The 183,287-nt window shown below is 65.1% G+C and carries 157 protein-coding genes, 2 pseudogenes and 1 riboswitch (1 of these 160 only partly in view); of the genes and pseudogenes, 68 read left to right on the top strand and 91 right to left on the bottom strand.

Annotated elements, in window-relative coordinates:
- Positions 1–207 precede the first annotated feature (207 nt).
- Complete coding sequence (locus tag ASE72_RS17020) at positions 208–1,317, top strand: ABC transporter ATP-binding protein (protein ID WP_056024077.1); 1,110 nt, start codon at positions 208–210, stop codon at positions 1,315–1,317.
- On the opposite strand, the gene ASE72_RS17015 is transcribed toward ASE72_RS17020, so the two are convergent.
- From ASE72_RS17015 to ASE72_RS17005, 3 genes are read right to left on the bottom strand one after another with little or no spacing between them, the layout of a single operon-like run.
- The gene (locus ASE72_RS17015; RefSeq protein WP_056024074.1) at positions 1,278–2,129 is read right to left on the bottom strand and encodes a carbohydrate ABC transporter permease; all 852 of its coding nucleotides are present in this window, start codon (positions 2,127–2,129) and stop codon (positions 1,278–1,280) included. The genes ASE72_RS17020 and ASE72_RS17015 overlap by 40 nt on opposite strands.
- Positions 2,120–3,001, bottom strand: coding sequence for a carbohydrate ABC transporter permease (locus ASE72_RS17010; protein ID WP_056024071.1), 882 nt, complete (start codon positions 2,999–3,001; stop codon positions 2,120–2,122). The genes ASE72_RS17015 and ASE72_RS17010 overlap by 10 nt, the downstream gene beginning before the upstream one ends.
- Positions 2,998–4,275 carry an extracellular solute-binding protein gene (locus ASE72_RS17005; RefSeq protein ID WP_162235494.1) on the bottom strand — a complete coding sequence of 426 codons (1,278 nt, stop codon included), beginning with the start codon at positions 4,273–4,275 and terminating at the stop codon, positions 2,998–3,000. The genes ASE72_RS17010 and ASE72_RS17005 overlap by 4 nt, the downstream gene beginning before the upstream one ends.
- Before the next feature lie 171 nt (positions 4,276–4,446).
- Between ASE72_RS17005 and ASE72_RS17000 the strand changes: the two genes are divergently transcribed.
- The 3 genes from ASE72_RS17000 (at position 4,447) to ASE72_RS16990 (ending at position 8,756) form a co-directional block, all read left to right on the top strand.
- Entirely contained in the window at positions 4,447–7,326 is a 2,880-nt protein-coding gene (locus tag ASE72_RS17000; protein ID WP_082446190.1) for a TonB-dependent receptor plug domain-containing protein, read from the top strand.
- Positions 7,327–7,398: 72 nt separating this feature from the next.
- Positions 7,399–7,833, top strand: a complete 435-nt coding sequence (locus ASE72_RS16995) for an acyltransferase (RefSeq protein WP_056024062.1) — start codon at positions 7,399–7,401, stop codon at positions 7,831–7,833.
- A 380-nt stretch (positions 7,834–8,213) separates the two neighbouring features.
- Positions 8,214–8,756: a VOC family protein gene (locus tag ASE72_RS16990; protein ID WP_056024059.1), complete on the top strand. Its 543-nt coding sequence runs from the start codon at positions 8,214–8,216 to the stop codon at positions 8,754–8,756.
- Between the two features lie 820 nt (positions 8,757–9,576).
- Here ASE72_RS16990 and ASE72_RS16985 read toward each other — a convergent pair.
- Positions 9,577–10,194 (bottom strand): tyrosine-type recombinase/integrase, encoded by a 618-nt coding sequence (locus ASE72_RS16985; RefSeq protein ID WP_235532414.1) that lies wholly within the window; start codon positions 10,192–10,194, stop codon positions 9,577–9,579.
- Between the two features lie 250 nt (positions 10,195–10,444).
- Here ASE72_RS16985 and ASE72_RS19775 point away from each other — a divergent pair, with 250 nt between their 5' ends.
- Positions 10,445–13,342: a VIT domain-containing protein gene (locus tag ASE72_RS19775; RefSeq protein WP_082446186.1), complete on the top strand. Its 2,898-nt coding sequence runs from the start codon at positions 10,445–10,447 to the stop codon at positions 13,340–13,342.
- Between the two features lie 230 nt (positions 13,343–13,572).
- On the opposite strand, the gene ASE72_RS16970 is transcribed toward ASE72_RS19775, so the two are convergent.
- The 6 genes from ASE72_RS16970 to ASE72_RS19770 all read right to left on the bottom strand — a co-directional run bounded on the left by ASE72_RS16970 (position 13,573) and on the right by ASE72_RS19770 (position 19,457).
- A complete protein-coding gene (locus ASE72_RS16970) occupies positions 13,573–14,124 on the bottom strand; it encodes a hypothetical protein (protein WP_056024046.1) in 552 nt (183 codons plus the stop codon).
- A 143-nt stretch (positions 14,125–14,267) separates the two neighbouring features.
- Positions 14,268–15,098: a retropepsin-like aspartic protease gene (locus ASE72_RS16965; RefSeq protein WP_162235492.1), complete on the bottom strand. Its 831-nt coding sequence runs from the start codon at positions 15,096–15,098 to the stop codon at positions 14,268–14,270.
- 128 nt (positions 15,099–15,226) lie between these two features.
- The gene (locus ASE72_RS16960; RefSeq protein WP_162235491.1) at positions 15,227–16,123 is read right to left on the bottom strand and encodes an aspartyl protease family protein; all 897 of its coding nucleotides are present in this window, start codon (positions 16,121–16,123) and stop codon (positions 15,227–15,229) included.
- Between the two features lie 47 nt (positions 16,124–16,170).
- Entirely contained in the window at positions 16,171–17,616 is a 1,446-nt protein-coding gene (locus tag ASE72_RS16955) for a S41 family peptidase (RefSeq protein WP_235532413.1), read from the bottom strand.
- The gene (locus ASE72_RS16950) at positions 17,613–18,449 is read right to left on the bottom strand and encodes a DUF5694 domain-containing protein (protein ID WP_156350576.1); all 837 of its coding nucleotides are present in this window, start codon (positions 18,447–18,449) and stop codon (positions 17,613–17,615) included. The genes ASE72_RS16955 and ASE72_RS16950 overlap by 4 nt, the downstream gene beginning before the upstream one ends.
- A gap of 309 nt (positions 18,450–18,758) precedes the next feature.
- The gene (locus ASE72_RS19770) at positions 18,759–19,457 is read right to left on the bottom strand and encodes a PAS domain-containing protein (protein ID WP_235532412.1); all 699 of its coding nucleotides are present in this window, start codon (positions 19,455–19,457) and stop codon (positions 18,759–18,761) included.
- Between the two features lie 223 nt (positions 19,458–19,680).
- Between ASE72_RS19770 and ASE72_RS16945 the strand changes: the two genes are divergently transcribed.
- Together ASE72_RS16945 and ASE72_RS20715 are read left to right on the top strand one after the other, a co-directional pair.
- The gene (locus ASE72_RS16945) at positions 19,681–20,805 is read left to right on the top strand and encodes a sensor histidine kinase (protein WP_162235490.1); all 1,125 of its coding nucleotides are present in this window, start codon (positions 19,681–19,683) and stop codon (positions 20,803–20,805) included.
- Entirely contained in the window at positions 20,798–21,328 is a 531-nt protein-coding gene (locus ASE72_RS20715; RefSeq protein ID WP_082446182.1) for a response regulator, read from the top strand. Before ASE72_RS16945 ends, ASE72_RS20715 begins: the two co-directional genes overlap by 8 nt.
- A 231-nt stretch (positions 21,329–21,559) precedes the next feature.
- Here ASE72_RS20715 and ASE72_RS16935 read toward each other — a convergent pair whose 3' ends face one another.
- Complete coding sequence (locus ASE72_RS16935) at positions 21,560–23,179, bottom strand: hypothetical protein (protein WP_056024031.1); 1,620 nt, start codon at positions 23,177–23,179, stop codon at positions 21,560–21,562.
- Between the two features lie 322 nt (positions 23,180–23,501).
- Between ASE72_RS16935 and ASE72_RS16930 the strand changes: the two genes are divergently transcribed.
- Both ASE72_RS16930 and ASE72_RS16925 read left to right on the top strand, forming a co-directional pair.
- Positions 23,502–25,010, top strand: a complete 1,509-nt coding sequence (locus ASE72_RS16930; RefSeq protein ID WP_056024028.1) for a tryptophan halogenase family protein — start codon at positions 23,502–23,504, stop codon at positions 25,008–25,010.
- Positions 25,007–25,678, top strand: coding sequence for a DUF6445 family protein (locus ASE72_RS16925; protein ID WP_056024025.1), 672 nt, complete (start codon positions 25,007–25,009; stop codon positions 25,676–25,678). Before ASE72_RS16930 ends, ASE72_RS16925 begins: the two co-directional genes overlap by 4 nt.
- Here ASE72_RS16925 and ASE72_RS16920 read toward each other — a convergent pair.
- The 7 genes from ASE72_RS16920 to ASE72_RS16895 all read right to left on the bottom strand — a co-directional run bounded on the left by ASE72_RS16920 (position 25,675) and on the right by ASE72_RS16895 (position 39,131).
- A complete protein-coding gene (locus tag ASE72_RS16920; RefSeq protein WP_056024022.1) occupies positions 25,675–27,696 on the bottom strand; it encodes a hypothetical protein in 2,022 nt (673 codons plus the stop codon). The genes ASE72_RS16925 and ASE72_RS16920 overlap by 4 nt on opposite strands.
- A gap of 78 nt (positions 27,697–27,774) precedes the next feature.
- On the bottom strand, positions 27,775–30,540 hold the full coding sequence (locus tag ASE72_RS16915) for a TonB-dependent siderophore receptor (RefSeq protein ID WP_235532428.1): 2,766 nt from the start codon (positions 30,538–30,540) through the stop codon (positions 27,775–27,777).
- A gap of 120 nt (positions 30,541–30,660) precedes the next feature.
- Positions 30,661–31,587, bottom strand: a complete 927-nt coding sequence (locus ASE72_RS19760) for a FecR family protein (RefSeq protein ID WP_082446180.1) — start codon at positions 31,585–31,587, stop codon at positions 30,661–30,663.
- Positions 31,571–32,275, bottom strand: a complete 705-nt coding sequence (locus ASE72_RS19755; protein WP_235518150.1) for an RNA polymerase sigma factor — start codon at positions 32,273–32,275, stop codon at positions 31,571–31,573. Before ASE72_RS19755 ends, ASE72_RS19760 begins: the two co-directional genes overlap by 17 nt.
- A gap of 461 nt (positions 32,276–32,736) precedes the next feature.
- Entirely contained in the window at positions 32,737–34,416 is a 1,680-nt protein-coding gene (locus tag ASE72_RS16905; protein WP_056024013.1) for a DUF885 family protein, read from the bottom strand.
- A 354-nt stretch (positions 34,417–34,770) separates the two neighbouring features.
- Positions 34,771–37,680, bottom strand: coding sequence for a TonB-dependent receptor domain-containing protein (locus ASE72_RS16900; RefSeq protein WP_082446178.1), 2,910 nt, complete (start codon positions 37,678–37,680; stop codon positions 34,771–34,773).
- A 347-nt stretch (positions 37,681–38,027) separates the two neighbouring features.
- Positions 38,028–39,131: an aldo/keto reductase gene (locus tag ASE72_RS16895; RefSeq protein ID WP_056024412.1), complete on the bottom strand. Its 1,104-nt coding sequence runs from the start codon at positions 39,129–39,131 to the stop codon at positions 38,028–38,030.
- A gap of 97 nt (positions 39,132–39,228) precedes the next feature.
- On the opposite strand from ASE72_RS16895, the gene ASE72_RS16890 reads away from it, so the two are divergent.
- Entirely contained in the window at positions 39,229–40,116 is an 888-nt protein-coding gene (locus ASE72_RS16890) for a LysR family transcriptional regulator (protein ID WP_056024010.1), read from the top strand.
- A gap of 172 nt (positions 40,117–40,288) precedes the next feature.
- Here the strand turns inward: ASE72_RS16890 and ASE72_RS21215 are convergent, their stop codons facing one another.
- The 3 genes from ASE72_RS21215 to ASE72_RS16880 form a co-directional block, all read right to left on the bottom strand.
- Positions 40,289–40,405 carry a helix-turn-helix domain-containing protein gene (locus tag ASE72_RS21215; protein WP_443024785.1) on the bottom strand — a complete coding sequence of 39 codons (117 nt, stop codon included), beginning with the start codon at positions 40,403–40,405 and terminating at the stop codon, positions 40,289–40,291.
- Positions 40,406–40,412: 7 nt separating this feature from the next.
- A partial coding sequence (locus tag ASE72_RS20920; protein WP_268795910.1) for a helix-turn-helix domain-containing protein occupies positions 40,413–40,687 on the bottom strand: 275 nt, incomplete at its 3' end.
- Positions 40,687–41,154 carry a DUF2975 domain-containing protein gene (locus tag ASE72_RS16880; protein ID WP_162235489.1) on the bottom strand — a complete coding sequence of 156 codons (468 nt, stop codon included), beginning with the start codon at positions 41,152–41,154 and terminating at the stop codon, positions 40,687–40,689. The genes ASE72_RS20920 and ASE72_RS16880, both read right to left, overlap by 1 nt.
- Positions 41,155–41,239: 85 nt before the next feature.
- On the opposite strand from ASE72_RS16880, the gene ASE72_RS16875 reads away from it, so the two are divergent.
- Positions 41,240–42,175: an ABC transporter ATP-binding protein gene (locus ASE72_RS16875; RefSeq protein WP_056024004.1), complete on the top strand. Its 936-nt coding sequence runs from the start codon at positions 41,240–41,242 to the stop codon at positions 42,173–42,175.
- Positions 42,172–42,897: an ABC transporter permease gene (locus ASE72_RS16870; RefSeq protein WP_056024001.1), complete on the top strand. Its 726-nt coding sequence runs from the start codon at positions 42,172–42,174 to the stop codon at positions 42,895–42,897. The genes ASE72_RS16875 and ASE72_RS16870 overlap by 4 nt, the downstream gene beginning before the upstream one ends.
- Positions 42,898–43,403: 506 nt before the next feature.
- On the opposite strand, the gene ASE72_RS16865 is transcribed toward ASE72_RS16870, so the two are convergent.
- On the bottom strand, positions 43,404–45,830 hold the full coding sequence (locus tag ASE72_RS16865; protein ID WP_056023999.1) for a DUF4238 domain-containing protein: 2,427 nt from the start codon (positions 45,828–45,830) through the stop codon (positions 43,404–43,406).
- A 157-nt stretch (positions 45,831–45,987) separates the two neighbouring features.
- Here ASE72_RS16865 and ASE72_RS16860 point away from each other — a divergent pair, with 157 nt between their 5' ends.
- Positions 45,988–47,322, top strand: a complete 1,335-nt coding sequence (locus ASE72_RS16860) for a DUF5677 domain-containing protein (protein ID WP_056023996.1) — start codon at positions 45,988–45,990, stop codon at positions 47,320–47,322.
- A gap of 988 nt (positions 47,323–48,310) precedes the next feature.
- Here the strand turns inward: ASE72_RS16860 and ASE72_RS16855 are convergent.
- Positions 48,311–49,813 (bottom strand): aldehyde dehydrogenase family protein, encoded by a 1,503-nt coding sequence (locus tag ASE72_RS16855; protein WP_056023993.1) that lies wholly within the window; start codon positions 49,811–49,813, stop codon positions 48,311–48,313.
- Between the two features lie 190 nt (positions 49,814–50,003).
- On the opposite strand from ASE72_RS16855, the gene ASE72_RS16850 reads away from it, so the two are divergent.
- From ASE72_RS16850 to ASE72_RS16830, 5 genes are all read left to right on the top strand, one after another.
- Positions 50,004–52,052, top strand: coding sequence for a hydantoinase/oxoprolinase family protein (locus tag ASE72_RS16850; RefSeq protein ID WP_056023990.1), 2,049 nt, complete (start codon positions 50,004–50,006; stop codon positions 52,050–52,052).
- Positions 52,053–52,062: 10 nt separating this feature from the next.
- Positions 52,063–53,940 (top strand): hydantoinase B/oxoprolinase family protein, encoded by a 1,878-nt coding sequence (locus ASE72_RS16845; protein WP_056023987.1) that lies wholly within the window; start codon positions 52,063–52,065, stop codon positions 53,938–53,940.
- 12 nt (positions 53,941–53,952) lie between these two features.
- The gene (locus ASE72_RS16840; protein ID WP_056023984.1) at positions 53,953–54,819 is read left to right on the top strand and encodes an isocitrate lyase/PEP mutase family protein; all 867 of its coding nucleotides are present in this window, start codon (positions 53,953–53,955) and stop codon (positions 54,817–54,819) included.
- Positions 54,816–55,928, top strand: coding sequence for a zinc-binding dehydrogenase (locus ASE72_RS16835; RefSeq protein WP_056024408.1), 1,113 nt, complete (start codon positions 54,816–54,818; stop codon positions 55,926–55,928). Before ASE72_RS16840 ends, ASE72_RS16835 begins: the two co-directional genes overlap by 4 nt.
- Positions 55,929–56,031: 103 nt before the next feature.
- On the top strand, positions 56,032–56,817 hold the full coding sequence (locus tag ASE72_RS16830) for an IclR family transcriptional regulator (RefSeq protein WP_056023982.1): 786 nt from the start codon (positions 56,032–56,034) through the stop codon (positions 56,815–56,817).
- 140 nt (positions 56,818–56,957) lie between these two features.
- Here the strand turns inward: ASE72_RS16830 and ASE72_RS16825 are convergent, their stop codons facing one another.
- From ASE72_RS16825 to ASE72_RS16810, 4 genes are read right to left on the bottom strand one after another with little or no spacing between them, the layout of a single operon-like run.
- Positions 56,958–58,472, bottom strand: coding sequence for an aldehyde dehydrogenase family protein (locus tag ASE72_RS16825; RefSeq protein ID WP_056023979.1), 1,515 nt, complete (start codon positions 58,470–58,472; stop codon positions 56,958–56,960).
- A complete protein-coding gene (locus tag ASE72_RS16820; RefSeq protein ID WP_056023976.1) occupies positions 58,469–59,620 on the bottom strand; it encodes an FAD-dependent monooxygenase in 1,152 nt (383 codons plus the stop codon). Before ASE72_RS16820 ends, ASE72_RS16825 begins: the two co-directional genes overlap by 4 nt.
- Positions 59,617–60,531, bottom strand: coding sequence for a hypothetical protein (locus tag ASE72_RS16815; RefSeq protein ID WP_056023973.1), 915 nt, complete (start codon positions 60,529–60,531; stop codon positions 59,617–59,619). The genes ASE72_RS16820 and ASE72_RS16815 overlap by 4 nt, the downstream gene beginning before the upstream one ends.
- Positions 60,532–60,548: 17 nt before the next feature.
- The gene (locus ASE72_RS16810) at positions 60,549–61,307 is read right to left on the bottom strand and encodes a maleate cis-trans isomerase family protein (protein WP_056023970.1); all 759 of its coding nucleotides are present in this window, start codon (positions 61,305–61,307) and stop codon (positions 60,549–60,551) included.
- Between the two features lie 242 nt (positions 61,308–61,549).
- Here ASE72_RS16810 and ASE72_RS16805 point away from each other — a divergent pair, with 242 nt between their 5' ends.
- Complete coding sequence (locus tag ASE72_RS16805) at positions 61,550–62,767, top strand: FAD-dependent oxidoreductase (protein WP_056023967.1); 1,218 nt, start codon at positions 61,550–61,552, stop codon at positions 62,765–62,767.
- A gap of 245 nt (positions 62,768–63,012) precedes the next feature.
- Here the strand turns inward: ASE72_RS16805 and ASE72_RS16800 are convergent, their stop codons facing one another.
- From ASE72_RS16800 to ASE72_RS16785, 4 genes are all read right to left on the bottom strand, one after another.
- Positions 63,013–63,378: a hypothetical protein gene (locus tag ASE72_RS16800; protein WP_056023964.1), complete on the bottom strand. Its 366-nt coding sequence runs from the start codon at positions 63,376–63,378 to the stop codon at positions 63,013–63,015.
- On the bottom strand, positions 63,375–64,604 hold the full coding sequence (locus ASE72_RS16795; protein WP_056023961.1) for a class I SAM-dependent methyltransferase: 1,230 nt from the start codon (positions 64,602–64,604) through the stop codon (positions 63,375–63,377). The genes ASE72_RS16800 and ASE72_RS16795 overlap by 4 nt, the downstream gene beginning before the upstream one ends.
- Positions 64,605–64,716: 112 nt before the next feature.
- Positions 64,717–65,010: a DUF1330 domain-containing protein gene (locus ASE72_RS16790; protein WP_056023958.1), complete on the bottom strand. Its 294-nt coding sequence runs from the start codon at positions 65,008–65,010 to the stop codon at positions 64,717–64,719.
- 90 nt (positions 65,011–65,100) lie between these two features.
- Positions 65,101–66,672: an FAD-binding oxidoreductase gene (locus ASE72_RS16785; protein ID WP_235532408.1), complete on the bottom strand. Its 1,572-nt coding sequence runs from the start codon at positions 66,670–66,672 to the stop codon at positions 65,101–65,103.
- A gap of 202 nt (positions 66,673–66,874) precedes the next feature.
- Between ASE72_RS16785 and ASE72_RS16780 the strand changes: the two genes are divergently transcribed.
- Positions 66,875–67,582: a hypothetical protein gene (locus ASE72_RS16780; RefSeq protein ID WP_056023955.1), complete on the top strand. Its 708-nt coding sequence runs from the start codon at positions 66,875–66,877 to the stop codon at positions 67,580–67,582.
- Positions 67,583–67,623: 41 nt separating this feature from the next.
- On the opposite strand, the gene ASE72_RS16775 is transcribed toward ASE72_RS16780, so the two are convergent.
- From ASE72_RS16775 to ASE72_RS16760, 4 genes are read right to left on the bottom strand one after another with little or no spacing between them, the layout of a single operon-like run.
- Positions 67,624–68,541: a polysaccharide deacetylase family protein gene (locus tag ASE72_RS16775; RefSeq protein WP_056023952.1), complete on the bottom strand. Its 918-nt coding sequence runs from the start codon at positions 68,539–68,541 to the stop codon at positions 67,624–67,626.
- Positions 68,538–69,446 (bottom strand): polysaccharide deacetylase family protein, encoded by a 909-nt coding sequence (locus ASE72_RS16770; protein ID WP_056023949.1) that lies wholly within the window; start codon positions 69,444–69,446, stop codon positions 68,538–68,540. Before ASE72_RS16770 ends, ASE72_RS16775 begins: the two co-directional genes overlap by 4 nt.
- Positions 69,446–70,129 carry an isochorismatase family protein gene (locus ASE72_RS16765; RefSeq protein WP_200916329.1) on the bottom strand — a complete coding sequence of 228 codons (684 nt, stop codon included), beginning with the start codon at positions 70,127–70,129 and terminating at the stop codon, positions 69,446–69,448. The genes ASE72_RS16770 and ASE72_RS16765 overlap by 1 nt, the downstream gene beginning before the upstream one ends.
- Positions 70,126–71,058 (bottom strand): hydroxymethylglutaryl-CoA lyase, encoded by a 933-nt coding sequence (locus ASE72_RS16760; RefSeq protein WP_056023946.1) that lies wholly within the window; start codon positions 71,056–71,058, stop codon positions 70,126–70,128. Before ASE72_RS16760 ends, ASE72_RS16765 begins: the two co-directional genes overlap by 4 nt.
- Positions 71,059–71,164: 106 nt before the next feature.
- Between ASE72_RS16760 and ASE72_RS16755 the strand changes: the two genes are divergently transcribed.
- The 3 genes from ASE72_RS16755 to leuD (ASE72_RS16745) are packed head-to-tail and all read left to right on the top strand — an operon-like array spanning position 71,165 to position 74,352.
- Entirely contained in the window at positions 71,165–72,349 is a 1,185-nt protein-coding gene (locus ASE72_RS16755) for a CaiB/BaiF CoA transferase family protein (RefSeq protein ID WP_200916327.1), read from the top strand.
- Between the two features lie 2 nt (positions 72,350–72,351).
- Complete coding sequence (locus ASE72_RS16750; RefSeq protein ID WP_056023940.1) at positions 72,352–73,725, top strand: 3-isopropylmalate dehydratase large subunit; 1,374 nt, start codon at positions 72,352–72,354, stop codon at positions 73,723–73,725.
- Positions 73,726–73,728: 3 nt separating this feature from the next.
- Positions 73,729–74,352: a 3-isopropylmalate dehydratase small subunit gene (leuD, locus tag ASE72_RS16745; RefSeq protein WP_056023937.1), complete on the top strand. Its 624-nt coding sequence runs from the start codon at positions 73,729–73,731 to the stop codon at positions 74,350–74,352.
- On the opposite strand, the gene ASE72_RS16740 is transcribed toward leuD (ASE72_RS16745), so the two are convergent.
- From ASE72_RS16740 to leuC, 3 genes are read right to left on the bottom strand one after another with little or no spacing between them, the layout of a single operon-like run.
- Positions 74,340–74,975, bottom strand: coding sequence for an isochorismatase family protein (locus ASE72_RS16740; protein ID WP_056023934.1), 636 nt, complete (start codon positions 74,973–74,975; stop codon positions 74,340–74,342). The genes leuD (ASE72_RS16745) and ASE72_RS16740 overlap by 13 nt on opposite strands.
- Entirely contained in the window at positions 74,972–75,595 is a 624-nt protein-coding gene (gene leuD / locus ASE72_RS16735; RefSeq protein WP_056023930.1) for a 3-isopropylmalate dehydratase small subunit, read from the bottom strand. Before leuD (ASE72_RS16735) ends, ASE72_RS16740 begins: the two co-directional genes overlap by 4 nt.
- Position 75,596: 1 nt before the next feature.
- Positions 75,597–77,000, bottom strand: a complete 1,404-nt coding sequence (gene leuC / locus ASE72_RS16730) for a 3-isopropylmalate dehydratase large subunit (RefSeq protein ID WP_056023927.1) — start codon at positions 76,998–77,000, stop codon at positions 75,597–75,599.
- Positions 77,001–77,230: 230 nt separating this feature from the next.
- Here leuC and ASE72_RS16725 point away from each other — a divergent pair, with 230 nt between their 5' ends.
- Positions 77,231–77,968, top strand: a complete 738-nt coding sequence (locus ASE72_RS16725) for a hypothetical protein (RefSeq protein WP_156350570.1) — start codon at positions 77,231–77,233, stop codon at positions 77,966–77,968.
- Positions 77,969–78,015: 47 nt separating this feature from the next.
- Here ASE72_RS16725 and ASE72_RS16720 read toward each other — a convergent pair whose 3' ends face one another.
- The 3 genes from ASE72_RS16720 to ASE72_RS16710 form a co-directional block, all read right to left on the bottom strand.
- On the bottom strand, positions 78,016–79,170 hold the full coding sequence (locus tag ASE72_RS16720; protein WP_056023921.1) for a class I SAM-dependent methyltransferase: 1,155 nt from the start codon (positions 79,168–79,170) through the stop codon (positions 78,016–78,018).
- The gene (locus tag ASE72_RS16715; protein WP_156350568.1) at positions 79,167–79,508 is read right to left on the bottom strand and encodes a hypothetical protein; all 342 of its coding nucleotides are present in this window, start codon (positions 79,506–79,508) and stop codon (positions 79,167–79,169) included. The genes ASE72_RS16720 and ASE72_RS16715 overlap by 4 nt, the downstream gene beginning before the upstream one ends.
- A gap of 124 nt (positions 79,509–79,632) precedes the next feature.
- Positions 79,633–80,553: a LysR family transcriptional regulator gene (locus ASE72_RS16710; protein WP_056023916.1), complete on the bottom strand. Its 921-nt coding sequence runs from the start codon at positions 80,551–80,553 to the stop codon at positions 79,633–79,635.
- 70 nt (positions 80,554–80,623) lie between these two features.
- On the opposite strand from ASE72_RS16710, the gene ASE72_RS16705 reads away from it, so the two are divergent.
- From ASE72_RS16705 to ASE72_RS16630, 15 genes and pseudogenes are all read left to right on the top strand, one after another.
- Positions 80,624–81,523: an alpha/beta fold hydrolase gene (locus tag ASE72_RS16705; RefSeq protein ID WP_056023913.1), complete on the top strand. Its 900-nt coding sequence runs from the start codon at positions 80,624–80,626 to the stop codon at positions 81,521–81,523.
- Between the two features lie 10 nt (positions 81,524–81,533).
- Positions 81,534–82,550 carry a phosphotransferase enzyme family protein gene (locus tag ASE72_RS16700; RefSeq protein WP_056023910.1) on the top strand — a complete coding sequence of 339 codons (1,017 nt, stop codon included), beginning with the start codon at positions 81,534–81,536 and terminating at the stop codon, positions 82,548–82,550.
- Positions 82,551–82,554: 4 nt separating this feature from the next.
- On the top strand, positions 82,555–83,925 hold the full coding sequence (locus ASE72_RS16695) for an MFS transporter (RefSeq protein ID WP_056023907.1): 1,371 nt from the start codon (positions 82,555–82,557) through the stop codon (positions 83,923–83,925).
- Complete coding sequence (locus tag ASE72_RS16690) at positions 83,922–85,232, top strand: M24 family metallopeptidase (protein WP_056023903.1); 1,311 nt, start codon at positions 83,922–83,924, stop codon at positions 85,230–85,232. Before ASE72_RS16695 ends, ASE72_RS16690 begins: the two co-directional genes overlap by 4 nt.
- Positions 85,233–85,271: 39 nt before the next feature.
- The gene (locus ASE72_RS16685) at positions 85,272–86,147 is read left to right on the top strand and encodes an LLM class flavin-dependent oxidoreductase (protein WP_235532407.1); all 876 of its coding nucleotides are present in this window, start codon (positions 85,272–85,274) and stop codon (positions 86,145–86,147) included.
- A gap of 1 nt (position 86,148) precedes the next feature.
- A complete protein-coding gene (locus tag ASE72_RS16680) occupies positions 86,149–87,417 on the top strand; it encodes an LLM class flavin-dependent oxidoreductase (protein ID WP_056023897.1) in 1,269 nt (422 codons plus the stop codon).
- The gene (locus tag ASE72_RS16675) at positions 87,414–88,262 is read left to right on the top strand and encodes an alpha/beta fold hydrolase (protein WP_056023894.1); all 849 of its coding nucleotides are present in this window, start codon (positions 87,414–87,416) and stop codon (positions 88,260–88,262) included. The genes ASE72_RS16680 and ASE72_RS16675 overlap by 4 nt, the downstream gene beginning before the upstream one ends.
- A gap of 20 nt (positions 88,263–88,282) precedes the next feature.
- Positions 88,283–89,686 carry an MFS transporter gene (locus ASE72_RS16670; protein WP_162235488.1) on the top strand — a complete coding sequence of 468 codons (1,404 nt, stop codon included), beginning with the start codon at positions 88,283–88,285 and terminating at the stop codon, positions 89,684–89,686.
- Between the two features lie 111 nt (positions 89,687–89,797).
- On the top strand, positions 89,798–90,787 hold the full coding sequence (locus ASE72_RS16665; protein WP_162235487.1) for an alpha/beta fold hydrolase: 990 nt from the start codon (positions 89,798–89,800) through the stop codon (positions 90,785–90,787).
- Positions 90,784–91,692: an alpha/beta fold hydrolase gene (locus ASE72_RS16660; protein WP_056023885.1), complete on the top strand. Its 909-nt coding sequence runs from the start codon at positions 90,784–90,786 to the stop codon at positions 91,690–91,692. Before ASE72_RS16665 ends, ASE72_RS16660 begins: the two co-directional genes overlap by 4 nt.
- Before the next feature lie 9 nt (positions 91,693–91,701).
- Entirely contained in the window at positions 91,702–92,676 is a 975-nt protein-coding gene (locus tag ASE72_RS16655; RefSeq protein ID WP_056023882.1) for an alpha/beta fold hydrolase, read from the top strand.
- A gap of 281 nt (positions 92,677–92,957) precedes the next feature.
- Positions 92,958–95,510 (top strand): TonB-dependent receptor, encoded by a 2,553-nt coding sequence (locus ASE72_RS16650; RefSeq protein ID WP_056023879.1) that lies wholly within the window; start codon positions 92,958–92,960, stop codon positions 95,508–95,510.
- Between the two features lie 67 nt (positions 95,511–95,577).
- Positions 95,578–96,819: pseudogene (locus tag ASE72_RS20915) on the top strand (MFS transporter).
- 284 nt (positions 96,820–97,103) lie between these two features.
- A complete protein-coding gene (locus tag ASE72_RS16635) occupies positions 97,104–97,475 on the top strand; it encodes a TonB-dependent receptor (RefSeq protein WP_056023868.1) in 372 nt (123 codons plus the stop codon).
- Between the two features lie 67 nt (positions 97,476–97,542).
- Complete coding sequence (locus ASE72_RS16630) at positions 97,543–99,081, top strand: M81 family metallopeptidase (RefSeq protein WP_082446169.1); 1,539 nt, start codon at positions 97,543–97,545, stop codon at positions 99,079–99,081.
- Between the two features lie 120 nt (positions 99,082–99,201).
- Here the strand turns inward: ASE72_RS16630 and ASE72_RS16625 are convergent, their stop codons facing one another.
- A complete protein-coding gene (locus ASE72_RS16625) occupies positions 99,202–100,824 on the bottom strand; it encodes an FAD-dependent oxidoreductase (RefSeq protein ID WP_056023865.1) in 1,623 nt (540 codons plus the stop codon).
- Positions 100,825–100,983: 159 nt separating this feature from the next.
- On the opposite strand from ASE72_RS16625, the gene ASE72_RS16620 reads away from it, so the two are divergent.
- Positions 100,984–102,567: a Na+/H+ antiporter gene (locus ASE72_RS16620; RefSeq protein WP_056023863.1), complete on the top strand. Its 1,584-nt coding sequence runs from the start codon at positions 100,984–100,986 to the stop codon at positions 102,565–102,567.
- A 51-nt stretch (positions 102,568–102,618) separates the two neighbouring features.
- Here the strand turns inward: ASE72_RS16620 and ASE72_RS16615 are convergent, their stop codons facing one another.
- The 3 genes from ASE72_RS16615 to ASE72_RS16605 form a co-directional block, all read right to left on the bottom strand.
- Positions 102,619–103,209 (bottom strand): NADPH-dependent FMN reductase, encoded by a 591-nt coding sequence (locus ASE72_RS16615; protein WP_056023860.1) that lies wholly within the window; start codon positions 103,207–103,209, stop codon positions 102,619–102,621.
- A gap of 71 nt (positions 103,210–103,280) precedes the next feature.
- Entirely contained in the window at positions 103,281–104,108 is an 828-nt protein-coding gene (locus ASE72_RS16610; RefSeq protein ID WP_056023857.1) for an alpha/beta fold hydrolase, read from the bottom strand.
- Positions 104,109–104,165: 57 nt separating this feature from the next.
- Positions 104,166–104,864, bottom strand: coding sequence for a pirin family protein (locus tag ASE72_RS16605; protein ID WP_056023854.1), 699 nt, complete (start codon positions 104,862–104,864; stop codon positions 104,166–104,168).
- A 99-nt stretch (positions 104,865–104,963) separates the two neighbouring features.
- Between ASE72_RS16605 and ASE72_RS16600 the strand changes: the two genes are divergently transcribed.
- Positions 104,964–105,878 (top strand): LysR family transcriptional regulator, encoded by a 915-nt coding sequence (locus ASE72_RS16600; protein ID WP_056023851.1) that lies wholly within the window; start codon positions 104,964–104,966, stop codon positions 105,876–105,878.
- 122 nt (positions 105,879–106,000) lie between these two features.
- Positions 106,001–106,321, top strand: a complete 321-nt coding sequence (locus ASE72_RS16595) for a hypothetical protein (protein WP_056023848.1) — start codon at positions 106,001–106,003, stop codon at positions 106,319–106,321.
- Between the two features lie 130 nt (positions 106,322–106,451).
- Here ASE72_RS16595 and ASE72_RS16590 read toward each other — a convergent pair whose 3' ends face one another.
- The 14 genes from ASE72_RS16590 to ASE72_RS16525 all read right to left on the bottom strand — a co-directional run bounded on the left by ASE72_RS16590 (position 106,452) and on the right by ASE72_RS16525 (position 121,568).
- The gene (locus tag ASE72_RS16590; protein ID WP_056023845.1) at positions 106,452–107,147 is read right to left on the bottom strand and encodes a PIG-L deacetylase family protein; all 696 of its coding nucleotides are present in this window, start codon (positions 107,145–107,147) and stop codon (positions 106,452–106,454) included.
- A gap of 7 nt (positions 107,148–107,154) precedes the next feature.
- The gene (locus ASE72_RS16585; protein ID WP_235532406.1) at positions 107,155–108,315 is read right to left on the bottom strand and encodes a glycosyltransferase family 4 protein; all 1,161 of its coding nucleotides are present in this window, start codon (positions 108,313–108,315) and stop codon (positions 107,155–107,157) included.
- Positions 108,316–108,362: 47 nt separating this feature from the next.
- A complete protein-coding gene (locus ASE72_RS16580) occupies positions 108,363–109,193 on the bottom strand; it encodes a sugar phosphate isomerase/epimerase family protein (RefSeq protein ID WP_056023838.1) in 831 nt (276 codons plus the stop codon).
- Positions 109,190–110,701 carry a YcaO-like family protein gene (locus ASE72_RS16575; RefSeq protein ID WP_056023835.1) on the bottom strand — a complete coding sequence of 504 codons (1,512 nt, stop codon included), beginning with the start codon at positions 110,699–110,701 and terminating at the stop codon, positions 109,190–109,192. Before ASE72_RS16575 ends, ASE72_RS16580 begins: the two co-directional genes overlap by 4 nt.
- On the bottom strand, positions 110,698–111,513 hold the full coding sequence (locus ASE72_RS16570; RefSeq protein ID WP_056023834.1) for a hypothetical protein: 816 nt from the start codon (positions 111,511–111,513) through the stop codon (positions 110,698–110,700). Before ASE72_RS16570 ends, ASE72_RS16575 begins: the two co-directional genes overlap by 4 nt.
- On the bottom strand, positions 111,504–112,499 hold the full coding sequence (locus ASE72_RS16565; RefSeq protein WP_156350562.1) for a Gfo/Idh/MocA family protein: 996 nt from the start codon (positions 112,497–112,499) through the stop codon (positions 111,504–111,506). The genes ASE72_RS16570 and ASE72_RS16565 overlap by 10 nt, the downstream gene beginning before the upstream one ends.
- Positions 112,500–112,501: 2 nt before the next feature.
- A complete protein-coding gene (locus tag ASE72_RS16560; protein WP_056023829.1) occupies positions 112,502–113,596 on the bottom strand; it encodes a class I SAM-dependent methyltransferase in 1,095 nt (364 codons plus the stop codon).
- A complete protein-coding gene (locus ASE72_RS16555) occupies positions 113,593–114,486 on the bottom strand; it encodes a hypothetical protein (RefSeq protein ID WP_056023826.1) in 894 nt (297 codons plus the stop codon). Before ASE72_RS16555 ends, ASE72_RS16560 begins: the two co-directional genes overlap by 4 nt.
- The gene (locus tag ASE72_RS16550; protein WP_056023823.1) at positions 114,483–115,661 is read right to left on the bottom strand and encodes an inositol-3-phosphate synthase; all 1,179 of its coding nucleotides are present in this window, start codon (positions 115,659–115,661) and stop codon (positions 114,483–114,485) included. The genes ASE72_RS16555 and ASE72_RS16550 overlap by 4 nt, the downstream gene beginning before the upstream one ends.
- Before the next feature lie 287 nt (positions 115,662–115,948).
- A complete protein-coding gene (locus tag ASE72_RS16545) occupies positions 115,949–116,551 on the bottom strand; it encodes a hypothetical protein (protein ID WP_056023820.1) in 603 nt (200 codons plus the stop codon).
- 60 nt (positions 116,552–116,611) lie between these two features.
- Positions 116,612–117,676, bottom strand: coding sequence for a Gfo/Idh/MocA family protein (locus tag ASE72_RS16540; protein ID WP_082446168.1), 1,065 nt, complete (start codon positions 117,674–117,676; stop codon positions 116,612–116,614).
- Between the two features lie 233 nt (positions 117,677–117,909).
- Positions 117,910–118,932 carry a potassium channel family protein gene (locus tag ASE72_RS16535; protein ID WP_056023815.1) on the bottom strand — a complete coding sequence of 341 codons (1,023 nt, stop codon included), beginning with the start codon at positions 118,930–118,932 and terminating at the stop codon, positions 117,910–117,912.
- Positions 118,933–119,152: 220 nt separating this feature from the next.
- Positions 119,153–120,214 (bottom strand): endonuclease/exonuclease/phosphatase family protein, encoded by a 1,062-nt coding sequence (locus tag ASE72_RS16530; RefSeq protein WP_056023812.1) that lies wholly within the window; start codon positions 120,212–120,214, stop codon positions 119,153–119,155.
- 52 nt (positions 120,215–120,266) lie between these two features.
- Positions 120,267–121,568 (bottom strand): SLC13 family permease, encoded by a 1,302-nt coding sequence (locus ASE72_RS16525; RefSeq protein ID WP_056023807.1) that lies wholly within the window; start codon positions 121,566–121,568, stop codon positions 120,267–120,269.
- A gap of 119 nt (positions 121,569–121,687) precedes the next feature.
- On the opposite strand from ASE72_RS16525, the gene ASE72_RS16520 reads away from it, so the two are divergent.
- Positions 121,688–122,572, top strand: a complete 885-nt coding sequence (locus ASE72_RS16520; protein ID WP_156350560.1) for a hypothetical protein — start codon at positions 121,688–121,690, stop codon at positions 122,570–122,572.
- 43 nt (positions 122,573–122,615) lie between these two features.
- Here the strand turns inward: ASE72_RS16520 and ASE72_RS16515 are convergent, their stop codons facing one another.
- Positions 122,616–123,710, bottom strand: a complete 1,095-nt coding sequence (locus ASE72_RS16515) for a serine hydrolase (protein WP_443024780.1) — start codon at positions 123,708–123,710, stop codon at positions 122,616–122,618.
- Between the two features lie 414 nt (positions 123,711–124,124).
- Between ASE72_RS16515 and ASE72_RS16510 the strand changes: the two genes are divergently transcribed.
- Both ASE72_RS16510 and ASE72_RS16505 read left to right on the top strand, forming a co-directional pair.
- Positions 124,125–125,834: a chloride channel protein gene (locus ASE72_RS16510; protein WP_235532405.1), complete on the top strand. Its 1,710-nt coding sequence runs from the start codon at positions 124,125–124,127 to the stop codon at positions 125,832–125,834.
- Positions 125,835–125,897: 63 nt separating this feature from the next.
- A complete protein-coding gene (locus tag ASE72_RS16505) occupies positions 125,898–126,443 on the top strand; it encodes a DsrE family protein (RefSeq protein WP_056023798.1) in 546 nt (181 codons plus the stop codon).
- A 129-nt stretch (positions 126,444–126,572) separates the two neighbouring features.
- On the opposite strand, the gene ASE72_RS16500 is transcribed toward ASE72_RS16505, so the two are convergent.
- Positions 126,573–126,791, bottom strand: a complete 219-nt coding sequence (locus tag ASE72_RS16500; RefSeq protein ID WP_443024779.1) for a DUF3253 domain-containing protein — start codon at positions 126,789–126,791, stop codon at positions 126,573–126,575.
- 339 nt (positions 126,792–127,130) lie between these two features.
- On the opposite strand from ASE72_RS16500, the gene ASE72_RS16495 reads away from it, so the two are divergent.
- Entirely contained in the window at positions 127,131–129,461 is a 2,331-nt protein-coding gene (locus ASE72_RS16495; RefSeq protein WP_268795916.1) for a phosphoketolase family protein, read from the top strand.
- The gene (locus ASE72_RS16490) at positions 129,449–130,546 is read left to right on the top strand and encodes an acetate/propionate family kinase (RefSeq protein ID WP_235532403.1); all 1,098 of its coding nucleotides are present in this window, start codon (positions 129,449–129,451) and stop codon (positions 130,544–130,546) included. The genes ASE72_RS16495 and ASE72_RS16490 overlap by 13 nt, the downstream gene beginning before the upstream one ends.
- 4 nt (positions 130,547–130,550) lie before the next feature.
- On the opposite strand, the gene ASE72_RS16485 is transcribed toward ASE72_RS16490, so the two are convergent.
- From ASE72_RS16485 to ASE72_RS20910, 3 genes are all read right to left on the bottom strand, one after another.
- Entirely contained in the window at positions 130,551–131,981 is a 1,431-nt protein-coding gene (locus ASE72_RS16485) for an alpha/beta hydrolase (RefSeq protein WP_235532424.1), read from the bottom strand.
- Positions 131,982–132,167: 186 nt separating this feature from the next.
- A complete protein-coding gene (locus ASE72_RS16480) occupies positions 132,168–133,343 on the bottom strand; it encodes an alpha-hydroxy acid oxidase (protein WP_056023786.1) in 1,176 nt (391 codons plus the stop codon).
- Between the two features lie 13 nt (positions 133,344–133,356).
- Positions 133,357–133,503, bottom strand: a complete 147-nt coding sequence (locus ASE72_RS20910) for a hypothetical protein (RefSeq protein ID WP_156350558.1) — start codon at positions 133,501–133,503, stop codon at positions 133,357–133,359.
- Between the two features lie 273 nt (positions 133,504–133,776).
- On the opposite strand from ASE72_RS20910, the gene ASE72_RS16470 reads away from it, so the two are divergent.
- From ASE72_RS16470 to ASE72_RS16460, 3 genes are all read left to right on the top strand, one after another.
- Positions 133,777–134,874 (top strand): AraC family transcriptional regulator, encoded by a 1,098-nt coding sequence (locus tag ASE72_RS16470; RefSeq protein ID WP_200916323.1) that lies wholly within the window; start codon positions 133,777–133,779, stop codon positions 134,872–134,874.
- An 81-nt stretch (positions 134,875–134,955) separates the two neighbouring features.
- Positions 134,956–136,422, top strand: coding sequence for a S41 family peptidase (locus ASE72_RS16465; RefSeq protein WP_056023780.1), 1,467 nt, complete (start codon positions 134,956–134,958; stop codon positions 136,420–136,422).
- Positions 136,423–136,775: 353 nt separating this feature from the next.
- Positions 136,776–139,022: a S9 family peptidase gene (locus ASE72_RS16460; protein ID WP_235532402.1), complete on the top strand. Its 2,247-nt coding sequence runs from the start codon at positions 136,776–136,778 to the stop codon at positions 139,020–139,022.
- Positions 139,023–139,041: 19 nt separating this feature from the next.
- Here the strand turns inward: ASE72_RS16460 and ASE72_RS16455 are convergent, their stop codons facing one another.
- From ASE72_RS16455 to ASE72_RS16445, 3 genes are all read right to left on the bottom strand, one after another.
- Positions 139,042–139,812, bottom strand: a complete 771-nt coding sequence (locus tag ASE72_RS16455; RefSeq protein ID WP_056023774.1) for an SDR family oxidoreductase — start codon at positions 139,810–139,812, stop codon at positions 139,042–139,044.
- Positions 139,813–140,022: 210 nt separating this feature from the next.
- On the bottom strand, positions 140,023–142,194 hold the full coding sequence (locus ASE72_RS16450) for a TonB-dependent receptor (protein ID WP_056023771.1): 2,172 nt from the start codon (positions 142,192–142,194) through the stop codon (positions 140,023–140,025).
- A 167-nt stretch (positions 142,195–142,361) separates the two neighbouring features.
- Positions 142,362–142,603: riboswitch (cobalamin riboswitch) on the bottom strand.
- Positions 142,604–142,748: 145 nt separating this feature from the next.
- The gene (locus ASE72_RS16445) at positions 142,749–143,294 is read right to left on the bottom strand and encodes a TetR/AcrR family transcriptional regulator (protein WP_056023768.1); all 546 of its coding nucleotides are present in this window, start codon (positions 143,292–143,294) and stop codon (positions 142,749–142,751) included.
- On the opposite strand from ASE72_RS16445, the pseudogene ASE72_RS16440 reads away from it, so the two are divergent.
- Positions 143,279–143,524, top strand: a pseudogene (locus ASE72_RS16440) (SDR family oxidoreductase); the annotation flags it as partial. The gene ASE72_RS16445 and the pseudogene ASE72_RS16440 sit on opposite strands and share 16 nt — an antisense overlap.
- A gap of 93 nt (positions 143,525–143,617) precedes the next feature.
- On the opposite strand, the gene ASE72_RS16435 reads toward ASE72_RS16440, so the two are convergent.
- Positions 143,618–144,244 (bottom strand): TetR/AcrR family transcriptional regulator, encoded by a 627-nt coding sequence (locus ASE72_RS16435; RefSeq protein WP_056023765.1) that lies wholly within the window; start codon positions 144,242–144,244, stop codon positions 143,618–143,620.
- A gap of 103 nt (positions 144,245–144,347) precedes the next feature.
- Here ASE72_RS16435 and ASE72_RS16430 point away from each other — a divergent pair, with 103 nt between their 5' ends.
- A complete protein-coding gene (locus ASE72_RS16430; RefSeq protein WP_235532401.1) occupies positions 144,348–145,547 on the top strand; it encodes an MFS transporter in 1,200 nt (399 codons plus the stop codon).
- Positions 145,548–145,587: 40 nt separating this feature from the next.
- Positions 145,588–146,601, top strand: coding sequence for a zinc-dependent alcohol dehydrogenase family protein (locus ASE72_RS16425; protein ID WP_056023759.1), 1,014 nt, complete (start codon positions 145,588–145,590; stop codon positions 146,599–146,601).
- 133 nt (positions 146,602–146,734) lie between these two features.
- Here ASE72_RS16425 and ASE72_RS16420 read toward each other — a convergent pair whose 3' ends face one another.
- On the bottom strand, positions 146,735–147,514 hold the full coding sequence (locus tag ASE72_RS16420) for a class I SAM-dependent methyltransferase (RefSeq protein WP_056023756.1): 780 nt from the start codon (positions 147,512–147,514) through the stop codon (positions 146,735–146,737).
- An 86-nt stretch (positions 147,515–147,600) separates the two neighbouring features.
- Here ASE72_RS16420 and ASE72_RS16415 point away from each other — a divergent pair, with 86 nt between their 5' ends.
- On the top strand, positions 147,601–148,032 hold the full coding sequence (locus tag ASE72_RS16415) for an Rrf2 family transcriptional regulator (protein ID WP_200916322.1): 432 nt from the start codon (positions 147,601–147,603) through the stop codon (positions 148,030–148,032).
- A 144-nt stretch (positions 148,033–148,176) separates the two neighbouring features.
- Here the strand turns inward: ASE72_RS16415 and ASE72_RS16410 are convergent, their stop codons facing one another.
- Positions 148,177–148,869, bottom strand: coding sequence for a GntR family transcriptional regulator (locus ASE72_RS16410; protein WP_056023752.1), 693 nt, complete (start codon positions 148,867–148,869; stop codon positions 148,177–148,179).
- 99 nt (positions 148,870–148,968) lie between these two features.
- Between ASE72_RS16410 and ASE72_RS16405 the strand changes: the two genes are divergently transcribed.
- The 5 genes from ASE72_RS16405 to ASE72_RS16385 are packed head-to-tail and all read left to right on the top strand — an operon-like array spanning position 148,969 to position 153,830.
- On the top strand, positions 148,969–149,571 hold the full coding sequence (locus ASE72_RS16405) for an amino acid synthesis family protein (protein WP_056023750.1): 603 nt from the start codon (positions 148,969–148,971) through the stop codon (positions 149,569–149,571).
- A complete protein-coding gene (locus tag ASE72_RS16400) occupies positions 149,571–150,395 on the top strand; it encodes an alpha/beta fold hydrolase (protein ID WP_056023747.1) in 825 nt (274 codons plus the stop codon). Before ASE72_RS16405 ends, ASE72_RS16400 begins: the two co-directional genes overlap by 1 nt.
- Before the next feature lie 2 nt (positions 150,396–150,397).
- Positions 150,398–151,876: an aldehyde dehydrogenase gene (locus tag ASE72_RS16395; protein ID WP_056023744.1), complete on the top strand. Its 1,479-nt coding sequence runs from the start codon at positions 150,398–150,400 to the stop codon at positions 151,874–151,876.
- An 11-nt stretch (positions 151,877–151,887) separates the two neighbouring features.
- Entirely contained in the window at positions 151,888–152,391 is a 504-nt protein-coding gene (locus ASE72_RS16390; protein ID WP_056023741.1) for a flavin reductase family protein, read from the top strand.
- The gene (locus ASE72_RS16385; RefSeq protein ID WP_056023738.1) at positions 152,388–153,830 is read left to right on the top strand and encodes an NAD-dependent succinate-semialdehyde dehydrogenase; all 1,443 of its coding nucleotides are present in this window, start codon (positions 152,388–152,390) and stop codon (positions 153,828–153,830) included. Before ASE72_RS16390 ends, ASE72_RS16385 begins: the two co-directional genes overlap by 4 nt.
- Before the next feature lie 83 nt (positions 153,831–153,913).
- On the opposite strand, the gene ASE72_RS16380 is transcribed toward ASE72_RS16385, so the two are convergent.
- The 3 genes from ASE72_RS16380 to ASE72_RS16370 are packed head-to-tail and all read right to left on the bottom strand — an operon-like array spanning position 153,914 to position 155,642.
- Complete coding sequence (locus ASE72_RS16380; protein WP_056023735.1) at positions 153,914–154,312, bottom strand: carboxymuconolactone decarboxylase family protein; 399 nt, start codon at positions 154,310–154,312, stop codon at positions 153,914–153,916.
- Entirely contained in the window at positions 154,309–154,605 is a 297-nt protein-coding gene (locus tag ASE72_RS16375) for a DUF1330 domain-containing protein (protein ID WP_056023732.1), read from the bottom strand. Before ASE72_RS16375 ends, ASE72_RS16380 begins: the two co-directional genes overlap by 4 nt.
- On the bottom strand, positions 154,605–155,642 hold the full coding sequence (locus ASE72_RS16370; RefSeq protein WP_056023731.1) for an LLM class flavin-dependent oxidoreductase: 1,038 nt from the start codon (positions 155,640–155,642) through the stop codon (positions 154,605–154,607). The genes ASE72_RS16375 and ASE72_RS16370 overlap by 1 nt, the downstream gene beginning before the upstream one ends.
- Positions 155,643–155,759: 117 nt before the next feature.
- Between ASE72_RS16370 and ASE72_RS16365 the strand changes: the two genes are divergently transcribed.
- The 3 genes from ASE72_RS16365 to ASE72_RS16355 all read left to right on the top strand — a co-directional run bounded on the left by ASE72_RS16365 (position 155,760) and on the right by ASE72_RS16355 (position 159,733).
- The gene (locus ASE72_RS16365) at positions 155,760–157,172 is read left to right on the top strand and encodes a purine-cytosine permease family protein (RefSeq protein ID WP_056023728.1); all 1,413 of its coding nucleotides are present in this window, start codon (positions 155,760–155,762) and stop codon (positions 157,170–157,172) included.
- 50 nt (positions 157,173–157,222) lie between these two features.
- Positions 157,223–158,365 (top strand): 3,4-dihydroxy-2-butanone-4-phosphate synthase, encoded by a 1,143-nt coding sequence (ribB, locus tag ASE72_RS16360; RefSeq protein ID WP_056023725.1) that lies wholly within the window; start codon positions 157,223–157,225, stop codon positions 158,363–158,365.
- Positions 158,366–158,428: 63 nt separating this feature from the next.
- Entirely contained in the window at positions 158,429–159,733 is a 1,305-nt protein-coding gene (locus ASE72_RS16355) for a hypothetical protein (protein WP_056023722.1), read from the top strand.
- Between the two features lie 51 nt (positions 159,734–159,784).
- Here the strand turns inward: ASE72_RS16355 and ASE72_RS16350 are convergent, their stop codons facing one another.
- The 10 genes from ASE72_RS16350 to ASE72_RS16310 form a co-directional block, all read right to left on the bottom strand.
- The gene (locus tag ASE72_RS16350; RefSeq protein ID WP_056023719.1) at positions 159,785–160,489 is read right to left on the bottom strand and encodes a gluconate 2-dehydrogenase subunit 3 family protein; all 705 of its coding nucleotides are present in this window, start codon (positions 160,487–160,489) and stop codon (positions 159,785–159,787) included.
- On the bottom strand, positions 160,486–162,192 hold the full coding sequence (locus tag ASE72_RS16345) for a GMC family oxidoreductase (RefSeq protein ID WP_056023716.1): 1,707 nt from the start codon (positions 162,190–162,192) through the stop codon (positions 160,486–160,488). The genes ASE72_RS16350 and ASE72_RS16345 overlap by 4 nt, the downstream gene beginning before the upstream one ends.
- A 2-nt stretch (positions 162,193–162,194) precedes the next feature.
- Complete coding sequence (locus ASE72_RS16340) at positions 162,195–162,938, bottom strand: 3-keto-disaccharide hydrolase (RefSeq protein WP_056023713.1); 744 nt, start codon at positions 162,936–162,938, stop codon at positions 162,195–162,197.
- Positions 162,939–163,139: 201 nt separating this feature from the next.
- A complete protein-coding gene (locus tag ASE72_RS16335; RefSeq protein WP_056023710.1) occupies positions 163,140–163,955 on the bottom strand; it encodes an NIPSNAP family protein in 816 nt (271 codons plus the stop codon).
- 109 nt (positions 163,956–164,064) lie between these two features.
- The gene (locus ASE72_RS16330) at positions 164,065–164,412 is read right to left on the bottom strand and encodes a hypothetical protein (protein WP_200916320.1); all 348 of its coding nucleotides are present in this window, start codon (positions 164,410–164,412) and stop codon (positions 164,065–164,067) included.
- Between the two features lie 37 nt (positions 164,413–164,449).
- The gene (locus tag ASE72_RS16325) at positions 164,450–164,731 is read right to left on the bottom strand and encodes an I78 family peptidase inhibitor (RefSeq protein ID WP_056023704.1); all 282 of its coding nucleotides are present in this window, start codon (positions 164,729–164,731) and stop codon (positions 164,450–164,452) included.
- Positions 164,732–164,848: 117 nt separating this feature from the next.
- Positions 164,849–165,238: a DUF6438 domain-containing protein gene (locus ASE72_RS16320; RefSeq protein ID WP_156350556.1), complete on the bottom strand. Its 390-nt coding sequence runs from the start codon at positions 165,236–165,238 to the stop codon at positions 164,849–164,851.
- 161 nt (positions 165,239–165,399) lie between these two features.
- Entirely contained in the window at positions 165,400–165,789 is a 390-nt protein-coding gene (locus tag ASE72_RS16315) for a barstar family protein (protein ID WP_056023698.1), read from the bottom strand.
- On the bottom strand, positions 165,789–165,920 hold the full coding sequence (locus ASE72_RS21070; protein ID WP_268795908.1) for a hypothetical protein: 132 nt from the start codon (positions 165,918–165,920) through the stop codon (positions 165,789–165,791). The genes ASE72_RS16315 and ASE72_RS21070 overlap by 1 nt, the downstream gene beginning before the upstream one ends.
- On the bottom strand, positions 165,917–166,747 hold the full coding sequence (locus ASE72_RS16310; protein WP_056024387.1) for an aldo/keto reductase: 831 nt from the start codon (positions 166,745–166,747) through the stop codon (positions 165,917–165,919). Before ASE72_RS16310 ends, ASE72_RS21070 begins: the two co-directional genes overlap by 4 nt.
- A 171-nt stretch (positions 166,748–166,918) precedes the next feature.
- On the opposite strand from ASE72_RS16310, the gene ASE72_RS16305 reads away from it, so the two are divergent.
- From ASE72_RS16305 to ASE72_RS16280, 6 genes are all read left to right on the top strand, one after another.
- On the top strand, positions 166,919–167,209 hold the full coding sequence (locus ASE72_RS16305) for a hypothetical protein (RefSeq protein ID WP_056024384.1): 291 nt from the start codon (positions 166,919–166,921) through the stop codon (positions 167,207–167,209).
- Between the two features lie 5 nt (positions 167,210–167,214).
- Positions 167,215–167,508, top strand: a complete 294-nt coding sequence (locus ASE72_RS16300; RefSeq protein ID WP_056023695.1) for a DUF1488 family protein — start codon at positions 167,215–167,217, stop codon at positions 167,506–167,508.
- Between the two features lie 91 nt (positions 167,509–167,599).
- Positions 167,600–168,058: a hypothetical protein gene (locus tag ASE72_RS16295; RefSeq protein WP_235532400.1), complete on the top strand. Its 459-nt coding sequence runs from the start codon at positions 167,600–167,602 to the stop codon at positions 168,056–168,058.
- Positions 168,059–168,130: 72 nt separating this feature from the next.
- Positions 168,131–168,505, top strand: coding sequence for a hypothetical protein (locus ASE72_RS16290; protein ID WP_156350554.1), 375 nt, complete (start codon positions 168,131–168,133; stop codon positions 168,503–168,505).
- A 316-nt stretch (positions 168,506–168,821) separates the two neighbouring features.
- Positions 168,822–170,927, top strand: a complete 2,106-nt coding sequence (locus ASE72_RS16285) for a glutaminase family protein (protein WP_156350552.1) — start codon at positions 168,822–168,824, stop codon at positions 170,925–170,927.
- A 177-nt stretch (positions 170,928–171,104) separates the two neighbouring features.
- Complete coding sequence (locus tag ASE72_RS16280; protein WP_082446164.1) at positions 171,105–173,579, top strand: TonB-dependent receptor plug domain-containing protein; 2,475 nt, start codon at positions 171,105–171,107, stop codon at positions 173,577–173,579.
- A gap of 85 nt (positions 173,580–173,664) precedes the next feature.
- On the opposite strand, the gene ASE72_RS16275 is transcribed toward ASE72_RS16280, so the two are convergent.
- The 8 genes from ASE72_RS16275 to ASE72_RS16240 all read right to left on the bottom strand — a co-directional run.
- The gene (locus tag ASE72_RS16275) at positions 173,665–174,786 is read right to left on the bottom strand and encodes a PepSY-associated TM helix domain-containing protein (protein ID WP_056023689.1); all 1,122 of its coding nucleotides are present in this window, start codon (positions 174,784–174,786) and stop codon (positions 173,665–173,667) included.
- Positions 174,787–174,788: 2 nt separating this feature from the next.
- The gene (locus tag ASE72_RS16270) at positions 174,789–177,002 is read right to left on the bottom strand and encodes a TonB-dependent receptor (RefSeq protein ID WP_235532399.1); all 2,214 of its coding nucleotides are present in this window, start codon (positions 177,000–177,002) and stop codon (positions 174,789–174,791) included.
- A gap of 86 nt (positions 177,003–177,088) precedes the next feature.
- Positions 177,089–177,496, bottom strand: a complete 408-nt coding sequence (locus ASE72_RS16265) for a DUF2946 family protein (protein ID WP_056024368.1) — start codon at positions 177,494–177,496, stop codon at positions 177,089–177,091.
- Between the two features lie 131 nt (positions 177,497–177,627).
- The gene (locus ASE72_RS16260; protein WP_056023686.1) at positions 177,628–178,431 is read right to left on the bottom strand and encodes an SDR family NAD(P)-dependent oxidoreductase; all 804 of its coding nucleotides are present in this window, start codon (positions 178,429–178,431) and stop codon (positions 177,628–177,630) included.
- A 10-nt stretch (positions 178,432–178,441) separates the two neighbouring features.
- A complete protein-coding gene (locus ASE72_RS16255) occupies positions 178,442–179,980 on the bottom strand; it encodes a GMC family oxidoreductase (protein WP_056023683.1) in 1,539 nt (512 codons plus the stop codon).
- On the bottom strand, positions 179,977–181,332 hold the full coding sequence (locus ASE72_RS16250) for an alpha/beta fold hydrolase (RefSeq protein WP_056023680.1): 1,356 nt from the start codon (positions 181,330–181,332) through the stop codon (positions 179,977–179,979). Before ASE72_RS16250 ends, ASE72_RS16255 begins: the two co-directional genes overlap by 4 nt.
- A 157-nt stretch (positions 181,333–181,489) precedes the next feature.
- Positions 181,490–182,155, bottom strand: a complete 666-nt coding sequence (locus ASE72_RS16245) for a dihydrofolate reductase family protein (protein WP_056023677.1) — start codon at positions 182,153–182,155, stop codon at positions 181,490–181,492.
- A gap of 152 nt (positions 182,156–182,307) precedes the next feature.
- Positions 182,308–183,287 carry the 3' portion of a DUF1501 domain-containing protein gene (locus ASE72_RS16240; RefSeq protein WP_056023674.1) on the bottom strand. 166 nt of this gene lie beyond the right edge of the window, so 980 of the gene's 1,146 nt are visible here — the last part of the coding sequence; its start codon lies off the right edge, out of view; it ends in the stop codon at positions 182,308–182,310.

The raw sequence follows: 183,287 nt of genomic DNA, 5'->3' as shown, positions 1-183,287 counted from the left end.
CCATTTGTATGGCGTGAACCGCTTATCCGGAAACTACCGTGTTATCCTCGAGATGAATGAACGGCTGAAGTTGGGGAGCCGGAAACTGGTCGCGAATGTCCGGACGTGGGTCCTCGTCAACGCGTAGCGGCTTGGTTGCAAGGTACGATAGCTTTGCCCGCTGTCGTATCAGCCGCTACCCAACGTGTGAAAAGTAAAGGACATGCGGTGGCGAGCGTCGAAATCAGCGGACTTTCCAAGAGCTTCGGCGACACCACAGTGCTACTGCCGACCGACCTGACGATCGAGGAGGGCGAGTTCATCGTCCTCGTCGGGCCGTCGGGTTGCGGCAAGTCGACACTGTTGCGGATGATCGCCGGGCTTGAGGTGCCAAGCACCGGAAGGGTGGTGATCGGCGGACGCGATGTGACCGATGCGGCGCCGTCGGATCGCGGGCTGGCGATGGTGTTCCAGTCCTACGCGCTGTACCCGCATCTCACAGTCGCGGAGAACATCGCGTTTCCTTTGAAGGTCGCAAAGGTCGCCAAGCGCGAGATCACCGAGCGCGTCGCGGAGGTCGCGGCGATGCTCGATCTGTCGGATCTGCTCGACCGGCGGCCGCGGGCCTTGTCGGGTGGGCAGCGTCAGCGGGTATCGATCGCGCGCGCAGTCGTGCGTCGACCGAAGGTATTGTTGCTCGACGAGCCGTTGTCGAACCTCGATGCCAACCTGCGCTCACGGATGCGGCACGAATTTGCGCGGCTGCATCAACAGCTTGGCGCTACGATGATCTACGTGACGCACGATCAACTCGAGGCGATGACGCTTGCCAACCGCATCGTCGTGATGAACGAGGGGCGTGTCGAGCAGGTCGGGCCGCCCATCCAAGTGTACCGGCGACCGGCGAGCCTGGCAGTCGCCGCGGCGATCGGCTCGCCCGGGATGAACCTGCTCGCGGCAACGATTGCGTCGGTCGACGCCGAAGGCACGACGGTAAGACTGGCAGGCGGCGAGATGGTGAGGACCGGCGCGATCGTGTCGGAGGAGGCGGTCGGCGCGGCGGTTACACTCGGCGTCCGGCCCGAACACCTGCACGTCGATGATACAGGACCGTTCGTTGGCGCGGTCGAGCTATTCGAGCGGCTCGGGCCGTTGTCGTTCGCGTATCTCGGCGCGCGCGGCGCGGCGGATACGATCGTCGCGCAATTGCCGGGGGACCGCTCGATCACGCTTGGCGAAGCCCTGCGGGTCGGCGTTGCGCCCGACGACGCGCATGTGTTCGGCGCCGATGGCTGCGCCTATCCCTTCACGCTGCCGCCGAGCAGCCCGGTCAGGTAATAACGCTGCATCGCCAGGAAGAGCAGCAGCACGGGCATCGTCGTGACGACCGCGGCGGCCATCATCAGCTCGCCATCCGCCGAATGCTCGCGCGCGATCGCCGCGACCGCGACCGGCAACGTGTAGAGATGCTGGTCGGCCAGCACGATCAGCGGCCAGAGGAAGTCATTCCACGAGCCGAGGAACATGAACAGCGCCAGCGTGACGACGATCGGGGTGAGCAGCGGGAGGACGATCGTCACGAAGATCCGCGCCTCACTCGCACCGTCGATCCGCGCCGCGTCGATCATCTCGTTGGGGATCGCCAGGGTTGCCTGCCGTACGAACAGGATCGCGAAGATACCAGCGAGCGATGGCAGGATGACGCCCGCATAGCTGTTGACTAGCCCGAGCTGCTTGAAGATCAGGAAGAGCGGCAGCATCGCGACCTGGCCGGGTACGACCAGCGACGCGATCAGAATCTTCAGCAGTCGCTCGCGCCCGCGGAAGCGCAGTTTGGCGAAGGCGTAGCCGGCCGGCACCGTGAGCAGCAGGCCGAGCAGCGTCGAGATCGCTGCGATGGCGATGCTGTTGAACAATGCCGGGACGATTCGGTAGTCGAACCACGCGCCGTCGATCAGCCGCCGGACGAGCAGTTCGTGGTAGTTCTCCATCGACCAATGCGATGGCCAGAGCGGCGTCGGCAGATTGCTCGACTCGCCGCGCGGCATGAACGAGACGATCACCATGTAGAGCAACGGTGCGATCGTCAGCGCGGTCAGCAGCGCGACGAGCGTATTGGCGAGGATCGCACGCGGTTTCGTCAGAGCCATTCGTAGCGCCTCCCGATCCGCGTCTGGATCATCGTCAGCGCGAGGATCATCAGGAACAGGACGAACGCGACCGCGCTGGCCTGACCGAGGTTCCACCATTTGAAGCCCTCGTCGAACATGAAATACAGGATCGTCGTCGTGCTCTGCGCAGGCCCGCCGAGCGTCATGACATAGGGCTCGGCAAAGATCTGGAGGAAGCCCGCGACGCTCATCACCGCGGCGAGCAGTAACGTCGGGCCGATCGCAGGGAGGGTGACGTGGCGGAAGCGGCCCCAGCGATCGGCGCCGTCAAGCCGCGCGGCTTCCATCAGGTCCTGCGGCACTGCGGACAGCGCGGCGGTGAAGACTATCATGTTGTAGCCGAAGATCTTCCACGTGACGAAGATGAGGATCGCGGGAATCGAGGTGTGCGGGTTGCCCAGCCAGTCGACCGGCGCTGCCCCAACCGTCGCCAGTGCGCGGTTGATCAGCCCCGAGCGTTCGTTGAACAGGAAGCGCCATACCACCGCGGTCGCGACGATGCTGGTGACGTAGGGCGCGAACAGCAGCACGCGCCACAGCGGCTTCCACCGCACCGTCGCGTCGTTGAGCAGCAGCGCGACGGCGAGCGACGCACCGATCGCCATCGGCACGCCGAGCAGGGCGAACAGCGCGGTATTGCCGATCGCGCGCCAGAACAGCGGCGTCGAGAACAGGTCGATGAAATTGCCGAGCCCGACGAAGCGCAGGTTCGCCCAGTCGGCGAGCGCGTAGATCGAGTAATCGGTGACCGACAACGCCATCGCCAGTGCGGTCGGCAGGACGAAGACCAATGCGATGATCGCGAGGACCGGTGCGGAGAAGAGCCAGGCGGCCCGTTCCTGGCGGGTCATGCCAGCGTGCCCGCCTCGACCAGCGCGCGGCGCTTGGCGAGCAACTGGTCGACGCGCGTGTCGAGCCCGGCGAGCGCTTGCGGAATCGTCTGGTCGTTTCGAACGACGCGTTCGGCGGCGAACTGGATTTCGAGTTTGATCCGCTCCCATTCGATCACCTTCGGTGCGGTGGCAGGGAAGCGCATCTGTGCCTTGAACGGCGCGAGTATCGGCGCGCGGAGTTGCGGCGACGTCCACGCACTAAGCCGGGCCGGGAGATTGCCGATCATGGTCTGGTAGCGGAGTTCGCTCGCCGGTGAACTGAGGTGGCGGACCAGGGCCCAAGCTTCGGCCGGGCGCGGTGTCGACGCGGACACGCACAGGCTGGTGCTCAGCCCCGACACTGCGCCGACGCCGTGCGGACCCGCGAGCCGCGCCGTCGCCCAGCGCTCGGCGGGGATCTCCGCGGCACGTCGATGGAGGTCGAGCATCGTCGTCGGCCCGGTCGGCCAGATCGCGAAATAGCCTTGCGCGAACGCCGCGACCGGATCCTGAATCTCGGTCGAGAGCGCTTTTGGCGCGAGCCCTTCGGCAAATATACGCGCGTAATAGGCGAACGCGGCACGAGCCTCCGGCGTCTGGAAATTGCCGCGCGTATCATGGTCGCGCAGCAGCGTCGCGCCGGTCTGGCCGAGCATCGTGATGAGCATGTCGGGCCAGTTGAGCAGAAGCATGAACACGAAGTCGTCGGGCCGCTGTCGCTTGATGGCATGACCCATGCGGAGCCAGCCGTCCCAGTCTTCGGCAGGCGCGGCATAGCCAGCCTTGGCGAGGATATCTCGTCGGTAGAACTGGACCTGAGGCGCGACCGACCACGGCACGGCGAAGTCGCGCCCGCCGACACGGGTCGCGTCGAGCACCCCGGGGAACAGATCGGCGACCATGGCCGGCGGCGGGACGGGGGCGATTGCACCGATCGTGGCGAATTCCTGGACCCAGCCGGTATACAGCATCAGCACGTCGGGCATGGCGCCGCCAGCCTGCGCGGTCAGCAGCTTTTCGTGTGCTGCGGTCGCAGGCAGCGATTGTATGTCGACCGGGATCCCGGTCGCGGCGGTGAAGGCGGGCATCAGCATCGGCGAATAATCGCCCTCGTAACTCATCGCCCAGAATTTCAGCGGTTCGGGTGCGCGCGATCGGGCACAAGCCGCGAGGCCGAGCGTCGGCAGAAGCCCGAGCGCGCTTCGTCGAGTCCAGTCGTGCGGCTGTGCCCCCATCGCCGGATCGTGGCGCATCGCGGCCTTCCACGCCACCCCCTGCGGGAGGCGATACCCAGCGAAATACTGCGTTAGGTTAATGCCTTGGCGGGGATTGCACGGCCGACATGCTTGCCCCGTGGCGGCCGATGCGCTTAAGCCGGAGGCAACGCTGGCGGGGGCCAATGCCGGCGAACAGGGAGAGAAGTTATGCGTATCCTTTGCCGCCGTCATCTGCTGTCTGGCGTCGCGCTGCTTGCCGCAACGTCGGTACAGGCACAGGTCGCTTCACCGGCCACTGATGCGCCCGCGGACCCGGCCCCCGAAGCAGCAGGTGAGATCGTCGTGACCGGTTCGCGCATCGCCCGCCCCGATTACGCGGCGCCCAACCCGATCGTCTCGTTCAGCGCGGCCGACCTCCAGCAGTCGGGCAACACCAACGTCACGACCTTTCTCCAGCGCGTGCCGGCGCTCACTAATTCGCGCGACAGCACGCGGACGGCGGGCAACGCGCAGGCCGACGGCAGCTTCGGGCAGGTCGGGCTCAACCTGCTCGATTTGCGCGGGCTTGGCCCCAACCGGACGCTGGTGCTCGTCAACGGCCGCCGCCATGTCGCCGGCCAGCCCGACACCGCTGCTGTGGACATCAATGCGATCCCCACTGATTTGATCGAGCGCGTCGATGTGCTCACAGGCGCGGCGTCGGCTGTGTACGGCGCGGACGGCGTCTCGGGCGTCGTCAACTTCGTGCTGAAGCGTGATTTCGATGGCGTCGCGGCCCGCAGCCAGTTTGGCATCTCTGAGCGGGGCGACGCCGCCAACCGCTTCGCCTCGCTGATCGCGGGCCGCAACTTCGCCGACGGCCGTGGCAATCTAACGCTCGCCTACGAGTATAACGCCGACCAGCCGCTCGCGAACGACGATCGTCGGTATCTCGCACAGGGCGACCGCCAGTATTTCGTCAACCTCGACAATTACGACCCGATGCGCCCTGGCAGCTACAAGGTCGGACCGGTCGGCGACCTGCGCTATCCGTACAGTTCGAACCAGGGCATCGTGTATATCGGCGACCAGGTTTTCCGCGGCGACGGCGCGCTCTACACGCCCGGCCGGTTCCTGCAGAACGACGGGTACACGGTCGGCGGTGACGACACGCCGGTCGCGGGCTATATCGGCGATATCTTCCCGCGTACCCGCCGCCACGCGATCAACGCGCTGACGCATTACGACGCGTCGGACGCGTTCAAGGTCAGCCTGGAGGGCAAGTTCGTCCAGTCGACCGTGACCAGCTTCGGCGGTTATGGCGGCAATTATCCGGCGACCATCGCGCTCGACAATCCGTATATCCCGGCAAGCATTCTGGCCGCCGCGACAGCTGCCGGGCTCGGCTCGGTCGATGTCAACCGCAACAATTTCGACATCCCGCGGCGTGGCGAGGAAGACCGGCGGCGCACCTATCGCGGCGTCGTCGACGTCACCGGTCGCATATCGGAGCATGCGAGCTACGACGTCTCCTATACCTACGGCCAGACCGACGTCCGCGCGACCAAGCTCAACGACCGTCTCAACGATCGCTTCCTGAACGCGCTCGACGCGGTGCGCGGGCCGGGCGGAACGATCGTGTGCCGCTCGGCCGACGCCCGCGCGGCCGGCTGCATCCCCGTCAACACGTTCGGCAGCAACACCGTGAACCCCGCGTCGTTCGGGTATTTCCTGAGCAACCCAGCGAGCGATGCACGGCTGACGCAGCATGTTGCCAACGCGTCGCTGAACGGCGACTTCGGGCAGTTCTTTGCGCTGCCCGGCGGCCCGGTCGCGTTCGCGGTAGGCGGCGAATACCGGCGCGAGTCGAGCAGCTTCCGCCCCGCGCAGGCGATCAGCGACAACGCGTTCTATCAATATGACGAATATATCCTGCCGACCCCGTCGAGCGGCCGTTTCGATGTCCGGGAAGCGTTCGGCGAGCTCAACGCGCCGATTTTGAAGGACGTGCCGTTCGCCAGCCTGTTGTCGGTCGGTGCCGCGGGACGCTATTCGGATTATTCGACGGTCGGCTCGACCCGCGCCTATCAGTTCAACGGCATCTACGCGCCGATCCGCGAGATCAGCTTCCGCGGCTCCTACGGCCGCTCGGTCCGCGCGCCTAACATCGGCGAGATCTTCCGCCCACAGACTGGCAGCAGCAATTTCTTCTCCGACCCGTGCTATCTCGGCAACCGCACGCTCGGGACGCAGTTCCGCACCGCGAACTGCCAGACGCTGATTACCGGCGCAGGGGGCAATCCCGCCACCTTCACCGCGCAGAACAACCCGAACGCGACGATCTTCATCCCCGGCACGCAGCAGGGCAATCCGGACCTGCGCGCCGAAGTAGCCCGTACCTGGACCGCAGGCGTCGTGGTACGGCCAATTGCGGGGTTGTCGATCGGGCTCGACTGGTACGATATCCGGTTGCGCGACGCGATCAACACGCCCGATGCGAACACGATCGCGTCCCTGTGCGTCGACCAGCCGACGCTCGACAACGCCTATTGCAACGCGATCAGCCGCGAGCGCGGCACCGGGTTCATCAACGGCTATGTCGTCCAGCCGCAGAACGTCGCGGCGTTCCGCACCGCCGGCGCCGAACTCAACATTGCCTATCGCTTCCGGACGGCGCGAGCAGGCGCGTTCGATATCCGGCTAGTCGGCGGCTATCTCAACAAGCTCGAACAGGTCGCCACGCCGGGCGCCATCACCGAGGACAATGTCGATCAGCCGTTCCGTCCGACATATACCCTCACATTCTCTCCGAGCTGGACCACGGGGGCGCTGACGGTGAGCTACAACCTGCGCTGGCAGGACGGCGTCCGCCGGTTTGCGAAGGTCGATACCGATGCGAACCCAAGCCTCGTCGATCCGCGCTATCTCCGGTACAAGGAGCTGTGGCAGCATGACGTGCAGACCGAGGTCGCGGTTGACGAGAGATTCTCGTTCTATGGCGGGGTCAACAACCTCGCCGACCAGAAGCCAGACATCGGCTTCGAGACCAACGTGCCGATCTCGCCGGTCGGGCGGTATTTTTACGCGGGTGCGAAGGTCCGGTACTGAGACGGTCGGGAGTTGACCGCGAGGGACGCCTCGACGACGGACGGTGGATTGCAGAACTGAGAAAAGACGCCTGTGCTGACCGAAGACATGCTGCGCCTCATCACGATGGAGGAAGGGGCCTTTATCGATCCGAGCTGCACGGTTATCGATCCGCATCGCCTGACGCTGCGTAGGGGTGCGTTCGTCGGCCCGGAAGGACTGATCGACGCCGGCGGTGGCGTCGAGATCGGCGAAGCGGTGCGGATCAGCTACCGGTGCACGATCATCTCGCTGACCCACCACATCACGCGCTCGGTCTGGCGACGGGGCGTGGACGGGGATCGACTTCGGCCTGTCCTGATCGAGCGCGGTTGCTGGGTAGGCGCCAACGTCACCATCTACCCAGGCGTTATCGTGCGAGAGGGGTGCGTCATCAACGCCGGTTCGGTGGTTGCGAAATCTACCGAAGCACATGGACTTTACTGTCCACCATATGCCGTGCGTATCAAAGACCTTGAGTTCGAGTGACGGCTAATCACGATCGCGTCGTCAAGACCACCTCTCTACGTTCCTTCTGCCCGAAGCTCTCGTACGACGCGCCGAAAAAAATGGCGTATCGCCAAATGAACGGACGGCCGGAGTTGGGACGAGGCTATGGAGCCCTGAGGGGCCGTTTGTGGGTCTCCGCGGCCGCTGGTCGCCTGATCGCTGCATGACCAAGCTCGTCTGCTCCCAAGGTCTTTCGCATCCTGGAACCCGCCGCTTAAAGGGGCTCGAAGCCTTTCCGTTTCTCCGTGTCCACCAGCCCATATTGGGAAAGTGTATGCGGGGAAGGGTTTGGGAAAGCGGTTTACGATGGTGAACGGTCGCGTGGTAAGCGCGGCCGGCATACCAGTGAGAGGGCAGTAATGACGGACGCCGCAAACGTAATTGCCGTGGACCACACAGGCTTCGCTGTGTCGTCTTTGGACGAAGCCGTTCGGTTCTGGACGGGAGACGCCGCAAACGTAATTGCCGTGGACCACACAGGCTTCGCTGTGTCGTCTTTGGACGAAGCCGTTCGGTTCTGGACGGGAGCGCTCGGTTTCACACTTGAGCGGCAATCGGACATGGGGGGCGACTTCCTGCATCAGGTGACAGGTGTGGATGATCCGAGTGTGAAAACGGCGATCGTCAGGGCACAAGACGGCTACGTGGTCGAACTGTTGGAATATTCAAACGGGCTCCAGAACGGGACGGTGCTCAGCGGCGCGGGATCGATCGGAGCGGCCCACCTGGCTCTGACCGTAAAGGATATTCACGTCGCCATTGCCCGCGTCGAGGCAGCAGGATGGAAGGCGAAAGGCAATCCGTTGCCGATCCCGGGTGGTCCACGGAAGGGAACGTTGGTGGCCTACGTTTCAGGCCCCGATCATATCACGATAGAGCTTATGCAGCCGACAGCCAGTTAATGGGCCGGTAAAAGCTTTGCCGCCTCATCATCCTTTTGAAAGCTGGCGAGGCAGCGGGCAGGGCCGAGGCTCAGCACCTTCTCTGCTGCAATACTGAATGGATGGCGGAAATTGGGAAGCCAGAAAGAGGCCGCGAATGACCGCAAGTGGGTCTTTGCGATGGCAGACCTGTTGCAGGCGGCTAGGCGGGCTTCTGTCGCACCCCACTGGCGCGCTCAACGAACATCGCCTGCGTTTCCGCTCAGCGCGGCGCTTGCGGCGGCTAATCCTTTCATCATGCGCAGTAAGACGCTCATATCGGTCAACCGCTTCAACCCATTTCTCAGGGTCTTAGGCGGCGGTTTGCAATTTCGCTGCGCGTTAGCTTTCTGCCTTTCCCCCTCCATGCCAGCGACTGCGCGTTAAGGGCAATCAAGTCAGCCGTTCCGGCTAGCAGCGCCTCGCCGGTAGCGATCGCACGGGCTAGCACCGCCTCGGGCGCATTAGCGTAAGCGGGTCTACCTACAATATGGTCGTACCAACATCCGCCGCAGGCATCGTCGAGCAGTATACGTTGAAAACAGTGATCAAGCCGCAACGACCATCGCGATTCGATTGCGCGCTTGGGGAGGCGTATGCGGGTGAGATCCAACCACTGCTGCTCGATTACTGGTCGTGTGAATTCCGTCACCGATAACCCCCGTGGCTCACCCACAATGCCTGCAACAGTGAGCACTAATAGTCCGGAGTGGCTAGATTTGGGCAAGACTTGCTGCCACTTGAATGAATGGCAGGTTTCGAGACGCTGGCATAGGCCACGAATGTCGCATCGTGGGTCCGCTCACACCTCGGTGCGTTCGGCCAATTCCAAAGCGTCCTCCACGTCAACGCCCAAGTAGCGCACCGTGCTGTCGATCTTGGCATGGCCGAGAAGGATCTGAACGGCGCGGAGGTTACCAGTCGCCTTGTAGATGATCGATGCTTTCGTGCGCCGTAGCGAGTGCGTCCCATAATCCTGCGCCGGAAGGCCGATGCCGACCACCCACTCGCGCACAAGGCGGGCATATTGCCGCGTGCTCATGTGGTCCATGTAGTCGTTACGGCTCGGGAAAACGAAGTCGTTCAGTGTCCCCCCACGTCGCTCCAACCATGCCCGCATCGTCTTTCGCGCCGTGTCCATTATCTCGAACTGAACCGGTCGTTTGGTTTTCTGCTGAACCATGACGGCGCGGTCACGGACGCGCCCGCCGGAAATTACATCGCCGATCCGCACCCTGACCACGTCACAGCCGCGTAACTTGCTGTCGATGGCGAAGTCGAACAGCGCTCGGTCGCGTAGTCGCCTATGCTGGTCGAGCCAGAAGCGAATGGCCCAGACCTGTTGCTGTTTCAGCGCCCGCTTCGCACCGATCAGCCGGCCTTCGTTCCAAGGCCGAAGTTCGTGAAAGGCGGGGTCCATTGACGAGTGACCCATCGATCATCTCCATCGGCCCAAATCGGTCATTCGAGTGTACGCAGGCGCAGTAAACCGGCGGTTTGGAAATGTGGTTGATCAGCCGTCGATGATGCTGAACGAGCTGTCGGTTTCGTGCGGCGCCTCGCAGTCTCTGTGCGGCCGGAAGTGGGTCAAGGCAGCTAGCCACGTGGTTTACCATTGCTGCTGAACCACTGGCCGCTCTAGCTTATTCAACGCTACGCAAGGGGGCAGGATGAAACGCCACGGATTCATACTAGGAACGCTGGTTTTTGCGCTCAGCCCGGTCCATTCCCAAGAGCCGATCGCAAATCCAAGCCTGACAGCCTCGGCCACGGGTGTTCGCGATGCCGCCCATGCCCGTGACATTGCGCTGCGCCGCTTCGACGTCGCCGTTCGCGTGCATGGGGCGGTGGCCGAGACGACCATCATCGCAGAGTTTTCCAACGAAGGGCGTGAGGTGCTCGAGGGCGACTTCCGTCTCGCGCTTCCCAAAGATGCAGTGGTTACTGGTTATGCACTCGATATCGGCGGTACGCTCGTCGACGGCGTTCTGGTCGATCAGCCAAAGGCCAAGGCGGTCTACGAGGCGCAAGTTCGTCATCGTGTCGATCCCGGGCTGGCAGAAGTCGTGCCCGACGGAGGTTTCCGCACCCGCGTCTTTCCCATCCCGCCGGGCGGAGGACGAAAGATCCAGGTGCGCTTCGTCGCGCCGATCGGTGCCGAGGGATTCCGTCTACCGCTGCGCATCGGCGCGGCGCGGGAGGGGTGGACGGTCAGAGTGATGGCGGATGGTGTGCGGGCTATGCCGGCACTGCTGATGCCGGACGGTCGGCAGGGAACGTGGCAGGGCGGTGGGCAACAGGGTGGACAGAGTGCCGAGGCGAGCGGCAACGGCACGCTGAACGGCGCGATAGTCGTCGCGCCCGTCGCGACCGCGGACACGATCGTCAGCCGTCACCATACGAGCGAACAATATGTCCAGCTGTCTGGGATGCTGCCCCCGGCCGCTGCGTCGAAGGCGGGCGGGACGCTACGGGTCTATTGGGACCGATCACGCTCGCGTCTCTTAGACCGCCACGGCACCGAATATGCGCTGCTCCGCCAGGTGATTGCCGCCTTACAGCCTCAGCAGATTGAGATTGTGACGTTCGCAAGCGACGGCGCCACGCGCACTATCGCCGCGACGGCGGATGCGGCGATCGAGGCGGTGCGGGGCGTACGCTACCGCGGCGCCACGAGTTTTGAAGCTGTGGCGGAGGCAGCCGGATCTGCTACGGCTAAGGCTGGGACGCCGCCTGACCGTTGCCTGCTGTTCTCCGACGGGCGGCCGACAATCGACCGTGCAAGCGTTTTCGCGCCCCGCTGCCGACTGGATGCGATCGCTGTATCGCCGACGGCGGACATCGGCTGGCTGAGACATCTTGCAGGAGCTACTGGTGGGCAGGCGTTTGCACCAGGAGAGGACGTTGCTGGCGTCGCTGCTGCGCTCGCGAGCGCTGTGGCCGGCGTCGCCGGGGTAGTTGACCAGAACGGTAACGAACTCGCCGTCGTGCCGCTTGCTGCACCCCCAGGGCAGTGGCGTGTAGTCGCGCGTGCCCCAGCGCGAGGAGGTGTTCGGGTGCGAATCGGTGGAGCAGAAACGCTACGGTCACTTGGCGAGGCCGTGCCGTTCGATGGTGACGGCGCACTGGTGGCTGCCAATCTGTTGACGACTTTGGGTGGGACCGCGCAGCGGCTCGAGTATGTTGCGACCAGTCGGCGTTACGGCGTTGCCAGTCCCAGCTTGGCGTTCCTCGTGCTAGAAGCGCCTCAGGACTATCTAACTGCCGATATCGCCCCACCCGCCAATTATCCCTCCGACGCGCTATTGCTATATCTTGCGAGCCGGAAGCGGATGGACGGCGAGCGCGCCGATGAAAAACGGCTGCGGTTGGAGCGGGTAACGCGTGATTGGACGGAACAGGTCGCCTGGTGGAAAAAGCGGTTCGATCCAATCGCGGAAGCGGCCGCCAAGAAACAAGCTGCCCGTCATGCCCGTTCGAACAACCCACCGGCGGTAGTAATGTATGCACCGCCACCGCCACCGCCACCGCCACCGGCGCCTGCACCCGAACCTGGCGAGGCAGCTCCCTTAGGTGCCGATATCTTAGTGACCAGTAGCCGTGTGCAACCATCGGCCCCTGCCATCTCGATCGAGGCCTGGCAGCCCGATCGCGAGTATCTACGAACGTTCGACGCCGCGCCGGCACGGTTCGACGAGCGCTTCGCCGAGGCAGAGCCCGAAGCCGGTGGCGTGCCGGCCTTCTATCTGGATTCTGCAGAATGGCTACGTCGCCATAGGCGGACCATGGATGCGGTGCAGGTCGTGCTGTCCGCGCTTGAACTGCCGACGGCCAACGCGACGACATTGGGCATCGTCGCTGACCGGCTGGAGCGATATGGCGCGATCGATCGAGCGATTGAATTGCGGGAGCGGCAGGCGGCGCTAGAGCCCGACCGGCCACAGCCTCGGCGTCTGCTCGCGCTTGCCCTTAGCACGCGCGCTACAACCCGACCGGCGACAGCGCTGGCGGATTTGACGCGGGCTGTCGCGCTATTGCGCGAGGTGGCGGTCATGCCATTGGACCAACGCTGGGACGGGATCGACCTGGTTGCGCTGATGGAGGCCAATGCACTGCTGCCGCCGCTAAAGCGTCTGGGCGGACGCAGTCCTCTGGAACCTGCGCTTACGGCACTGCTCGACACCGATATTCGCGTGGTCGTCGACTGGACGACGGACGCCACCGATCTAGACCTTTGGGTGGACGAGCCCGGCGGCGAGCGGGCGATCTACAATCATCCGCGGACCGCGAGCGGCGGGCATCTTTCGAACGACATGACGACGGGTTTTGGTCCGGAGGAGTATTTCCTCCATCGCGCGCGTGGTGGAGAGTATGTCGTTCGCGCCAACGTCTATAATGCCGACCGGCTTGACCCCAATGGCTCGTCGCTACTGACCGTGCATCTGTTCCGCGATTTCGGTAGGGCAGCCCAGCAAGTCGAGGCAGTAGATATCGAGCTGAAACGCGACGAACATGGAGAAAAGATGATCGGACGGATCGCTATTTTGCCGAAACAAAGAAAACGGTAAATTCTACTTCGGGGGGGGCGGCGCGGCAGACGCTCTAGTCTGCTTGGCAGTACGGAATTTCCCCATGTAGTCTCTTGGCCGAATTGCGGCACAGGCATGTGACTAAGCTCGACCACGTCTGCAAAATAAGTACACGTTGCTCTCGCGCTTGTCAGATGAACAGATGGTAGGAGACGGGGAGCGTTCAAGCTAAGGCTGGATCTCGCCTTTTTAGTCGTCATGCCTTATATTCACGTCTGCAGCCGGCCTGAGCCGTCCTGCAAAAGCCAGAAGCGGGTATATCGTTGCAGGCGCGGAAGAATGATCCACTGCAAGGTTGCGGTGAGAAGCAGAGACGACGGCAAAAGCTGCAGCGGCAGCGGTGCGTCTTTCAAGGCTGCACGGACCATCATGCTGATGATAAGCAGGACCGGGAACACCGTCAGCCATGTCGTCACGAACCGCTTCCATTTGCTCGCACTCGCATCGCTCGGCAGATCAAAAATGACCCCGTCGCCTACCTCGAGCTGGCGCAGCGCTGTAGAGAAGCGATCCGCGATGGCGACATGCGCGCGCATCTTGGGGTCGTCATGCCATGTATCGGCTGCGGCGCGATCGTCGAAGCGAAAGAGTAGGTGCTGAAAGCCAGCCGTCTGACCGAGCCGGATGGCAGCCCGATACCCCGGCGCCACGCGGGCCAGCCGGTTCAGCTCTTCCACCCAGCGTTCGAAATCCCGCTCATGGCCGGCACGGATGGCCCGGCTGGTGACGATGGTGGCGGTTTGGTCAGGATCGATTGGCATAATTCGAGAATATCCAAGGTAGCCGGCATGTTGCCCGGTCGCGGCACGTATTTCGCCCGTTGCCACCCAGCCTCAAGGCAGGCCTATCAACTTTCGCGCCGGGCTAATCGTAAAGCGCGTCACCGAGCCGCCACGGGGATGAGTCATTGCGCCTTACCGATCCATGCCCGGCCGGATCCCAGATCGAGCGTCAGATTGCGCTTTCCCATCAGCTGCAAGCCGATATTGCCGTCCATGATCATATTCGGAAAGACCCGTGCTTGCCCGGTAAATACTACGTCGCGCGTGATCGTCGCGCTAACCGGCTGAGCCGTCCGAATGTCCGTGCGTAAGCCAAGAAGCGGCGCGATCTGCGGCGATACGAAGATCGTTGGCCCTGCATTGGCCGAGTCCAGTTCCATCCAGGCACGACCCCGGGGGGTGTTCACCCCGATGTTGACGTCAAGGGCGGCACCTTCTGCTCCCCGCACCAGCCGAACCGGCACTTCGAGACCGGACTTCATACGCGCCGCGAGGGAGCCCGGTGTTTCGATCACGATCTGGCGACTGGCGAAGCTGATAGTGATGATACGGCCAGCGAAGAGGTCAAGTCCAATCGAGCCGTCCAGCTTGGCGGTGTCGGCGTCGAGCTTGCCGAGATCGTAGACGATCGTTGTCGGTGCTGTGTAGGCGTGGTTGCCCATTTTGAAAGCGACGTCATCGCAACGTGGTAGGTCCAGTCGCTCTCCGGTCATACGGAACGCCGTGACGTTACCCCAAGGTTCGCAGCCAAGGTCGCGGGCCAGGGCTGGCGTAATCATTGTCACCCCCTCGCCGGTGTCAAACAAGAAGATGCGCTCGCGACCGCCGACCGATGCCTGAACAGTGAACTGTTTACCTTGAAAAAGCTCTAGGCTTATCGTTTGTGGGCTGCGGTCTTGCGATGGTCCGGCGGGAAGGGCAGCGAGCAACGCGCCCATCATCAAAATTTTCATTAGCATCCCCTTTGTTCATTGGCTCGCGACCGACGCTATGCTCGGAAGCTCGCAAACGTCCGAATGTAAGCCGCCAAGTTCACGAGCGCGGTGCCCGTAGCGTTTTCGCTTGCGACTTTGATTTCCCCTTACCCCGCGGGTTTCACTGGCGGCGGGGCCCCCATGCCGGCGGGTGCTGCAACGGCACTGTGTTTGAGCCAAACCCGTCCTCGGGCAAGATCCATGGTGACCACCCAATCTTTCAGAAACGGCATGCCAAGGTTTCCATCGATCACGATGTCGGGGCTGAAGATCATCCCGGACGCTTCGACATTGGGGGCGATCTGGAAGCGGCCCTGTTGCGGCCCCTCGCCAGTAACCTTCTTCAAGCCGAATAAAGGAAGGAGTTTTGGCGCGACCAGGATTGTGCCACCGTTGCCGCTGTCCAACTCAAGGCGCACCGGTCCACGTTCGGTGGGGACGTCGATGAAAACAGACAGCGCCAGACCGCCAATCTCACGAGCCAGACTTGCCGGAAGCTCCACTGCATCCGCCCTGCGCCTAGCCGTGCTCTCAGGTGTTTCCAACGTGAGTTCACGACCTGCGAAATCGATCGTGACAGTGCGCCCAGCGAATGCGTCGAGGGCAAGCAGGCCATCGATCGGTGTGTCGGGAGACCCCACGTCCATGACGATTGCAACAGGGCTCTGTAGCGTCTGGTTCTTCCAGTGGATTGCAACATTGTCGCAACGTGGGGCGGTGATCTTTGTGCCGGTCATATGAAAGCCGGTAATTGATCCCCAGGGTTGGCAGTTCATTTCCTTCGCCAGCGCTGGTGAGAGCACCGTCAGTCCGCCTGCTGTGTCGAGTTGAAATAGGCGCTCCCGTCCGGCCACCTTCACTCGTGCCGCTACGCCTTTGCGGTAGCTTTCCAACGGCAGCCGCACCGGACCGTTTGGGGCAGCATTCGCTCCAGACGCTAAACTAATGAGCAACGCAGCCGATAATAACCTTTTCAAGATAATGCCCTTTTCGCGGTACGACACTCGCCCATCGAAGCAGTCCAATAGACGCTGGTATTTACTATTCCAGGCTAAAGGTCAGTGATCCAGCGCTCGAGCTGATTAGTATTACGCATATCACCCGTGTAAGCGTGTGCTGGCCTGGCCGGGACGTTCGAGCCACGTTTTCTGCCGCGATACACCTTCATCGGAATGACGGCCCGGGCAAAGCCGCTGGGCAGAGCGACTTGCCGTACGTCCATATAAAGCGAGTCAGCGCTGGTCTCCTGCCCGACATGAATGCCGCCTAATGCGGTCCATAGATCGACCGCATCAAGACATGCCGATCCGCATCCCCAGTCCGTCAGCACGAACACACGCCCCTTCAGCACGGGAGCAGCGCCGGTTGCCGCTGGCTTCGCTTCGTCGGCATCGACCTCACGCCAGAGCGCCTGCCCGAGCGCGCGGGCAGATGTCATGCCTTTCGCTGTGCGATCGGCCCAGTCTCTCGCCGCCTGCGAAACATCGGCGGAATGCTGCCAGGCGGTACGATAGCCTTCGAGCGTGGCAATGTTTCCAGCCGAAGCGCGCCAGTCGACCCCTTCCGATCCTGATGGAAGCGCATTCACCGCAGCCTGGCCCCAGAGAATAGCCGCAATCTGATACGACCAGTCGGACGATCCACCGCCATTGCCTCGAAGGTCTAGCACGATGCGCGGTGCGGCTGCGATCGCGATGGCGTCCCTTTTCATCGATTTGATCATTGGCGTAAGGGACCTGGCATCAGCGCTGTCGGGGTCACCGTTGAAGCCGGGAAGCGAAAACCAGCGCGTGCCGTCAGTAAGGGTTCGAGCCGCGAACTCCGGATGCGCCCGCGGGGCAGTGGCGGCAAACCGAGTGTCGAAGTCTGCCTCAGGCAGATCGCGCCAGCTGAGCGTCACATCCTTTGGCTTGCCATCGACCTTGAAACGGCAGCGGACTGGACGCTTGATGTAAGGGTTAGTGGCGTCGAGAAACAATCGACCACCATTGATTGCTCGCTGGCTGACCAGTTCCCACCTGCCGCGGAAAGCACCGACGTTGCGGGTAGCCAGGCGTTGGGCATCAATGCCATCGCAGCTTACGAGTACTGCTCCGAGCGGCAGGACAGCGTCATCTGCTCGGGTCATCACGACCTGACGTCCGGCGCCTTCAAAGCCCGTCAGGAAGCCGGGCCAGCGGATCGGCAGGGCGGCTGGCTGGTCGACGTCGAGCGCGACATGTCCATCGTTGAAGCTCGCCACGTAACCGCGCATTGCCCACAGATATCCCGGATAGTCTCGAACGGTCGCAGCGCGGCGCAAGGCGAAAGCCAAGCTGGCATCGTTGTGCCGCGCAAAGACGGGGTCGAGCTTGTTGTAGGGGCCAGGGTGATTGTCGGCGATCTGATCGTGATAGGCCTGAGCGTCCGTCCGCAAGGTCGCTGCCCAGTCGCGGGGCAGGTCAGTCGCACCGATCAGCAGAGCCGCCGTTGGTATGGCAAGGAGCGACAGGTTCATCTCGGCGCCGCTAATTTGCTGGCGGCCTTCTCAAGATAGGGCCTGACGTCAATCGAACTGTAGCCCGGCGTCGTTGAGGCGAAGTGTCGCAGCCAGTACCCGTGACCAGCCCCATACACGACGAGGACGCGATCGCCTGGTTTGGCCACGTTGATGAGCTTGGCGAAAATCTTATCATTGCGCAGGTACCACATGGCATTCAGATCTGCGCCGGGCTGCTCGTTACCGTCGCCAAGTCGGAGCAGGGAGTAGTATGAATCCTGTCCACCCATGGGCGTGGAGGGGTCATTATAGCGGATCAGCGTACGCGGTATGCTGGTGGTTGCCTGCTCAGCCTCAAACTTCTTGGCAGACGCTTGGACCGTCGCAAAGGCGGCGTCGAGACAGGCCTTCTGCCCGTGAGCTTTTGCATAAGCTTCGACCCGGCTGATCGGGAAATAGTCCGGTTCGCCCTTGTCGGGTTGCTCGTCGATACCTTGAACGGACCGAAGGCCGGCGCGCTCAGCGATGCGGTAACTGATCTGAATCCTCTCGTCCCGGCCGGTCTTGAGCAGGCTTGGGGTAAACGTTGCGAAGTCCATCACATCATAGGTCGGGCCCGGGCGTTGCGCCTCAACCATGACCCGTGTTGGTTTAAACGCTGCAATGGCATCAGCCAGTGCTTCCAGTTCGCGCTGGCGCTGCGGCGTAGTGACATCATCGACGTGGGCATTCACCTTGTCACGACCAGGGTTGCCGAAGTGATAGCTACCCAGCACCATCACTTGGACCGGTCGCAGTGGTTCAGCAGCAATCGCAGGTGTTGCTGCCGCAGCAAGTATAGGTAGCAGCATGCAGCAGGTCTCCTTGGTGTAATGCTCGAACAATACACGTTGAACGGTAGCTGTCTATGGATTTGCTGCGTTGGACGCCAAGCTGGATGACGTTGATCCGACCAACCGAAACTCGCGTCAGATCGCTTCCAAAATGCATCGTGCAGAAGGTTGAAGGGGAAGGAATGTCGGCGGCATCGCCTCTACTCCAGACATGAATGAATGTCTGAAGTTGGGAAGCGGGCCGGGTGCTATGAATGAGCGGTTATGGGTCAAACTATGCTAAGCCAGCGAAAGTGCTGATAAGGAATATAAATCAGTTGAATATGATTACCAAAAGCTGGCGTTGCCTTGATTATGGCTATCAATAATCATCGCCGTTGAACCGGGGGCTTCATAAACAGTAGCCAGCATCGCTTCTACCTTGTTCGAACCCGATTGCGTGAATGTAATCTCGGCCTTAGCGTCCCGGTCTTCAAGAACGCCACGTTGCTGCAGCACCTTAATCCAGCGTTCGCTGACTGACAGTGGTATGTTAGCATACGTTGCAATATCGACCAACCTGATAACACGACCTTCTGCTTCCGCTAAATAAATGCCGATAAGTAGCGAACCTATAGGGTCACTGCTCAGATCCGCGCCGAACAGTGAGACTCGCGCGTCATGGACATGGCGTATCCGAAGTGCTGCTTCCCAAAGCCTTGCTGGCGGCAATGGGCGGCCGTTTTCGTGCCAAAATAGCGTACTTATTAATCGGTCGGGATTGTCGAAGCGGGTAACCAGGAGATTTGCTGCAACGGAGCTGCCATCTGGCCGCAAGTAGCGTTTTTGTAATCGTACAGGAGCTGCGCCATCCTTAAGCGCAGCAAGCATGTCTGCGCTTCGATCCAGGTCGCGAGCATCGGTAATCTGGCGGTACGAAACGCCAATTACTTCGTCAACGGGACGCTGTAGCAGATCGAGAAAACCTTGATCCGCGTTCAGGATGACTCCCTCGACGGAAGAAACGCAATGACCTGCCGGCATCATCACCTAACCACGATACGTTCATCGGTCGAAATATATAATTTTGACTTGTATGCAAGGGACTCGCGGTGCCGATTGATGGCTTTCCGATTGGTGAATATCTGCACGTGGATCGGGGAGGGTTAAGGGTGGACATCAAGCCCATGGCTCGGCGCTTTCCACGAAGAATGGCTGATGCAGCCAACTATTCTTGGTGCATCGACAACCATTATGCATGGAACGTAATATGGATGATGCAGCAACAATCGCCGACTTACGCCGTCGCTTAGCAGAGTCGGAGGCTGCTCGTCACCAGAGTGAGGCTCGGTTTGCGGCAATGCTGGAAAGCGTGCCTGCGGGCGTTGCTACGCTGGACATGAACGGGCGGATTTTAGCGTCCAATTCACAGTATCAGCACTTCTGTCCCACCGGCTTGATGCCCTCCAGAGATCCGGATCGCGTAGCGAGATGGCAAGCGTGGAGCAATGATGGGCGACTGTTACGCCCAGACGAGTTTCCAGGTGCGCGTGCCAACCGCGGAGAATGCGTCACGCCTGGGCAGGAGATGCTATTCACCGATGACGACCAGCGGGCTATCTGGGTCCGGGTTGCTGCGGTTCCGGTCCGCGATGAGCAAGGTAACTTGACCGGGCAGGCAAGTGTGATCAGCGATCTCAATACGTTAAAGCGCAGCGCAGACTCGTTACGAGAAAGTGAACAGCGGCAGGTCGTGATGGTTGCCGAGCTGCAGCACAGAACACGCAACCTTATCGCTGTCATAAGTTCAATTGCCGCTCGGATGCTGGATGGTGCCTCGTCGCTTCAAGAGTTTGAGCGCGGCTTCAACGACCGCCTCTCCGCTTTATCCCGCGTTCAGAAGATGCTGTCGTATGCTACGGCGGGCCAACGAGTAAACTTCGAGGACCTCTTGCGTGCCGAGCTCGTTGCGCTTGGTGCCATCGGCCGGAAGGGAGGTGACGATCATCTCATATTGGCAGGCCCGCCTGATGTCCCGCTACGTTCGCGTGCGGTTCAAAGCGTGGCCCTTGCTCTACATGAGCTTGGCACCAACGCCGTCAAATATGGCGCCTTGGGAGCAGACGGAGGTTTGCTTACGATCACATGGCACGTGGATACGGAAAAAGATGGCGTTCCATGGCTCCACGTTGACTGGCGTGAGAGCGGCGTGAAGATCTCACACCCGAGCACTATACCACCCACGGGGGGGTACGGTCGTCAACTGATAGAACGTGCGCTGCCGTACCAGCTTGGCGCCAAGACACATTATGCTTTTGTCGAAGACGGTGTGCACTGTACGATTGCCGTGCCGGTCGTATCTCGCCGGACGCTGGAGGACGGGCAAGATGGCTGAGATGCTGATGGAGGACCAGCGCATACTCGTGGTCGAGGATGAGTATGTTGTTGCCGAGGCGATCGAGCGCACTCTCACACGGGCGGGAGCAATCGTGCTTGGACCTGTACCGTCAGTCGATCAGGCAATGGCTTTGCTTGATCGGGGAGAGCGTATCGACAGCGCTATCCTCGACATTAACCTTGGTGAGCACAAAGTATATCCAGTCGTCGACCGGCTGCTTGCTCAGGGTGTCCGCTGCATCTTTGCTACAGGCAATGACATCGCGGATGTACCATCAGAATATAAAGAAATCGCTAGATTGGAGAAGCCAGTCGATGGCTCGTCGATCATCGGCGCATTCAAAAAAATCGATGTTATCCTCGGGCGGTCTGTTGCCAAACTCGCCCACCATGCCGAGTTGCGCAAGCTTCGTGCGCAATTAATTGGTCAAATCGATACGGCTGATGGCATCCATGAACCCCTTTTAGCGGCTCGCTTATATGAGGCAGTCGAGGCAATTGATCAGTATTTGAAAGACTAATCAAACGCAATGTAAGGTGATGGAAAACGAAAAAGGTCGGAGGTATCTACCACGGCATTGGCGACGGCGCGCTTACTTACCGTTACTAAATGGTCCCATGGCAGCCCAGCGTTTAACAAATTGCGTTTATAGGTGGCTCCAAACCATTAAAATGAAAGGATGACGGGAGTTGGGAAGCGGGCAGGGCGCCGTGAATGACCGCAATTGGGTCCAGTTCGCAGAAGCGGTGATTCAGCGTGCGACGAGGAGGGGAGCACCGCCGCTGAGCGAGACATGAGCGTCGATGTCAGTGCTCACGAGCGCCAGCCCGGGTACGGCAAAGCTGATATCCACTCCGTCGATCTGCTCGAACGGTGGCATGATTTTGAAAGTGATCGGGCGGCCGGCGGTGATCGCGTAGAGCCCGTCTCCACCCGCTACCCACAAGCCATCGGCAGCGGCCGTCAGTGCGTAGAAGGGCACTGTCTCAAAAGGCAATTTCGGTGGATCGGCAGGCCAGCTCTTCTGCATTGTGTACGGTTTGTAGTAGAGGCGTCGGACCTTGTCGCCGCACGCCTCGACCACCTGTCCGCTGGGAAAGAAGTGAACTAGGCCGACGGTGGCAACGACGCAGCCCGGGTGGCCAGGTTCGGGTCCCACGCCGTTGATCGGGCCGCCAAGTCCGGGGACTTCACTGACCGCGCCCGTATTTGTATCGATGCGCTCGAGGCCGCCACCCCACTCTCCCTTCGCGAGCCCCAGCAACAGGGTCGTGCCGGTATCGAAGGGCGCCGTTCGTACGATGGGACCGGTGAGCGGCGCCGAGAGGGGGACGGTGCGTTGCCGCCCGCCCGCGCTGACCACGAGGCGGTTCCGGCTCACCGCAATCACCCGTTGGTCGGTGCAGCTCAGAGCCTGAACCGCTTCCCCGTTCAGGTCCAGGCGTTGCATCGCGTGCCAGGAACGATCCTCGAGGCGGGACATCTGGCCATCCACGCCGAGGATGACCAGTGCGGCGCCCGCGACGCAGATGTCGGCCGGCAGCCCGGGCGTCGTCTCAGTGCGGCGGTTGATCTCTCCCGGTGCGACGCTCGACAGTGTGCCGCGCTCGGTAAGCAGCCACAGGCGATCAGAGGCCCAGACCGCTCGCTTGATGAAGCGGTCCTGTCCGCGCAGCATATTCTCCGAAGTTGGGGCCGCAGGGTTCGTCGCTGCGCTCACGGCCGCTTGATGCTCGCGCACGAGAGCGGCGTCCACAGGGGCGGCCGGAACGCGGAAGCGCGTCGATGGGATGGCGGCGGGGCTGATCGAGACCAGTTGCGAGCCAAGGAGGTCGATCGGAGCACCCTGCGCGATCACCTCGCGGAAGCTGACGCGCTCCGGACTGTCGTCGCCCGGGAAGTTGCTCTCCTGCATTGCCGCGAGGCGCCGGTGGCCTGCCGCGAGTATTGCCAGCGAAGGATCGCGGCTGATGACCAGCGGCATGGCACCGGGATTGTGGCTAACGCCGCTGATGAAGTAGCGGGTGCCCTTCCGGCCGTTGATCGACACTGTGTCGACCGGCAGCCAGGGTTGCATGATCTCCGACGCGGGACGTATGCCCGCGCGAGCCGCAGCGGTGTCCGCCGTCCGGATCACCGTCGGGCCGCCCGGCCCGGGTCTGACCTCGTATCCTTTGCCGTTTTTCCAAAGATAGTAGCCGCGATCGTCGTTCCCGGCTCGAACGTCGCCGTTTGACGCGACCTCTATGGTGAGCACGCCTGCTGTGCTTACCGCACCAGGCCGCTGGTAAGTCGCCGTCATATCCGCGCCCGCTCGGGTGGGCGCGAGCGCGAGCAGCGCGACGCCAAATAGCGATGAATATCGTACCATGAGACGGCAGCCTTTCTCTGGACGGGGATAATACACCTTCGACTCACCAAACGAGAAGGCAACAACGTTCCGTGCTCAGGCTGAACGAACGTCCGAAGGTGGGGAGGGCGCTGGCGGCCGCGAGTGTCTGGAAGTGGGTCCCTTCACGGACCCGAAGGACTGACCCGCTGCGTGCGCGCTGCCAGTCTACGCGAGTGATCGATCACGCGCCGCCAGAACGCCGCTGGCCAACCGGGACTGTACCTATCGACGCTAACCGTCGCGCCGGCATGAGTAAGGAAGCAGCTTGCTATCCAAGAGAAATTGCGCAGGACTGCGTGGCATGAAGCGCGTGCAACGTCTTGTAATCCTTGGCGGAGGAACCGCGGGGTGGATGACCGCCGCGGCCATGAGCGCCACGTTCGGCGACCTGGTCAAGATCAGCATCCTCGAATCTGACGCAATCGGCACCATCGGTGTCGGCGAAGCGACTATCCCGACGATCCACTGGTTCAACCAGTTGATCGGACTAGACGAGGAGGCGTTCGTCGCGGCGACGAAAGCGAGTTTCAAGCTCGGCATCGAATTCGTCGATTGGGCGCGACCCGGCACGCGGTATTTCCACCCGTTTGGTCGCTACGGCGTCGATCTTGGACCAGTACCGTTCCATCAGCACTGGTTGCGGGCCAAGGGGGATGGGCTCGATCGGTCGCTCTCAACCTATTCACTCGCCGCGCAGCTTGCCGCCGTCGGCCGCTTCGCGAAGCCCGTGGACGATCCGCGGTCGATCCTGTCGACGCTCGGCTATGCCTATCATTTTGACGCCAGCCTATACGCCCGCCACCTGCGCCAACTTGCCGAAAAACGCGGTGTCGTCCGACACGAGGGCCTGTTACGCGACATCAAGCGTGATCCCGACACGGGCTTCGTGACCGCTTTGACGAGCGACCGGGGTGAACGATTGGAGGGCGATCTTTTCATCGACTGCTCAGGCTTCCGTGCGCTGCTTATCGGCGAGACGATGGGCGCTCGGTTCGAGGACTGGTCGCATTGGCTGCCCTGCGATCGCGCAGTCGCCGTGCCGTGCGCGCGCATCGCCGCAACGACGCCGTTCACGCGGTCGACGCTGCGCCCCGCCGGGTGGCAGTGGCGGATCCCGCTCCAGCACCGCACCGGCAACGGCTATGTCTATGCGAGCAGCTTCGTGTCGGACGACGAGGCGGTGGCGACCCTGCTCTCCAACCTCGACGGCGAAGCGCTGGCGGATCCACGCATGCTTCGCTTCACCGCAGGATTCCGGCGCGAGGCATGGCGCGGCAATGTCGTCGCGATCGGGCTGTCATCTGGGTTCCTCGAGCCGCTCGAGTCGACCAGTATCCACCTGATCCAGAGCGGTATCGCCAAGCTCATCACGCTGTTCCCGGATGCCGATTGCGACCCCGTACTGGCGCGTCAGTTCAACACGCTGTTCGCACGTGACATGGACGGCATCCGCGACTTTCTGATCCTGCACTATCACGCCACGCAGGGCCATGACGCGCCGCTCTGGCAACACACTCGCCATATGACGCCGCCTCCCACGCTGGTCGACAAGATGGCGCAATATACGCGCGCCGGACGTCTGATGTTGAGTGCCGACGAACTGTTCCGCGAGGCAAGCTGGCTCGCGGTGCTGGAGGGGCAGGGGGTGGGCGCCTTGGGCCATGCGCCGTTGGCCGATACCCTCGATGCGGCGACAAACCGCCGCCAGCTCAACCAGATCGAGACGGTCATCGCGCGCGCGACGCCCACGCTGCCCTTGCATGACGCGGCCATCGCAGCGCTCGTTGCCCCGCAGGTTGCCGGGAGATGACGACGCCCGACGTGCGGGCGCGGCGTATCGGTAAGGAAGGGGAGCCGGTGATCGTCATCGACCACTTCGTCCCCGATCCCCACGCGCTGCGAGTTTTTGCCGCGACGCAGGATTATGGCCCGGCAGGACGACATTACCCCGGCATCGCCGCGTCGCTTCCCAATAGCTATATGCGCGATCAAGGGGCGCTCATCGCGACGATCGCGAAGCAGGTTTTTGGGATGTCGGCCGGGCTGTCGCTGCTGGAGGCGCGCTTCTCGATCGTGACGATGGCGCCGTCCGCGCTGTCGATCGAGCAACGCCTGCCGCACGTTGATGCGGTGGAGCCTGGACGGCTGGCGCTGATCCATTATCTCGTGCCCGACGAAACCGGCGGTACCGCGTTCTACCGGCATCGTTCGACCGGGTTCGAGACGATCGACGCCAGTCGCCGCGATACTTATTTCGCCGCGCTTAACCGGGATCTGGTGAGGCACGGCGCACCCGAGTCCTATATCGCCGGTGACACGCAGCTGTTCGAACGGATCGCGCGCATCGACGGCGTGTACAATCGTGCGCTGCTGTATCGCAGCAGCCTGCTGCATTCGGGTGAGATCGCGGACGGCGTGTCGCTGGCGTCCGACCCGCAAACCGGACGCCTGACGATCACTGGCTTCTTCGCCGGTTAGCGAGTTCCGGGCGGCTGCACGGCCAGATAGACCGTGCTCCATAATTGCGCCGCGTTCGATTCGTCGACATCGGCCTTGCCCGCGCCGAATGCGACGATGCGGTAGCCGCCGTCCTTGTACGCCCAAGACCAGAGTTCCGATCCGCGGATCGTCCTGCCTGCCGCGATTGCGCGCCACAACGCCGCCTGTGCCGTCCTGAGCCGCGTCCGGGTCGCCGCGGGCAGGTCAGTCCGCTGCAACTGGCGTTCAAGCCCCGCCGCCAGCAACGCCTGCTGCCACGACCAGACGACTGCGCCGTGATATGCCGCGGGCGTAAAGCGCGCCTGTGCCGCCCCATCGGCGAACGCCGGATTAGCTACCAGCAAGCCGATGTCGGTCATCAGACCCGCCGGGAAGGGCTGCATGATCCCGCCCACAAAGGTATCGAGATCGATTGACGACGGTCGCCCGAACAACAGCGCAAAGCCCTCGTCCGAATTGACGATCTTAACCGGCTCGCCATCGGCGCCCAAAGATAGCGCATGAAATACGACGGGGGCCTTGCCCAGTGCTGCCAGCGCCGGTGCTGCGGGCACGCCAAGGGTCGCCGCATAGCGCCGCACGTCCGCCGCGGCCGTTGCAGCAGGAATTTCGACGCGGAACAGCGCGGGTGCCTTTGTCCGCCAGACTTCGGCCATCGTGCCGGCCCGCCCAAACGCCGCGCGATCGCCCGCCGACAGATATCTGTCGAGTAGTCCGGCCTGCGCGAGGCGGTCTGCCGCTTCGATCGCCGCGGGGACTAGAGCGGCGTTCACGTCATACGCGTAAATGCCGCGGCCGAGGCCTTCCTCGCTGTCCCGCCACTCGCCGGTCATCCGTCCGGGCTTGATCGTGACGAGGTTGCGGGCCGATGGGGCTGCGGCGAACGCATTCGCCTGCGCCAGCACGAAGCGGAGATTGCGGACCAGCGCCGCACCGACCGTCTCGCCGCGCCCCGGCTGGCTCTCGCTCGCGAGGGGTGCGGCCAGATAGGCGGACGCGCGCTGCTTGCCCGCCCCGAGCAGATAGTCGGCGGCGACCGGCCCGAGCATGTAATCGTCGTCGACCATGCCATAGTCGAGTTCGGCGGCGTCACCGCTGCGGCCCGCCTTGCGATTGGCGAGGATCGCAAATTCACCGATCCCTTCTTCATGCGCGACTTCGCCGCCGGGTGACAATCGCGCGATGACCGCATTGAGGCCCGACTCAATCGCGATGGGTTTGAGCGCCGGCATTAGCAGCCGCAACGACATCAGCGTGTCGCGCCCGAAATAGGTATCGAAGCGCCAGGAACCCGCCAGGAACTTCTCCCGGTAGCTGAGAAACGCAAGCGCGTTGCGCGCAGCGGGATCGGCGGCCGCTGTCGCATTGAGCAACTCCGCCGCCGGGATCGGGGTCAGCGGTCCGTCGCCGGTCAGCGCCGTGATCTCCAACCGGATTTGCCCGTTCGCGCCAGCAATGATCGCGCCCTGGTCGATCCGCCCCTCGACAACCCGCAGCGTCAGTTCATAGCCTGCCGCGCCGTCGAGCCGCTTGCGGCGCCACGTGATTGTGTCCCCGGCGATTACCGACGTCGCGGCGAGCTCCGCAGGAAACGTACTGACCGCCTGATAGTCGCGCAGGAAGCGGATGTTGGACAACACCGCCTGCTTTGGAACCAACCGCGCCGCATCGGCGGTCGCTACCGCGACGATGCCGTGCAGGCTTCCGCGGTTCAGCGGTAGCGGTGCTTGGTCCAGCCGCCAGGTCACGGGACGTGCGGTGTTCGCGAACCACAGGCCGACACCGCTGTTGCCCGCGGGAAACGCTACCAGGATGCGCGGATCGTCACCGTTGCGCAGCAGGACATGCGCCGCCACCGCCTTGTCGCGGACGAAGGCGTTGAGGTTCTTTCCTTCGGTCAACTGATACGCAAGCTCCGGTCGAGCCGTGATCGGCGCCGCGGCGCAGGTGAGGAGTGCGAGGCCACCCGCCATCGCCATGCGCGCTATCGTCGTCATAATTGTCACTCCGCGAAAAGGGGCGGCAGAACAGTTGCCTGCTCGCCGCCCCGTTTGAACCCTCACATCGTCGGTCGATCAGAATTTTAGCGTGACCGATCCGCCATAGGTCGTGCCGACAATGCCGCGGGCATAGAAATAGCCATCGGTTACCGCCTGTGTCTGGCCCTGCCGCGGATTGCCCTCGGTCAGGCCAACGACGTTGAAGATGTTGTCGGCGTTGAAGTTCGCCTGGATCCGGTCGTTGACGTTGATCGTGATCCCCGCGCTGGTCACGCCGTAGCTGGGGAGCGCGACCCCGTTGCCGGCATCGGCGAAAATGCGCCCGACATATTTGTAGCGACCGTACACTTCGCCAAAGCCATTCGGCAGCTTGATCGCTGGCGTGATCGTGAACAGCTTGGCGGGCGTGCGTTCGGGGCGGTTGCCTTCGTACTGCGCACCTTGGCTAACGCCGTCGATCTCGAGGTTGAGCAGCTTGGGTTGCTGGAACACGCCCTGGAAATCCACCGAGAACCACGTGATCGGACGGACGTTCACATCCACTTCGACGCCGCGCGTGCGCAGGTCGGCGTTGATGTTCTGCTGTTGCGATGGGTTGGTCGGGTTGGCGAAGTTATAGTTCTGGTTTTTGAAGTTGGTCTGGAAAACGGTCGCCGAGCCGCTGATGAAGCGCTGGTATTGATAGCGGACACCAGCCTCGTACAGCTCGATCGTCGTGATAGGATCGGTATTGTTGGTCTGGAAACCGTTCGCATAGCGCGCGTAGATCGCGAGGTTCGGCGTGAACTGATAGTTCGCGCCGGCGGTGTACGCTGCCTTCGACTGCGTCCGCTGCGTCCGTGCAAAGGTCCCGTCGAAGGTCGATCCGACCGTGCGGATGAGCCCGGGCACGTTTGGCTGCACCGGCTGGTTCACCGCCGCTGCCTGACCGTCCAGGAACGTCGCAGAGTCGCGCTCCCAGCGGATGCCGCCGTCGAGATGTAGGTCGCCGATCGACAGTTCGTCATTGGCATAAAACGAGACGGTGGAGTCCTTGCGCGTGCGGATGCCAGCGCCCCAGTCGCCATACGAAACCAGGCCGTTATCGGACAGCGTACCGACGACGCCATTAGCCGCGTTCAGCGCGACGATGTCGTAGATGTCGCTGTTCGACCGCACGTCGTTGACGACGCTTGCCGTCGCCGACTGGTCCTGCTCGCGTGTCACGTCGTAATACATCGCGCCGACGGTCAGCGAGTTCTTGAAGCCGCCGCTCTCATATTCCCACGTGCCGCCGCCGTTGAGACCGAAATCCTTGCCGTCGATGTAATCGTGGTTGAGCGTTGTGCGCTGGAGGAAGCCGTTGCCGTTCAGCGCATTCAGGTCCGTGGTCTGGTTGCTGCCCAGCACCGTGCCGGTCCGCAGGTTGCGGATGCCGAAGCGCGTCGCGGTCGGAAACGCCGTTCGCCCCGCGGTCAGCAGGTCGTTGATCGGCGAACCGGCGCCGGGCGTCAGATAGTTGACGGCGCTGGTCAGACCGGCGTTCCCGGTGCCCGAGCCGGGGAACAGGCCGTTGAAGTCGTAAGAGTATTTCAGGTAGCGACTGTGGAGGAACAGGTTGACGCTGTCGCTGACCGGCGTTTCCATGTCGATGCGGAACTGAGCAGTCTTCGCCTTGATGCCATCCTGATAGCGGAATTCGCGGAAGCCGCTAGGATTCGCGAAAGTCGAGACCGGGACTTGGATGCTCTTGAACGCATCACCGCCGACATTGCCGAACTGGGTGCTGAGGCTCGGGATACCGCTCGGCTCGCCATCAATGAAGCGGTACGGCTGATCCGCGTAAAAGGCATTCTCGATATCGCCGCCCTTGGCGGAGATGCGGATATAGCCACCGGCCTCGGGGCGATATTCCAGCGCGCCCTTGATGCGCCAGCCGCGATAGTCGAACGGGTTGTCGCGCACGCCAGGGCTCGACTGGAAATAGCCGCCGACGTTGAACGCCAGCTTGTCGGTGATGGGCGACGACAGGTACAGTTCGCCGCGCTTCTGGCCGTAATTGTAGTAGCTGCCGCGCGCCATCGCTTCGGTACGCGTGAAGTTCGGCGTCTTGGAAATGAAGTTGATCGTCGCGCCGGCACCATTGACGGTCAATACGCCTGACGAGCCACCCTTTACCGCTTCGAGGCGATCGATCGTCAGGTCCTGGTCGAAGAAGAAGTCGGCACCGCCGCCGCTGTACAGGATCGGTATGCCGTCCTCTTCCAGCTGGATGAAGCGCTGGCCGCCACCTTGCAGGCCGCGCACCGAATAATTGTTCGATACGGCGCCCGCGGTCGACTCGACGAAAATGCCGGGGATAAGTTCAAGCATATCCGCGGTCGACCGCGGAGCCTTGCGGTCGATATCGGCGCGCGACGCTAGCGTAATATCAGCTGACGATGTTATTAGAGCTCGATTACGGGATGTTTGCCCCGTGACGACTATGTCCGCGTTCTCATCAGATGCGCCCACCGCAGTTGGAGCGGTTGTATCCTGCGCAACTGCGGTTGATACTTGAGTTGTCGAGCGGGGTGCCGCCATAACCCCAGTCGCGAGCACAGCCGTGCGGCCATTGAATGACACGATCTTGAGACCGGAGGCGTTAGCGATCTGGCGGAGGCCGTCGGCGACTGCAAGATTGCCTTTGATTGCGACGATCCGTCGACCGCGCGTAGCGTCTTCAGGCGCAATGATCTGGATGCCCGCCTGGCGTGCGAATGCGACGATACCGGTCGATGCCGACTGGGCGGCGACATCAAAGTTTCGGGTCTGTCCGAAAGCAACTGCTGGCGATGCGGCAACCGCGACGCTGGTCAACATAAGGCCCATATAGAACTGCGAACGCATTATAATCCTCCCCTTACGATCTGCCGACCGCGTCTTTAGCGCGTCTGCAGGGAAGATGCGTCGCGCTCCTGTTTCCGTCAGGATTTGCGAGATTTATTTTACGATCCGTAAATCAGTGCCGTCTCTCTCGATCTTCGCACCCGTCATTATCGCAGCCGCGCGTGCGAACCCGTCCAGATCATCGGTGCGAAACCAACCCACGATCCTGCGCTCGGCTAGTTGTGTATCGACGGATAATTGTCGCCTATTGTACCGGTTGAACTCGGCTGCAGCGTCGCCAAAAGTCATACCATCGAGTATGATTTCACCCTGTCGCCAGGCTAATGACTCGGCGGGCTTCGCATTTGCGACGACGGTTTCGGCGGTACCGGACACATCTGCTACGCTTGCTTGCTTGCCAGCGCTTAACATGACGAAGCGTTCTGGGGCAGCAACCGACCAGACTCGAACACGCCCTTCCGTTACCGTCACCTCAGCGCGGCCCAGATAACGGCGAACCGCGAAGGCCGTTCCAACCGCACGAACCCGCACGTCGCCCGCAGAGACCACAAACGGTCGAGCATGATCCGTTGCTACCGCGAACCAGGCCTCGCCATCGTCAAGCGCTACCGACCGCTGCTCCGGCGTCATTCGCACACGAGTCCGGCTAGCGGTGTTGAGAACGATGGTTGATCCGTCTTCAAGCCTGGCTAGACGGCGTTCACCGACAGCTGTTTCTATGCCCATACTGCGGTGCGTTTCTAGCCAGACCACGCCTAAGGCCGCGGCAGCAACCGCTAAGCCCCCGCTGACCGTCAGTACTCGCCGACGAGAGAATAACGGTCTCTCTACTATGCGGGCATCGGCCGCGTCCAACCCACTCCAAACAGCACGGGCACGCAGCAAGGCACCAACGTGGCGCGGATGTTCTGCACACCAACGGTCGATCTCGCCTGCCAAGTTCGCATCGTCTGGTGCGCGATCCAGCCGCGCGACCCACCGCGCTGCAGCAACGTCGATAGCGTCAGGATGGTCGCGCATTGCGGTTCCTTTCGTTTCGCGATGGCAAGTCTGCCCTGTCATCTGTTGAAAGGCCACTAAGGATAACTTTTAATCCCCGTGCCAGATCGTTCTCAACGATCATCTCAGTCACGCCCAATTCTTCTGCGATATGCCGTTGCGACAGTCCTTCGACCTTTCGCATGCGAAAGATGGTTCGGCTTCGCTCTGGAAGCGCGGCTAGAAGATGTTCGACTTTCGCTAATAGTCCCCGCCCTGCGACGATACGTTCAGGTGACAGATGGTCGGCAGCTAGCGCAAGCTCGAGATCGGCAATGGTTCCAACGGCCTCAATACGCACGACGCGAGCCCTGCGTAGCTCGGTCAGAACCACGTTGCGTGCTGTCTGAAACAGATAACGACGCGGATCCTCTACACGCTTGAAATCTGCCAACGCGGCCAACCGGCAATAGGCTTCCTGGACGACATCATCGACATCAACGCCAGGAAATCCGGCCCGGAGCCACCGTCGCAACTCGGGCTCATGCGGCAGAATCCGCTGGGCAACCCAGTTTACGAGTTCGGTAGTTACGTGCCTCATTTCACTCCTGACCACAACATAGATGCATGGCCCCGATATTTCCGTCACGATTTTACCGAGCGAAGACCAGATCTGTGCTCCCATCATTCGATGGCGCCGGTTGTGGATAGGCGTCGAAAGCTCTGCCATGGCAAAGTATCGCTAATTTAATGGAACTACCTCGAAAACCTACATGGTAGGGGACAAGATCGGCGCCGATCAGAACCCTTTCCTGACCGACATTTCAAAAGATTGCAGTCGGTTGTTTCCCTAGCTGCAGGGGCTCGCTTTCGACGCTCATCCACACCGCTGATAGATCGAATGCGTCTCACTCAGGCATGACCATTGGACGGGATGGCTCTCGCGTACAAAGCCGCTCTGAGTTCGAAAATCGGCGACATTTCGTGCAGGCTGAAGATGAACGAACGGCAGAAATGTGGAAAGAGGAAATGGCTCGTGAGTGTCCACTTGTGGGTCCATTCTGGAGAGCTACACTTCCCAAATCGGGGTTGAGTTACCGATCAATGGGTGTCCCTCAAGCTGTGGGCGAATCAAATAGAGCCGTAAACTCCGCTCAATTGATGGATGGGACACCCTCGTTCTCGGTCACCTTACTTCCCTTCAGCTTGCGTGGAGTCGCCCGACGGCTGCGCTAGCAGCGGCCAAGGCAGAATGCCCTGGTCCGCGATGTCGGACAGCATCGCGGCGGCAGATGGTGGCGTACGATGGGCACGGTCCGCCTCCTGCGAAAATGCAGCGATGCGGGCATCGAGCAACAGCTTGCCCGTGACGTAGCTGGTGCCGTAGCCTGGCTGGCGCAGGTAGAGGAGCTGTTCGAAGCCGACGAGCACATTGTCGGGATCGGACCAGCCGCGTGGCGTCCATGCTGCATGAAAGCGGCCAGCAGCCGCGAGATCGATTGTGTTTGCTTGAACGTGCAGCGAAGCGAGCCCGCGCGCGGCGCGGTTGGCGAGCATGATCCAGACAAGCTCGCGACCGCGCGGGCTATCGTCGTACAGGCCGGCCTGCATCGTCAGTTCCTCGAACGCGGTGGCGAACCCTTCCGAACGCGCGGCAAAGATGTTGAAGAGAGGCGCCGTCCGTCTGATCGGGTCCGGGTGCGGTTCCTGCCTGATCCGCGCCAGTTCGACCCAATGGATGTCGTGCGCATAGAGCGGACGCGGATCGAGCGCGGTGACGTGATGGAAGAAGTTACGCCTTGCAGGCGGTATATAATCGACCGTCTGTGCGGCCAGCGCCCCTCGGTAAAAGGGTCGATCGGGCACGAAGCCAACGCCAATGACGAAATCGGTGAAGTATTTCATCCGCTCGGCCGCGAAGCTGCGATAGGCGGCGGGGTCGGTCATCGCGGTCACCGGGGGGAGGGAACGGTTGCGCACCTGTTCCATCGCCAGTCCGGCCCAAGCGCGATCGAGTTCGCGCTGTAGCAGCACGACCTGCTCGTCCCAGTCATACGGCACGAGCTGAACGTGCTTCATATACCAGTCGTAGTTAACCTTCCCGATTCCCGACGAGCCGGTCTTCGTCGGTGCCTGCACGGCGACCCAGCGCGCAAATTCACGGGTTGCTGCCTCGGCGGCGAGGGCGGCGGTGCGTACTGGCGCGCCGGCACCGGCCAGCGTGCCCCGCTTCGGCCCGTCGATTGTCCGCATCGTCAGCGTGCCGGCGGCCAGCGCAGCCAGCACATCGGCCTGTTCGTCCAGCGCGCGACCGGCGTAGCGCCACAGGTCTGCGGCATTGCCGTCCGCTAATGTGACCCGAGCACGTGCCAGCAACACGGGCACACCCGCGAGCCGCTTGGTAAGATCGCGGGCGTCGCCTGGGGCCAGTGGGTAGCCGTAGCGGAACAGGTCGATCGCATCGGCGGATGGTCCTTCATGCGCCGGGACGTCGCTTTCCTCACCGAAAACCGTGGCGTAATAGCTCGGATCGCGCGCCCAAGGCTGGCGCACGCGCAGATCGAAATCCAGACCGTTCATCTCGGCTTCGATCAGGGCGGCATCGGCGACGGCTGCCGGGCGCCAGCCCGCGCGATCGAGGGCCGCGAGGCGATGCTTCAACCGGCGAAGTTCCGCAGCCTGCCCGGCCAGCGCGGCCGAACTGAAGTCGGCGACGCCATCCCGTCGCGGCGGTGCGGCGGCTGCGCGCCACGCGTCGAACAGGCGGACCAGTGCCGCAGGCGGTGGCGTGCGATCGGGCGTTGCCGCGGCGGGTGCCGTCGCCAGCCCGGCAAGACACCCCAGGCCGATGATCCAGGTCCATAGCCGCATTTTGGGTCGCCCTCCTCTCGCATTGTGAAGCCCGGCAGTCCGTTTGACGGCCGCGCCATCATTGCCGATCACTGTCTAGATGCGCGGCAAAGAGTCCGGTTTGAAGCAGATCTGCAAGTACAGCCGCTGCTGTTTTGCAGATGTTGCATGATCCAAAAAACGGCATTTTTCAACAAGCGTTGTAGCGGTCATGTCAGTGCCCGATGTCCAAGGAAAGGCACAGTTCGCGCCAAATGTTATCCTTGGACAAATGCCGGACGAATGCAGGTCGTTCGGACTTCGAGGAAGGCACGACGTCCTTCCTCGAAGTGCGGTCAGGCTATCCAAGGTCACCTGAGCTATCCGACGGCCGTATCACATCCGGTAAGAGAGGCGCAGATAGCCGAACTGCCCCGGGACATCATAGGTGGTGGGATCGTAGTTCGGACCGGTACAGGTGGTGCACGCCGGCGGATCCTGGTTGAACACGTTGCGCACGCCTGCCGTGAAATCAAACTTTCTGTCCAGGAAGGCGGGCGAGAAGGTCAGCTGCACGTCACCGTAGAAGGTGTTGTCCAGCCGGGCGCCCGTATTCTCCCGGACATGGTTGATGTAACGGCCGGTGAACGACGCCTCGACGTCGGCGATGCTCCAGCTGACGACACCCGTTCCCTTGAACTTGGGATAGGACTGGTCTGGTGAACCGCGGGTAGTGCCGCGATAGCTGATCGCACTGAACCCCGTCGAGGTTGGCGTCGTCTCGCTGTACTTCATGAGGTGGTTGCCGTTCAGCGACAGGCCGAAGATGCCCGCACCGGTCTGCGGCGAACGGTAGTTAAGCGTCAGGTCGATGCCGCGCGTCCGGATCTGCCCGATGTTCTGCAACAAGCCGACGATGCTCGAAATACGCCCGCTGCTGCTGCGCACCACGTTCGCGCAGCTCAGCGCGTCGCCCGCTTCGGAACACCGCGCCAACGTCACCTGCGGGTTGGTCGAGGCGATCGCCCCCGATACCTTGATGTCGTAATAATTGGCTTCCACCGCGAACTGGCTGGCAAGGCCGCTTTCGCGCATGAACGCCGGGCTGAGCACGCCGCCGAACAGCCACGTCTTCGAGGTTTCCGGCGCGAGCGCCCTGTTGCCGCCGGTCGTCACGCCAAGCTGGCCCGTCGGCTCCTGATAGCTGCCGTTCGTGGGAACGCCGTTGGCCGCGCAGTTGGTCCGCACCGTGGCGGAAGCCTGATAACGGGAGCCGGCGATGTTGCTGCACGGATCGGGGATGCCGATATCGGAACGCGACTGCGCGCCGAACAACTCGCCTATGCTGGGCGCACGGAATCCCGTGGCATAGGAGGCGCGCAGCAGCAGATCCGGGATCGGCTTCCAAAGCCCTGTACCGGTATAGGTGGTGTTACTCCCACTGATCGAATAGTTCACATGGCGAACCGCGCCCGAGGCTTCCAGCGAACTGAAGAACGGCACGTCCTTCAGCAGCGGCACGCGGATTTCGCCGTAGAGCTCGTCAGAGTTGAACGCGCCGCTGGCCGCTTGAGCGGGAATGTCAGCGCCGAAGCCGGCCTGGATCAACGCGTCGGGAGTGAACGATCCCTTCTGGTAGCGATGTTCGTAGCCGACCGCGACGCCGATCGGACCGGCGGGGAGGTCGAACAGTTCACCCGTGAGGTTGGCGGTGTAATCGCGCAATTCCTGGTTGCTCTTGGCGCGTTCGGTGAAGCCGACAAAGGCCAGCATCTGCGGCGTGATCGAACCGGCACCACCGAAGATATTGAACGGCACGCACTCGCCCGTGCATTGCGAAAGCGGGCCAAGTGCCTGCGCGAGGCGCTGGGTATTGATGTTGCCCGTGAACACCTGCTTGGCGTCATTGAAGCCCTGGACCGCGTTCACGTCCCAGTAGAACGTCTTCCCGCCGACCTGGAACTTGCCGTCCAGCGTCGCGGTGACCGACATCGTGTCGACGCTCTGATTGTAGGTGCGCTGTCCCGCTTCGACGAGGCGGCGTCCGACCAAGGCATAGTTCGCCGGGGGTTGGCCGGCGCCACCGGCTGACAACGTAACGCCAAACGGGTTGAACGGATTGGTCGCGTCGATCGAGATCCGGTCGGTGAGCGTGCCGGTTCCCGCGTCGGGGCCAACGTTCAAGGGCAGGAAGGCGGCCTGGTTCTGCGAGTTGCGGTGATTGTACACCGTCTTGACCCGCAGATTGATATTGGAGCCAAGTTCGCCCTTGAAACTCACGAACGCACCATAGCGTTCGGACGGGGTCAGGAAATAGTTGAACGGCGAGAAGTTGAACCGGTCCGCGGCGGTGAAAGCGCGGAAATCCCCGCCCACGAGCGTTGGATCGTAAACACCGCGACTGGTCAGTCCGTTCTGGCGGACCGTGAGCGTGCCGCCCTGCGGACGGATGGCGTTGCCAGGGTTGAAGACGATGCGACCGCCCAGAGCTGCGCCCGAGCAACCGCCGCGAGGATCGAGGCAGGTCGTCTGCCCCGGGTTGGGGAATTGCGAACCGGCCCGGTCGCTCGTACGGACGCTGCCTTCCTTAACGTAGCTCGCGCCAAAGACGAGCGATGTGTTCGGGCCCTTCACGCCGTAGCTGATGTCGCCGTTATAGGAATGGCCATCCCCTGCGCGAAACGTACCGAACTGGCCGGACATGCGCAGTCCCTGCTGGTTGGCCTTGGTTATGATGTTGACGACGCCGGCAATGGCATCCGAGCCGTACAGCGGCGACTGGCCCGATTGCAGCACCTCGATCCGCTCGATCGAACTGTTGGGAATGGTGTTCAGATCGACCGTGCCGGGAATGCCGCTCGCAGACGCACCGTTGACGTAGCGAAGTCCGTCGACCAGCACGAGCGTCCGCTTGGCAAGCAGGTATCGCAGGTCGATCTCGGCCGAGCCAGCGCCGACTCCGCCGCCATCCTGCGGGTTGCCGATGTTTCCTGAATTGTTCGCCTTCGTGTTCAACCCACCCGCAGCGCTGGGGAGCCGCTGGAGAATATCCGCCACCGAGGTGAGGCCGGTCTGTGCAAGTGCAGCAGAGTCGAGCGTGACGACAGGGGAGCGCTGTTCGAGGGGGCTCTGACGGATGCGTGACCCGGTGACGATGATGTCGTCGGGCGTGTCCGCCGCTTCGTTGTTCGAAGCGCTTACGGCAGCCGCGGGTCCCACGTCGACCGCCTGCGCGTGTGCGCCAGCGGCCGCAAGAAGCATGGCAGGCAGGCATACGCCCGCGCGCAGCAAGGTCAGGTTCATCATTGTTAGGCCCCCTTATTATGTAACGGGGGTGTCTCGGAAAATGTGCTGCGGCGCAATAGACTGTCTTTTTGTGGCCGTGCCTCTGTTGCGAAGTTCCAACGGCCGTTGCATATCTGCAACATCATGTGAATTTAGGGGCGAAGCGGTTTGGGTGATGGCTGGCGTCAAATCGTGCGTTCTCAATCCAAGAAGCGCAGTATGGGATCGACGGTGGAACCTTGCCGGTCACCTGCCCTCTTCAAGCCTCGCTCCTTTGCCCGGACAGGCGACACCGTAAACATGAATGAACGGCAGAGGCTGGCGATCCAAAAACAGGCTTTGAACGTCCGAATGTGGGTCCTCCTTCATTAGCTGCGAACATCGGCACCCCCGAACACGACTTGATTTCGCACTGTCGGCTCGAACAGGCCGTAAAGGAATGGCTGGTTGCCGCTGCTCGCATCGTCGAGCGCGGCGCGCTGCTTCGGCGGCAGATGCAGATCGAGCGCCATAACGTTGTCAGTAACCTGTTTGGATCGGCTGACGCCCATCAAGGTGGATACGACGCCAGGCCGGCCGACTACCCACGCCAGGGCAACACGCGCGGGCGTCTCACCAAGCTCTCCGGCGACGCGCTTGAGCACGTCGAGAATTCGCCAGTTCCGGTCGGTGAACAGCGTGTCCCCAAACGGGTTGTCGCCGTCGAGCCGCTTGTCATCCTGGGGCCGCATCGTTGCCGTAGTATCGCCGCGATTGGGGACGCCACCCTGCCGCCGCGGCGCTGCCTCAACCGTGGCGCGATCATATTTGCCGGTCAGCAGCCCGTAGGCGAGGGGACTCCACGGCACGAGGCTCAACCCTGCCGATCGCGCGAGCGGGATATGCTCGTTCTCCACGCCACGCTCTACCAACGAATAGAAATACTGGAGCCCGATCGGCCCAGCATGTCCCTGCATCCGTGCCAGCGTCGCGAGCTCGGCGACATACCAGGCCGGCGTGTTGGACATGCCCCAATAGCGGATCTTGCCCGCCGCGATGAGGGCGGTCATCGTCCGCAGCATTTCCTCGGCCGGAGTAACCCCGTCCCACACATGCACCCAGTAGAGATCGATGAAATCCGTCCGAAGGCGGCGCAGAGAACCGTCGACTGCCGCCAGGATGTGTCGGGCGCCGTTGCCACCGGCATGGAAGCCGCGCCCGGTCGCAAAGCCGGATTTGGTCGCGATCACGGTCCGGTCGCGGAGCGAGCGATCGGCAACAAAGGCGCCGACCATCTCCTCTGATCGTCCACCGGCATAGACGTCGGCCGTATCGATGAAATTGCCCCCGAGTTCGGTGTAGCGATCGAACACGGCGCGGCTGCCGGCTTCGTCCAGCCCCCAGCGGGGCGTGCCGAAGGTCATGGTCCCGAGCGCCAGAGGGCTGACGAGGAGACCGGAGCGGCCAAGCGAGCGATAGGTTTCGAGGGTCATCAAAAGCGTCCTGCACTGTGTCCTGTCCAACATGGACGCAAAGACGCCGGAGGATTAGACGGGCTGCGGCGCATGGGTCGCTGAAGGATATTCAGCAATGGATCGCGATCTTTGGTCCGGACTCGCGGTGTTCGCAGCGATCGTTGAGGCGGGCAGCTTTGCGCGCGCGGCAACGCGTCTCGGTCTGTCGGCATCCGCGCTGAGCCATGCGATGCGATCGCTCGAAACGAAGATCGGCGTCCGCTTGCTCGACCGGACCACGCGCTCGCTCGCGCCGACCCCGGCGGGCGAAGCCCTGCTACTCCGTCTGAAACCGGCGATCGAGTCGGTGGAAACCGCGTTGGGCGACCTGGACGGCGATCGCGGGAAGCCGGTCGGGCGCATCCGTGTCAGTGCGCATCGTCCTGCCGCGCTTTACGCGATTTTGCCTCGCCTTGCCGATTTCGCGCGCACCTATCCCGCGGTCGCTGTCGAGCTTGTCGTCGAGGACGGCCTCGTCGATATCGTCGCCGATCGGTTCGACTGCGGTGTGCGGCATGCGATGACGCTGCAGGCAGACATGATCTCGGTCCCCATCAGCGGCCCGGTTCCTCTCGTCTACGTCGCCTCGCCGATCTACCTCGCCGATCGCGTCCCGCCCGCCGCGCCGGACGATCTCGAGGCGCACCGTTGTCTGTGTTACCGGCACACCTCGTCGGGCATTGTTCACCGCTGGGAATTCGAACGCGACGGGCGTGCGTTCGAGCGCACCATCCGCGGCGACTTCGTCACAAACGACGTCGACGTGATGCGCGACGCCGCGGTGGCCGGGCTCGGTATCGCCTGTCTGCCGATACCGCACGCGGAGCGGCAACTGGTCGATGGCACACTCGTCGAGGTGCTTGCCGGTTGGGCGCCGATCCTGCCGCCAAACCACCTCTATTATCCAAGCCGGCGTCAGCCGACCGTCGCGTTCCGAGCCTTTGTCGACGCGATGCGCGCCTAGTCCCGGCATCGGGCGAGGCTGCCAGGAGCGCCGATCGTGTATTCTGTCGGTAAGACCGCCATATAACATCCGCATCGACTATGAATGAACGTCTTAAGTTCGGAAGCCGCAAGACGGGCTCGAATGTCGGTTTTTGGGTCGAGGCGGTAGCCGGGACAAAACACGTAGGATGTCAGGTATCTGCAGCATCGTCGTTTTGCAGGTCTTTCGGATTGTAATCATAGTCGACGAGGTCGCCTGGTCGGCAATCAAGAGCGGCGCATAGCCGGGCCAGTGTTGCGAACCGGATGCCGCGNATGTCAGGCGCCCGAGGACCGTTTAGATACGATAGCGCTGCTGCAGCATCGTCGTTGTGCAGGTCTTTCGGATTGTAATCATAGTCGACGAGGTCGCCTGGTCGGCAATCAAGAGCGGCGCATAGCCGGGCCAGTGTTGCGAACCGGATGCCGCGCACCTTGCCGGACCGGAACAGCGAAAGCTGCGTCTCGCTGAGGCCCACCGCTTGGGCCAGCTGCTTCCCCGTCATCTTCCRATTGGTCAGAACGGTATCGAGCGTCACCCGGATCGGCATCAGAGAATCTCGTCCAATTCGTTCTGCAGCATGACCGCGCGGGAGAACAGGCGCGACAGGATCACGAGGAAAAGACCCGCGAGCCCGATTGTGATCGCCGATGGATCGAAGGCGGCATAGGCACCGTGACGATAGCCACCCATGAGCCTCAGTGCCAACGGGCTGACGAAGACCGTCGCGGTCGCACCGAGGGCGAGAGCCAGGCCCAGTCGAGTGAGAGAACTCGGCAGCACAGTCGAGAACACCTCGCCACCGGCGATCCGGCCAAAAGCCAGCCGCATTGTCCAGAGCGCATATAGGTAGAACGGCACCGGCGCACGGAATGCGAGCAGGAACGCTAGTGCGGCAGCAGAACGAGGCGCAACGGCGACSATTGCCGCTTCTGTGACGATCACGAGCGTGATCACACAGAAGGTCATCGTCGCCAGCCGTGCCAGCCATCGACTGTGCTGCAGATCGTCGTTCATCAGCCGTGCCATATTTAACCTTGACTTAAATCGCTCCACGATGAGGATTTAATCGAGAATTAAATCTAATGATAGGGGCAAGCTATTGCTGGCGATCGAAACGGACCGACTGACCAAGCGTTTTGCCGGACGTCCGGTGGTCGATGCAGTGGCGCTGCAAGTGCCGATGGGATGCGTGTATGGCTTCCTCGGGCCCAACGGCGCGGGCAAGACCACCACGATGCGCCTGCTGCTCGGGCTGTTACGCCCTGACGCCGGATCGATACGGCTGCTTGGCCACGATCTGGCCATGGYACGCCGCGTCGCCYTGGCGCAGGTCGGCGCATTCGTTGAAAGCCCCTCGCTGTACGATCATCTGACCGGAYGGGCCAACCTTGGCCTCACCTGCCGCTTGCTTCGTTTGCCAGACGGAGAGGTCGATCGTGTACTGGAACTCGTCGATCTTTGCACMGCGGCAAGTCGGCGGGTGCGAGACTATTCGCTYGGGATGAAACAACGCCTTGCCTTGGCTCGAGCCATGCTCGGTTCGCCAAAACTACTGCTGCTCGACGAACCCACCAACGGCCTCGATCCGGATGGCATYTTGGCCATGCGCGCCCTGATCCGTGCGCTACCCGGACATATCGGTGGGACCGTGTTCGTCTCCAGTCATCTCCTGACTGAAGTCGAGCACGTGGCCGATCACGTCGGTGTKATGCGCAAGGGGCGCCTGCTGGTACAGGACGATATCGACACACTGCTGCGGGGTGGCACCAGCATAATCTTCACGGTTTCCGGCGAGGCGGAAGCGGGATCTGYGTTGCTGAGGARGCGCGGGATGGACGCGACGGCAGGTGACGACCGGTCGATCATCGTTCGTTGTGAAGGCATCGTSCAATCCGATCAGGCGTCGATGGCTAACCGCCTGCTGGTCGAAGCCGATTTCGCCGTCTCGTCGATCAGGCCGCAGGTTCGCACGCTGGAGGACGTCTACCGGGATGCGGTCGATCGTGCCGAAGCGCATGACGGGATGRCAGCATGATCACGATCCTCGATGTCGAAATYCGCAAGCTGAACGGTTCACTGGCCGCACTCCTCGCATTGGCTACGCCGGCGTTGCCCGGCGGTCTGGCGTGCCTGTCGCTTATGACCAGCGACCGCACGTCGAGCTGGACGTCGATCTTCAACGAGTTCCTGCTCCCGATCTGGGCGCTGTTCCTGCTGCCGATGATCGTCGCCGCTTTCACCACCTTGGTCGGCCAGATCGAACATCGCGGACGTAGTTGGGATCATCTCCTCGCCCTGCCGATCAGACGTTGGCAGGTGTTCCTGGCGAAAGCGRTCGTCGTGCTTGTGACCTCCGGGTGCATYACGCTGCTGGCCCTTCTGGACACCGGGATCGGTGCTTGGCTTGGAGGGACGCTTGGTGGGCACGTTCCAGTGGGGGCAATCCCTTGGCAGAGCCTGGCCCGAACCATGTTTCTCCTGTGGTCGGGTACTACGCTGATGATARTTCTCCAGCTATGGTCCGCATTACGTTTCGCAAGTTTCGTCGTGYCGCTGAGCGTCGGCATCGGGGGTACGCTTGTAGCCCTCGCAGTAGCKATGACGCACACACAACAGGCGGCTTGGTTTCCGTGGGTTTTGCCGATGAAAATCGTGACGAGTAAAGMCCCGGTGCCATTCGCGCTCGTCGGTGGGATCGCGGGCGTCATTTTGCTGGCCGTGATGGTCATCGATCTCACGCGGCGTGATTTCAGGTGATCCATTTGTATGGCGTGAACCGCTTATCCGGAAACTACCGTGTTATCCTCGAGATGAATGAACGGCTGAAGTTGGGGAGCCGGAAACTGGTCGCGAATGTCCGGACGTGGGTCNCCATTTGTATGGCGTGAACCGCTTATCCGGAAACTACCGTGTTATCCTCGAGATGAATGAACGGCTGAAGTTGGGGAGCCGGAAACTGGTCGCGAATGTCCGGACGTGGGTCATTTCTGCCGTTCCTAGGTGATATGTCGAATGGCAAGTCTTGCCAGGAGCTGACGTCCAGGCTGCGCCGACCGGCTCTCCGACATCGCCGAGGTTGGCCGTCTTCTGCCTGTCAGCGTTCAGGCGGAGTGCTTGGAATAGCTGACATTTGATAGAGCCAATGGTCGGGTCGGCAGTCACTGAGATACCGACCCTTCCGAGTTCCAGCATCACCGATGGTTGCCGATCATTCATGCGTCCGCCCTGGCTCTCCAGTTTGAACGGGTAGCAGGCGATCAACACTAAGCGCTCATGCGCTGAATGTAGAAGGCCATCGGCACCATCGGCAGGTGGTGCTCAGAACTCGACATAAGCAGTAGGCGATTAATCGTGTTGTCCTGGATGCCCGTCGGTGCAAAGACGCACGAAATTCCGCCGTCATTTCCCACGTCTCCTAGCTTGCGAAGCACCTTCTGGGCGGCTGTGTGCGTACTGGCGAACCGGGAAGCGAGGCCCGCCTCGAAATTCGACCGGGGACCGCGATCTTTAACAGTGGCGAGATACCGGAACATCTCGCCGAACAGCGTGGGATAGCCCGACAATATGCCCTCCCGCGCCAACTGGATGATGCGATCCGGGTTGTCGGGAAACAGAAAGGCGGCGTCGGCAAGATTTCCGGCGAGCTGCCTGAGACGAGCCGGCGGCGCTTCCGCCTTCGGTCGCGCCGCGCGGAGAATTTCCCGCCAGCGGAAGGCGCTGTCGGTCACGATGGAGGCCCCGGTCGCCTGCGCCAGATACATGGCGATTTCAAAATTTGGCCCCATCTGGATCAGGCGCATCTGACCGCCGTCCTTGCCCCCGTCGAAGATGCCATCCTGCAGCGCCGTCAGCGGGTCTTCCTCCTTCAGCCGCTCCAACTCGGACCATATTTCAGCAATGCCGGTCGCATCGAGATCGGGAAAATTCTCCCGCAGCCGAGCCTCCTGCGCGTCCCGGGGCCACATCAGCGTGTCGCGCATGAAGTCGGCACGCATCAAATCTTCCAGCCGGGATTCTCCGCGCAGGCTGATGTCGATGCCAGCGGCGCGCTTCTGCGCCATTGCCATGGTTTCGCGGCGGAGATGGTAGTTGAAGGTCCATGGGTCCGGGATGAGGTTGATCAGTCCGGCGTCCACAAGCGGCAAGACGTTGAGGAAGAAGGCCACGGCCTTCAGAAATTCGAGATGATAGCTGCGCGGATGCTCGGTCGGCCGATACTTCTGAGCCATGGTTCCGGCATGGACGAACGGCGTTTCTACGATCAGCTCGCCGAAATAGAGCGACGCGCCCAGCGCGAATTCGACGATGGACTGTGGGTGAAGCGATCCGGTGTAGACCGCGCGCGGACGCCCGTCGGGTTTGGGCAGTAGCGCGAGCAGGTCGGTTTCAAGCGGCCAGAGCGCCTCGTAGAGAAAGTAGACCTCTTTGATCTGGTCATCAGTCAACTCGCGCCTGACCGCTGTCCAGTCCTTGCCCGCGTCGAGACCCAGGATCGACAGGATGCCGCGATGAAGGACCAGATTGCGCTCGCGAATGCTTCGCTCTGTCCAGCTTGGCCGCAGCGCAGGTGGCCTTGTCTTGCAACAGATGCGGTAGGGACGTCCCGGCCCGCAGCCGCAGGGCGCGCCCCGAGCCAGTTCCTTTGCCGGTGGGACCTTCTTGAGAGCTTCCCGCTCCTTCTCGGTCCGGCCGTAGGCATCCTGGTAGCGGACGCTGCCGTCCTCGAACCCCACATAGGTTTCGCCGCCGTAATGCCAAAGCTCGTCACGCGGCGGGAGCAGGGTTGCGGCAAGGTCGGCCCATGATTCGCTCGCGTGCTGTTCGGGGTAGAGCCATTCGCGCTTGCCGGCGGCGATATGGCGCTGAGCCCGCGCTTTGAGCACATGGTTGATGCGTGCTACCTCAATGTCGGTGAGCCGCCTCGTGCGTATCATCTTGTCCGTGCGCACCATCGACTGGCGGAAATTGCGCGCAAAGATCCGCTTCTCCAGCGGTGGTACCGACGGATTCTCGGCATATTCAAGGTTGGTCAGGATGAGACAGTGGACACGGCTCATCGGGAAAAGGGTCTGCGATGCTTTCAGTGCGATCCCCGGATCATGGGGAAAGGCACACTGCGGCGCTTCGGGCGGTAGGGCGTGATTGTAGATCGTCACCGGATGGTCGGTCAGGAGAAACTTCACGCCGGCATCTTCGGCGGAGACGATCTCCCGCACGCACTCGGTCCAGATCGTGGTGTGGAGCATACGGATGCCCTGCATCTCCATCATCAGCTCATTCTGGTGAACCGCAGGAAATTGTGCCCGCAACCACGCCAGGCCTTTCGGCGTCCGCAGCTTCTGGATGTCGATATATTCGAAGAATGTACCGAAATGCTCGTGCCAAGCGGCGATGTCAGTTCCCGCGAAGGCCTTGACCGCCTGCGATCCGCGCGTGTCGATATCGCCGAACAGCTTCCGCTCGATCTCGTCATTCACCTCGGTCAGGAAGAAGGTCGAGTATAGGTCGGTCTGGAAGAAGCAGCGCTTCGCCGGCGCATCGAACAGCGATCGTTCGTGGATGACGCGGCCGTTGGCGAGAAGCTTGGTGGGCGGCGCCAGGTCGAGATAGGCCAAAGTCGAGCGACCGGGTTCGAGGAAGCCCCTTTGATGCCATTGCGGAACGAAGTGATTGTCTCTTGTGATCGCCATCTGCGATCGCGATCATATAGTCCGAGCGCGAAGCCGACAACGTCCCGCCGCTGTTTCTGACGGATAATCGACGATGGCGCGTGCATCGCTGCGCCGTTGTCGTTTTCCTTTCGTTCCGCTACTTTTCCATCCCACTTGAGACAGCGGGAATCGGTTGATGGGTTCGTTGCAATCCGTGCTTGAAGAACAACTTGCGACCATGCCGCGGATCATCGCGACGGAGCTTGTGCGCTACAAGCTCAAGGCAGCCGGGCATGCCGAGAATGAAAAACTGGTCGAGCAGATCGTCGATCAACTGCTTGGTGCCGGCTCTGACGAAGACGATGACGACGACGGGGATGTCGTTGAATTCGAGACCGACGAGGAGATCGTGCTCGAATTTACCGACGCTGACACCGCCCGCGCGCAGGAATATGTCGACAAGATCAGTGAAACGATACCTGAGTTGATCCACGGCGCGGCTGAGGCCGCGGCTGTCACGATGTTGCGCCGATACGAACGCGACTGGGCGGATTGGCGCGAGGCAACAGACATTCAAATGGATCAGTTTCGGTTCAATCCCCACGCGCGCTGGGGAAAAGGCTTCGACGCGCTTCGCATGCTGATCGAGCTGTCGCGCGACATCGGTACCGATTTTCATCGTCGAGCCAGTTGCTCGCGATCGCACCGTCGCGCCCATCTCAACAAAGCGCTCTCCCACCTTCATGTCCGCGCCATCCAGATCGCGTCCGAGATCATGGTGCTGATGGAGAATGGCTATGCCGACGGCGCTATGGCGCGGTGGCGCACGCTGCACGAGGTCTCCTGCGTCGCGATGGTGCTGGGCGATGGCGGCGAAGCCCGGGCCGAACGCTATCTCGCTCACGAGCTCGTCGAGGCGAAAAAGGGTCTCGGACAATATCAGCAATGCCATCCGAAGCTCGGCTATGCGCCGTTCTCGAAACGCGCGGCCGCGAGGATCGAGCGCGACTATGCCGATGCGATCAGCCGTTACGGCAAGAATTTCGGCGGCGACTATGGCTGGGTCGCTACGCATCTGGGCAACTCGAGACCCAATTTCAGCAATATCGAGGATGCCGCCGGCCGGGCGATGATGCGATCGCACTACAAGATGGCGAGCCATAATGTGCATGCGAGCACAAAGGGCATCGCCTATCGACTGGGTTCGCTCGACCGCCACTATGCCGTGATCGCGGGCGCCAGCAATGTAGGGTTTGTCGAGCCCGGGCAGAATCTGGCCTTGAGTCTCATGCCCATCACGATGCTGTTGCTGCCGACGTCGTGGACGCTGGACAAGATCGCGCAATTGATGGCGCTCAACAAACTGCATGATCGCATCCCGCGCGCGCTGGCGCAGTCCGAGCGGGCGATCGCCAAAGACGAGAAGGCGCTCCGCGGGGCTGCGGTAGCTAGCCGCGCGAACCGTTCGCGCGCAAAACCCAGATCGCGGTCGCCGCGCCGCGATCGAGCCGGCGCCGCTGCCACGACATAGATGAAGATGGAGAATGGTCCTGTCCGCGCCCCCTGATGCGACGCGTGACTGCCCTGACTATGCGATTGTCGCCCTAGTCCAGGGCGGTTTGGGCGAGCCGGGCGTCACGTTGGGCGCGAAGGGGTCGAAAGCCGCCGTTCTCAGGCCGATCGCCGAACGACGCATTCTGGTCGACAGCAGACGTCAGCACCCGCCTGGACGAACGGCCGTTACTGGGGCGCGGCGCCCGAAAGCGGACCAGCCGCTCTCGACCAAATATGCCTTCAAAAGCAAGAGGCTATGACGGTTCTCGAGAATAGCGTGGCTCACGAACGGCCGAGATCGCGGACCTCTGACACAAGGGAACCAGAGGGGTGAAGTAGACAACGCAATTCGTTTCATCACTATGTAATTGGGCAGATCAGCATCGACATTCGATAAGCAAATCAAGATGGCTGCACGTCCCCGCAACCAACTTCCACAACTCCACCTAACGCCGCCCTCACGGGCGGCGTTGTCGTTTGTGACGCACGCCAGCAAGTCCGACACGTTCGCGACCACCTCCGCTTCCGGGCCGCCAGGCTCCGCGGGGCAGATCGTCACGGTTTCGATAAGAGTCGACATCGCTGCCGCAGCCTCGGTCCGGATCGTTCCGTCGTCGAGCGATGGCCGAATTTACGAGGAAGACCCAGGTCCTATGTTTTCCCCACTATACACATCCCGTTGAGATCGGAGAAATCTACCGTCGGGCTGGGGATGCACCCCGGGTGTTCGGTATCGTGACGGCATTGACCCCAGAGTAAACGTGATGGTCCCGCCGTCTCATGCCACTCGGATTGACGCTGGCGAAACCTGTGGTGGAGATACCACTTTGGCTAAGGCCGGGCGCACGCAGCACGGCCAGAATTCGCGTTGGCCGAACTGCCGGGCCGCGGTGTCGATATTGTCGACCGGCAGCCCGAGTTCTGGGCGGAGATGGTGGCGCGGTTCGTGCCCTGGTGAGGCGGGATTAAATCACCGCGCAAACCGTCTTCCACTCCAGATAACTGTCCATCGCCTGCTTCCCACTATCGCGGCCCCAACCGGACGCCTTCATCCCCCCAATCGGGAGAGACGCGTCGTACATCGCGTGGCAGTTGATCCACACCGAGCCCGCGCGGATCTGGCCGGTGAGTCGGTGTGCGATGGAGAGCGATTGTGTCCAGATGCTCGACGCCAAGCCGTATTGGCTATCGTTGGCCGCCGCGACCACTTCGTCGAGATCGTCATAGGACTGCGCGACGAGGACCGGGCCGAACACTTCCTCGCGGACGATCGTCATGTCGGGGCGGACGTCGACTACGACGGTCGGCGTGACGAACGTGCCGGCTTCGCCCGAGCGGTCGCCACCGGTCAGGACGGTTGCGCCTTCGCTCTCCGCGCCCGAGACGAATCCGGCGACGCGTTCCGCCTGGCGCGCCGAGACGAGGGGGCCCATCTGCGTTGCGGGATCGAGCCCGTGGCCCATTGCCAGCCCCTTGGCATAGGCGACGACGCCTTCGATGACCTGATCGTGGATAGAGCGGTGGACGTACAGGCGCGAGCCGGCGATGCAGACCTGCCCAGCGTTGAAGAAGATCGCGTTGGCGACGCCGGGGATTGCGAGGTCGAGGTCGGCGTCGGGCAGCACGATCGCGGGCGACTTGCCGCCGAGCTCGAGCGTGACGCGCTTGAAATTGGTCTTGGCCGCATCGAGGATGGCGCGACCGGTCTGTGTCGAGCCGGTGAAGGCGATCTTGTCGATGCCCGGATGCGCGGCGAGCGCCGCGCCGGTCTCGCTGCCGGGCCCGGTGACGATGTTGACCACGCGCGCCGGGAGCCCCGCCTGCGTCATCAGCTCGCCGAGCCGGAGTGCGCTGAGCGAGGTGTCCTCTGCAGGCTTCAGGACGATCGTGCAGCCGGCCGCCAGCGCGGGCGCGAGCTTCATTGCGGTCAGCACCAGTGGCGAGTTCCACGGAACGATCGCCGCAACAACGCCGACCGGTTCGCGAACCGTCCAGGCCGACATCTGCTTGCCCGCCGGCTGATAGTCTATCGAGGTCTCGACCGTGTTGCCTTCGATTGCCATCGACTGGCCTGCGAAAAAGCGGAACTGGTTGATCGCGCCAGGGATCTCGGCCCAGCGCGCGACGAACAGTGGCTTGCCCTGGTCGAGCGTCTCCAGTTCGGCGAGTTCATCAATATGCGCTTCGATCAGGTCTGCGATCGCCCACAATATGCGCGCCCGGTTGACCGGGGTGGTGGTACGCCAGCCGTCGAAAGCGATGCGGGCGGCGGTTACCGCCTGGTCGACGTCGCCGGCCGAGGCCGAGGCGATGCGACCGATCTCTTCCCCCGTGGCCGGGTCTAGCGTCGCGAACGTGCGGCCGCCTTCCGCGGACTGCCACGCGCCGTCGATCAACAGTCCTGCCCCCGTGGCACGGCGCTCGAGGAAGGCACGCGTATCGGCGCGAAGTTCAGGGCGGACGATCATGACGGCTTCTCCTGCAAGGCTGGCACCGTGGCGAACGTGCCCGCGCGTGACCAATCGCCACGCCGGAAAAGTCGCACAGTGGATAGTCGCGGTGATGCGGGCCAATCGGATCATCGAGCGGTTCTAGGAAGGCCCCAGCAAAATGCGGCGTCCGCAGCGGAGGCCGCGGCATCATTATCGCGGGGACATCATGGCTTATCGTTTGGGCGTCGATGTCGGTGGGACCTTCACCGACCTGCTGCTGCTGGACCAGGAAAGCGGCGGGTTCTGGCGGTACAAGACGCCGTCGACGCCGCATGACAGCTCGGTCGGCATCCTGACCGGGGTCGAGGCGATCTGCGCGGAGGCGGGCACCACGCCTGCCGAGGTCGAGTTCTTCCTGCACGGCACCACGGTCGCAACCAACGCCGTGCTCGAAGGCAAGGGTGCGCGCGTCGGCCTCGTCACCAGCGAGGGGTATCGCCAGATCATGCAGATCGCGCGCAGCTTCGTGCCCGGTGGCCTTGCCGGCTGGATCGTGTGGCCGAAGCCTGAGCCGCTCGCCGCGTTGGAGGATACCGTCGAGATCCTTGGGCGGATGGATGCGCAGGGTAACGAGGTTCGTCCGATCGACGATGTCGATATCCGTGCGGCGCTGGAGGCGTTGAAGGCGCACGGGATCGAGGCGCTGACGGTGTCGTTGATCAACGCGTATCTGAACGGCGCGCACGAACGGCGCGTCGCCGAACTGGCGGCGGAGATCCTTCCCGACGTACCCGTGTCGCTCAGCCATGTCGTGCTGCCGGAGATGCAGGAATACGAGCGCACGTTGACGACCGTCGCCAACGCTGCGGTCCGCCCGATCATGCGCAACTACGTCCGCAACCTGCGCACCAAGCTGCGTGACAGCGGCATGACGGGGAGCTTGTCGTTGCTGCGTTCCGATGGCGGGCTGATGTCGTCGGAGAAGGCCGAGGAGCATCCGGTGTCACTGCTGATGTCGGGGCCTGCGGGCGGCGTGACGGGGGCGCTGTGGGTCGGCAAGAACGCCGGTATCCGCAATATCCTGACGCTCGACGTCGGTGGCACCTCGACCGACGTCGCGCTGATCGAGAACCTCGAGGCGCGCCGGGTTCGGACCACCGAGGTCGGCCATCTGGCCGTTCGTGCCTCGGCGCTCGACGTGAAGACGGTCGGTGCGGGCGGCGGTTCGATCGCCTACGTTCCCGAACTGACCAACGCGCTTCGGGTCGGACCGCGCTCGGCGGGCGCGGTGCCGGGGCCGGTCGCGTATGGCAAGGGCGGCGTCGAGCCGACCGTGACCGATGCCAACGTCGTGCTCGGCTACCTGCCGGAATCGCTCCTTGGCGGCGCGTTCAAGCTCGACCGCAAGGGCGCGAAGATCGCGGTGCAGGGGATCGCCGACAAGCTCGGCATCGGCTTGATGCAGGCGGCGCGCGGGATCATCGACATCGTCAACGAGAACATGTTCGGCGCGCTCCGGATGATCTCGGTCCAGCAGGGCTACGACCCGCGCCATTTCGCGCTGATGGGCTTTGGCGGTGCAGGCCCGCTCCACGTCAACGCGGTCGCGCGGTTGATGGGCAGCTGGCCCGCGGTGTCGCCAGTCAGCCCCGGCGTGCTCTGCGCGCTCGGCGACGCGACCACGCAGATGCGCACCGAAACCGCGCGCAGCTTCTCCCGCCGCTTCAGCGAAACCGACGAGGGTGAAGTCCAGGCGATCCTCAACGAGATGGCGGCACAGACGCGCGCCGAACTCGCTGCCGAGGGTATTGCGGATGGAGACATCACGTCCCTGTTCGAGATCGACGTCCGCTACGAAGGTCAGGCGTTCGAGGTGCCGCTGTCGATCGATGCCGAGACGCTCACGCGCGACGGGCTTGCCGGCGTCACCGCGCGCTTCGACGAAGAGCATCGCCGGCTGTTCACCTTCAACATGGAAACCGCGCACGAACTCGTGAACCTGCGCGCTGTGGCTCTCGGTCCGCTGCTCGATCTGAAGGCGCCGGTCCTGGAGAAGGGCAACGGCGATCCAATCGCCGCCAAACTGCGCGACCACGAACTCTGGACCGACGGCGCGATGCGGCCTGCAGTCATCTACGACCGGTCGAAGCTCCGCGCCGACGACATCATCCCCGGCCCGGCGATCATCGTCGAGATGGACTCCACGACGCTGATCGAGGGCGGCTGCATCGGCATCGTCGACCCGGTCGGCAACATCCTGATCAATCTGGCCTGAGAGGACCATCATGCCCGCACGCATCATCCAGGCCAACGATACACCCTTCGCCACGGTGCCGATCGATCCCGTCACGCTGGAGGTCATCGAAAACGCGCTCCGCAACGCCCGCATCGAGATGGACGCGACGCTCGTTCGGACCGCAATGTCGCCCGGCATTCGCGAACAGGGCGACGCCTTCCCGCTGATCGCCGACAGCAAGGGCCGGATGATCGTCGGGCAGTTCGGCTCGTATATCGGCCCGTTCCTCGACGGATATGACGGCACGGTCGAGGACGGCGACCTGATCTTCCTCAACGATCCCTATTCGGTACAGGGCGCGATCAGCCACCTGAACGACTGGCTCGTGCTGATGCCCGTGTTCAAGGACGGCCGGGTCGTCGCCTACACCTCGATGTTTGGCCATATGAGCGACATAGGCGGCAAGGTCCCCGGATCGATGCCGATCGACGCGACCAGCATCTTCCAGGAGGGCGTCCGCATTCCACCCGTGAAGTTGTGGAAGCAGGGTATCTATAACGAGGACCTCCTCAACCTGGTGATGCACCAGACGCGCACGCCCGACTGGTGCCGCGCCGATCTGAACGCGCTGATCGCCGCGTGCCGCGTCGCCTCGCGCCGGATCATCGAGATGTGCGAGCGGTTCGGCGACGACGTCTACGCGTCTGCCACCGACCTGTTGCTGGAACGCAACTACCGCGCGATGAAGCAGCTCGTCGAGACCGCGATCGGCGAAGAGAAGGTCAGCTTCGAGGATTATATCTGCGACGACGGGCTCGGCTATGGCCCGTACAAGATCAAGTGCACGATGTGGCGCGAGGACGGCCGCGTCATCCTCGATTTCGACGGAACCGATCCGCAGAGCCAGGCATCGATCAACTTCCTTCTCAACGAAAACATGATGAAGATGTTCTTTGGCATCTACATGATCATGGTCTTCGATCCGCAGATCCTGTTCAACGACGGCTATTACGACTTGATCGACGTGCGGATCCCCGAAGGGTCGCTGCTCAAGCCGCGCTTCCCCGCCGCGCTGTCGGGGCGGACGCATGCGCTCGGTCGGTTGTTCGACATCCTCGGCGGGCTGCTCGGGCAGAAAACGCCCGCGTTCCTCAACGCCGCCGGCTTCTCGTCGTCGCCGCATCTGTTCTATTCGGGGCTCGATGAGAGCGGGAAGTGGTTCCAGCTGTTCCAGATCGGCTTCGGCGGGATCCCGGCCCGACCGATGGGCGACGGGCCCGATGGCCATTCGCTCTGGCCCGGCTTCACCAACGTGCCGAACGAGTTCCTCGAGCGCTATTTCCCGCTGCGGATCGAGACGTACGAGACGGTCGCGGACAGCGGTGGGGCAGGGCTGCACCGCGGCGGCAACGGCATCAACATGGTGTACCGCTTCCTCCAGTCGGGCGTCATCGCGATCCACGACGATCGCTGGTTCGTGCCGCCCTGGGGCGTCAATGGCGGGGAGCCGGGGACGCGGGCGCGCAAGGTTCTGGTGAAGAATGACGGGACCGAGATCGTGCTCGGCAACAAGCTGGAGGATTATCCGGTCGAGGCGGGCGAACAGCTGAAGTTCGTCACCTGGGGCGGCGGTGGTTGGGGCGATCCGCTCGAACGCGATCCCGCGTTGCTGGCGAAGGAACTGCGGCAGGGACTGGTCACGTCTGAGGGCGCGAAACGCTACGGTGTGGTGCTGATCGACGGGCTGGTCGATGCTGCGGCGACCAAGGCCTTGCGCGCGACGATGCGTACAGGCCGTCCGGCGGAACTGCCGACCTTCGACTACGGCCCCGATATCGAGACGTTGCGCGCCAACTGTCTCGCTGAAACCGGGCTTCCCGCGCCAAAGCAACCGCGCTGGCATGCCACCGCCATCGCTGCCGAATAAGGATTGCATAACATGGCCAATTCCATCCTCCGCACCAAGCTCGCCGAGAACAGATTCTTCGTCGTGCCGGGCGTCCACGACATGATCTCGGCCGTCATCGCCGACCGGGTCGGTTTCGATATCATCTATGGCACGGGCTACTGGCTGACCGCGTCCGCCTACGGCCTGCCCGACGCGGGCATCGCCAGCTACACGCAGATGGTCGACCGGATGGCGACCATCGCGCGTACCAGCAAGGCGGCGCTGATCGCGGACGCGGATACGGGCTATGGCGGCCTGCTGAACGTCCACCACACCGTGAAGGGCTATGAAGCGGCCGGCGTTACCGCCGTTCAGCTGGAGGACCAGGAGTTCCCCAAGAAGTGCGGTCATACACCCTTCAAGCGGTTGATCTCGCTCGAAGACATGGTCGAGAAGATCAAGGTCGCCTGCGACGCTCGAACCGACAAGGCTAACGTCCTGATCGTCGCGCGGACCGATGCGCGGCAGTCCGAAGGCCTCGACGGATCGCTGCGTCGCCTGGAGGCGTATGCCAAGGCCGGTGCCGACATCCTGTTCCCCGAAGCGCTGCAGAGCGAGGAGGAAATGCGGACCGCCTGCGCCACGTTCGACATCCCGGTCATGGCCAATATGGCGAACGGGGGGCTTACCCCGGTGCCGAACGCATCGGTGCTGGCGGAACTCGGCTATGCGTTTGCGATCTATCCGTCGCTGACCAGCCTGGTTGCGGCGACCGCGATGGAGAAGGCGCTGAACGACCTGAAGCACAACGGCGTAGGCGAGCCCGACGGCATCTTCGATTTCAAGACCTTCTGCTCGCTGATCGGCTTCGACGACGTCTGGGCGTTTGAGAAGAAATGGGCCAAGGCGGACGCATGACTCTTCAGATCACGGCGGCCGTGCTCGGCCGGAGCGGGGACAATCTGCGCCCCTATGCCGACACGCCACCGCTGATGCTGAAGACGCTGACGCTCGACGATCCGAAGCGCGGCGAATTGCTGGTGCGGATCGATGCCGCCGGGATCTGCCATTCCGACCTGTCAGTGGTGAATGGCGACCGGCCCCGGCCAATGCCGATGGCCTTGGGGCATGAAGCCGCAGCGACGGTTGTCGCGCTTGGCGATCCAGCGGACGCACATTTCGCGGTCGGCGATCAGGTCGTGCTGGTGTTTTTGCCCTCGTGCGGCGAATGCGTCGCCTGTGCGTCGGGCGAAGGCTATCTCTGCCCGAACGCTGCCGCGGCGAACGGTGCGGGCGAACTCATGCGCGGCGGCCATCGGCTCTCCGATTGCGGCGAGGCGGTGCACCATCATCTCGGCGTGTCCGCATTCGCGACCCATGCCGTTGTTGATCGCCGCTCAGCCGTGAAAGTCGATCGCGACATTCCCGCGGAAACTGCGGCGCTGTTCGGCTGCGCGGTACTGACGGGCGTTGGTGCGGTCATGAACACGGCGAAGGTGCGCGCCGGTGAGAGCGTGCTGGTTTACGGGCTCGGCGGGGTCGGTCTAGCCGCGCTGCTCGGAGCACTCGCAGCAGGCGCGCAACCCGTCACCGCGGTCGACCCGTCGCCCGAAAAACGCGCGTTGGCACTCGAACTCGGTGCGGCGCAAGCCGTGTCGCCCGACGAAGCGGCGTCGCTATCCAAGACGGACGTTGTGATCGAGACGGTCGGCAAGGCAGTCGTTCTGGCGCAGGCCTATGCCGCCGCGCGCCGCGGCGGGCGCGTCGTCACGGTCGGCTTGCCTAATCCGTCCGAGATGCTGTCGATTCCCGCAGTGTCGCTGGTCGCAGACGGCAAGACGCTGATGGGCAGCTATATGGGCTCGTCGATACCGGCCCGCGACATTCCGCGTTACGTTGCGCTGTGGCGGGCAGGGCGCCTCCCGGTCGAACGATTGCTTACATCGATCAGCCCATTGTCCGACATTAACGGCCTGCTCGATCGGCTGGCGAGTGGCGAAGCGATCCGGCAGGTGGTCAAACCCTGAGGTGATCGCCTGTCCGCCAGGCGGATAAATATTGTCACGTGGCGGTCAACCGCGCATTCCCTGTCATGTTGGCGTCACAACACGGCTTCGGAGACTCGCGAGCATGGAAAAGGGTGTGCCCATCCGATCGATCAGCCGGTCGATCGCCGCGCTGAAAGCGATCAACCGCCACGGCTCGCTGTCGATGATGGAAATCTCGAAAGCGTCCGAAGTCCCGTATCCGACCGCGTGCCGGATCGTACAAACGCTGTTGTATGAAGGACTTATCGAGCAGGAGCCGGCGCGTAAGCGGTATCGCCCGACCGCGATGGTGCAGACGCTGGCGCATGGTTTCCAGCAGGACGACCGGTTGGTGAAGGCTGCGCGGCCGCATATCGTCGAGTTGACCCGACGGTTCGGCTGGCCGGTCTCGATCGCGACACGCGTCGGCCGCAACATGATGCTGCGCGATTCGACGCACGCGAACACGTCGCTGACGTTCGAGCAATATTATCCGGGCTTCACGCTGCCTATTTTGGATAGTGCCTCGGGCAAGCTTTCGATGGCGTTCGCGCCGGAGGAGGAGCGACTGATGATCCTGAAATGGATGCGCGTGTCGCAGGAGATCGACCTGCAATATCTCGCCACCGCGCAGGCGAGCCTGGATGTCGAGCGCATCCGGCGGCAGGGTTACGCGGTTCAGGGGCGCAATCACTTCAACCTGACGCCGGGCAAGACCTCGTCGATCGCGGTGCCGATCTTCAGGAACGGCGTGTTCGAGGCGGCGATGACGATGGTGTTCTTCGTAACCGCGATGAAGCTGGAGGTCGCGTTGGAAAGCTATCTGGAGGAACTGAAGTCGGCGGCGATTTTGATCAGCCACGATCTCAGCGAGGGGGTGGGGGCGTAGACCCGCATCCGCCACCACCACCCTAGCGAAGGCCGGGGCCCTCGTGAAATGGTGGCAAATGATGCCGCGCCATCCTTCATTATAACCGTCCCCCAATCGGGTCCCGGCCTTCGCCGGAGTGGTAATTGGGGGTGGTGGCCTCACAACCGCGCCGTCACCGCTTTCGTCTCGAGATACGCATCGAGCCCCTCGCGACCAAACTCGCGGCCCCATCCGGACTGGCCGTACCCGCCAAACGGGATATTCGTGCCAACGGCGCCGTGGCAGTTGATCGAAACCTGCCCTGCCCGGATCCGCGACACCAGGCGATGCGCCGACGAGAGGCTCTGCGTCCAGACGCTCCCCGACAACCCGAACGGCGTGTCGTTCGCCAGTCGCGCGATCGCATCGAGATCGTCCATCGCGAACTTCGACACCGCCATCACCGGCCCGAAGATCTCCTCGCGCACGACGGCCATCTCTGGCCGGGTATCGGTGAAGATCGTCGGCTGTATGAAATTGCCGGGACGGCCGAGGCGCTTGCCGCCAGCGACCAGCCTCGCACCCTCGGCGATCGCGCCATCGATATAGCCCATCACCTTGGCGGTATGCGCGTCCGAGATCATCGGCCCGAGCATGTTCGAGGGATCGAGCCCGTGGCCAAGCGTCATGCCGCCGGCAAATGTCGCGAGCCCCTCGATCAGCTGATCGTGGATGCTTTCGTGGACGAAGATCCGCGTGCCGGCCATGCAGTTCTGGCCCTGCAGGAAGAACGTCGCCATCGCCACGCCGGGGATTGCCAGCGCAAGGTCGGCGTCGGCCAGGACCACCACCGGCGACTTGCCGCCGAGTTCGAGCGAGACCTTTTTGAGGTTGCCGATCGCCGCCTGAACGATCCGCTTGCCGGTCGCGGTCGATCCGGTGAACGAGATCTTGTCGACATCGGGATGTTCCGCGAGCGCTGCGCCGACGCTAGACCCGAAGCCGTTGACGATGTTGACCACACCGTTCGGAAAGCCCGCGTCTAGGATCAGCTGCCCGAGCCGCAGCATCGACAGCGGCGTCTCCTCGGACGGCTTGATGACCACGGTACAGCCCGCCGCCAGCGCCGGCGCGAGTTTCAGGATCGCGGTCGACAGCGGTACGTTCCACGGCACGATCTGGCCGACAACGCCGACCGGCTCACGCAACGTGTAGGTCAGCGCCTCCGCTTCGGCGGACACATGGCGGGGCGGGGCGGTCGTCGTGCCCTCGATCCGCATGATCCCGCCGGCGTAATAGTCGACCATCTCGACGCAGTTGGCGACCGTGAGCCCGGCGATGAACATCGGCATGCCGTTGTCGATGACGTCGAGCTCGGCCAGCATCTGCGCGTCGTCGTTCATGGCGCGCGCGAGCCGCATCAGCAGCGCGGTGCGCTCGGCGACGGTCAGCCGCGACCACGGTCCCTCGAACGCCCGCCGCGCCGCCGCGACGGCGTAGTCGATATCGCCGGCGCCGCCGATCGCGAACCGCGCGAGGATCAGCCCGGTCGCCGGATCGCGCGTCTCCATCGTCTCGCCGGTTTCGCCGTCGACCCACGCACCATCGATCAGCAGTTTGTGCGACTGGCCGAGAAACGCCTGCGTCTCGGGCGCGATGGCGTGGCCGTCGAAGGGTGTGACATTGGCGATCATACGAGTACGCTCCGGCAGTCGTAGTCGAACAGGCCGAGGCTTTCCTCGTCCTTCATCGCACCGAGCCCGAACAGCGCGGCGTCGTCCGCCTGCATGCGATCGGCATTGGCGTTGGATTCCGCCTGGATAAAGCTCGCGCGGTCGTGGCGCGCCGCGACGTAGCGGCGCAGGCCCTCTTCCGTCGTCTCCGACAGGGCAAGCGCACGCGATAGGACCACCGCATCTTCCAGCGCGCAGGCAGCGCCGTGACCGAGGAACGGCGTCATCGCGTGCGCCGCGTCGCCGAGCAGCGCGACGTTGCCGTCGACCGTCCAGTCGGGCAGCGCAGCTCGTGCGTTGATCGCCCATTTGAACAGCAGCACCGTCGAAGCCGCGGCGATCATCGCCTGCACCTCGTCGGACCAGCCCGCGTAGGTTGCGACCAAGTCGGCAGGATCGGCGGGTAGCGTCCAGCCGTCTTCGGTCCAGCCATCCTGGCGCGCGAAGAACACCATGTTGAGCAGCCCGCCACCCCGCACGGGGTAGCGCGTGATCATCTTGCCGGGACCGATATGGATGCCCGGCCATTGGGTGACCGAGCGGATCGCGTCGTCGACAGGCACCAGCGCGCGCCAGGCGACGTGGCCGGTGAATTTTGCAGGTGTGGTCTCGAACCGCTGGCGGACGACCGACTTCACGCCGTCTGCGCCGATGATCACGTCGCCTTCGACGCGAACTCCGTCGGCGAGGATCACGGTCGTGCCCTCGGTCGAAGCGGCCGGGGCGCTGGTCCGCAGATCGACGCCGGCATCGGTCGCTGCGCGGACCAGTTCGGCGTGCAGGTCGGCGCGGTGGATCGTCACATAGGGCGCGCCGTATTTCGCGCGCGCGCTCGCGCGTTCCATCGGCACCAGAACGCGGTCGTCCTGCCAGTGCTGGATACGCTGGCGGGTGGGCTCGACCCCGGCGTCTGCGACCTGTTCCATGACGCCGATATGGTCGAGCGCCTTCATCGCGTTAGGCGACAACGTGACCCCCGCGCCGATATCCCCGAACTGCTGCGCTGCCTCCAGCAACGTCACCGTAAAGCCTGCCTGCGCGATCGCGGCAGCGGCTGTCATCCCGCCGATGCCGCCGCCGACGATCGTGATCCGTTCGCTGCGGCTCACCCTAACTGGCCAGGAATATGGCTCTCATGGTTCTGGAGATACCAGTCGGCGATCTCTTCGCGCGTCGCCCACCACACGCCCGGCAGCGATTTCGCATGTTCGATGAACTCACGCAGCGCGCGGATCCGGTGCGCGCGGCCCGAGACGTGCGGGTGCAGGCCGACATTCATGATCCGCCCGGTGGTCGCGCCTTCCTCGTACAGCACGTCCAACTCCTCGATCAGCGCCTGCGCAAACTGGTCGGTGGTGAAGTTCTTGCGCGTGATGAACGTGAAGTCGTTGATCTCGTTCGAATAGGGCACCGACACGATCGGCCCGTTCGGCGTCTTCAGCAGGTACGGCTGATCGTCGTTCATGATGTCGCAGTAGAAGCTGCAGCCATATTCCGCGAGAATGTCGGCGGTCTGCATCGTCCCGCGCAAGCTCGACGACAGCCACCCCTTCGACTTGCGCCCGGTGAACTTCTCGAACTGGTCGAGCGTCCGCAGCACGATCTCGCGCTCCTTCCCGGGGTCGCCGGCAAAGTTGGTCAGCAGTTCGCCCTGCTCCCAATTGTGCGTCAGCAATTCCCAGCCGCGCGCCAGCACCGCATCGGTCATCGCGCCGCGTCGCTCGAACGTCACGCCGTTGGTCGTGCAGCTCGCCTTGACGCCCAGTTTGTCGAACAGCTCGAACAGTCGCCAGATGCCGACCCGCTGACCATATTCGCGCCAGCTGTAGTTCGGAAAATCGGGGACGTTGCCGGGCAGGATATCAGGGAGGATCGACGGGCCGCCGGCATAATAGGGCTTGTCGGTATCCTTGGTCAGATCCCAGGTCTCGAGGTTGAACGTAAGGATCAGCGCGACGCGCGCACCGTTCGGCCACACGAGCGGCTGACGGGCGGGAAGGGGGATGTAGTCATAGTCCATGCGAGTGCTCCTGAGGGTCAGCAGTGACTGAGCAGATGGCCGAAGCCGTCGATCTGGTCGGAAATGCCCATCGTTCTGAGCGCGTGCCAATAGGTCGCGGTATTGATCGCGATCACCGGTTTCTCCAGCCAGAATTCGGCGATCGCCGCAACGTCGGCAAAGGCGAGATTGGTGCCCGCCTGGATGATCGCGTCGACGCCGTCGGACACGTCGATCGCGGCCTGTTTCAGTATCTGCTTGGACTCATGTGCGATCATCATCGGCGAGGGCGATTTCAGACCGACGAGATTGACCACCTCGTAACCCTGGTCCTCGAAGAACTTCTGTACGTTGCGGTCGCCGACCGGCATGTACGGCGTGATGATGCCGATCTTCCGGATCGGTTTGCGATCGGTTTCGTAGGCCTTGATCGCCGCGTCGACCGCAGTCGATCCCATGATGACGGGGACGCCACCGGTCCGCGCGACCATCGTCTTGTGGAGGCGGTCGGCACCCTCGGCACCGTCCCAGAACGTTTCCGCCGACATGCCCATGATGACGCAGCCCGGCTCCATCGACATCGACACGTCGACCGCGTCGAAGGTGGAATCGCGGATCGTGTTGAGCATCACCATGAAGCTGTCGTCGTCGGTCACCTTGGTGTCCGGAATGGCAATGCGCGAGAAATGGTTGGTCACCCCACGCGGCTGCATGCGGGCGTATTCGGGCTCCACGCTGGTATTGGTGGACGGCGCGACGACCGCGAACTTCATCCGTGACCCCAGAGAATCTACCATCCGTGCGCCTCCTGTAAGCGGCGCTTACAAAACCATCCGGCGGCATGGACCGTAACGGTTTCGGATACATGTCTCCGCTTGGCGGTCAGTCGAAGGCGGGCTGGCGCAATTTCCATGCGGCGCTGCCGCGCCTGATTGGTCGTCTGTCGAACAGTGTTGATCCATGCGCAGGCCGGTTTTCGCACGACCGCTACCCCATTGCGACGAGTAGGCGATTGTACGGGGGAAGCTGTGTGGCGGACATGACCGGAACGAACACGAAGATCCGGCGAACGCAGGTTGTCGTCGCAGGAGGTGGCCCGGTGGGCGCGGTAGCGGCGTATCGCCTCGCCACGATGGGGATCGACACGATCCTGTTGGAAGCGCTGCCCGACTGCCCGGAGGATATGCGCGCGTCGACGCTGCATCCGCCGACGCTCGACATGCTCGCTGAACTCGGTGTGCTGGGCGAACTGGAGCAGGTTGGACTGCGCGCGCCGACCTATCATTATCGCAATCGCCGGAGCGGCGACGTGATCGAACTCGATCTCGGCGAGCTGGCGGACGTGTCGGCGCACCCGTATCGCCTGCAATGCGAACAGTTCAAGCTCGCGCGGTTGCTGACCGGCAAGCTCGACGCGCTGCCAAACGGGGAAACGCGGTTCCAGCGTCGCGTGCTGGCCTATGATCAGGACGTCAACGGCGTGACGGTGTCGATCGAGACGCCAATGGCGATCGAGACGATCCGCGCGGACTATCTGATTGCCGCGGACGGCGCCAATTCGACTGTCCGCAAATGGACGGGGACGAGCTTCGACGGCTTCACCTATCCCGAACGCTTCCTCACGCTGTCCACGCGCTATCCGATCGAGCAGCATTTCGACGGACTGGCAGGCGTCAACTACGTGTCGGATCGCGACGAATGGTGCGTGCTACTTCGCGTGCCGGACTTCTGGCGCGTCCTCGTGCCGACCGACATCGCCGCGCAGGATGCCGACCTGCTGTCCGACGCGAAGAAGAACGCGGTGTTTGACGGTCTTGTCGGTGACGGCGCCAAGGTCGAGACGTCGCATCGTACGCTGTACCGTGTGCATCAGCGCGTTGCGGGTGCGTTCCACCACGGCCGGGTATTGCTGGCCGGCGACGCAGCGCATCTCAACAATCCGCTCGGCGGGTTCGGGATGAATTCGGGCATCCACGACGTGTGGAACCTGACGACCCGGTTGCGCGACATCATCCTTGACGATGCCGAGGCGGAGGCTTCGCTGGCGCACTACGACCGCCAGCGCCGGACGATCGCCAACACCTTCGTCCAGTCGCAGACGATCGCGAACAAGAAGATGATGGAATCGCAGGATGGTGGCCGCAGCGAGCAGGAAGTGCGGCTGGCTGTGCTGGCGGGCGATCCCGAACAGCGTCGGGCGTATCTGCTGCGGCAGTCGATGTATCAGAGTCTGAAGGACGAGGCTGCGATCGTTTGAGGCTTGCAGCCGCCCTTCTGATCCTCCCCCGCCAGGGGGGGGGCGGAAGACGTCGAAGGGGGAGGGGACGGAACCAAGGCTGCGCATGCCTCCCCTCCCGTCAGGCTGCGCCTGCCATCTCCCCCTGGCGGGGGAGGATCAGAAGAGCGCCTCACCTATCGCGGCCTTTGGCGTCTCTCCCTTGCCCAGTGGGGAGAGGGAAGGGCGAGGACGGAGCTTGGCCTGACGTCGTCGTCAACCGCGGATCAACCCTCGGCGATCTCCGCGATCGTCGAGCGATACCCTTCATGCGTCGCAGCCTGCCCGGCCTCATGCGCGTCCTTGCGCATCAGGTAGAACAACCGCTCCAGGAAATCCTGCCGCCAGGCCTCGCGCGCTTCCAACGCGGTCTGGTCCAGCTCGAGCGTCTCGATCTCCGCCGCCAGGTCGATGCCATGCTTGGCGGCGATCCGCTCGACCGAGTCCACACGATCGTGAATCACGGAGATTTCGTTCGCCAGCACCATGATCATCGACATCGCCTGATCCATGCCCGGCGCTTCGTAGAACACTGGCCGCTTGCCCTTGGCGTCCTTGACGACGTGCGGGCGGTCTTGGGTCTCGGTCGTCATGCTGCTATTGCCTGTACCAGGGGTTTGCGGGCGATCAGGACTTCCCAGCCGCCGCCCGGTGCGAACTCGCCTGCGGTGAAATCACGTTCGGCGACCGCGGTCGCGGCTTCCTCGCTATAGCCGCCGGATTGCGCGGCAAACTCCATCACCGCCATCGGCGCGGTATCAAAGCGCACCTCGCTCCGGTCGAAGCCGGCCTTCTCGGCAAGGGCGACCTGGTCGGTGTCGCGCATTGCGCCCCAGAACGGCTCGTTATTATACCAGGTCTCGTTGTCGAGGATGAACTGCGTGAACGGGTCCATCAGGTCGAACGGCGGCAGATCGGCGTGGATCATGTAGCCGCCCGGCGACAACAGGCGCGCGCATTCGTCGAAGATCCGCGGCATCGCTTTGCCGCTGGTCTCGTGCAGCAGGATGTGACTGACGATCAGGTCGAAATGGCCGTCGGGGAAACGCGTCTCCTCGGCATTCATCTGCGCGAAATTGACGTTCAGCCCAACCCCCGCGGCGCGCGCGTGCGCGTAGCGGATTTGTGGCGCGGCGACGTCGATCCCCCAGATCTCGGCATCGGGAAATAATTCCGCATAGGGCAGCGTCGAATGGCCGACGGTGCAGCCCATGTCGAGGATCCGCTTCGGCGAAAACCCCTTGAGGTTGCGCTTGACGTAATTGCAGACCGACCGCCCCATGTCGTCGTTCATCGGCCCGGTATAGCCCATCGCGTAGAGATACACGCCGCGATCGTAGAGCACGCCGACCGACACGTCGTCAGGCGCGACCTCGGTCGCATAGCCGCCCGGCATGCAATGGATATCCAGTGCGGTGATGTAGCGCGGCGTCTCGAACGTCTCGGGGATGTCGAGCACTGCGCTCGATCCGGCCGACAGCGCCTTGGCCTTCTCGATCAGTTCGGGCAGCTCGCGCTCGACGCTGATGTTGGTGGCTTCCCACAGCAATTCCTGCGCGGTGCGGTTCGCCGAGGCGTAGTGCTGGAAATACAGGTCGTCGACCATCGCGGTGCGGATGTCGCGGCGATCGACCGGCGCGCGGCCATGCTCGCGCTCGAAGGCTTTCGAGACGCGGCCGCCATAGACGGGTCCGAGACCGGGCAGCAACTTGGCCTGGATGAATCCCTTGAAGCTCTTGGTGAACTCCTGCCGCGCCGCCTCGTCATGTGTGACGGTCGGCAGCATGGGATGCAGCGCCTGCTGGAAGGTGTTGAGCATATACTAGAACTCCAATGCTGGCTGGCGCCAATTTTGCGGAATTCACGGGCCGCAAGATAGGCGTTGTGGCGGAGTATCCGCCTGACGGATATCGGCTCGGATCCGCGCTTCGTCAGTCGGGATCGACGAGCAAACGCATTTCGACCGTGCCTGCACCGACGCGGAGCGCCGCGGCAGCGACATATTCCGCCGATCTGGCGTAGCCGCGTGCGGCTTCGGCCGACGGGTAACGGCTGACGACCACACGCTCGCTGGGCGAGACGTCGCCTTCGAGTACTTCGCTTATGGCACCGCGGACGATATATTCGCCGCCATGGCGTTCGCTGAGACCGGCAATAGCCTTGCCGTACGCGGCGAAGCGGACCGGATCGGTAATGTTGACGGTCGCGACGATGTAAGCGGCCATGGCGATATCCTTGAAGCGGGCGGGGAAGCGGTCAGCCTAGCTCCGACCGCAGATGCGCGAAGGCCATGCGTGTCGCTGTCCGCCTGCCGGTCAAAGACCGAGCGCGCCGGGGTTCATCAGTCCCTTGGGGTCGAGCGCCGCCTTGATCCCGAGCAGGAGCGCGAGAGCTTGCGGGTCGAGCCGATCGCGATAGGGATACGCGCGCCCGATCTGGAAATGCGCGGCACCGAACTGCTGGTACAGCGCGATGACGGCCGCTTTCAGTTCGTGCGTGTACGCGCGTGCCTCGGCGTTCTCGGCATAGGGCTTCAGGCTCGCGACATGATCCGACGTCAACGTATGGCGATGATAGTCGGTGCGGTCGTCGGGCCAGTAGAGCGCAACCTCATAGAGGAAGCCGCTCGACCCTGCGGGGCTGAACATCGTGCCCGACCATATGCCGAGCCGATCCATCTCCGTCTTGCGCGTCTCGTACAACGTCCTGAGCGCGTCGTGGAACGGCACGACCTTGTCCTGCTGCAGCACGCCGTGGATCGGAACCCAGCGTTCGCCGCTGGGGCCGAGGATGTTGGTCAGCGGCGCGAACGGCAGCGAGCGGACAAAGCTCGGCACGGTGTTGGCGATCTCGCGACCATATGGCGCGATCGCGGCGCGAAGCTTGGTCGCGCGCGCGACGGCGTCGGTGGCATCGACGCCCTCGATGATGAAGTGGCACATATAGGCGCCGGCCTGCATCGCCGTGTCGCCGGCGAGCGCCATGCGGATCAGTTGCTTCACGCCGACGAACGCGTTGGGGGCCTTGGCGAACAGTTCGCGAGCGATCTTCAGCTTCGCGCCGACTCCGTCCTGCCGCGCGATCTGCCCCTGCGAAAGTGCGAGATCGAGGCCGAAATGCGAGTCGTCGAGTCCTTCGCGCTGCGCCTTGCTGACGCCCGCATGGCACGCGGCAAAACTGTCGAATGCGAAGCTGACCGCCTCCGAATGCGGCCGGATCGCGATAAGCGGCAGGCGGATCGTCGCCTTGATCCCCAGTGCGCCGCAGTCGCCGGTGAACAGTCCGGTCAGGTCGGGGCCGTAATAGCGTGTCGCCTGCGACGTGCCGGTCCTGAGCAGTTCTCCCGACGCGAGCACTACGTCGAGCGACAGCACCGACTGTGCGGAGATACCGTATGCGCCGCTGCCGTGGCTCAGCGTATTCTGGCTGATGCCGCCGCCGACCGTCGCCACAAGTCCGGAAAAGGGTCCCCAGAACGGCGTGCGCAGGCCGTGTACCGTCAGCGCGTCCTTGAGCTTCGCCCAGGTCGTGCCCGCGCCAACCGTGACGACCGCATTGTCGGCATCGACTTCGATGCTGTCGAGCGCGCCGGTGTCGAACAGGACGTGCCCGCCCGTATCGACCAGATAGCCGTCGGTGTAGGAGGCGCCGCCGCCGCGGGGTACCATCGCGACGCCCGCCGCCGCACAGACGCGTACCGCCGCCTGCAAGGCCTCGACCGTGGTCGGACGGACGATCAGGGCAGGGACGCCGGCCCCGCGATAGACATCGTTGCTCATGACGGCGCGAGCAGCGGGATCGTCGCTGACCGCATCCTTGCCGATGGCGGCGATCAGGTCGTGCATCAACGTCATCATCATCCCCGGGTCGTCAGCGATATCGCGCACCGTCCGTGCATCATGCGGACGCGTGATGCGAGCGTGGCAGGTGCGCTATCCGATACCCGATCACGCGATGCCTCCGCGAACCTGTCCGCCTGGCGGCTAAATCCGACGCTACGAACGACTGTCGGTCGTGCTTGGCCATTCTGGCCGAATGACAGAGGCATCATCGCTCGACCCCGTTCGACCCGACATCGGAGTAACCCCCATGACCCGCGCGCCGTTGATCGTATCGGTCGGCATCGCCGACGCGCGCCTGAACGATCCCGCCTGGGCGGCGAAGATCGTCGCGCTTGCCAGTACCGCCCGCGTCGCGCTGTTACTGCTCGGCGATGGCGGCGCGGCGGGGTTCGATTCGATCGCGATCGGCAAGTCGATGGCGCCGGACGCCGGCGGCCTCGCCTTTGTGCCGACGGTCGATACCGGGTTCGACAACCCCGTTACCGTCGCGCCGTCGCTCGTCGAACTCGACCGGCTGGCGTCGGGCAATGCCGGGTGGCAGCCGACGACGCTGGTGCAGCCGCACACCGCGCAGAGCCTGGCCGACGGTGTCGACTTTGTGGCCGCCACGCATGCGCTCTGGGCGGAGCATGAGCGGCCGATGCTGGTCCAGAGCGACGCGGACCCCCTCTGGTCGCGGATATCGCCGGATATCGTCGTCATCGACCGCGATTCGCCCGCACCCAAGGCCGGGCCGAAAGTGCTGCTGCGTACCTTCACCGCGATGGCAGGGCTCGACCAGATCGAGGCGCTGTATCTGGAAGGGGTTATCGACGGCATCCACCTGACGCCGCCCGATATGGAGGAGGGGCTCAAGGCATTCGCGGAAACGATGCTGCCGGCGCTGATCGCGCGCGGGCTTGTCCTGGCGGAGGAACCGGAGGGTTCGCTCAGGGCGCGGCTGGGGATCGCCTGAAGCGGCGTTGCTCTCTCGTTTCCGCGGGAGAGCAATGTCTGTCAGCCTTGCGCGATATACCGGTCGAACACGTTGCCGCCGGTTGCGAACCATGTTTGTGGTCGCCCCGCCAGCTCACCAAGCAGCGCTTCGAACGCGTCCATGCGGTAGGGCAATCCTATGATGTACGGCGTCAGGTGCAACGGAAGCAGCCGGCCGCTGCCCTGTACCGCAGCCTCCGCGCTGAGCCAGTCGTACGCGTCGAGGATCTGCTCCGCATAGCTGTCGACCGACTGCTGCTGGACGTTGAGAATCTGCCGGTCGGACAGTTCGTGGTTGAGCGGCACGTTGACCAGCCCGTTCGCGAACGTCCAGGGCAGCTCGTCGTTCGCCCAGTCGACGCAATAATCGACGCCGAGGTCCTTCAGCAGTGGCACGGTATTGAAGCTCTGGGACCGGGCGATCGAGTGCCAGCCGCGCGGGCGGAAGCCGGCGACGCGCTCAAACGTGTCGAGCGACGACGCGATCAGCGCACGTTCCGCTTCCAACGGCAGACCGCTGGCGATCGTGCCATTCATGTCGGTCGAATGCGCGATGATTTCGTGCCCGGCCGCAACGATGTCGCGGATGATCGAGGGATAGCGTTCGGCGATCGCGCTGTTCGCCGCAACCGATACCCGCACGCCGGCCTTCGCGAAGGCATCGAGCAGGCGATAGAAGCCGACGCGGGTGCCATATTCGCGCGCGCTGTAGTGACGGTAATCGGGATAGGCGGTCTGCATGTGGCCGGGCGCGCGGAACGGTTTGTCCTCTGGCGTGATCGGGAACCACTCCAGGCTGACGACGATCCATGTGGCGACCGTCTTGCCGTCCGGCCAGGCGATAGGCGCGCGCTTGGGCAGCATGTCGTACGGATAGAGATCGTGGTCGTAGCCGAGGCGACGCTTGGCATAGTCGAGATAGGTCGGGTCGAGGCTCATGCGATCTGCTCCCGACCAATCTGATTCCGGTACGCGTCGGCGATGTCGCCGGCGCGGGTGATCCACGCGCGACCATCGGCGGCAATATGGCGCAATACCATCTCGAACGCGCTGATCCGATGCGGCTGGCCGATCAGGTAGGAGTGGAGCGGGATACACATCACCGTGCCGCCTGCGCCACCCTCCTTCTCGGCTTCGTCGGCGAGCCGTTCATACTGGCGGATCAGCGTTTTCGCGTATTCACGCGGCGACATGTTGTAGATGAAGAAGCCGTAATGGTCGTTGACCTCGAGGCTGTACGGCATCGAGATCAAGTTGCCGCTCGCCGTCTTCACCGGCATCGGCTGGTCGTCGTGATACAGGTCGCAGGTGTAGTCGAGGCCGTACTCCGCGATCAGGTCGAGCGTGCGCGGCGTGTGCGTCAGCGCTGGCGCGAGCCAGCCGCGGATCGTCTGGCCGGTCGCCTCGCGCACCGTGCGGATCGAATCCTCTATGATCGCGCGCTCCTGCGCCTCGTCCATGCCGTAGCTGTAGCGCGTGTTGTAGATGCCGTGGCTGAAGAACTCCCAGCCGCGCGCCGCGGCGTCCGCGACGACCTCCGGGTGGTGCTGGCACAAGGCGACCGAGAGCGAGACGGAGCCGGGAAAGCCGTGCTTGCTCATCACCTCCGCCATTCGCCAATGGCCGACGCGGTTGGCGTGGTCGCGGTGACTGTAGCCGACCACGTCGGGATGCGGATACGCCCAGCTTTTCCGATGCGGATTGGCCGGCGGGTCGATCTCGTAATATTCGAGGTTGGGCGACACCCACACCGCGACCTTCTTGTTGCCCGGCCAGACGATCGGTTTCCGGTCGCGATAGGGGCTGAAGTCGTACAGGCCGGGATCGGCAGCGCCTTCCTGCATTACCTTGCCTCCAGCCAGTCGATGACGGTTTGCACCGGTTCGACGTCCGCATATTTCAGCTGGAGATCGGTCAGGTTCGCGAAGTGATAGCTCTCGTGCTTGTCGGCGCACGTCTCGATCGGCACGATCGTCCGGTAGCCACGGCTGAGGCTGTCGACCGCCGCGGCGCGGACGCAGCCTGAAGTGGAACCGCCGGTGATGACCACGGTGTCGACCTTGTGCCAGACCAGCAGGCTTTGCAGCGGCGTCTCGAAGAACGGCGACGGCATCCGCTTGGTGTAGACCGCATCCTTCACGTGATCGATCTCGCAGCGATCATCGAACGCATGCCGGCGCGAGCCGCATTTGATGTTCTGCAAGCTGTCCGGCGTATCGGTGCGCGTGCCCCACACGCCTGCATCGCTGGCGTCGTCCATATAGGCGACGTGCGTCCACACGACCGGCATGTCCTTTGCACGGGCGAGGCGCGAGATCGTGTTGGCGTATTCGATCTGGCGCGGATCGGTCTCGTATGCGGTCTTGAACTCTTCGATCCGGGTATAGGCGTTCTGGAAATCGATGTTCACGATCGCCAGCTTCTCGCCGAACCCGAACTTTGCGCGCGTCGGATTGGCCATGACCGCCTCGAACAGCTCTCGCGCGGTCTTGTCCTCGCGGATCATCTTCGTGCCGATAAGCGTCATGCCGCGTCCTTCCAGCCGAGCGGAAGACCCGCGTCGGGAAGGAAGCCGAACAGCGGCTCACCCGGCAAAGCATCGGATAGGATTGACCGCACAGCGACCAGTGCGTCGAGGTCGATCCCGGTCCGCAGGCCCATCGCGGCGAGCATGAAGCACAAGTCCTCGGTGACGATGTTGCCTGACGCGCCTGGCGCGAACGGGCACCCGCCGAGTCCGCCGAGCGACGAATCCAGCGTCGTCAGTCCACATTCCAGCGCCATCAGGGCGTTCGCGAGGCCAAGCCCGCGTGTATTATGCAGGTGGATTCCGGTCAGCGCGTCATCGCCGGCCGCCGACTTCACCAGCGCGATCAGTCGTTTGACCGCGGACGGGTTGGCGTAGCCGGTCGTATCCGACAGCCCGACCTCGTCACACCCAGCCACCATCAGTCCCTCCGCCAGCCGCGCGATTTGCGCATCGGGGATGGTCCCCTCCAGCGTGCAGCCGAACACGGTCGACAGCGATCCCTCGAAATGCGGGCGCTCGCCGTTGGGCACGGCCTTGATCATGTCCGCAATCGTTTCCGCCTCGGCCAGCACCTGCGCGTGCGTCCGCCGAAGATTTGCCAGGCTGTGCGTCTCGCTGACCGACAGCGGCAGCGTGATCTTGTGCGCGCCCGCCGCGATCGCCGCAGCCGCGCCCTTGGCATTCGGCACGAGGACCGCGACCGTCAAGCCTGGAATGGTGCGGGCGTGCGCGACGATCTCGGCAGTGTCGGCGAGTTGCGGCAGAAGTTTCGCCGGCACGAAGCTGCCAACCTCGATCTCGAGCAGCCCCGCTGCCGCTTCGGCCGTGATCCATGCCTTCTTCGCCGCGGTCGGCATGATCCGGGTGATACTCTGCAAGCCGTCCCGCGGGCCGACTTCGCTTACCACTATATCGATATCGGTCATTTTTTCCGGTCCTCGGATAGTCGTCTCAGCGTGGTGGCCAGCGATGACGCGGGCGCGGCAGGGTGGCGACGGATCAGGAGAAAGTGACCGGATGTCGGATACGGAAATGTCCCCGCTCAGCGGGCTGCCGCTGGCGGGCCTCAAGGTCGTCGAGTTCACCCACATGGTGATGGGCCCGTCGACCGGGCTGATCCTCGGCGACATGGGCGCCGACGTGATCCGCGTCGAGCCGATCGGCGGCGACCGCACACGCCGGCTGCTCGGCTCGGGCGCAGGTTATTACCCGATGTATAACCGCAACAAACGCAGCGTCTGCCTCGACCTCAAATCCGACGGCGGTATCGCGGCCGCTCGTGCGCTGGCGGCGGCCGCGGACATCGTCGTCGAGAATTTCCGGCCTGGCGCGCTCGACCGGCTCGGACTCGGCTACGACGCCCTGTCGGCGGACAATCCCGGTCTGATCTATTGCTCGGCCAAGGGCTTCCTCGCGGGTCCGTACGAGAACCGCACAGCACTCGACGAAGTCGCACAGATGATGGGCGGGCTCGCCTACATGACGGGACCGCCCGGACGACCGCTCCGCGCGGGGGCATCGGTGATCGACGTCACCGGCGGGATGTTCGGCGTGATCGGCATCCTCGGCCTGCTCGAACGCCGCCACCGCACCGGCGCGGGCGGCCAGGTAAAATGCTCGCTGTTCGAGACCACGGCCTTCCTCGTCGGCCAGCACATGGCGCAGAAGGCGGTCACCGGCACCGCGGCCGCACCGATGCCGGCCCGCGTCTCGGCATGGGCGATCTACGACGTGTTCGCGACCGCCGGCGAGGGCCAGATCTTCGTCGGCGTCGTCAGCGACCAGCAATGGGTCGCGTTCTGCACCGCATTCGCGCTCGACGATTTCGCAAGCGACGAGACGCTGGCGCTCAACAACGACCGCGTGCTTGCGCGCGACCGCATCCTGCCGCGAATCCGTGCGATGTTCGCCGACATCGATCGCGACGTGCTGCTCGCGAAGTGCGAGGCGGTCGGCTTGCCGGTCGCGCCGATCGCCCGGCCCGAGGATCTGTTCGACGACCTCCACCTTAATGCGCAAGGCGGCCTGGTCGATCTGCACCTGCCGGATGGGACGCCGGCTCGCCTTCCCGCGCTGCCGATCGAGGTCGACGGCGAACGCTTCGGCGTCCGCCACGACCTTGGCGACCCTGGTGCCGATTCGCGCGCGCTCCTCTTGGACGCAGGCATGTCGAACGACACCATCGACGCGCTGTTCACGTCCGGCGCGGTGGCCTGACGATGGGCCTGACGATCTTCGAGAAGATCTGGCGCGATCACGAGGTCGCGCCGCTCGCGGATGGTGGGTTGATCCTGATCGACCGCGTCCTCCTCCACGAACGCACCGGCGGCATCGCACTGCAAAGCCTTGCGGAAGCCGGCCGCCAGGTCGCGGCCCCACGGCAGGTTTTCGCGACGATGGATCACGTCGTCGACACGCTGCCCGGCCGGACGGATCGCACGATCATGCCGACCGGCACCGACTTCATCCGCGTCACTCGCGCCGAAGCCAACGCGGCCGGCATCACACTGTTCGACATCGGCGATCCGGGGCAGGGGATCGTTCACGTCATCAGCCCCGAACAGGCTATCGTCCTGCCCGGTGCGACGCTTGTCTGCCCCGACAGCCACACCTGCACGCAAGGCGCGCTCGGCGCGTTGGCGTGGGGCATCGGCTCGACCGAGGCCGAACATGCGCTCGCCACCCGAACTCTCCGCGTGCTGAAGCCCAAGACGATGCGCGTTACGATCTCGGGCGAACTGGGGCGCGGCGTGACCGCCAAGGATCTCGCGCTTCACATCCTGGCGAAGCACGGGTCGAGTGGGGGGCATGGGCATGTCGTCGAATATGCTGGCGACACGGTCCGCGCGCTCGACGTCGAGGCGCGCATGACGCTGTGTAACATGGCAACCGAATTCTCCGCCTTCACGGCGATCATCGCTGCCGACGACATGGTCTTTGGCTATCTGAAGGGCCGTCCACACGCGCCGGGCGACGCCGCCTGGGACGACGCCGTCGCCTATTGGCGAACGCTCGCCACCGATGCCGACGCGGTGTTCGACGCGGAGATCGCGATCGATGCCACTCAGGTCGCGCCGACGATAAGCTGGGGGATCAGCCCGCAGGATTCGGTAGGGCTCGACGGCAGGGTGCCCGCCGACGCGCCTGCCCGCGCGCTCGCCTATATGGGTTTGGCGGCCGGTGACGCGCTGCTGGGTCTGCCGATCGACGCCGCCTTTATCGGTTCCTGCACGAACAGCCGCCTGTCCGACCTCCGCCGCGCCGCCGCGCTGCTCGACGGGCGCAAGGTAGCCGATGGCGTGCGCGCGATCTGCGTCCCCGGCTCGACCGCGGTCAAGCATGCCGCCGAAGCCGAGGGGCTCGACCGGATCTTTCGCGCCGCCGGTTTCGAGTGGCGCGAGTCCGGCTGCTCGATGTGCTTCTTCGCAGGCGGCGAGAGCTTCGGCGCACGCGAGCGGGTCGTGACGTCGACCAACCGCAATTTCGAAAGCCGGCAAGGCCCCGAAACCCGCTCGCATCTCGCCAGTCCGGAGACGGTGGCCGCCAGCGCGATCGCGGGCCGGATCGCCGACCCCCGTGTGTTGGAGCGTTGAGCAATGGAACCCTTTACTCGCCTGACCGCCGCCGCCGCGCCATTGCTGCGCGACAATATCGACACGGACGCGATCATTCCCTCGCGTGAGATGCGGTCGGTGTCGAAGACCGGCCTGGCTGACGGGCTGTTCGCGGGATGGCGCTATATCGGCATCGGCACGCGCGATCTCGATCCCAGCTTCGTCCTGAACCAGCCCGCCTATGCAGACACCCGGATCATCCTGGGTGGCGCAAATTTCGGCTGCGGCTCCAGTCGCGAACACGCCGCGTGGGCGCTTGCGGAATACGGCATCCGGGTGATCGTCGCGTCGTCGTTCAACCCGATCTTCCAGGGGAATTGCATCCGCAACGGCATCGTGCCCGTCACGCTCGAGCCAGGGGCGATAGCGTCGCTGGCGACCGCGCTCGCGCTGGATCCGCAGGGATTGCGCATCACCGTCGATTTGCCGACGCAAGTCCTGACCGGTCCGGACGGTACCGTCCACGCCTTCCCGATCGCGGACGAGGCGAAGGAGATGCTGCTGGACGGGCTCGATGCGATCGACCTGACACTGAAGCGCCGTGCCGAGATCGACGGCTTCGTCGCCGCCGATCGCATGCGCCGCGGCTGGGTCTACCTCGGCTGAGCGACCCCGCCGAGGAATGCCACGACATCATCCTCGCCGACGACATCGGCATATTTGGCGTTCATGTCGAACAGGTTCGCCTCGTGCGGCGCGGCATGACGATCGCCGCACGCGTCGGCGACGACGGTCGTGCGGAACCCATGCGACATCGCATCGACGCAGCTCGCGCGAATACAGCCGCTCGTCGTCAGGCCGGTCAGTAGCACGCTGTCGATCCCCATCGCGGTCAGCGTCGACGCGAGCGAGGTGCCGAAAAACGCGCTCGGATATTGCTTCGAGATGACGAGCTCGTCCGGCTCGGGCGTCAGCCCCTCGGGCCATGCACCCATCGGGTTGCCCTTCAGGAAGTGACGGAGCGGTGCGGCCTTTTCGTAGAAGCGGCCGCCATCGATCGCGCTGGGATGATAGACGACGTTGGTCAGTATCACTGGAACCCCCGCCGCCCGTGCCGCCGCGCGTACCCGGAGCGCAGAGGCCAGCGCGTCCTCGACGCCCGAGTACAGGTCGCAGGCCGGGTCGAAATAGCCTTGGCAGAAATCGATCATCAGCAGCGCGGGGCGGCGTCCGAAGCCGACTTTGGTGCCGTAGACGCCTGCATAATTGGCGGTCAGATCGTCGCTCATGATGGTTCTTCCGTCTCGAACAGCCAGGGCTGAATACGTCGGTGGCGGTCCTCGAAAGCCGCGATGGCGTCGCCGCGCGCGTTCAGGATCATGTCGGTCTCGTCCCACCCGTTGAGCAGAGCGAGTCGGTGTTGCGCGGCGATCTCGAATGCGAGGGGTGGCGCGTCGCCGACGTGGATCGTCTGCGTCTCCAGGTCGATGATGAACGGCTGTCCACTTTGTGCTGCGGCGGCCAGCGCTGCGATGGTCGCGAGGCTCAGGACGATCGGCAGCACTCCGTTGCGGAAGCAGTTGCCGTAGAAGATCTCGCCGAAGCTTTGTGCGACGACGCAGCGGATGCCTTGGCCGAGCAGCGCCCAGACCGCCTGTTCGCGGCTCGACCCGGAACCGAAGTTCGCACCCGTAATCAGGATCGGTGCATCTCGCCACGGCATTTGGTTTATTACGAACGATGCGATTTCTTCACCCTGCGTATCGAAGCGCCGGTCGTGGAACGCATAACGGCCGAGCCCGTGCCGGTCGGTGATGAGGAGAAAACGCGCGGGAAAGATGATGTCGGTGTCGATATTCTCTTCGAGCAACGCGGCGGCGGTTCCGCAAAGGCGGGTAAAGGGCTGCATGTCAGGATCCCAGCTCGCGGACGTCGACGAGGTGCCCGACGATCCCCGCCGCTGCTGCCATTGCGGGACTCATCAGGTGCGTGCGACCTCCGGGGCCCTGGCGCCCTTCGAAATTGCGATTGGAGGTTGAGGCACTGCGCTCGCCGGGCGCGAGGCGGTCGTCGTTCATCGCGACGCACATCGAACAACCGGCATGTCGCCATTCGAACCCGGCCGCTCGAAAGATCGCGTCGAGCCCTTCGGCCTCGGCCTGATGCTTGGTCGCGGTCGATCCGGGAACGACGATGCCGCTGACCCCTGGTGCAATGCGCCGGCCTGCGACGACATCCGCCGCCGATCGTAGATCCTCGATGCGGCCGTTGGTACAGGACCCGATGAACACACGGTCGATGGCGATGGTATCCAGCGGCGTTCCGCCCGCTAAGCCCATATAGGCGAGCGCCTTTTCCACGCGGCGGCGCACCCCGGGATCGGCGATCGTCGCGGGATCGGGCACGGTTTCGGTCACGGGCGCGCAATCCTCGGGGCTGGTGCCCCAGCTGACATGCGGGGCAATGTCCGACAGGTCGATCGTCACGATCGTGTCGAACACCGCATCCCTATCGGAGCGAAGCGTGCGCCAGTACTCGACCGCACGCGTCCACATTGTGCCGGCCGGTGCCATCTCGCGCCCCTTGAGATAGGCGAAGGTCGTATCATCGGGTCCGATCAGGCCGATCCGGCCGCCTGCTTCGATCGTCATGTTGCACAGCGTCATGCGCGCGGCCATCGACATGGCGGCGACCGCCGGGCCGGCATATTCGACCGCGTGACCCGCTGCACCCAGCGCACCGACCTTGGCGATGAAGGCAAGCGCGACGTCCTTGGCGGAGACGAACGGCGACAGCGTGCCGACCAGATCGACGCGCATCGTCTTGGCGCGTATTTGTTTCAGGCTCTGCGCGGCCATGACCGTCCCGCATTCGCTGGCACCGATCCCGAACGCGAGCGCGCCGAACGCGCCGTGCGTGGTCGTATGGCTGTCGCCACAGACCATCGTGATGCCGGGCAGCGTGAACCCCGACTCGGGACCGATGACGTGGACGATCCCCTGTCCATCGCCCTCGAGCGCCCGATATGGTACCGCAAAGGCGGCGGCGTTGGTTTCGAGCTCATCGACCTGTGCGGCGGCCTGCGGGTCGGCAATGCGCGTGCCGCGCGCGCTGGTCGGTACGGCATGGTCGGCGACGGCGAGATGGGTCTGCGGACGTCGCAGTCGCCGCCCCGCATCGCGCAGCGACTGGAACGCCTGCGGGCTGCTGACCTCGTGGACGAGGTGACGATCGATATACAGCAGCGCATCGTCGCCCGGCAGGTCGACGACGACATGGGCATCCCACAATTTCTGATACAGGGTCGTCGGCATGGGCGGGACGCTAGGCGATAGGCACGGTCTTTGCCCGTCCTGACCACGGGGTATCCGTGTGGCGATCAGCGGCGTCCGTCGATCGGCCGAGCAATCATCGCCCGAAGCTCGATTGGCCAACGATAGCACCTGAAATCCTGGTCGCACCGTGGACACTCCGGCGTCGCCGCGCCGTGGTCGTGGCGCGCGCGGCTAAACCGTCCTGCGCCTGATGCGCGGGGAGAGTTGCGATGGAACGGCGTGGACCCGGATCAGACGATATGCCGGGCGGTCTCGCGGCGGGGATGGGGGCACGCGTCGTCACCGGCGGCATGACCGGGACGATCGGATATCTCACTGATGGGCGGGACACCGGGCGCGAGCGGTTCGAGATACTGCATCATGCGGACGGCCACGTCCTGCGCGCGGTGTGCGAGATCGACGACGAGGCCTTGCTGCGCGACGTGACGCTCGCGATGGACGCGGACTGGCGTGCGCGCGACGGGTTTTGCCGGATCGTCAAGGCCGGGGTCCCGTATGCGACGATGTGGTTCGACATCGGCGACGACAGCGTCCGCATGGCCGCCCGGGTCGGGACCCGTGCGAGCAACGTGACGTTGCCCACGCCGACCCGCATCCCCTATCTCGGGCTTCACCCGCTGCAGGGCGACGCCCTGATCGCGGCGATCCGTGGTACCGAAGACCCCGGACGGTTCATCGGCATAGCGGCCGTCACCAATTCGGTGTCTCCGAACGGCGACGAAGCCTGTGGGGCGGTGCCACTGCGCATCGATGTCGCCTATCTCGGCCGGGAGGCGATATCCGTCGTCGCGGGGGACTTCGTGGCGCGCCGCTATGCGATCCGCTGGCGCGACGACTGGCCGGCTGCCGATCTATGGGTGCGCGACTCCGATTTCACCTTCCTGCGCATGCGCTGGGATCAGGTTTCGACCGTCTATGAGCTCACGTCCGTGACGACGCTGCCCTAGACCGACCGTCATCGCAGCGGTGCGATGACGGTCGATCCGCAGGCCGCTCAGGCCGTGCCGGAGGTCACGAACCACGACCGGAACACGCCATCGGACGTATCGCCGAACTTGAGCGGCGAATGCGGTCCGGCGAACGCGGTCGATTGGTAGCCGACCTTGACGTCCTTGAACCCCGCAGCGCCCATCAGCGCGCCGTAATCCGCCGACAATGCACCGCGCCAATATGGTTCGTTGTTGAACTCGGCCTCGATCTCGGCGGACAGTTCCTCCCACATCATGCCGAACGTGTTCATCAACGGCACTTCGAGATGGATCGCGACGCCACCCGGCCGGAGCAGGCGACGCGATTCGGCAAGGATGTTCGACGCGGCCGCCTGCGATGTCTCGTGTAATACGACACAACTGAACACGACGTCGAAACTGCCGTCGGCAAAGTTGGTGTGCTCGGCGCTCTGCTGCGAGAAGTGGATCGGCGCACCGAGATGCTCGGCCCGTGCATGCGCATAACGGAGGATCGACGCCCCGACATCGATCCCGTGGATCTCCGCGTCGGGGAACCAGGTCGCGGCGGGCACGACACTGGTGCCGATGCCGCAGCCCATCTCGAGGATCTTCAACGGCTTCATGTCGGGATAGGCGGTCGGCAGATGCGCCATCGCGGTATGTCCGCGCAGGTCGTTGAGCATGCCGCCGTTGCGCCCCAGCATGAACACCGCTCCACCGCGATCCATCACCGCGCCCTGCAGCAGCGATCCGTCGTCGAGCGCGTTACCGCCCGGCATCAGATGGATATCGGCACCGGTGATGTAGGCCGGCGCGACGAAATCGGGATCGAGCGTGACCGAACCGCGCGGCGTGGCGATCTGGCTGAGTGCCTCGAGGCTGTCCTTCTGACGCTCGACGCTTTCGCCCACCGCGGACCACAGGTGCCGCTGCGATTCACGCTTGAGAGCGATCCAGGTCTTGAAGCTCTCGATGCCCATCATCCGGTCGCGCAGATCCTCGACCGGGCTGTTGCTATTGGTCAGTGGCGCGACGGCTTCGAGCTTCTGCGCGACCGCCCGCTGCGTCGGTTCGAGCGTACCGCTGACGAACACCTTCAGGTCGCGGACGAACATCTGCTCGACGAGTTCGTCGTGGTTCGGCTGCGCGATCATCGGGTGGCCGAGCATCGCGGGGCTGCCTTCGTTCATGCCGGTCATGCTGCATCCTCGGATCGGGGGGTGGCGTTGGTGGCGGAGAGGGCGGCGAGGTCGGCCTCGCCCGCTTCGTGAAGCGCACGGAAGATCTTGGTCATGCTCTGCTGCCGCAATTGGTCGCGCTCGGCCTGCGCGGTCGCATCGGGAACGAACGCATCGATCGCACCCGGCGCCAGGACCGCGTTCTCGACCAGGAGCCGCTCGCACGCGTCGATCCTCGCGCGCATCACCGTCTGCTGCGAGGCGAGCGCGACGATCATCGACATCGTCTGCGCATCCACCAACCGCTGGCCGGGAATGGTCGCCAACCCCTTGGGGGTCGTGGGAAGCGGGGTCGTCATGTCGGTTCTCTCCGGACTGCCCGAGCCTAGCCGGGTCTGGAAACTTGGAGTAAAACTGGCGTGGCTAGTCCGTCGCTGCAATGCGCAATTTCGACATATCGCTATACCGAAAATGCATCACGCGTCACTTCGGATCGCGCTGCATGTGCGTGCGCAGCGATTGCAGCACTGCCGCGACGCCCTGGGTCGGGATCGCTGACTTCAGCGTGATCATGCTCAACGCATAGGGAAAATGAAGCTCTGGCATGTCGAGCACGCGCAGCGTTCCCCCGGCAAGTTCCCGCTCGACCAGGAACCGCGGCACGATGCCGATCAACGACCAGTCGAGGATCGCGGTCATCAGGAGGTGCATCGAGGAACAGTTCAGCCGTTGGGCCGGCACCGTCAGGTTGCGTCGAAAGAATGCGCTCTCGAAGCGATAGCTGACCGACATCTGGTGCGGCACCACCCAGTCATAGGCGCTGAGGTCTGCCATGCTCCGCTCGCTCGCGAATACCGGATGACCGCTGCGCGCGACCGGGATCATTTCCTCGTCGGCGAGTTCCTGAAAGGTGACGTCGGCATGGTCGCTGCGTCGTCCGCTCATATAGTCGGGCACGATGCAGAGCGCCGCGTGCACCGCATGCTTGCGGACCTGTTCGAGCAACTCCTCGAGCGTGCCGGTCGAGATCACGATATTGCGCTTGTCGGGATGCTGCGTCAGCGCGCCGAGTGCCGCGGGCAGTCCGCGGTAGAGCAGGCTGGGCGAAACCCCGATCCCGACCTGTTCTATCTCTTCTTCCTGCGGCGTCTCGAACAAGGACTGCGCACGCGCGATCTCGTTGATGATCGATATCGCATGGGGCAGGAGGCGGCGGCCCTCCTCGGTGATCGCGGTGCCACGCGTCGTGCGGTCGAACAGCTTGGCGCCCATCGACGCTTCGAGCTGGGCGATGCTGCGCGACAGGTTTGGCTGGCTCGTCCGCATTTTCCGCGCGGCGGCGGCAAAGCCGCTGCTTTCGGCGACGTTGACGAAATGTTCGAGCGCGCGAAGTTCTATGGCCATGCCCAAGGCGTATAACCATATAGTGGAAACAGGTATAGACCGTCGCCGCGTCCCGCCGCAGGTTTAACCTATGATCGGTGATGTCGACAGCCTGGATATCAATCCGGACGGGGCCAGACGGGCGGCGGGCGGGGTGCCCGGCGTCCGCCGGAGTTATGTCGATGGCCGCTATGGGCAGATCCACTACCGACATGCCGCCGTGCCGGGGGCGTCCCGCCGTCCGCTCGTGCTGCTGCACCAGACCCCCGCATCGTCGTTCGAATATGAGCCGCTGATCGCGGCGATGGCGACCGATCGTCACGTCGTCGCGTTCGATACGCCGGGCTATGGCATGTCGGACGCCCCGCCAGCGGCCTTGTCGATGACCGCCTATGCCGAATGCCTCGTCGATGCCGCCGCGCATCTTAATCTGACATGCGATACCGGATGCGATGTCTTCGGCGTGCATACCGGCGCGCTGCTCGCGATCGAGTTCGCGCTCGCGGCGCCAGTTGCGGTCCGCCATGTCGTCTGTTCAGGCATTCCCATGCGCGGCGCCGCCGAGCGCGCCGACCGGCTTCAGGCCGCGCACGATGCCACCGACGCGCTGGACGAAGCGGGCAGGGGCGCCCTGGCACTCGCCGCGCCGCTCTGGGATTTCATCGTCACGCAGCGCACGCCGGGCGTACCGCTCCGCCGTGCCGCGCAACTCTGGGCGGACAAGCTCGCGCCGATCGACCGGGCGTCCTGGGCATATCAGGGCGTGTGGCGCTACGACTATGGTGCGCGCCTGCCGCTGATCCGGCAACCCTTCCTGCTGCTCCAGCCACCCGAGGACATCGCCGCGCAATCGCGCGCCGCGGCCGCGCTCGTATCCGATGCGCGGATCGTCGAGATCGAGCGCTTCCCTCGCGACATTCTCGAGTTACCCCAATCCCTCGACCGGATCGGGCAGGCGCTGCGGCGCTTCCTCGACGGTCCGCACACCTAGGAGATCAGCATTGGCCACCGTCGTTCAGGAGCCGCTCGTCGAGACGCCTCTCGTCAAAGCCGTCGTCTCGCATTCGGTGCTCGACCCAAGTTTCATCGCCGCCGAGATGACGCGCCGCTACGCGCTGTCGGGCAAGGTCACCGCGTTCCTGCTCTACCGCGGCATGAACGACGTCTACCTCGTCCAGGACGAGAACGAGCGATACGCCGCGCGGGTCTGGCGCAAGACCTACCGCGACGTCGACGAGGTCGCCTATGAGCTCGATTTCCTCGATTACCTGCGCGGCGAGGGCTTCGCCGCCTCGACCGGCGTTCGCGCCAGGGACGGCAATCTCTACTTCAAGGTCGACTCGCCCGAGGGCGAGCGCGCGATCGCGCTGTACGACTGGGCGCCGGGGCACAAGTTCGGCGACATGCTCGACATCGGCATCGCCGAGCGGATCGGCGCGACCTTCGCGCAGATGCATCTGCACGGTCTGAAATATCACGGCGACGCGCCTTTCTCGTCCGACAATGCGTGGCGCTTCGAGGAGACCGTGCCCGCGCTGCTGGCGTTCGTCTACGATCGCCCGGACGACCTGCACGATTATGCGATCATCGCCGACCGGCTGAAGCAGCGGCTGATCGATCTCCAGGCCGAAGACGTGCCGATGGGCATCTGTCACTGCGACTTCCACCCGAGCAACGTCCATGTGTCGGAGGACGGGCAGATCACGCTGCTCGACTTCGACGGGCTCGGCGAAGATTACATGATGCAGGACGTCCAGAACTACGTCTGGGGCAATCTGTTCTACGGCTTCTCGCCAAGCTATGGCGAGGCGTTCGAGCGCGGCTACGAGACGGTGCGTCCGTTCACCGAGGCCGAGAAGGCGAACAAGGAGCTGTTCCTGCTCGCCAAGGCCTTCCGCCTGATCGCTGGCATGGCGGAATCGTCGAAGAGCGTCGGGCGCGGCACGCTGCGCTTCCGCGGGCTCGACTGGCTCGGCGAATACATCAAGTCGCGCGCACGTCCCCTGGGCCTGCTGTAAGCGCATGACCAGCCCGAACCCCACCGCCGCAACATCTGCCATCGCCACTGCGTCCGCCGACCAGGGCTATCCGCCGCCGTTGCGCGCCTGGACGATATTACTGCTGCTGTTCGTCGCGTCGATCGTCTCGGTGATCGACCGCGGGCTGCTCAACATCGTCGTCGATGGCGTAAAGAGCGAACTGCTGATCTCGGACGTGCAGATCGGCGTGTTGCAGGGGCTGGCATTCGGGCTGTTCTACGCGGTGATGGGTGTGTGGCTGGGCGTCGTCGCCGACCGCACCTCGCGCCGCTGGCTGATCGTCATCGGCATCTTCGTGTGGAGCTGCGCGACGATCGGCGGCGGGCTGGCCGGATCGTTCGGCGAGCTGTTCCTGTCGCGCCTGCTGGTCGGGCTCGGCGAAGCGGCACTGGCGCCCGCTGCGATCTCGCTGATCGCCGACCTGTTCCCGCCCGGTCGACGGGGGCGTGCGGTAGGGTTTTACATCATGGGCCAGGCGATCGCGCAGGGCGTGTCGATCTCCGTCGCGGGGTTCCTGCTGGGGGCGGCCGCGCGCGGCGATTTCGCCGGCTGGCCGATACTGAGTGGGTTGGCGCCGTGGCGGATCGTGTTCGTTGTGTGTGGCCTCGCCGGCACCGTGGTTGCGCTGGCCTTCCTCGCAACACGCGAGCCGCCGCGCCGTGGTGCGGTGATGACGACGACGCGGGAAAGCTGGGGTTCGCAGGTATCGCGGACACTCGCGCATTTCTGGACCGAGCGCAGCAAGTTCGTCGCCGTCTATGTCGGGTTCGCCGCGTTTTTCCTCGGCACCTACGGTGCGTTCGCGTGGCAGGTCGCGATGATCTCGCGTAAGTTCGGCGTCACACCCGCCGAGGTCGCGCCACTATTGGGGCCGATGGCGATCGTGTCGGGGTTGCTCGGCCCGATCGTCGGCGGCTGGATCGTCGATCGGATCGTCAAGCGGTCCGGGCATGACGCGATTCCGAAGCTGCTGGTGATACTGCCGTTCGTCGCACTGCCGTCGGCCTGCGCGGTGCTCGCGCCTAGCCTGACGCTTGCGTGCGTGCTGTGCGCGTCGCTTGCCGGGATCACCGCGATGGTCGGTGCGGCGACGCTCACCTATCTGCAGGCCGAGGCGCCTGCCGACATGCGCGGGACGGCGATCTCGATCACCGGCCTCATGAACACGGTGTTCGGCGCGGCATTGGGCCCGGTGCTGGTGGCGATGCTGACCCAGCATGTGTTCGGGCGACCCGAACTGGTCGGTTACGCGATCCTGTGCGTCGCTGTGCCAGCCTATCTCGTGGCGGCCTTCTGCTTCGCGCGGGTGGCTGGTGCGAACCGGACCCCCGCATTCAAGGTGGCGGCGGCATGATCGCCGATACGACAGACTGGCTTGCCCAAGACGACGCGCTGCTCGACGCGCTGCGTGACGGGGGCCCGATGAACCTGCCGCGCGCGTACGAGGTGATGGAACGGTTCGATATCGACGGTATCGTCGTCGGCGATCCGCTCAACGTCTATCACATGCTCGGCTATTGGCCCCAGATCGGCACGACGCGGCTGGGCCAGCCACCGACGACCTTCGCGATCCTGTCGCGTGACCAGCGCCAGAAACCGGCGATCGTCACGTCGCATTTCATCTATTACTACACCTTCGCCGACGGGGGCGCGCGATCGGGTATCCAGAGCTACCTCTTCGTCGAAGCGGGCGACGACGGCGATCCAGACGCACTGGGTGTGCGGCACGGCATGTTCGCCGACCGCGGCACAGATCCACGATCCGATGTCGAACTGCGGCGCGACATCGGCACCGACGCCGTCCTGGCCGTCGAACCGCTGCTGCACGACGCTGGTGGTGCCTTGACCCGAGCGCTGCAGGCGATGGGTCTCTGGAACGGCCGGGTCGCGTTCGATCATCCCGTGATCGCCGAAGTCTGCGAGCGGCACGATCGGCCGGGTACGCTGGCGCCGGCCGACAATATCCTGCGCTGGATCCGGATCGCCAAATCGCCGCTCGAACTCGCGCTGATGCGGCGCGGGGCAGGGGCCAATGCCGCCGCGGTCAACGCCGTGGTCGCGCAACTGCGCGAGGGTGCGAGCTATCACCAGGTCCGTAACCTGTTCGGCGTAGAAAGCGCCAAGCGCGGCAATCGGTCGGTGTTCATGACCGTCGACCGCGTCTCGTCCGACCTGCCGACCGGCGACAGGATCCGCGACGGGCAGTCGCTGTTCCTCGACGGCGTCGGGCACTTCCAGAATTACCACGGCGACTATGCACGCACCGTCTTCGTCGGCGAGCCTGCGCCCGCCGCCAGGCGTGCGGCGGCGGCGGCGGTGCTCGGCTGGGAGGCCATTCGCGAGCAGCTGCGCCCCGGCCTCGACTATGCCCAGATCGCAGCGCTCGGTTACGCAGCGCTCAAGAAGGCGGGGGTCGCCGACATGATCGGCTTCGGCCCGCATAGCGTCGGCCTGATGCATTCCGACGAACCGGGGCTCGAAGCGGGCGGCTTCTACAAGAAGCACAATCTGACGCTCGAGCCCGGCATGGTGATCAGCGTCGACTGTCCGGTGGTCGAGGTCGGCATCGGCGGCTCCATCCATATCGAAGACCTGGTCGTGATTACCGCGGACGGCTGCGAGCCGATCCACGCGATCGGCGACCACGTCATCACAGTCTGAAGGATCAGTATGTTACTTTCCGCATGTGTGGATCCGTCGTTGGGCGGCGCCCCTGCCCTGACCGCCAAACTGGCCGGGATCGACGCGACCGGCATCGATTTCCTGCTGCTCGGCAATGATGTCGACGGCGTCGTCGCACCCGCGGGCATCGAGGCGCTGGTGACGATGCCGTGGGTTCTGGGCGTGGTGCGCAATGCGGCAGTCGTCGGCGTGCTGCCGGGGCTGCACAGCCTGCCGTTCCACGTCGCCCGCGCGCTGTCGGCGATCGATATACTGAGCGACGGGCGTTCCGGGTGGATGCCGACCTGCACCGACCCCGCACGCTTCGATACCGCGTACGGCGCGAGCTATGCGTTGCCCCCGGGCGAGGCAGTGGTGAAACATGACGACTTCATCGGCGCGACGCAGGCGTTGTGGGACAGCTGGGACGGCGACGCACTGGTCCTCGACAAAACGAGCGGCGTGTATCTCGACAGTACCAGGGTCCGCCGGGTGCACTATGAGGGACCGTATTTCTCGACCGTCGGCCCGCTGAATGCGGCACGACCCAAGCTCGGCTATCCCCTGCTGTTCCGCGAGCCCGTCGGGGAAATCGTCGACTCTACCGTGCCGGCGGACGTTGTACTGATCGCGGCGACATCAGTCGGCGACGTCAAGGCGCAGATCGCACGCGCCGCCGCCGCGCCCTATCGCCCGGCGATTCTTCTCAAGAGCGTCGCATCCGAGGTCGCTGCGACGCTGGCGATCGCGCAGGCCGTTGGCGCAGCCGGCATTCACCTGACCGGCAACCCCGATGTTGCGGCGATCGCCGCCGCCCGTGCGCTCGTGCCCGCAACCGCATTCCGGGCCGGCGATTGCTGGCGCAGCCGCATCGGCGTCCCTCGCCCCGCCAACCCCTTCAGCAAGGCCGCGTAAAATGGAAAACCCCAATGGCCGCCTTCACCTCTGGGCCTTTCTCCAGGGCATCGGCTTCTATCCCGGCGGCTGGCGCGACCAGGACGCGACCCCCGCCGCGGTGTTTGACCGCGCCTATTACGAGCGTGTCGCGCGCACCGCGGAAGCCGGCTGTTTCGACGCGATCGTGTTCGGCGACCAGCTCCAGGGCCGCGACGCCGCCGGCCGTACGCCCGGTCGCCTCGCGATCCCGACGCTCGATCCGTTCACGCTGCTGTCGGTGATGGCCGGCGCCACCAGCCATATCGGCCTCGTCGCGACCGTCTCGACGACCTTCAACGAACCCGCCGAGGTCGCCGCCAAGTTCGCCGCGCTCGATTACCTGAGCGGCGGTCGTGCCGGCTGGAACATCGTCACCACCGCGCACGTCAACGCCGCGCTCAATTTCGGTGAGACCGACCTGCTCGACAAGACGCTGCGCTACGACCGTGCGCAGGCGTTTCTCGACGCGACCGAGGTCTTTTGGCGCAGCGCCTGCGACGGCAAGTCGGACGCGCTCCAGAACGCGTGGTTCGATTTCGCCGGCAAGCTTGCCATGCCGTGCCCGCCACAAGGCCGTCCGCTGATCGTCCAGGCCGGACAGTCGCCCGACGGTCGTGCGTTCGCGGCGGGTAGCGCGGAGGCGATTTTCTGCGCCGCGCCGACGATCGAGGCGGGGCGCGATTACCGCAACAACATGCGCGCGCGGATCACCGCGGCGGGTCGCGACCCGAATCTGGTGAAGATCATGCCCGGTCTCGCCTTCATCCTCGGCAGCACCGAGGAGGAGGCGCGGACGACGCAGGCCCGGATGCACGAGTTCGCGGACGACGCGCTGTGCATCGAATATCTGAGTGAATCGATCGGCTACGACCTCACCGTCCACGCTCCCGATGCGCCGATCCCGATCGAGGACATCGCCGCGACGTGCGAATTCCCGCCCGCCGATATCCGCAAGATGATGGCCCCGGCGATCGAGAGCGGTCGCAGCCTCGCAGACTTCTGCCGCGACTATGCGGGCAAGCCGCGCGGCCATGGCATCTTCGTCGGCACGCCCGAGCAGTTCGCGGATCACATGGAAACGTGGATCGACGCCGAGGCGTGCGACGGATTCACGTTGCAGCCCGCGTTCATGCCGCTCGAACTCGACGTGTTCTGCGCAGAGGTCGTGCCGATCCTCCAGCAGCGCGGGCTGTTGCGCAAAGCGTACCAGGGATCGCAACTGCGCAACCATCTCGGCATGGCTGCATGATCGCCTCGCACCGGATCGAACGCGCGTTCGTCTCGATCGACGAGGGGCAGGTCCACCTGCGGCAGATAGTCGCCGCCGATCCGGTGCACGTGCCGCTGTTCCTGTTCCACGCCTCGCCCTCGTCGTCACGCTGGATGGCGCCGTTGATGCAGGCGCTCGCAGCGCAGGGGCGGACGGTGATCGCGCCCGACACGCTGGGCAACGGCGACTCCCCCGCGCCCGCGCAGCTTGAGCCCGACATCGCCTATTTCGCCGACAGCGTCGTCCGCCTTGCCGATGCGATGGGCATCGATCGGTTCGACGTGTACGGCACGCATACCGGCGCGCGGATCGCGTGCGAACTGGCGGCCGCCTATCCCGACCGGATCGTGCATGCGGTGCTCGACGGCATCACCGATTACGGCGACGCGATGCGCGACAAGATCCTCGCGAATTATGCGCCGAAGATCGTTCCCGACCAATATGGCATGCATCTGAATTGGGCGTTCAACTTCGTCCGCGATCAGGCGCTGTTCTTCCCGCATTTCGAAAAGATCCCGGCCAACCGCCTCAACGGGCCGATGCCGTCGCCGCAGATCCTGCACGACGCGGCGCTCGATGTCCTCAAGGCGCTCGATACCTATCCGCTGCCGTATCTGGCGGCGTTCCGGTACCGTGCGCTTGAGCGTATGCCGCTCATCGAGGCACCGGTGCTGCTGCTCAAGGCAGACAGCGAACTCGCGGTCCTCAACGCCTCGGTCGCCGCCGCCGCCGCCGCCATTCCCCGCGCGACGATGGCTGCAGTCGCCTCCGATCCCGCAGCCAAGGCTGGTGCGATCACCGCCTTCCTCGATACGCCAGCATGAACGGCGCAGGATCACAGACCATGACGGCAACTTTGCCTGCCTCCGCGCCGATCTCCGCGGCAGACACCCGATTGTCGATGCGAACCTGCCTCGGCTTCGGGGTCGGCACGGTCGGCGTCTCGGTAATGCTCAACGCAGTCACCGCCTATTTTCCCGCGCTGATGACGACGGTGCTCGGCAAGTCGCCGGAGATCGCCGGATACCTGTTGATGGTGTCGAAGCTGTACGACGTGTTCGCCGACATACTGGTCGGCACGATGAGCGACCGGACGCGCAGTCGATGGGGCCGGCGGCGCCCGTTCCTGTTGTTCGGCGCGGTCGTGTCCGCCGGCTCGTTCCTGATGATCTTCGCGCCGCCCGTCATGAGCGACACTATGGTCACACTCTATATGCTGGTCGCGCTGATTCTTTATTCGACCGGCTATTCGTTGTTCAACGTGCCGTACATGGCGATGCCGTCCGAGATGACGGAGTCGAAATACGAACGCTCGCGGCTGTTGTCGTTCCGCACGGTGTTCGTGTCGATAGGCCAGCTGATCGCGATCGCCGGGACCGCCGGGATCATCAGCTGGGGCGGCGGTGGCGCGCGCGGCTATATGGTGATGGGCTTCGTCATGGCGCTGGTGATCGTCTCGGCGATGACCGCGTCGTTCTTCGGCACCGCCAACGCGCCCGAGCTAGAGCCCAAACCGCATGCGCCGCACATGGACGGCAGCCAGTTCCGCCTCATCCTGCTCAACCGGCCGTTCATGCTGCTGGTCGGCGCGAAGGTCTTCCAGTTCCTGTCGTTCGCGAGCGCGGCGACGACCAGCCTGCTGTTCATGCTCAACGTGCTGAAGGTCGGCTACGCGGGCCAGATCAAGTTCGCGATCGCCAGCAACATCACGGTGGCGCTGTCGATGCCGGTCTGGCTGTGGTTCGAACGGCGGATGGGCAAGCGCAACGCGTATCTGATCGGTGTAGCCTGCATGTGCGCGGTGTCGCTGAGTTGGCTGACCGCAGATGCGTCGATCACCGATGCCGGGCTGGTCGCACGCGCGATCTTCGCCGGGTTCGGCTCGGGTGGGATGATCCTGCTGTCGATCTCGATGCTTGGCGATACGCTGGCCTATGATCGCGACATGACCGGGCGGCACCGCGAGGGGCTGTTGTCGAGCGTGATAGCGGTGATCGAGAAGACCGCGTTCGCGTTCGGCGTCGGACTGGTCGGCGTCTATCTGGGTTACGCCCATTACATGCCGACCAAGAACGGACAGCTGGTCACGCAGCCAGCATCGGCGATTACCTCGCTCTACGTCGCGTTCGCGGTGCTGCCGGTGGTTCTCTACGCCTGCAACGCGGTGTTCATGACGCTCTATCCGCTCGGGGGACGGAGCGACGTCGTACGTCGCCCTGAGATTGATCCAGGTCAGGAACAAGCATAGGCGGCAGGCAACTCCGGCATGCTCCGCCGAGAAGCCGGACGGCAGGGCAAACAGGCTTCCCACGGTTCGTTCAGCACGCCCGGCACCCGTATCGCAGCCAAGGACCCGCGCATGAAGATTTCGGTTCGATCGATAATTGGGCTCGCCGGGGCGGCGGTAACGCTGATCGCAGCGGTACCGGCTCCTGTACCGACCCCCGTAACAATTGGCGTACCAGTTGACGTACCGACGCGCCTGACCGTCGAACAATTGCGTATCGAGCTTGGCCGGCCGGGCGATCGCTACATCGATGTGGCCGGGGTCCATGTCCGTTACCGAGACGAAGGTCGCGGACCGGTGCTGCTCCTGCTGCACGGATCGCGCAGCACGCTGGACGCGTGGGACGGCATCGCCGCCGAACTGAAGGCGAAGTACCGCGTCGTCCGGTTCGACCAGCCGCCGACCGGGCTGTCGGGACCGGTTTCCGACGCGGTGGTTGCCCGAATCGGTGCGCCCGAAGCGTTCACCGCCGCCTTTCTCGACGCGCTGAAGATCCCGAAGGTGACGCTGGTCGGTGTGTCGAGCGGCGGCACGCTCGCCTATTATTTCGCCGCGACCTATCCCGAGCGCGTCGCGGCGCTGGTGCTGTCGAACACGCCGTCGGATTCGGTAACCAACCTGAAACTGCCGTCGACGCCGGCGCTCGACGCTTCGCTCGCGGCCGCCAAGGCGACGGGGATCGAGGGCCGTGATTTCTGGCAGGCCTATCTTGCGTTCCTGTACGGCGACCAGAGCCGGCTCAGCGCCGCGACGGTCGACTATTATTATCGCAGCAACCTGCGCGTCGCCGAACCCAACAAGTTCAAGCTGCACGCGCTGACCGCAGATGGGCAGACGACGATGGCGCGGCTGCACAGCGTGAAGGCGCGGGTGCTGATCCTGTGGGGCATGCATGATCCGGTGATGACGCCGACCGAGGGGAGGGCGCTCGTCGCGCATCTCGATTCCGCGTCCGCAATCAGCTTCGTCGGCATGCCAGACGTCGGCCATTATCCGCCGATGGAGGTCCCGCACCGGTTTGCGCTGATGGTCGATGCCTATCTGCAGGCGATCCGACCATGATCCGCGTTTCGCGTGCGATTGCAGCGGCCGCGCTGCTGTTCGCGTCGGCCGCTCATGGTGCGGACGTGCGTTTCGTAGAGGGCGGCGGCGGCCTGCCGATCGCGATGGAGGAATGGGGCAATCGGGCGGGGCCCGCGGTGGTGCTGATCCATGGCGCGGGCTTCTCGAAGGAATATTGGGCGCCGCAGGAGGCCGATGCCGAACTCGCCAGGCGCTTTCACTTCGTAGCGTTCGACCTGCGCGGGCACGGCGCGTCCGGCAAGCCATGGCGCGAGGAGGCGTATGCCGACACAGGGTTGTGGGCCGACGATCTCGCCGCGGTCATTGCCGCGGCCAAGCTCGACCGGCCGACGATCGTCGCGTGGTCGATGGGGGGCTATGCCGCCGTCGATTATGTCCGGAAATACGGGACGGGATCGCTCGCGGGACTGATGATGGTGTCGACCACCGGCGGTCTGATTCCCGCGAACAAGGTCGTGCGCGCGGACCCGGCTTACGGGCGGGCCAACACGGACCTGATGTCGGGCGACCTCGACCGGTTCGCGGCTGGCGGCGATGCGCTCGTGCCGTTCATGTCGGGCAGCGCGCTGTCGCCTGCGACCCGCGCGGCCTGGGCGCGGCAGCAGTTCAGCTGGCCGGTCTATAGCCGCAGAGCGATGCGCGGTTTTCGCATCGACAATGCCGACATGGCGGGAAAGCTGCCGCTTCCCGTGGTGTTCGTGGTCGGCGGCAAGGATGCGGCGATGCCGGTCGCCGGGCTGCAGACGCTCGCCGCCAGCCTTCCGCACGGTCGCGTGCTCGCCTTTGCCGATGCCGGCCATACCGTCAGCGCCGATACGCCGGTCGCGTTCGATGCTGCGCTCTCCCGTTTCGTGGACGACGTCCATTCGCCGGCCACGCGTTAGGAATTGTTGATGACCTCCTGGATCAAGGGCGCGTCAGGCGTCGTCGCGCTGTTGCTGTTCGTCGGGCTCGCCTGGTACGTGCCCGCCCGTGCCGGGTGGTTCGCCAGCGACCGCGCCGCGTTGGTCGAGCGCTATGCGAGCGCACCGTCGCAGTTCCTCAAGATCGACGGCATCGACGTGCATGTCCGGGTCGAGGGGAAGGGGCCACCGGTGCTGATGCTGCACGGCACCGGCGTCAACCTCCACGAATGGGATCCGCTCGTCGAGCGGCTAAAGCCCTATTACACGATCGTCCGGATGGACTGGCCACCCTATGGCCTGAGCGGCCTCGATCCCAAGGCCCTCTATACGACCGCACGCGCCGCGGAGTTGGTCGGCGGCGTGCTCGACCGATTGGCCATTTCGAAGATCGCGGTGATCGCGACCTCGAACGGGTCGAACGTCGCACTGCAATATGCGTCGGGCCACCCGGAGCGGATCACCGCGATGGCGTTCTCGATCCTGCCGCTTGAACGCCCCAGCCAGACCCGCGCGGTCGACTGGAAGATCCGGACGATGATGGCGTTCAACAAGGCGGTGCTGCCCGATTATCATCCGAAGATCTTCTACAAATGGGTATTCCAGGACACGTCGCATCCCGGCTGGGACGTGCCGCCGTACCTGACCCGGATGATGTATGATCAGGCGAACCTGCCGGGTGCGGTCGCGCGCCAGCAATCGTTCCTGAAATCGAACGCCGAGTTGTTCAAGACGACCGATGTCGGTGCGATCGCCGGGACGATCCGCGCGCCGGTGCTGCTGCAATGGTGCGAGCGCGATACCGTCATCGCGCAAGGGGCGGAGGCGTCGGTCAGGCGCTTCGCCAACACGCATGTCGACCTCGTGCGCTACCCAAATGTCGGTCACTGGCCGATGTGGGAAATCCCCGACCGGTTCGCGCAGGATATCAAGACGTTCCTCGACAGGACCGTCCCCGCGCACTGAGTCGGAGATCAGCGACGCCCACTATCCACACAGCGGTCAACGTCCATCATCCGTCTTATAGGAATCATGTGACGATATCATGATCGTCGCGAAAGAAGGGTGCACGAGCATCCCGATCATTGCCGATAGGGCAGAGCATATCGCCGGGATCGCGCCAGGTCTCGGACAGAAAAGCCGGCCGCAGGACGTGTTCATGAACTCGCGACCACCGTTTTTTCGGTGGGCGATCGTTCCCTGGTCGGGAATCGATTGCGATCAATTGGTATTGAAGGGGATTTCTCATGAATAGACTGAAGCAATCTGCACGGTCGACTTCCGCGCTGGTGCCCGTCCTGATGATGGGCGTTACGTTCTTAGCGGCGCCTGCCGCGGGCCAGACGGCCGATCCGCAGCCCGCAACCGCAACCGCAACCGCAACCGCAACCGCAACCGACGCTACCCCGCAAGCCGACGCGCCGCCGGGCGGCGATATCGTCATCACCGCGCGCCGCCGGTCCGAGGACATTCTCCGGACGCCGGTCGCGGTCACCGCGCTGTCGAGTCAGGACCTTGCGGTACGCGGCGTCACGACGATCAACGACATCGCGAACTTCACCCCCGGCGTGAACGTCAACAACAACGCGGCGGGTCGCAACGACCGTTCGTTCCAGCAGGTCATCATCCGCGGCTTCACCCCGTCGGCGGCGACGAACCCGACATCCGCGTTGTTCATCGACGGCGCACCGGTCGCCTCGCCGAGCGCCTTCTCCTCGATCAGCGACCCCGAGCGCGTCGAAGTCCTGAAAGGCCCGCAGGCCGCGTATTTCGGTCGCAGCACGTTCGCCGGTGCGATCAACGTCGTCAACAAGGTGCCAGGTGATGTGCTCGCCGGATCGGTCGGCGGGATGATCGGCACGCGCGACAACTACAAGCTGCATGCCGACCTCGAAGGTCCGATCTTCGGCGACAAGCTGACCTTCCGGATCAGCGGCGACCGCTTCTCGAAGAACGGTTCGTATGAGAACAAAGCGGTGCCCGGCCAGACGCTTGGCGACCAGAAGACCAACAGCGGAACGGTCATGCTGGTCGCCAAGCCGACGGACCGGCTGACGATCAAGGCGTTCGGGCTGTTGTCGGAGGACAAGGACGGGGCACCCGCGCAGGGTCTGATCTCGGCTTATACCATCACCAACGCCGCCGGGGCGGTGGTCGTGCCCGGCCAGTCCAATTGCACGCTGACCGGTCGCTCGCCCACCGGTGCCGCCGTCTCGAACCCGTTCTTCTGCGGCAAGGCGCCGAAACTCAGCAGCACGACGCCTTCGTCCAACACGACCAATGACTCGGTCATCCAGGACTTTCTGGCCAACCCGAACGGCCGCCTGGTCAATCCGGACGACGGCGTTCAGGGCTATGGTCTGGTGCGACGCTATTATCACATGCATCTGGGTGCCGATTACGAGGTCGGCGATACCGGGGTCACGCTGTCGTCGCTGACCAGCTACAATAACGAACGCTACAGCCAATTGTCCGATCTCGACAATTACGGCGACACGACGATCGCTAACCTGACCCCGGGCGGTCGCAGCTACTTCGACTTTCCCTATCTGGTCGAGCGCATCAACCGCGATTTCTCGCAGGAGTTGCGCGCCAGCTACGATCAGGGCGGCCCGTTCAAGGCGAGCTTCGGCGGGAGCTATCTGAACAGCTTCTCGCAGGGCGGTCTTGGCGGCGGCAACGGCGCGCTCGGTACGGGTGCCTATGCCTCGGTCGTCAGCGGTGCCACCCGGTCGCGTACCTTCGGCGCGTTCTATGGCCTGTCCTACGCGGTCACCGACAAGCTGACCCTCAATGCCGAGGGTCGCTATCAGATCGACAAGCTGTACGCCTATGCGCAGCCGACCGGATATACCGCGACCACCGATCTGTTCGTTCCCGTGGGCTTCTACGCCGGCGGATCGAAGTTGCTGAACCAGAACTACAAGAATTTCCTGCCCCGTTTCATCGCCCAGTATCAGGCGACGCCGGCCGTGATGGCCTATGCGTCCTATTCGAAGGGCGTGAACCCGGGTCTCTTCAACACCGCTTTCCTGACCTACAGCGTGGCCCAGCAGAATCTGGCCAGCGCGGCGGGCATCAACGTGGCGGTCTCCCCTGAAAAGGTCACGAACTACGAGATTGGCATCAAGGGCCGCTTCTTCGACAACAGGCTGCGGATGTCGCTGGACGGATACTTCGCGCCGTGGCGCAGCCAGATCAACGCGATCACGATGAACGTCGTCGACACGGTCACCAACACCACGCAGATCATTCGCGGCTCGGCGAATACCGGCGCGGTCGACATGAGCGGCATCGAACTGGACGGCACGTTCAATGCTACCCGGGCGATCGCGCTCAACTTCTCGGCGGCGCTGACCGACAGCAAGATCAAGAAGTTTCAGAACGCGACCGTGACCGCCTATTCCGGCATCACAGATTTCAGCGGTAACGAAAATCCGAACACGTCGAAATATGCGGCGACCGCGGGCGGCCAGTACACCGGCGATATCGGCGGGCTGGACGGCGCGTCATGGTTTGGGCGCGTCGATTATTCGTTCAAGTCGGGCATGTGGGCGGACGCCGCAAATCTGGTCAAGACGCGGGTCAGTAACACTATCAACCTGCGGACGGGTGCCAGCCAGAACGGCTTCTCGATCGAAGCGTTCGTCAACAACGTGACCAACAACCGATCGTACACGACGATCGCGGACGCCAGCGTGTTCACCAACAACTTCCGCTACAGCACCTACAATTCCGCGCTGATCGTTGGTCTTCCCGACCTGCGTACCTATGGCCTCCAGATGAAATACAGGTTCTGATCGTACCCACGCACAGCCCCGATCGGGCCGTGCGCGGGGCCTTAACGCGGCGGGACGATTGGCTATCATGCGTATTTCCGCCGAAGACCCGGCCGCATCGACCGCAACCTCGCCGTTCGCCTTTCCCGTGTTCCGCGCGGTCTGGTTGGCGAGCACAGCGTCGCATTTCGGCGGACTGATACAGTCGGTCGGTGCCGCCTGGATCATGCTGGCATTGACGCACAGCGCAAAATACGTCGCGCTCGTGCAGACCGCAGCGGCGCTGCCGATCGTATTGGTATCGCTGCTGGCGGGCGCGGTCGCGGACAATGGCGACCGCCGCCGTCTGATGCTTGGCGCGCAACTCTTCATGCTGCTGGTCGCTTTGGCATTGGCGATCCTGGGATGGCTCGATCGGCTGACTCCGGCGCTGCTCCTCGGCATGACCTTCCTGCTCGGTTGTGGTGCGGCCTTTCATGCGCCGGCATGGCAGGCTTCGGTCGGCGACCTCGTACCACGCCCCGTCATCCCCGCCGCGATCGTCGCCAATGGACTGGGGTTCAACCTGTCGCGGACCGTCGGTCCTGCTGTCGGCGGCGTGATCGTCAGCGCGGGAGGCGCGACGGCGGCGTTTGTCGTCAACGCGATCAGCTTCGTGGGGCTTATCGTCGTCCTGTCGCGGTGACGGCCAACCGCGCGCAAGCTGCCCGATCGCCAGAAGATCGGTGCCTCGATGCTCGGCGGTGTCCGGTATGCGGTGGGATCGCGGGCGCTGCGCATAAGCATGATCCGCGCCGGCTTGTTCGGGACCATGTCCAGCGCGATCCTGGCGTTGATGCCGCTCGTCGCGCGCGATCTGGTCGGTGGCGATGCGCGGGTTTTCGGCACGTTGCTGGCGATCTTCGGCCTCGGATCGATCCTCGGCTCGTTCGTCAGCCGATGGGTCCGGCAGTCGCTATCGAACGAGACTACCGTACGGATCGCATCGATGGGTGTCGCCTGTGGCGCGATCGGCATCGCGGCCGATCTCGGTTTCATCGCGACGGGCGTGGCGCTTCTAGCCGCTGGGGCGGGGACCGTGCTGGCGCTGTCGACCTTCAACGTGGCGGTCCAGATGTCGGCACCGCCCATGATGCTGGCGCGCAGCCTCGCGCTTTACCAGATGGCGACCTTTGCCGGGATCGCGCTGGGTAGCGGAGTCTTCGGTCTGGTGGCGCAGGCATGCGGTGTGTCCGTCGCGCTAATCCTTGCGGCGTTATTTCAAATGCTTTTGACATTGTTCGGCCGCCGATGGCCATTGCAGCATACCAAGGGGCAAATCATGACGTGAGGAGCGAAAACTTCCGGTCTGCTGAATTGTTGACAGCTTCTCACGTCCGACCAAATGATGTGTCTTGATCTTGTGAACGTATTTACACATGACGCGGCGTACAGTGACGATATCTTGAGGTGTCGTAGGATTGACAGTCGGCTTGGCAACGATGGCAAATTATAGATGCCGGCTGTCTCTATACTGGGAAAGCGGCCTGGCCGCTTTCCCAGTATATCCATGCGGAAACGAAAGACGACTACCTGATACGTGGACTCTATCTCCCCACGGCCGGCAAGCGCGCGGTGCTCAGCCCCAGATCGGCGACGTCGGGTGGACTGAACTTCGACGACGGAGCATTCTTCGCATCGGTCGAAGGCACTTATATCAGCGACCAGTATTCGACGTTCATGAATGTCGAGAAACTGCCGGGCTATGCCACTGCGCACGCCAATATCGGCTATCGCTTCACCTCGATCGGGTTCGTGAAGAAGCCGCAAATGCAGCTGGCCATGACCAACATCACCAACAAGACATATCTTTCGGGGATCCAGGGCGTCACCTCGAACGCGCCGGCCACACCTGCGCGCAAATGCACCACCATCGCCGGGTCGGCCCCGACCTATCTGATCAGTGGTGGATTCGGTATCAGCGGGACGATCAGCGCCGCCTTCTGATCCGGTTTTCCGTCCCGCGCGTGCCGTGCGGGGCGGATGTGTATTCCAAGCTTACGGAGCAGCATCCATGCAACGTCGATCCTTTCTCAAGACCGGCTCGGTTGCCGCGCTTGCCACGTCCGCCGGCATCGCGCGCGCGCAGATCGTGCCGCCCTTCACGCGCCAGCCGCGCATTGCCATCGGCGGCATCGCGTCGGAGTGCAGCAGTTACAGCCGTATTCGCGCTCGGCTGGAGAATTTCAATATCCTGCGCGGCGACGAGATTTTGAACGACGAGCGCTTCACCTTCCTGAAGCGCTACGACGTTCCGTTCCTGCCGACGCTGGTCGCCAATGCAGGCTCGGGCGGCCCGATCGCGCGCGATGCCTATGACACGTTGAAGACGGAATATGTCGGTCGCCTCCGCGCGCTGCTGCCGCTCGACGGCGTCTATCTGTCGATGCACGGTGCGATGTACGTCGAGGGCATGAACGATGCCGAGGGCGATTGGTACGAGGCGACGCGGCAGGTCGTGGGTCCGGACTGCATCCTGTCGGCGAGCTATGACCTGCACGGCAATATCAGCCAGCGGATCGTCGACAATCTCGATGCGATCACGGCGTACCGAACCGCCCCACACGCCGACCGCGTCGAGAACACGATGCGCGCGACCGACATGCTGACGCACTGTCTGCGCTACGGCATCCGCCCCGGTATCGTCTGGGCGACGATCCCCGTGGGGCTGGCCGGCGAGCAGAGCAGCACCGAATGGGACCCCGGCCGGCGCCTCTGGTCCGATCTCAGCGAATATAATCGTCAGGCCGGCGTGCTCGATGTGTCGCAACTGGTCGGTTACGTCTGGGCGGACGAGCCACGCTCCGCGGCGTCGGTGGTGGTGACCGGCACGGACCCCGCGCTGCAGGCGAGGATCGCGGCCGAACTCGCCAAGCGCTACTGGGATGCGCGCGCGGCGTTCAGGTTCGGCAGCCCGACGGGGACGATCGAGGAAACGATCGCAATGGCAGTGGCCGCCAAGACCCAGCCAGTCGTCATTTCGGATTCGGGTGATAACCCGGGCGGCGGCGGCAATGCCGACCAGTCGCTGTTCCTTCAGGCGATCCAGAAGGCGGGCGTGAAGAACGTGCTGATCGGAGGGATGACAGACAAGCCCGCGACCGACGCGTGCTACGCAGCCGGCGTTGGCAAAACGATAGCGATTACGGTGGGCGGAACGCTCGACCCGGTCGAGAGCAGCCCGGTCAAGGTGAACGCAACGGTCCAGTATCTCGCGCCCGTCACCGATGCCAGCGAGCGCGAGGCGGTCATCGCGTTCGACGGCATCACGATGACGCTGTCATCGAAGCGCCGCGCCTATCACGCGACCGAAGCGTTCCTCGCGCTCAAGCTCGAGCCTACCGCGTTCAAGATCGTCGTGCTCAAATGCGGCTATCTCAATCCAACGATGAAGCCGCTCGCCAACCCGCATCTGATGGCATTGTCGCCCGGCGCGATCGACCAGGACATCCCGCACATCGCCAACAGGCACCGCGTACCGACCTATCCGTGGGTCAAGGACCTGCAATATTCGCCCCGGCCCTATAGATCGACGCGCTTCGCTCGGGCGTGATCGGTGAGGGGCGCCAGGTCATTGGCGCCCCCGACACAGGACCGGATGTCAGGGGTTGGGGGTGGGGCAGGGCAACCCGAGCGTCGTGGCCTGCGTCAAAACCGCGGAGACGGCGTCCGGTCAGGAACGATCCAGGCCGCGCACATGCTCCCACACGTTGGAGATGACGACCGATCCCTCTCCTACCGAGGACGCCACGCGTTTCACCGATCCCGCGCGGACGTCGCCGACGGCATAGATGCCAGCGCATGACGTGGCGAAAGGCGACGTCGCGCCAGCCGCTTCGCCGGTGAGCACGAAGCCCTTGCCGTCGAGAGCGACCAGTTCGGAGAGCCAGCCCGTATTGGGCGCCGCGCCGACCATCACGAAGACGGCGCAGCTTGCCACGGTGCGATCGCCGTCTCCGTTGCGGATCGTCACCGCCTCCAGAGTGTCCCCGCCATGAAGTTCGACGGCATGGGTGCCGTATTCGATGGTGATCGCGGGGTCCGCCTCGAGCCTGCTCGACAGATAGCTCGACATGGACGAGGCCAGGGTGTCGCTGCGTACCAGCAGGCGAACGTGCCGCGCCGTACGGCTGAGAAACATTGCGGCCTGCCCGGCCGAATTACCGCCGCCGATGACCAACACTTCCGTATCGCGGCAGAAGCGCGCCTCATTCTCGGTCGCCGCGTAATAGATGCCCGTGCCCTCGAAGTCGGCGAGGCGTGCGATCGGCAGGCGTCTGTACTGGACCCCGGTTGCAACCACGACAGACGCGGCGAGAACGCGCCGACCATTGGTGAAGGTCGCACAGAAGGCGCCGTTGTCGAGCTGGTCCAGCGACTCGATCCGCCGGGGCATGACGAAGCGCGTACCGAATTTCATCGCCTGCACCTCGCCGCGCCACACAAGATCGGCGCCGGAGATGCCGGTGGGAAAGCCCATGTAATTCTCGATCCGGCTGGACGTGCCGGCCTGGCCGCCAATCGCGGTCTCGTCGACCACCAGCGCGCGCAACCCTTCGGCGCCCGCATAGACGCCCGCCGACACGCCGGCGGGGCCGGCCCCGACTATGAGCACGTCGAATGCCTCGTCTTCGGGAACGTCCTGGTCGAGCCCGAGCAGCCGTGCCACCTTTTCCGGCGTCGGATCGCTCACCACAACATCGCGGCCGAATACGACGACGGGCTCGCGCGGTGCGGTTCCGCAACTGCTGGCGACATGCGCGGCTTCGTCGCTGCCGAGCGGGTAGGAGCGGTAGGGCAGGCGGTTGCGCGCGGCGAACTCGGCCACGCGTCTGACGGCCCTGTCCTCGTCTTCGCCAACCAGAACCAGCATGCCATCGCCGGCATCCAGCTGTCGCCGACGGCGTGCCGCCAGCACCGTGATGACGATGTCCGACATTTCCGGTATCGCCGCCATCAGGCGAAGCATCGCGGATCGCGGGACTTCGACAACGGTCGTGTCGCTCGCTGCGCGCATCGGTAGCGACCATGTGCCCCCGGACAGCAGCGAGATCTCGCTCATGAACTGGTTGGGACCCAGCGTCGAAGGCACTAGTCGCTCGCCCGTGAACGGGTTGACGACCTCGATCTCCCCATCCTCGACATAGACGAAGCGGTCGGCCGGGGCGCCGATCTCGGCCAGCATCATCCCCTTGGAATAGTGCTTGCGCGTCCCTGCCGCCCGGATCGCGGCAATATGCGCGGGCTGAAGCGGAACCCGCTGCATTTCCCGCAGGTCACGGCCGATCGTTTCCATGAGCGCTTTCCCCTCTGCGCCCCGACACTAGCCCGTCCAACGCCGCGACGGCAATCGCGCGGGAACGGCGCAGCCCAAATGCGGGCGCGACCCGATCGCATTGACGCCGTTCGGGACAGCTTCCAGGACGACCGGGCGGGCAGGAAAAGGGGCGGCTTTGTGCATCCAGCGGCGAATTTCGAGCTGATCATCCTGATGTTCCTGGTGGTGCTGGCGCTTCACTATCTGGCCCGGCGTCTGTCGCTACCGCCGGCAGCCGCGTTGATCGTCGGCGGGTGCGCGGTGGCCTTCGTACCCGGCGTGCAAGGGATCGCGATCGATCCGGAGCTGGTGCTTGTCCTGTTTCTCCCGCCCCTGCTGATGGACGGTGCGTGGTTCACCGCGGTCGCGCCATTCCGGCGGCACATGGCCGGCATTCTCTCGCTGGCGGTGGGCGCCGTCTTCTTCACCACGGCGGTCGTGGCGATCGTGACCAAGCTGCTCATGCCGGGACTGCCCTGGGCCGCCTGCGTCGCGCTGGGCGCGATCCTGTCGCCGCCCGATGCGGTATCCGCCCGCGCCGTGTTGCAACGGGTGAAACTCCCGCGCAGGCTGACCACGCTGCTCGAAGGCGAAAGCCTGCTCAATGACGCCGCGGGTCTGGTGCTGTTCCGTTTCGCGGTGGCGGCGGTGCTGACCGGCAGCTTCCATATCGGTGCTGCGACCGGCACGTTTTTCGTGCTGGTGGCGGGCGGCATTGCGGTAGGCGCAGCGATCGGCGGGCTCTGGGTGATCCTGCTCCGCCGGCTTGGCGATGATACGCTGATGATCGCAGCGACCGTGCTGGTCTGCTGGAGCGCCTATATCGCGGGTGAATTGCTGCACGTGTCGGGCGTCATTGCCGTCGTCACCGCGGGCCTCGTCTGCGGCTGGTATCAGCATGTCGTCTTCACCGCCCGTGTGCGCATCCGGGCGATGGCATTCTGGCAGGTGCTGGTGTTCCTCCTCGAAGCCACCGTGTTCCTGCTCATCGGCCTGTCCTTGCGGGGGCTGCTGGACCGGGTCGGCGGGCTCGACATTGTCATAGACACGATGGCGCGGCCCGTGCTGCTCATCGTCCTGGCGGTCGTTGCCGCGCGGTTTCTGTGGATCTTCGCGGTCGATGCCGGCGTCGCCACCGCGCGCCGCATCGGGTGGACGCGGCAGCAACCGCTCGGAACGCGGGCGGCGGTGGTGATGAGCTGGGCCGGGATGCGCGGCGTGGTGACGCTCGCGGTCGCGCTCTCGCTGCCCGAGGCGATGCCGGCGCGCGATCTGATGCTCGTCACCGCGTTCGTCGTGATCCTTGTCACCGTCCTGGTGCAGGGCACCTCGCTCGGCTGGGTCATCCGGGCCGTAAAGCCGCACGATGACGGCAGCGCGCGACCGCCGCTCGATTTGCACGCGGCGGAGATGATGCTGTTCCAGGCGCAGTTGGCGCTTGTCGAGCGCGAGGCGGTGGCGGTCGACGGCACGGTCATCCACCCGCAGCTTCTGCGACGCTACCGCACCCGGGCGACGGCAGCGGATGCGTTCGACGGTACGGTGGAGGAGCGAAACGTGGCGATCGCGAGCCATTTCGACGTCATCATCGCCGCAGTCGCGGCCGGCCGCGCCGAGCTGGTTCGCCTGCACCGTGCGGGCCGCATCGATGACGAGACGCTCCACGATCTCGAGCACGATCTTGACCTCGAGGAACTCGCCGCAGCGGCAGCGAAGGGGTGAACGCGCTCGGTTGCTCGGGCCCGCGATGAAGACGCGCGGACGGCGGCCGGATCAATAGGGCGGGTCGAGCCGCGCGCGCTGGGCGCGCGCGGCCTGCGTCCACCAGCCGAGATCGTCGGCGAAGCGCGGGAAGGCGCGGGTGAGGGCGGCGCCACCGTCGCCCGCCGGTTCTCCGGTCGCATCGAAGGCATGGCCGATCCCGCCCACCGCGATCGTGCTCGACACCACCACCATGCCCATCTCGGACAGGATGCCGTGCCATGCGAGGCCGGCACGCGCACCGGCGAAACGTCCGGCCGAATAGCTGACGATCGCCGCGGGTCGCCAGTACCATTCCTCGAGGAAATGGTCGGTGAGGTTTTTGAGCCCGGGCTGCACGCCCCAGTTATATTCGCCGGTCACGAAGACGAAGGCGTCGGCCGTCCTGATCTTTTCTGCGAGGGCCTCCAGCGCGGGCGGCGCCTCGCCGCTGGGATACTCCTTGTACATGCGGTCGAGCATGGGGAGGTCGACTGCCTTGGCGTCGATGAGCTCGGCCGATGCACCGCGCTCGGCAAAGGCGCGGACGAGCCACTCGGCGAGGCGAATGCCCTGTCGGTCAGAGCGATAGGAGCCGTAGAAGATCAGAACCCGGTCGGGCATCGCGGCAATTCCTCGTTAAGCGTGTCGTGCAGAAGCACGGAGCGCGCCATCGCTCCGTGCCCTGCCGGGGATCAGCCTTCGATGAAGGCCAGCAGATCGGCGTTGATCCGATCGGCGTTGGTAACCGGCATGCCGTGGGGAAAGCCGGGGTAGGAGATGAGCTTGGCGTCCTTCACGATGTCGGCCGACATCTTGCCCGTGGTCGCGAACGGAACCACCTGGTCGTCCTCGCCGTGCAGGACCAGCGTCGGCACGTCGATCGCCTTGAGGTCGTCGGTGAAGTCGGTCTCGGAAAAGGCCTTGACGCCGAGCGTATGGGCGAGCGCCGAGCCCATCATGCCCTGGCGCCACCAGTTGAGCCGCACCGCCTCCTTTACCGCGGCGCCGTCGCGGTTGTACCCGAAGAAGGGGAGCGTGAAGTCGTAGTAGAATTGCGAGCGGTTCGTGGCCGTCTGCTCGCGCACCATGTCGAATACGTCCATCGGCACGCCGTCCGGGTTGGCGTCGGTCCTGACCATGATCGGTGCGACCGCACTGACCAGCACGGCCTTCTTAACCCGGCCCGGCTTGGCGCGCGCGACATAGCGGGCAACCTCGCCACCGCCGGTCGAGTGACCGACATGGACGGCATCGCGCAGATCGAGCGCGTCGGTCAGCGCGATGACATCGGCGACATAGGTGTCCATGTCGTGACCATTCGCTGACTGCGTCGAGCGACCATGGCCGCGGCGATCATGCGCGATGACACGGTAGCCCTTCTGGACGAAGAACATCATCTGCGCATCCCAGTCGTCCGAGCTGAGTGGCCAGCCGTGATGGAACATGACGACGGGTGCATCCGTGTTGCCCCAGTCCTTGTAGAAGATTTCGGTCTCGTCGGCGGTGGTGATGAAGGGCATTCGAGGTCTCCTCGGGCTTGGTTGGGTACGCGGCACGCTACGGGTCGAAGGTGACAATCAGGCGGCGTCGACGAGGACGATCTCTGAGTCCTCGATGGCGGTCACGCGCAACACGGCCTCGTCAGCGATCGCAGCGCCATCTCGCGCCTCCAGGCGGGTGCCGTTGACCTCGATCGTGCCCATCGCCGGCACGAGATAGCCGTGGCGGTTGGCGCCGAGCGGATATTCGGCGGTTTCGCCGGCCTTCAGCGTGGCCGCGACAATGCGGGCATCGGTGCGGATCGGCAGGGCGTCGCCATCGTCTGCAAAGCCACTGGCGAGCGTGACGAACTGGCCCGACCGGTCGCCCTTGGGGAATGGCTTGGCGCCCCATGACGGCGCTTCGCCGCGCGTCTTCGGTTCGATCCAGATCTGGAAGATGCGGGTGGTGCCCGGCTCCCTGTTATATTCGGAGTGGCGGACGCCCGACCCCGCACTCATGACCTGCACATCGCCCGCCTCGGTGCGGCCGACATTACCGAGCGAGTCCTGATGCGTGATCGCACCTTCGCGGACATAGGTGATGATCTCCATATCGTTGTGCGGATGCGGGGGGAAACCGGTTCCGGCCGCGATCGTATCATCGTTCCACACGCGAATCCCACCCCAACCCATCCGCGCCGGATCATAGTAGCTCGCGAACGAGAAGTGATGCTTGGCATCGAGCCAGCCATGGTTGGCACCACCAAGGCTGTCGAAGGGGTGACGGTCGATCATGTTCGGACTCCTGGGGAGCGCTGCTGCTCCGATGACGTGAAGATGCGCCATGATCGGGCTTGACGAAACGGCAAGATTGGCATTTCAATCTTGCCGAAAATGACAAAGCGACTTCCCGATCTTGAAGCCTGGGCGATCTTCGCCACGGTCGCCAAACATGGCTCCTTCTCGCGTGCAGCACGCGAGATGGGCATGTCCGATCCCACCGTCTCGAAGGCGATCGCGCGACTTGAGGCGCGCCTGGGCCTGACGCTGATTGCACGGACGTCGCGGCGCGTAGCGCTCACCGATGCCGGCCGCGCCGCGTTGGCGCGTGCATCGCGTATCCTGAGCGAGGGCGAGGCCGTTGAGGACGAGGCGGGCGAGCAATCCACCGTGCCCCGCGGACGCGTGCGGATCAGCGCGCCCTTGTCGTTCGGCATCGCGTATCTGGGGGCGGTATTGCCGGCCTTCCTGCAGGCCTATCCCGAAATCACCGTCGATTTCGCGCTGAGTGACCGCAAGGTCGATCTGGTATCCGAAGGGTTCGACCTCGCGCTCAGGATCGCCAGCCTGAACGACTCCTCGCTGCTGTCGCGGCGGCTCTGCACGGTCCGGTTGCTGCTGGTAGCGTCGCCCGACTATCTCGATCGCCACGGCATGCCGACGCACCCCGCCGAGCTGAGCCGGTATTGCGCGCTGGCCTATACGGGGGGTGCGTCGAGGGCGTGGCGCCTCACGCATCCGACGTTCGGGGAGGAGGCGATCGAACCGCCGGTGCGCGTCTGGACCGACAATGCCGATCTGCTCAATCCGGCGCTCGTTGCGGGGCAGGGGCTTGCGATCCAGCCCGAGTTCCTGGTCTGGCGCGAACTGCGCGACGGCAAATTGAAGGTCGCGATGCCGGAATGGTCGGTGACCCCGTTGGGGCTACACCTCGTCATGCCGCCAAGCCCGCTGCGACCACTTCGGGTGCAGGCGCTTATCGACTATCTGGCCCGTGAATTGGCAAATGCGCCGTGGGACGGCGCGTAGGTCAGGGAAATCGCACCTGTCGCCGTCCGTTCAGCCGGATGGATGCATGGATGGCTGAGCCGAGGCAGGTCGAAAACCGAGAGCCGGTGCCTTGGCAGCGTTGGCATGCTAGGGGCCCAGAAATGTCAAAGTCTCGAAGCAATGCCGGTACCGTCGATGTCGACGGGGTAACATATGACTGGCACCTCCAGCGCGAACCCTATCCGTCAGACGACGGGGGGTGGAAGGGGATGACGATTTCCCTTCTCCAGCGCGATGCCAAGCGCGAGGCGTTGATGGAATTTCCGGCGCCCAAGCGGCTCTTGAAGGGGTTGCCGCATGGTCGGCTACAGCTCGACGACGCGATGATCTCACGCTGCGTGCGCGCCGCTGTGGCGGCCGGCTGGGAGCCGATGTCGCGCGGCAAGCCCGTCGTCTTCATGGTCGACGCCGAAGGTAATTGACTACCCGGGGCGGATGCGAACCGAGGCCGACGTCGGCGCCCATCCGCTGAACTTCAATGTTGAACGTACGGCCGAAGTCGCGGAGCGGCCTGTGGGATTTACGCGGCCGGCGGCGTGGGTGGCTGACGGATCAGGCGATGTGCAAGGTGTAAAAGCGCTCCTCGATGATCCGTTCGGTCCGCTCGGACATGGCCTCGAGTCCACCAAACTGGAAGCCGAGTTGCGAGGCGTATGCCGCGCACGCAGCGATGCGACGTGTCCGTGTTTCCGGCGTCAGACGTTCGATCAGCGTCGGCACGGCGGCGACCCGGGTTTCGCGATCGGCATAGGGCCAGTCCTCCCACAACATTACGGCATGATCGGCACAGGACCGCCGCATCGCGTCCAGCACGACGTGATGGTCGACATGGTTGCCGAGGCACAACGGCCCCAGCACGAGATCCGGCCGTTCCGCCGCGAGCAGCTCGCCCAGCGCCGTTGCAACCGCGTCGACGATCCGGTCCTCAGGCAGCCGTTCGGCGAACAGCATCTTGGCCGAGGCATAACCGCGGTGCGGCGCCTCGAGGAACGGCAGATGGATCGCGCGCGCGCCGAGTGCCCGGCACGCAGCAAGATCCTCGTCACGGCGCAGCGCCATATAGTCGATCTCTGCGCCGAGACCCTTGTCGAGCTGACAGGCGAGCGCGAACCCGGTTGGCTGCGCGACGTTGCCGGTGAAGCACGTCGCAACGGTGACGTCCCAGCCCTGGTCGACTCGCGACGCCAGCAGCCCGCCTGCGGAAAAGGCCGCGTCGTCCAGATGCGGCGATATCGCGAGCAGTTTCATCGATCGCTCACAACAGATGCGGTTCGCTGCGGAAGCGGCAGGGGGTCATCGACAGGGTCGTATCGAAGCCGGTTTGCGGATGGCCGCTCAGGTCGCGGTAGATGCCGACGATCTGCTGCCCGACCGCGTCCCAGCTATAGACCCGGCGGCATTCTCCCAGCGCCGCGGTCGCCAGACGCGTGCGCAGGCTGGTATCGGTGATGATGCGCGTCAGCGAGGCCGCGAGCGCCGGCACGTCGCCGGGATCGGTCAGCATGCCGTTCTCGTCGTCGCGGATGCAGTCGACCACGCCCACGGCGTGGCACGAGACGACCGCAAGGCCGCACGCCATCGCCTCAAGGATGGTGTTCGAGAACCCCTCGGCGTAGGTCGGCGATACGAACACGTCATGCGCGCGGTAGAGTTCCGGCACCGCATCATAATCCGCATAGCCGCTGAAGGTCACACGGTCGGTAAGCTGCAGCTCTGTCGCAAGCGCCTGCGCGGGGTCGACGTCGGGACCGATGCCGGAGATGGTCGCGTGCCAGTCCCCGCGCACGGCCGGTAGCGCCTGCAGGAAGTCGAGCACGCCTTTGCGGCGGTCGACGCGGCCGTGATAGAGCAACCGGACCGGACCTTCGGGCGCGGTCATCACCGCCGGCGTGAAATGGTCGGTATCGACTGCCCCCGGCACGATCGTGAACCGGTCGAGCGGGGTGCCGAGCCGGTCATGGACTTCGCCGGCGAAACTCGCGCCGCCGATCAGCAGCGCGCCGGCATGGTCGAGCACCCGCACCATCGCGAGCCGGTGCGTCTCGCAGCACGAGCCGACCCAATGCCCGTCGCCGCCCTGGATCGACACGACGCAGGGCAGGCCGAGACGCCGGGCGGCGATCATCGTCGCCCAGCCGGTCGGATAGCCATATTGCGCGTGAAGCAGGTCGAACGGATGAAGCGAATGCTCGCGCGCAATCGCCTCGACCATCGCATCGATATCGCGTTCGAAGTCGCCGCCGTCCTGTTCGCCGAGCGCTTCGAGGCCGACGACGCGCACGCCCGGCACCGGGGGCGGGGGGCCGCCGCCATAGACGCGGGCGCGTGCGGGGTCGCCGTAATATTGGCTGATCATCGTCACGTCATGGCCCGCGGCAACGAGCTGCCGCAGCAGGTTGATCGCGTAGATCGACATCCCCGATATCGCAGGGAAAAAGCGGCGCGAGACGAAGCAGATCCGCATCAGGACAGCGCCGCGCGCAGATAGGCGATCGACTCCGGAATCGCCTGATGCGCACGCGGGCTCTCGCGCGACAGCTCGACGCAGACCAGCTTGTCGAAGCCGATCGACTCCAGCGCGGCGAGGATGGCGGGAATGTCCATGTCGCCCTGCCCGAACGGCAGATGCGTGTGATCGCCGCGGCGCATGTCCTCGACCGCGACGGTCCCGAGGCGGTCGGCATAGGCGCGCACGGCAGCATCTGGCGCGATGTCCTGCGTGACGAGACAATGGCCGGTGTCGAGCGCGAGACGCAGGTCCGGATGGCGGCGCGCGAGCCGCGCATAGTCTTCCACCGTCTCGATCAGCATGCCGGGTTCGGGCTCGAGGCTGACCGGGATGCCGGTCCGTGCCGCATGCTCGACGACCTTGCCGAGCCCCAAGTCGAGCCAGTCGAGCGCATCGTGCCGGGCGACGCCGGGTTTCGGCACACCCGCCCAGAACGACACGGTCTCGGCATTCAGGATCGCGGCGACCTCGAGCGCGCGGGCGAGGAACGCGACCCGCCGGTCACGCCCTGCGGGATCCGCCGTGACGAGCGTCGGTTCATGCTTGTCGCGCGGGTCGAGCAGATAGCGCGCGCCGGTCTCGATCACCGATCCCAGGCCGAGCGACCGGAGCAGCGCGCCGACGCGCTCCGCCTCGCTCGCCCAATCGTCGGCAAAGGGATCGAGGTGGTGATGATCCAGCGTGAGCGCGACGCCGTCATAGCCCGCGTCCGCGATCAGGTGCAGCGCGTCGTCGAGGCGGTGGTTGGCCGCCCCGTTGGTGTTGTAGGCGAAACGAAGCGTCATCGTGCCGCCTCCGTCTCGAGGCTCTGTTCGGACCAAGCGACGTGATGCGCTTCGGGTTCGCGGTAGAGCGGATAGAGCGGGCCGACGATCTCGTCCGCCAGCGCGGTATCGAAGAAGGGCTGGCCGCCCAGCCGTGCGATCGCTTCGTCCGTCAGGCGGACGGGCCGGCGAGTCGTGCTCGCCTCGCCACCGAAGCTGACCAGCGGGCTGTCGAGCGCGACGAGTTTGGCGACGTTGCGTTCGCCAATCCGGTAATAGCTCATCGTCTCGACCTCCATGCCCGGCACGATCACCTTGACGACCGCGACGCTGGCATCGGCGGGGGACATGTCGACGTAGAGGATGTCGAACCCGGCGGTCTCGACCGCCTCTCGCGCCAATTGGCCGCGCGCGCGGGCATCGGGGACGTCGGCGCGGGGCAGGTCGGCAAAGGCATGGCGGCTGCGCTCGGCGAGCATCGTCCCGGCGAGCCAGTCGCGCAAGGTCGCGGCGTCGACGTCGGTCCAGCGCTGCATCTCCGTGAAGGCGCGGCTGTCGCTCGATTTCGCGGCACCGCCGGCCTGTGCCATGAACCGGTCGATATAGCCCCGCGGCGCGATCGTCTTGGCGAGCGCCATCGGGCCGTGCGCGAACGCCTTGCGCACGCGGCTGGCGGCGTATTCGGCGATCGCCTTGGCCAGCGCCTGCACCGCGTCGGGATGCGCCGCCTCGCCGCACGCGGTCGCCATGATCGGCACCGCGGGCTCACGTGCATCGACGCCGACGCAATAGACGTTGGCGAGGCCGAACTCGTCGGTCGCGAATTTGGGGATCACGCGGACGTCGGCGGCGGCGAACCGGTTGACCAGATCGCCGATCTCGGCGGGCAGACATTCGGGCAGGTCGATTGCGACGCCGCGGTCGAGCGCGCGGAACAGCAACCCGTTGCCGTCGCGCTGGAGGATTTCGCACAGTCCGTGGCCGATCGCCCAGTCGAGGTCCGGCCCCGCGCCCATCCCGTTGGAGATGATCGTCGTGAACGGCACGTAACCGGGGGCCAGTTCTTTGGCGGAATAGGCGGCGAGGTCGATCGGCACGAGGACGCTCGAGCCGTCCGCCCACCGCCGGGCCTCGACCCAGTCGAGCGGCGTCTCGCGGTCGACCGGGGACCCAGCGGGAAGGCACAGCGTCAGCGGATCGGCGATCCCGCGTTCGCGAACGAGGTCGGCATAGCTGCCATGCGTCTTGCCGCGCGCGGACAAGGTCAGCGTCGGCCAGACCATCTCAGCGATTTCGCCCAGCGCGCCCAGAATCGCGGCCTGGTCGGTTGCGCCATAGCCGACGCCGTAGGGCATGATGCCATCGAGATCGGCGGTTTCGGGAAATAGCGCGACCACCCAGACGGGGATGCCGACACGGTCGATGCCGTCGATCGGGAACGCGACGATGTCGCCGGCGGGAAACGCGTCGAGATACAGATGGCAGGCCGCGTCCAACTGTTCGGGCAGGCCGGTGATAGTGCGGGTCATAGCGGGATCCTCTTCACGCCCGGCGCACGGGCCAGCGCCTCGTCGAGCACGGCGACGGCGACATCGCGGCCGACTTCGGGGGCATATTCGAACGGAGTCAGGACGGCATCGAACGCCAGCAGCGCGATCACCGCGCGGTAATGGCGGATCTCGCCATGCGTCAGCGGGATGTCCTTGTGGAACGCCTTGTGACTGGAGATCGCGTGGCTGACACCCGCTTCGTCCTGCTCGATCTTGAACATGTCGCCGCAGAACAGGCGCTTGCCGACCGCATCGTGGAGCGCGGCCTGACCTTCGTAATGGCCGCCGACGTGATGCAGCGTATAGCCCGGCGCGATCTCCAGGACTTCGTCATAGGGCGTCGTGACGCGGAACGCCTTGGTCATGCCGAGGTCGTCCTTGTGGATCGCGAGCATCTCGGGCGCGCAGTCGCGCTGGAGCTGGAACAGCGCGCCATAGCCATGCGCGTGACTGGCGGCGAGATAACGGATCCCGCCGAGCCGCGCGATCTGGTCGAGCATCGCGGTCGAGTAATAGGGGGCGGCCTCGAAGGCGATATTGCCGCCCTCGCGCACGATCAGCCAGCCCGTGCCGCCGAGCCCGAGATGCGGCGTCGTGGTGAAGGCCCAGAGATTGTCGGCAACCTGTCGCCAGCTGCCGTCATGGGTTGCGGCGACGTCCTGTTCGGGGAGGAAGCGCCAGCCGTCCTCGGGCAGGTCGTTGCGCGTATCGTTGCAGACCGGGCAGTCGGCGGGCGCGAAGTGTCGCTGCCAGAAGCCGCAATGGGCGCAGGCATACCAGCTCAGAGGCACGATCGCGCCTCGCTATAGGCGGCGTCGAATAGGCGCATCAGCGACAGGTCCCGGTCGATAGAGAAATCATGCGCGTCGCCGCGGACGGCGGCGGTGAACGCGGCGGCCTGCGCGGCAAAGGGGGATAATGCGGCGTCGAAGGGCAGGGCGGTCTCATCCCCGGTGCGCGCGCAACGCCGGATCACGGTGCCGCCCTCGGTCTGGCCCATCGTGTCGGTCGCGACCAGCAAGCCGTCCTCGCCAAGGATCTCGAGCCGGCGGCGCGGCAGCACCTCGGGGCAGTTATAGGCTACATGGCTTTGGACCAGGATGCCGCCTGCGGTGCGCCCCGACAGGATGCCGCCATCGTCGACCGGATAGTCGTGGATACGCCGCTGCAGGTCGATGTGCAGACGCGCGAGCGGTTCGTCGACCAGCATCGCCGCAAGATCGAGGCCGTGGAGCGCAAGGTCGATGACCGCGCCGCCGCCCGCTGCGGCCGGATCGGCGCGCCAGTTGCACCCGCCATCACCATCGGTCGGCGACCAGCTTGGGTCGACCCAACAAGCGTAGACGATGCGCACCGCGATCGGTCGGCCGATCGCCCCGTCGCGGATCGCCTGCGCCATCGCGCGGTGCGCGGGGTGATGGCGCTGGTCGAACGCGGTGCCGTAGAGATGCCCTGCAACGGACGCGCCGATGGCTTCGGCATCGTCCAGCGTCGCGGCGATCGGCTTCTCGCAGAGCACCGGAACGCCCGCCGCGACCGCTGCGCGGACCGGGTCGGCATGGAGGTTGTTGGGCGTGGCGACGTAGAGGCAGTCGAGCTTGGCATCGGCCAGCATCGCCTCGGCCGTATCATAAGCGAGGATGCCGCCCGACATCGCGCTGGCCTGCGCCATCGGCGAGGGGTCGGCGATCGCGACCACGGTTCCGCCCGATGCCGCGATCCCCGGCGCCATATAGTCGCGCGCGACCCAGCCGAAGCCGACAATGCCCCAGCGCATGCTCACCACCGCGCCGGCAGGTCGAGGACGCGACGGTGCCGCGCCGCATCACCGGTATCCGACAGCCATGTGGCCGCCGTGCCATATTCCGCGCGGTAGCGGTCGGAGGGCCAGCGCGGACCGGTATCACCGAGCAACGGATTGGGAACCAGCACCGCCTCGGCAACCGGCATCGCCAGCCCGCCGGTAAGCGGCCATGGCGCATCGCCGTCCGGTTCGACGATCGACCAGGCCTCGATCGTGGGATCGTCGGACCACCGGGTCTGCACGGGCGCATCACCCTCTAGCAACGCGCGCCGCAACTCGCGTTCGTCATAGACAGCCGCATCGGGGAACAGAGTCGCCCATTCGGCGCCGGCGCGGGCGGGGCCCAGCGCCCCGCCCGCAACGGCGGCGTTGTGGATGTGGCTGACGGCGAGCACGCCGCCGGGCGCGACGGCCTCCCGCAACAGCGCAGCGACGCGGGGCTGATCGGGCAGGAAGTAAAAGGCGTCGTGACATGCGACCAGGTCGAAGCTTTGCGCCGCGACCGGCCACTGCGCCGCGGCGTCGAACACGACATAGTCCGCGGCGGGCGCCACCCAGTGCTTGGCGAGCCAGCATTTCGAAAAGACCACGTCCGCGCCGACACACGCGACGCCGCGCACGGTAAGCTCGCGGAGATAATGACCGATCCCGCAGGCGAGCTCGAACGCGGTATCGGGCTGCCGCCAGTGCGCCTCGACCAGCGCGAGGCCGGCGAGATAAGTCGGATCGCTCCAGCGATGCGCGAAATAGTCCGCCACCGGTCCCATCCGGAGCAACGCCATCGCCGCGCGCAGCGACAGTGTGTCGCGCTCGCGCACCAGCTGCTTCAGCTCGCCGAGATCGGTTGCGGGGCCGGTCCACCACGCATCCTGGTCGGTCAGCAGCGCGACGAGCGCATCGTCCGGGCAGCCCGCGTCGAGATGGTCGAGCGCCACCGCTACCAGACCCTCGCTGTCGGTCCGCAGATACGGGATCCCGTCGACCACCGGCCAGCGCTCGCCCGGGGCGGCGAGCGAATGCGGCGTATCCGCGACCAGCGGCCGTCCGGAAAGCGGCGAGCAATAGGTCACAACAGGCCGACGTCGCTCAGCACGCGGTCGTGGAACGTCTTGACCGGTCCGGCATGGACGAGCTCATAGGTGTGGAGGACGCTGTCCATCGTTGCCGACGCGGCGCGGAGATGCTGTTCGATCTCCAGCACCCGGTCGAGCACGTCGGCGGCATGGAACGCGCGCGCCGCCGGGGTGGCATCGCCGGCGATCGGCGCGATCGCCGCGCGGACCTGCGCCGCGACCGTCGGATCGAGCATCGCCATCGCCTGTTCGCGCGCGGCATCGATCACGCGGTCGAGCAGGTCGCCGAGCAGCACCTCACCGGTAAACCCCGCATCGGGCATCGCGGCATTGTGGAAATGATGTGCCATCGACGCGAGGAACACCTCCGCCGGATCCGCGCCATAGCCGGGCGCTGCGAGCACGCCGTACACCGCGACGATCAGGCAATGCTCGGCGTGGTTTTCGGCGGGCTGGAGCAACAGGCGCGGCCGACCGGGACAGGTGACGCCGGCGCGCGGCTGCGTCGCGAGCTGCGGCACGAACCGCGGCACCGGCCCGGACGCCGGTGAACCCTCCGGGAGCGCATCGCGCAGCTCGGCGGCTAGCGCCGGGTCGAGCAGCACCGCCACCTCGTCGAACGCGCGTTCGAGCACGGCGCGCGCTTCCGCGTCCGACAGTCCAAGCTCGGCCAGCGTAGCGCGGTCGAGATCGCTCAGCCGGGCCGCGGCGAGCGCGGCGGCAACGGTGCGGCGCATCACCGCCGCTGGTGCCTCGCCCGCCGCCAGCGCCGCCCAGCCGCGTGCGAACAACCGCTCTGCGATGGACCCGTCGCGCTCCGCCGAGCGAATCCGCTTCAGGTCGCCGAGCTCGCGCAACAGCGGCAGATACGCTGCGCCAAAACTCACCGGCGGTCGAGCCAAGTGTCGAGGATCAGCTGCTGCTCGCCGAACGCGTGGATCGGCTCSCCGCCATCGGCGGTCTGCGGCATCTTGAAGAAGATCCCCATCTGGTCCTGCACGCCGCGGTCGCCGCGCGTCTGCGCGAGTGCCAGGCAGCGCGCGATCTCGATCGCGAGCGGCGCGGCGAGCACCGAATCCTTGCACAGGAAGTTCAGCTTCAGCTGCATCTTCTGGCCGAGGAAGCCGGTCAGGTCGATATTGTCCCACGCTTCCTTGTTGTCGCCGCGCGGCTTGTAATAATGGATCATGATGATGTGATCCTCGACCGGATAGCCGAGGATCTGGTCGAGCACCGACTTCTTGGTATCGACCTTGGAGGCGAGGCTCTTGGGATCGTCGAGCGCGAGGCCGTCCGAATTGCCCAGGATGTTGGTCGAGAACCAGCCGTCGACGTGCAGCGCACGGTCCCGCAGCGCAGGCGCGATCACGGTCTTCAGCAGCGTCTGCCCGGTCTTGCCGTCCTTGCCGGCGATCGGCACGCCGCGCTGGCTGGCCAGCTCGGCGAGCGGGGCGACGTCGGCGGCGACCGACGGCGTGAAATTGGCATAGGGCGTGTCGCTCGCGATCGCGGCATAGGCGTAGAGCATCGCCGGGCTGATCGCCGCGTCGTCGCTGTCGAGACCGCGCTCGAAGCCCTCGACGCTGGTCAGCGCGTCCGCAGCGAGATCGGCCTTGCGCTCGGTCGAGGCGAGATTGATCATCACCACCCGGTCGAGATTCTGCTCGTTCTTGAAGCGCGCGAGATCGTCCTGAATATGCTTGACCGCGGCACGGTGGCCGGGCGCGGCGATCTTGTTGGCGCCGTCGATGTTCGCACAGAAATCGGTCGATCCGACCGCGGGCCAGGGCCGCATGTCGGACAGGCTCGCGGCCCCGTGGGCGAGATCGCTCTCGGTAAGCACGCCGTGCTTCAGCGCAGCGGTGGCGAGGTCGTCATGGCTGAGGTCCCAGCCGCCGAAATGCAGGTCGCGATATGCCGCCATCCCCTCGACGTCGCGGCTGGCGAGCGGCAGGCCCGACAGGTCGTTCGACCCTGCACGGATCATCGCGATACCCGCCGCAGCGGTAGTGGCCACCGCGCCATTCAGTCCGATCACCGCGATCCCGACCCGTTCGCCCATAACTACGTCCTCTCAAAACAGAGGCCGGGGCTAGCCAACCGATGGGCAAAGTCCACAAATGTCTGTGGAAACGGCTGTTAAAGTGTTCTTAAGGTTACATATGTTGCCACTCTAGGCGGGGCTGCGATAGTCGCTCCCGGCGGCCACGCCGTCCCGCGCGCTTCGGTGGCATCATCACCTGCGCGATCCGCTATCCGTCAGACTCAAGACGGTCTTGATTTGGGGCAGCGGCGCAAAGCGGTCGGCCGCGGCTGGCGCCCAAGTGCGGACCTTCGGAACAGTCCTGTTCAGCGGAAACAGTGAATCAAGGCCTCGGCTGGCCGGGCATCATCTGTCTTGCAACCAGCCTGGGTGGTGATGGCCACTTTCGAGAACAGCGCGATCACGGATCGCTTGGCGTCGTCGAAGGACTCCATTCTCGGGAGGCATTGGCTAGCCGCTGCGGTCTGCACCCGACCGTCGATACTGGCTTCAAAAGCGGCCGTATCGCCGTGGCAGCCATAAACGCCTTCAGGGGGTTTCCCGATTTCGTTCAGGTCGTATTTGGGCGTCGCGAACACGGCTTTATCGAGCGCCGTTAGATCCTTCCAAACCGAGGCGTCAAGCGGATGCCGCTCCAAAGGTTTATCCTGCCACGTGAGGAGGAGCGTCACCGAACCGTCGCTCTGCCGCTCGATTTCCATCACGGGCGGATGGCCTGGAATCCAGACCGAGACGAGCAAGCGCCGAACATTCCGTCCTTTTTTCGCAGCCTCCTCAATTGGCATGAGCCCTGCTTCGACGAACCGTTCGCGGTGATAGGTCGCATTGTCCGCTATCACTCGCCTGAACGTGAGCTCGGACACGTCCTGGCCAACCGTCGCAATCAAGAGCAGTGTCGCTAGCAGCATAGGGTATCCTACCCTGTCCGACGGCCGAAGCAACGTCGGCGGTGCGTCGATTTTCCCCTTTCACGATGCAAGTCTCACCGTCTGCCCGATCGCGGCAGACCGCCGAGCCGCCTCGAGGATACGGGCCACGATCACCGCGTTCGCGAGCGATGAGGGATCGAGATCGGGTACCACCATTTCCCCTCGAACCACGGCCGCAAGGAAAGAGAACGGATCTTTATAAGATGGCTCGCGGACTGGAAGCGGACGATCGCGTGTTTCTCCCCTGCTGCGCACCATGAGCGTCTGGCTATCGGGGGTCACGAGGAGGGCTTTTTCGCCGAAGAGCTGAATGTCCTTGCGGTGATCCGGCCAGTTCCACGATGCCTCGATGACCGCAGTGGCGGTGGGATACGTCAACACGATCGTCGCCTCATCGTCGACCCGTGCATATACAGGATCGCTCTTCAACTTTTGCGTCACCGCGGTCACGCTGATCGGAGGGCGTCCGTCCATGAGCCAAGTCATGAGGTTCGCCCCGTAGCATCCAAAGTCGACAATCGCACCGCCGCCATTCGCCGCCGGATCGACCAGCCACGACAGGAACTCAGGCTGTACGCCAATTTCCTTCGGACCATAATGACCATCTCGGAACACGACCTTGCGGATGGCACCCGCAACGCCCGAGGTGATCGCCGTATGAAGCGCTGAACGACTTGGGTACCAGCTGGTCTCGTAATTGGTGAGCAGGTGGATGCGGTGACGGCGGGCAAGGGCTGCCATCGCCTCCGCTTCCGCGACGTCGAACGCCAGCGGTTTCTCCACCATGACGTGCAGCTTCCGCGGTGCGGCGGCCTCGACCACCGTCCGATGTTCCGCAACGGACCCGAATGCAAGGACCGCTTCAGGCTTTGTCCCGTCCAGCATCGGTGCGAGCCGATCATGCACCAGCGCCGGATCTATCCCGAACTCCCGGACATACCGGGCCGAGACCGCATGATCGGGCTCGTAAATGCCGATCACCTGTACGGCGCCCTGCGCGAGATTGCCGAAAAGACCGGCGACATGGCCGTGGATCAGCCGAGCGACAGCCACGCGTAACGGGGGTTTTTCCGCCTGACGCGGTGTTGATTCGGCTGACGCCATGGAAGTGCCCAGAGCCGAGCCGCCAACCGCGGCAGCGAGGAGCAGCGAACGTCGATCGATTGCGTGCGTCAAAATGCCCTCGGAAAACCACCAGGTTCGTATCCCTTAGCGGATGCCGGTAATCGATACACCAGGCTCCGACATTAGCGATATCTGTGCGCGTACGTCCGGACTTTGCGGTGGCGCTCTGCCGGTCGGTATCGCAAGGACGCGGACGGATTTCGGGCCGCGGTTCAGCGGCGTGGGACGACCTCGACGATGATATCGCCCGCCTCCAGACGCGACGCTTCAGGCTCCCAGAAGCAGAAATCCTGGTGCCCGCGATAGATGCGGTGACCGAGACCGGTGGTGATATCGGCCAGCGGCTTGCCGACTTCCTCGGCAGAGACTTCGCGTTCTCGGAGGACGACACGCCCGCCGGACGCGGCGAGATCGGCCATGTATTCGGCGGTATGCGCGCCATGCGTCGAGCCGGCGAGCAGAAGACCGGCAAAGCTGGCGGGGTTGATGACCACGTTGGCGCCTGCCTGATGCGCGATCGCTTCATTGTCCTCCGACCGGATCACCACGCTGATCGGCAGATCGGGCGCGATCCGCCGCGCCGTCAGCACGATGAGGATCGAGGTATCGTCGCGGCCGGCGGAGACGATGAGGGCGCGGGCGTTCGAGAGACGGGCTGCCTCGAGCGCGGCGTTGCGCGTGGCGTTGCCGTCCATCACCGTGGTGCCGCAACTCTCCGCTTCGCGTAACGCCGACGCGCGCTCGTCAACGACGACGATCATGGCTGGATCGGCACCGCGACGGATCAGCTCACTTACCGCCTCGGACCCGCTCGTACCGAAACCGGCGACCACGACATGGCCTTCGAGGTGTCGCTGGATTACCGACATACGCCATTTCTCCCAGACGCCTTTAAGCAGGAAATCATACGCGGTTCCCAGAAAGATGAGCCATACGAACAGCCGGATCGGTGTCACGACAAAGGTATCGAACATCCGCGCCTGCTGCGTCACGGGCACGATGTCGCCGTAGCCGACCGTCGTCACGGTAATCATCGTGAAATACAGGATGTCGGCGAACGTCACGGGCTCGCCCGAGTTCTGCCGCAGGCCATCGCGATCGAACCAATGGACCGCGAGCGCGATGCCGATCAGCGCGAGCGCGACCAGCGCCCGCCAGGACAGGGCCAGCCACGCCGGAGTTCGGCTCTGGCGTCGCAGCCGATAGTGCACGATGTCTGCATCGTTCGTGGTCATGCCATCTCATGCATCGCTGCGCAGCCGGTGTGAAGCACCGGTTCGTCGAGGATCGGCGCATGGAGATGGGGTCTGCCGCGGTCACAGGCCTCGAACCGTATCGCCTGTCCCAGCGCAACCCGGTCGAACGCCCCGTTCAATTGCAGTCGGGTATCTATCGGATCGCCTCATATATGCCGACCCCCATCGGCATCCCGGCTTCCGCGCGGCTGCGGCGCGCTCAGCGGTCGCGGCGTTCTTCGCGATAGTCCTGCAGAACCTCCTTCACGTCTTTCCGATCTTCGTTCGATACGGGCTCAGGCGTCCCGTTCGTGCCCGGCTTGCCTGTGAGGCAGAGACGCGAATGGATCGGCAGATGATCCGAACCAACATCCTCGAGGACCGCGAGGTCGCGAACCTTGAAGTCGGGGGTGACGAACATGTGATCGAGCGGCCAGCCGAGCAACGGCGTGCGGGCGGGGAAGGTCGCAAACGTACCGCGGCCGATCCGCGCATCGAGATACCCCCCGACCCGTTTGAAGAGCTGCGACGTATGCGACCAGGCGACATCGTTGAAGTCGCCGATCGCGAGGACGGGCAGCCTGGTGCTCGCCGCGCGTTTTGCGGCGATCGCGATTTCCGCATCGCGGGCCTCGGTATCCTGTCCGGGGATGGGGGGCCTTGGATGAAGCGCGATCACCCGGAACGCGCTACCGGCCGTCAATTCGGCGTGGATCGACGGCGTGTCCTTCTCCGCGATCGTCTCGATCCGGCCATCGCGCATGGGCAGGCGCGTGGCGAGGATCATGCCGTAGGTGTTGCCGATGGGGCGTTCGAGCCGGTGGGGATAGCGGGCCAATTGGGTCGTGAGTGCATCCGCCCAGCCGCGGTCGGTTTCCATGAGCAGGAGGATGTCGGGGCGCATCCGGTCGATCAGCCGCGCTGTCCGCGGATAGTCGCGGTTTGATTCCAGCACGTTCAGCGACAGCACGCTGAAACACGCGCCTTTCGCGCCGGGGGCATTGTCGGCGAAGGCCAGTTCCGTCCTTGCCAGCGGTGTGTAGGGATAGATCCGGTACAGCTGCCACCCCGCGGCGACGGCGCACAGCATGGCGATGCCGCGTCCCGCGCGCCGATCGAGCCAAAGCGACAGACCGGCAGCCAGCACCAGGCCTGCGAGGATCTGGACGCGCGGGAAATCCCAGATCCGGATCCACCACTCGTTGGACTCGAAGAGGCTGAGCCCGGTGACCAGGATCAGCAAACCGGCAAGGACCCGGATCAGCAGGATGAGTAGGCGCATGCGTGCCGTCTAGATCGGGCAGGTCGGGCAACCAAGCCATGGCCGGTCTTCATCAGAACGGAAAAAACGTCTGGATAGCCAGGATCGCGACGGCATAGGTGATGAGGTTGAGCGGCAGGCCGACCTTCACGAAATCCATGTAGCGATATCCGCCCATCTGGTAGACGATGACGTTCGTCTGGTAGCCGAACGGCGTCGCGAACGCCGCGCTGCCCGCCATCATCACCGCGACCAGGAACGGGCGCGGACTGACGCCCAGGCTTTCCGCCAGCGCGACCGCGATCGGCGTGACCAGCACGGCGACCGTCGCGTTCGACAGCAATTCGGTCAGCACCATGGTGATGCCGTATAGCACGATCAGCGCGGTCAGCGGGCCGAACTCCTGCATCGATCCGACCAGTGCCCCGGTCGCCTGGGCGGCGAGACCGCTCTGCTCCATCGCCATGCCGATCACGACCATGCCGGCGATCAGGATCAGGATCTGCGGACGTAGGCCGCCATAGGCTTCGTCCGCCGTGATGACCCGCAACAGGATCAACACGACCGCACCGGCAAAGGCGGAGGCGGCGATCGGCGCAAGCCCGGCCGCGGCGACCGCGATCGCAGCGACGAACACGCCCAGCGCGATCGCCGCCTTGACCGGCTGGAACGGACGATGCTCCGCGAACAGCGACGAGTCGCCGACCTGCGCACCCGGGACATCGATCTCGCGCGCGGATGCGACCGGAGGCGGGTCGGCGAGGCTGCCGCGCATGAGCTTGCCCGAGAACAGGAAAAGGTAGATGCCGCCCGCCAGCGCCATCGGCAGCCCGACCGGCGTGATCTCGAACATGCCGAAGCGCGGCTGCCCTGCGACGCGCGCCATGTCGTCGACCAGCAGGTTGGTCGACGTGCCGATCAACGTGCAGCAGCCCGTCAGGACGGTGATGTACGACAACGGCATCAGATAGCGTTTGGGCGGCAGCTTCAACGCGGTGGCGACGTCGCGGACCACCGGTGCTCCCAGCACGACGATCGGGGTACTGTTGAGGAAGCACGACACCACGCCGATCGCGCCCAGCATCAGCCAGATGCCGGCCGACCCGAGGCGCTTGCACATCTTCACCGCGGCTTCGATCGCACGGTCGAGCAGCCCCGACAGTTCGAGCGCGTAGGCGATGACGAACAACGATGCGAGCGCGATGATCGCAGGGCTGGCAAAGGCACCCTGGACCTCGATCGGACGTACGACGCCTGTGATCAGCAGGACGGCAGCACCGCTCAGCGCCACGACGTCGGAGCGCACCTTGTCCCAGATCAGCGCCGCGACGACCGCGACCAGAACGACCAGGGTCAGGACCTGATCGAGTGTCATGCAGGCCTCCGCGAATTGGGGCTGTGCAATATGGCCATCGCGATGTGGGTCGTGGGCATCGCGATCGGGTATGCGAAATTGACGGGTTTTGCTATCGGTCAGCAATGGATGAGCCAAGCTTGCGGAAAAGTCGTCTTGCTCTTGCCGGCGGTATTGCGGCCGCTCTGGCCGTTGGCGGGACCGGATTTCTCATCGGGCGCGGAACGTCACCGCGCAACGTCGAGCCTGTCGTCGCCGGGCCAGTGGCTGCCGCTCCTGCCGCTGCGCGCGAACCGGTCGTGCCGCCGACGCCCGGCAATGCCGTGTTGGCCCGTGCCGATATCATGACGCTGGCCGCACAGATGGCAGACGCGGTCGCCTCGGGGCGGGCCATGCCCAGCGCTGTCGCCGACGCTGCGGGGCAACGCTTCGAACTGCGACTTCCGTTCGGATGTCGCGGACCGGCCGAGGCTGAAAGCGACGCCGCAATGCGCTGGCGGTATGACGAGACGGACAAGGCCCTCCGGGTGCACGTCGCACCGGTCGTCTGGACGCGCGCCGACATCCTCGATGCCGCGGGGCAAGCGACCGCAGGGGAGGCCGTCGAGGGGTTCTGGATAGCGCGACCCTGGACGGCGAGTGAGGCGTGCCCCGCGACGCGGGACAATCCCGCGCCGGATGGAACGGAGGCCGTGACGCTGCCGGGGCAGACGCTGGCGATCGCCCAATTCTTCGACGGTGACGGCGCGCGACTGGGCCAGCGGAACGGCAAGCCGTATGAAACCGTCGTTCGCCTGCAACCCGACGCACTCCAAGCCGAACGCGGATTCCAGCTGCGGATCGCCGGTCGGATCGCCGACATACCGGGGCAGGGGCCGGTGTCCTGTCGGCAGCCTGCCGGGGCCGAGCAGCGCCCGATCTGCGTCGTCGGCGTGACGATGGACGAGGTGGCGATCGACAACCCCCGCACGGGCAAGACGCTCGCAACCTGGAACGTCACCACCGCAGGGGCCGCCGATCGCTAACGATTGGCCGACCTACAGCGCGCGGATCAGCGCCGCTCCACGGTCACCGGCCCGCAGCCGCCACGACGGCGCGTGTCACGTCGCCCATCAGGCGCATCCGCACCGGGATCGGTTGCCGCGTGCTCGCGATCATCACGGCGATTGCATAGCGATGCCCGTCGGGCGCGACGAGCAATCCGACGTCGTTATACCCGGTCGACAGCGTGCCGAGGTCCTGGCCCGTCCCCGTCTTGTGCGCGAGCGTCCAGCCGGGGCGGAGGCCTGATTTCAGACGAAGCGGGCCGGTCTTGCTGGAGCGCATCAAGGTCAGCAACGACGCGGTCGAGCGCGCGCTCAACAGCTTGCCCTGTGCCAGCAACGACAGCCCCAGCGTCACGCCATTGGCCGAGGCGCCGTCGAGCGGCGCCGCGAGATACCGACGCAGCGCCTTGTCGCGTGCCTCATAGGTCATCGCCGCACGCGCCTGAAGGAATCCCCAGCCGCCAGCCCATTCCGGCCGCCATTCCAGTCCGGCCGTACGCGCCTGCAACTGCCGCTCTCCTGGGCCGAACCGGACGCCCGCAACGCCCTTCTCCGCGAGCATGCGGTTGATCGCGTCGGGGCCGCCGACGCGCCACAGAAGCACGTCGTTGCAGGTGTTGTCGCTCCGCGTCATCGCCCCGCGCAGCAGCTCGCCGATCGTCGTCCTGTACCCATCCGCGCCGACCAGCGTCCGGATCGGTTGGTGGAACACGGTAAGATCGGATTTCGTGACCGTCACCGGATCGCTGAGCGACATCCGGCCCCGGTCGACCGCATCCATGACCGCGATCGCGACCCAGAACTTGCTCACGCTCTGCTGCGGGCGCGGACTATCCCCTTCCCAGGCGACGACCCAGCCCTCGTCGATATCGCGGACGCTGATGCCGGCGTCACCCTTGAAGCTGGCGCCCAGCGCCTGGACGGCGTTGAGCAGGTCGGCCGACGGCTGGGCCCGGATTGGCACCGGCCTTGGCGGTGTTCGGGCCGGCGTGCTCGTCTGCACGGTGATCGGTACGGATGCGGGCGAGACAGGCTGTCGACCGGCAGGAACGCACGCCGCGAGCCCGGACAGACCGGCAACGATGCCCGCGCGGCGACACAGCAATTCAAATGACAACGACACTTCCCCTTTCAGGCCTTGTAGCCGCCTGTTCGTGAAGCGGAACCGGATCGCATCGGCTTCGACCCGCAGCGGCCTCGGCTCGGCGCGGCGATGTTGAATCCGTCGTCTGCGTGATCGCTGCCGCCGAGATCGGTATAGCCGGGACGACGGCTTGGGTTTAACCGGCGCCATGCGTCTGCCCCGCTCTCTTTGTGCCGCTGCCCATCGTCGTGATGCCGGCGAGCATCACCGGTGCGGGACGGGCAACACCATGAACCGGCGCAGTCCTGCTCCGGATCCTGAGTGGCGCCACCACGCCGGTCATGTTCGTCGCGCTGCTGCGCAATTGCGAGCGGGCCGCAGCGCGGTGTGTCGGGCCGCGCGCGCGTGAGCATGGACGTCACAGCCATACGGTCGGCGACGTCATGGATGCGGCAGCGCCTGCGCGCGAGCGAAGCGGTGCTGATCCTGCTGGCGGTCGCGATCGGCGGCGCGGCCGGTTTGCTGAGCGTCGTGCAGGGGATGATTGCGCGCACGATCCAGCATCTGCTTTTCGACCTCCCAAGCGGCCAGCGGTTGAGCGCGACGCCGGCGATACCCTTGCTGGCGCTGCTTGCCTTGCCGCTCGGCGGTGTCGTGCTCGCACTCTTCTCCTGGATCACGAAGGCAAGAACGCGACGCATGGTCGACGCCGTCGAGGCGAATGCGCTGCACGGCGGTCGCATGTCGAGGAGCGACAGCCTCGTCATCTCCGGCCAGACGATCATCTCGAACGGGTTCGGCGCATCGGTCGGGCTTGAAGCGGCCTATGCCCAGCTTGGCGGCGTGGTCGCCTCGATCGCGGGCGGCTGGTTCCGGTTGCGCCGTGCCGACCTGCGGATCCTGGTCGGTGCAGGCACGGGCGCCGCGATCGCAGGTGCCTTTGGCGCCCCGTTGGCCGGCGCGTTCTACGCGTTCGAGATCGTCATCGGCGCCTACACGCCCGCTGCGATCGCACCCGTCGCCGCGGCCTCGCTGTCCGGCGTGCTCGTCGCGCAGGCGTTCGGCGCGCAGCCCTATCTTGTCCACGCGACGGTCGCCGAGCAGGTTCAGACGCACCACTACCTCATCTACGCCGGTCTTGGGGCCGTCACCGCGGCATTCGGCATCCTTCTGATGCGCGCGGTTGCCGGGGTCGAGGCACTGACGCGGCGCATGCCCGTCCGCACGTCGTGGCGGCCGATGATTGGCGGCCTGCTGTTGATCCCGCTCGCGTGGCTGACGCCGCAGATCCTGTCCGCAGGACACGGCGCTCTCCACATCGACCTCGAATATGGCGTCCCCCTCACGATCCTTGCCGCCATCCTCATCATGAAGAGCGCGGCTTCGGTCATCTCGCTCGGCTTCGGTTTCCGGGGTGGGCTGTTCTTCGCCTCGCTGTTCCTCGGCAGCCTGCTCGGCCAGCTCTACGCAGGCGGATTGGGCTGGATTGCCGGGCAGGCGCTGGTCGATCGCGAGAATGCGGCGCTGGTGGGAATGGCGGCACTGGCGGTCGCGGTCGTCGGCGGGCCGATGACGATGGCCATGCTGGTACTGGAGGCGACGCACGACTTCTCGCTCGCCGGCGCAACGATCGCTGCGTCGCTGGTGTCATCCACGATCGTGCGCGAGACGTTCGGCTACTCCTTCTCGACGTGGCGGCTTCATCTTCGGGGCGAGACGATCAAGAGCGCGCGCGACGTAGGCTGGGTCCGGATGCTGACCGCCGGACGCATGATGCGAAAGGTGGAGCGGCCGACGCCTGAGCGGATCACCGTCGCCGAGTTTCGCCGTCTGTTTCCGCTGGGATCGACCAGTCGCGTCGTCCTGGTGGACGAGCAGGATCGCTACGCGGGCATCGTCCAGACCGCCAGCGCGTTTGCCGAGGGCGTCGCGTCGACCGACGCGATCGGCACGCTCGCGATCCATCAAGACGAGGTGCTGTCACCCGACGCTGACATAAAGTCCGTCATGGCCGCCTTCGATGCGGCGGGCGCAGACGAAATGGCCATCGTCGCCGGGGGCGGCAATGTGCTCGGAATCCTGTCGGAATCGCACGTGCGACGACGCTATGCCGAGGAACTGGACAAATCCCAGCGCGAGATGTTTGGTGAAGCCTGACAGTCGTCCGGTGGTCGGGTTGGGTCCTTGGCCACATCGGGGCGGGTAACATGGGAGTGCGCTATGGTCGTCAGATCCGGTCTGGCTGCGGTGATGATGATGCTGATGGCGACAAGCGGCGCAATGGCTGCGGATCTCCGCCATCCTGTCGTGCCGGGCTATGGTGCAATCTCGCCCGTGCCCGCAGCGAGCGAACGCCCTGATCCTGCGCTTCGCTACCGCGTGCTGTTCAGCATTACCAAGGCCGGAGGCTCGGCCGATCAGGTTAACCTGGCTCTCGAAAAGGTCGCGCGGTTCCTCAACCTGCTCGGCGCAGATGGCGTCCGGCCCAAACCCGGCGATGTCGTCGTCATCATCCACGGGCCGGCGACGCCGTTGGTGACAACCGATGCGGCCTACAGCACGCGCACCAAGGCGGCGAAGAACCCCAATCTGCCGTTGATCGCCGCCCTGCGTGCCGCAGGCGTGTCGGTGCGCGTTTGCAGTCAGGCGCTGGTCGGCAACACGATCGATCCCGCAGCGGTTGCCAAGAATGTCGATCTCGATGTGTCCGCGTTGACGACGATGGCGACGCTGCAGCTTCGTGGGTGGGCCTTGATCCCCGATTAGATCGGTCGATGCCCCGTGCCGCGGGCTGACGGATCGCTCCAATAAGCGTCGGTGATCACCGGTTAGCCTCGAGCGTCGTGTCGCCGCGCGATGTGGCGGTGGCGACGGACGCAGGAGCAGATCCTGGCTTCACGCGTCGCCGGGACGGCTGATCCGGTACGGCCCTGACCGCGTTTCGAGCGCGTGTCCCTTCCAGCTCAGTCGTACCAGACCGTCGCTGACCAATACGTCTATCGCGGCGTGGACCGCGGGCATCGTGCCGCGCCAATCCTGCGCGATCGCGCGAGCCACCTCGCTCGGGCATATCGTCGCGCCCGGTGCGTGGCGGGCAAGCAGGGAGAGCGCCATGGCTCTTGGATCGGTCATGCAGACGGCGTCGGCTTCGCACGCTAATCGGTCAAGTGGCGATCCAGGCTCCCTTCATCGCTCGGACAGGGGGCGGGACGCGATCGGCAAGTGTTTAAGGCCATCGGGAATGAGCGTCCCCTACCAAAATCAGGTGGGCGGAAGTCTGCAGGCTCGGGCTTCCAAGAGAAACCGACATGCGATCGACATAACTGCTAGGTATGTTGTCGCGCGAAATCCGCGCAGAGGACAATCGCTATGACGAACGGTGCAATATGCCCGGCTGATCCTCCCGCTCCGGCGGTCCCCGTGACGGCAGTGACGCGTCCACTGTCCGAAGATATGCTCCGCCGGATGGATGGATACTGGCGCGCAGCCAATTATCTGTCCGTCGGCCAGATCTATCTGCGCAGCAATCCGATGCTCGATGAACCGCTCGCGATCGCGCATGTGAAGACCCGGCTGCTCGGGCACTGGGGTACGACGCCGGGGCTCAACATGCTCTACGTCCACCTCAATCGGGTTATCGTCGCGCGTGAGCTCGACATGATCGCGATCATTGGCCCAGGTCATGGCGGGCCGGGGCTGGTCGCCAACACCTATCTCGAGGGCTCCTACACCGAGCGCTATCCCGCGATCGAGCGCAGCCGCGGCGGGATGGAGCGGCTGTTCCGGCAATTCTCCTGGCCGGGCGGCATTCCCAGCCACGTCGCCCCCGAAACGCCGGGATCGATCCACGAAGGCGGCGAGCTCGGCTATTCGCTCGCGCATGCGTTCGGCGCGGTGTTCGACAATCCCGACCTGATCGCCGCCTGCGTGATCGGCGACGGCGAGGCCGAGACCGGCGCGCTGGCGACGAGCTGGCACAGCAACAAGTTTCTCAATCCCGCGCGCGACGGCGCGGTGCTGCCGATCCTGCATCTCAACGGCTTCAAGATCGCCAACCCGACCGTGCTCGCGCGGATCGGTCGCGACGAGTTGACCGAGCTGTTGCGCGGCTATGGCTATCAACCGCATTTCGTCGAGGGCGACGATCCGGCCGAGGTGCATCAGCTGCTCGCCGCCACGCTCGATACCGTGCTCGACCGCATCGCCGCGATCCAGTCCGCGGCGCGAGCGGGCGGTGCGGGCGGCGAGCGACCGCGCTGGCCGATGATCGTGCTGAGGACACCCAAGGGGTGGACCGGACCCAAGGTCGTCGATGGCAAACCGGTCGAGGGCACGTGGCGCGCGCACCAGGTGCCGATCGCAGACTTCAAGGATCCCGAGCATCTGACGCAGCTCGAGGCGTGGATGCGCAGCTACCGCCCCGACGAGCTGTTCGACGAGGCCGGCAGGTTTCGCGAGGAGTATGCCACGCTCGCGCCGACGGGCCATCGCCGCATGGGATCGAACCCGCATGCCAATGGCGGGGAGTTGTTGAAGCCGCTGTCGCTGCCCGATTTCCGCGCATATGCGATCGCGCAATCGGAGCCGGGCGCAGTCAAGGCCGCGGCGACCGCCGTGCTGGGCAAATATCTGCGCGATGTCATGGCGCTCAACGCCGACGCTGCGACCTTCCGGTTGTTCGGGCCCGACGAGACCGCGTCGAACCGCTTGCAGGCGGTCTATGACGTGACGGGCAAGGCGTGGATGGCCGAGACCGAGCCGAACGACACCGATCTCAGCCGCGATGGCCGCGTCATGGAGGTGCTGAGCGAGCATCTCTGCCAGGGGTGGCTGGAGGGCTATCTGCTGACCGGGCGGCACGGGCTGTTCTCATGCTACGAGGCGTTCGTGCACATCGTCGATTCGATGTTCAACCAGCACGCGAAATGGCTGAAGGTCACGCGCACGATTCCATGGCGCAAGCCGATCGCATCGCTCAACTATCTGCTGACCTCGCATGTCTGGCGACAGGACCATAACGGCCTGTCGCACCAGGACCCGGGCTTTCTCGACCATGTCGCGAGCAAGAAGGCGGACGTCGTGCGGATCTATCTGCCGCCCGACGCCAACTGCCTGTTGTCGGTGGCCGATCACTGCCTGCGCAGCCGCAACTACGTCAACGTGATCGTCGCGGGCAAGCAGCCCGAGGCAAGCTGGCTGGATATCGACGATGCCGTCCGCCACTGCACCGCCGGTGCCGGGATCTGGGACTGGGCGAGCGACGACGGCGAGCCTGATGTGGTGATGGCCTGTGCGGGCGACGTGCCGACGCTCGAGGCGATGGCGGCGGTGATGCTGCTGCGCGAGTATATCCCCGACATCCGCATCCGCGTGGTCAACGTCGTCGACCTGATGGTGCTCCAGCCGCAGTCGGAGCATCCGCACGGGCTCGACGAGCGCGCGTTCGATGCGCTGTTCACGACCGACAAGCCGGTGATCTTCGCCTTTCACGGTTATCCCGCGCTGATCCACAAGCTCACCTATCGCCGGACCAACCACCACAATATCCATGTCCGCGGGTACAAGGACGAGGGCACGACGACGACGCCGTTCGACATGGTCGTGCTCAACGATCTCGACCGCTACCGCCTCGCGCTCGACGCGATCGAGCGGATCCCCCGGCTGCGCGACCGCGTGGCGGACGAGACGGCGCGCTATTGGGCGCTGATCGAGCGGCACAAGCTGCACGTCTACGAAGAGGGCGACGACCTGCCCGAGATCCGCGACTGGCAATGGCGGCGGTGAGCGCGGTGGCGAGCATGGGGCGGACGGGTATCCTCACGCTCAACGAGGGGTCTTCCTCGCTCAAGTTCGGCTTCTATGCGGGTGGACCAGACGGGTTCGAGGAGCGCATGTCCGGAGACGTGGACGGCGCGCAGCCCGCCGATATGTTCGAGCGGATCGACGCGGCCTTAGGCGGCGCGCGGCCCGCGGCGATCGGACACCGCATCGTCCATGGTGGGCCGGACCTGTTCGATCCTGTCGAGATCGATCCGGGCGTCTTGGCACGGCTGGAGCGCGCGACGGCGTTCGCGCCTTTGCACGGCCCGGCCGCGCTGTCGCTGATCCGCGCGGCACGGGCGCGATACCCGGATGTGCCGCAGATCGCCTGTTTCGACACGGGCTTCCACAAGGACCTCGAGGAGGTCGCCGCGGTCCTGCCGATCGCGAAGGAATTCCGGGCGGACGGCGTACGGCGTTACGGCTTCCACGGTCTGTCCTGCCAGTCGATCTCCCGCCAGCTGGGGCCGGATCTGCCCGAACGGCTGATCATCGCGCATCTCGGGAGCGGGGCCAGCATCACCGCGGTGCACGGCGGCAGGTCGGTCGATACGACGATGGGCCTGACGCCGTCGGGTGGCATCGTCATGGCCTCGCGCGCCGGCGATCTCGACCCAGGCCTGCTGCTGTATCTCATGCGGGAGCGGGGGATGGATGCCGCCGGCATCGAGGGGCTGGTCGACCACCGTTCGGGGTTGCTCGGAATCTCCGGCGTGTCGGGCGACCTGCGCAAACTGCATGCGGTTGCGGCAATAAACGCGGACGCACGTCTGGCGATCGCGATGTTCTGCCGGTCGGTCGCAAAGCAGATCGCCGCGATGATGGCCGTGCTCGGTGGCGCCGACATGATTGTCTTCACCGGCGGGATCGGCGAAAACGATGCCGTCGTCCGCGCCGCGATTTGTGCGGATCTCGGTTGGGCGGGCGTCTCGATCGACCCCGCTGCGAAGGCCGGACGTGTCGTCGTGCGGGTCCTCGCGTCGCTCGAAAATGCTGAAATCGCACGCGCCGTCGTTGCCCTTACCTCTGGCGCGAGCGGCTCTCGCTAGCCGATCAGTCCGAGCCGCGCGCTGGCTGATCGGGCCCGGATCGACAAGACGAACGGCGCGCACGCCGATGGGTCAGGAAACGACGGACAGCGGGCACCAGGCAGCCGGGCGCGGTAAACAACAGGAAGTGCGGGGCGTCCGTGACTGTGACCAGCGTCACGGTGCCGCTTTTCCTGAGCATGGCGATCTGGGCCGCAGCGCCTTCGATGGGTGTCTTTGGATCGAGTGTACCGTGAAGCACCAATATCGGGGGCGTTCGCGATGGCAGCCGGCCAAAGGCGCCGTCGCGTTCGTACAGCGGAAAGCCCGAACGCGTCAGCAGGCCCGGCAACGGGCTGGCGAAAAGAAAATCCCGCTCCTCCTGCGCCACGACAGTGTCGCTGAGAGCCGGCCGCGCGTTGTTTTCGGACGCGCTGATAAGCCCGACAAGCGGGATCGACGCGTTCGATTGCGGGTAGGGGAGCAGCGTATTCACGATCTGCGCCAATCGCAGCTTCGCTTCGGTCCACGATGTTGCCGTGCCTTGGCGCAGGTCCGACAGGATTGCCGGAATGCGGGCCCGCACCTCCGGCACATCCAGCATCGCACCGAACAAATATTTCGGGTTCTCGCCGAGGACGCCGCGTAGCGCCGGATCGATCAGAACATCGTGCATCGCGGCGCTGGCGGACCCGCCCAGAGAGGCTCGGCAGGACGGCGTCCGATCGCACTGCGCGAGCACGCGACGGCCAACGGCATCGACCACGGCGGAGCGGTGACTGAGATCCCAGACCGCGCTCGTCTCTGGCGGGACGAGCGAGTCGAGTATGACACCATCGAGCCGGCGGGGTGGCGCGATCGTCAATGTTCGCAGGACCAGCTGGGTGCCGTACGACACGCCGTACAGGAAGGTCGGGCCGCCTTGCGAGAAGCCGTCGATCAGTGCCCGAAGATCGTACGCCGCGTTGCTGGACGAGAAAGCACGCGTGCGGCTGGCATCCATGTTCAGGCTTGCGAAGCAGGAGGCCCATTCCGCGCCGACCAGCGCCGGCCCGCCGGCGCTGCCGATCGACTCTTCGGTCTCGCACATCCGCGTCGAGAAGCCGGTGCCACGATGATCGGGGATCATCAGGTCATAGCCGGGCGCGGCTTTGCGCAAGGATGCGAGAAACGGATAGAAGGAGGACCCGGCCTCGCCAGGCCCCCCGGCGATAAGCCAGAGCTGGCCATTCGGCCGCGTCCCGGCGGGAAACTTTCGGACGAACAGCGAAAGCTGCCGGTTATCCGGCATGCGGTGATCCAGTGGCACCGTCATGTGCGCGCACATCGACGGCGCGAGTTCCGGGCGATCCTTCGCATCCAGGCAGCGCGTGAACGTCGCGACAACGACCGGCGGTAAGGTCGCCTGCGACGGTGCGGACCACGCGAGCGCGCCCAATAGGGATAACCAGATCATACGGCTCACATGCATTACCCCGTCCCGCCACTGTCTTGCCTGTGTAAGACACTTTGGAACCGGTGCAACTGTGTTTGACGGCATCACTCTAGTGCGCCCTGACGGAAGACACCTGGATCTGTGCCGCTTAAATGACGGGAGGTAGCGGAACGGAGACACCGGGCCGCCAGCATCGTGGGGCGGTGTTCAATGTCCCGGCACGTGCGCACTTCGACGATTGCGGACATGGCGGCAGGATACGTCCGCGATGTCGTTGATCCCTGCAAGCGTCAGCGTGCGTACGAACTCGTCTTCCAGCAGCGTCAGCAGGCGATCGACGCCTCGTTCACCGCCTGCTGCCAGGCCATAAAGATAGGGGCGCCCGATCGAGCAGGCGGTCGCCCCCAACGCGAGCGCCTTCACCACGTCGGACCCGCGCCTGATACCGCCGTCGCAGATCACGTCCGGTGCGTCGCCAACGGCGTCGCGGACCGCCATGATCTGGTCAATCGGGGCAGGCGCGCCGTCCAGCTGGCGCCCGCCGTGGTTGGAAATCATGACGCCCGTCGCGCCCGAGGCGATCGAGCGGCGCGCGTCCTCGGGCGTCATCACGCCCTTGATCGCAAGCGGCCCGTTCCATTCGCGTGCCAGCCACTCGACGTCGCGCCAGCCGACCGAGCGGTCGAACTGACCACCGATATAGTCGAAGAGACTCATCGGCCCCGATGCCAGCGCGTCGACCTTGTGGCTGACGTTTGCGAGGTCGAACCTGGATCCGGTCAGCGCAGGGATCGACCAGCCGGGGTGGAGCGCGAAGCTGAGCAACGACCGGAGCGTCAGCGTCGGGGGCAGAGAGAGGCCGCTGACGCGATCGCGCTCCCGATTGCCCGCGACCGGCGTGTCGACGGTCAGCGCAAGGCCGTGGAAACCCGCATCCCGGCAGCGCGCCACGAATTCGGCGGTCAGTCCGCGGTCCTTGAAGATGTAGATCTGGAAGACCTTCGGTCCGGCATAGGCCCGCGCGAAATCCTCCAACCGCGTCGTGCCCATTGTCGAGAGGCTGTAGAGAAGCCCGTGTCGCGCCGCTGCACGGGCGACGGCGAGCTCGGCCTGTCCGTGGAACATGCGCGTGAGGCCGGTGGGTGACAGCATCAATGGCCACCGCGAAGACTGGCCAAAGATCCGGGTCTCGGTCCGGATCTCCGAAACGTCGTTGAGGACGTCGGGAACCAGGTCATAGTCCGCGAACGCGCTGACGTTGTGTCGCAGGGATATTTCGTCATCCGCGCCGCCGTCGATATAGTCGAAGATCGGCCGCGGCAGCCGGCCCCGCGCCATCAGGCGCAGGTCCGCGACGTTGTTTGCACGGTCGAGCCGCGTCATAGTACGCGTGTCATCAATGGTTTGCGACCATCGCGGTGCCAATGACCACGGCGATCGCTCGCGAGCTCAGGGCGACATCAAGGCTGCCGGACAGGCTGAGCGTTGATGCCGCCGCGGTGCCTGAGCCTGCAGCGATCAGCGCCGGTATCCAAGCCTTCATCCTGCCCATCTCCTCGCGCCTGAAGCCTCCCGGTTGTCCGGGATGGCCGACGTGGCCGGCAGCGCTCGCCGTCCGCGTCATCGCTCGGCTTTGGGCTGGAGCGATGAGACCAGACTGCGCCCTCAGGAAACCGATCAGCAACCGCTTTGGCTGTGCCGGGGAGGTTGCAGACTGTGCAGGTCCGCGACGGCGTCGACCGAGACGAGACGGTTGGGCGCTTTCGCCGATATGTGATCGCTGGCTTCTGGTGTGGTCGGAGCTAAGCTGATCGTCATGGATCTGGTCTTTGGCTGGCGGACCGCAGTCCTCACGGTGGCGGCGGCGATTCTGCTCCCGCTGGCCGTTGGCCTGTCGACGTCGTTTCACAACCGGCTGGCGGCGCGTACGCTTGCCGCGCTGCTGATCGTCATGACCGGCGTGTTCGTGCCGTGGCTGATCGGGTTTGCCGGCTTCTACGATCGCTGGTGGTGGCTGACCTTCGCGCCCTTCTCGAACGCGCTGCTGGTCCCGCCGCTCCTCTATCTTCACGCCCATGCACTCGTCATCGGTCGCTGGTCGCCCGCGGGCTGGCGACACCTGCTGCCGGGCGCGATCCAGGTCGGCTATCAGACCGCCGCCTTCCTCCTGCCGACGCCGCTGAAGCATCGCTGGGCGGATCTGGCTTTCACGACGGGCAGTGCGATCGTCGCAGTGCTGCTGGCCATCAGCTTCGTCGTCTATGGCGCGTGGACGACCCGACTGTTGCGCGACTACCGCGACGCCCTGTCGCAAAGGCGCAGCGACGACGCGCGGTTCGCGACTGCGTGGCTCAGCCGCACCGCCGTCGCCTATCCGTTGCTGGCGATCGTCTGGGCAGGCTGGCTGCTGGTCGATGCTGTAACGCCGCTCGGCTATCGGGGGCTGATGCCGCTCTACGTCGCGATCGCGGGGTTCGCCTTGTATCTCGGGATCGCAGGATGGCGATATCTCGCACTGCCGTTTCCGGCGCTCGACGCATTGCGGATCCCGGACGTTCGATCACCCCCCGCCCGGAACTGGCAGGCGCAAGGGGAGGAATGGGCGGCGAGGATCCGCGACAATCGCTGGTACCGCGACGACGCGCTGACGCTGCGGCGGCTGGCGGGACTCCTCGCGACCAACGAGACCTATGTGTCGCGTGCGCTCAATGAGGGGCTGGGCGTCGGCTTTTCGGATTTCGTCAACGGGCTTCGCTGCGAGGATGTGGCGGCTGCACTGGCGGCGGACGATTCCCGGCCGGTTCTGGCGATCGCGCTCGACGCAGGGTTCGCGTCGAAAGCCAGCTTCAACCGCGCCTTCCAGCGGCGCTATGGTCGGTCGCCGAGTGCGTACCGGGCGTCTCACAAGCCATAAACCGCATGGCATGGGCGATGATGAGGCGACCAGTATGCGCTGCGCCATGCTGAAGAGGGCATCCATAACGTCGGAGCTGACATGACCGCATCGCCACCGTCTCGCCGCGCCGTCCTCGGCGGACTCGGAGTGACCTTTGCCGCCTCGCCACTGCTCGCGCGGACTTCCTCGGGTCCGACGCTCCTTCGCGTCGCGGCGATGCGTGCGGACATCGCGTTGCTGAGGAAGGCATATGCCGCGCTCCACCCCGGTCTCCACCGTTACAACACGCCTCGTGAGATCGACGCCCGTTTCGATGCGCTGGACCGGTCGGTGGCCGCCCCGATGACGCTGCGGGCGTTCTACCTCATGCTGTCGCGCTTTCTCGCGACCGTGCGCTGCGGCCATAGCTATGCCAATTTCTACAATCAGCGCAGCGCGGTCGCCGCCGCGTTATTCGAAGCGCCCGACCGGTTGCCGCTCGAATTTCTCTGGATCGGCGACGCGATGGTCGTCACGGCCGATCCATTCGCCACCGGGATCGCGCCGGGCAGCCGCATCCTGGCGGTCAATGGCCGATCCGCGAGCGCCATTCTCGCCGCGCTCATGCCGCTCGCGCGTGCGGACGGGCACAACGATGCCAAGCGTCGCCGGCTTCTCTCGGTCCAGGGCAACGATCGCTACGAGACCTTCGACATCTTCTTCTCGATGCTGTTCGGGCAGGACCGCTACCGGCTGACGGTGGAGGACTCTGGCGGACGGCGACGTGCCGCGAGCGTTGCTGGCGTCTCGCTGGCGCAGCGCCGCGCCACCGCGCACGCCGGCGTCGATGCGAGCGGCGACACGCCGGTCTGGACGATCGAGCGGCGTGGCGATGCCGCGAGACTGTCGATGCCGAACTGGGGGCTCTACGACAGCAAGTGGGACTGGCGCGGCTGGCTCGACGAGGCGGTCGATCGGCTGGTCGCCGAGCGCGTGCCGCGACTGGTCGTCGATCTGCGCGCGAACGAGGGGGGGCTCGACTGCGGCAACGCGCTCGCCGAGCGGCTGGTGTCACGCGAGACGCCGTTCGAGGAGGTCCAGCGGCTCATCCGCTACCGCACCGTGCCCGACGACCTGCGGCCTGCACTCGACACGTGGGACCGCAGTTTCGACCATCTGGGGGAGAATGCGACGAGGATCGACGACCGGTTCCTGCGGCTCGATGCGCCCGGCGACCGGGTCGACCCGATCAAGCCACGCGGTAGGCGCTATGCGGGCGACGTGCGCGTTCTGATCGGGCCGCAGAACAGCTCGGCGACGTTCCAGTTCGCCGATTTCGTCCGCCGCAACCGTCTCGCAACGCTGATCGGCGAGACGACCGGCGGCAACCGGCGCGGGATCAACGGCGGCTGCTTCTATTTCGTGCGTCTGCCCGAGACCGGGCTCGAAGCCGACCTGCCGCTGATCGGCAGGTTCCCGACGACACCGCAACCCGACCAAGGTGTCACGCCGGACATAGCAGTCCCGATCACGCAGGCTGACATCGCGAAGGGCACGGATAGCCAACTGGGCCGCGCGCTGGCGTGACGCATGACGGCGGTGCCGGGCGCTTGCGTTCGAGACGAGCGAGCTACCGGACGGGGAATGTCCAGGCGTGAATGGTCGGCGCGTCATCTGATGCTGCGCGTGCTCGACTAGCGCTATTGTGATCGCCGCCGCGGGTCTGCATGATAGCCATGCCCAGTCCTAGTGGGACCGAAACGCGCAGGGTGAGCGGGGGGACGACCACCCCTCGTTTCGTTGCGTGGCTCGTCAGTTCCTAACCTTCAGAAAGCTCCCTGATGCGGTTGATCGCCTGCTTGCTTTTGGCTTCCACGATTGCCGGGACGGCGGCCGCGCAGCAGCGACCGGCTGTGACCGCCGCCGACTATGATCGCGCCATGCATCAACTGGGCCCGTACACATCGCCGCTGGTCGACCACGCGGTGCGGACCGCGCATTGGATAGATGCGCGGCACTTCTGGTATGTGGACACCAGCCACGGCGTGCCGACGATCATGCTGGGCGATGCGGCGAAGGGCACCAAGGCCCCGGCCTTCGAGACGGCGGCGCTGCTGGCATCGCTCAATGCGGCTGGATTAAAGGAACAGGACGCGAAGAAGCTGTTCGTCGAGCGACTGGAGCCGGATTTCGCGGCGAACACCGCGATCGTGAGCGTTGGTGGCGAGCGGTATTCGTGCGCGCTGACGCAGCCCTATAAGTGCACGAAGACGGCTGGCGCGCAGGCCAGGCAGGTCGCAGCCGCCCCGGCGCAGCGCAGCCGGGCGTCATCGGTCGCCTCCCCGGACGGCAAGCGTGCGGTATTCCTGCGCGACTGGAATTTGTGGGTACGCGACGTCGACACCGGCGCGGAGCGGCAGCTGACGACCGATGGCGTCAAGGATTTCGGCTATGCAACGGACAATGCCGGCTGGAAACATTCGGATCAGGCGATCGTGATCTGGTCACCCGACTCGAAGAAGGTCGCGACCTTCCAGCAGGATCAGCGCGCGGTGGCCGACTTCACGACGACGACGACGCAGGTCGGCCACTCCCGCACCGATACGTGGAAATACCCGTTCGTCGGTGACAAGGAGATCATCCATATCCAGCGTGTCATCGTCGATGTCGGCGATGGTACTGTGGTCCGTCTAAAGATGTCGCCCGACCCGCACCGGTCGTCGTTGTGCGACGACGTGGTGTGCGGCGAGGGTCCGCAGGACATGCAATGGGCCAAGGACGGCCGGACGCTCGCATTCGTGTCGACCTCGCGCGACCACAAGGTGGAGACGATGCGCATCGCCGATGCGACCACGGGCACGGTGCGCGACGTGTTCACGGAGACCGTGCCGACCTGGTTCGACAGCGGCTACAATGACGAGGGGATCAACTGGCGTTATCTGTCCGAACGCGGCGAGATCCTGTGGTGGTCCCAGCGCGACGACTGGGGTCATTACTATCTGTACAACGCACGCACCGGCAAGCTGGTGCGGCAGGTGACGCAAGGCCGCTGGAACGTCGACCACCCGGTCTATATCGACGAGCGCAGCGGAAAGATGTTGATCGCCGGTATCGGGCGGGAGCCCGGCGTCGATCCCTATTATCGTAGCATCTATGCGATCGATCTGAAGGGCGGTAAACCGAAGCTGCTGACGCCCGAGCGGCAGGACCATATCGCGGTGCCGTCGAGCGATGGACGCTACTTCGTGGATATCTACTCGACCCCGCAGGAGCCGCAGACCGCGGTCTTGCGGCGTGCGGATGGCGCCGTTGTCACGGATCTGGCGAAGGGCGACGTGACCCGGTTGCGCGCGGCGGGCTGGCAGGCGCCGGAGAACATCGCCGTCCGGTGCGCCGACGGCAAGACGCTGTGTCACGGGCTGCTCTTCAAGCCGGCGGGGCTCGATCCGCGGCAGAAATATCCGGTCATCGACTATATCTATCCGGGGCCGTTCACGGGGACGATTTCCTCCCGGCAGTTCGCGCCGTCGATGGGCGACGCGGGTGCGTTGGCGCAGCTCGGCTTCGCCGTGGTGGAGATCGACGCGCTGGGTACGCCGCGCCGCTCGAAGGCGTTTCAGGACTTCTACTATCGCGACATGGGCAAGCAGGCCGTCCCCGATCAGGTCACCGGGATCAAGGACCTGGCGTCGCGCAATACATGGATGGACACCGATCGCGTCGGCATCTGGGGGCATTCAGGCGGAGGCAACGCAACCGCGACCGCGATGTTTCGCTATCCCGAGTTCTTCAAGGTCGGGATCGCCGAGAGCGGCAACCACGACAACCGGAACTATGAGGACGATTATTACGAGAAGTATCTCGGCTTGCTGGAGAGTAACGGAAAGACGACGAATTACGACCTGCAGGCCAATCAGGACTTCGCCCAGAATCTCACGGGCAAGCTGATGCTGGCACATGGTATCCTGGACGATAACGTCCCGGTGTCATCGACGTTGCTGGTGGTCGACGCGCTCCAGAAGGCGAACAAGGACTTCGATCTGGTGCTGTTCCCCCGCGCACGTCACGGCTACGGCGACCAATCCTACTACATGATGCGGCGGCGATGGGACTATTTCGTCGAGAACCTGATGGGCGCAGAACCGCCAAAGGCGTTCAAGATCGTCGCGCCCGGTGTCTCGAAATGAGGGCGCGACAACAACGGCGTCAGGCTCCCCCTCCGGCGAGCAGCCCGCCATCGATGCTCACCTCCGTCCCGGTGACGTAGGTGGCTTCATCGGAAGCCAGCATGACCGCAATCGCCGCGACTTCGTCGGGCATTCCGAACCGCTTGAGCGGCGTATCCTCGACAAGCGTCTGCATCCTCGCGTCCCGATCAGGACCGCTGCCCAGCATCGGCTCCCAGATCGGCGTGAGGATGGCGCCCGGGTGGATCGAGTTGCAGCGTATTTTCCAGCCCTGCTGCGCGCAGTAGAGTGCAACCGTCTTGCTGTGGTTCCGAATGGCGGCCTTGGACGAGGCATAGGCCGCAGCGCCGGGAACGCCCACCAGACCCGAGCGGGAAGACATGTTGATGATCGATCCTGCGCCCGCCGCCTTCATCGCACGGATGGCGTAGCGGCAGCCGAGGAACGTCCCGTCGAGGTTGATCCGGTGAACCTCGCGCCAGTCCGCGAGGCTGGCGTGTTCGGGGTCGTGGGGTACCATGCCGGCTTCGAACCCCGTCACGCCGGCGTTGTTGACCACCACGTCGGCCACGGGAACGATGCCGGCCAGTCGCGACCACGCGGCATCCTCGCTCACATCGAGCGGTACGAACCGGCATCCTATCTCAGCCGCAGCCGCTGCACCTGCCGCGTCGTCCCTGTCGGTGAGGATGACGACAGCACCTTCGTCATGGAACCGGGCAGCGATCGCGCGGCCGATGCCACGCGCAGCGCCGGTTACGACGCACGTCTTGTTCTTCATTCTTTGCATGATGTTCTCGAAAACAGAGTCCGGTCGGCGGATTGCTCCGCTGGCGTATGCCTTGCCGCTTTAGCGGTGACGCTGGATCATTTCGAAAGACTCCCGAGGATTTGGCGATGCTACGTCAACCGCTTAACGGCCGCAATTCCGAAAACACGATCTGTGTTCTTGAAAGGCGGCAGTGTCGCTATTTTGCCAGTCGCCGGCCGCCTGCGGTCGTCAGAAGCCGGCACGAAGCGAGACGTCGACCGCGCGGGGACGGCCAAGCACCCATTGCTGGTTATTGTACGTGCTGAGCGCATAGTCCCGGTCGAACAAATTGTAGCCGTGGATATCGACCGCGAGGTGCGGCGTCACCGCATAGGAAAGCGTGGCATCGACAATGGTGTAGCTGGGAACGCGGAAGCTGTTGGCGTTGTCCGAATAGCGGCGCCCGACATAGCGCAACCCGGCGCGCGCCTGAAGCGCGCGCGTCGCGTTCCAGCGTAGCCACACGTTGGCGAGGGTCTCGGGCACGTCCGGCGGGGTGTTGCCGTCGAAGCGCGTGCCGCCGGAGACGAAGTCGTCGAACGTCGCGTCGAGCACGCTGCCGTTCGCATCGATGCCCACACCGTAAGGCAGATCGAGCGATACCGCGGCTTCGATGCCCTTGGCCGATCGCTGGCCGACCTGCTCGACCGGGCTCGCCGGGGTCAGTTGTGCGAGCAGGCGCTTCTTGACGATGCGGTAGGCCGCGAGCGTCGCGGTGCCATGCCCGTCGAGGAACACTGCCTTGGCGCCGACCTCGACCTGGTCGCCAACCGCGTTGCTGAACTGCACCTGCCCGGTCGAATAGGTCGTCAGCGTCCCCAGCGGGTCCACGCCGGTGGCATATTGCGCATAGAGCGACACTGTCGGGATCGGCTGATAGACGCTCCCGACCCGCCAGGTCATGTTATGCAGCCGCTTGTCGAGCACGAACGTCTCGGTGCTTGCGCCGCTTGGATAGTCGATCGACCAGCGGCGGATCGTGTCACGCTCGTAGCGCACGCCACCGACGATCGAGGCGTGCGTGCCGAGCTTCAGCCGGTCCTCGGCAAAGACCGCATATTCGGTCGTGCGCGTGCGATAGCGCGGCGCGATGCCCTGTGTGTCGCTGATCATACCGGGATCGAACGCGAAGCGATCGACCTCCGAAACCTGCGGGTCAGACCCGAAATTGTGTGAATAGGTCAGTTTGATGAGGTTGACGTCGAAGCCCATGACAAGGTCGTTGCGGACGCCATCGGCGACGTCCGTCCTGAGCGTCACGCTGCCCTGATCGCCCCATTGCGTCTGGTCGTGGACGATCCCGGTCATGTCGGTGCGGAGGATGCGGCCGGGAGTGCCAGTGTTGCCGCTGCCGTTGGAACAGACGCCGTCCGCGGCGATCGAGCAATAGCTTTCGAGATTGAGCCAGGAGCGTTTGGAGGTGAGGCGATAGGCCTGGTTGCTGACGGTGACCGCATCGCTTGGCGTCCAGTCGACCTGCAGGCTGGTGCGGTTGTCGCGGTAGCGGATAAAGCCGTCGCGTGTGTTGTAGTTTCGCTCCCGGATGCGGTCGTCGAGCCGTCCCTCGATCAGCGGCGTGCCGAAATAGCGCATCGGCTTCTGGTCGCCGTAATCGTCCCGTGCGGTGACGACGAGCGTGTCGGTCGGTGCCCAGCGCAGCGTCCCCGAGACGGCATGGCTGCGCGACTGGCCACGATCGACATAGCCGTCCGATCGGCGATAGCTGCCGTCGATGCGATAGGAGAGGCGCTCGGTGATCGGCCCGCCTGCGCCCGCCGCGACATGGAAGCTGTCCTGCGAGCCGTAGCCGATCTCGCCCTCCACGTGCGTCCGCTGCGTATCGGGTTTGCGCATCAGGACATTCACCGCGCCGCCCAGCGCGCCCTGGCCGTAGAGCACCGAGGCCGGACCACTCAGGATGTCGATCCGTTCGACCATCCACGGATCGGTCGGAAAGGTGATCGTGCCCGCCGCCGGGAACAGCCGTACACCGTCGATGAGCTGGAGCACGGATCCCTGGCCGCTGAAGCCGCGTGCGGCGAGCGCGGTGCCGCCATTGCCGGGGTTTCCGGCGTTGCTGATGCCCGGTGCGCGGCTCGTCGCGTCGATCACCGAGAGGTCGCCACGTGCGCGGATCGTGGTGCCATCGATGATCGAGATCGTCGCGGGGGTCTCGAGCGGCGTGAGGCCGAGGCGACTGCCGGTCGCGTTCGGCGTGGTGAGCGTGTCGCGCGCCTGCTGGCCGACGACCAGAATGTCCTCATTGTCGGAAGCAGGCAAAGACTGCGCATTGAGCGGTGCTGCGAAAACAGGCGACAGCAAGGCGCCCGCAAACGCGAGGCGGGAAGACAAAAACGGCATTACGGTAATCCCCGGGCGTCGAGCGAACCCGACAGGGACCTCCCGCGAACGGCCGACATCCGCGCCAGCCGGACGCCATCGCGACCGGCACGCATGCCCGTGCGGTCCCCACCGCACACGTCGTCGCTCGACGGAGTACCGTGCCGCGGCCACCCCCTGGGCCAGGCAAGAGCGACCAGACGCCGGCAGGTCTCCTGGCTCACGGGTCATCACACGATGCACGGCCTTCCCAGGCCTTACGTGACATCACGACCGGCCCAGTGGCTGCTTCTTCCTGGGGAGGAAGAAGCGATATGCATCGCGCTCGCCGCTTACAGTTGCAGGGACAGCCTCGGCTTCAGGCGGCGAACCACCCTTACCGCGTTCCCTATTAAGCCCCTCTCGGGGCACCGACGCGATCATGCCGACCGTCTCCAGCGGAGCAGGTCAGCGGGGACGATGTATCCTGACAAAGACGATCCGGCAATCGGTCGCAGCCATCGCCGCAAAGGTCGGGAAGCGGGGACACGCGCGCGAATGACCAATGGAGATCACGCGTGGTACGAATCCGAGTGCTAGCGGATCGTCTCGTCCGGCAGGGCCTGTGCGAGCGCTAGGCCCGCAAGACGCGCCGTCGCGAGAAGTCGATCCAGCCCGTGCCCGTTGCGTGCCTTGGCGGAGAGACCGGACATCGTCGTGCTGACGAAATCCGTCAGACGCCCGGCATCGTCCGGATGGCGGGTGGCGATATACGCGTGAATGGTCGCCTCGGCCGCGTTGCTGACATCGCAGGCGGCCTTGCGCGCGTCGCGATCGTTCGAGCGGGTGCCCTCGACCACCATGCAGCCGCTCGCATTCGGGTCGGCCGCGTAATGGCGCGCAGCCTCCTCCAGAACCGCTGCAAGACAAGCCGCGACCGGGCGGTCGTCCCGCAGAAGCTGTGCGAGCGGGATCGCGCCGGTCGCGGCATACTGGTCCAGCACGCGCGCATAGAGACCGGCCTTGCTGCCGAAGGCGGCGTAAAAGCTGGGCGGATTGATCCCCAGCGCCGTCGTGACGTCCGAGACGCTGACCGCGTCATAGCCATGCGCATGGAAAAGCTGCCGCGCGGTGGCTCGCACGCGACTTCGGACCGCGCGGCATCACGATCAATGTCGTTCAGCCCGGGCCAATCGACACCGATGCCAACCCCGAGGACGGTCCGATGAAGGACCTCATGCACAGCTTCATGACGATCAAGCGTCACGGACGGCCCGAGGAAGTCGCGGGAATGGTCGCGTGGCTCGCAAGCCCCGAGGCGGGCTTCGTCACCGGTGCGATGCATACGATCGACGGTGCGTTCGGCGCCTGAACCGGATGACGGCGGTGGCGCGGGCGATGTCAGTGGTATCAACGCTCGCGCTGCAACCGCCGGGGGAATGGTCGGGCGCAGGACAGAACGCTGTCAACCGATGCAAGCTGCGGGTCCCGTGCGACGCATATCCCACGCCGCCATCGCGTGAGCGATACCGGCCCGCAGCGTCTCGGCCGAAACGCCGTCCCGCGCCTGGATCGAGACGCCCAGCACCAGTCCATCGTACAGCGCGGTGAGCCCCGCGACGTCCGTGGCGGGTGCGAGATCCCCGGTTCTGACCCCGGCGGCGATGCACCGCTGCAACGCCTGCCGGGTAACCTCGCGTTCTGCGCGTGTGAGTGCCCGGGTCGGTGCGCCAGCCTCCGACGATACCATTGCTGACAATGTCATCATGCAGCCTTTCGGATGTGCAGGGTCGGTCTGCACCGCAACCGAGGCCAGCAGGGCTTGTTCAAGCCGTGAGCGTGGCGATAGCGTCGCGTCGTCGAGCGCCCCGACGATGCCGCCATGCCTGGCGAGATAACGCGCGAGCGTTTCGCGGTAGAGCGCTTCTTTCGACCCGAACGCCGCGTAGAAACTCGCCGAGGAGATGTCGCCCATCGCCTGACGCAGCGTCAGCAGCGACGCGCCTTCATAGCCGTGTTCCCAGAACAGGTGCATCGCGGTGTCGAGCGCTGCATCCCGATCGAAACCACGCGGTCGTCCGCTCCGTGCCATAATTTTCCGCTCCAGATTGTGGACTAATCGATCCGTTATCCGTTGACAAGGCGCGCTACGTGGTCGAACGCACTGGATCAGTCGATCCAGAAGTGAGTGCAGCGTGATCCCAAGACCCAGCCAGACCGACGACGGCGCGAGCGAGACGCTGCCGATCTCCGCGTTGCTGGCGCTCGCGATGACCGGTTTCACCGCGATCCTCACCGAAACGCTCCCCGCCGGGCTGTTGCCGCATATGGCCGCCGGGCTCGACGTATCGGAGTCGCTCGCCGGGCAGACGATCACGGTCTATGCGGTCGGGTCGCTGCTCGCGGCGATCCCGCTGACGCTCTATACGCAAGGGTGGCGGCGCAAGCCGACATTGCTCGTCGCGATCGTCGGTTTCCTGATCTTCAACTGCGTGACCGCGGTGTCGACCTCCTATCCGCTGACGCTCGTCGCGCGGTTCATGGGCGGGGTCGCGGCGGGACTGGGGTGGGGCATCATCGCGGGCTATGCCAGGCGAATGGTCATCGCGCCGTTGCGCGGCAAGGCGCTCGCGATCGCGATGGTTGGTACGCCGCTCGCGCTGTCGATCGGGGTTCCCTTGGGGGCGATGCTGGGCACGACGCTCGGCTGGCGCATGGCGTTCGGGCTGATGGCGATCACCACCCTCATCCTGATCGGCTGGGTGCTGTGGCGCGTGCCGGATTTCGCTGGACAACCTGCCGAGCAGCGGCTGTCGATCGCCAGCGTGTTCCGCACGCCGGGCGTCCGTCCCGTGCTGGTCACGCTGTTCGCGTGGATCACGGGTCACAACATCCTCTACACATACATCGCCCCGGTCGCCGCTTTGTCGGGCGCGGGGCGGCGGCTAGATCTGTTGCTGCTCGGGTTCGGCGTTGCCGCACTGGCCGGGATCTGGGTGACGGGTGTCCTCATCGATCGCGCGTTGCGGCCGCTCGTGCTGGTCAGCCTGACGATGTTTGCGGTCGTGTCGCTGGCCTTCGGCCTGTTCGCGACCGTCCCGGAGATGACGATCGCCACGACGATCCTGTGGGGATTGTCGTTCGGCGGCGCGGCGACGCAACTGTCGACTGCGCTCGCCGATGCGGCGGGCGAGGGCGTCGATCTCGCGAATGCGATGCTCACGACCGTCTGGAACGGGGCCATCGCGACGGGCGGGATCGTCGGCGGGGTGATCCTCGACCATGCGGGGGCAGGGCCGCTCGCCTGGGCGGTATTGGCGCCGACCCTGCTGGCCTTGGCGCTCGCAGCCGGCGCGCGCCGCCATGCCTTCAAGCCCGGCCCCAGGGCTTTCTAATAATGCGCCCGTCGTGCGCGCTCACCAGGAGACGATTTCGATGAAAGCCTTTCAGATCGGTGCCCAGAACGGCATCAGCGGTCTTGTTGCGACGACCCGACCCGCGCCCGTCGCAGGGCCCGGCGAAGCGCTGGTCGCCCCGCGTCTCGTCGGTCTTATCAGCCGCGACGTTCAGCTCTTGCGCGGCACTTACGGCGCCCGGCAGCCCGAGACCCGGATCCCGATGTCCGAAGGTGTCGGCGAGGTCGTGGCGATCGGCGCGGGCGTGACGGACGTTGCGGTCGGCGACCGTGTCGTCTGCGGTCATTTCGCGACCTGGCTCGACGGCGCGTTCCGGTCGGACGTCTTTGCGCACGATATCGGCATCACGCATGACGGCTGGCTCGCCGAGCGTGTCGTTCTCCCCGCGGCGGCGCTGATCCGGGTGCCCGACGCGCTGGCCGATGCGGATGTCGCGGGGCTTGCCTCGGCGGGCCTGACGGCCTGGAACGCGCTCGTCGAGATCTGTCGGGTCGAGGCTGGCGACACCGTGCTCTGCCTCGGCACGGGTAGCGTTGCGCTGGCGGCGTTGAAGATCGCCAAGGCGCGCGGCGCGCGCGTCGCGATCACGTCGTCGCAGGACGCGAAGCTCGAGACGGCGCGGACCTTAGGTGCGGATATCACGGTCAACTACCGGACGTCAGCGGATTGGGCGGCCGAGGTGATCGCGCAGACCGGGGGCAAGGGCGCCGACATCGTGATCGAAACCGGCGGCGTCGACACGTTGGGGCACTCGATCGCAGCCGCGGCGATCAACGCGCGGATCATCATCGTCGGCGTTTCGCCGGGCGAGGGGCCGGCGATCCCCGACTATCTGTCGCTCATCGCGAAGAACGTGACGATCCGCGGGATCGCCAATGGCAGCCGCGCGATGTTCGTCGACCTGCTCGACGCGATGGTGGCAAACCGGATGACGACGGTCGTCGACCGGATTTTCGCCTTCGACGATGCACCCGACGCGGTCCGCTATTTCGCGGCGGCCAATCATCTCGGCAAGGTGATGATCGCGTTCTGATCCTTTAAATGTGTCGTATTTGATACCTCGCTACCAGGTCGTTGTCGGCGCTTCCGACGTGCGCGGTCTCAAGGCTGCGGGTCGATGACGGCGTCGGACCCGCCTGTACCGGTAAAGCTTGAGCCGCTGGCCATCAGCGGCGAGCCACCGCCACCAACGCGGTCGAGGGGATCGGCAGGGTCGCGCGGCCCGCAGCCATTTGCCGCACCTCGCCGATGACGGCGGCTTTCTGCGCATCGCTCAGACTGGTCCAGTCGGGCGACATGCCGAAGAGCGTGTCGGGCTCCGCAAGCGCCGCGATGTCGAGCAGGTAGTCGTGCGTGACATGCTCTATCCGGGGATCGTGATATCCGGCGGCGATCAGTTCACGCGCAAGATCGGCCGGATAGCTGAGCGCCTGTACCGCCTCGGGCATCGTCATGCCTGTGAGGTCGGGGAACAGCGTGCGGCGGATCTGGCCCAGCAAAAGGAACGTCGCCGCGCCTCGATCCTGCCAGGTGGCGATCACGCCGTGTCCGCCTTTGCGCGTCACCCGCGCCATCTCGGCGAGACCCTTGCGCCAGTCCGGAAACATGATGACGCCGAAGATGGAGAAGACGGCGTCGAAGCTGCCATCCTCGAGCGCCAGTGCTTGTCCGTCCATGACGCGCGCCTCGACGTTCGGCAGGTTTGCCGCCGTGATACGCGCGACCATCCCGGGCGAGAAGTCCGTTGCCAGCACTTGCGCCCCCGTCCGCGCCGCGGCCAGCGCGAGCGCACCCGTGCCCGCCGCGACATCGAGGACGCGGCTGTCGGGGGTCAGGCTGAGGCGTGCCAGCGCCGCCTCGGCATAAAGCGACGTGAAGGGATGGGCGGTCCTTTCATACTGTTGCGCCGTGGTATCCCAATGGTCGGGGTTCTCGAACTCAGGCATCGTTGCACTCCGCGAATCATGTAACATCGTAAGTATCGTGAATCGGAATGCTTGCCAATCCCGCGCGGCGTGCGAAGGATCGCGCCGTGCGTACCGACAGCCGCCTCTCGCGAATGCTCCATGTGCTGCTCCACATGGCACGGCATGATGGTCCGATGACGTCCGAGGCGATCGCGCGCATGCTGGGTACCAACCCGGTCGTGGTCCGCCGCACGATGGCGGGCCTCCGCGACGCGGGCTATGTGCGGTCGGAAAAGGGGCATGGGGGCGGGTGGGCGATCGCGGCCGATCTGGAAGCGGTGTCGCTGCTCGATGTTCACCGCGCGGTCGGGGGGCCGCGTCTGTTCGCGATCGGCAACGAACATCCGGACGCCGCCTGCGCGGTCGAGAAGGTCGTCAATGCGGCGGTGGAGGATGCATTGCGCGAGGCCGAAGCCCTGCTCGTCGTGCGCCTTGGCGCGGTCAGCCTTGCCGAACTCGCGCGCAGTTTTGCGCCGCATTGCGCTCCAGTCTCATAGCGCGGCCTTTGTGATGGCGGGCGTGTCTACGCCATTCGTCCACGTTACGCTCGCCTGGGACGCCCTGGTACACCGAAACAGTCCCGGTCTTCGAGCAGCCCACATCGCAGGCGAGGGGGCTCCAAGCGCATGGGTTTCAGATCGTCAGCCCGATGTCTTGGCTTCCCTCAGTCTGTCGCAGGCGATCTTGGCGGCTTCGCGCACATGCTTCTGGCACGCCGCGGCGGCCCCCGATGCATCCTGTCGTTCGATGAGATCGACCATTCCGGCCAGCCGCTTGAGGCCAGCGGCTTGCCGCCCGACGACGGACAGCGTCATCGCGCGGAGCTGACTGATCCGGCTGTTCAGGCGCTGGACGATTTCCCACGCGATGACGTGCCCGCCGGTCTGGAAGATAATCTCGTAGAAGCAGGTCGTGGCGCGTAACGCGCCGATCGCGCTTTGCTGTGCATGCGCGTCCGCGATCGCCGCCAGCGCCGACCTGAGTGCCGCCACGGTGGCCTCGGTAGCCACGCGAGCGCACGCCGCAACCGCGGAGGACTCAAGCTGGATGCGGATGTCGTAGATCTGTTCGGCCTGGTCGATCGTGATGATGCCGAGGCGGGGGCCCGACGGTGTTCCCTCGACGAGACCCTCGGATTCCAGATTGCGAATGACTTCGCGGATCACCGACCGGCTCACGCCCAACCGCTCCGCGAGGTTGCGCTCCACCAGGCGTTCGCCCGGGCTTATCCGCCCTTCCAGAATGGCATCGCGAACGCGGTCCAGCGCGATCAGGCGCAGCGTCTGTGGCCGGGCTTCGATCCGGTCCAGGATATTGACGTCGTCATTCGGCATCGGCGGTGTCCCCTCGACCACCTTCTTAAATGAACAATTGCCATTGTCCATTCCTATGGTATACCAACAGACACCATACAGGCAGGAGGATTGCTAGACATGGCATTCAGCATTCGAAAGATCGTCTCGTACGTCGAAGAGGTGCGCATCGAAGGCGGCAAGCAGACCGGGACCCCGGTCACGACCGTCATGGTCGCCGCTGTCGTGCAGAATCCCTGGGCCGGACGCGGCTTTGTCGAGGATCTCCAGCCCGAAATCCGCGCTCATGCGTCCGATCTCGGTGCGTTGATCGTCGAGCGCCTCGTTGCTGCGATCGGTGGCGCCGACCGGATCGAAGCCTATGGCAAGGCGGCGGTCGTCGGCGCGGGCGGTGAGATCGAGCATGCCTCGGCGCTGATCCACACGCTGCGCTTCGGCAACCATTATCGCGACGCGGTGCAGGCAAAGTCCTATCTGAGCTTCACCAACAAGCGTGGTGGGCTGGGAACGTCGATCCAGGTGCCGATGATGCACAAGGACGACGAGGGCCAGCGATCGCACTATATCACCGGCGAGTTCTCGATCTCGGATGCACCGCTTCCCGATGAGATCGTCATCGTACTCGGCGCGGCGGATGGCGGCCGCGTCCATCCGCGCATCGGGAACCGCTACCGGGACCTCGAAGACATCGCAGCCGAAAAGGCCGCGCGGCAGCCGTCGTGATGACGGCCGTCCTCGACACGGTGAACCCGCCATTGGCCTATGACGATAGCGGCGGTCCGGGACCTGCGGTGGTTCTCATCCACGGGGTCGGGCTGTCGCGCGACATGTGGGCGGCGCAGGTGCCCGTGCTCGAGACGCGCTACCGGGTCATCGCCATCGACATGCTCGGTCATGGCGGCAGCGTGATGCCGCCCGCAGATGCGGGTCTGGACAGCTATGCGGATCATGTCGCCGCGGTGCTCGATCATGCCGGGATCGATAAAGCGGCGCTGATCGGGTTCTCGATGGGGGCACTGGTCGCGCGTGCCGTGGCACTGCGCCACCGTGAGCGGGTCGAGGCGCTGGTCCTCCTGAACGGCGTGTTCGACCGCTCGCCGGACGTGCGCGAGACGATCCTTGCCCGGGTGGCCGATGTCACCGCGGACGGTCCGCGCGCGAACATCGACGGTGCGATCGAGCGGTGGTTCAGCGCGAAGTTCCGACACGAGAACGCCGGTTATCTCGCGGCCCTGCGCGCGAGCTTCATCGCCAATGACCCTGTGGGGTACGCGGTGACCTACCGTCTGTTCGCGACCGAAGATCGCTACGGCGAGGCGGAGTTGTCCAGACTCGACGTTCCGACGCTCGTCGCGACCGGCGAACATGACGTCGGATCGACGCCCGCGATGGCCAGGGCCTTGGCCGCACGCATTCCCGGCGCGGCCTTCCGTATCGTGGATGGCGCCCGGCACATGATGCCCGTCGAAATGGCCGATGCGACCAACGCGCTGTTGATGGACTTCCTCGCCTCGATCGGGCGCCACCACCCCTCCCTCGGAGATTGAAGATGACGACCACCACGTTCCAGATGCTCGTGGGTGGGCAATCGGTCCCGGCCGCGTCGGGCGCGACCTATGCCTCGCTCAACCCGGCAACGGGCGAGGTGTGGTCGACGCTTCCGGACGGCGATGCCGCGGATGTCGATCACGCGGTGCGCGTCGCCGATGCCGCCTTCCGTTCGACCGCATGGCGCGGGCTTACCGCCAGCGCGCGCGGCAAGCTCCTCCGGCGTCTCGGCGACCTGGTTGCCGAGAACGCGGGCGAACTCGCCGAACTCGAGACCCGGGACAATGGGAAGCTCATCCGCGAGACGCGCGGACAGCTCGCCTATCTCCCCGAATTCTTTCATTACGCAGCAGGCCTGGCCGACAAGCTCGAGGGCAGCACGCTGCCGATCGACAAGGCGGACATGTTCGCGTTCACCATCCACGAGCCGCTCGGCGTGGTCGCCGCGATCGTGCCATGGAACAGCCCGCTCTATCTGACCGCGATCAAGCTCGCGCCCGCGCTCGCGGCAGGCAATACGCTGGTCATCAAGCCCTCCGAGCACGCATCGGCCAGCATCCTGCGCTTTGCCGAACTGGTCGCACTGGCCGGCTTCCCCGATGGCGTCGTCAACGTCGTGACGGGGTTCGGCGCGGGCGCGGGCGCGGCACTGACGCGTCATCCGCTGGTTCGTCGCGTCGCGTTCACCGGCGGCGCCGCGACCGCACGCCATGTCGTGCGCGCAACGGCGGAGAATTTCGCAAAGCTGTCGCTCGAACTCGGTGGCAAGTCGGCGAACATCGTCTTCGATGACGCGGACCTGGAAGGCGCGGTCAATGGTGCCGTCGCGGGGATCTATGCCGCCTCGGGCCAGAGCTGCGTCGCAGGGTCGCGTTTGCTCGTGCAGGCCGGCATCTATGACAGGTTCGTCGCCGCGTTGCGCGAACGGATCGCGCGCATCTCGATCGGCGATCCGCTCGATCCGTCGTCGGACATGGGACCGATGGCGACGGAGCAGCAACTCGGTATCGTCGAGACGATGGTCGCGAGGGCGCGCGAGCAGGGCGTGACGGTGCTCGCCGGTGGCAAGCGGCCCGCGGCGCAGTCCGGATGGTATTACGAGCCGACGCTGCTCGAATGCGGGTCGGCGGATCTCGACATCGTGCAGAACGAGGTGTTCGGACCAGTGGCCGCGATCATGCGCTTCAGCGACGAGGACGACGCGATCCGCCTTGCCAACGGAACCGACTATGCGCTGGCCGCCGGCGTCTGGACGCGCGACCTCGCACGCGGCCACCGGATGGCGCGCGATGTCCATGCGGGCATCGTGTGGGTCAACACCTACCGCGCGGTGTCGGCGATGGCGCCGATCGGGGGCTATGGCGCCAGCGGCTATGGCCGCGAGGGCGGTATCCACGCCGTCCTCGATTACACCGAACTCAAGACCGTCTGGGTCAACCTGTCGGATCAACCGATGGGCGACCCGTTCGTGATGCGCTGAAGGAGAGAGACATGACAGACCATTCGATCGATCCCGCCCAGTTTCGCACGGCGATGGCCGGCTTCCCCAGCGGCGTGACCGTCGTCACGACGCTGGATCCCGATGGCGCGATCGCCGGGTTTACCGCCAGCGCATTCACTTCGCTGTCGCTCGACCCGGCACTGGTGCTGGTGTGCCCCGCGTTGACATCGGCGACCTACCCGCATCTCCTCAGCCGGCAGAGCTTCGCCATCCATATCCTCGCGGCCGGACAGCAGGATCTCGCCATGGCCTTCGCGTCGAAGGGGACCGAGAAGGTCGCCGCGCTCGACTGGACGTTGAGCGAGCTCGGCAATCCCGTGCTGCCGGACGTCGCCTGCGTCATCGAATGCACGCTGTGGCGCGACTATGACGGTGGCGATCATGCGATCGTCATCGGCGCGGTCCGGCGTATCGCGCTGACCGAGCGCCCCGTGCTGATCTATCACAGGGGCAGCATGGCCGATCATCCCGCACCGGTGCTGGAAGCCGCATGACGGTGCGCACGCTTCATCCGTTTCGCGACCATGCGCTGATCGACGGCACGTGGATCGCGGCGACGGGGCAGGGAAGTCCCGTCCACGATCCCGCCACGGGCGACGTCATCGCGACCGTTCCGCATCTCGGGCGCGAGGATACCGAACGCGCGATCGCCGCCGCCGAGCGCGCGCTGGTCGACTGGCGCGCGCGCCCCGCCATGGAGCGCGCGGATATCCTCATGCGCTGGTACGCGCTGATGCACGACCACCGCGATGCGCTTGCGCAGATCCTCACCGCGGAACAGGGCAAGCCGCTCGCCGAAGCGGCGGGGGAAATCGTCTACGCCGCGAGCTTCCTGCGCTGGTACGCGGAAGAGGCGCGGCGCGTCGATGGCGAGATCATCCCGGCGCCAAAGGCCAGCCAGCGCATCCTCGTCTGGCACGAACCCGTCGGCGTGACCGCGGCGATCACGCCGTGGAACTTCCCCGCGGCGATGATCACGCGCAAGGTCGGGCCGGCGCTCGCGGCCGGGTGTACGATGATCCTCAAGCCCGCGCCCGAGACGCCGCTCACCGCGCTGGCGCTCGCGGCACTCGCCGAAGAGGCCGGGGTGCCGGCGGGGGTCTTCAATGTCGTCACGGGCGATGCTGCCGCGATCGGCGGTGCGCTGATGGACAGCGCGGTGGTGCGCAAGCTGTCGTTCACCGGGTCGACGCCGGTCGGCCGGATGCTGTTCGCGCAGGCGGCGCCGACGCTGAAACGACTGTCGCTCGAACTTGGCGGGAATGCACCGTTCATCGTCTTCGATGATGCCGATCTCGAGGCCGCGGTCGAGGGTGCGATGCTCGGGAAGTTCCGCAACGCCGGCCAGACCTGCGTCTGCGTCAACCGCTTCCTCGTTCAGGATTCGGTCCATGATCGCTTCGTTGAACGGCTGCGCGAGCGGATGGCGGACCTCGTCGTCGGCCGTGGCACCGATCCGCGCAGCACGATCGGGCCGCTGATCAACGAGCGCGCGGTGGTCAAGGTGGACGACCATGTCGCCGATGCGGTACGCCGTGGCGGTCGTCTGGTGACGGGCGGGACGCGGGGGGAAGGGCTGTTCTATCCCCCCACGCTGATCGCGGACGTGCCGGCCGGTTCGGTGATCGCGCGCGAGGAGACGTTCGGTCCGCTCGCGGGCGTCATCCGGTTCGCCGACGAAGCCGAAGCGATCCGCCTCGCGAACGATACCGAATTCGGCCTCGCCGCCTACGCCTATACCCGCGACATCGGCCGCGCGATGCGCGTCGCAGCGGCGCTCGACTATGGCATGGTCGGGCTGAACGAGGCGGCGATCTCGACCGAGGTCGCGCCGTTCGGCGGGATCAAGGCGTCGGGACAGGGGCGCGAGGGTTCGCGCCACGGCATCGCCGAATATCTCGAGCTGAAATATGTCATGATGGGCGGGCTGTAGAGGCGCCGTCCGGAACAGCGCAGGGGCGGGGATACGTGACAGGTGCGCAACCCCGCACCTGTCACGATGCCAGGCTTTGCGCGTCAGGCTTCCCCGTCGATCTCCGCAAACACTTCGCGGGCCAGGCGAAAGCTGTCGACCCCGGCGGGGACGCCGACATAGACCGCGATCTGGAGCAGGATCTCGCGAAGCTCCTCGCGCGTCACGCCGTTCGCGAGCGCGCCACGGATGTGCGCCTTGAACTCGTGCCCGCGGTTGAGCGCGGCGATCATGCCGAGGTTGAGAATGCTGCGGCTGCGGCGATCGAGCCCCGGCCTGTTCCAGATATGGTCCCAGCAATATTCGGTCGTCAGTTCCTGCATCGGCCAGTTGAAGTCGTCCGCCGCGGAAAGCGCCTTGTCGACATACGCATCGCCGAGCACTTCGCGTCTGGTGGCCAGGCCACGGTCGAAAGCCGCGCTGGTAGTCCGCTCGATCGTCATTCTGACAGTCCTTCCACGATGAGTATCTCGACCTCGGCCGCGCCCGTCCGGGCCGCGCGCGCGGCGCCGTATTCGGGCGATGCATGACAGGCGAGCGCCGCCGCCATGCTCTCGAACTCGATGACGACGTTGCGCTGGCGGGGCGGGGGCCCCTCCAGCGCAACCGCGCTGCCGCCGCGCGACAGCAGCTTGCCGCCATTGGCGATCAGCGCGGCCGGGCCAAGCGCCATGTAGGTGGCATAGGCATCGGCGTCCGTGACGTCGACGCGCGCGATCCAATAGGCCTTGGGCATCACGCGAAGGCCGGCGCCACCTGATCGATGAACCGGCGGATCGAGTCGCGCTTTTCCTCGAACGACATCGTGTTGTCGAGCCAGATGCTGTATTCGTCGACCCCCAGGGCTTCATACGTCTTGAGGCGGGCAATGACCTCTTCGGGTGTGCCGATCATGATGTTCTGGCGCAGCTGCTCGGGCACGAAGTCGGGGAACCGTTCGGCGTCGAGCGGCGCGATGTCGTGGTGGAAGCCATTGACCGGGGGCTTCTTGTTGCTCGCCCAGGCGCCGTAATTCCGGAAGAACAGCGAGATGGCCTCGGCGGCGCGCTGACCGTCCGCGTCGCTGGACTGAACATGCGCGTGCTGGAGGATCATCAACTGGGGCCGCGGTACGTCGGGACTGGCGGCGCAGGCCTCGTCGAACTTGCGCGCGAGATCCTTCACCTCGTCGTCGTTCTTGAACAACGGCGTCGCCATCACGCTGCAACCGTTCGCAACCGCGAACTTGTGCGAGTCGGGATCGCGCGCGGCGATCCAGATGGGCGGCGTCGGCGTCTGGACGGGCTTGGGCACGCTGGTCGACACCGGGAACTGCCAGATCTCGCCGTCATGTGCGTAATCGCCCTCCCACAGCTTGCGGATCACGGGCACCATCTCGCGCAGATATTTTCCGCCGTCATTGGCCGACACGCCGTTCAGCATGCGGTCGAACTCGAACTGGTAGGCGCCCCGCGCCAGACCGATTTCCGCGCGGCCGTTGCTGATGACGTCGAGCATCGCCGCTTCGCCCGCCATGCGGATCGGGTGCCAGAAGGGAGCGATGAACGTACCCGCGCCGAGCCGGATGTTCTTGGTCCGCTCCGCCACCGCAGCCAGCAGCGGGATCGGGTTGGGCGAGATCGTGTATTCCATCGAATGATGCTCGCCGATCCACACTTTGTGGAGCCCGCCTTCTTCCGCGAGGTCGCAGAGCGCGAGCAGGTCTTCGTAAAGCTGACGGTGCGAGATCGCCTCGTCGTAGCGTTCCATATGCAGGAAGAGCGAGAACTTCATCCGTCGATCCTTTCCTCAGGGGCATGATTGAACCCCTATGTTTTTTGACTTGCATCAATCCTTAGCAGGACATACCGTCTGATGGTATACCAAAAATGATAAGAGGACTTGCTGACCATGGCAACCCCGGGAGAGGCGCCAGCCGCCACCATTGAAGCCAACAGCATCGGCTTCGTGCCGCTCGACGAGCGACATGGACGCGTGCGCGACCTGTTCACCTTGTGGTTCACCACGAACATCGCGCCACTGCCCGTCGTGACCGGTGCGATGGCGATCCAGGTCTTTGGCCTTTCGCTGGGCTGGAGCATCTCCGCGATCATCCTCGGGCATCTGGTCGGCGCGCTGGTGCTGGCGGCATGCTCCGCTCAAGGGCCGCAGATGGGCCTGGCGCAGATGATCCAGAGCCGGGGGCAGTTCGGCCGCTATGGCGCGCTGCTCGTCGTGACGTTTGCGACGTTGCTGTATGTCGGCTTCTTCACCTCGAACATTGTGCTCGCAGCGAAGTCGGTGCACGCGCTGGTGCCGGGGATCGGGCTTCCGATCGGTGCGGTGCTGTCCGCCGCGGCCGCGGCGGGGATCGGGATCCTCGGCTATAACGTCATCCACCTGCTCAACCGGGTGGGCATGTGGTTCATGGGCCTCGGCCTGCTCTATGCCGCGTTCAGGCTGACCGAGGGCCTTTCGTCCGAAATCGTCTGGCGCGGCGGGTTTACGATGGCGGGCTGGTTCGCGATGTTCTCGCTGGGGGCGGTGTGGCACATCTCCTATGCCTGCTACACGTCGGATTATTCGCGCTATCTGCCGCCGAGCGTCGGAATCCGGGGGCCGTTCCTCGCCAGCTTCGCCGGCGCTGCGCTGGGCGCGGCCGCGTCGTTCATACTCGGCGCGATGGCGGTTGCCGGCGCCCCCGTCGGCGCGGATCCCATGACTCAGGTCAGTGGTGCGGTCGGTGCGCTCGCGCCGGTCCTGATGCTCCTCTTCATCTTCAACATCGTCAGCCACAACGCGCTCAATATCTACGGTGCCGTCCTGTCGCTCATCACCATGGCGCAGACGTTCGTGGCGTCGTGGATGCCGGGGCGAAGGGCGCGGATCGTGCTGTCCGTGATCGTGCTCGGTGGCTGTCTCGGCGTCGCGACGACGTCCGCCGACACGTTCGTGCCCCGGTTCATCGGCTTCGTCATCGGCCTGATGGTGGTGCTGGCGCCATGGGCGACGATCAACATCATCGACTTCTACGTCGTCCGGAAGGGCAGATACGACATCGCCTCGTTCTTCGAGGCGGATGGCGGCATTTACGGGCGCCTCAACGTCAGGGCGGCGATCGCCTATCTCGCGGGTATCGCTGTACAGCTGCCGTTCCTGAGTTCCGCCATCCACACGGGGCCGTTCGCGGCATCGATCGGCGGGATGGACATTGGCTGGCTGCTCGCGCCGATCGTGACCGGCGCGCTCTATCTCGGCCTCGGCGCGGGCAAGTCCGAACGTACAGCCGAAGTAGCCGCGCCCGCCATGGTGACGCCGCGATGACCGACGTCGCAAGCCGCCACTTCACCGACCCAGCCAGCAGGAGGGACGCCATGGCGCCCGACACGATGACCCGCCTACGTCCGAATTTCCTGTCCTCGCCGGAGGAGATCATCGAGGAGGCGCGGAACGGCCGGATGTTCATCCTCGTCGATGATGAGGATCGCGAGAATGAAGGCGACCTCATCATTCCCGCGCAGATGGCGACGCCGGAGAAGATCAACTTCATGGCGACCTACGGCCGGGGGCTGATCTGCCTTGCGATGACGCGCGACCGGGTCGATCAGCTCGGGCTTCAGCCGATGGCGCCGAAGAACGGCACGCGGCACGAGACCGCGTTCACCACCTCGGTCGAAGCGCGCGTGGGGGTCACCACGGGCATCTCCGCCAACGATCGCGCCCGAACGATTGCGGTGGCGATCGACTCCGCCAACGGCCCGAGCGAAATCGTCACGCCCGGCCATGTCTTTCCGCTGATCGCCCGCGATGGCGGCGTGCTGGTCCGCGCAGGCCATACCGAGGCCGCAGTCGATGTCGCGAGGCTGGCCGGGCTCAACCCCTCCGGCGTCATCTGCGAGATCATGAATGACGACGGCACGATGGCGCGGTTGAGCGACCTGATCGGTTTCTCGCAGCTTCACGGGCTCAAGGTCGGCACGATCCGCGATCTGATCGCGTATCGCCGTCGTCACGATCATCTCGTCGAGAAATGTACCGAGGTGACGTTCAACAGCCGATGGGGCGGCGAGTGGCGCGCGATCACCTATCGCAACCGCGCGACCGGCACCGAGCAGATCGCGCTGGTCAAGGGTGTGCTCGATCCCGAGCAGCCGACCCTGGTCCGGATGCACGCGATCTCGGCGCTGACCGACATCTTTGCCGGCGACGGACAGGGGATGGACGTGCTCGAGCGATCGATGCGGATGATCGCCGAAGAAGGGGCCGGCGTCGTCATCGCAATCAACCGGCAGCGGGACGATCGCTTCTCGATGGCGCTGAAGGCGCGCGCAGGGATCCTGTCGCCGTCGGACATGGAGGAGCTTCGCGACTATGGCGTGGGCGCGATGATCCTGACCGAGCTTGGCGTCGAGCGGATGATCCTCCTGACGAACACGCACCGAACGCTGGTGGCACTGTCGGGCTACGGCCTGGCGGTGGTGGGCGAGCGGAGCCTGATGCCGACCACCGCGACCTAGCGGCCGCCAGCCCGGTAATCCCGAAATCAGCGACGCGGAGGTCATCTCCGCGAAGGAGAACGCATGCCTTGGACACCGCCCGTTCCGATCGTCATCGAACAGCAATGCGTTCCCGGCGCGGCGTGCCCGCAGGGCGCCCCGTCACCGACCGGCAATGCGGATGAGGCGACGGCCGATGGCGGGGAGACCGCGTCGCCGCCAATTGCCAAGCCGGACGTCGCACCGCCTGCATCGCCGAAGAAAGGCCTGAAAGTCGGTGCGACGCTGCGGGGACGGTACGATCTCCGCTTCAACGACGCGGCCGCGAGCGGCGAGCCGCGAACGTCGAGCCATCTCTCGTTCGATACGCTGGCGCTGACGGCGGACTATACGTCCGACACGGTGTTCGGGTCGGCGCAATACCGGTTCCTCGGGGGCAATTTCATCTATGGCAAGCCGGCCGGGTACCGCGACTATCCGGGCGAGGTACGGTTCCTGATGTACGCCTATGGCGGCGTCAATCTGACCGAAGCTGACAGCCTGACCGCCGGCGTGCAGCCGGTCCCGTTCGACGACCGGTATTGGGGATCATCGATCCTCAACGACCTGGCGTTCGTCTATGGGTTCGAGGAGACGTATAATCTTGGCGTGAAATTCCGCCATGAGACACCCCGCTATCGCGTGGAGCTCGGCTTCTTCCCCGCCAGCGGACCGGCCGGTGCGGGGATCAGCTCGGACTCGTCACGCTATTCGACGAACATCGCCAGGGCCGACAGCTATGTGCCGGACGGCTCGCGCAACGACGAACGCAACATGCTGATCGGCAATGCCAGCTACACGCTGGCGGCGACCGCGGATGCGAAGCTCAGCGCCACGATCTCGGGCTGGTTCTCGACGATCCACAATTTCGATACGCGCGCGGACGGCAGCAAGCGTATCCTCGCGGCAAGCCTGACCGGGAGCAAAGGCGCATGGCATGCCAAGACGCTGGTCGCGCGGCAGGACATCGATCCGCGCAATCCGGGCCGCAACGACATAATCACCGTCGGCGGGTTCGATGCGTCGTACAACATCGCGACGAAAGGAACCTATATATTCGGCGAAATCGGCCGATCGATCGATACGGGGAGCCTGCCGTTCGACATTGCCCCCTATGTGAATTACGGCCGTTTCTTCAAGGATGCGCGCGGGTTCAGGGATAGCGAGCGGCTCGATATCGGGGCGGTCTGGTCGTCGAAGCGATCGAAGCGGATCAAGGTGTATTCGGAATTCCTGATCGGCCGGAATGACCCCTATGTCGGCGCCGGACAGTTCATATCCGGCGCGGCCCAGGGCGGTGACGGTCGCCTGAAGAAATCGGTGCTGGTGATCTTTGGATACTCGCTTTGACTACCGCGGCGCACGAGACGACTGCCATGGGCAAGTAACCGACGCTGCCCGCTAGACGGGGGCGTATGTCAGCCCCATCGCGCCGATCAGCTTGGCAAAATGCGCGAGCGCTTCCGGCGACGGGCCGGGATAGGGGCCTTCGCTTGGCGTGTCGCCGATATATCCCATGTCGGCCTTGCCTTCGGGCAGGCTGTAGAAGCCCAGCACGAACAGCTTGCGCAGCGTGTCCATGAACGCGACCGGCGCGGTCATGCTGGCTTTTGGGGCGGCGGTGCTCAGCACGTCGAGCATCGCGCCGCGTTGCTGCACGGTGATCGCGGCGAACGGCTGGCCGTGCAGCACGCTCGCCTGCGCGTCGAGCCAGCCGAGACCGGCGAGGATCTTCTGCCGGTCCGCCTGCTGGACCGGGTAGGGCGCGCTGATCCATTCGTCGATGAACGCACCGACCCCCAGCGCCCCGGCGCCCGGCGATACGGCATCGGCGGGGAGGATCATGTCGCCGAGCAGATCGACGACGCCGCGCTGTCCGCTGCTGAACGTCAGCGGCCAAGGCACCTTGGGTTCCATCAGGTTCGGATCGCGGCCATACCCCTTTGCCGGTGCGGCGGCGGGGACGGACGGCCAGTCCGCGACCGTGTCGAACGCCACCGCGGTCCCGCTGCCCGCCGGCACCGCGTCCGCGGGCGACCAGCGCGCGAGCGGGAGCAGCGCCGCGGTCATCATCCACTGCATCGTGGCGCGCCTCGAAAGCGTCATGCGAACGCTCCTGTCTTGATACGCTTGGCCAATCGCTCCGACGCGCGCAACGCCAGCGCGAGAATGGTCAGCGTCGGGTTCTTGTGGGCGCCGGACGCGAAGACCGCGCCGTCCATCAGCACCAGATTGTCGACCTCCCACGCGCGACCATAGCCGTCGACCACGGACGATCGCGGATCCGCTCCCATGCGCGCGGTCCCGAGCTCGTGGATGATCTCCCCGCCCGCGGTCATGATCTGCTCGGGCGGCAGATCGGGATCGAGGATCGTCGCGTTCATCCGCTTGAAGACGGCGTGCGCGGTGCGACGACCATGCGCGACCTGGTTGATCTCGTTCTGCGACCAGCGGAACGAAAAGCGCAGGACGGGGATGCCGAACCGGTCCTTCGTGACCGGATCGATCTCGCAGAACGTGTCCTTGTTGGGGATCATCTCGCCGCGCAGCGTGAGGGCGATCGTCGAGCCGGATGTGTTGCGGACCGCCGTCTTGAGCGCCGCACCCCATGCTCTCGGCAGGGCCTCGGCGGGCGGGACGCCGAACCGGCCGCCGATCTCGAAATGATAGCCACGCGCGAAGTCGAGCTCGCCGCGCTTCTGCTGCCCGTACAGCCAGAACGGGATGTAGATATGCTGACCGCCGATCCCGTCCTCGTTGTAACGGGGGCGACCCGCGAGTGCGGGAACATAGGCACGGAACGAGGCGCCGGTGGAATCGGTAAGGTTGCGCCCCAGCTCGCCCGACGCATTCGCCAGCCCGCGTCCGCGATCGCCCGAATTGAGCAACAGGCGCGTCGTCTCGCCGGTACCCGCGGCCAGCACCACGGCGCGCGCCTTGACCTGATGCCGCTGGCCGGTCTTGCGGTCGACATATTCGACGCCGGCGGCCTTGCCGGGCGTCGCCATCGTCACGCGCGATACCATCGCGTCGGTGATCGTCGTCAGCCGCCCGGTCGCCTTCGCCATCGGCAGGAAGGACGTCGTCGTCTGGAACATCGCGCCGATCGTGCAGCCGCGGGTGCACGGCGTGGCGTTGAAACACGCTTTGCGCGGCGCGACGGGGTCGGGCATGTCGCGCGTCAGAACCGCGGTGTGCGCCGAGCGTACGGGGATACCGAGGCTTTCCGCGGTCGCCTTGATCAGCATTTCGGGGACACGCGGCCGCGGCGGCGGCATCAGGCAGCCTGCGGGCGAATCCGGGTGGTTCTCGAGGTCGAGCCGGCCGCCGTTGACGCCGATCATGCGCTCGACACGATCATAGAAGGGCGCGACGTCGTCATAGCCGATCGGCCAGTCGACGCCGAGGCCGTCGCGCGAGAACGGCTTGAAATCATACGCGCCCCAGCGGGGAACGTGGCGGCCCCAATGGTTGGTGCGCCCCCCCAGCATCCGCGGGCGGTACCAGCGAAAATCGGAACCTTCGCGCATCGTGTAGGGCTCGCCGTCGATCTGCCAGCCACCGCCGACGGTCGCGTCGAAATAGCCGAACGGCTTGTCGGGCGTCGACGCGCCGCGCAGCGGGGCATCGCTTTCGGGGGCGAACATGTTCACCTCGGCCTGCGGGTCATAATCGCGCCCGGCCTCGAGCATCAGGCAGCGAAGCCCCGACTTGGTCAGGCTGAACGCGGCCATGCCGCCCGCCGCGCCAGAGCCGACGATGATCACGTCATAGGACGACTCGGTGGCGGCGGCGGCGAGGGGCGTCATGATCAGCCCGCTTTCGCGCTGGGGCCGATGCGGCGGATCTTGATGTTGCGGAACGCGACCGGCTCGCCGTGGTCCTGCAACGCGATCACGCCGTCCCCGAACGTGCCGAAGAACGGCATCTTGGCGAATTTCGATGCAGCGACCCGCTGGCGCCAGGCCTCGTCGCCATAGGAGGTGTCGGCGGTCGGCGTGCCGTTGAGCCATTGCCGGATACGACCCGGTTCGACGAGCAGGCGGGCGTGGTTCCACTGCCCGGCCGGGTGCGAGATGCCCGTTGGCGGGATCGTGATGTCATAGAGCGCACCCGCGTGATGCGACGGGATCTTGCCGTCGGGATGGCCGGCGTCGTCGAGGACCTGCATCTCGAGCCCGGTCTCGTAGACCTGCTTGGTTTCGGGCAGATTGCGCGCGAGATAGAGGACGCCGCTGTTGCCGCCGGCCTGGACCTTCCAGTCGAGCGTCAGTTCGAACGCACCGTATCGATCGGCGGTGACGAGATCGCCGCCGCTCATCTTGCCGCTGGTCGCGGTCAGTTCGAGCGCACCGTCGCGCACCTGCCATGCCGGCGACGGTGCGCCGCCCGAGAACGAGCCCCAGCCGTCGAGATTCCGACCGTCGAACAGCAGTTTCCATCCGGCCGACCGCTCGCGCGCGGTGAGTGTGTTCGCGGTGCCGTCCTTCGCGACAGCGACCGTCGATCCGGTCAATGCCAACATGGCCAGCGCTATGCATGCCGTCTTACGCATGAGTCTCTCCAAAGGATTGGTCCGTCGCCTTTGGATGTTGGCGCGGTACGATCAGGGGCACATGTTCCACGATAATAGGTCAGTAGAAAAGCCCTAAACGCGTCCGGCTGCGTCCAATGGGTGCGTGGTGGCGACGTTGCGAACGCGAATGGCGCAGTTGTCAGCAACGTGATCGAGGCAGAGCCAAGCCCGCTTGGCTGGTCAGATCTGCGAATAGGACGTCGGAGCCAGGATCTGGTTTCCTATTCCCGTGGTGATTTCGGGGTCGGTAAGTCCCGGTGTCGCGATCAGCTTGCGCCACGCCGGATCCGTGGCGAATGTCTTCCAGTTCCGCTCGCGCGTCGCAAGATCCTGGAAGGTCAGCATGTACGTCAGGCTGGGAAGACGATGCCCCGTCAGGTCCTTGGCAAAGAAGACCGGCGTCAGGCCGGTACGGCGGAATATCGCAATCTCCCCGCCGGTGTCGAACATGTCGATCTTGGTGGCGCCCGACTTGTCGCTATGGCTGTAATACGTCCTCAGCTCGAAGATGCGCGCTGCGTTGCCACTGGCGGCGTCCGGAACCTCGAGGTCCGGGACGTGCGGGAAGGCCCGCATCAACTTCACGTCCATCGAGGCGTAGGGCGGCGCCTCGGGCGTGGCGTTGGCAAACGGCTCGGCCGCCTTGGCATAGCGCGCGTCAGAGCCCATCCTGTCGGGCATGGCAAGGAAATCCGCCATCGAGGGATGCGCGACGAGGACGAGGACGCTCGGGCTTCCCTCACCGATGGCGACCGTGAATACCCCCACCGGACCGCACCCTGCGCGTCGCGCGGCGGGGATGAAGGCCTCGCGGAGATAGGCGTCGAGGCGTGCCCGCATCGGGCCGTTGACCAGATGATAGGTTCGAAGCTCGTAGATGACCTGTCGGGTGGCTGGCCCGGGGCGGGACTGCGCACGCGCGTCGGCGCTTGCGAGCGTCACGCCCCCCAGCGCGGCACCGGCGAGCAGCGAACGTCGATCAACAGGATACGCCATAATGTCTGCTCCAAGCTCATTTTCCGCAACGAAGCGCATGCCGCCAGCATCGTCAATGGATGAGGGCAACGGCGAGCCTCTCTGCCGATAGGTTGACCCGTGCAGACGCTCACAGCCCGCCCTGGAACTGGAACGTGAACCGATAGGGCAGGGGCCCGTCGCGTCGCCCGCCCGATCGTTTGGGCGGCGTTGCTGTCACAAGCGTCAGACTGCCATCAGTGACATTGGCGGGATTGCCAAGCGTCAGATCGAGTTGCCTGGACCACCCGCCGCCCAGAACGGTAACCCGCACCACGAGACGCCCGGCCCAGACACACTGGGTGTCGACCGGACAGCGGCTGTCCTCGATCACCTTGTCGGCTCTCACGCGGGGTCCGTTGACGGCGGCGATCTGGCCCAGGCGCACCGGACCCTCGATGGGACGCTGCCCCGCGCAGCCTGCGAGCAGCGCCGCCACCGTCAGGAGCAGGCTTGACCTGACCATGTCCGAGCGCTCAGCCGCAGATCGCGGAAACGATGCGGCCGTCGGCGATCGTGACGGTGACGCGCTCGATGCGGTAGTCCCTCGTCGTCGGATCGCCCGGCGCGATGCGACGGACGATCGTGCCCCCGGTGCGCTTGAGGATGGCGGTGTCGTCCGGAGCGGCTTGCCCTGCCAGCGTCGCAGCGGCATCCGCCTTGCACGCCGCGGTTTGGCCACGGTCCGCGGCGCCGGTAGCCGCGCAGGCACCGAGCCCGAGCAATGCCACCAACGTGCCGGCCATAATCGTCTTCATCGCGTATCTCCTTCGAGGTCGCACCGCGGATAACGGGGCCAAGCTGAACCAAAGACGACGCCGGTGAGGCCTGGCCTTGGTCGCCGCCGCAATTATCGCGCGGCGCGATCAGGCACGTCAGCGATTGCCGATCAACGCGGCGATCGGCAACGCCTGCGGCGCGGCCCGCAACGCGTCCGCCATCGCGCGGTGCGTATCGCGGTCGCAGCCATAGTCGTACAGGAGGTGACCCGAGCGGCTGCCGTCGGTCCATCGCACGTCCGCAGACGGCAGATCGGACGCGTACATCCGACAGCCATCCGGACCGGTCAGCAGCCGTTCGCCCTCTGGAAGATAGGGCTGCAACCGTGTGAAGAAATCGCCGACCTGCGCGGGTGTCGCTTTGAACCGGTGTTCGCCGAACGTCGCCGTGTGGCTGGTGCCGGTAAACACGCCGGCACCGTCGGCCGCGACCGTCACGGTATAGACCGGGCAGGTCCCGTGGCACGGTGTCGTCGCGTAGGTCACGCTGCGGATTTGCGGTTTCGAGGGTGCGCCTGCTCGCGGCCCCACGTTTGTGTCGGTCGTGCATCCGCCGAGCGCGATAACCCCCGCTATCAATCCGATCGTACGCACCATCATCATCGCCCTTCTGTCATTGGCTGCCGGTCGATCCCAAGCCTCTCGGGTCACGCCGGCACGAGCTCGATGTTTCGATGATCACCGATGATCTCGAGCACGATTTCGAAATAGGTCTGCCCCGTGCCGTGGCGCAGCGCGTCGAGCTGACGACCGATCACGCCTACGTTGAATATGTCGGGCCTCTGCATCTTTTCGGACAGAAAGGCACGCGTTGCCTCGATGCCGAGCGCCGCGCGGCTTTGCGCCATATCCTGCCAGACAAGGCGGACCAGCTCGCGTCCCGTGATCGCGCCATAGCCGCCATAGAGCAGGTCGTCCAACGCATCGAGGCTGTTGGCCAACTGCCAATCCTCTCCCGCCATGAAGACCCGGTTGATCTCGGCATAGAAGGTGGGGATATCGACGATATTCTCGCCACGGATCGTCAGCGTCTTCATCACGGCAGACGGGCCTGCATGATTTCTGGTGCCTGCAGCCGGATCTGCGCGAGCATGGCGAGGTTTGTATGCGCTTCCCGGTCGAAGAGCCCGCTGCGACGATAGACCGACAGGCATCCGCGCGCGCTCATAGCATCTCCAGCGGCACGGGGCCGCGCGGGGCGGGAAAGGCGTCATCCAGTCGGGCGACGATGTCGTCGGATAACGCGAGATCGGCGGCGTTCCGGTTTTCGCGCACATGTCCGATCGTGGCCGCTTTCGGGATCGCGATGACGTTCGGGTGCCGGAGCGTCCAGGCAAGCGCGGTCTGTGCGGGCGTTGCCGCGATGTCGGCAGCAATAAGCGCCAGATCCACATTGTCGATCAGCCTGCCTTGCTCGACCGGGCTATAGGCCATCGCTGACATGCCATTGCCTGAGAGCCAGGGCAGCAGGTCGCGTTCGGGGCCGCGGCGCGTAAGATTGTAGAGGATCTGATCGGTCACGCACGCGGCGCCGCCGGCATCGATCAGCTCATCCATGTCCTGCGTATCGAGATTGCTCACGCCCCAATGACGGATCTTTCCCGCCTTCGTCAGCGCCTGCATTCCCTCGATCGTCTCGGACAAGGGTATGCGGCCACGCCAGTGCAGCAAGTACAGGTCAAGTCGATCCGTCCCCAGGCGGCGAAGGCTCGCCTCGCACGCGCTCTGCAACCGATCGTGCGACGCGTTCTGTGGATACGCCTTGCTCACGAGGAACACATCGTCACGGACACGCCCCAGCGCCTCGCCGATCAGTTCCTCCGCGGCGCCGTCCTCGTACATCTCCGCCGTGTCGATGAGCGTCATGCCAAGCTCGACACCGGTCCGCAGCGCGGCGATCTCCTCCGCGCGCCGTGCAGGGTTCTCGCCCATGTTCCATGTCCCCTGTCCGAGGCAGGGCGCATGCGTGTCTTTCGCGATTTGGACGGTACGCATCTCGATCTCCTGCGGCGCAGTCGCCGCGTTCGCCTTCAGAACGCGCGGGCGTGCGATCGATCCCGCGCTTTGAATGAACAATAGGACCAACCGGCGCGTCCTGCTTGCATCGGACGCACGTCTTGCGCGATCGGTGCGCAGCGAGTGACGCGACCACGGAAAGGGAATACGATGACCGAGGCGATCTGGGGTGACACGACCAAGACACCGGAGATCGACTGGCGCATGAGTGCGGCGCTGGAAAACGTGCCCCGGGGCGATGGCGACCTTCCCGAAGTCACCAACCTGGCCGGTGCGGTGCGGGCGTGGGTCGACCTCGATCCCGAGCACAAGGCGGCGGCGGTACTGACGACCGAACGCGCTGTCCTGATCGACGGCGTATCCTCGACGTCGTTCGCCGGGGATGGCATCGCGTCACTCGCCGAGCGCCTTCCTGCGTCGCCGTCCTCGATCGGAGGCTGACGGCGATGGCGCAGCCCAGCGTTCGTTTCGAAGGCGGTTCCGGCATATGGGTTGCGGAACGCGAAAGCGTCGGCTTTGTCGGCACGACCGATCTGGGCGACGTCGAATTCCTGATCACCGCGGATGCGCTTGCCGAACTGATCGACCCTGCGCTCGACGGCATGGACCCCGAGACCGCGATGGAAGGGTTCGAGGAGCATGAGGATGAAATTCACCACATTGCCCGGCGCGAATTCGTCAAGCGCCTGGGGGGCGAGCCGCCTATATTGTTGACGTCCGCGGATTTGGACGATCAGTAGCTGACGCACATCGGCGTTACGCTCGACCGACGGCGAGGCTGAAGCTCCGCGCCGCGGCGCTCACCAACGAGGTGGCAAGGACGGAATGATCATGATGAAGGCGCAGACGATGCGGCAGTTGCGCCGGATCCACCATTATATCGGCGTGTTCTTCACGCCCGCGATCCTGCTGTTCGCGCTCAGCGGCGCGCTGCAGACATTCCGGCTGCAGGAGGAAAAAGGCTATGGCGGTACGCCGCCGACCTGGATCGTATGGATGGCGAGCGTCCACAAGGATTCCGCAACGCCCCGCGATCGTGGCGCGGAACGCAAGGAGCAACGGCCCGTCGCGAACGTGGCAGAGCGGGGCCAACCGATCGCGAAGCCCGCGCCCGCATCCAGCAAGCCGTCTCGCCTGCCGATGCAGGTCTTCGTCGCGTTGTTGTCGGTCGGCCTGAGCATCTCGTCGGTATTGGGTGTCATGATCGCGCTCAACAATGCGGCGACGCGGCGCGTATCGATCCTCATGCTGATAATCGGAACGGCGCTGCCGCTGCTCCTCATGGTCTAACCGGCGTTCGCGAACGCCGTGCGGCGTTCGCGAAACAGGGGAGGGCCGCGCGCCCGGCTGCACTAACGCATCGTGATCCGCGGCGATGACTTGCAGCCGTTCTTTGCGGCCGACATGCTGCGCCCTATGATGATGACCCTGATCCTGAGCGTATTCGTGATGCCGCCAGCCGCAGCGATCACGGCGTTGCTGGGTTACGCCGTCAGACGGAGCCGCAGCGCCCCGAATGCTGCTGCCAGCGCAGTCCTCCTCGTCGGCACGGTCGTGCCACTCGCGATGCTCGTCTACGGCCTGTACCTCTCCTGGCCATGGCCCTGGGCCCGACCCGAGGCGCTTCACGACGGGCTCGGACAACCGGGCGCAATCCTAGTTGCGACCAGTGGGCCAGCATGGCTGGTTTGTCTCCTGGTCAGTCGGCGGATCCTGCGTCGCGAAAAAACCCGGTGATCCGCCATCGATCGTTCGTCAGATCCGCCTCAGATGACGATGACCCGCCAAGCCTTGCACACTCACGAAAACAAAATGCTTTATCTTATTAATCACAGCGGCGAGAAGGGCGCGGAACACACGATCGATGTGTCGCCACGGGAAGGATGACGTTCGATGCCACGACCCTGACCGGCACGCCGTTCAAGAACGAACGTAAAGCCTCCGACATTCGACGGTAGCCGCGCGAGGTTCCGCGCGATGTGAGAACCGTCTCGCCCCGGCCCGCTTCCTGCGCCGCATCTGTCGCGCGAAAGCCTCGTGAAGGACTTCCCAGATGGCATTTCTCCGATCGATTGCCCGGCACCGGGTCGCTCTGTCGCTCCTCTGCGCGAGCGGCGCAGCGCAGCCGCTGGTCGCGCAGGAACCCGTGACGACGCGCACGCCCGCGACCCCGCTGATCGCGCATGATCCGTATTTCAGCGTCTGGAGCTTCGCCGACACGACGACCGAGCAATCGACCCGGCACTGGACGGGTACGGACCAGCAAATGACCGGATGGCTTCGTGTCGACGGCAAGCCGCTGCGCTTCATGGGGCGGGGCGGGGCCGGCGACGCGATGAAGCAGACGTCGCGCGCGTTGACCCCGACGCGCACCAGCTACGAGTATGAAGGCGGGGGTGTCCGGTTGACCGCGACGTTCTTCACGCCCGCGCTGCCCGACGATCTCGATCTGCTCTCGCGGCCGGTGACGTATCTGAGCTGGACCGTGCGCGCGACCGACGCGCGCCGCCACGCCGTGCAGTTGTACTTCGACGCAAGCGCGCAGCTCGCGGTCGACAACGAACAGCAATCCGTCGTCTGGGGCACCAGCCGCGTCGGCGACATGGCCGTGATGCGGATCGGTACCAACACGCAGCAGGTGTTGGAGAAGGTCGGCGACAATCTGCGTATCGACTGGGGCTGGGCACAGCTCGCCGTGCCGCGACAGGCGGGGACCATGACCGCGACGATTGGCGAAAGCGGACGCGATCGATTCCTCAAGTCCGGCCGGATGCCCGACGCCGACGACATGGCGATGCCGCGGCTCGCGCATCAGGACCGGCCGGCGATGGCCATGCTGGTCGACTTCGGCGACGTCGGCGTGACCGCAGACACGCGGCGCGCGATGGTCGCCTATGACGACATCGACGGAATCGAGTATTTCAAGCGGCGGCTGCCCGCCTATTGGCGGCGCGACGGCATGACGATGGCCGACCTCCTGCTGAAGGCGGAGGCGGAGGAACCGGCTCTGCGCAAACGCGGCGAGGCATTCGACCGCGAACTCACCGCCGACCTGGAACGCGTCGGCGGCCGTGCCTATGCGGAGATCGCGGTGGTGGCGTACCGGCAGACGCTCGCCGCGCACAAGCTCGTCGCCGACATCGACGGACGACCGCTGTATTTCTCCAAGGAGAATTTCAGCAATGGCTGCATCGCCACGGTCGACATCACCTATCCGACGTCGCCCTTCTTCCTGTTGCTCAATCCCGATCTGCTCGAGGCGCAGCTGCGCCCGATCCTCGACTATGCGCAGATGCCGCGCTGGCGCTTCCCCTTCGCGCCGCATGACATCGGCACTTATCCGCAGGCGAACGGCCAGGTCTATGGCGGCGGCGAGCGCAGCGAGGACGACCAGATGCCGGTCGAGGAAAGCGGCAACATGCTGCTGATGGTCGGCGCGATCGCGAAGATCCGCGGCAATGCCGACCTTGCGGAACGCTATTGGCCGCTGCTGCAACGCTGGGCGGCCTATCTGCGCGACAAGGGCCTCGATCCCGAGAATCAGCTGAGCACCGACGATTTTGCCGGCCACCTCGCGCACAACACCAATCTGTCGATCAAGGCGATCAGTGCGCTCGACAGCTATGCCGAGCTCGCCCGGCTGCTCGGCAAGAAGGCGGAAGCGACGCGGTATCGCGCGCTGTCGCGGCAGATGGCCGCCAAGTGGCTCACGATGGCGCAGGACGGCGACCATACACGGCTGGCATTCGACCGCCCCGGTACGTGGAGCCAGAAATACAATCTCGCCTGGGACAAGGTGCTGGGGCGCAACCTGTTCCCCGCATCGCTGTTGCGTCAGGAGGTCGGTTTCTACCTGAAGAACCAGCAGCCATACGGCCTGCCGCTGGATAGCCGAAAGACCTATACCAAGCTCGACTGGATCGTCTGGAGCGCGACGCTGTCCGACGACCGGTCGGAGTTCGAGCAGCTGATCGCGCCGGTGCACCGCTACATGCGTGAAACGCCCAGTCGCGTGCCGCTCAGCGACTGGTACGAGACGAAGGACGGGGCGCAGGTCGGGTTCCAGGCGCGCGCCGTAGTCGGCGGCGTGTACATGAAAATGCTCACGGCGCCGGCGGTATGGAGCAAATGGGCCGGGCGCGCGCGAAAGCCGCAGTGACGCGGATCGCCGGGTGAGCCTGCATGAGCCCGTTGCTGCAGTGCAGCAAAGCCGAAGCCCCTGTCAGCACAAGTTTTTCTAGCCAGCCTGCGTGGTCGGCTCGGTCTAGATCGGCGGTTCGCTGTCGCCTGTGCAAGCGCGCGGGCGGGCGGCGGGATTCGACAGGGGTAATACGAAATGATGGTCACCGAGCTTCTGCTCACCGCCGCCGCACTCGCGACGGCCGCCGGACAGGCGTCCCCCGCTTCGGCGCAACGGCAGGCGCAACTCCCCGTCCGGGGCCAGTCCGAAGAGGAGCAGGCGGCACCCGTCGCGGACTCTGCATCGACGCCCGAGGAGGGTGACGACATCATCGTCACCGGCACGCGCGTCGAGGGACGAAGCCGTCTGGACAGCGCATCGCCGGTCGACGTGCTCAGCGGCGCCAGCCTGCAACGGCAGGGAACGACCGAGCTCGGCGCGGCGCTGTCGGCGATCGCGCCGTCGATCGACTTCCCGCGCCCCGCCGCCAACGACGGCACCGACGCAATCCGCCCAGCGACGCTTCGCGGTCTGTCGCCCGACCAGACACTGGTGCTGGTCAACGGCATTCGTGGGCATACCTCGGCGCTGCTCAATACCAACGGCACCGTCGGGCGCGGATCGGCGGCGGTCGATCTGAACACGATCCCGACCGTCGCGCTCGACCGGATCGAGGTGCTGCGCGACGGTGCATCGGCGCAATATGGCTCGGACGCGATCGCGGGTGTCGTCAATCTCAGGCTGCGGCAGGCGCGCAGCGGCGGCGGGGCGCAGGTGACCTACGGCTTCTACAATACCGAGGTCGACACCGCGCGCGGCAGCCGCGACGTCACCGGCGAGCACGCGCTGACCGCATCGGTATGGCAGGGCATCGGGTTTGGCCGGGACGGCTATCTGACCGTGTCGGGCGAGTACACCAAGCGGTTGCCGACCAATCGTGCGGACTTCGATCCGCGCGTCAGCCCGACCCGTGTGACCGGCCGCTACGGCGATCCCGCGGTCGAGCAATATACCGGCTTCGTCAACGCGGGGACGTCGCTCACCGATCATCTGAGCGTCTATGCGTTCGGCGGCTATCAGGACCGCGACAGCCGCAGCGCGGCATTCCCGCGGATCGCGACGACCGCCGCGCAGCCGTTGCTCGATCGGGCGGGCTATTCCGCCGGCTTCCTGCCGATCATCAACACCAAGTCGAAGGACATCAACTCGGCGGTGGGGCTGCGTGGCGACGCCGCGGGGTTCGATATCGACCTGTCGCTCAGCTATGGCCGCAACACGATCGTCTTCCGGACGCTCAACTCGGCAAACTACGCCTTCGGGACCGCGACCCCGCGCACGTTCGACGACGGGTCGCTCGCCTATGACCAATATGTCGCCGGGCTCGACGTCACGCGCAAGTTCGACGTGTTCCAGTCGCTCAACGTCGCCTTCGGGATCGAGGGACGGCGTGAGGGGTACAAGATCACCGCGGGGGAGCTTGCATCCTACGGCTATCCGGTGGCGGGGACGGTCACCGGTATTCCCGCCGGTACCAGCGTGGCGCCCGGCGCGCAGGGATTTGGCGGCTTCTCGCCGCTCAACGCGACCGAGCGGAGCCGGCGTAACGGCAGCATCTACCTCGATCTCGACGCGCAGGTGACCGACTCGCTGCTGCTCGGGATTGCGGGGCGCGCCGAGGACTATTCGGACTTCGGCACCACCGCGACGGGCAAGGTCTCGGCGCGCTACGATATCGCCGACTGGTTCGCGGTGCGCGGCACCGCCTCGACGGGCTTCCGCGCGCCGTCGCTCCAGCAGCAATATTTCACGCAGGTCGCGCAGGTCGTCACCAACGGCGTGCCGATCCAGACCGGCACCTACCCGTCGACCAGCGCGGTCGGTACCGCGCTCGGCGGGTTGCCGCTCGAGCCCGAAAAGTCGACCAATTTGTCGGTCGGTACGGTCATCCGCGCCGGCGGCTTCGACCTGACGGTGGACGCCTACCGCATCCATATCCGCGACCAGATCGGCCTGTCGGAGAACATCGCTGCGACGTTCAGCCCGCAGGTCGCGGGACTGCTGAACCCGTTCAACGTCTCGGCGGCGCGGTTCTTCATCAACGGGCTGGCGTCGACCACCAAGGGGATCGACGTGGTCGCGCACTACCGGCTGCGGACCGCGACCGCCGGGGCGTTCGATCTCACGCTGGCCGGCAACATCAACGACGTGAAGGTGACGCGCGTGCCCACCTCCACCGCGACGCTCAACCCTGCGCCCACCCTGTTCGCCCGCAGCCGCATCCTGACGCTCGAGGACGGGACGCCGCAGCAAAAGGTGACCGGCACGCTCGACTGGTCGCTCGACGAGATCGGCGCGCTCGCCCGCGTGACCTATTATGGCAACGTCAATCAGGCGGGAACGATCGCCAGCGCCGACGTCCATACGGGCAAGCACGCGATCACCGATCTCGAGCTGCGCTATGCCGCGGCGAAGGGCGCGCAGATCGGGCTGGGGGTGAGCAACGTGTTCGACGTCTATCCGGATCGAACGATCGCGGCGAACAACTCGACCGGGGTGCTGGGCTTCCCCTATTACTCGCCGTTCGGCTTCAACGGCCGCTACCTCTACGCGCGCCTCGGGGTGAACTGGTAAGCTGCTTCCCTGGAAAGGCGGCGATCCGCGTCGCCTTTCCTTCCTCGCCTGGCGACCCGCGGGCTGGAGCGACGACGAACGGGCATCAGCCCCCCCGTGCGGCGCGCCGCCGCCGCAGCCAGTGGAGCAAGCCCGTCGCGAACAGCACCGCCGGAACGAAGCCCAGTCCGACCGCGAGAACGCGTGTCGCCAGACCCCCGACCGTGCCGTCGTGCAACGTGCGGATCCAGCGCGCGACGACCGAACCGGTGCCGCCTCGCCGGACATCATGCACTGCGAGCACCCGGCCTGAGGGCCGATCCACGAACACATAGCTGCCGGGGAACCGGGGGTGGGGGTCGCCGGGCATCTGGAGACGCACCCGGATCGGCGTTTCCGGGGCGGTCGGCATGTCGATGAAGACGATGCGACCGCCAGGCAACGCGTGCTGTGCCAGCCGGAACGCCTGCACGATCGTGGTCCGGCCTGCGCCACCGTGCGGTGACTTCGGTGCGGGGATGGGGGCTGGGTGCAGCAGCGTCTGCGTGACCGATGGCAGCGCGAGCAGCACGCCGGTCGCGACCAACACGAACAGCAAGGGCATGCTCCAGAGCGCGGACAGCTTGTGCACGTCGCGAAGCCGGCGGATCGGGGCGGCGTCGCGCTTGAACGCGAGCGCCTTGCGCCAGCTTCCGCGCGGCCACCACGCGACGACGCCGCTGATCAGCAGCAGCAGCAGCGCGACACCCGACCATCCGACCACCTGTCCACCGACGTCACCGGCGAGCAGCTGCATGTGAAGCTCGTAGAGCCAGGTCATGAGGTAGCCGCCCCATGGTTCGGCGCGGACGATGTGCGTGCCGTCGCCCGAGAACCAGACCATCGTCCGGTCGGCGTGATGCCCGGGCGCGGGATAATAGCGGGCCTGGATCGCGCCGCTCTCGCGCGTCACCTCGAACGTCCACTTGCCCTGCGCATCGTGCCAGCGGGCGCGCCCGGTTGCCAGCGCGCGATCCCATGCAGGCGAGGTCATGGCTGGCGCGGGATCGTTCTGCCGCGCCTGGATCGCTGGATGCAGCGCTGCGTCGATGCTGGTGTAGAAGACCAGCGCCGACCCCGTCAGCCCGAGCACGACGAACAGCAGGCCGAGGCTCAACCCCAGCCAGAGATGCAGACGGCGGACGAGGATGCGCGCGCGTGATGCGGCGGATCGGTGATGCCCCGCCATGCTCAGAACCGTGTCGCGAGTGCGACTTCGAACGATCGCGGCGCGCCGATATAGACGTTGGTCGACGGGTAGCCGGAATACTCGCCGTAGAACGCGTCCGTCAGATTTCGCCCGCGCAGCGTCAGCGTCGCGTGCGCCGCGACCGGGAACGACACGCTGGCGTCCAGCACGCTATGCCCGGCCACCCGGATCGTGTTCGCGGTATCGGTGTAGAACGCACCGGCGTGACGCAGGAAACCGCCGAGCGTGACGCTGCGCGCGATCGTGAAGAGCGCCGACGCGTTGACCGTGGTGGAGGGGATGTTGATCGGGCGGTTGCCACTGCGGTCGATCCGCACGCCCGCCACCAGTTCGGACAGTTCGTCATACCGCGCGTCGGTGTAGGACACGCCGCCCGACAGCCGCAGCGCCGGTACGGGCGCGACGACACCGGACAGCTCGACACCCTGAGAGGATTGTCGGCCACCCTGTACGGCGAGCGCCGGGTTGCCGGGGTCGCGCGTCAGAATATCGCGTTGCGCGATACGGTACGCCGCACCCGTAACGCTCGCCCGTCCGCCCCATGTGCTTGCCTTGAACCCGGCCTCATAGGCGCGGCCCGTGGTCAGCCGGAACCGGCTGTTGGCGATCGACGCCAGCAGGATCGACGACACCGGCGATACGGCCGTCGTGTATTGCGCGTAGAGCGTTACTCCCGGGGTCACGTCCCACGTCGTTCCCGCCCGCCACGACACGGGGTCGAAGGTCGGGCTGTTTCGATCGACCGCGCCGGTCGCATTCTGTGTCGTCGCGCGATCGAGCGCCATGTGATCCCAGCGCACCCCGCCGACCAGCAGCCATCTGGGTGTCAGGTTCAGCGCGTCCTCCACGAACACCGAGCTCTGCTTCAGCCCCGAGTCGAACGTGACGTTGCCCGCGGTGAAGATCGCCGTTCCGCTGGGCAGGGGGACGACCGCCGGATTGCGGACGTCCACCGCCGGCAGCGTTGCCGCCGCCGCGGTCTGTCGCAGGCTGACGAAATCGGTATCGTTATGCTCGATCCCAAGGCTGAAGCGGTTGCGCAGACCGGCGATACGGCTGTCGTTCCCCACGACCCCGCGCGCGTTCCAGAACCGGTGATCGTGCCGGAAGTCCTGATAGGTCTGACGGAAGCTGCCATGCGGAAACGCCGCGGTCGGCGCGACAAAGCTCTGGCTGTCCGCGAGCAGGAACGCACGGTCGGCGGTGTAGCCTGTCAGGTCGAGCGCAACGCTCCACCCGCCGTCGATTGTCCAGTCGAGGCGTGAGCGGATCGTCGTCTCGTTCGCGCCCGAATAGGCGCCCTGCGGGTTATAGTTGCGCCGACGCAGCGCACGATCTGCGACCAGCCCACTTGCCGACGTGACGGCGTCGGTAGGGCGCAGGGCATATTGGCCCGGGATCAGCGGCAGGCCCTGATAGGTCGCGTCATAGCGATCCTCGAAATGATCGACCGCGACCAGCAGCGAAAGGCGGTCGCTTGGCCGCCACAGCGCGCTCGCGGTCAGTCCGGCCGAGAGCGTGTCGTTGTTGTCGACGTCATAGAGGCTGTCCGATCGCTGGTAGCTGGCGTCCGCGCGCACCGCGATCGTGGAGGATAGCGGCAGATTGACCCCGCCCGCTGCAAAGACCGTGGCGAAGCTGCCGACCGAGAGCAGCGTATCGAGGTGGCGTTCGCCCAGCACCGGCTTGCGCGTCACCTTGTTGATGACCCCGGCCAACGCGCCCTCGCCATAGAGGACGGACGCCGGCCCCTTCAGCACCTCGACCCGGTCATAATGCCAGGTGTTGCTGTCGCGCTGGACGACGGTCGACGCCGAAACCCGCACCCCGTCCTGAAGGATCGACACGGTGTTGCCCGCGAAGCCGCGCAGGCTGACGACCGCCGGATTGCCCGGCACGTTGCCGGCGATAGCGCCCACCACGTCGTTGAACGCCTCGCGCGCGGTACGCAGACCGCGGATCTGCAGGTCGTCCTGTGTCAGTACCTCGACGCTCGCCGGTGTTTCGCGGATCGAGAGACCGAGGCGACTGCCCGCCTGCGCCTGGTCGTCGAGCTTGAGGGGGTCGCGCTGGCCGGTGACGATGATCGTCGCGTCGGTGCGGTCGACGGCGATGTCGCGCCTCTGTGCGCTGACCGGAACGGCGAGCAACAGACAGGGCACGGCCGCGCCTGTCAGCAAATAGGATCGGAGCATGGGAATACCTCTGGCCGGCCCGGCGCCGACGATGGCGCAGGCCGCAATTCACGAACGCGCCGACGGGAACGGCGCGGGATGACGGGTCAGAGGTAAGCGGGTGGTGCGCGCAACGGCGGGCGTAGAAAGGCCGGTCTTGCTGGCGCGGGCACGCGCGTCGCTACCACGCCGACGGCGAGGATGAAGGCGATCAGGCTGGCAAGCTGGACCGGGTCGATCGCGTTGATCACGGCGGCCGAGAGGCCGGAGAAGGCGCACGGCATCTCGGCCTTGCCGTGATCGCCCGCCTTGCCGTGATCGGGCATATCCCCGTGCATTCCGGGCATATCGTTCGTCGTGACCGGACCGGCGCCCGGACAGAGCGTGATGACGATCTGGCCGTGATCGCTCGCGATCATGTAGCCGGTGGGTACCAGCACCTTGAGCAACAGCGTCGCCACGCACAGCAGCACGGCCAGATGGCGTTGCGCGAGAAGGTGGCGAATGGCCTGCACGCCGGGCAAGTACCGGGGCGGGAGCAGCGTGTCACCCGGACATTCCGCCCTACCGCCCCGTCACCGGCGCGCGCCGTGTTCAGCGGATCGCCGCGCCGGCCTGCCCGAGCGTCAATCGCACGGCGTCCGGGTCATCCGGCGATCGTGAACACCGACCCGGAATCGACCCGTATGCCCGCGCCGTTGATGAAGCTGGCGCGCTCCGAGCACAGGAATGCGACGGCGGCGGCGACCTCCTCGGCCCGGCCCCGGCGCTTGAGCACCATGCCGGGACGCTCCTCCTCGAGGAAGCTATCAATTGCTGCGTCAAAGCTTTCGCCGCGCTCCTCGGCGCGCTTGCGCATCATCTTGTCGGTCATCGGCGTCGCGATGAACGCAGGCGAGACGGTGTTCACGAGGACATTGTCGCCGCCATAGGCCTTGGACAGCCCTTTCGCGAGGCTGAGGATCCCCGCCTTCGACGCGCAATAGGCCAGCTCGTCGACATAGGGCTGAACCGCATCCTCGGAGGCGAACAGCACGATCCGGCCCCAGCCGCTGTCGCGCATCGCCGGGATCGCCTCGCGGCACATGCGCACCGCGCCCATCAGATTGATGTCGAGCGTCTGCTGCCAGCCGGCATCGTCGACGTCGAGGAAATCGCCCGTGGCACCCGTCACGCCCGCTGCGTTGACGTAGATATCGGGGTTGCCCAGCCGCTTGCGAACCTCTGCCCAGATGGCGCGGACATCGTCGATGCTGGTCACGTCGCCCGTCACCGCGACGACCTCGCCGAGCGGCGACAGTTCGGCCAGTGCATCGTCGAGCGTACCGCCCGGCTGATCGGTGATCGCGACGCGCACGCCCGCCTCGAGCAGCAGTCGTGCCGTCTCCTTGCCCATCCCCGAATCCGCGCCGCTGATCAGCGCGATACGACCCTTGATACCCAAATCCATGATGATCTCCTCAAAAACGCGATGCGAGAAAACGGTCGGCGGTGCGCAGCGACAACGCCATGATCGTCAGCGCGGGGTTGGCCGCCAGCGCGCTCGGGAAGACGGAGTTGTCGCATATCAGCAGATTGGGAACGTCGAAGCTGCGGCCGTCGGGGTCGACCACCGCCTCGTCGCCATCATGCCCCATGCGGCAGGTGCCGATGGTATGCGCCGAGCGATCGACCGCGAAGATATCCTGCGCACCCGCCGCGGCCCAGATGTCGGTGAGCGTGCGCCGCGCGTGGCGATCGATCGCCTGTTCGTTCGCATGATAGCTGAAGTCGATCCGCGCCTTGCGGTGACCGAAGCCGTCGACCTCGTCGGCGAGCGTCAGCCGGTTGTCGGCATGCGGCAGGCACTCGCCGTTGATGCCGATCCCGGCCATCCGGTTGTAGCCGCGAAGGATCGTCTGGAGCCGTTCGCCCCAGAGACCCGCGCCGCGTGCCAGCCCGGTGGCGAGATTGACGGGCAGCACGCCCAGGCTCTGGATCAGATAGCCCCCCGCGCAGCCGGCATCGCCGGGTCGCATCATGTCCTCGCTGATCAGCGACGAGGGATAGCCGCGGTTCATCCGCATCTCGGCGTCGAACCGGCCCCAGACCTGCGTCGCGACATGCGCCATGAAGTTGCGCCCGACCTGACCGCTCGAATTGGCGATGCCGAGGTTCAGCAACAGGCGCGGTGTCTCCACACCGCCGGCGCACAGGAAAACGGCGGAGCAGCGCTGGCGATGCTCCTGGCCACCCTGGTGATACACGACCGCATTGATCCGGCCGCTTGCGTCGAACGCGAACGACACCACGCGTGCGCCGGCGCGGATCTCGGCCCCATGCGCCACCGCGACCGGCAGATAGGTCGTGTCCATGCTCGTCTTGGCAGCGTTGCGGCAGCCCTGGTGGCAGGTCCCGCAGTTGACGCAAGCTTGCCGCTGTCCCCAGTGCGGCTGATCCCGATCGCGCGAGACCAGCGCGGCGGGGGCATCGGTCGCGGTGATCCCGACCGCCGCGCAGCCGCGCGCCATCGCATCGGCCGACGCGTTGCGCGCGACGGGGGGATAGGCATAGCGGCGTGCGGGATCCCAGGGATAGTCCGCTGGCCCCGATACGCCGGTGTCCTGCTCCACCTCCTCGATGTAGCGGACGAGTTCGGCATGCGCGATCGGCCAGTCGGCGCCTTCGCCGGTCAGCGTCTTCAGTTGCAGGTCGCGCGCGTCGGGACGCGGGCAGAACGCTCCCCAGTGCAACGTCGAGCCACCGACGCCCATACCCGAATTGTTCGATCCGAACGCGGTGGGCGTCGATCCGCCGCTCAGTCGTTCCTCCATCCAGTAGATATCGGCCGCGACCTCGTCGGCGACATGCTCGTCGGGCCGGAACGCACGGCCGGCCTCCAGCGCCACGACCGAAAGCCCCGCTTGTGCAAGACGCGCGGCGAGCGGCGCGCCTCCGGCACCCGTGCCGATCACGACCGCATCGACGACATCCGTCGCGGCATGGCGTGGCGTCCTCATGACCGACGCTCCGCCGAGGGCTGCCATGCTTCCCGATCACCGGCACTGGTGCGGGCATAGCCCTGCTTGCGCCGACCATCGCCGCCTACCGCAAAGCCGTCATAGACGATCGCCGCCATCGTTGCCGGCAACGACATCCAGACGCGGACCGTCTCGGCACGGACGTCTTCGAACCAGAGCGTCATCTGTGCGGGGGAAAGATGCGCTTCATCCTCCTCGATACCGACAGCGCCGCTGGCGATCCGGTCCAGCCATTCGCTCTGGGCCTGAGGCGCCAACGTGGAAAAGCCGCCCGTGGCTGCGTTCAGCGTCGCGAGCCCGCGTTCCCATGCCTCGGCATCGCGGGGCAAGGCGGCGAAGCGCCAGCCGTCGCCGGTGCCCTCGGCGATGCCGGCAAGGATCCGATCCGCCAGGTCGCGGTCGGCGCCGCAATCGGGCAGGATCTGCGCGACGAGCGACGCGACGGTCGCGCTGTGCTCGTCCGTCCAGATCGCAGCGCGCGGCGGCGGCGGACGCATCCGGTCGAGCATAACGCCGCGCGTCCGGTGGCTGACGCGGTCGGACCCGAGCAGCCGGGCAAAAGCCGGCGGCAACATCGCGTGCGCGACCGCGGTCGCGTGACCGCGGATCAACGCGGCGAGACGCTGCGGCTGTTCATAGGGGATGAGGTGCGCCGCCCCCTCGACTGTCTTCACCACGGCGGTGGCATAATGCGGCAGGTTGAGCCGGCGCTGCGCGTCCTCGCCGAGGTCGCCGTCTTCGGCGCCCGCGAGGATCAGCGCGGGGATCGATATCCGCCCCGCATCGGCACTCCAGTCCTCGCGGCTGCCGCGTTCGAGCCAGCCGACCCAGGCGTCCCTGCTCGAGCGCAGCACGTCGTTGATCGCCTGATCGCGCAACGATCCCGTGAGCGGCGTCGCGGTGTTGGCATCGACGAAGGTCGCTGCGTCTTCGCGCGCAATCTGCCCGTCGGCGAACCATCCGATCATCTCCGCGCGGCGATCCTCGTCCATCGGTTCGGGGGCAGGGGGCGATGCCGCAACCAGCACCACGCCGAGGACGCCCGACAAGCCGATCTCCCCCGCTGCGGCGCGCGCTGCCACAAGCGTGACGACCTTGCCGCCCATGCTATGCCCGACGAGCACGCACGCGGTGAGGTCGCGCGAGCGGATCTCGTCTGCGAGCCAGTCCGTCAGTGTCTCTACGTCGGCGTGACCCGCATCCGCCGCGTCGCCGAATCCCGGCAGGTCCAGAGCAACGCAGTCATGGTCGGGCAACGCGTCGACGACCTGCCGCCATTCCCGGCCGCTGGCGCCAAGCGCGTGTAGGAACACCAAAGTTGGTCCGGGCATGTAACCTCGCGATTCTATCCCCTGCCGGACGATGCAGACACCGGTCCGTTCCTTGGCTCGAACCGGTCAGGGTGATCTGAATCAATTTACCGTCCGTTTGCGCGCGGCCAGCGCAAACGTGGAAGCCTGTGCCGAGAGGTGCGGGGCCGCGACGGGACTACCAGCGTCCCTCAATCATTCGGCGCTGGCGTTCGGCTTCCGCTGCGCTGGTGCTGGGATGCGGGTGGGGACCGATCGCGACCGGCCCGGCCGGTGCCCAGCGCGTGACGATCACGCCCTTCGCGCCGACCTGCTGGTCGATCAGCCGCAGCGTCCCCGGCGGCGTGCCGTCGCCGAACAGCCGCTTGCCGGTGCCGAGCACGACGGGGAAGGTCATGAGCACCAGTTCGTCGATCAGCCCGGCCGCCAGCAGCGGCGGGTACAGCGTCGATGATCCCTGGATCAGCAGGTCGGGACCGTCGCTTTGCTTCAGCGCGCCAATCGCGGCGATGCCGTCGAGACGATGGCTGTTCGCCCACTCGAGCGGCTGATCGCTGTCCGTCACGACATACTTGTCGGCCGCGGTGAACGCGTCCCCCATATCGGCCATCTCGCCCTCGACGAACGGCCAATAGGCCGCAAAGATGTCGTAGGTCCGCCGGCCGAGGAGCAGCGCGTACGGCGGTTCGAATAGTCCGCCCAGCACCGGGTCGATCACGTCGTCGCCGACGCCGAACACCCAGCCGCCCAGGGCGAAACCGCCCGTCGGGTCTTCGGTCGGTCCTCCGGGGGCCTGCATCACGCCGTCAAGCGACACGAACGCCGCGCCGGCCAGCTTACGCATCGATCAGCTCCTTTCGGTGGATGCCATGCTGCGTGACGTTTTCTGCGCGAAACCGTCGCGCCGCAAGCGCCGAATTGCCGTTCCGCAGGGCCTGAACCAGCGTCTCCTCGCGTGGCGAGCGTCCGCGCTACCGGCATGTTGGCTGTCATGGCTCAGATGCGGAGCAGACCCGCCATCGGGCGGTCGCGCGTCGCCTGCGCGAACAGGCCACGCCCGACCCGCTCGGGATCGAGCGCAAGACTTTCCGCGGCGGCACCAGCGATCAGCGAGTCGAGCGCACCCGTCGGGCGCAGGTCGCGCGCTTCGTAGAGGTTCGCGGGCGCCAGCCCCGGCCAGTCCGCAATCACGCGGCCGCCCTTGACCGCACCGCCGACGAGCATCGCCACCGATCCCGTGCCATGGTCCGTCCCGCCGGTTCCGTTGACCGCCACGGTGCGGCCGAACTCGGTCGCTACGAGCACCGTCGTATTCGCCCAGACCGGGCCGAGGCCGTCGCGCAGCGCGGCGAGCATCGCGTCGAGCTTTTTGAGCTGGTTTGCCAGCCGACCTTTCTGGGCGGTGTGCGTGTCCCATCCGAGCGTTTCGAGCATCGCGATCCGGGGGCCGTTCGGCTTGGTCAGGAAACTGGCGGTGAGGCGGCCAAGGCTCGCGGGGTCCTGTCCGCTGTTCGCACCGGTCGCTAAGCCTTTCGTCTCGAGCGCGGCGGCCCAGGCGGTGTGGAGTTGCGGATCCTCGGCGTAGAGCGCGGTCACGCGCGTCATGAGGTCGTCCGCTGCATGCGGCAGCGCGGACGGCGCGAACGACGCGACCTGGACGGAACCGCGCAGTGCGGTGGGCACCGTTGGCGCGATCGCGATCGCCTCGTCGCTCGATCGCGGGAGCATCGTGACCAGCCGGTTGAGCCAGCCGTCACGCACGACATAGGGTTGCGCGCCACCCGTTTCGAGCACGTTCTGGCCATCGAAATGCGACCGGTCGCGATAAGGCGAAGCGACCGCGTGGACGAACAGCGCCTGGCCCTGCCCATACATCCGGCCGACCTCGGCGAGCGCTGGATGCAGCGAGAACATGCTATCCAGTCTGGTCCCCGCGCCATCCCCGACCAGGTCCCCGCGAAGGCCTGCAAACGCCG

Source organism: Sphingomonas sp. Leaf20 (genome assembly GCF_001421535.1).
GTDB lineage: Bacteria > Pseudomonadota > Alphaproteobacteria > Sphingomonadales > Sphingomonadaceae > Sphingomonas.
This window is presented reverse-complemented; position numbering and strand designations above follow the sequence as displayed.

What these genes read in the sequence shown, in the direction of transcription:
- ASE72_RS17015 (WP_056024074.1), bottom strand. Translation starts at nt 2,129, where the DNA reads ATGGCTCTGACGAAACCGCGTGCGATCCTCGCCAATACGCTCGTCGCG.
- ASE72_RS17010 (WP_056024071.1), bottom strand. Translation starts at nt 3,001, where the DNA reads ATGACCCGCCAGGAACGGGCCGCCTGGCTCTTCTCCGCACCGGTCCTC.
- ASE72_RS17005 (WP_162235494.1), bottom strand. Translation starts at nt 4,275, where the DNA reads ATGCGCCACGATCCGGCGATGGGGGCACAGCCGCACGACTGGACTCGA.
- ASE72_RS17000 (WP_082446190.1), top strand. Translation starts at nt 4,447, where the DNA reads ATGCGTATCCTTTGCCGCCGTCATCTGCTGTCTGGCGTCGCGCTGCTT.
- ASE72_RS16990 (WP_056024059.1), top strand. Translation starts at nt 8,214, where the DNA reads ATGACGGACGCCGCAAACGTAATTGCCGTGGACCACACAGGCTTCGCT.
- ASE72_RS16985 (WP_235532414.1), bottom strand. Translation starts at nt 10,194, where the DNA reads ATGGACCCCGCCTTTCACGAACTTCGGCCTTGGAACGAAGGCCGGCTG.
- ASE72_RS19775 (WP_082446186.1), top strand. Translation starts at nt 10,445, where the DNA reads ATGAAACGCCACGGATTCATACTAGGAACGCTGGTTTTTGCGCTCAGC.
- ASE72_RS16970 (WP_056024046.1), bottom strand. Translation starts at nt 14,124, where the DNA reads ATGCCAATCGATCCTGACCAAACCGCCACCATCGTCACCAGCCGGGCC.
- ASE72_RS16965 (WP_162235492.1), bottom strand. Translation starts at nt 15,098, where the DNA reads ATGAAAATTTTGATGATGGGCGCGTTGCTCGCTGCCCTTCCCGCCGGA.
- ASE72_RS16955 (WP_235532413.1), bottom strand. Translation starts at nt 17,616, where the DNA reads ATGAACCTGTCGCTCCTTGCCATACCAACGGCGGCTCTGCTGATCGGT.
- ASE72_RS16950 (WP_156350576.1), bottom strand. Translation starts at nt 18,449, where the DNA reads ATGCTGCTACCTATACTTGCTGCGGCAGCAACACCTGCGATTGCTGCT.
- ASE72_RS19770 (WP_235532412.1), bottom strand. Translation starts at nt 19,457, where the DNA reads ATGATGCCGGCAGGTCATTGCGTTTCTTCCGTCGAGGGAGTCATCCTG.
- ASE72_RS16945 (WP_162235490.1), top strand. Translation starts at nt 19,681, where the DNA reads ATGGATGATGCAGCAACAATCGCCGACTTACGCCGTCGCTTAGCAGAG.
- ASE72_RS20715 (WP_082446182.1), top strand. Translation starts at nt 20,798, where the DNA reads ATGGCTGAGATGCTGATGGAGGACCAGCGCATACTCGTGGTCGAGGAT.
- ASE72_RS16935 (WP_056024031.1), bottom strand. Translation starts at nt 23,179, where the DNA reads ATGGTACGATATTCATCGCTATTTGGCGTCGCGCTGCTCGCGCTCGCG.
- ASE72_RS16930 (WP_056024028.1), top strand. Translation starts at nt 23,502, where the DNA reads ATGAAGCGCGTGCAACGTCTTGTAATCCTTGGCGGAGGAACCGCGGGG.
- ASE72_RS16925 (WP_056024025.1), top strand. Translation starts at nt 25,007, where the DNA reads ATGACGACGCCCGACGTGCGGGCGCGGCGTATCGGTAAGGAAGGGGAG.
- ASE72_RS16920 (WP_056024022.1), bottom strand. Translation starts at nt 27,696, where the DNA reads ATGACGACGATAGCGCGCATGGCGATGGCGGGTGGCCTCGCACTCCTC.
- ASE72_RS16915 (WP_235532428.1), bottom strand. Translation starts at nt 30,540, where the DNA reads ATGTTGACCAGCGTCGCGGTTGCCGCATCGCCAGCAGTTGCTTTCGGA.
- ASE72_RS19760 (WP_082446180.1), bottom strand. Translation starts at nt 31,587, where the DNA reads ATGCGCGACCATCCTGACGCTATCGACGTTGCTGCAGCGCGGTGGGTC.
- ASE72_RS19755 (WP_235518150.1), bottom strand. Translation starts at nt 32,275, where the DNA reads ATGGCAGAGCTTTCGACGCCTATCCACAACCGGCGCCATCGAATGATG.
- ASE72_RS16905 (WP_056024013.1), bottom strand. Translation starts at nt 34,416, where the DNA reads ATGCGGCTATGGACCTGGATCATCGGCCTGGGGTGTCTTGCCGGGCTG.
- ASE72_RS16900 (WP_082446178.1), bottom strand. Translation starts at nt 37,680, where the DNA reads ATGATGAACCTGACCTTGCTGCGCGCGGGCGTATGCCTGCCTGCCATG.
- ASE72_RS16895 (WP_056024412.1), bottom strand. Translation starts at nt 39,131, where the DNA reads ATGACCCTCGAAACCTATCGCTCGCTTGGCCGCTCCGGTCTCCTCGTC.
- ASE72_RS16890 (WP_056024010.1), top strand. Translation starts at nt 39,229, where the DNA reads ATGGATCGCGATCTTTGGTCCGGACTCGCGGTGTTCGCAGCGATCGTT.
- ASE72_RS16865 (WP_056023999.1), bottom strand. Translation starts at nt 45,830, where the DNA reads ATGGCGATCACAAGAGACAATCACTTCGTTCCGCAATGGCATCAAAGG.
- ASE72_RS16860 (WP_056023996.1), top strand. Translation starts at nt 45,988, where the DNA reads ATGGGTTCGTTGCAATCCGTGCTTGAAGAACAACTTGCGACCATGCCG.
- ASE72_RS16855 (WP_056023993.1), bottom strand. Translation starts at nt 49,813, where the DNA reads ATGATCGTCCGCCCTGAACTTCGCGCCGATACGCGTGCCTTCCTCGAG.
- ASE72_RS16850 (WP_056023990.1), top strand. Translation starts at nt 50,004, where the DNA reads ATGGCTTATCGTTTGGGCGTCGATGTCGGTGGGACCTTCACCGACCTG.
- ASE72_RS16845 (WP_056023987.1), top strand. Translation starts at nt 52,063, where the DNA reads ATGCCCGCACGCATCATCCAGGCCAACGATACACCCTTCGCCACGGTG.
- ASE72_RS16840 (WP_056023984.1), top strand. Translation starts at nt 53,953, where the DNA reads ATGGCCAATTCCATCCTCCGCACCAAGCTCGCCGAGAACAGATTCTTC.
- ASE72_RS16835 (WP_056024408.1), top strand. Translation starts at nt 54,816, where the DNA reads ATGACTCTTCAGATCACGGCGGCCGTGCTCGGCCGGAGCGGGGACAAT.
- ASE72_RS16830 (WP_056023982.1), top strand. Translation starts at nt 56,032, where the DNA reads ATGGAAAAGGGTGTGCCCATCCGATCGATCAGCCGGTCGATCGCCGCG.
- ASE72_RS16825 (WP_056023979.1), bottom strand. Translation starts at nt 58,472, where the DNA reads ATGATCGCCAATGTCACACCCTTCGACGGCCACGCCATCGCGCCCGAG.
- ASE72_RS16815 (WP_056023973.1), bottom strand. Translation starts at nt 60,531, where the DNA reads ATGGACTATGACTACATCCCCCTTCCCGCCCGTCAGCCGCTCGTGTGG.
- ASE72_RS16810 (WP_056023970.1), bottom strand. Translation starts at nt 61,307, where the DNA reads ATGGTAGATTCTCTGGGGTCACGGATGAAGTTCGCGGTCGTCGCGCCG.
- ASE72_RS16805 (WP_056023967.1), top strand. Translation starts at nt 61,550, where the DNA reads ATGACCGGAACGAACACGAAGATCCGGCGAACGCAGGTTGTCGTCGCA.
- ASE72_RS16800 (WP_056023964.1), bottom strand. Translation starts at nt 63,378, where the DNA reads ATGACGACCGAGACCCAAGACCGCCCGCACGTCGTCAAGGACGCCAAG.
- ASE72_RS16795 (WP_056023961.1), bottom strand. Translation starts at nt 64,604, where the DNA reads ATGCTCAACACCTTCCAGCAGGCGCTGCATCCCATGCTGCCGACCGTC.
- ASE72_RS16790 (WP_056023958.1), bottom strand. Translation starts at nt 65,010, where the DNA reads ATGGCCGCTTACATCGTCGCGACCGTCAACATTACCGATCCGGTCCGC.
- ASE72_RS16780 (WP_056023955.1), top strand. Translation starts at nt 66,875, where the DNA reads ATGACCCGCGCGCCGTTGATCGTATCGGTCGGCATCGCCGACGCGCGC.
- ASE72_RS16775 (WP_056023952.1), bottom strand. Translation starts at nt 68,541, where the DNA reads ATGAGCCTCGACCCGACCTATCTCGACTATGCCAAGCGTCGCCTCGGC.
- ASE72_RS16770 (WP_056023949.1), bottom strand. Translation starts at nt 69,446, where the DNA reads ATGCAGGAAGGCGCTGCCGATCCCGGCCTGTACGACTTCAGCCCCTAT.
- ASE72_RS16765 (WP_200916329.1), bottom strand. Translation starts at nt 70,129, where the DNA reads ATGACGCTTATCGGCACGAAGATGATCCGCGAGGACAAGACCGCGCGA.
- ASE72_RS16760 (WP_056023946.1), bottom strand. Translation starts at nt 71,058, where the DNA reads ATGACCGATATCGATATAGTGGTAAGCGAAGTCGGCCCGCGGGACGGC.
- ASE72_RS16755 (WP_200916327.1), top strand. Translation starts at nt 71,165, where the DNA reads ATGTCCCCGCTCAGCGGGCTGCCGCTGGCGGGCCTCAAGGTCGTCGAG.
- ASE72_RS16750 (WP_056023940.1), top strand. Translation starts at nt 72,352, where the DNA reads ATGGGCCTGACGATCTTCGAGAAGATCTGGCGCGATCACGAGGTCGCG.
- leuD (WP_056023937.1), top strand. Translation starts at nt 73,729, where the DNA reads ATGGAACCCTTTACTCGCCTGACCGCCGCCGCCGCGCCATTGCTGCGC.
- ASE72_RS16740 (WP_056023934.1), bottom strand. Translation starts at nt 74,975, where the DNA reads ATGAGCGACGATCTGACCGCCAATTATGCAGGCGTCTACGGCACCAAA.
- leuD (WP_056023930.1), bottom strand. Translation starts at nt 75,595, where the DNA reads ATGCAGCCCTTTACCCGCCTTTGCGGAACCGCCGCCGCGTTGCTCGAA.
- leuC (WP_056023927.1), bottom strand. Translation starts at nt 77,000, where the DNA reads ATGCCGACGACCCTGTATCAGAAATTGTGGGATGCCCATGTCGTCGTC.
- ASE72_RS16725 (WP_156350570.1), top strand. Translation starts at nt 77,231, where the DNA reads ATGGAACGGCGTGGACCCGGATCAGACGATATGCCGGGCGGTCTCGCG.
- ASE72_RS16720 (WP_056023921.1), bottom strand. Translation starts at nt 79,170, where the DNA reads ATGACCGGCATGAACGAAGGCAGCCCCGCGATGCTCGGCCACCCGATG.
- ASE72_RS16715 (WP_156350568.1), bottom strand. Translation starts at nt 79,508, where the DNA reads ATGACGACCCCGCTTCCCACGACCCCCAAGGGGTTGGCGACCATTCCC.
- ASE72_RS16710 (WP_056023916.1), bottom strand. Translation starts at nt 80,553, where the DNA reads ATGGCCATAGAACTTCGCGCGCTCGAACATTTCGTCAACGTCGCCGAA.
- ASE72_RS16705 (WP_056023913.1), top strand. Translation starts at nt 80,624, where the DNA reads ATGATCGGTGATGTCGACAGCCTGGATATCAATCCGGACGGGGCCAGA.
- ASE72_RS16695 (WP_056023907.1), top strand. Translation starts at nt 82,555, where the DNA reads ATGACCAGCCCGAACCCCACCGCCGCAACATCTGCCATCGCCACTGCG.
- ASE72_RS16690 (WP_056023903.1), top strand. Translation starts at nt 83,922, where the DNA reads ATGATCGCCGATACGACAGACTGGCTTGCCCAAGACGACGCGCTGCTC.
- ASE72_RS16680 (WP_056023897.1), top strand. Translation starts at nt 86,149, where the DNA reads ATGGAAAACCCCAATGGCCGCCTTCACCTCTGGGCCTTTCTCCAGGGC.
- ASE72_RS16675 (WP_056023894.1), top strand. Translation starts at nt 87,414, where the DNA reads ATGATCGCCTCGCACCGGATCGAACGCGCGTTCGTCTCGATCGACGAG.
- ASE72_RS16670 (WP_162235488.1), top strand. Translation starts at nt 88,283, where the DNA reads ATGACGGCAACTTTGCCTGCCTCCGCGCCGATCTCCGCGGCAGACACC.
- ASE72_RS16665 (WP_162235487.1), top strand. Translation starts at nt 89,798, where the DNA reads ATGAAGATTTCGGTTCGATCGATAATTGGGCTCGCCGGGGCGGCGGTA.
- ASE72_RS16660 (WP_056023885.1), top strand. Translation starts at nt 90,784, where the DNA reads ATGATCCGCGTTTCGCGTGCGATTGCAGCGGCCGCGCTGCTGTTCGCG.
- ASE72_RS16655 (WP_056023882.1), top strand. Translation starts at nt 91,702, where the DNA reads ATGACCTCCTGGATCAAGGGCGCGTCAGGCGTCGTCGCGCTGTTGCTG.
- ASE72_RS16650 (WP_056023879.1), top strand. Translation starts at nt 92,958, where the DNA reads ATGAATAGACTGAAGCAATCTGCACGGTCGACTTCCGCGCTGGTGCCC.
- ASE72_RS16630 (WP_082446169.1), top strand. Translation starts at nt 97,543, where the DNA reads ATGCAACGTCGATCCTTTCTCAAGACCGGCTCGGTTGCCGCGCTTGCC.
- ASE72_RS16625 (WP_056023865.1), bottom strand. Translation starts at nt 100,824, where the DNA reads ATGGAAACGATCGGCCGTGACCTGCGGGAAATGCAGCGGGTTCCGCTT.
- ASE72_RS16615 (WP_056023860.1), bottom strand. Translation starts at nt 103,209, where the DNA reads ATGCCCGACCGGGTTCTGATCTTCTACGGCTCCTATCGCTCTGACCGA.
- ASE72_RS16610 (WP_056023857.1), bottom strand. Translation starts at nt 104,108, where the DNA reads ATGCCCTTCATCACCACCGCCGACGAGACCGAAATCTTCTACAAGGAC.
- ASE72_RS16605 (WP_056023854.1), bottom strand. Translation starts at nt 104,864, where the DNA reads ATGATCGACCGTCACCCCTTCGACAGCCTTGGTGGTGCCAACCATGGC.
- ASE72_RS16600 (WP_056023851.1), top strand. Translation starts at nt 104,964, where the DNA reads ATGACAAAGCGACTTCCCGATCTTGAAGCCTGGGCGATCTTCGCCACG.
- ASE72_RS16595 (WP_056023848.1), top strand. Translation starts at nt 106,001, where the DNA reads ATGTCAAAGTCTCGAAGCAATGCCGGTACCGTCGATGTCGACGGGGTA.
- ASE72_RS16590 (WP_056023845.1), bottom strand. Translation starts at nt 107,147, where the DNA reads ATGAAACTGCTCGCGATATCGCCGCATCTGGACGACGCGGCCTTTTCC.
- ASE72_RS16585 (WP_235532406.1), bottom strand. Translation starts at nt 108,315, where the DNA reads ATGTCGATCTACGCGATCAACCTGCTGCGGCAGCTCGTTGCCGCGGGC.
- ASE72_RS16580 (WP_056023838.1), bottom strand. Translation starts at nt 109,193, where the DNA reads ATGACGCTTCGTTTCGCCTACAACACCAACGGGGCGGCCAACCACCGC.
- ASE72_RS16575 (WP_056023835.1), bottom strand. Translation starts at nt 110,701, where the DNA reads ATGACCCGCACTATCACCGGCCTGCCCGAACAGTTGGACGCGGCCTGC.
- ASE72_RS16565 (WP_156350562.1), bottom strand. Translation starts at nt 112,499, where the DNA reads ATGCGCTGGGGCATTGTCGGCTTCGGCTGGGTCGCGCGCGACTATATG.
- ASE72_RS16545 (WP_056023820.1), bottom strand. Translation starts at nt 116,551, where the DNA reads ATGCTGCTAGCGACACTGCTCTTGATTGCGACGGTTGGCCAGGACGTG.
- ASE72_RS16540 (WP_082446168.1), bottom strand. Translation starts at nt 117,676, where the DNA reads ATGGCGTCAGCCGAATCAACACCGCGTCAGGCGGAAAAACCCCCGTTA.
- ASE72_RS16535 (WP_056023815.1), bottom strand. Translation starts at nt 118,932, where the DNA reads ATGACCACGAACGATGCAGACATCGTGCACTATCGGCTGCGACGCCAG.
- ASE72_RS16530 (WP_056023812.1), bottom strand. Translation starts at nt 120,214, where the DNA reads ATGCGCCTACTCATCCTGCTGATCCGGGTCCTTGCCGGTTTGCTGATC.
- ASE72_RS16525 (WP_056023807.1), bottom strand. Translation starts at nt 121,568, where the DNA reads ATGACACTCGATCAGGTCCTGACCCTGGTCGTTCTGGTCGCGGTCGTC.
- ASE72_RS16510 (WP_235532405.1), top strand. Translation starts at nt 124,125, where the DNA reads ATGCGGCAGCGCCTGCGCGCGAGCGAAGCGGTGCTGATCCTGCTGGCG.
- ASE72_RS16505 (WP_056023798.1), top strand. Translation starts at nt 125,898, where the DNA reads ATGGTCGTCAGATCCGGTCTGGCTGCGGTGATGATGATGCTGATGGCG.
- ASE72_RS16500 (WP_443024779.1), bottom strand. Translation starts at nt 126,791, where the DNA reads ATGGCGCTCTCCCTGCTTGCCCGCCACGCACCGGGCGCGACGATATGC.
- ASE72_RS16495 (WP_268795916.1), top strand. Translation starts at nt 127,131, where the DNA reads ATGCTCCGCCGGATGGATGGATACTGGCGCGCAGCCAATTATCTGTCC.
- ASE72_RS16490 (WP_235532403.1), top strand. Translation starts at nt 129,449, where the DNA reads ATGGCGGCGGTGAGCGCGGTGGCGAGCATGGGGCGGACGGGTATCCTC.
- ASE72_RS16485 (WP_235532424.1), bottom strand. Translation starts at nt 131,981, where the DNA reads ATGATCTGGTTATCCCTATTGGGCGCGCTCGCGTGGTCCGCACCGTCG.
- ASE72_RS16480 (WP_056023786.1), bottom strand. Translation starts at nt 133,343, where the DNA reads ATGACGCGGCTCGACCGTGCAAACAACGTCGCGGACCTGCGCCTGATG.
- ASE72_RS20910 (WP_156350558.1), bottom strand. Translation starts at nt 133,503, where the DNA reads ATGAAGGCTTGGATACCGGCGCTGATCGCTGCAGGCTCAGGCACCGCG.
- ASE72_RS16470 (WP_200916323.1), top strand. Translation starts at nt 133,777, where the DNA reads ATGGATCTGGTCTTTGGCTGGCGGACCGCAGTCCTCACGGTGGCGGCG.
- ASE72_RS16465 (WP_056023780.1), top strand. Translation starts at nt 134,956, where the DNA reads ATGACCGCATCGCCACCGTCTCGCCGCGCCGTCCTCGGCGGACTCGGA.
- ASE72_RS16460 (WP_235532402.1), top strand. Translation starts at nt 136,776, where the DNA reads ATGCATCAACTGGGCCCGTACACATCGCCGCTGGTCGACCACGCGGTG.
- ASE72_RS16455 (WP_056023774.1), bottom strand. Translation starts at nt 139,812, where the DNA reads ATGCAAAGAATGAAGAACAAGACGTGCGTCGTAACCGGCGCTGCGCGT.
- ASE72_RS16450 (WP_056023771.1), bottom strand. Translation starts at nt 142,194, where the DNA reads ATGCCGTTTTTGTCTTCCCGCCTCGCGTTTGCGGGCGCCTTGCTGTCG.
- ASE72_RS16435 (WP_056023765.1), bottom strand. Translation starts at nt 144,244, where the DNA reads ATGGCACGGAGCGGACGACCGCGTGGTTTCGATCGGGATGCAGCGCTC.
- ASE72_RS16425 (WP_056023759.1), top strand. Translation starts at nt 145,588, where the DNA reads ATGAAAGCCTTTCAGATCGGTGCCCAGAACGGCATCAGCGGTCTTGTT.
- ASE72_RS16420 (WP_056023756.1), bottom strand. Translation starts at nt 147,514, where the DNA reads ATGCCTGAGTTCGAGAACCCCGACCATTGGGATACCACGGCGCAACAG.
- ASE72_RS16410 (WP_056023752.1), bottom strand. Translation starts at nt 148,869, where the DNA reads ATGCCGAATGACGACGTCAATATCCTGGACCGGATCGAAGCCCGGCCA.
- ASE72_RS16405 (WP_056023750.1), top strand. Translation starts at nt 148,969, where the DNA reads ATGGCATTCAGCATTCGAAAGATCGTCTCGTACGTCGAAGAGGTGCGC.
- ASE72_RS16400 (WP_056023747.1), top strand. Translation starts at nt 149,571, where the DNA reads ATGACGGCCGTCCTCGACACGGTGAACCCGCCATTGGCCTATGACGAT.
- ASE72_RS16395 (WP_056023744.1), top strand. Translation starts at nt 150,398, where the DNA reads ATGACGACCACCACGTTCCAGATGCTCGTGGGTGGGCAATCGGTCCCG.
- ASE72_RS16390 (WP_056023741.1), top strand. Translation starts at nt 151,888, where the DNA reads ATGACAGACCATTCGATCGATCCCGCCCAGTTTCGCACGGCGATGGCC.
- ASE72_RS16385 (WP_056023738.1), top strand. Translation starts at nt 152,388, where the DNA reads ATGACGGTGCGCACGCTTCATCCGTTTCGCGACCATGCGCTGATCGAC.
- ASE72_RS16380 (WP_056023735.1), bottom strand. Translation starts at nt 154,312, where the DNA reads ATGACGATCGAGCGGACTACCAGCGCGGCTTTCGACCGTGGCCTGGCC.
- ASE72_RS16375 (WP_056023732.1), bottom strand. Translation starts at nt 154,605, where the DNA reads ATGCCCAAGGCCTATTGGATCGCGCGCGTCGACGTCACGGACGCCGAT.
- ASE72_RS16370 (WP_056023731.1), bottom strand. Translation starts at nt 155,642, where the DNA reads ATGAAGTTCTCGCTCTTCCTGCATATGGAACGCTACGACGAGGCGATC.
- ASE72_RS16365 (WP_056023728.1), top strand. Translation starts at nt 155,760, where the DNA reads ATGGCAACCCCGGGAGAGGCGCCAGCCGCCACCATTGAAGCCAACAGC.
- ribB (WP_056023725.1), top strand. Translation starts at nt 157,223, where the DNA reads ATGGCGCCCGACACGATGACCCGCCTACGTCCGAATTTCCTGTCCTCG.
- ASE72_RS16355 (WP_056023722.1), top strand. Translation starts at nt 158,429, where the DNA reads ATGCCTTGGACACCGCCCGTTCCGATCGTCATCGAACAGCAATGCGTT.
- ASE72_RS16350 (WP_056023719.1), bottom strand. Translation starts at nt 160,489, where the DNA reads ATGACGCTTTCGAGGCGCGCCACGATGCAGTGGATGATGACCGCGGCG.
- ASE72_RS16345 (WP_056023716.1), bottom strand. Translation starts at nt 162,192, where the DNA reads ATGACGCCCCTCGCCGCCGCCGCCACCGAGTCGTCCTATGACGTGATC.
- ASE72_RS16340 (WP_056023713.1), bottom strand. Translation starts at nt 162,938, where the DNA reads ATGCGTAAGACGGCATGCATAGCGCTGGCCATGTTGGCATTGACCGGA.
- ASE72_RS16335 (WP_056023710.1), bottom strand. Translation starts at nt 163,955, where the DNA reads ATGGCGTATCCTGTTGATCGACGTTCGCTGCTCGCCGGTGCCGCGCTG.
- ASE72_RS16325 (WP_056023704.1), bottom strand. Translation starts at nt 164,731, where the DNA reads ATGAAGACGATTATGGCCGGCACGTTGGTGGCATTGCTCGGGCTCGGT.
- ASE72_RS16315 (WP_056023698.1), bottom strand. Translation starts at nt 165,789, where the DNA reads ATGAAGACGCTGACGATCCGTGGCGAGAATATCGTCGATATCCCCACC.
- ASE72_RS21070 (WP_268795908.1), bottom strand. Translation starts at nt 165,920, where the DNA reads ATGAGCGCGCGCGGATGCCTGTCGGTCTATCGTCGCAGCGGGCTCTTC.
- ASE72_RS16310 (WP_056024387.1), bottom strand. Translation starts at nt 166,747, where the DNA reads ATGCGTACCGTCCAAATCGCGAAAGACACGCATGCGCCCTGCCTCGGA.
- ASE72_RS16305 (WP_056024384.1), top strand. Translation starts at nt 166,919, where the DNA reads ATGACCGAGGCGATCTGGGGTGACACGACCAAGACACCGGAGATCGAC.
- ASE72_RS16300 (WP_056023695.1), top strand. Translation starts at nt 167,215, where the DNA reads ATGGCGCAGCCCAGCGTTCGTTTCGAAGGCGGTTCCGGCATATGGGTT.
- ASE72_RS16295 (WP_235532400.1), top strand. Translation starts at nt 167,600, where the DNA reads ATGATGAAGGCGCAGACGATGCGGCAGTTGCGCCGGATCCACCATTAT.
- ASE72_RS16285 (WP_156350552.1), top strand. Translation starts at nt 168,822, where the DNA reads ATGGCATTTCTCCGATCGATTGCCCGGCACCGGGTCGCTCTGTCGCTC.
- ASE72_RS16280 (WP_082446164.1), top strand. Translation starts at nt 171,105, where the DNA reads ATGATGGTCACCGAGCTTCTGCTCACCGCCGCCGCACTCGCGACGGCC.
- ASE72_RS16275 (WP_056023689.1), bottom strand. Translation starts at nt 174,786, where the DNA reads ATGGCGGGGCATCACCGATCCGCCGCATCACGCGCGCGCATCCTCGTC.
- ASE72_RS16270 (WP_235532399.1), bottom strand. Translation starts at nt 177,002, where the DNA reads ATGCTCCGATCCTATTTGCTGACAGGCGCGGCCGTGCCCTGTCTGTTG.
- ASE72_RS16260 (WP_056023686.1), bottom strand. Translation starts at nt 178,431, where the DNA reads ATGGATTTGGGTATCAAGGGTCGTATCGCGCTGATCAGCGGCGCGGAT.
- ASE72_RS16255 (WP_056023683.1), bottom strand. Translation starts at nt 179,980, where the DNA reads ATGAGGACGCCACGCCATGCCGCGACGGATGTCGTCGATGCGGTCGTG.
- ASE72_RS16250 (WP_056023680.1), bottom strand. Translation starts at nt 181,332, where the DNA reads ATGCCCGGACCAACTTTGGTGTTCCTACACGCGCTTGGCGCCAGCGGC.
- ASE72_RS16245 (WP_056023677.1), bottom strand. Translation starts at nt 182,155, where the DNA reads ATGCGTAAGCTGGCCGGCGCGGCGTTCGTGTCGCTTGACGGCGTGATG.